Consider the following 226,387-nt stretch of genomic DNA (forward strand, 5'->3'; position numbering starts at 1 on the left):
CGCTGGTCGTGATCAGCGAACTCGAAGGCAAGCGCCACCATCACGAACTGGGCTGGTTCGCGCGGGAGGCCCTGCGCAACCTCGATGATCTTCGTCTGCAGCACGGCAGGCTGGATCAGCAGGTGCCGATCGGCACCGAGGGCGGAACGCTGCAGGTGGAACTCAATCACACCGATCCCGCGGTACTTCCGGTCGGATTCCGCACCGACACCAATGACTCCCGCATCCTGGCCTGTGCGCTCAATCTGGCGGCCGAGGGCCGCGAGGTAGTGCTCGTGTCCAAGGACATTCCCTTGCGCGTCAAGGCGAGTGCGGTGGGTTTGCACGCCGACGAGTACCACGCCCAGGACGTGGTGACCTCCGGCTGGGCCGGAATGGTGGAGATCGATGTCTCCAAATCCCAGATCGATCAGCTCTACGCCGAAAGCATGATCGATCTGGACGAGGCGCGGGAACTGCCGTGCCACACCGGGATCCGGTTGCTCGGCTCCAGTTCCAGCGCGCTCGGCCGGATCACGCCGGACAAGCGGGTGCAGCTGGTGCGCGAGCGCGAGGCGTTCGGACTGCACGGCCGCTCGGCCGAACAGCGCATCGCCCTGGATCTGCTATTGGACGAGAGCGTCGGCATCGTCTCGCTCGGCGGCCGGGCCGGTACCGGCAAGTCGGCGCTGGCGTTGACCGCGGGATTGGAGGCGGTGCTCGAGCGCCGCACGCAGCGCAAGGTGGTGGTGTTCCGTCCGCTGTATGCGGTCGGTGGGCAGGATCTCGGCTATCTGCCGGGATCGGAGAGCGAGAAGATGGGCCCATGGGCACAGGCCGTCTTCGACACGCTCGACGGGTTGGCCAGTCGCGAGGTGATGGAGGAGGTGCTCAGCCGCGATATGTTGGAAGTCTTGCCGCTCACCCACATTCGCGGTCGCTCGCTGCACGATTCATTCGTGATCGTGGACGAGGCGCAGTCGCTGGAACGCAATGTGCTGCTGACGGTGCTGAGCCGACTCGGCACCGGATCGCGGGTCGTGCTCACCCACGATGTGGCCCAGCGCGACAACCTGCGGGTCGGTCGGCACGACGGTGTCGCCGCGGTGATCGAAAAGCTCAAGGGGCACCCGCTTTTCGCGCACATCACGCTGACCCGTAGCGAACGGTCGCCGATCGCGGCACTGGTGACCGAGATGTTGGAGGAGTACGGCCCGAGCTCCTACGGCCCGAACCAATAGCGGCCCGAACTCAAAGCGGCGCATGGCAAATGCGCAGCGTGTGTTTCACCTCACAATCGTGCGGGTAATATCCGCGCGATAACCTGTTCAGTACCGGCCCGGCGAGTCTCATACGGATTCGCCGGGCCGTTGCCGAACATCGGCCTAGGCTACGCGCGGTGTCATCGGTAGCCACTTTCGAGAGGATGGAAATGCACCACTTCGCTCGACGAACGGCTGGATTCACCGCGGTCATCGCGGCGACGGCACTGCTGCTGGCCGCTGGCTGCAGCAAAGACGACGACAAGGACAAGAGCACCGCCGCGTCCATGACGACCACCTCGGCGGCCGTCGGCCACGGCGAGGAGCACATGTCCGGCGCCGCGGGCGAAACGAAGATCGCGACCCAGGGCGGCGACATCGCGGTCACCGGCATGATCTTCGACAAGTACGTACAGTCCGGCGGCCCGACCGGTCCGCTCGGCGCTCCGCTGAAGGCGCAGGAGGACGGCCCGAACGACGGCAGGTGGCAGGACTTCACCGGCGGCGCGATCGTCTGGGGTAAGGACACCGGCGCGCACATACTCTGGGGCGAAATCCGCAAGGCGTGGGAGGACAACGGCGGCCCCGACGGCACGCTCGGCTACCCGACCAGCGATGAGAAGGATATTCCCGGCGGCAAGCAGAGTGATTTCGTCAGCGGCACCATCACCTGGGTGGACGGCAATACCACCGTCACACCGAAGTCCTGATCCGGCACGGCGTCCGGGCACCGGCATTTCACCACTGGAAATGCGGTGCTCGCCCGAAAGGGCCAGCGCTTGTACGCTCGGACGCCGATACCGATTCCTACTCAGATCCCCGCATCGCCGGGCCCAGCCGCTAGGTTGTGTTAGTGCAAACTCTCTTGACCGATCGCGAACTACTCGCGTCCCTCGCCGATGAGGTGGAGCTGAATCTGCGCCGCCATATCGCCGCCGCCGATGGCTGGCAGCCGCACGACTACGTCCCGTGGGACGACGGCCGCAATTTCGGCTTTCTCGGCGGAATCGATTGGGAGCCGGAGCAATCCACACTGAGCGAGACCGCCAAGCTGGCGCTGACGGTCAGTGTGCTCATCGCCGACAACCTGCCCTCGTACCACCGCGAGATCGGCAAATATCTGCGCATCGGATCGTGGTGGCGCTGGGTCGGCCGGTGGACGGCCGAGGAGAACCGCCACGAGATCATGATCCGCAACTACCTCATGGTCACCCGGTCGGTCGACCCGGTGGAGTTGGAGCGGTTGCGGATGGACCATATGACCAAGGGGTTCCGGCGGCCCCCGCTGCACCTGCTCGATGTGCTCGCTACCTGCGCGTTCGAGGAAGCCGCCGCCGCCATCCGGCATCGCAACACCGCGGCGCTCGGGGAGAACAAGATGGTCACCGCCATGGCCGAGCGCATCGCGCGCGACGATGAGCTGCAGTCGGTGTTCTTCGCCGAATTGATCACGGCCGCGTTCGGCATCGCGCCGGATCAGACGATGCGGGCCATTGCCGACAGTGTGGCGAACTTCCACGTGCCATCGGTGACGCTGGCCGACGGGCGCAGTAGCGACGACGTACTCGCCGAGGCGGGCATCTATGACCCCGCCAAGGAAGGCGAGTTGGTTTTCGCGCCGCTGCTGCAGCGATGGGAGTTCTTCACCCGGGCCGACCTCGGTGAAGTGGGTGAGAAGGCGCGCGCGGAACTCGGGCATCTGCGGTTCTGATCGCTGACCTGGTTCGCGGATCGACCACTTGTGCGGGTATGGCCACAGCGGCCATACCCGCACATTTGCTTACTCCGCGTTGTCGACCTTCGCCATCGACAGCACATCCAGTCGGCGGTCGAGTTCTTCAACCGTCAGCTTCTCGTCCAGCAGACCGCGATCGATCACGGTCTGGCGAATGGTCTTCTTGTCCTTCAAAGCCTCCTTGGCGACCGCGGCGGCTTCTTCGTAACCGATCGCGGAATTCAGTGGCGTCACGATGGACGGTGACGATTCCGCGAGGGTGCGCAGATGATCCTCATTGGCGATCAGGCCACGAATGCACTTATCGGCGAACAGTCGCGAAACATTGGCGAGCAGCCGAATCGACTCCAGCAGATTGCGTGCCATGACCGGGATGTAGACGTTCAACTCGAACGCGCCGCTCGCACCCGAGAACGCGATGGCCGCGTCATTGCCGATCACCTGCGCGGCCACCTGCGTAACCGCTTCCGGCAGTACCGGATTCACCTTGCCGGGCATGATCGAACTGCCCGGCTGCAGATCGGGCAGCCGCAGTTCGCCGAGACCGGTCAGCGGGCCCGATCCCATCCAGCGAATGTCATTGGCGATCTTGGTGAGGCTCACCGCAATGGTGCGCAGCGCACCGGACGCCTCGACCAGACCGTCACGGGCGGCCTGCGCCTCGAAGTGATCGGTCGCCTCCGATAGGGCGTCGATTTCGGTCGACCGCACCAGTTCGGCAACGACTTTCGCGCCGAAGCCCGCGGGCGCGTTCAGACCCGTACCGACCGCGGTGCCGCCGATCGGCAGTTCGCCGAGCCGGGGCAGCGTCGCCATGATGCGCTCGATGCCCGCTGCGACCTGGCGGGTGTAGCCGCCGAACTCCTGGCCGAGGGTCACCGGCACCGCGTCCATCAGATGGGTGCGGCCGGACTTCACCACGGTGCGCCATTCGGTCGACTTGTCCAGCAGGGCCAGCCGCAGGTGATCCAGCGCGGGGATCAGATCCTTGATCGCGGCCTCGGTGGCGGCCAGATGTGTTGCGGTGGGGAAGGTGTCATTGGACGACTGCGACATATTCACGTCGTCGTTCGGGTGCACGGTCACGCCGTTCGCCTTCGCGATCGAGGCGATCACCTCATTGGCGTTCATATTCGAGCTGGTGCCGGAGCCGGTCTGGAAGACATCGATCGGGAACTGGTCATCGTGCAGGCCATCGGCGATCTCGTTCGCGGCGGCGATGATGGCATCCGCCTTCGCCGGATCGAGCAGTCCGAGATCCCTGTTCACCTGTGCGCACGCGGCCTTGAGCAGACCCAGCGCCCGGATCTGGGCCCGCTCCAGGCCGCGCCCGCTGATCGGAAAGTTCTCCACCGCGCGCTGGGTCTGCGCCCGCCACAACGCGTGCAGGGGTACCCGAACTTCGCCCATGGTGTCGTGTTCGATGCGGTACTGCGTCTCCTCGGTCGTCATGATTTCGACCCTATGCCCGAGACGACCCGCGCGGGGTTGCCACACCTGAGGCGATTCGCACACCGCGCGCCGGGCCGCGCGGGGAATACTCGTCAGCCTTCGAGGACCTCGCGGAGTTTGCGGGCGAAGGCCTCGGGCTGGCCGGGGTAGCCGTACTCGCCGCCGAGGAAGCCGCCGTGGTGGCTGGGGAATACCGTTGCCTGCTGGCCGAGCAGCGCGGCGGCGGCCTCGGAGGTGCGTGCGGTGAAGGTGCCCGCGGACTCCTCGCCGACGGCGATGACGATGCGGGTGGGCGCGGCGGCGAGTGCGGCGACATCGGGGTGATAGCCGCTGACCGCCCAAGAACGGTCGGACAGCAGCGGATCGTCACGGGATCCGTCGTCCTCGGTGGGCATGCCGAACTGGGCGGGATCGGCCGCGGGCTGGGCGAAGTAGTTATCGGTGAATTCGCCTTGCCACGACGTCATGGCGATGAAGCTCGCCATGCCCGCACCGGCCCCCTTGGCCTGGTACACATCGCGCACCTGGGCGCGGGCGCGCTCGGCGGCAGCGGCGTCGGGAAGTACCGGGATGAGCGGCGGCTCATGGGCGACCAGCGTGGTCACATCGTCCGGATGGGCCGCGACCAGCGCCAGCGCGGTGACCGCGCCTCCGCTGCTCCCGAACAACTCGACCGGCCCGGCGCCGAGCACCCCGATGATCGCGTGCACATCGTCGGCCTGGACGGTGGGCGAATTATCGACACGCCCGTCCTTGCGGACGCTGCGGCCGAGACCGCGCGGATCGTAGGTGACCACCGTGCGATCGGGAAAGTACGAGGTCACCGTGCGGAAGCCGGTGGCATCCATGGGCTGTCCGATCATGAACAGCGGCGGGCGCCCGCCGGCGGTGGGCAGCGGTCCGTGCACGTCGTAGACGAGATCGGCTTCGGCGGTTTCGAGAGTGTGCTCGGTCATACCGGTGCTGACGAACCATGCGACGCAAACTCATCGCTGCCACAGCGGCGTTATAGCGGGCTTTCACCTTGGTGGGTGATCTGCTCCACCTTGGGGGACCGACCCCAGCACTCGGGGCCCTGATACCGGCGGCGAATCCGGCGGAAAGTTGGACAGGTCACCGCACGCCGAATTGGAGCCTCCGATGTCGAACTCGAGCACCATCGCCCACCCGGCGGAACGTCGTGCCACGGTCTCGACCAGAGACGGTGTGGCACTGGCGGTTCGTGAATACGGCCCGCGAAATGCCGACCTCACCGTCGTCCTGCTGCACGGACATTGCCTGAGCGCCGCGTCATGGACCTACGTCCGCGACGCCCTGCGGCGCCGGTACGTCGGCGCCCGGGTCGTCTGCTACGACCACCGCGGCCACGGCGACTCCGCCGCGGCGTCACCACAGACCTACAGCCTCGAGCAGCTCGGCTACGACCTGCGCGACGTCCTCGACGCTGTCGCCCCCACCGGTCCGGTCGTTCTCGTCGGTCACTCGATGGGTGGCATGACCGCACTGACCTATGCCAGCCAGCACCCGCACGAGATCGGCACGCGCATCGTCGGTGTCGCACTCATCGCGACCGCGGCGAGCGGACTCGCCGACGCCGGGTTCGGCCGCCTGCTGCGCACCCCGGCCGTTTCGGCATTCCAGACCGCCGTCCGATCTGCTCCCGGCGTGATGCAGCACGCGAAGCTCATGGCCTGCAAGGTTTTCGCTCCGATCATCCATTCCGCCGAATTCGGCGATCGCAAGGTCAGCCGCCGGGTGCTGAACCTGGCCAACGCGATGCACAACTCGACGCCGATCGTGACGATGGCGAGCTTCTTGAGCGCCTTCATGACCTACGACCAAACCGACGCGCTCGCGGTGCTCTCGAATATCCCGACCTTGGTGCTGTGCGGCAGCGCCGACCTGATGACGCCGCCGTCGCATTCCGTCGCAATGGCGGCTGCCGTCGTGTACTCGGATTGCGTGCTGGTCGACGGCGCCGGTCATTCGGTGATTCTCGAGCAGCCGACCCAGGTCGCCGAGGCCATTGCCCGCCTGCTGACGCGCGCGGGCGGGCCCGACAATGTCGATGCCGCGCACCTCACCCTCGTCGCGTAGTCAGTGCGGCGTGAGCCGGATCAGCGGGTATTCCCTATCGGATTTGCGCTGGTACTTCGCGTAGCGAGGTTGGGCGGCGATGATGCGCTGCCATTCCTGTGCGCGGTCGGCGCCGTCGAGCTGGTGCGGCGTCACCGGCATCGTGTCGTGGCCGGGCAATTCGATCGATGTCAGGTCTGGATGCGCTATTTCTCGAGAGCCGTATCCGCAGCTCCTGACGGAATCTGTGCCGAAGCGCCAGATGTGTGAAGCCGGGTGCTTCTCGATTCGGGATCGGAAGTCGGCCGGGAGCGAATATGCGCGCGAGATGGGTCGAGCCCGATCCGAATGGCTCGGATCGGGCTCGACCGGTCAGGGATGTATCGCTCAGGGGAGCGGCGGCACCGCGTGCTCGTCGCCGATGAAATCGACGGAGGAGTACTCGCGGAGCTTGGTGAGGCGGTGGTAGGCGTCGATCATGCGGACCGTGCCGGACTTGGAGCGCATGACGATCGACTGGGTCGACGCGCCGCCGCCGTAGTAGCGCACACCGCGTAGTAGGTCGCCGTCGGTGACACCGGTGGCGCAGAAGAAGACGTTATCGCCCGCGACCAGATCCTCGGTGGTGAGTACGCGGCTCAGGTCGTGGCCCGCGTCGATCGCCTTCTGCCGCTCTTCATCGTCCTTCGGGGCGAGCATGCCCTGCAGGTCGCCGCCCATACAGCGCATGGCAGCGGCGGCGATGATGCCCTCGGGAGTGCCGCCGATGCCGACCAGGATGTCGGTGCCGGAATCCGGTCGGGCGCAGGCGATGGCGCCAGCGACGTCACCGTCGGAGATCAGCCGGATGCGGGCGCCTGCATCGCGCACCTGCTGGATCAGCTCGGCATGCCGGGGCCGGTCCAGGATGCAGACGGTGAGATCGGATTTCGAGACGTTTTTGGCCTTGGCGACCCGGGCGATGTTCTCGGCGATCGGCACGGAGATATCGATCACACCCGCGGCATCGGGGCCGACCGCGATCTTGTGCATGTAGAACACCGCGGACGGATCGAACATCGCACCGCGCTCGGCGACCGCGAGCACCGCGATGGCGCCCGGCGAACCCTTCGACATCAGCGTGGTGCCGTCGATCGGGTCGACCGCGAAGTCGACCTCGGGACCGGTGCCGTCGCCGACCAGTTCACCGTTGTAGAGCATGGGCGCTTCGTCCTTCTCGCCCTCACCGATGACCACGATGCCACGCATGGAAACCGAGCTGACCAGCTGCCGCATGGCGTCGACGGCCGCACCGTCGCCGCCCTCCTTATCGCCGCGGCCGACCCAGCGGCCCGCGGCCATCGCACCGGCCTCGGTGACCCGGACCAGTTCGAGCGCGAGGTTGCGGTCCGGCGCCTCGCGGCGGCTGGGTGCGGGCGAAGATGCCGTCATTACGGTGTGCCTCCTACGGTCGTTGCTACTGCTGATTGTCTCAGAAGCGCGACCGTTCGCGATCAGGTACTGCCCGTAGCGATTGCTTGCAGGTCGCTCGAAATGGTCAGCTCCAGATCACGGAGCACCTCTCGTTCGGGTGCCAGGTCGAGCGTGGATACTGGGAGCGTGTCGTACCAAAAGCCGCGCATCCTCAACGACTACCGGGATCTGTTCTGGTCGCTGATCCCGTTGGTGCTGATCGCCGTGGTCTTCGCCGGGCTCGCCAGTCAGTGCAGCTTCGCCGCGAAGGGGCCGACCCAGGGTCAGATACCGCACTTCGATGTGAACGCGGCGCTGTCGGTGGACGCGAAGTCGATGCCGTTCCCGATCCGCAATCCGAGCCTGCCCGAGGGCTGGACGCCCAACTCCGGTAGCCGCGACACCATCACCACCAGTGGCGGTGGTCCGGTCAGCACAGTCGGCTATATCACACCGCAGGGCACCTACATGCGGATGAGCCAGAGCAGCGCGACTGAAGAAGCGCTGTCCCGCTTCGTCCTCGGTTCCCGCTACGGCACCGGCACCGAACAGGTCGGTGACCAGAAGTGGGTGGTGTACGCCGAACAAGGCTCCGAGACGGCTTGGATCGGTGATTTCGGCCGGTCCAGGGTGCTCATCACCGGCGCGGGCAATCACGCCGCCTTCACCACTCTGGCCGCCGCCGTCACCGCCGCCCAGCCGCTACAGAAGTAGCGCGCCACTCAGCGGTGGCTGACCACGTTGACAATCGTCCCGCTGGGATCGCGCACGAAGAACCGGCGCACACCCCACTGCTCATCGCGGAGCGGATAGACGATTTCCGCGCCCGCCGTGACCATGGCCGCGTGTACGGCGTCCACATCTTCGACCTCGACGCTCATATCCGGTTGCGGCTGTTCGGCTTCGGAGCCGACGAGCAGCACCTGGGCGGTCGGGTTGGCCGGGGACGCCATCGTCACCACCCAGCCGAGATCCATCACCTCTTCGAAGCCGAGCCGCTGGTAGAACTCGCGGCTGGCCGCCATATCGGCGGTGCGGATATCGGGGGTGGCGCGGCGGATGGTCATTCGTCGGCTTCGAGATCGGTGCGGGACAGCGCATTCTCGACGCGCTGGCGCGCACCCGCGAGATGTTCCTCACAGCGGGTCGCCAGTGCTTCGCCGCGCTCCCACAGTGCCAGCGAGTCGTCCAGGTCGAGGCCGCCCTGTTCGAGCATTTTCACGACGTTGACCAGTTCGTCGCGGGCGCGTTCGTAGCCGAAGGTGGAGATCTCGGCCAGCTCGTCGTCCTTGCCGGAGTCGGCCAAGGTCAGTTCCTCCCTGTGTCGGTGTTGTTCGGTGCGAGCGCGGGGTTGCCCAGTGCTCGAGTGCCGAGCGCGGCGGCGGAGATCGCGCCGTCGGCGACCCGGATGCGCAGCTGACTGCCCGCAGGCGCGTCCTCGATGGACCGGACCACATGCCGTTCCTTACCGGTGACGTGCTGCACGACAGCGTAGCCACGGGCCAGCGTGGCGGCCGGTCCCACCGCGGTGAGTTTTTCGCGCAGATGGCGGGTTGCGGTGGTTTCGGTGCGGATCAGCTGCTCGGCGGTGCGGCGGGCGGCCGAGCGCAGGCGCTCGATCTCGTCGTAGCGGCGGTCCACTTCGCGCAGCGGGTCGGCGAGCACCGGCCGGGAACGCAGCTGCGCCAATGCCCTGGTCTCGCGGTCGACCCAGCCGCGCAGCGCGGCGGCGGCGCGGGCGCGCATATCGCGGACCCCGGCCAGTTCGGCGGCCGCGTCGGGCACGATGCGCTTGGCGGCATCGGTGGGGGTGGCGGCACGCAGATCGGCGACGAGATCGCAGAGCGGGTTATCGGGTTCGTGACCGATCGCGCTGACGATCGGGGTGGTCGCCGCGACGATCGCGCGGCACAGCGCCTCATCGGAGAACGGCAGCAGATCCTCGACACTGCCGCCGCCGCGGGCGAGCACGATGACCTCGACCGCCGGATCGCGATCGAGTTCGGCCAGCGCCTCCAGCATCTGCGGCACCGCGGTCGGGCCCTGTACGGCGGTATTGCGAATTTCGAAACGTACTGCGGGCCAGCGGTTTCGGGCCACGCTCAGGACATCGCGCTCGGCGGCGCTCGCCCGACCGGTGATCAGGCCGATTGTCTTGGGCAGGAACGGGATCGGCCGCTTCAGCCGGGGATCGAATAGTCCCTCCGCGGCGAGCAGTGCCTTCAACCGTTCGATGCGGGCCAGCAGTTCACCGATGCCGACCGGGCGAATCTCCATGGCGCGCAACGAAATCGTGCCGCGACCGGTGAAGAACGCGAGTTTGCCGTAGACCACCACCCGGCTGCCTTCCTGCAGCGGTACTGCGGATCGGCGGATGAGGTCCGGATGACAGGTCACCGATAGCGACATATCGGCGGAGGTATCGCGCAATACCAGGAAAGCGGTGCTGGTGCCCGGCCGCAGATTGATCTGGGTGATCTGGCCCTCCACCCAGATGCTGCCGAGCCGATCGATCCATTGCGCGACCTTGATCGATACCGAGCGCACCGGCATCGGGTGCTCGGCGGAATTGGCAGGGGATGCGGTCAATGGGGAGCCGTCCTGTGTCATGCGGTCGGGTAAACACGCAGCGGTTGGCCGGAGGATTCCCGGCCAACCGTCGACTCTGCGGCGGCGGGTTCGCCCCCACCCGGCGAATCGCTGCGCGATGTCGAACTCACTGGGCCCGCACGGTGGCGATCCGATTCGTCAGCATGGTCACGAACGGCGCCCTGGCGCGGGTGCGCTGCTCGTAGTCGAGCAGGGCGGTCAGGTCCTCAACGGTCAGCATGCGCAGCCGGGCGCGCAACTGGGCCAGGGTCATATTGGCGTAGTCGTACCGGGTGGCCACCTCGGGCTCGACTACCTCGGGCTCGACTACCTCTGCCTCGGCTGCCTCGACTACCTCTGCCTCGGCTGCCTCGGCTGCCTCGGCTGCCTCGGCTGCCTCGGCTGCCTCGGCGGTCGCTGGGGCCGCGACCTCGGTCTCCGGCTCGGCGATGGCCTGGATCGGGGCGACGTGACCATTGCTCTCACTGGCGCGGGCGGCGGCCTCGGCGGTCAGGGTGTCGTGCGGGGCGAATTCGGCTTCGGGGGCGTACAGGTCGAAGCGGCTTTCGCGCGCGGTGGCGGTGAACTCGGGCTCCGCGTCTTCGTCGAAGGTGGCCCACTCGGGCTGCTCGACGGAGGAGTTGGTGAGACGGTCGAAGACGCCGTCGCCCTTGAGGGCGAGGCTGGTCACGAACTGCTGGACGTGCATGGTGGTCTGCAGCATCTGGCTGATCGCGGTGATCGGGAAATTCATTGCGGCAGTGGGTAACCGACGCGTTTCTTCGATGGCGTATACGGCGGCTCCGGCAGCGACCCGGGCCAGGAACGGTGGTCGAAACATGCTCCTAGCCTGCCCGATACGGGATGTTATGCAAAGCACTGGTGTCACAGACACACAATCTATCCGGAGTGTGTCGAGAATGACCTGAACGAGGCGGTGACCGGCCGTCCGGCATGCACTGGCCGCACGTAAGCTGAGGGACATGTCTTCGGCCATCCCATTGAACGTCGGAATCGCCCGCTCGGCCGGTTCCGGATCCGCCGATGCCGCCGGTGGCAAGCGTGTGCTGCTAGCCGAGCCGCGCGGGTACTGCGCCGGTGTGGATCGCGCGGTGGAGACGGTGGAGAAGGCGCTGGAGAAGCACGGTGCGCCGATCTACGTGCGCAAGGAGATCGTGCACAACCGCCACGTGGTGGAGACGCTGCGCGAGCGCGGCGTGATCTTCGTCGATGAAACCGATGAGGTGCCCGAGGGCGCGCTGGTCGTCTTCTCCGCGCATGGTGTCTCACCCGCGGTGCACGAGTCGGCAGCCGCGCGCAATCTGCGCACCATCGACGCAACCTGCCCGCTGGTGACCAAGGTGCATCAGGAGGCCAAGCGCTTCGCCCGCGACGACTACGACATTCTGCTGATCGGCCACGAGGGGCACGAGGAGGTCGAGGGCACCGCGGGGGAGGCGCCCGACCATGTGCAACTCGTCGACGGTCCCGATTCGGTCGACCGGGTCACCGTGCGCGACGAGTCCAAGGTGATCTGGCTCTCACAGACCACGCTCAGCGTGGACGAGACCATGGAGACGGTGCAGCGGCTGCGCGAGCGGTTTCCGGCGCTGCAGGATCCGCCGAGCGATGACATCTGCTACGCCACCTCGAACCGTCAGGTCGCGGTGAAGGCGATGGCACCGGAATGCGATCTGGTGATCGTGGTCGGCTCGCGCAACTCGTCCAATTCGGTGCGGCTGGTCGAGGTCGCACTCGGTGCGGGCGCCAAGGCGGCCCACCTGGTCGACTTCGCCCGCGAGGTGGATCTGGCGTGGCTGGACGGAGTGCGCACGATCGGCATCACCTCCGGCGCGTCGGTGCCCGACATCCTGGTGCGCGGTGTGCTGGATCTGCTGGCCGAGCACGGATTCGGGGATGTGCAGCCGGTCACAACGGCCAACGAGACTCTTGTTTTCGCGCTGCCAAGGGAATTGCGCACCTCGCGTCGCTGAGCTGAGCCAGCGCCGGATCCGGCTAGAGGTTTTCCGGCCGCCGTCGCTCGGTCCGGCTCGAATCGCGGTCGCGGTAGCGGACATTGGGCTGCGGATGCGGCGGCGGTGCCTCGCCGCGTCGTCGTGCCGTGCCGGCCCGGTTCGAATCTCCCTCTGCCCGAGTGGATGCCGCTGCCGGTCGGGCGGCTCGGTTCGAATCGCCTTCGCCCCGGGCCGCTGCCGGTCGGGCGGCGCGGGTGGTATCCGGTCGGCGCTCGCGGGCCGGGCGTTCCTCACCCCGGCCGCTCTTCGCGGTGCCGCCGACGCGCGGCGGCGTATCCGCCACTTCCGAATTCGCGCGCCGATTCGGCCGCGGCAGATGCAGATCGGTATCGAGATCGGCCGGATCGACCTGCGGGCGGCGGGTCCGGCGGCGCGCGGCATCGGCCAGTGAGCCGCCCTCGGTGCGTTCGGACCGCGCACGCTTCGGCGCATTGCTGCGGCCCCAACTGGTACCCCTGCGGGGCTCGTCGGCGCGCTCGGTGGCCTCGCCGCGCCGGTGTAGCAGGATCCGGCCCGCACCGATCGCCAGCACCAGCACAGTGGCCAGCGCCATTACCGGGAACCGGTTCACCAATGGGATCGCCAGATTCAGCAGGATGTCCTTGAGCCCGGTGGAGGCGTGGCCGGTCAGCTGCTGATAGGCCAGCGGCACCGCGATGAACAGCAGTAGCGGCGGCAGCACCATCGTCGTGAAGACGCCGCGGTAGCGGACGGCAAGCACCGCCGCGACGCAGCCCAGGACGTACAACGTGTTGAACGTCGCGGTCAGCTCGTTACTCTCGCCGCGGGCATCGATCAGGAACCCTAGAAACGTGCACGCCACCGCGATCCCGACCGCTGCCCCGGCCGGGATTCCCGGCACCGAGGGCAGGATCGAACGATGCGGCGCGGGCACCCGGGTTCGCACACGTTGGGAAGCAGCCACACTATGAACACTAACTGCCGCCGCGTCGGGGGGTGTTACGGCACGGCGGTCACCCCGGCTGATCGTCGGCGTCGGCGAAGCCGACCGCCCTCGGCCACGACTCGACGCGCTGGATTGCTGGCACTTCCTGTTCGGCTATTTCCAGGTCGTGGAGTTTGCGCGCGGTGACCATTACCCGCGATTCCACCGACGCGACGGTGTAGTTGAAAGCGTCTACGGCCTTGCCGAGTTGCGCACCGAGCCGGTCCAGATGTCGACCGGTCATACCGAGCCGATTGTAGAGTTCGCGGCCCAATTGCTGAACGGTTGCCATATCGCGGGACAGTGCCTCCTGTCGCCAGCCGAAGGCAACCGTGCGCAGCAATGCGATCAGAGTCGTCGGAGTAGCGAGGATCACATTGCGGCCGAAGGCGTGCTCGAGTAATGCGGAGTCGGTGGTCAATGCGGCGTCGAGGAATGGATCGCCCGGCACGAACAGCACCACGAACTCCGGTGCTGGATCGAAGGCCAGCCAGTATGCCTTATCGGCCAGCTGATCGATATGGGCACGCAGATGTTTGGCATGGCGGCCGAGCAGTTCGGCGCGCTCGTCCGGATCATCGGCCATGGTGGCGTCGAGATAGGCAGTGAACGGCACCTTGGCGTCCACCACGATCTGCCTGCCGCCCGCCAGCCTGACCACAAGGTCCGGCCGCACCATGCCGGTGCGCTCGGTGCCGCCGTCGCTGCGCGCGGCCCTGGTGACCTGGGTGTCGAAATCGCAGTGCCTGGTCATCCCCGCCAGTTCCACCACGCGCTCCAACTGGATCTCGCCCCAGCGCCCGCGCACCTGCGGCGCGCGCAGCGCGGCGACCAGCTGACCGGTCTGACTGGTGAGCTGATGTGAGGTGCGCTGCATGCCGGCGACCTGTTCGCGCAGACTCGAATAGGCGTTGATGCGATGGTGCTCGACCTGCTGGATGTGCTGGTTCAGCGCGCCGACGGCCTCGCGCAGCGGATCGATCATGGCGCCGATGGCGTGCGAATGTCGGCGTGCCGCATCCTCATTCGCCACGGTGAGCGACTGTCGCAGCAACCGTTCGTTATCGGTGGCCGCGGCGAGTCTGGCCTCCGCGGCGGTTGCCCGCTGCCCGGCGCGCGCGGTATGTCCGAGCCAGCCCAGCCCTACCCCCGCGGCGAACACCAGCATCAGTGCGACGAGCATCGGTGCGGTCATAGCGCAGATAGTGCCGCATGGCACCGACAAGTTCGAAACCCGCTAGCTATCTGGCAGCATCGAATCGGCGAATGGCCGCGAGCCGCGATTTCGTACTGTTTGGTCGGTCATTGGGGTTGATACAGCAAACTCAAATGAAACGCCGCGAACACGCCGCATGGAAGTGCCGGAATACGACACGGCGGGTGCGGCAATTGAAGTCTGTCGGTGCCATCGCCTACGGTTTCGCGGCATGCGGATGCTGCACACCTCGGACTGGCACATCGGGCGCACATTCCATGGGGTCGATCTGCTCGCGGATCAGGCCGCCGCGCTTGCCGCCATTGCCGAATTGGTGGCCGCGGAATCCGTTGACGTGGTCGTGCTGCCGGGGGACGTATACGACCGGTCCATTCCCAGTGCCGACGCGATCGCGGTGTGTATCCAGGGTTTCGAGGCCATTCGCGCGGCCGGGGCACAGATCATCGCGACTTCCGGCAATCACGATTCACCGACGCGGCTCGGTGCGGGGGCGAGTTTCGCGGCGGCGGGTGGGCTGCATCTGCGCACCACGGTCGCCGATGCCGATCGGCCGGTGTTGCTATCCGATGCGCACGGTGCGATCGCCTTTTACGGCATTCCGTATCTGGAGCCGGAGATCACTCGCGCCGAACTCGGTGTGCCACAAGCACGTTCGCATGCGCAGATCCTGGATGCGGCGATGCGCCGGATCCGGGCCGATATCGCCGAACGGCCGGACACTCGCACGGTAGTGCTCGCGCATGCTTTCGTGGTCGGTGGCGAGGCGACCGGTTCCGAGCGTTCGATCTCGGTCGGCGGCGTGGAGACGGTGCCGCTGTCGGCGTTCGACGGCATCGACTATGTGGCGCTCGGGCATCTGCATTCGCCGCAGACGCTGTCGGGGTCGGTGCGCTATTCCGGTTCCCCGCTGCCGTATTCGTTCGCCGAGACCGCACATCGCAAGGCGGTATGGCTGGTCGATCTGGATGCCACCGGCCTGGGCTCGGTGCAGCGCCGCGATCTTCCGCTCGTGCGCGGCCTGAGTCGCCTCACCGGCACCCTCGACGAATTGCTCACTGCCGCCGCCTATTCCGAGGCGGAGCAACACTACGTCTCGGCGACGCTGACCGACTATGCCCGCCCAGTCGATGCCATGCGCAAACTGCGGGAGCGGTTCCCGCATGCGGTGCACGTGGAATGGTCACGCCCGGAAGGTAATCCGGAATTGCGCTACCGTGAGCGCGTGCACGGCCGCCGCGATACCGAAGTAGCGCAGAGCTTCCTCACCGATGTCCGCGGCGAACCCTCCGCAGGCGAAATGGCTTGGCTGGAGCGAGCGCTCGCCGCGGCTGTCGCCGAACCGGAACGGGTCGTTGCCGCAGTGGAAACCCTGGCCGGGGAACTGTCCGCATGAGCGGCCGTCAGTCGAGGCTGGGCGCTGCATGAGGCTGCACCGGCTGGAGATGACCGCGTTCGGGCCATTTGCCGACACCACGGTTGTCGACTTCGACGCGCTCGGCGCGGATGGGCTGTTTCTGCTGCACGGTCAGACGGGGGCGGGCAAGACGACGGTGCTCGATGCGATCGCGTTCGCGCTGTACGGCAGTGTGCCCGGCGCGCGCGGCGAGAGTAAGCGGCTGCACTCCGATCATGCCGATGAGCAGACGCCGCCGCGCGTGGTGCTGGAAGCGACACTGGGTGGCCGACGCGTGCGGCTGACCCGCTCGCCGGAATTCCAGCGGCCGAGTAGGCGGGCAAAGAGCGGCTGGGTGAAGGAGAATGCCGCCGCGACATTGGAATGGTTGGACGGGCGCGGCGCGAATCTGGCTCGTCTGTCCGATATCGGGGACGAGATCATCCGGCTGCTCGGCATGAGCGCGGACCAGTTCTTCCAAGTCGTGCTGCTGCCGCAGGGGGATTTCGCGCGGTTCCTGCGCGCGGAGAACGAGGATCGGGAGAAGCTGCTCGAAAAGCTCTTCGACACCGAGCGATTCGGCAGTGCCGAGCAGTGGCTGGCCGATAAGCGGCGGGCCTCGGCCGCCGATGTCGAATCGCGCAAGCAGGGCATCGATCGGTTGATCGCACAGGTCGCGGTGGCCGCGGGGGAGACGGCGGCGGAATCGGTCGGACCGCTGGAGGCGGTCGGCTGGTCCCAGGACCTGCTCGCGACCGCACGTGCCGCCCTCGCCGCGACGGCCGCGGAAGCCGAACGCTGCCAACAGGAATCGGCGCGCACCAGATCCCTTGCCGAGGAACAGCGCCGCCTGCACGAGCTGCGCCGCCGGATGACCATCGCCCGCGAACGGCTCGACGAATATGCGGTCGCGGCCGACCACCGCGCCGACCTGCAGGCCGAACTCGAACTTGCGCGTCGCGCCGCACCGGTCGCCGAGGCGATCGATGCGGCGCGCGCCGCGGTCATGCAGGCCAGGCGCAAGGCGGACGAAGCGCAACGCATTGCGGCACGATTGGCCGCACTGCTCGCCGAACCCGCTGGTGCCGATATCGCGGGCATCGAGCTGATCGCGGTCGAGCCGGGTCCGGACGGTGCGCCGACCGTCGCCGTGGCCGCCGATGTCGATGCGGCCATTCGACGGTGGAGCGCACAGATCGGCGCGCTCGACGAGGTGCGCGCCGACGCAACGACCGCGACCCGGCTCACCTCGGAACTGGCAACGCTGCGCGATGAGGACGTCGCACTGACCGGTCGAGTGGACAAACTGAACCGGCTGCGTCAGCAACTGCCCCAATCGATCGCCACCATCGAGGCCAGGCTGCGTGAAACCACCGAGGCCGCAGCCGCACTGCCCACGCTGACCGCCGAATGCGAACGGCTGCAAACGGCAGCGGCGGCGGCCGTCGAACTTGCCAGTCGCAATACAACTCTCGACCACGCCCGCATCGAGTTCGAATCCACCCGCGCCGCACACCTCGACGCCAAGGAACGGGTGCTCGAACTGCGCGAGCGCAGGCTGGCCGGTATGGCCGCCGAACTCGCCGGTCAATTGACCGACGGACTGCCCTGCACGGTCTGCGGATCCGCCGATCACCCCGCACCGGCCCGCCCGACGCAGAGCTCGGTATCGAAGGAGACCGAGGACGCGGCCGCCGCCACCGAACGCGCGGCCGAGGACGCCCGCGACCGGGTGCTGGCGCGCATTACCGGTCTGGAACGTGAAATCGAGGCGCTCATCGCCCGCGGCGGCGATGCCGACCGCGTCGAACTGGCCGCCGCCCTGCGCGCCGCCACCGACCGCTACCAGGACGCCGCCGAACTCGCTGCCCTTTCGGACAGTCTCACCGCCGAACTGACTCGCCTGCGCACCGACGAAACCCGCCTGCACGACGAACTGCGCGAATCCGATACCCGCCGCAGCACTGTCACGACTCGCATCGCCACGGCGACCGCCCGTCTCAGCGAACTCACCGACCGCCTGCGCGCTGCCGCGGGCGCCGATGAAACCATCGACCGCCGCCGCGGCCGACTCGATACGCTGATCGGCGATGCGACAGCCTTGCGCGACGCCCGCAATGATGCCTCGGCCGCCGCGGAACAAGTCACCGTCATTGCCGACCGCGTCGAAAGTCTCGCGCTGGGAGCGGGTTTCATCGTCGAGCAGGTCAATGGCGAAGTAGACGCACCAGCGCGGGACGATGTCGCCCGGTTGACCGCCTATGCCCGAGTGGTCACCGCCGCATCGCGAACCCCGCAGCGGCAGCACGATATCGAGGCGGAACTGGTTGCCGCCGACCGCGCCCGCGCACATGCCGAGGCCGTCCTCGCCGAACCGGAGATCCAGGCCGCGGCCTCGACCGAACCCGGCGATCTCGACGAGCTGGCAGCCGCGGTGACTGCCGCACAGGCCCAGCTGAATACCGCCGTCGCCGCCGATGCCGAGGCAACTCGCCGGGTGAATCTCCTGGCGGACTTGGGCGGACAGCTGTGGGCCGCGGTGGACCGTATCGCCCCGGTTCAGCGCGCCCACGAGGAACTGGCCGGGCTCGCGGAGGTGGTGGCGGGGCGCGGCGAGAACAACCGCCGAATGTCACTGCGCTCCTATGTGCTCGCCGCCCGGCTGGAGGAGGTGGCGCTGGCGGGCTCGGTTCGGCTGCGCCGAATGTCGGGCGGGCGCTACGAATTCGTACACTCCGACAAGGCGGGTCCACGCGGTCGACGCGGCGGCCTCGGCCTCGATATCCGCGACGACTACACCGGCGCCATCCGCCCCGCCAAAACCCTCTCCGGTGGCGAAACCTTCATGGCCGCACTGTCATTGGCCCTCGGCCTCGCCGACACCGTCGCGGCCGAATCGGGCGGCGTGGTCCTCGACACCATCTTCATCGACGAGGGCTTCGGTGGTCTGGACGCCGATACCCTCGACGCGGTCATGGGCGTCCTCGACGAACTCCGCGCGGGCGGGCGGGTGGTCGGCCTGGTCAGCCATGTCGATGAAATGCGCCAGCGCATCCCGAGCCGCCTGCACGTCATCCGTGGCCGGGCAGGCTCGCAACTGCGCACCACCGTCGCCTGAGCCGACCGCGTCGCTACCCGGCGGCGCCGAAGACCGCTCGGTCGCTCGCCGGGAGACCGCCTTGCGCGATACACATTGGTTCGGTCGCCTTGTCTCGATGCTCTCCCGAGCCTGCCGAGCCTGCCGAGCCTGCCGAGCCTGCCGAGCCTGCCGAGCCTGCCGAGCCTGCCGAGCCTGCCGAGCCTGCCGAGCCTGCCGAGCTTCCCGGGACCGGTCCGGTGTTGCCGTCCATACGCTGTTCCAGTTCCGATTCCGTCGAGACAGTCGGACCTCTTCCGGGAGTATCTGGCGGCTACGCGGCCGGTCGACCGGATCAGCTCCTGTAACAGATCGCCCGCGCATACCATGGGGGTTTATGGCAGATTTCCGCTAGCGCTCGGTGCGGGTTACTGACATTGTGGATTGGGTGACGATCACGGCTTTGGATTTCGAGCGCTGCTATCGGGCGGTGTCGACCCGGGATTCCCGATTCGACGGCCAGTTCTTCACCGCCGTGCGGACTACCGGAATCTATTGCCGCCCTTCATGTCCGGCAATCACGCCGAAGCCGACGAATGTGACGTTCCTACCGACGGCCGCGGCCGCGCAGCAGGCCGGATACCGGGCCTGCCGCCGCTGTCTGCCCGATGCCGCACCCGGATCGCCGCTGTGGAACACCCGCGCCGATCTGGCCGCGCGGGCTATGCGGCTCATCGGCGACGGCGTCATCGAGCGCGGCGGCGTGCCCGCGTTGGCCGCCACCCTCGGCTATTCACAACGCCAGTTGACCAGGGTGCTCACCACCGAACTCGGCGCCGGTCCGCTGGCGCTGGCCAGGGCGCATCGCGCGCACACCGCGCGGCTGCTCATCCAGACCACGAATATGCCGATGTCCGATATCGCCTTCGCGGCGGGATTCGCCAGCATTCGCCAGTTCAACGACACCGTCCGCGAGGTATTCGCGGTCAGCCCCACCACCATGCGCACCGAGGCACAGCGGTTGACCCGCTCGGGAAATCCCACCGTGGCCGCCACCAACGGTTCGCTGGCGCTGCGCCTGCCATTTCGGGAACCGCTGGATCGGAGCTGGCTGGAGTGGTTTCTCTCCGCACACGTGTCACCGGGCATGGAGCTGTGGGAGGACCGTGCCTACACCCGCAGTCTGCGTACCCCGCACGGGCATGCGATAGCGCGACTGAGTTTCCAGCGCGATCATGTCCGCGCCGAACTGTCCCTGCACGATATGCGCGATCTCGCGCCGACCGTCGCGCGACTGCGGCACCTGCTGGATCTGGACGCCGACCCGGTCGGCATCGATGAGGCGCTCGGTGTGGTGCCAGCCGATACCGATGTCGTCGTGACATCGGCGCGGGATCTCCCGGATGCCGGTGCGGCACCCGCCGACCATCCCTTCAATGTCGGCGCGACCACCGCCCGCCGCGCCACCGCTCGTCCGCAGTTCACTCCGGGTATCCGGGTGCCCGGCTGCCTCGATGGCCCGGAGTTGTTATTGCGCACCATGATCGGACAGCAGATCTCGGTAGCCGCGGCCGCGACCCATACCGCCCGGCTGGTCGAGGCGCTCGGCGAGCCGATCGACGGACCGGTATCACGGCTGTTCCCCACCCCGGCCGCGATCGCCGAACGCGGGGCCGACGTGCTGACCGGTCCGGCGCGCCGGATCCGCTCGATTATCGGCGTCGCCTCGACCCTCGCCTCGGGTGACCTGGTGCTGCACCAGGGCCGCACCGCCACCGATTTGCGTCGCGAACTGCTGGCCCTGGACGGCGTCGGACCGTGGACCGCCGACTACGTGACCATGCGGCTGCTGGCCGATCCGGATGTCCTGCTCGACACCGATCTCGTTGTCCGCCAAGGCGCCACCCTGCTCGGTGTCGACCTGTCCGATACCGCGCGCTGGGCGCCGTGGCGCTCGTATCTGTCCATGCAGCTGTGGAAGGCCGCGCTCGCCGGTCGCAAAACCAGTCCGCCGAAGTCATCCGCGACGAAGTCGGTCGCCACAGCGAAAGCGAAGACCGAATTGTGAATGCGCCAACCGATTTCGCGACCATGGATACGCCGATCGGCCCGTTCACCGCATTGGTCGACGCCGAGGGCGCCGTACTGGCCTCCGGCTGGACCGCCGATGCCGAGAATCTGCGGCAGCTGATCCATCCGAGCCTGCGTCCGGACCAGCTGCGCCGACGCGACGAACTCGGCGCGGTAACTCGGGCGATCGCGGCATACCACCGCGGCGAGCTGACCGCGATCGATGCGATCGCGGTGCGCCAGCGATCCGGCGAATTCCTCATGCACGCATGGGAAGTGCTGCGCAAGATCCCCGCGGGCGATCCGGTCACCTACACCGAATACGCCGCGATCTCCGGCCGTCCCGATGCCACCCGTGCCGCCGCGAATGCCTGCGCCCGCAATGCCGCGGCGCTGTTCGTGCCGTGCCATCGGGTCCTGCGCATCGGCGGCGCGCTCGGCGGTTTCCGCTGGGGGCTGCCGGTTAAACGCTGGCTATTGGATCACGAAGGTGGCAAGACTCAGTTGACCATCGAATAGTCCCGCGCCGGCACGGGTTCGGGTCAGCAGCAGCGATTCTGCGGATTGTTATCGGCATCGGCATGGCGTCGACGCCAGTACTCGCGTTCGGACGGGATCTCACATCCGGGATGGTTGCGCTGCAGATGGTTCACATAGCGCTGGTAATCCTGTCCGCCGAGGACCGCGTTGAACCACGATCCGACCGCGCGAATCCGTATCGCACCGGCACTTCCGGCGCTCCGCAGACGCCGAATGACGGCCGGTCGAGGCGACCGGCCGTCACTGGGCTGCGCTGCTGCGGTCAATGTGCCGCCGGTTCGGCCGGTTCCGCCGGTTCCGCCGTGGCGCTCTTGGCGTGTGCGGCGCCCGGCGCGCGGACCTGCCCCGATTCGATCAGGGCAGCCCATTCCTTCTGCACCGCCTTCTCTTCCGCAGTGGCGATGAAGCCGCGCGGTGCGAAGATCTTCGACGGTTCGTCCGGTGATTCGGTGCTCGGTCCGCCGCCCGCGCGCCAGGCGCGCAGGCACACCACGGCACCGACCACCGCGACGATCAACACCAGCACCGCGAAGATGACCGACAAGCTGCCCTGGATGAACGTGTTGCGCACGATCTTGTCCATATCGTCGGCATTCTTGGCTGGCGCCAACAGCTTTCCGGCGTCGCGGGCGGCACTGTAGTTACTGTGCTGCTTCCAGTATCCGAGCTTCGGATCGGCGGAGAAGATCTTCTGCCAGGATGCGGTCATCGTCACCGTCAGATCCCAGATCAGCGGCAGCGCCGGAATCCACGCCCACTTCACCAGGCCCTTCTTGATCAGAATGGTCAGCACAACGGTGAGCGCGATGGCGGCGAGCAGCTGGTTGGAGATGCCGAACAGCGGGTACAGCGTGTAGATGCCGCCCAGCGGATCGGTCACACCCATCAGCAGCACCGAACCCCAGGCTGCGACCACAATGGCCGAGCACAGCCAGGCGCCGGGCCGCCACGACGGATCCTTGAACTTCTTCGCCGGACCGCCGAGGTTGCCGAGCGAATCCGAGAGCATGAAGCGCGCGACCCGGGTACCCGCATCGATGGTGGTGAGGATGAACAGCGCCTCGAACATGATCGCGAAGTGGTACCAGAAGGCCTTCAACCCGGAGCCACCGAGGAATTGCGACATCACCTGGGACATGCCGATCGCCAGCGTCGGCGCGCCACCGGTGCGCGAGATGATGCTGGTCTCGCCGACATCCTTGGCGGTCTGGGTGAGTTCACCCGCCGTTATCGGATCACCGCTCAGACCAAGGGAATTGGTGTAGGCGGCGGCCTTCTCGGCGGTGCCGCCGGTGAGCCCGGCGCCCGCGTTCATGGCGAAGTACAGGTGCTGGTCGATAATGCTCGCGGTAATGATCGCCATGATCGCGACGAACGACTCCATCAGCATGCCGCCGTAGCCGATCATCCGCGCATGCGACTGCTTCTCCAGCAGTTTGGGTGTGGTGCCGGAGGAGACGAGGGAGTGGAATCCCGACAGCGCGCCGCACGCGATGGTGATGAACAGGAACGGGAACAGACTGCCCGCGAAGGACGGACCGTTGCTGTTGTGCGCGAACTGCGATACCGCCGGCGCCTTCAGCACCGGCATGGTGAATACGATGCCGAGGGCGAGCAGCCCGATGGTGCCGATCTTCATGAAGGTCGACAGGTAGTCGCGCGGTGCCAGCAGCATCCAGACCGGCAGCACCGAGGCGATGAAACCGTAGATGATCAGCAGCCAGGCGATGGTGGTGCCGGACAGGGTGAACAGATCACGGCCCCAACCGGATTCGGACACCCAGCGTCCGGAGATGATCACGAACAGCAGCAGCGCGAAGCCGACCAGCGAAACCTCGCCGACCCGACCCGGCCGCAGGAACCGCAGATACAGGCCCATGAACAGCGCGATCGGAATGGTCATGCCGATGGAGAACACACCCCAGGGGCTGCCGCCGTGCAGCGCACCGTCGGGCCCCTTCACCGCGGCCAGCGCCTGCACGACAACGATGCCGAGCACCGCGAGCAGGATCATCATGATCACCAGTACGGCAATGATCGCGGCGACGCCGCCGATCGGGCCGAGTTCATCGCGGGCCATCTGTCCGAGGCTGCGACCGCGACGTTTGGACGAGGCCCAGAGCACGAGATAGTCCTGCACCGCACCGGCCAGGACCACGCCGACGATGATCCAGATCGTGCCTGGCAGATAACCCATCTGGGCGGCCAGAACCGGTCCGACCAACGGACCGGCACCGGCGATGGCGGCGAAGTGATGCCCGAAGAGCACCCGCCGGTCCATCGGCATGTAGTCGGTGCCGTTCTCCATGGCCTCGGCGGGAGTGGCCACATCGTCGCGCGGTTTGACGATCTTGTATTCGATCAGCCTGGCGTAGAACTGGTAGGCGGTCACATACGTGCAGACCGCCGCGACCACGATCCATACCGCGTTGACGTTCTCACCGCGCGAGATGGCGAGGACGGCCCAGGCGATCGCGCCGACGACCGCGATGGCCCCGAAGATCGCCTTCTTCCTTGGTGTGATCGGCGATCGATCGACCACCCCGACGGGCGGCAGATCGGGATCCGTCCGCAAATATTCGATTGTCGCCATCCGTCTTCTCTCCTGTAAAACGCGCAGGATGCTGCTCGAACTCGTGACAACGTATCCGATTGGTGACGCCGAACGCGGCCGTTTTCCTTCGGCTTTGGACAACGTTAAGTTTTGTTCGTGTGTCGGCCGTCACCTCGGTGTTGCCGAACGTATGCTGCCATGCGATTCCGCCAAGCTCCACATCCGCCTGGAGGAGGGCCGTTTTGCGCAGGCGCACGCTGCTCGGCTCGGTGCTGGCCGCGCCGCTGCTCGCCGCCACCGGCTGTGCATCCGATGACAACGCGCTGACCTTCTTCTTCCAGGCCAGGCCGGAGGAGGCGCGGGTCCGGCTGCGGATCATCGACGAATTTCAGAAGCGGCACCCGGACATCCGGATTCGCACCATCATGTCCGGGCCCGACCCACTGCAACAGATGCTCACCTACTGCGCGGGCGGCAAATGTCCGGACGTCATGATGGCGTGGGAGCTGCTCTACGCCGGACTCGCCGAGCGCGGGGTGCTGCTGGATCTGCGCACCCTGCTCGATCGGGAGCCCGAATACGCCGCGGCACTGCGCGCCGACAGCTACCCGACGCTGTACGACACGTTCACCTACGCCGGTGGGCAATACGCACTGCCGGAGCAGTGGTCCGGGGTATTCCTCTACTACAACCGGGAGCTGTTCGCCCGAGCCGGGCTCAGTGCACCGACTCGGTGGCGCGAGGCCTGGTCATTCGACGAATTCCTCGATGCTACAAAGGCACTCACGCACCGCGAGCCGTCCGGCCGGACCCGGCAGTGGGGCTTCGCCGACGCGTGGGTGCCGTACTTCTCGGCCGCCTGCTTCGGGATGAACAACGGAGCCGAGTGGTTCACGCCGTCGGTGAATCCGACCAGGACCGATCTCGGTGATCCCCGGTTTGCCGAGGGGTTCCAGTTCTATGCCGATCTGGCGGTGCGCCATCGGGTTGCGCCGAAAGTCGCGGACCAGCAGTCGGTTTCGGCGCCGGATCTGTTCCGGCGCGGCCGGGCGGCCATGGCGATGGGCGGACACTGGCTGTATTCCGAATTCGCCGGACACGATGATCTGCCCATCGATGTCACGGTGCTGCCGGTCGGTCCGCACGGAGGCCCGGGTTCGATTACCGATGTCGGCAGCACCGGGCTGTCCATCGCCGCGGACAGTCCGCGCATCGAACAGGCCTGGGAATTCGTCAAATTCGCGACCGGCCCGGTGGGGCAGGCCATTATCGCGGCCTCCGGACTATTCGTGCCCGTGCTGAAATCGGCAATGGGTGCACCCGGATTCGCGGCTGCCCATCGTGAGATACGCAACCTGCAGGTTTTCACGGAGGGGCCGGAGAATTCGCGTGCGCTACCGGTTACTCCCGTCTGGGGCAAGGTTTCCGCATTGTTGGAGCGCGGCGGCAACCGCGTGCTACGCGGCGCCGCCACCGCCGACTCCATCAGCGCCGCCCTGACCGCCGATATCGACACCCTCCTGGAATCCCCGTGACCCCAACACAACTGCGCGAATCGATCGGCATATGGCTCCGACAGACCGCCCGAAGGCCGCGCCGCGGCGTGCCGCGGGAGCGGGGACACTTGGCGCGGCGGCGGGAGCGGGCGGGATGGGCGTTCGTGGCGCCGAATGTGGCCGCGGTGGTGGTGTTCTTGCTGTTTCCGCTCGCGGTTTCGCTATATCTGAGTATGCAGTCGTGGGATCTGTTCAGTGCGCCGCGGTTCGTTGGGGTGGCGAACTATCGGCGGTTGTTCGCCTCGGATCCGTTGTTCCTCATCGCATTGCGCAATACCGCGGTATTCACCGTGTTGACACTGGTGCCGACGGTGGTGATCGGGCTGGCGGTCGCAGCGGTGCTCAATCGGAAGTTGGCCGGTATCGGGATATTTCGGACCATCGCATTCCTGCCATTGGTCGCCTCGACCGTCGCGATGGCGGTGGTGTGGCGCTTCATCTTCACCACCGATGACGGGCTGCTCAACATCATGCTCGGCTGGGTCGGCATCGATCCGCTGCCATGGCTGACCGATCCGGATTGGGCGCTGGTATCGCTGAGCATCGTGACCGTATGGAAGAGCGTGCCTTTCGCGACGGTCATCCTGCTCGCGGCGATGCAGGGGGTACCCGAGACGCTGTACGAGGCAGCGCGCATCGATGGGGCGGGGCCGCTGCGGCGGTTCTGGTCGGTCACGCTGCCCCTGATTCGCGGGCCGCTGTCGTTCGTCTTCGTCATCACCATTATCAATTCGGTGCAGGCCTTCGATCAGGCGTATGCGCTGACCGGGGGCAACGGCGGGCCGGAGACCGGGACCTATCTGCTCGGAATCATGTTGTTCCAGAACGCCTTCGGGTTCTACGAGGTCGGGTATGCGGCGGCGCTGGCGTGGGTGATCTTCGCGATTCTGCTGGTGCTGACGCTATTGCAGTTGCGGTTCGCGCGGCGGGCGGAGGTGGAGTTATGAGTACGTCGGAGATGGTGCGGCGATCGCTTCCGGTGCGGTGCATCGGCAATACGCCCGCTGCGGGCAGTGCGCGGCCAGCTCATGGACGGGTGCAACGGGCCATTGCGCGCCGAACGGTGCGTGGGGTTCTCATCTACGTGGCCCTGATCGGCATTGCCTGGTGCGCGCTGGGGCCGATCCTGTGGGCGCTATCGGGTTCGTTGAAGCGTGATGGCGAGATCACCGAGCCGACACTGATTCCCGCGCGTCCGCAGTGGTCCAACTACGGGAAGGTTTTCGAACTACTGCCGCTGGGGCGGATGCTGGCCAATACCGCTTGCTACGCACTGTGCGTCACGGCGGGGCAGGTGTTCTTCTGTTCGCTGGCCGGATACGCGTTCGCGCGCTTGCGATTTCGCGGACGAGACGTGTTGTTCCTGGCCTATCTCGGCACGCTGATGGTGCCGCTGACCGTGACTGTGATCCCGCAATTCCTGCTCATGCGCGCATTCGGCTGGGTGGACACGCCCTGGGCGATGATCGTGCCCGGGCTGTTCGGCAGCGCATTCGGCACCTATCTGATGCGCCAGTTCTTCCGGACGCTGCCCGCCGAGCTCGAGGAGGCGGCGATCGTCGACGGCTGCACCACCTGGCAGGTGTTCTGGCGGGTGTTATTGCCGCACACCCGTCCCGCGCTCATGGTGCTCGGCGTGCTCACCTGGATCACCGTCTGGAACGACTTCCTGTGGCCGCTGATCATGATCCAGCGCAACGACATTGCCACCGCCACTTTGGGTTTGGTTCGGCTACAGGGTCAGTACCACACACAATGGCCGATTCTCATGGCTGCGGCCGTGGTGATTCTGCTGCCGTTGGTGGTGGTCTATGCGATCGCGCAACGTGCGTTCGTGCGCGGTATCGCGGCGTCCGGTCTCGGCGGTCGTTGACGGTCACGTCGGCCGCGGCCGCGGCCCATCGCCCTTCCGCGACCGAACGCCGACGCGCGCCTACTCGCCCCAGTAGGTGCCGAAGCTCCAGAGATTGCCCTCTGGATCGCGAACGGTGAAGCCGCGCGAACCGTAGTCCTCATCGCGCAGTCCGCGCACTACCTCCGCTCCCGCGGCGGCGGCGCGGTCGTGCAGGGCATCGGGGTCCTCGCAGACGAGATAGATCGAGTCGGTTCCCGGCCCCCGCGCACAGAACGGGTTATCGCCCTTGCCGATGGAACTGAACATGATGCCGCCACCGAGCGGCCAGCGCAGCTGACCGTGCTCGATGAACGACGGATCGTCCTCCCTGGCGTAGAGCGCGGTCTCTTCGAAGCCGAATGCGCTGGTCAGAAAGGCAACTGCCGCGCGTGCGTCGGTGAAATTGAGGCACGGCCAGACGGCGGTGCGGGTCGCGGTGGAATGCGTTGGTGTCGTCATGGATCCAGCCTCACCCGCCGGACCCCGCCGGGTCTTGGACGGATGGAATTTCCTCCGCAAGCCATATGGTGGGGCTGCAGCCGGCCAGCTCCGCGAAATCGCGATTCAGGTGGGCCTGGTCGTAGTAACCGCAGGTCGCGGCCACCTGAGCGATCGTGACGTAGGACGGCGTGTGTCCGATCATGCGCCGGGCTCGTTCGAAGCGGGCGATTCGGGCGGCGAGTTTCGGGCTGAGGCCGAATTCCGCGCCGAAGCGGCGGGCCAGATGCTGGCGGCTCCAGCCGATTTCCGCAGCGAGCGTACCGATCTGCGCCGCACCGTCGGTGTCGACCAAAGTCCGCCAGGCCCAGGTCAATTCGGGTGTCACCAGGCGGTCGTGGCAGGTCAGCGCGGTCAAGATCCGGTCGCAGGCGGCGAAGCGGTCCGGCCAGGTGCCCAGCTCCTGCAGTTGCTCCCACAGCTGACGCCCGACCGGCCCTGTCACCTCGGCACATTCGACCGACGTGTTCCACAGCGCACTCGCGGGCATCCCGAACAGCGCCCGGCTGCCGAGCGGCGTCAGCTCGATGCCGATTCCCTCCTGATACCCGTTGTGCGCGATGACCGCCGAACTGGCCTGCAAGCCGCTCAGCACACACCGGTAGTCCGCGGGCGACTGCCGCGAATCGGTCTGTGTGACAACGTCAATGCTCGGCCCGATGGACACGATGAACGTCATATGCCGCGACGGCAGCCCCCGATGCAGTCCGGGCGCGAACCCGCACAGTCGATACCCGACGTACCCATCGATGAACGCCGCGAGCGCCGGTGCCGGACGTGCCGTCACCACTTCGGTGGTCGGCTCCATATCCGGAAACGCTACGCCGCCCGGCCGCTATCGCAAGGCGAGTCAGTTGGCGACGTTGATGTGCTGGTGGATCGATCCCGGATCGGCCGCCAGGTCGAGCAGGCAGGCGGCGAGGTCTTCGCGGCTGATCCGGATGCCGAAGGTCACATTGCGCTCGATCGCCCTTCGGTAGGAACCCTGCGCCGGACGGTCGGTGAGCTGCGGTGCTCGGACAATGGTCCAATCCACCGCGCTGTCGCGCGTCGCCTGTTCGGCTCCGGCCATATCGTCGAGGCTGTGCCGCAGCAGCGGACGCAGAATGAGCGGTTTGACCACGAATCGGGTGAACCAATCATCGCCCGTTCCAGCGATTCTCGCGCTATTGCTGATCAGGATCAGCCGCCGCACACCCACCGATGCCATGGCCTCGGTAATGGCGAGTGCGGAGTCGGTGGCCACGGATGTCGGTCCCTTTTCCCGCGATCCGACGGTGTTGAGCACCGTGTCGGCATCTCGGATCGTCGTGGCGATGTCATTGGGATTCATGACATCGGCCGTGATCACCCGCAGTCGTGGATGACCCGCGAGCGCGTGCTGACCTCGAACAACCGCGGTGACCTCATGTCCTGCCGCGAGCGCCTTGCGAACAAGATGTCCACCGGTGCGGCCGGTCGCTCCGAAGATCGTGAGTTGCATTTCCAGTCCTTCTGGTTGGTGAGTATTTACTAACCTATGATGGGTGAGTATTTACTAACCTGTCAACCCGGGAGGCTGCGTGGGCACGCGCGACCAGATCCTCGACGCCGCCGCGGAGATCATGCGCAATCGCGGCGTCGTCGAGGCGACGACCAAGGAGATCGCCAAGGCCGCTGGCTACTCCGAAGCCGCGCTCTACAAGCACTTCAGCGATAAGGAGGACCTCATCCTGAACGTCCTTCAGTACCGCATGCCCGGTCCCGCGGCCATTCGACCCGAGCCGGGCACCGGCACGGTCGAAGCCAATCTCGCCGCCTTCGCCCGCGCCGCGCTCACCTTCTACCAGCAGTCCCTACCCCTCCTCGGCGGCTTGCTGGCGCAGCCCAAACGTATGGCGGCGCACCGTGATTCGATGCGGCGGCACGGCGCGGGGCCGGGTCACGCCATCGCGGGCATCGCGGCCTACCTGCGGGCCGAACAGGAACTCGGACGCATCGACGCCGCCGCCGACGTCGACACAGCCGCCGCGCTCCTCGACGGCACCTGCTTCCATCAGGCATTCCTGCGGTTCTACGAGGAGGGGCCGGACGCGTCGGCTGCTTCATCCGAACTCGCCCACAGCCTGGCGCTAACGCTTGTTCGCGGGCTCGGGTCGTCGGCTGTCGACGGCGGAGGCCACGCGGAAAAGTAGCGGCTCTGGCGCGTGGTAGCGGGCAGTCGCCAGCGCCTCTCATGCGAGTGGAGCTTGCGGTGAGATATCGCACTCGGATGGGTAACGGCTGGGAGTTGTCATGGCGTCGGGCTACCTTTACCGCTCCTAAGGATTTTTGGAGGTGTGATGCGGCGGGTGCAATACCAGCGCAGCGGGGGTCCGGAAGTACTCGAGGTCGTATCGGCCGAGGTGCCGACGCCCGGCCCGGGTGAACTGCTGGTCCGGGTCGATGCGGTTGGTGTGACCCTGCCGGTGGTCCGCAAGGTGCGTGAACCGCGCGAGCCGATCGCGCTCGGCGGCGAGATCGCCGGTGAGGTCGTCGCGGTCGGGGATGGCGTGACCAGCTGCATGCCCGGCTACCGGGTGACCGGGATGGTCTTCGGCCACGGCTACGCCGACTACGCACTGCTTTCCGCCGCGATGGCCTCGCCGATCCCGGACGGCGCTTCGGCCGTCGATGCCGTCGCACTGGTCCGCAGTGGCTTGGTCGCGCTCGGCGCACTCGATGCCGCGAACCCGAAGCCCGGTGAATCGGCCCTGATCACCGCCGCCGCCAGCGGTGTCGGCCACCTGGCCCTGCAGTTGGCGCGTGTGCGCGGCGCCGCACGGGTGGTCGCCGCGGTCTCCGATATCGCCAAGGCCGACTTCCTGCGCGATCTCGGCGCCGACGAAGTGGTCGCCTACGATCACGAATCCTGGGGCGATCCAGTCGATTACGTCCTGGACGCGGTCGGCGGCGACCTCCTGACCCCGGCCATCGCGGCCCTGGCCCCCGGCGGCCGACTCGTCGCCTACAGCTCCGGCGGCGGTACCATCCAGGCCTACGACCTGCTCGTCGGCGCCAAATCGGTCATCGGCTTCCAAATGGCCCGCATCGCCCGCAACTCCCCGGACCGCTACGAACACTGGCGCCAAGAACTCTGGCAATACTTCGCCTCCGGCCAACTCCGCCCCGCCGTCCACGCGGAGTTCCCGCTGGAAGAAGCCGCCGAGGCACACGCCGTCATCGAGTCGCGCTCGAACCTCGGCAAGGTCATCCTGATCCCCTGATGCTGATGCTGATGCTGATGCTGATGCTGATGCCGCTCGCGCTCGCCGGCCTGGGCCGGTCGCGCGGCCAGCGGGTTATCCGTGCCGACCCGGCGGTTCGGCAGCCGATGGCCTGCGGACAGGACGAGCTGGTGCGCCGCGTAGACTCTGTTCCTCGTGAGTCTCACCCTCGGAATCGTCGGCCTGCCCAACGTCGGAAAGTCGACGCTGTTCAATGCGCTGACCAAGAACGACGTGCTGGCGGCGAACTACCCGTTCGCGACCATCGAGCCGAACGTCGGGGTGGTGCCGCTGCCCGACCCGCGCCTGGACAAGCTGGCCGAGATCTTCGGCTCCCAGCGCATCCTGCCCGCGGTGGTGTCGTTCGTCGATATCGCGGGCATTGTCAAGGGCGCCTCCGAGGGTGCCGGACTCGGCAATAAATTCCTCGCCAATATCCGCGAAGCCGATGCCATCTGCCAGGTGGTTCGGGTCTTCGCCGACGATGACGTGGTGCACGTCGACGGCCGGGTCGACCCGCTCGCCGATATCGAGGTGATCGAGACCGAGCTGATCATCGCCGATATGCAGACCCTGGAGAAGGCCATCCCGCGCCTGGAAAAGGAAGCCAAGGTCAAAAAGGACCGCAAGCCGCTGCTCGATGCGGCCAAGGCCGCCCAGGAAGTCCTCGACAGCGGCAAGACCCTCTTCTCCGCGCGCGCCCAGCTGGACGGCGAACTGCTGAAGGAACTTTCGCTGCTCACCACCAAGCCGTTCCTCTACGTCTTCAATGCCGACGAATCGGTGCTCACCGACGAAGCGAAGGTCGCCGAACTGAAAGCCGCAGTTGCACCGGCGGATGCGGTCTTCCTCGACGCCAAGGTCGAAGCCGAACTCCTGGAACTCGACGACGAATCCGCCCTGGAACTCCTCGAATCCATCGGCCAATCCGAACCCGGCCTGCACGCCCTGGCCCGCACCGGCTTCCACACCCTCGGCCTGCAGACCTATCTCACCGCCGGTCCAAAAGAGGCCCGCGCCTGGACAATCCACCAGGGCGACACCGCCCCCAAAGCCGCAGGCGTAATCCACACCGACTTCGAACGCGGCTTCATCAAGGCCGAAGTAGTGGCGTACGACGACCTGATCGCCGCCGGCTCCATGTCCGCTGCCAAGGCCGCAGGCAAGGTTCGCATGGAAGGCAAGGACTACGTCATGGCCGATGGCGACGTAGTCGAATTCCGCTTCAACGTATAGGCGATATTCGTTCGTCGAATGCCGTTCAGCCCGCAGTAGCCGATAACAGAATTGACGCTGGTAGAGACTCTGCCGAGCCCATCCGGAGGTCCGGGTGGGCTCAAGTCGTTTCGCCGGCGAAACGTAATGTGAATCCGCAGCGGGCCACTAGAGTGCGACGGCGGCGGTGTTCGCGAGGTGTTTGCGTGCTGCGCTGGCTGCGGCCTCTGGGTCGCCCTGCTCGATGGCGTCGATGATGGCGCGGTGTTCGGCGACGACTGCTTCGAGGCGGTGGGGGAGTTTGAGTGCCTCGAAACCGATGAGCCACATTGCCCCGCGCAGGCTGATCATCGTTGCGTGGGTGCGCTCAAGGCCGAGGATTTCGGACTGAAGCAGGTGGAACTGCTCGTCCAGCGCCAAGAATTCCGACTCTTGGCCGCTGCTGAGGCTTTCCTGCGCGCCAACAATCGCACGTAGCCGTGAGATGTCCTCGGCCGTGGCACTGAGCGCCAGACGGCTTGCCACAAAGCCTTCGAGCAGCGAACGCAGATCGAAGATCTCCTGCCGCTCCGCTGTCGACAACTCGCGTAGACGGAACCCGCGTTGGGATTCGACGACGATGATTCCCTCGCGGTTGAGCGTGAGCAGGGCTTCACGGACGGGCGTTCGGGACATGCCGAGAGACTCGGCCAGTTCGTTCTCCGAGTACTGCTCACCGTGGGTGAGCGAGCCATCTCTGATCGCCTGCTGAATCTGCAGATAAGCGCGCCGACCCAGCGTTGGGGGTCGTTCAACTGCTGTGATGCCGCTCAGCTTTGCCATACCCCTAGGTTAACAGAGCCGTATGCGAGATTCAGTACGCCACACACTTGTATACCGCATACAAGTGTCGTAGTGTGTGCTGTGTCATAGCTCATCCAGTTGGCAAAGGAGCACACGGATGCCTCTGTCCGCTTCAGACAAATTGGCGATCATCGAGCTGTCGAACCTGCAGATGCGGTCGCTCGACAACCACGATGTAGATTCCTGGCTCGGGGCGTGGGTTCCCGACGGAAAGTTCATCGCGACTTACGGCACGTTTGTCGGACACGACGCCATCAGGGAGTTCATCAACGGTCACATCGCGGCCGGCAAGGAGGACGGTGCGCGTCATCTAATGACGAACTACACCGTCGACGGCGACGGCGATACGGCGACGGCGACGTGCACGGTCACCAAACTCCAGGTCGTGGAGCCGCCTTTCATCATCGCCACGGGCATCTATACCGATGTGCTGGCGCGCACCGAGGACGGCTGGAAGTTCCAGTCGCGCCAGTTGGACATCGATCCCGGCGTGTTCGCGCGGGCCGCCGCCGCGGCCGCCGTGGCTTCGCAGCAGTGAGGGCGGGTCCGATGACCGAACTTGCGGCAGAAAGATGGGGAACTACAGGCCCTCGCGTGGTCATGGTGCACGGCAGCTTGAGCTCGGCCGCAGCAGCCTTCGCTGAGCAGCGAATGCTGGCAGACCGCTACCAGATCACTGCGCCGTACCGGCGGGGCTACAGCCCGAGTCCGATCACACCTCGCATCGATCCGGATCGGGATGCGGCCGAGATCGCCGAACTGCTGGGCGACGGCGCCCATCTCGTCGGAACGTCGATGGGTGGCGTCATCGCAATGCGTGCCGCGGCGCTGGCTCCCGCGAAGGTCTGGTCACTCACGGTGATCGAGCCGCCCGCGCTGCCCAACGGCGCCGGCCGGCCTGCCGCGGACCAGCTCGCGGCGGCGCTGCGCGACTACTGGGCAGCGACCGACCCCAGCGATCTCGAGTCCTTCGCGACCGGCTTCCTCGAGGTGCTCGGCATCGACATGCCACTACCGTCACCACTGCCTGCCCCGCTCGCGGAGGCCATCCGCAATCTCACTACCGAAAAGCCCTGGGAGACAGGTGTTCCGCTGGAGGCACTGGCGCGGACTGCATTCCCCAAGCTGGTAGTCACCGGCGGTGGCACTCCGGGATTCGAAGATGTCGCCGACGCTCTGGCAGAGGGGTTGTCGGCGAAACGCGTTCTGTTCGAGGGCAGTCCGCACGCAGTGCAGCGTATCGGGCAGAAGTTCAACGACGAGCTCATAGCTCACCTGCAGAACGCGGAAACTTCTCTGTCGGCCTGAGCCGACGCGACCGCGGCACGCGAGCGACTCGTGTGCCGTCGGAGTCGCCATCAAGAAAGGACTGAATCACCTTGCGCGTAGCGCTGTTTCAGGTCGCTAGCCCGGACTCCGAGCCCGTGGCGACTCGGCTACGGCGGGTCGGTGACGCGATCGATCGCGAATCAGAGCTCGAGAAAGCCGATCTGCTGGTTATGCCCGAGCTGTGGGGCGTCGCCTATTTCGCCTTCGATGAGTACACGGCACGATCCGAGCCACTCACCGGCCCGACGGTCACCGCGGCCCGCGACTGGGCCACCTCGCATCGGCTGTTCGTTCACCTGGGCAGCATCGTTGAAATCGACGAGCAGGGCCGTTTGTTCAACACCTCCGTGGTGGTCAGCCCGGACGGTTCCGTCCGCAACACCTACCGCAAGGTGCACGTCTTCGGGTACGGCTCGCGGGAGCACGAGCTCGTCACACCGGGCACCTCGATAACCGTCGACTCGATAGCAGGTGTTCCATCCGGCATCACCACCTGCTATGACCTGCGCTTTCCGGAACTATTCCGCAGTTTGACCGACGCCGGCGCCGAGCTGCTGGCCGTGTGCGCGGCGTGGCCGGCCGCCCGCCTCGCGCACTGGCGACTGTTCACGAGCGTGCGTGCTGTCGAGCAGCAGTCGTGGCTGCTGGCTTGCAATGCAGTCGGCGAACAACACGGGGTGAGCCTCGGCGGCCACAGCCGGATCGTGGACCCCTGGGGTGAGGTGCTCGTCGAGGCAGGTTCCGACGAGGGATTCACCTTCGCCGAGGTCGATCCTGCTCTGCCGCAACGCGTGCGCGCCGAGTTTCCAGCACTGGCGGACCGACGCTGGCCCCCTGACCCATCGATCGGAGTGGAGTAGCACATGACCACAGGCATCACTCAGCTACGACTCCGGACGAGTTCCGGGGACGGAGTGGCCTTCACGCCGACCAATGTCATCGTCGCCGGATATACCGGACGCGACACCGCCGCAGTCGCACATCACGTTGATGAGCTCGCCGCGATCGGCGTGCCGAGACCAGATAGCATCCCCGCGTTCTACGAAATCGGCGCCGACCGCGTGACAACCGACACCACTATCGAGGTCGACGGGCCATCGACGTCGGGCGAGGTAGAACCGGTCCTGATATACGCCGACCATCGCTACTACCTGACAGTCGGCTCGGACCACACCGACCGGGTACTCGAAACCCAGAGCATCCCCCTTTCCAAAGCCGCCTGCCCCAAGCCGATCGCCACCACGATCATCGACCTCGGAACCGACCCGAGCGTCCTGCAATGGGACGAGATCATGGTGTCCAGCTGGGCAAACGGCGATATCTACCAGCGAGGAACCCTCGCCTCGATGCTGCCGATCGGCGATCTGCTGTCCAAATGGGGCAAACACAACGGCGACGAGTCCGCACTGATTCTGTTCGGCGGGACCATGCCGCTGGTCGACGGCACCTTCCGATACGGCCGACACTGGCAGATGAGCCTCGACGTGCCAGGTCACGCCCCGATCGAATTCACATACAACGTCACTGTCAGGAGCAGCTAATGCGTACCAGTACCGACTATCTGGCCTCGCTGGACGACGGCCGCCGCGTGATCGTCAACGGCGCGCCCGTAGAGCACGTCGCCAGCGATCCCGCATTCGCGCCGATCGCCCGCACGATCGGGGACCTGTTCGACCTCGCCGCGGACCCGCGCAATGGAATGCAGGTCATACACCAGACTGTCGGCCGCCCGGTCAACAGGCTGTTCCTGCCGCCGCGCAGCGCCGAGGATCTCACGGCCTACCGCACGGCAGCCCAGGTCTGGGCCGATCACACCCACGGCTGGGTGGGCCGCTCACCCGACCACGTCGGCGCCTTCGTCGCCGCCTTCTCGGCCCACCCCGAAGCGTTCGCGCAAGAACACGATCTGCGTGACAACGTCCTCGCCTTCCACCGCCGGATCGTCGAGAACGATCTCTATGTCTCCTATGCGATCATTCCGCCGCAGGTCTCCCGCACAAGCACCGTGCAGGCCTGGGAGGGCGAGTTCATCCAGGTCGGTGTGAAACATGAACGCGAAGACGGCATCGTCGTTCGCGGCGCCCAAATGCTCGCCACCGGCGGCGCAGTCGCCGACGAGATCCTGGTCTCCTGCATCAAACCGCTGCAAGCCGAGGACTCGGACTTCGCGATCAGCTTCACCGTCCCGGCGAACGCCGACGGACTGACGCTGTATTGCCGCCGCCCGTACGCGCCTAGCGTGACCAGTGAGTTCGACTATCCGCTCAGCTCGCGCTACGACGAGACCGACGCCCTGCTGGTGTTCGACGATGTCTTCATCCCCTGGGAAAACGTCTTCGTGTATAAGGATGTCCCGGGTCTGCGCAAACAGTTCTTCGATACCGCCGCACATGTGCTCGGCAATTGGCAGGCCCAGATCCGGTTCGCGACCAAACTGCGGTTCCTTGCAGGGATCGCCCGCAAGATCGCCGCAGTCAACGGTGTCGACAAGTTCCCCGGCGTCGTCGAGAAGCTCGGTGAGCTCGCCAGCTTGGTCTCGGTAGTGGAATCCGGGGTCCTTGCCGCGGAGCACACCGCGATGCCGGACGAGCAGGGATTGTGGCGCCCGGGCGCGGCCGCCCTGTACGGGGCGATGGGATTGCAATCCGAGATCCACCCGCGCGTGATCGAGATCTTGCGCGACCTGGCCGGAGGCGGGGTGTTGCAGGTGCCCTCGAGCGTTCACGAGCTTTCCGGCGAGCAGACCCGCGAGGACATGGACCGTTACGTGAGCAGCCCGGGCCTGTCCGGCGTCGAGCGAGTGAAGCTGTTCAAACTCGCCTGGGACGCCATCGGCAGTGAATTCGCCGGACGCCATCAGCAATATGAGCTCTTCTACGCCGGAGCGCCGTTCGTTGTGAAGGGCTACGCGTTCCGAAACTTCGACTACGACACCCCGACCCGCACCGTCGAACAGTTTCTGGCTTCCTACGATTTGTCCGAGATGCCGTCGGCCGAGCTGGGCCAGGTGACCGCATGAGCAAGCCGGAATTCGAGTTCTTCCCCGTCAGCGACGTGGAGTTCACCGTCTGTCCCGGCGGTGACCCACTGATCACCGAACGGATCCTCAGCAAAGATACGACGACCGGCGTTGCCACTCGGATCCTGCGATACGCACCGGGTGCCGATTCCACGCCGATGGGCGTGCAACGGCACGACTTCTGGGAAGAGGTCTACATCCTCGAAGGCTCCTTCGTGGACCTGACCCTGGGCGAGAAGTTCACCGCCGGTCAATACGCATGCCGCCCGCCGGGTATGCCGCACGGGCCGTGGTGCTCCGACGAGGGGGTGTTGACCTTCGAAGTCCGCTACCCCGCAGGCAAGGAGTAGGAGAAATGACGATGGCACCCGGATCGGTCGACTCGTCGGCAATGCGCAGAACGATGGGTAGATTCGCCACTGGCGTCGCCGTGATCACCACAGAGTTCAACGGCGTCCCGCACGGTATGACCGTCAATTCGCTCACCTCCGTTTCCCTCGACCCACCCATGCTGCTCGTCTGCTTCAACCACGGCGCCCGCAGCGCCGAGGCGGTGAGCGCGGCCGGACGGTTCGCCGTCAATATCCTATCGAGTCGTCAGCAGGCCATCGCTCTGCGTTTCGCCCAGCGCGGAGAGAACCACTTCGCTGGTCTCGGGCTCGAATACGACGGCCACCGAGTCCCCGTGGTGCCACGCGCCCTCGCCCACCTGGACTGCGACGTCGACCGCATCGTCGAGGCCGGCGACCACACTGTGGTGTTCGGCGCCGTCCGAGAGGTCTGCTCACGTGAGGGCGAAGCCCTGGGATTTTTCCGCGGCAACTTCAGCAGCATCGTGCCGCACGGCAGCGATCCAGAGCACTGGTTCTTCTGACCCCACTCACCAGACAACCGTACGAAGCCAAACTGCTCGCACGGTACGGATTCGATCCCGGTTCGGCTACCTAGTGCCCTGTCCGGAAGGGTTGACCCGGTAGTCGGGTGGCGGGGTCATCGCAGGCTGGCCGCTGGTGGTGCTGGCGGTGGAATTGTCGTGGCGGTGAGCCAGAGGTATCCGTCCGGCGTTGCCCGAGGAGGCCCTAGGCCATGACAACCGAAACATGGTTCTCGCCCGGAAGCGATGTGTACCTGCGGATCTGGCTGGGTGGCATGTTCTTCGACTACGCGGCTACCGCATCGGCGGCCCGCAATTTGATCCAGGATTGGAGACGAAAGCGCTGGTACACAATCGAATTGATCCGCGACACCGTCGAGGAATGTCTGTTGCTGCCGCGCCTGCCGTGCGAACGATTGTTCCTCGGGCCATAACCGGCGGGCTCCGAGACGCCCGGCGGTCACAGAGTGATCACCTATTGCGATTAAGGGTGGTATGTACTGACCCACTTAGCTCGGTGTCGTTCTACGGACGTTCAGGTCGACGGCAATGCGTCCGTTCAGCTGGCCAAGCCTCGGGGTCGGCGATGTAGCGACCCTGGCCGGAACAGAAGGTTGTGGCGCCGTGCTTTTCGATTACCGGGTCGACCTTTCCCGACGAGGCACTAACACGGTGATCGAATAGAGCGAGCCAGTGCCCACCCCTTCACGGATGGCTCGTGGTCGTCGAGGGACGCCTGCAACGGCCCTGGACGAACATCTCGGATAGTCGACGTCCCGGCAACGAAGTGTGCCTCTTCCTGCCGGGATGTCGACCCACCGGCACAACGGCATGTTCGGAGGCCCGGCGCCCCTCATCAGAGGTTATTCGGCTTCGGAACTCTACAGCAGTGCGTATCGCGTGGTTGCTTGTGATGTAAATTGTTGTGCGGCAAGGTATTTGATCGCTTCGCTTCGCGTTGTGTGGTGTGCGAGACATGGTCGGGGTTCGGTGTCGATGAGGTCGAGTTCCGAAGCGGATTAGCGTCTGCGAAGAAGTAGGGCAGCGCGTGCATCGGTGTTGGTAGAGACTCTGCTGAGCTCCCATCCGGTGTCCGGGTGGGGGCTCAGTCGTTTCGCGCGCGCCGTGCGCTGGCCGGTTCGGTCAGCGCGCCATGCGGCACTTGCGGACCTTCCGTCGACGCCAACGGACCGAGGTCATCTCGGCGCCGTTGATCTTCGAGTCGCGGCGGTTGGCGGCTTTGAACCGCGCGGGAACTGGCGCTGAGCAGCCACGCGGTTCAGCCCGCAGTGCTCGCTGGCCAGGCCTTGTCGTCGACTGCGAGCCATGGTTCGCCGGCTGCGGAGGTGAGGGGGGCACCGGTGAATCCGCGTACGTCGCGGTGGAGATGGGGTTGGTCGGCGTAACCGCTGTCGGCCGCCACCTGCGCGGGTGAGTGTCCCCGGACCAATCGGTGCATGGCATGGTCGAATCGCACCAGCATGGCGGCGCGCTTGGGTGTGAGGCCGATCTGTTTGCCGAAGCGTGACCATAGCCGTTGGCGGCTCCACCCGACCTCTGCGGCCAAGCGATCGACGCGGAATCGGCCTCGGCTGACGATGAGTTGGCGCCATGCCCACGCGACCTCGGGGTCGGACCGGCGGTCGTCGCGCAACCGTGCCGACAGCGTCGTCTCGATCAGTGCGAATCGTTCACGCCAGCTGCACGTTTCGTGCAGGCGCTCACTCAGGCGCGTCGCGTCGCGACCCCACAGCTCGTCGAGTGCGACGATGTTCCCGGTCAATTCGGCGAGTGGGAATCCGAGGATGGCGGATGCGACCACCGGTGACAGGCGGACCTGTACGCACTCGATGGTTTGGACGCGCACCGTGGCTGCGCTGCTGGTCAGACCGAGGGCCAGGCTGCCCGAGTGGGTCCGGCCTGTCGAGTCGCGGACGTCGAAGCAATGGTCACCGATGTTGACAGCTACCGTGACGGCCGGATGGGGAATGGCGCGCAGCTGAGCTGGGCCGTCACCGTGAATACGGAATCCGGCCATGTCCACGCCATGCAGCACGGGTGTCCGCGGTGGTCGTGTGATCTCCCAAACCACACCGCGAGTATATGAGCCGTCCGGCATCGGCAGTCGATGCCGATCTCTGTCGCTGACATTTCTTCAAGACGTATGTCGTTGTCGCCCAGCAGGGTGGTGGTGTCACGGATCGACCGAAGGAGGACCCATGAATGACACCACCGCCGCTGTAACGCCGGGTCGGCGACGACGCGGGCTGATGATCGCTGCGGTGTCGGCCGCCCTGTTCGCGGGCAACGCGGCAGGTGTCGTGAGCGCCGCGCCGGGCGTTTCCCAGGAGCAGATGATGCACCTTCCCGCTGGCGATATCCATGTCATCTCGAGCGGGGTGCCCAGCGCGGATGCGGTGGTGCTGTTGCACGGGCTGGCCGGATCGACCGCATGGTGGGACCCGGTGATGCCCGCTCTGCAGAACCGATTCGTGGTGCGGATCGATCTGCTCGGACACGGCGAATCGGCCAAACCGGATACTGGTTACGGAATGGCCGAGCAGGCGAGCCGGGTCGGCGAGGTGCTCGACCGACTCGGCGTGCGCCACGCGATCGTCGTCGGACATTCCACCGGTGGCTATGTCGCGACCTCGTTGGCGGAACAGCGCCATGATCTGGTGACGGCGCTCGCGCTGATCGATACCGGTTCACGGCTGGACGCGTTCACCGATAACGGCCCGGCCGGCGATCTGCTGTTCAACCCGGCGATAGGGCAGCCGCTGTGGCCGCTGCTTCCGGACGCCGCCATTCGGTACGTCCTGAGCAGTGCTTTCACCCGCGACGTACCAGTTCCCGAGCGGATAGTCGCCGACGTCAGGGGCATGACATACCGTAGCCTCACCGCGACCTCGAATGCGTCGGATGCGTACCTGCGGGACCTGCCCGAACCGGACCGGCTCGTGGACCTCGGCCTGCCGACCATGGTGATCTATGGCTCCCGGGATAAGCGCTGGCCGTCGGCGTCCTTCGAGCTCTACCGCCGAGTCCCGAACGTCCGAATCGAGGCCCTCGATTGCGGCCACACCCCCATGATCGAGGATCCCGGCGCCACCGGCACCCTCATCGGCGACTTCGCCGAGCATTACTGAACAACCCCTCGTGTGACTGTCCTGGCACCAGGGTCAATGGGCCGGTCATGCCCGGCGTCTGCCGTCCGGCGGTTTCGACCCACGGCTACCGAGGTGCCGGAATCGAGGGTGTCCAGACTCCGTCATCGGCCGGATGCGTTGTGACACTTTCGATCCCGGCCACCCGATCCGGCATTGGGCCGGTGCGATACCGGTCGATCGGGCCGACCCGGACTTGTTCGCCGGGCACCTTTTCGACACTCGACGAAGGCAACCACACGATAATCAATCCACCGCCCGGGGAATTCAGGGCATCGAACCCCGGCCACCGACAAACATAAGGCCAACTCATGCGGATTCTCATCTCCGGCGCCAGCGTCGCCGGTCCGGTGCTGGCGTACTGGCTTATCAGACACGGCTTTTCCGTCACGGTTGTCGAGCGCGCGCCGGCTCCGCGCAAGACCGGCGGCCACGCGGTCGACCTGTTCCGGCCCGCGATGGACATCTCGGAGAAGATGGGCGTGCTAGAGCGCATCGAGGCGCGGGTCACCGGTACGAGCCGGTTGACGCTCTGCCCGGAAGGGGAGCGGCGGCCCGCCCGGGTAGACCTGGCCAAGCTCTTCGGTGCCACCTCCGATCGGCACGCCGAGATCATGCGGGACGATCTGAGCGAGATCTACTACGAGGCCGCGTGCGACGATGTCGAGTACCTGTTCGGCGACTCGATCACCGCGATCTCTCCCGACGGTGAGGTGCTGTTCGAGAACGCCGCGCCGCGCCGCTTCGACCTGATCGTCGGTGCGGACGGGCTGCACTCCAACGTGCGCCGTCTGATCTTCGGTGACGAGTCCCGATTCAGTGCTTCCACCGGGGCCTATCTCGCGGTGGTGTCGCTGCCCGGCACCGCGGGCGTCGATGGTGAACTCCGCATCCATGTGGGTGTCGGGCGCACAGCCGGGATGTACCGCGCACGCCATCTCGACGATGCGCGGGCATTGTTCCTGTTCCGGACCGAGCGCGAACTCGACTTCCACCACCACGATGTATCGCGGCAGAAAGATCTGCTGCGCAACGCTTTCCAGGGTGTGGACGCCGAGGTGGCGGGCTGGCTGGACGCGCTCGACCACACCCCGGCCTTCTACTTCGATTCCATCACCCAGCTGCAGATGGACAGCTGGTCACGGGGCAGGGTCACGCTCGTCGGCGACGCGGGCTACTGTCCCGGCCCCGCCGTCGGCGGTAGCACCACGCTCGCGGTCGTGGGCGCCTACGTCTTGGCCGGCGAGCTGGCCCGGTCGGGCGGCGACCCCGAGCGCGCCTTCCCCGCCTACGAGCGCGCGATGGCACCGCATGTGCGAGGCAGTCGCGAGGTGGCAATGAGCGCGGCGAAAACCCTGATCCCCACCTCCCGCCTCGGGGTGCGCGGCCTGGTCAACGCCACCCGCCTGCTCTCCGTCCTCCCTGCGGGAGCCGCCCGCACCTTCCTCCGCCTCACCAGCAAAACCGCCAGTGTCTACAACTCCATGACCGTCGACGACTACCCACCCCCGCCGGGACCGTCGATCTAGCCGGACACTCATCCACGTCCGCCAAGGGGGCAGGGACGGCCGACGCCGTCGGTCCGCAGACGTTGTTCCGCTGCGGAATTCGGGTCGAGTGCCGCTTCGACGTAGGAGGTTGCGCGCCTGGACATTCCAACCAGGCGCGCACGTAGCGATTGGCGATGGATGTCGAGGGGCTGGACCCGGCCGCCGCATTGCCTCAGGTGGTTCGAGGTCGACGGCGCGACGCTATGGCGACTTTGTCAGGCCGCGGACGTGTGGCCATGCCTTGGCGAGTGCGAGTAGCTGGCGCAACTCCGCGGTGAGGTCCCGTGCCCCCGGTTGGACTTGGTGCCGGGGCATGAACCGGCTCGCGCTCGGAGGGTGCCCGGCAGCTTTGGTGGCTATGGCCTCGGCGATGCGGCGGGTATAGATATGTGGGTCACTGGCGGCCAGATCGTCCGGGCTGTCGCTGTAGCGCTCGAGATGCAGCAGGCTGTCGCGGATCTCGACCGTCATGCGATGCAGACGGATGGCCGGGTCTGTTCGGTCGTTGTGGTCGCGCCGCATCTCCAGGGCGATTTCGGGTACGGCTGCGGTGAGATCGGCCCACATCGGCCGGAGGCGGCGGCAGTATCGGCGGGTGCGGTCCCATCCGATGTGGGTGAGCAGGGTGCTGATCAGCGGCACCGTGATCACGGCGGGAGCGCCGACGGCCGAGAGCAGGAAGCCGCTCCATGCTTTCCAGTGCATCTCGGGATCGAATGACGGTTGGCCCGTCACGACATTGATGGTGGTCTCGAGCGGGTATACGACCGCTACGATCCCCAGTCCCACCGCGGTGCCCAGGACCGCTGTGTACAGTGCACGTTCCTGCCAGGTGGTGTCGGCGCGCATCTCGCGTGCACTTACCCGGCCGACGAGCAGGGCCGTAGCGCCGAGCGGCAGGGAAAACGCGACCCAGACCACGACAGCCGGCCAGCCGAGGGTTTGGTCGATCAACTGGTCGGCGTGGCGGGCGGGCGTCCCCGCGACCTATGCCGATATTGCGGTGAGCGTAGTCGCCCACGGAGCATTGTCGCGGACATAGACGCGCGACCGACCGGCCCATCACCTTAGTAGAGCGCCGAAATGACTGCGGTGTCACTGATTTCGAGCAGGCGACGGCGCGCCGTCGGATCGTCCGCCTGCGCGTGCGGACGGCTTTTCCTGCTGCCGTTGAAATACCGGCCTGTCGTCTGTGACAGGGCCGGATCGCAAATCAGCCGGAGGGTCGCGTCCGCGCCTTCGGCGACGGTGCTTATCGGCGTAACACCGGATGCCAGCACCATGGTCGTCGCCATGAGGGTGGCCGGGTGCAGGGCGTTCACCGTGACACCGGTTCCGTCGAGTTCCTCGGCATACTCGATGGTCGCCATGATCATCGCCAGCTTGGCGCGGCAATAGGCGGTGTACACGTCGTAGTCGTGCTCGGGGGTCGGATCGTCGAGGTCGATCTCCTGCTGCCCGGCGGAGGCTACGTTCACCACCCGCGCCGGAGCCGAGGCCCGCAGCAGCGGCAGCAGCCGCCGCGTCAGCCGATACGGGGCCAGATGGTTGACCGCCCACAGCAATTCGTTGCCGTCGGCGCTGAGTGCACGTTTCCCATCCGGTCGGCCGCCGGTGCCGGCATTGTTCACCAGCACATCCAATCGCGAAGTGCGGGCGATGATCTCGTCGGCCAGCCGGTCCACCTCCGCGAGTCGCGACAGGTCGGCCAGGATGAGCTGCGGAGCGTGTCCGCTCGCGGCTGTCACCTCGGCCGCGACCGCCGCGGCCCGATCGGGGTTGCGGCCGTGCAGGATCAGCCGGGCACCCGCGGCGCCGAGCCGCACCGCGAGTTCCCGGCCGAGTCCGTCCGTCGCGCCCGTGATCAGCACAGTGCGATCGACCAGGCGATCGATATCGTTGTCGCGCATAGCCTTTCCTTGCAATCTCAGGTCCCGTCCACGGTCCGGATGCTGACCGAAGTGGCGGTCAGGTCGAGCGCGACGTGCGTGCCGAGAGGCGTGTGCACGACGCGCGGATCGCCGGTGGCCGGCATCGGTATGCCGTTCACGATGACCTCGACCCAGCGGACGATGGCGTCGCCGTCGCGCCGCGAATGACGAACGATCTCCACTTCGCAGGGGAGCGACTCAGCCACTGGAAGCCGCGCATGACGACGAATCCGCGTTTTTGGCGGAACCGGCACCTCGAACGGAATTCACTGCATCGCCTCCGCCGTGGCGACGAGCGTCGCCCGGCCCAGGATGTGGCCGGCGATAGTGAACCCGAGCAGAGCCGGCGTGGAGTCGGAGGCGATGCCGATGTCCGCCACATCCAGCGCGTGCACGGTGACGAAATAGCGGTGCCGACCATGCCCTGCCGGCGGTGCCGCACCGATGTATCGAGGTAGGCGCGCGTCGTTCGGCAATTGGAAGGAGCCGACCGGCAAACCGATGCCGGCGTCGTCTCCGGCGCCCTCGGGAAGGCTCGTGGTCGTGGCCGGGATGTTGGCGACAGCCCAGTGCCAGAAGCCGGAGCCGGTGGGGGCGTCGGGGTCGTACACGGTAACGGCGTAGCTCTTGGTGCCTGCTGGGGCGCCAGTCCAACTCAGTTGCGGAGAAATATCTTTGCCGCCGGGAGCGCCGGAGGACCACTGTGCGGGTTGCCAGGCGGCGCCGTCGCTCACCGTGGTGCTGGTGACCGTGAACGAGGCTGCCTCGGGGAGGCGGGCGAAGGGATTGTTTGCGCTCATCATGTCGCGCCTTTCGAGTCGTACCGGACATGCAAGATCGACGATATCAGAAATAATCGATTATTTTTCAAATCGTCTATGATCGAAGCATGACTCGGACAGTCCACACCCCGACCTCGCCGGAGAAGCAGATGCTTTCCGAGCAGATCTACGCACACTTGCGGAACGCGATCATGCGCGGCGAGCACGCGCCCGGTGACGCGCTCAAGCCGCAGGATCTATCCAGGCAGCACGGTGTGAGCCTGGCTGTGGTGCGTGAGGCGCTGGTGCGGCTGGTTGGTGAGGGCCTGGCCGAACGGCTGACCAATCGCGGCTTCGCGGTCCCGGCATTTTCCGATCACCGCTGGCAGCAGATCGGCGAGGCCCGCCGGGCCATCGAGCCGGTCCTGCTACGCATGTCGATCGAACGTGGTGACGTCAACTGGGAGGGCGACGTCCGGGCTGCCCACCACCGCATGGCGCGCACACCGGTATTCACCCCGGAGGACGGCGAGTACTACAGCGAGGTATGGGCCGAGGCCCACCGGGTGTTCCATCGCACACTCTTGGAAGGGTGTGGCAATCCGGTGTTATTGGAAACCTTCGACCGATTGTGGGTCGCGAGCGAGCTGGCCCGCCGCTGGTCTACGTACCGCAACCCGGAGCGCGATGGCATTGACGAGCATCGCCGATTGGAGGAGGCGGCGCTGGCCCGTGACCCCGACACCGCCGTCGACATACTGACTCGACACCTCACCCTGACGACGGCCGCACTGATAGAGCAAGAAGGCTGAAACGCCGACAATCCGGCCAGTCGGTCTGTCAGTCCGTTGGCACGCTCGACCGCCACGCGGGTAGTCGAGAGAGCCGCGCAGCAGGCTCAGTCTCATCCGGCGCAGCACGATCTGACACGCGATCTTGCGGTTCCGGCAAGATGGGCGCATGGACCCCGAAACCGATGACGTGCTCGACGCGGTGGGACCACGACTGCGTGCGTTACGGCGCGAGCGCGGCATCACCCTCGCAGATCTCGCTACGACGACCGGGGTCTCCGAGAGCACGCTGTCCCGGCTGGAGAGCGGGCAGCGCCGGGCAACTCTCGAGTTGCTGCTGCCGCTTGCTCGCACCTACGACGTGCCGTTGGACGACCTCGTCGGTGCGCCCCGCACCGGCGATCCCCGAATCCATCTGAAACCGATCCGTCGGTTCGGGATGATCTTCGTGCCGCTGTCCCGGCGGCCGGGCGGGGTGCACGCGTTCAAGATGATCATTCCCGCGCGTCCGGCACCGCTGGAGCCGACGCCGCAGACGCACGACGGCTTCGAGTGGCTGTATGTGCTCAACGGCCGCCTCCGATTGGTGGTCGGCGAGCGCGACCTGACCTTGCCGCCCGGCGAGGCCGCGGAATTCGACACCTCCGTACCGCACTGGCTGGGCAGCGCCGACGGCGGCACGGTCGAGTTGCTCATTCTGTTCGGCTTGCAGGGTCTGCGATCGCATGTACACGTCGACTCGCATCGGTGAGGTTCCCCGGCAGCCGGCTCGTGCGGTGTTGACGCGACGAGGAAGGTGACGGGCATGGCATGGAGCACCCGTGAACTCGCCGAACTCGCAGGCACCAGCCTGCGAACGGTGCGGCACTACCACGACGTCGGACTGCTCGCCGAGCCCGAACGCGCGGCCAACGGCTACAAACGTTACGGGGTGACCCACCTGGTCCGGTTGCTCCGGATCAAAAAGCTTACAGCGCTTGGCTTTTCACTCGCCCAGATCGCTGCCCTCGGGGATGCCGACGAGCACCCGGAAGCAGAGCTGCGGGCACTGGATACCGAACTGGCCGCGACCATCGAGCGGCTGCAGCGCGCGCGGTCCGAACTCGCCCTGATCCTGCGGCACGGCTCGCCGACCGATCTGCCGCCCGAGCTGGCCCCGACCGCCGGCGGCCTGTCCGCCGCCGACCGCGCCTTCATCAGCGTCATCACCCGAGCGCTCGATCCGTCGGCGTTCGATGCCTACAAACGGATGCTGCCGTCCCTTCCCGGCGCGCTACCCGCGGGCCCCGAGCTCGACGACCTGCCTGCCGACGCCGACGAGCGAACCCGCATCGAGCTGGCCGAACGCCTGATTCCGCAGGTCCGGGACCTGTACGCGAACTATCCCGGGCTGGAGAACCTCGGCACCGGAGGCAACGCACACAGCGTGGCCCGTGCCATCGGCGCAGCGATGACGGAGCTCTACAACCCCGCACAGATCGACGTCCTGCGGCGCATCGGACTCGGACTCCAGGCGCCCCGGCCGATCCCGAAGTGACGTCTTGACTGTGCCGTTACGGCCGGGGGTGTGATCCCGACGAGACCATCAATCGAGAGGATCGCCATGACATCGCCGACATTGCCGGAATTCATCTCCGTCGAGGACTTCTTCACCCCACCCGTCCGCACGGGCGCGGTGATTTCGCCGGACGGCACCGCGATCGCCTTCCTGGCGCCGTGGCGGAACCGGCTGAACGTGTGGATCCAGGACCTCGATGCCGGGGCGGACCCACGGTGCGTGACCGCGGACGAGAACCGCAGCGTGCAGAGCTTCTACTGGACCGACGATCCGCGCTGGTTGCTGTATACCCAAGACGGAGGGGGTGACGAACAGTGGCATCTGTATCGGGTCGATCTGGACGACCCGGGCGCACCGGCGGTCGACCTGACACCCTTTCCCGGAGTGACGGTTGCGCTGCTCGAGCTCCCCAAAGGGCGGCCCGGGAAGGCATTGCTCCACCTGAACAAACGGAAGGTCGAGGTGTTCGACCTGTGCGAGCTCGACCTCGCGACCGCTGACCTCACGGTGCTGGCCGAGAACCCCGGCCGGGTGGCCTTCTGGATGTGCGGTCCCGACGGCTCGGTGTTCGCCCGGAGCCTCACCTCGGACGGTGATGTCGAGATCTCGCGCTGGGAAGCCGCCGCGGGCACACTGCACCCCATCGCCTTCTTCGACGGCGCCGACTATCCGGTCGGCGTGCTGCCGCTGCAGCTCACACCGGACGGGACCGGGATGTGGATCGGCTCGAACCGCGGCACCGACCGAACCCGGCTGGTCCGGCTCGACCTCACCACCGGCGGCGAGACCGAGATCGATAGTCATCCGGCCTACGACCTCGACATCCGTGGCGCGGTTGCGCCCGCACTGCCCGGTCCGCTGATTCTCGACCGGCGGACCGGGGCGCTGATCGGGGCGCGCTACCTCGGAGAACGTCAGGTGATCCACGCTCTGGATCCGAACTTCGCCGCGGCACTGGAGAATTTGCGGCAGCTCTCCGACGGGGACCTGGGCGCGCTATCCTCCGACGCCACCGGGCAACGCTGGGTGGTCACCTTCATCCATGACCGCGATCCCGACGTGACCTACTACTCCGACCACACCACCGGCGAAAGCCGGTTGCTGTTCCGCCCGTACCCGCATCTGGATGCCGACGCGCTGGCGCCGATGGCCCCGGTGTCCATCACTGCGCGGGACGGGCTGCGGGTTCCGGGGTATCTGACGTTGCCCGTCGGTGTCGAGCCGGTCGGATTGCCGATGGTCGTGATGCTCCATGGCGGTCCGTGGTTTCGCGACAGCTGGGAATTCGACCCCGCCGTGCAACTGCTCGCCAACCGCGGCTATGCGGTGCTGCAGGTCAACTTCCGCGGATCCATCGGTTACGGCAAGGCCTTCGTGAAAGCCGCCATCGGACAGTTCGCAGGCACCATGCACGACGATGTCATCGATGCCGTGCGATGGGCCGTGGCGCAGGGTTATGCCGACGCGGAGCGGGTCGGGATCCTCGGCGGCTCCTACGGCGGCTATGCCGCCCTGGTCGGGGTCACCTTCACCCCCGACGTGTTCGCCGCGGCCGTCGACTACGTCGGCATGTCCAACCTCGCAAACTTCTTGCGCACGATTCCGCCCTTCTCGAAACCCCAGGTGGCCAACAACTGGCACCTGTTCGTCGGCGATCCCGACGACCCCGAACAGGAGGCCGACATGCTCGCCCGTTCACCCATCACCCACGTGGACCGAATCCGCACTCCACTGCTGGTGATCCAGGGCGCCAACGACGTTCGCGTGGTCCGCGCCGAGTCCGACAACCTCGTCGCAGCCCTCCGCGCTCGCGGGGTCGAGGTCGAATACCTGCTCGCAGCGGACGAGGGACACGGATTCGTCAACCCGGACAACCAGATCGAGATGTTCCATGTGGTCGAACGGTTCTTCGCTCGGCATCTCCAGTCTTGACCCGACCCGGAAGGCAACTGCCGGCGTGCGGGCCGAATCAGGCGCGTGTAGAGATATGGCGAAAGGTCGTGGTGGACAGCGACCTTCGGGCGGGGCGTCCGGTGCTGGCGGTCTCGGTAGAGGACCAGCCCGACGACGACGATGAACCCCCGCGCGCGGCCGCCGCCTTCGACCATTGGACGGCGCTACTCGCCGAATCCCTACGCGCCCACGGCGCAACAGCATCCGCCGCCGACCAGATCGCACCCCTGATCGTTGCCGCCATCGAAGGCACCGTTGCGATGTGCCGAGCCCAGCGCAGCACCCACCCCCTCGACCAGACCGCAGACGCCCTCGAAAACGTAGTCCGCGCGTTCACCGGCCAAAACTAGTCCGGTAATGGCATGGACGTAATCACATAACCGAAATTCGATGGTGGCGAACTGAACTCGATTCAGCAGTCTGGGCCCTGCTCGCCTTCAATGCGAAGACGGTTCCCAAGCTCCGAGCTGCACTTTCCGTTGTTTCGGCGAGCGAACGGTTCGGTACGCGAGAACGGCTTACTCAATGACCACAACAATCCATACTCGATGTAATCCCCCCTTGCAGTCGACCACGGGAATGCGCAATCACCCGGCACTCCGCATAGAGCAGGGGCAAGCCCTTGGACAATTGATCACCATGCGCTCATGCAGGCAAACGTCGAGAGCGTACCTGCACCAGCACATTCTCGCGGGGGATTGGGGTGTTGGGTGGGGTCGGGTGTGGGCAATTGGGGGGCTCGGGAGTATGATCTTGCAGGTCGGGGTGGGTTCTTGGTTGATGGGGCCTATGGGTTTTTTGGGGGTGTCAATAGAAGCGATCTGTGTTCGTAATTTGGTTTGGAGGGTTTGTTATGCTCCGTTTTTCGCATTTTCTTGCTGTCGCTGCTGCTGGATTCGGGGTGGCGTTGGGGGCTGGTGGGGTGCTGGCCGCGCCGGATGATCCGGGTACGCCGTGTGGGGACAATATGGTGACGAACACTAATCAGGAGTGTGTTGCCGTTGGTAGTGTCTGCACGATGACGGATGGGATGGTTGTCGGGACCGTTGGGGTCGATGGGCGGTGTGTTATTCCTGGTATGAATACCTGACGTTGTTCGACTCCGCTGTGGCACCCAATTTTGGTTGGGTGCGGGGGGTTTCGTGTAGCCAGGGTGAAAGTTGGTGGGGTTCAGTGGGGTCCGGAACTGGTGGGGGTTATCGACCTCGGGGGTACATCGTTACTACGGTGCCGTCGGTGTTGGCGGCCAGGTAGGCGCCGCCGTAGTCGTCGGTTAGGTAGACCATGACGGTTGGCTGGTTGTTGTTGAAGGTCCAGGATGGGTCGACGATTACGTAGCGCAGGGTGGGGGTGGGGATGCCGAGGCTTTCTTCGGCGGTGCGGAGCAGGGTGGGGAGGATGTCCCAGTTGATCGAGTTCAGTTTTACCGTGGTGTGGTCGGAGAGTGGGCCGCCTGCGCCCTTTCGGGTGGCCGTTCCGTCGCGGTAGACGAAGAGGTCGAAGAGAGTGGGTTTGTCCTTGACCGGGGCGCCGACGTTGGCGTAGGTCGGGTAGAAGGTCGCCTCGTTGAATTCCTCACTGCCAGAAACCTTTTCGAGTGCCGTGATGGCCTGGCGGATACCGTTCGGGGTGAGGAGGTCGACGGAATTTCCGGTCACAGGTGCGGATGTCGGGCCCGCGGATCGGGTCGTGGGTGGAAGGCTGCCGGTGGTAGGTGGCGTGCTCGAAATGGCCTGGCTTGCGGTCGAATCGGGGCGCAGGGCCACGATCGCAATCGTCGCTACGACAGCGGCGACAGCAATTGCGGCGGCAAGTCCAATGGCGACTCCGCGTGAGAATGGCTTGCGCGCAGGATGATTCGTGGACAGCTGAGGTGCGGAAGCCGAGTTGTGCCCGCCCTGTACATGGGCCGCGCCGACCGGGCCGCGCGGACCGAATGCACCAGGCGTGTTGACCGCGCCAGCGGCATTGAACGCACCCGGTGCACTACTTGCGCCAGGGGCATCGAACATGCCCTGTCCAACTGCACCCGGAGGGTAGACCGCGCCGGGTGTCTTCAACGCGCCCGGTAAGTGGGCTGCGCCGGGTGTGTTGAACGAATCCGGTGGACTGGCTGTGCCCGAATAGTTAACCGCGCGGGGTGTGTTGAACCCGCCCGATGCGCTGGCCGGACTGGGAGTGTTGAACGAATCCGGTGAGCTGGCTGCGCCCGAATAGTTGACTGCCCCGGGTGTGTTGAACGCGCCCGGTAGGTGGGCTGCGCCGGGTGTGTCGAACACGGTCGGTGAACTGGGCGTGCCCGAATAGGTGACCGCCCCGGGTGTGTTGAACGCACCTGGTACGTCGGCTGCGGCGGGTGTGTCGAATACGGTCGGTGAACTGGCCGCGCCCGAAAAGTTGACCGCGCCCGGAGTATTGAAGTCGCCCGATGCGCTGGCCCGACTGGGAGTGCTGATCGCAGGTGGCGAATCGATCGGTCCTGGAATATGGAACCCTCCGGGTAGCTCGCCTGCCCCAGGAGTATTGAACGCGCCACCGACGCCGGGAAACGCCGCTGCGTTCGGAGCATCGCCCGCGCCGGGAGCATTGAAGGTCCCGAGCGCAGCGAATGTCCCTCCCACACCAACCGCCTGCGCAAGCATCCGGTCCACCTGCTCGGCAGTCGGCCGACGACTCGGATCGGGTACGAGCACTGCCGTGAGCACGGCTGTCAAAGCCCCGGCGCGCTGCGGCGGTGGCACCTCACCTCGGATGACCGCCGCCAGCGTGGCGACAGTCGACTCGCGCCGCATCGGGTGGAACCCCTCCACCGCGACATACAGCAACAGCCCGAGCGACCACAGGTCCGAGGCCGGATGTCCCTCCTGACCGCTGAGGCGTTCCGGCGCAACATAATCCAGCGAGCCGACCACACTGCCGGTGGAGGTCAATGCGGTCATGCCATTGATCGCGGCGATACCGAAATCGGTCAATACCGGTGAACCATCCTGGCGCAGCAGCACATTCGCGGGTTTGATATCGCGGTGCAGCACACCCACTTGATGCGCGGCGCGCAGGGCGGCGAGTATGCCGCGGCCGAGGTGCGCCACTCGGGTGGGCGGCAGCGGTCCATCGGCCAGATGATCGGCGAGGCTCTGCCCGCGAACCAGTTCCATGACGATCCACGGATTCGCCACTTCGGCCGAATCCACGATGTGGTGAATGGCAACAACGTTCGGGTGGCCGATTCGGGCCAGCGCCCTGGCCTCCCGCAGGACGCGCTCACGGTGCACGCCGGGCGAGCGGCCCTCGTCGGCCTCCGCCCGCACCTCTTTCAGCGCGACCTCGCGATGCAGCGCGAGGTCATACGCGCGCCACACCGTGCCCATCCCGCCACTGCCGAGCGGCTCGAGCAACTCGAAACGCCCGTCGACCACTGTCCGCCCGGAAACCACTGCGCAAGCCTATGTGCATTGCCGCACCCACGCGACATGCCTGTTTCACATGAGGCGCAGCACTATTGGTCGGCGGCGACCAGGCGGTCCGGTCCGGCGTGCGTGCTGTCGGCCTGCTCGACTCCGGGAGTGCGGGTATTGAGCCAGGCTCCGACGAACATCAGCGCCGCACCCAGGCCCTGAACAGCGGAGATGGATTCCCCGAGCAACACCCATGCACAGCTGAGCCCGAAGGCGGGGACGAGAAATATCGCAGCGGACGCGGTGGCCGCACCGACCTGCCCCACCGCATGGTAGTAGAGGACATAGGCGAGCGCGGTGGGCAACATCCCGAGATATGCCTGGTTGAGCCAGAATTCCAGATCCAACCCGGACCACGGGACGTCGGCGAGATCCGGTGCCGCGACGAACCCGAGCACGAGCGTGCCCGCAGCGGTGGCGTACACCGTGACGGTCGGTGCCGAGAGCCTGGACAACAGCGGCGCCCCCAAAATGGTATAGCCCGCCCAGCAAGCTGCCGCGGCGAGGAAGACGATATCTCCGACCAGCCGGTGAGATCCGCTCGCCGGAATTCCGAGGAAAAACACACCCGCGCCAGCAATCGCTGTGGTCAGTCCGACCATACGGATGAGCGACAACCGGGTACGCCCGAACAACGTCGTCACGGCAACCGTGAAAATCGGCGCGGCCATGGGCACGATCACGCTGCCATCGGCCGCTGGCGCCAGCGAAAGCCCGAGGAAGAACAGAAAGTTGTAGCCGAACACACCGATCAGCCCGAGCCCGGCGGCGCGCGCGGCATCGGCGACGGGCAGCCGCGGTGCGCGCAGCACGATGAGCAGCACGATCGTGCCGATCAGGAACCGCAGGAATCCCGCGACCGCGTGCGGTACCTCGTGTACCGCGAGCTTCGAGGAGGCGAACGCGCTGCCCCACAATGCCATCACCAGGACCAAAAGCAATCGGATACGCACGGATCAATACTCGGCGGGGGCCGGGAGCAAGTCTTGAACGCTGGTGCGGCCACAATGGACCGGTGACCGAGCACGAATGGGTCCAGTACCGGCGGATGACGGATCGGCCCGTCGAGGTGATGCACGCGCATTTCGAACGCCACGTCTACGACCCGCACAGTCACGAAACGTATTCCTTCGGACTGACCGAATTCGGCGCGCAGACCTTCCACTGCCGCGGCGCGACGCGCACCAGCACGGTGGGCATGGTGATGGCCTTCAATCCGGACGAGCCACACGACGGCCACAGCACGACCGAACTCGGATTCACCTACTGGATCGTCCACATCGGATCCGAGTTGATCACCGATCTGCTCACCGACCGGATGGGCCGTCCTACTGGTCTGCCGCTGTTCGCCGATCCGGTGCTGCCCGATCCGCTGCTGTCGGCCGCGCTCGGCCGACTGTGTGCGAGTCTGATCGGGCCCGCCACCGAACTCGCCGCCGACGAGGCACTTGCCGGATCGGTTGCCGCGCTGGTGCAGCGTGGCACCCGCACACCGACGAAAACATCAGTCGTGCAGGCTGGTTCGGCAGCCGATATCGCGCGGCGGGTCCGTGCCGTACTCCACGATCGCTATCTCGATCCCATTTCCATGGACGATCTGGCCGAGACGACCGAATGCAGCAGATTCGCCATGTACCGTGCCTTCCGTGCCAATTATGGTCTGGCGCCGAGCGAATACCAACGACTGCTCCGACTGCGCGCCGCCCGTCGATTGATCGCCGCTGGCGAACCGATCAGCGAGGCGGCGGTCGCCGCCGGATTCGCCGATCAAGCGCATCTGACCCGCTGGTTCCGGCGCTGTTACGGCATCACACCGGGGGTCTACCTCGCGGCCGGATAGGTCAGTATCCGACGGGTTCGAGCGTCGCATTGGCGAACGTCACGAAATCCGGTCCCTCGGTGAAGCTTTCGCAGTTCTCCTCGCCGATGTAGACGTCCAGATGTCGTGGCCCGCCGAGACCCGGCGTGAATTCGTCGCCGATCGTCCAGGTGGCGGTGCTGAATCTGCCGCACACGCTGTCGGATTCGAAATCAAGGGTCCCGCAATCGATGAGCCGCAATCGCGTTCCCGGGTCGAGCCCGTCGGCCGCCGCGCTCTCGAACGGGTGCAGCGCCTCGCCGCTGATATCGCGCGGTTCGGTATCGAGCCAGAAGCCGACGTCGTAGGACCAGTTCAGGTAGGCGCCAGCATGGTCGCCGCTGGTAATCCGGCCGGTGCCCTCCTCGCGCACCACGTCGACAAAATTCTCCGGTAGTGCGCCGATTTCGATATTGGCGTCGGTGCATTCGAGGTCGCTGCAGCCGCGCACGGTTTCGGTCGGTCCGGAGTGATAGGACTCGACCGCCGTGTAATAGACCGTCACCGTCCAGCCGTCCCATTCGTCGGTCTCGGCACTGAGCCCGCAGCCGGACGCGAGCGGGGACGCCATGAGCAGCGCTCCCGCGATCATCCCGAACCCGAACCTCACCGCAGCGATATTGCCCGACCGTCCGGGCTGCGCGCTACCTGGCCCATGGCGGGCGTGGCCACGGGTTGTCTTCGATGTGCTCGATCGACTCGTTGAACCGGGAGACCAGCAGGCTCAGCTGCGCGATATCGGTGGTCTTCCAGTCGGCGACGACTGCGCCGATGCCCTCGTTGCTCTGCTCCCGATCTGCGGCGACCAATTCCAGGCCCTTGGCGCTGGCCTGGATCTTGCGGGCGATACCGCCCTCCGGATCGGGGACCCGCTCCACCAGGCCCTGCTTCAACATGGCGCCGACCTGCCGGTTGATGGTGGAGATATCGAGTTGGAAGGCCTCCGACAGTTCGCGCAGGCTGAGCGGGGAATCGATCTCCAGTCTGGTCAGGAGCAGATACGCCGACCGATCGAGCTGGAATCCCGGCCGCCGCAGCAGTGAGGCGGGGAAGTGCCGGGACAGCAGGGTCAACTCGAAGACGAGGCGGGTGAGCGCATCGCTATCTGCGGGACCTGGTTCGGGCATGGCCCACACTATGTCGGCTGAATCACGTCGATAGCAAATTGTGCACGATGCATATGATGTGTACCTTACACATTTATGACTGTTGCAGCCGACGCGTCTCCGACCGTCACCGCGGACGACGCCCGGCGTCGTCCGGCATCCGGCCTGCTCATCGCGACCCTCGGCATGGTCGGTGTGGTCGTATCGCTGATGCAGACGCTGGTCATTCCGATCATTCCCACGCTGCCGACGCTGCTGAGCACCTCGGCGTCCAATGCGTCCTGGGTGATCACCGCCACCCTGCTCGCCGGTGCGGTCGCGACCCCGATCAGCGGCCGACTCGGCGATATGTTCGGCAAGCGCCGAGTTCTGTTCGCCAATCTGGTGTTGCTGGTCGCCGGTTCGGTGGTCTGCGCGCTGTTCTCCTCGCTGGTTCCCGAGATCGTCGGACGCTCGCTGCAGGGTGCGGCCGTCGGTGCGATCCCGCTCGGCATCAGCATCATGCGCGACGAATTGCCCGCCGAGAAGGTGGGTTCGGCGATGGCGATCATGAGTGCGACGCTCGGCGTCGGCGGTGCGCTCGGCCTGCCGCTGGCTGCGGCGATCGCCCAGAACGCGGACTGGCACATGCTGTTCTGGACCGCGGCCGGACTCGGTGTCGTCTGTGCCGCACTGGTTTTCGTCTTCGTACCGGAGTCGCCGGTGCGCACTCCCGCGCGGTTCGACTTCGGTGGTGCGGTCGGGCTGTCGATTGCCTTGCTGGCCTTGCTCATTCCGATCACCAAGGGCGCGGACTGGGGCTGGGGCAGTGCGAGCATTCTCGGCCTGTTCACGCTGTCGCTGGTGGTATTCCTGATCTGGGGCTTCTTCGAACTAAAGCAGCGCTCGCCGCTGGTCGACCTGCGGGTCTCGGCGCGGCCGCGGGTACTGTTCACCAACTTCGCTTCCATCGCGGTCGGATTCGCCCTCTACGGCATGTCGCTGACCTTCCCGCAGCTGATGATGGCGCCGGAGCAGACCGGATACGGCTTCGGCCTGTCCATGGTCAATGCCGGATTGGCGCTGGCCCCAACCGGATTCGTGATGATTCTGCTGTCGCCGGTCTCCGCGCGACTGTCCGCGGCGCGCGGACCGAAGGTCACGCTGGCGCTCGGCTCGGCGGTCATCGCGGTCGGCTACCTGTGTGCCGTGGTGTTGATGAACAGCGTCTGGGAGCTCATGGTGGCGGCGATGATCGTCGCGGGTGGTGTCGGCCTGGCCTACGCCGCGATGCCCGCGCTGATCATGGGCGCGGTTCCGGTTACCGAGACCGCGGCGGCCAATGGCCTCAACTCGCTGATGCGCTCGATCGGCACGTCCACTTCCTCGGCCGTGATGAGCGTGGTGCTGGCGCATATGACGATGCAGCTCGGCACGCACGTGCTGCCATCGCGCGACGGCTTCCACACCACCTTCCTGATCGCCACCGCCGCTGCCCTGGTCGCCATTGTGCTCACGCTGATCATTCCGATGCGCAAGGCCGCCGATGCCGCCGATAAGGCGGGGCACGCCTGATCTTCGGGCGAGCGCGCCCGAACGGCCCTCGGGACCGATCCTCAACGGCGAGGATCGGTCCCGTTGTCGTCGGGGAGCCCGGCGATGAAATCGGCGAACCGTGCTGCGATCCGATCCGGGAATTCGCCGTTGATGGCGTGCGAGGCGTGCGGCCACACCTCGACCTGAGCACCCGGAATGGTGCGTGCGGTTGCGGCGGCGCGCTCTGCATCGTGCACGATGCTGCGTCCGGCCAGGATGGCGAGCACCGGCACACCGATGCCGGTGAGCTCAGCTTGGGTCGGTCGCGCTGGCATCGGCTGGGCACCGGTGAAATCGCGCATACCCGAAGCGATCAGGCGTCCCTCCGGCACCGAATCATCGGCGCGGGCACCGCCGGAGATCCAGCTCAACAGCCAGTAGCGCACCTGCATCGGCATACCGGGTATGACGCTGCCGAGCGAAACCGCGATCATCTTCCAGGTCAGCGGCGCAAAGGTATTCGCTGGATCGAGCAGGGTCACCGAGGCGACGCAGTCGGGCCGATGAATGGCCACCTGGGCGGCGAGCCAGCCGCCGATGCTCACGCCGAGCAGATGCGCCCGCGTCAGTCCGAGCCCCGCGAGTGCCTCGGCGACCCACGCCGCCTGATCCGCCGAGCCGACAAGTGGTGTGCGCTGGGTGCTCGCACCGGGCTCGCCGATGCTGTCGATGGACCACACGGTGCGCTCGGCCAGCAGTCCGGGCAGATTTGCCCGCCACATCGGTGTCGATGCCTGCCGACCGGATAGCAGCACCAGCGGCGTGCCGCCCTTATCGCCGAAGCGATAGCCGCGCACCGGCCCGAATGCCGTGGTCACGGCGACCCGCTCGACCGGTTTCGGGAGCTGCGCCATGCCGTCGCGATAGGCCGCCGCGAAGCGGTCGAAACGCGGTCGGCTGGTGAAGTATCCGACCTTCGCGCTCGGCTTACCGATGTTGGGTTCGAGGAACAACTCGTCGGCCGTCATCGCTTCGACCCTAGCAGCGCGCCGGACGCCCACCACGCCACTGATCTTGTGGGCATGCCGCCGCGCTAAGGCGCCAGTGCCACCGACTCGGTGTATCGTCGCGCGAGCGTGCGCAGATGCGCGACCAGCTCGGGCGGGCCGTCGACTCGGAAATCCATCATCAGCATGCTCAGGTAGATGGCAATGGTCTCCAGGGCGTCGGCACCGGTCAGCAGGACGCAGGTATCGGCATCGACGGCCTCCACCACGCCGACGGCCGGGTTGATGCGCGCGATCACCGTTTCGGCGGGGGCCAGCACGGTGACCCTGGCCTGTACCTTCCAGCCGGTGGTCGCGATATAGCGCATGACGAAGGCGACCAGGTCCTCATCGGGCAGCGATCGGGCCGCGAAGCGGCGCGAGCCCGCCACCGCGCGCCGCACCTGGGCGACGGGAATCGCCCACCAGGAATGGGTTTCGAGATCGTAGGCGACCAGATACCAGCGGCGCTGCCAGTTGATCAGCCGGTAGGGCTCGATTTCCTTGTCCGCGTCGGTATCCAGGCCGATCAGCACGGTGGCGCCATCACGTATGGCGCCCGCGAGGGTGGTGAGCACGGCGGCGGGGACCGGGGCATCCGGTTCGCGTGAGCCGGTGGTAGCCGGTCCGATCGCGGTGGCATTGCGCAATGCGGTTACCTTGCGCTGCAAGCGTTTCGGCAGGATCTGTTCGAGTTTCGCCAGTGCGCGGCCGGCATTGTCGGTGATATCGGCGATGCCGGTGGAACCGTCCTCGGCCAGGCCGATCGCCACGGCCACCGCGACCGCCTCATCGTCATCGAGCAGCAGCGGTGGCATGGTGCTGCCGCGGCCGAGCCGGTAGCCGCCGACCGCGCCGCGCTCGGCATGCACCGGATAGCCGAGTTCGCGCAGTCGCTGGATGTCGTTGCGCAGCGTGCGATCCGTGATACCCAGCCGTTCGGCCAGCTCACGGCCGGCATGCGCGCGGTCCTGCAGCAGGGATAGCAAGCGCAGGACTCGCGTTGTAGTGGCCGCCACCGTCGCCTCCCGAAAATTATTTTGGCTGAAGCCGATGTATTAGGAACGAAACTAGCCTAATAGCCCCATAGGCTTGGTGACATCAGCAAGAAGCACACAGCACAGCCTGAAAGGCCCATCATGAGCATCACCGCCACCACCGCCGTCGACGCCACCGCGACCCTGCGCCCCGTCTGGCGCGATGTCGTTGCCACCTCCTACCGCGCGCTGACCGATGTCGTCGCCGGTATCCGCGACGATCAGTGGCAGCTGTCGACCCCGTGCTCGGAATGGGATGTCACGCAGGTGATTCAGCACGCCACGGGTGATCAGCTCGCCTTCGCCATGGCGCTCGGCATCGGAAACGGGCCCGCGTACAACCCCTTCGCCCCCTCCGGCGCACTCGACGGCACCGCCGCCGAGCTGGTGCTGGATGCGGTCGAGCAGACCGCGGCTGCCTGGGCCACGGTCACCGACGAGACCGAGACCGTCCCCACCCCGCTGCCGCACGGCGCGCTGCCGACTCCGGTGGCCGCGGTCATGTGCGCACTGGACGCCGCCGTGCACGCCTGGGACATCGCGATCGCGACCGGGCAGACGTCCCCGTTGAACGATGAACTCGCCGGTCACCTGCTCACCGCGGCGCGCACCGTGAACCCGGCCCCGGGTGGCGGTCCGGAGGCGGAAATCATTGAGCCGCTGCGTCAGTGGGGTGCCTACGCCGCGATCGTCGATGATGAGTCGGGCGACACGGTGGTCGATGAGCTGCTGCGCTACCTGGGTCGCGATCCGCGGGCATAGTCCCGCCACCGAATCCGGCCTGAGCGTGCGCAGTTTCGCCGAAGCGGTCAATATTCGCCGCATTCACCATGTGCACGCTCAGGCCGGTTCGGCTCGGTCAGCGAGCGGTGACGAAGCCCTCGGCGACCATCCAATCGCGTGCCACCTCGGCAGGTTCGCGCCCATCGACATCGACCTGCCGGTTCAATTCGGTGATCGCCGCATTGGTCAGCTTCTTGGAGATCGGCTCCATGATGACCGCGACCTGCGGGTGCGCGTCGGCGAAGGATTTCCGCATCACCAGCGCCGCATTGTATTTCGGAAAGAACCCGAGATCGTCCTTCAGCAATACCAGCCCGAGGGCCGGGATACGGCCATCGGTCGCCGCGACCGATCCGAACCGGCACTGCTTGGCATCCGCGGTCGCCTGATAGACGACCGCGTCCTGCACGATCTGCTTGTGCACCTTGCCGATATCGATCCCGTACTTGCGCGCCATTCCCGGATAACCGTCTTGGCGCACATTGAATTCGGTGCCGACGCATGTCGCGGCGGCATCGGCATCGGTGCTGATCAGCCGGGCATAGTCGGACAGCGTCACAACACCGGTCTGCTTCGCGGTGCTGGCGCTCATCACCAGCGCGTAAGTGTTGTTCATCGGTGCCATATCCGTCCACACGATGCCGTGCGCGGCCAGATCGGCGTCGCGGACCGCCTCGAACTGACCGATCTCATCCGGAACCGGTTTCTCATTGCCCAGATAGTTGATCCAGCCGGTGCCGGTGTACTCGTAGGAGATATCGATCTGGCCGTGCAACTGCGCATCGCGAACACTGTTGGAGCCCTGGATATTCGTCAGATCGCGGACCCGCGCACCGGCCGCGGACAGTGCGAATTCGATGATGTAGCCGAGGATGTTCTGCTCGGTGAAATCCTTGGAGCCCACCGTGATCGCCACACCGTCGAGTTCCGGCACCGGACGGATACTGCCCGGACCCACTCGAAGCGGCACCGCGCTGCCGGACTGTAATCCGCAGCCGCCCAGGACGAATATCGCAGCGATCGCCAGTACCCACGCCCTCACTTCAACCCCCTCGGGCCCAGATACTGTTCGGCCAACGCCCCCAGCCAGTCGACGAGCAGTGCCAGCGCGACCGCCAGCACCGCCCCGACCACCAGCGTGACGTTATCGCGCAGCTTGTATCCGGTATCGATCAGAATGCCGAGACCACCCGCGCTCACCAGGAACGACAGCGTCGCGGTACCGACGGCCAGCACGAGTGAGGTGCGCAGCCCGGCCAGAATGTAGGGAATGGCGAGCGGAAATTCGATGCGGCGCAATACCGTCAGCGCCGACATGCCCTGGCCGCGCCCGGCATCGATGACCGCGCTGTCCACCTGCTGGTAGCCCAGAATCGTATTGCGCAGCACCGGAAGCAGTGCATAGAACGCGATCGGTGCCACACCGATCCAGAACCCGGTGGTACGGGTCGCGAGATAGAACAGCACGATCAGACCGATGGCGGGCGCAGCAGCTCCGATATTGGCGATGCCGACGAAAAGCGGCGCCAGACGGCGATATCCGGGCCGCGTGAGCAGCGTGCCCAGCGGTACCGCGACCGCGACGACGATCACCACCACCGTCGCGGTGATCAGTACATGCTGCCAGGTGACGGTCGCGATATTGGATACGCTGATGCTGGCCTGCTGGGTGACGGTGAGATCGCGCCGGAACGCCCACACCAGCACGCCCGCGGTGAGCACCAGTACGAGCGCCGGTTGGACGAGCAGCCGAATCCGTTCGGCCCGGCGCAGTGTCGTCGGCGAGGTGCTCGGCGGTGCGGTGGTGGCCGTGGTCATATCGGCGCGTCCGTCTGCGCGCCCGCATGCGTTGCGCGCATGGCCGACAGATGACCGACCAGCGTATCGATCGTGATCAGCCCCGCGTATTCGCCGCGGCGGCCGGTGACGACCGCCGTCGCGGTCTGCTCGGCGAGTAGGGCCTCCAACGCATCCTGCAAGGTCGACTGCAACGACAGTTGCTCGCCGACCGGTGATCCGCTGTCGCGCAGTGAATTCGCCTGCGCCAGTTGCTCACTCGACACCCAGCGCAGCGGCCGCTGCTGCGCGTCGAGAATCAGCGCCCATGGCCAATCGCGTCCGGCCAGTGCGGCGCGAAGGCCGTCGACCGAATCGGTTTCGACTGCCGTCGGGCAATCGCCGAGTTCGACATCGCGTACCCGGGTGAGGGTGAGCTGTTTGAGTGAAGCGTCCGCGCCGACGAAACCGGCCACCGTCTCATCCGCGGGATCGGCCAGGATCGCCGCCGGGGTGTCGTACTGCAGAATGCGAGATCGGTCGCCCAGCACCGCGATTCGGTCGCCGAGCTTCACCGCCTCATTGAAGTCGTGGGTGACGAAGACAATGGTCTTGCCCAGTTCGGATTGCAGGCGCAGCAGTTCGTCCTGTAGCAGTCCGCGGGTGATCGGATCGACCGCGCCGAACGGCTCGTCCATCAACAGCACCGGCGGATCGGCCGCCAGCGCACGGGCCACGCCGACGCGCTGCTGCTGACCGCCCGATAGCTGCCTGGGGTAGCGATGGCGGTAGGTATCGGGATCCAGGCCGACCAGATCGAGCATTTCATCGGTGCGTGCGGCCACCTTCTTGCGGTCCCAGCCGATCAGACCCGGCACCGTCGCAACGTTTTTCGCGACGGTCATATGCGGAAACAGCCCGGCCTGCTGGATCGAATAGCCGATGCCCCTGCGCAATTGGTCCGGATTCACGCCCGTGACATCGTGACCGCCGATCGTGATGGTGCCCGAGGACGGTTCGATCAGTCGGTTGATCATCCGCATGGTGGTGGTCTTACCGCAGCCGGACGGCCCGACGAGCACGACGATTTCGCCAGCCGGGATGGTCAGCGAAACCCGGTCGACGGCCGGATCACGTTGGCCCGGATAGTGTTTGGTGACCGCATCGAGCACGATCTCGACGCCGGACACCGCCGATGCCGTACTGTCGCCGCGGGTTTCGGTATCAGTCACGGATTCCCCTAGAGGTGGTGAGTCGGCCGACAATGACGAAGATCCCGTCGAGCAGCAGCGCGAGCACGACGATGAGGATCGTGCCGACCAGCGCCTGTGGCACCGCGTTCGGGCTGCCGAGCCGGGCCAGGCCGGAGAAGATCAGGTTGCCGAGTCCGGGTCCCTTGGCATAGGCCGCGATGGCGAGGATGCCCATGATCATCTGGGTGCTGACGCGCATACCGGTCAGAATTGATGGCCAGGCCAGCGGCAGTTCGATGCGCGCGAGCACCCGCAGCCGATTCATCCCGACCCCGCGCGCGGCGTCGACGATCGCCGGATCCACCGAGGCCAGCCCGATAATGGTGTTGCGCAGAATCGGCAGCAGGGCATAGAGCACCAGTGCGGTAATGGTCGGGCCGACACCGAGTCCGAGGAATGGAATCAGCAGCCCGAGCAGTGCGAACGACGGCACGGTGAGAATGGCGCTGGCCAGCGCGGTCGCCACCGAGGAACCGATCGGGCTGCGATAGACCAGCACCCCGATCAGCACGGCGACGATCGTCGCGAGCAGCAGTGCCTGCACCACCGCCGAGACGTGCAGATACGAGTCGGTGATCAGCTGTGCGCGCCGATGCACCACGAACGTCCACAGTGTGTCCAGGGCCGTACCTCCCCGTCGCCCGGTGTCCTCGGAGACTATCGCGTCGGCCGCTCGGCCGCGATGAGAATCGGCCGGTGCGGCACCGGCAATGACCAAGTGCCGCTACGCCTTCGACGAGACTGCCCCGCCTTCGGCCCGTTGAAACAACCATTCGGTGCGGCACGAGATCCGTTGGTCGCTCGAGCATAGAACGGAGCATCAGGGATGGAGCGTCTTGTCGCGGGAGCCGGATCCGACCCAGTGCGCATCGTCACGGTGCTCGAACGGGGGTTCGACTCGCCGGTGACGTGCTGTTCTACAGTGAACAGAGCCCCTTTGGTCAGCATCCGAATATGGTTCTCGCGGCCGATGAGACCACCGTGACGACCGTCGGCGGCAACGAGTTCGGCGCGGTCTCGACCCACCGCTGGACGCTGGCCGATGCGCCCGGGGTGGTCGGATTCGTCCGATTGTGAATAGTGTTGCGGCTGAGCCGGTCCACCAGTGCGTGTGCACTGTCGGCGGGTCCTGCGGCAGCACTTACCATTGACTCGGCGGCGCCCGGCAGCGCCGTCGTTCGGTCCCTGTCCTGCTACCCCCTCATCAGCAGGACAGGGACCCCTGGATCGGGCACATCGGGCCCCACCTCCCCGAAATCCGCGTCGCGTACCGTGTCGAGTGTCCGTTGAAAGGTAAGGGTTTCGGAAACTCTGATGCTGCCGACCGAGGAAACGACCGACGCTCCGATGTGGATCGACTATGCCGATTTCGGGGAACGATTCGTCACCCACGCGGTGACGGCGGAGCGGATCGAGGCGGCGGTTTCCGCGATGACCGGCCGCGGCGTCACGATCGGACCGTTTTCCCTCGGACCCGCAGGGCTGGCCGGGTTCGTCGCCGAGGGCAAGGTGGGCAAACCGGTCATTCTGCGCAATGGCCCGCATGTCACATTCGAGGTCACCGTGCCGCTGTCGATGGCGGTGAAGGTCACCCTCGGCGGCCGGAAATTGCGGCTGGAGGCGGTCGCCGAAATCGACCTCGTACTGCACGCGCGCACCGCCGCCCCGCTGCTCATCGTGATCGATATCCCGCCGATCACCGCCCGCGACGTCAGCTTTGTGCTGCGTGCCCGGGCCATCGATGCTGCCTGGGAATGGTTGCTCGACCCGATCGCCGGGGTGGTGCAGCGCGAGGTCGCGAATCGGGTGAATGTGATGCTGGCCGATCCGCAGGCCCGGCGCGGCCGGGTCTTCGACGTCGAGGCCATGATCAACGGCGTCCGCTCGGCGCACACGACCCGGGCCGATTTCGACTGGATCGGCTACGACGAATTCGGGCACGAGTTCTTTGCCCGCATCGTGACCCGCGATCGGGTCTTCGAATTCGTCGAGCGGATAGCGGGCCGTCCGATCGAGATCGGACCGCTGCGCACCGGCCCGCGCAACTCCGCGACGGTGACGGTGCAGGGGAGTGTCCGGCTGCCGCAGCTGGCGGTGCGCTCCGATGAGCCGGTGGCCTTCGACCTGACGCTGCCGGTGAGCCTGGATATCACCGTCGATGTGCTCAAGGCCAACCGCTATCGCGCTGATGTGGAGATTCCGCTGGTGCTGATCGCGCGGGCGGCCGATCCGCTGCTGATCGTCGTCGATGTGCCGCCGCCCGCACCGGATGACCTGCGGCTGGAGTTCAAGGCGCACGGTATGCGGGCCGCGACGCTCGGTGTGCTCGCTGGTATCAAAAAGCAGGTTGTCGCGCAGGTAGCGGGGGTGGTGCGCGAAGAGCTCGCGGACAGTTCGGGCCGGACCATCGACGTGGCCGCGCGCATCGACGGCATCGCCTGAACCGGTTCACTTAACGCATGTGGCGAATGTGATTCATGTTTCCATTGGGCCTGGCGGTTCCAATGTGAATATGGTGAAATTAGTGCACGTTCGAGGCTCCCGGCGCGCGAGTTGACCTTGGGGAAGGTGCGCCGGGCACGCTACCTGTCCATGGTCGGGTTTGTGCGTAAGGAGTCCTGCGATGCGTTCCATCTCTGTGTCTCGCCGCCAACTGTTCGCCTATACCGCCGCCGCCGCAGCCGTCGGCATCGCCGCACCGCGGGCCGCGGCCGCCGGTGTGCTGGGCACGCTCGTCGACTACGCCGGTGGCGTCCCCGCGGCCAGCGCCATCCGGGACGACGGCCACCTCGGCGTCATCCGCTACGTCTCGGATCGCCGCCCCGGCGCGGAATGGATGGCGGGTAAGCCACTGCGCGCCATCGAGGTCGACCAATTACATGCCGCGGGTCTGACAATCGTGTCGAACTACCAGTTCGGCAAGGGATCGACCGCCGACTGGCGCGGCGGTATGGAGGCGGGCAAGAAGCACGCGGCACGCGGGCTGGAACTGCACCTCGCCGCGGGCGGCCCGGAGAACTGTCCGATCTACGCCTCCATCGACGACAATCCGACCGCGGTCGATTTCGCCACCATGATCGCGCCCTACATCCTGGGCTGGGAGTCGGTGATCGGCAAGCAGAACGTCGGTATCTACGCGAACTCACCGACCATCGAGCTGGCCCGGGTCGCGGACCTGGGGTCCTGGTACTGGCAGCACAATTGGGGCACACCGAAGGGCTTCGTGCACCCATCCGCCCATCTGCACCAGATCGAGATCGACAAGCGAGCCATCGACGGCATAGGTGTCGACGTGAACAACATCCTGGCCGCCGAATACGGCCAATGGTGAAGATGTTCGAGGTCACGTAGTTCCGGCGAATGCCGGAACTGACCAACTGATCTTGGAAGAACATGGGTAACTCGTCGGGTACGTCCAAAATCCGACCAGATATCTGACGCAGGACCTGAACGTAACTTTAGGGGCACCTACTGGTATGGCCTAAGTATCCGGGGAGGCGGTCAAGTTTGGCAGTGACCGGTAGCGGCGACGCGGAGTTCGGGTTCGTCGTCGGGGACCACGCGCAGGGTGGGGCGGTTATCGGGGGCCTCATGGTCGCCGCGCCAGGAGAACAGCGACCAGCGGGAGATGCCGGAGAAGGCAGAGCCGAGGCTGCCGATCGAGAACGACGAGATCACCGAGCCGAACGATCCGACGGCGCCGATGGACAGAATCGAGCCCACGCTGCCGATCGACAGGATCGAGTAGGCGGAGCCGATGGACAGGATCGAGCCTTCCGAGCGGATGGACAGGATCGAACGGCGCGAACGCTTGCTCCGGATCGAATGACCCGGGTGGATCGCGGAACGGGACCGAAGCGAATTATCGACAGTCGCCATGGCTTTGGTCTACCACAGTCCCTTCCCGACGGCGCGCTATCGCGACGATTCGGACGATGTGTCGACAGCAGCGAAGCCCGGCGGCCTTGTTCGGGCCACCGGGCTTCGCGGGGAGGAATCAGGCGACGGTGAAGAAGCCGAGCATCGGGAGGAACGAGCAGGTCCGCGGGTCGGCGTCCTCGGCCTTGGTGGTCAGCGAACCGCCGACGACCGCGACCACCCGTCCCGAACCGGTGTTGACGATCGCCGAGAGCGTGGCCGGACCGTCCGGGTTGATCTTCGCCTCATCGGTCAGCGGCTGGACGCCGGACTGGCGAGTGTCGAGATTCAGCCACTGGACCGTCATCGGCGGATTCTGGTCCGGCGTCGGCCCCTTGGTGCCGAGTGCGGTGAACACGAATCCGGTCTGACCGGCCTGCGGTCCCGGCGGCGGCAGCGTGGCCGGGCCCGGGACGGCAAGTGCGGTGCCGACCGAATCGGCGCCGGGGCCGATGCAGCCCTTGCCGATGCTCGGGTAAAGGAACTGGGCGATGGCCGGGCCACCCTGCGGGACCTCGGGGCCGCCGCCACCGCTGCCATCCAGGAAGGTGATGATCCGTTCCAGCGTGGACTTGATCTGCGGTGGCAGGTTCAGCGACGCCAGCAGGGCGCGCGCCTGATCGAGGATCGCGTTCTTCGGCGAATCCGCGGTCGGCTTGGCATCGGCGACCGGCTTGGCATCGGCCGGTCCGGCGATGGCGCCGACAATGGCCGGGGCCAATGCGGCGAGCATATCGATCGGGACGCCCTCGGGAACCATGGGAATGGCGTTCCGCGATGCGACGGGTGCTGGGGCCGGTGCCGCGACTGCCGTCGACGGCGCGGCGAGCGAAGCGCTCGCTGCGATGGCGAGCGCGGACAACATGATCCGCGATCCTCGGGTGCGAAGCACTGGTCTAGCCGTCCTTAACCTCGGGTACATCACAGGAGCGATGCAAAAAGCCATCGTTTCGGGGTCACTCTAGGGACATGATCGCCATGTGTACAGCCGCCAAGCCCCTAATTCTGTTGTGGACGATCAGTGGTATCAGACGGTATCGCCATCTGCTGTTACCAGAGTGAAAGGTGATGCAAATGTTATCAGTGTGCATTAGTGCGTGGGGCGCGCTGCGGCTACGCAAACTACCGCATTCCGGCCCCGCCGCACGCGCAGTGCCATGAGATGCGGGTCGGCTCGGCGGGTCGTACCGGAGTACAGGGGATTGGTGGGATCTATCGAGACGACGGTTAATGTAGTCACAGCCTCCAGCTCTCTGACGCCGAATCCCCGAACCTCGCGGGACCAGGCCGACGACCCGGAACCGACTTGAAAGCCTGCGAATTGAACCGAAGCCTCCGATTGGCTGTACCGGTGCTCGGTCTGTCCGTATTGGCCAGGCTGCTGTGGATGCTGCTGTCGAAGAACGGGATGAATCTCGTCGATCTGCACGTCTATGTCGACGGTTCGGCGGATCTGCTGACCGACCGGCTCTACGACTTCACCTATGCCGAGAAGACCCCGGACTTCCCGCTGCCGTTCACCTATCCGCCGTTCGCGGCGCTGGTCTTCTTCCCGCTGCACTATCTGCCGTTCACGGTGATCGCGGTGCTCTGGCTGCTGGCCATTGTCGCCGCGCTCTATGTCGTGGTGTGGATCGCCTTCGAGTTGATCCTCGGCAAAGAGCGGATGCGCGAGCCGAAGTGGCGCACCGCCGCCGTCTGGTGGACCGCGATCGGCATCTGGATGGAGCCGGTGCGGACCACGATCGACTACGGCCAGGTCAATGTGTTCCTGGTGCTCGGGGCCATGCTCGCGGTGCGCAGCTCGCGCTGGTGGCTATCCGGTGGGCTGATCGGTGTGATCGCGGGAATCAAACTGACGCCAGCGATTTCGGGTCTGTACTTCGTGGCCCGGCGGCGCTGGGGCACCGCGCTGTGGTCGGCGGTGGTATTCGGCGCGACGGTCGGGGTCAGCTTCCTGATCAACCATAAGGAGGCGAAGCGGTACTTCGGCACCCTGCTCGGTGACGCCGACCGGATCGGTCCGGTCGGCTCGGTCTGGAACCAGTCGCTGCGCGGTGCGCTGAGCCGTCTGCTCGGCTATGACGTCCAATCCGGACCGTGGTGGCTGGCGGCCGTCGCGGTGGTCGCCGTCCTGGCCTTCTTCGCTTGGCGCGCACTCGGTCCCGATGACCGATTGGGCACTCTGATCATCGTGCAGCTGTTCGGGCTGATGGTGTCGCCCATCTCGTGGTCGCATCACTTCGTGTGGCTGCTGCCCACGGTGATGTGGCTGGTGTACGGGCCGCTGCGGCAGGCGCCCGGCGCGCGCATACTCGCCGGCTATTGGTTGGTCACCACGTTGATCGGGGTGCCGTGGGTGCTGTCGTTCGCGCAGCCGTCGATCTGGACCATCTCGCGGCCAGGCGTGCTGTCCTGGCTCGGCACCGTCGATGTGCTCGGCGTGCTGGTCTGCTACGTCTGGGTGATGTGGGCGGGGCGTCTGGTCAATCGGATTGCGCCGCAAGCCGATCTATCTCGTGAGCCAGCGACACGTCCAGCGCAGTGAGTCCGCCCGAGTCGTGGGTGGACAGTGTGAAGGTCACCCGACGCCAGCGGATATCGATATCGGGATGATGGTTCGCCGCCTCGGCGACTTCGGCGACCTGCCGGACGAGTTCGATGCCCGCGGGGAAGGTCTTGGCCTTGACGGTGCGGGTGATGGTGTCGCCGGAGTGGGTCCAGTCCGGCAGTTGGGTCAAAGCTTCGGTGAGTTCTGCCTCAGTTAGTTTGGGAGCGCTCATATCCGAGTTGTACCCCGGGCGGGGCGAAAGCATCCGGAAATCGGAGCGCGTGGCGAAATCGTCGATTCAGGCGGCGCGGGCCCTCTTCAGGCCCTTCTTCAGTTCCTTACCGCAGCAACCGGCCGCTTCCAGGCGTTTCATCCGCATGATGACGACAGGGCACTTCAAGCAGCGCGTCTTCTTGCGACAGCACTTCTTCTTGGGTTTCAGGCTCGAAACCTGCTTAGCCTTTACCTTGCCCATGATTGGTTAGCATACCCTTAGCGGACTCCTGGTCTGCGGTGCCACGGGATACCGGTACTGTGTGTAGCTGGCCGCAATGCTCGGTGAGTATCGATTCTCCACCTGTTTGCAGGGGTGCCTGGCGGGATCGTCAGGACCCGGAGGAGGAAGCCTGCGTAACCACGTAGGGTCTCGATCACGCCGAAATCGGATGCAGCCGGAATCTACACCCAACAGCAGGAGGATTGAGGCGTGTCGTCTGCACGCGATTTTCGCAACGTCGCCATCGTGGCCCACGTCGACCACGGTAAGACGACGCTGGTCGACGCCATGCTGCGCCAGTCGGGCGCCTTCGCCGAGCGGGCCGAGCTGGTCGACCGGGTGATGGACTCCGGCGACCTGGAGCGCGAGAAGGGCATCACCATTCTCGCCAAGAACACCGCGGTGCACCGGCATCACCAGGACGGTTCGGTCACGGTGATCAATGTCATCGACACCCCCGGCCACGCCGATTTCGGTGGTGAGGTCGAGCGCGGTCTGTCCATGGTCGACGGTGTCGTGCTGCTGGTCGACGCGTCCGAGGGGCCGCTGCCGCAGACCCGCTTCGTGCTGCGCAAGGCGCTGGCCGCGAAGTTGCCGGTCATCCTTGTGGTGAACAAGACCGACCGTCCGGACGCCCGGATCGAAGAGGTCGTCGAGGAGAGCCACGATCTGTTGCTCGACCTCGCCTCCGATCTGGACGACGAGGCCGCGGAGGCCGCCGAACTCGCGCTGGACCTGCCGGTCCTCTACGCCTCCGGCCGTGAGGGCAAGGCGTCCAAGGAACGGCCCGAGAACGGCAGCGCGCCGAATGCGGAGAATCTGGACGCGCTGTTCGACGTGCTGATGGAGAACATCCCGGCGCCCAAGGGCGATCCGGCCGCGCCGCTGCAGGCGCATGTCACCAACCTCGACGCCTCGGCCTTCCTCGGCCGTCTCGCGCTGGTCCGCATCTACAGCGGTGAGCTGCGCAAGGGCCAGAACGTCTCCTGGATGCACGCCGACGGCACCAAACAGGTCAAGATCACCGAATTGCTGCAGACCATCGGTGTCGAGCGTCAGCCAGGCGAGGTCGCGGTGGCCGGTGACATCGTCGCCATCGCGGGCATTCCGGACATCATGATCGGCGATACCCTGGCCGACCTCGACAACCCCGTCGCACTGCCGCGCATTACCGTTGATGAGCCCGCCATCTCGGTCACCATCGGCACCAATACCTCGCCGCTGGTCGGCCGGGTGCAGGGGCACAAGCTGACCGCCCGCATGGTGAAGTCGCGCCTGGATTCCGAATTGGTCGGCAATGTCTCGCTGCGCGTGCTGGATATCGGCCGCCCGGATGCCTGGGAGGTGCAGGGCCGCGGCGAGCTCGCGCTGGCCATCCTGGTCGAGCAGATGCGCCGCGAGGGCTTCGAGTTGACCGTCGGCAAGCCGCAGGTGGTCACCAGGCAGGTCGACGGCAAGGTGCACGAGCCCTATGAAGAGCTGACCATCGACTGCCCCGACGAGTACCTCGGTGCGATCACCCAGTTGCTCGCGGCCCGCAAGGGCAAGATGGTGCAGATGAACAACCACGCCGCCGGATGGGTGCGGATGGAGTTCATCGTGCCTTCGCGCGGTCTGATCGGCTTCCGCACCGACTTCCTCACCGAAACCCGCGGCACCGGTATCGCCAACGCGGTCTCGCACGGCTATGCACCATGGGCCGGGGAGATCCGGGCCCGCCACACCGGTTCGCTGGTCTCCGACCGCGCCGGTTCGGTGACCCCGTTCGCCATGATCCAGCTGGCCGATCGCGGTCAGTTCTTCGTGGAGCCGGGTGCGGACACCTATGAGGGGCATGTCGTCGGCATCAACCCGCGCGCCGAAGATCTCGATATCAATGTCACCCGCGAGAAGAAGCTGACCAATATGCGCAGCTCGACCGCCGATGTGATGGAGACGCTGGCCAAGCCGCTGCAACTCGACCTGGAGGCGGCGATGGAGTTCTGCGCCGCCGATGAATGTGTCGAGGTCACGCCCGAGATCGTCCGGGTGCGCAAGGTCATCCTGGGCGCCACCGAACGCGGGCGCGAGCTGTCGAGACGGAAGGCTCGGGACCGGGCCGCGCTGTAAAGGCATGGCCCTTTATCGGATTGGTCTGCGTGGCCGAGCGACGGCGCGGCCAAGTAGAGTGCGGCACGTGAGCACGGGGGCTATACGACGCGCGACGATGCGCACGATGCTGATCATGATGACGGCGCTGGCTGTCTTCGGATCAGTGGCATCGGTGCTCGCCGGATGCACCGCGAATCCGCCACCGCCGATCGAGAGCACCGACAGCCCCAAGACGACACCGGCCAAACCGGGCAAGAACACGGTCGTGGTGGCCATCGACGACATCGGCATCGGGTTCAATCCGCACCTGCGTTCCGATCAGTCACCGGCTACCGCGGCGGTGAGTTCGATGGTGCTGCCGAGCCCGTTTCGGCCGGTGCCGAATCCGGCAGTGCCCGGCGCCACCGAGTGGGTGCCCGATACGGCGCTGGTGGTTTCGGCCGATATCACCGCGCAGGAACCGTTCACCATCACCTACACGCTGCGCAACCAGGCGAACTGGTCCGATGGCGCGCCCATCGCCGCGGAGGACTTCCGATTCCTGTGGCAGCAGATGATCACCCAGCCGGGTGTCGTCGATCCGGCGGGCTATCGGCACATCGCCGATATCAGCTCCTCCGGCGGCGGTAAGACGGTCACCGTCACGATGACCGAGCCGTATCCGGCCTGGCGTGAGCTGTTCACGAATCTGCTGCCCTCACACCTGATCAAGGATCAGCCCGGCGGTTTCGCCACCGGTCTGGTCGAGGGAGTTCAGGTCTCGGGCGGCAACTTCCGCATCAAATCGACCGATCGCGGGCGCGACGAGATTCTGCTCGAACGCAACGATCGCTATTGGGGCACGCCCGCGGCGCCGGACCAGATTCTGCTGCGCCGCGGCGGAACTCCCGCGCAGCTGGCCGATTCGCTGCGCACCGGCGATGCCCAGATGGCGCTGGTGCACGGCGGTGTCGCGACCCAGGCACAGCTGGCGGCGATCCCGTCGGTGCGGACCGCGATCATGCCGCAATCGCGTGAGCTCCAGTTCGTGATCAACGGGCGCAGCGGCGATCTCAGCGATCCGCGGGTGCGCCGCGGGGTGACCGCGCTGATCGATCCGACGCTGCTGGCCACCGTCGCCGGGCAGACCGGTGGCTGGGTCGAGCCGGTGCGTGCGCAGATCCTGACGCCGTCCGATCCCGGCTATGCACCAACGGCGCCGCCGCGTCCGTCCGCGGATGAGGCGTTCGCGCTGCTCGCCGAGGCGGGGTATGGACGTGCGCCGGAGACGCCGCCGGTGCAGTCGCCGACCTCACCCGCGCCCCGGCCCCGCTCGGTCGCGAAAAACGGCAAGGCGCTGGCGATTCGGATCGGTGCGGTGCAGGGTGACGCCACCGCGCTCGCGGTCGCCAATACCGCCGCGGACCAATTGCGCAGTGCCGGAATCGATGCCAGTGTGCGCAGCCTCCCCGCGGATACGCTCTACGGCAAGGAACTCACCGAGGGCGGCGTCGATGCCATTGTCGGCTGGGAGGTCGCCGGTTCGGATCCGGCCACCGTACTCGCCTCCCGTTACGGCTGCCCGCCGGTGGAAGCCGGTGCCAGCAACGGGAATTCGCAGACCGCCATCGAGGCGGCCAAGAAGGCGCCGAGCAATCTGTCCGGCGTCTGTGATCCCGGACTGCAGCCCTCGATCGACGAGGCGTTGCGCGGTATCGAACTCGGCCGGGCACTGGCCGATGCCGAACCGCGGCTGTGGGCGCTGGCCACGGTGCTACCGATCGTGCAGGACAATGTCGTCGCCGCATCCGGACCGCGGGTCGACGGCGCATCGTTGAGCGGGGCCATCCAGGTCGGCATCTTCGGTGATGCCGCGATGTGGCGCAGGATCCCATGACGGGTGGACTGCTGCTGGTGCACGCCCACCCGGACGATGAGTCCATCTCCACCGGTGGCACCATCGCGCACTACCGCCGCCGTGGCGTACCGGTGACCGTGGTGACCTGCACCCTCGGCGAAGAGGGTGAGGTGATCGGGGACGAGTGGGCGCAGTTGACCGCCGAGCACGCCGATCAGCTGGGCGGATATCGGATATCGGAGCTGACCGCGGCGCTGGCCGCGCTGCAGGCCGGACCGCCGCGCTTCCTCGGCGGAGCGGGCCATTGGCGGGACTCCGGTATGGCGGGCACTGCGTCCGCCGAGCATCCGCGGGCCTTCGTGCATTCCGGCGCCGCCGCGGTGGACGCGCTCACCGCGATCGTGCTGGAACTGCGGCCCGCGGTGGTAATCGGCTACGACCCGCACGGCGGCTACGGGCATCCGGACCATATCCGGGCGCACTGGGTCACCTCGGCGGCGGTCACCGCGGCCGCCGAGCAGGGTTGGGACACCCCGAAGTTCTATTGGACGGTGACCGACGCCGATATGTTGCGCCTGCACACCGAGGCGCTGGCCCGGCGGACCGTGGACGGTCTGCCCGGTGCATTGCCGTCCGGCTGGCGGCTACCCGCCGCGGGGGAACTCGCGAGCGTGCCGAGTCATACGGTGACGACCACCGTCGATGTATCCGATTCGCTGGCCGCCAAGCGGGCGGCGCTGCGTGCGCATGCCACGCAGGTGACCGTCGCGCCGTCGGGGCGGGAATTCGCGCTCTCCAATAACGTTGCGCAGCCGGTACTTCCGGAGGAGCACTTCGTGCTGGTTCGCGGCATCCGGGGTCCGGTGGGGGCGGACGGACGCGAGCACGACCTACTGGCGGGGCTGTAGCAGCAGCACGTCTCGGCCCGACACTGCGCGGGCTACGGACTGTTGCCTGAGGGTTGCTGTCGCGGCCGTTAATAGCACCGGGTACCGTCTGTGTGATTTTGCACATCGATGAGGAGATAGCGGTTCATGACAGCGGTTGGCGACAGGGCTCACCTGAATATCGAGGACCACGGGTACCACAAGAGTCTCAAACCGCGTCAGCTCCAGATGATCGCTATCGGCGGTGCCATTGGGACCGGTCTGTTCCTCGGTGCGGGCGGTCGGCTGTCGAGCGCGGGACCAGGACTTTTCATCGTCTACGCGGTATGCGGTGTCTTCGTCTTCTTCATCCTGCGTGCGCTCGGTGAGCTGGTGCTGCACCGGCCGTCGTCCGGTTCGTTCGTCTCCTATGCCCGCGAATTCTTCGGTGAGAAGGCCGCATTCGTCGCCGGTTGGATGTACTTCCTGAACTGGTCGATGACCGGAATCGCCGATACCACCGCGATTGCTCAGTATTTCCACTACTGGGCCGGATTCACCCATATTCCGCAGTGGCTGCTCGCGCTCATCGCGCTGGTGATCGTGCTCGGGGTCAATCTGGTCTCGGTCAAATGGTTCGGCGAGATGGAGTTCTGGGCCGCGCTGGTGAAGGTGGCGGCGCTGAGCGCATTCCTGATCATCGGCACCGTATTCCTGATCGGCCGATTCACCGTGCAGGGTGCGGCGACCGGTCCGAGTGTGATCACCGATCACGGCGGACTGTTCCCGACCGGGATCCTGCCGCTGGTGGTGGTCACCACGGGTGTCGTATTCGCCTATGCCGCAGTCGAATTGGTTGGCACCGCGGCGGGGGAGACGGAGAATCCGGCCAAGATCATGCCGCGCGCGATCAATTCGGTCATCCTGCGGATCGCGGTCTTCTATGTCGGTTCGCTCGTACTGCTCGGAATGCTGCTGCCCTACACCAGCTTCAAATCCGGTGAGAGCCCGTTCGTCACCTTCTTCACCATGCTCGGCGTGCCGGGTATCGGCAGCATCATGAACCTCGTCGTGCTCACCGCCGCCTTCTCCAGCCTCAACGCTGGCCTGTACTCCACCGGACGCATCCTGCGGTCGATGTCGATGAACGGCAGCGCGCCCAAGTTCACCGGGGTCATGGGCGCCAACGGTGTGCCCTACGGCGGCATCATGCTCACCAGTCTGATCGCGCTGTGTGGTATCGCGCTCAATGGCATCGTGCCCGAACGCGCCTTCGAGATCGTGCTGAATATGGCCTCGCTCGGCATCATCGCCTCCTGGGCCACCATCGTGCTGTGCCAGTTGCAGCTGTGGCGCTGGTGGCAGCGGGGCAAGCTGGAGCGTCCGGAGTTCCGCATGTGGGGCGCGCCGTGGACCGGCCTGCTCACGCTGGCCTTCCTGTTCTTCGTGGTGGTGCTCACCGGTGTCGACTATCCGGTCGGCACCTGGACCGTTGCCTCGCTGGTGCTGATCGTTCCTGCGCTGATCATCGGCTGGTACGCCGCCCGCAAACGGGTACTCGCCATCGCGGCGATGCGCGGCGGCTACACCGGCGAATTCCCAGTTGTCGCGAACATCCCCATCGAAGGTGACTGATCTCGGAATAGACTCCGATCATGTACAACTGGGACCTGCAGAACGGCATCGCTGCCTTCGTGGACAGTCTGCGCCCCGGCGCGCAGCAACAGCACGACCTCTACATGTCGGTGCTGTACTCGTTCGTCGATATGCAGAGCCATCTGCTCACCCTCCTCGGTTACCCGCCGGTCGCGTGAGGGTCGACGTCGAGAAGGCAACAGATCGCGGCTACGGCACCCCCGAGCCCCTGCGACTGGGCGCGGTGATCATCGGCGTCCTGGTCTTGGATGCCCTGGTCACCCTGGCCCTGGAAGTCCTCTACCTCCCCACCTATATCGGAACCGTCGCCTTCCCGCTGTCCGCGGTGTTGGCCGGGGTGGTGAATGTCGCGCTGGTCATGGGTGTCCGCTCGGTGACCCACCGCATCGGCGCGGCGCTGCTGCCTTTGGGCGCGTGGACCTTCGGCTTCCTTATCTGCTCGTTCACCGGACCCGGCGGCGACATCATGCTGGGAACCGACTGGCGCACCTTACTTCTGCTGATCTGCGGCTTGGTCCCGCCCTTGCTGTATCTCTACTTCCGCATCAACGCCGGACTGTTCGGTCGCTGAGCGACGCCGAATTTCACGGCCGGGCCGTCGGTGTCGCGATGGTGATCACGCCTTCGGCCAGCTTTCAGTCCAGCCGGACCGCCAGCGACGCGATGACGGCATCGGTGCGGGCGCGCAAGGCGGCGGCCAGGACGGGTCCGCGCGGGTTGTGCAGGGGGCGGTGCCACCAGCGATTGGCTTCGACCTGGGCCAGGAGGACGGTGACCTGGCGACCCTTCCGGGTTTGGTTGCGGACATAGCCGACGAGGGTGGCGACGAGGCTGCGGCGGGGACTGGGGAGCACCACCAGCGGGACGCCAGGATCCCATTCCTTCCACTGGGTGCTCAGGCGACGCGTGGCGGCAGGGTCGATTTCGGCTGCTACAGCGACGATTTCACCGCCGAAGGCTCGTGCGGTGTGCAGGGCGCGGGCGGCGACCTCGCTGACCGCGACCACCGGGACAACGATGAGCATCGGTTCTTGGTCCGGGGGTTGCGGTGGCAGGAACGGGATTCGGCCGAGGCCGAGTTGTTCGGCGACGCTGCGGTAGTAGTTCTCGGTGCGGGCGAACAGGATGACCAATGCGGGCACGATGATCAGCAGCAGCCAGGCGCCCTCGGTGAATTTCTCGATGAGCAGGACCACCGCGGCGACCGCGGTGAGCACCGCGCCGAAGCCATTGAGCGCGGCGCGCGGGAGCCAGCCGGGTCCACGCTCTTTGCGCCAGTGTCGCACCAGGCCGGTCTGGCTGATGGTGAAGCCGATGAAGACGCCGACCGCGTAAACCGGTAGCAACCGGTGGGTTTCGGCATGGACCACAAGGAGCACGGTGGCCGCCAGGACGGCAAGGGCCGTCACGCCGTAGCGGAATACCGGGCGTTCGGAGCGCAATGCGAACAGGTGCGCGACGCGGTGGTCCTTGGCCAGCAGTGACAGCAGCACCGGCAGCCCACCGAAGCTGGTATTAGCGGCCAGGCACAGGGCCAGGGTGACGGCCAGACTGGTGACGTAGAACGCCCAGCCAGTGCCGAATGCCGCAGCCGTCAGTTGGGCGAGCAGGGTTACGTCACCGCGTGGTACCGCGTGATGACGGCGAATCAGGTAGGCCAGACCGAGCAGCATCGTGCACAGCAATACGCCCAGGGCGACCTCGGTGTGCTGGGCGCGCTGTACTGCGGGAGTTCGGAACGAGGGCACCGCATTGGCGATCGCCTCGACACCGGTCAGCGCCGAGCAGCCCGCGGAGAATGCCTTGAGCAGCAATAGGATTCCGACGGTATCGGTGGGCACGATCGGGCCGAGATCGGTGCCGATCATCGCGACCGGTTCCGGCCGGAACAATCCGACCGCGATCACCGCGAGTATCGCGACAATGAACAGCAGCGCCGGCCCCATCAGCACTTTCGCCGATTCGGCCACCCCGATCAGATTGATCACGGTCAGCAGTGCGAGTCCGGTCAGCGTGAGCAACAGCAGATGATCGGCCAGTACCGGAAACGCGCTGGCCAGACTGGCCGCACCGGCGGCGAGACTCACCGCCACGGTCAGCACATAGTCCACCACCAGACCCGCCGCCGCGAGCAGGCTGGCGCCGCGGCCGAGTTCCTGCTTCGCCACCGCATAGGACCCGCCGCCGTCCGGATGTGCGGCGATAACCTGCCGATACGACAACACCAATACCAGCAACAGCGCCGCGATCGCCATCGACACCGGCAGGGTCCACGACACCGCGGCCGCACCCGCCGCGACGAGCACCAGCACGATCGCCTCGGGCCCATACGCCACGCTGGACAGCGCATCCAGCGATAATGCCGCCAAACCGCCGATCGCGGTCAGTCGATATCTGTCGCCCCGCTGCATTCGCCGCACCCGGCGATCGGCGATGGGCAACTCCCTGGTCGGCGATGTCGGGGTCTGGACCACGCCAACTATTGAACTCGGCGAGGTGCTGGCAATTGGTCAGCGACACCATGTGAGTCGGGCCGAACGGACGGATCGGCTCAGTCGCACTCTATTGTCGAAGCGGACAGTCTCAGACACCGAGGTACGGAGCAGTAATGGAACGGCGCATGATCGGCGAACTCGTCCGGGTGCCAGCTGGGGCGATACACGTTCGACAGGACGGTCCGGCCGATGGCAAACCCATTGTATTGCTGCACGGATTCGAGGGTTCGGTGCACTGGTGGGACGGACTGACCCCGCTACTGTCCGATACCTACCGGGTGATCCGGGTCGATCTGCTCGGATTCGGTTGCACCACAGCCGAACCCGGATTCGATCAGCGCTCGCAGAGCGAAATGCTCACGGCGGTGCTCGAGCGGCTCGATATCACCGATGCCACCGTGATCGGGCATTCGTGGGGTGCCGACAGTGCGCTCGGGCTCGCGGAGCTGTCCGGTCGGGTCGCTGAGGTGGTTGTCGTCGATCAGGCCCCGGACTGCGAAGAACTGCGGATTCTGCGAATTCTGCGTCCGGTGCTGCGGCTGCTCGGCTGGGCGCCGGTCGGGCGATGCGCGCATGCGCTGCTGGACAACAACCGGATTCTGCGGCGGGCGCTCGGTGCCGGATTCGCACCAGGATTCGATCCGGATGCCGCCGCACCGGGCTGGTCCCAGCTGCGTTCGGATCACCGCGCCATGTCCTGGCGCGCCAACCGAGCCGTCCTGGTGGAACGTCCGCAGGAGCTGGCGGCACGGCCGCTGGATGCGCAGATCCGCGCTCTCGGCCTGCCCGCCTTGGTGATTCACGGTCGACACGACAGCCTCTATGGTTGGCGCAATACCGTCGACCGGTACGCCGCCGCCGGTGCACGCATCGAGCTGATCGACACCGCTGGCCATTCACCCAATGTGGAAACCCCCGACCAGGTCGCCGCCGCACTGCGCGCCTTCCTCGCCGATCCGACCGTATCGCGTTCGGCAGCAAGCTGATTCAGCGAGTGCCGAGGCGTCCGGGCGTCGCGGAATCGATGAGTTCCCAGGCCTGTTCGAGCGGAATATCGACGACGTGATAGCGCTTCTTACCCGCCGCGGTGGCGGCCACCACGGTGGCGATGCCGGAGCGGCGTTGCCAGAAGGATTGGCGGACGGTCCAGCCGATAATGCCGGGAGCCTCCAGGCAGTCGCGATCACGGTCGAGGGAGCCGGAGCGGGTGATCAGCCAGGCCGGGCTGTGCTCGGTTGCGGGCAGGACGGCGTGGCCGAGTCCGCGGTAGCGGTCCGCGGCCAACGCAGCGGCGATCGGGGCCGTGACCGCGGGCAGCAGCCACCACCACGGTGAAAAGTCCGCTCCGGCAAGGGAAAAGATCAGCATTGCGGCCGCGACGATCAGAATTGGGCTCAGCGCGCGGGTGTAGCGGCGGCGGCGCGCGACCGGGCCGTGCGCGATCAGCGGTGCGGTGCTCACCGTCGCCCCCTGGCCGGTCACCGATTCTCGTTGTAGCGCTCGGCCTTTCGCAATACTGGCGGCCGGGAATTCGGTGGTCGAAAGGTCCGGTACGCCAATGATTTCGCGATCCGGCGCGGCAATGTCTGCCAGGGCAGTTCGCGGTGCCGCGATATCGGGCGAACTCGCGCCTCGGGGCACGAGCAATTCCGCAAGGGTGCGTTCGATGGCGGCGCGGGGTGCCTGCGGAAGGATCTTCTGGCGCGGGCTCTGACCGGTCATGATGGCTTCGAGTTCGGCGGCACCGGCCAAGCGCAGCAGCAGCGGTTCGTTGACCGTCGCGCCGCGGAAGCGGGCCAGATCCAGGGTGATCTGCCGAGTCGTGAACAGGCCGTGGCGCAGGTGCAGGGTGCGATCGTTATCGAGCACCCGCAGCCCGAAATACGTTGCCAGATATCGCGCGCAGGCCGCCAGGCTGACGATCACCACGATGGCGACGATCAGCAGCGCGACGGCGACGGCGATGAGTGCGGCACTGCCGTCCTCGATGCTGTGCACCGCATCCGAACTGAACAGCACCTGGCCGAACCCATATTGGAACGCGATACCGACAATGGGTGCGATGATCGCGAAACCGGTCAGCGACAGCGGCGCGTAACGCACCCAGCTCGCCTGCCAATGACCGATCTCGCGGACGTTCCCGGATGCGTACTCCGGCAGACCTTTTCGCAGCGGATCCGCCGTCTGTTGCGCAGCGGGCGGCACCCCGGCCGAGGTATGCGCGAGCAAAGCCGCACGCAACGGTGGCACCACATCCGCGTCCAACGCGTCCAACTTGAACTTCTCGCTCGAATCCGCGTGCTGTCCGGTACCTATCGCCAGTACGGCGAGTCCGAGCACCCGATGCAGCAGATCGGCTTCGATATCCACCGACCGGATCCGCGACCGCGGCACCGACAGCTTCTTGCGCTGGATCAACCCGGTGCGCAACTCCACATGCGTCGGCCCGACCCGGTAGGTGGTGGTGAACCAGCGCGTCAGCGCGAAGCCGACGATCAGTGCCAGGGCGATGAGGCCCCACAGGTGGTTGCCGGTGTTGGTGCCGAGGATGACCGATCCGATCAGCACCGGGATGAACTTCACCACTTCGGTAATGGGGTGTACCAACAACATTCGCTTATCCAGCCGCAACCACGGCTGATCCGCCTGCGGCCCGAAATCGTTTTCCGGCACACTCATGTCGCATCCCCGCGGTGCTGTGCGGCAATCGCGGTCAGCCGCGTGACGGTCTGCTCGGCGACCGGCAGATCCAGTGCCGAGATCCGCACCGCTCCGGCCGATGATGCCGTCGTCACGGTCACCGTCGCCAGCCCGAGCAGCCGCTCCAGTGGCCCGCGCTCGGTATCAACGGTCTGCACCCTGGAGATCGGCGCCACCCGGCTCTCCACCGCCAACCAGCCGACCCGGGTGTACACCGCCTCATCGGTCACCTCCCACCGATGCACCGCGTACCGCCACAGCGGCACCACACCGATGCTCAGCGCCGCGAGCAGCACCGCCACCGCGAAGACGACCAACTGCGCACCCCGATGTCCGCTGTCGACGAGCGCCCAGACGATCAACGCCACGAAGGGAACCACCCACCCCATCGCGGCCTGAACAGACCACAAGAGCTTGGCCTTGGTGCTCGGACGCCAGGCCGGATCGGCCATGATCGTGCGCGACTGCGACATGCCTGCCATGGTTGCACGCGCAAGCAGGCTTTCCCACCCTTGTGCCGAGCGGACCAGCCGCCGCCGACGCGATCATGAACCACCGCAAAACCGCCTCGGCCTGGGCGGGAATACATTGGCTCGCGAAGTCGGAATAGTGCGCGCGACCCCGGAGTTGGCAACGGTCACGAGCACTGGAGGGAGACAGCCCAGGATGTGTAGCGCATGATCGAGGGCGTGACCGAGCTAGCGACCCCGAGCGTCCCGCCCGCACCGCCAACGCCATCGGCAATGCGCCGTGCGCTGCGGCGGGCCCGCGATGGCGTGACACTGAACGTGGACGAGGCAGCCGTACTGCTGCACGCGCGCGGTGACGACCTCGTCGACCTGTGTCGCAGCGCCGCCCGGGTGCGCGACGCCGGACTGGAATCGGCGGGGCGGCCGAGGACGATCAGTTATTCGCGCAATGTCTTCATCCCGCTGACCAGGCTGTGTCGGGACAAATGTCACTACTGCACCTTCGTCACCGTGCCGGGCAAATTGCGTGCCGAGGGCAAGGGCATGTTCCTGGAGCCCGACGAGGTGCTCGATATCGCGCGCCGCGGTGCGGCGCTCGGCTGCAAGGAGGCGTTGTTCACCCTCGGTGACCGGCCCGAGGACCGCTGGCCGGAGGCCGCGCAGTGGCTCGACGAGCGCGGCTACGACTCCACCCTGGACTACCTGCGCGCCGTCTCGATCATGGTGCTCGAGGAGACCGGCCTGCTGCCGCATCTGAATCCGGGCGTCATGAGCTGGGCGGAGATCTCCCGGCTCAAGCCGGTCGCGCAGTCGATGGGCATGATGCTCGAGACGACCGCAACCCGGCTGTTCACCGAGAAGGGCAACTGCCACTACGGAAGTCCGGATAAGGATCCGGCGGTGCGGCTGCGCGCCATCACCGACGCGGGTCGGCTGTCGGTGCCCTACACCACCGGCATTCTGGTCGGCATCGGTGAGACGCTGACCGAGCGGGCCGAGTCGATCATGGCGATCCGCAAGCAGCACAAGGCATTCGGACATATCCAGGAAGTGATCATCCAGAACTTCCGCGCCAAGGACGACACCGCCATGCGCGATGTTCCGGACGCGGGTATGGCGGAGTTCCGCGCCACCATCGCGGTCACCCGACTGCTGCTCGGACCCGATGTGCCGGTGCAGGCGCCGCCGAATCTGGTGTCGCACGAGGAATGCCGCGCGCTGATCGACGCGGGCATCGATGACTGGGGCGGCGTCTCGCCGGTCACCCCCGACCACGTGAATCCGGAACGGCCCTGGCCGAATCTGGATACGCTGCGCGAGATCACCGAGGCCGCGGGCTATCAGCTCGTCGAACGCACCTCTGCGCATCCGAAATATGTGCGCGCGGGCAATCCGTGGGTCGATCCGCGCATCGGCGCGCATGTCGCGGCGCTCACCGATCCGAAGACCGGTCTGGCGAATCCGGATGCGACTCCGGTGGGCCTGCCCTGGCAGGAACCGGACGAGTCATGGGAGTCGGCGGGCCGCGTCGATCTGAACACCTCGATCGATACCGAGGGCCGAAATACCGAGAGCCGCAGTGATTCCGCGCTCGGCCAGGATGTGGTAGGGGCCTTCGGCGATTGGGACACCATCCGCGAACAGGCCCGCGATCTCGCGGTGGCAGCACCGGAGCGGCTCGATTCCGATGTGCTCGCCGCGCTGCGTGCCGCCGAAAGCGATCCGGCTGGTCTCACCGACGCCGAATACCTCGCGCTGGCAACCGCGGAGGGGCCAGCACTGGAAGCCGTCGCCGCACTGGCCGACCAACTGCGCCGCGATGTCAACGGCGACGATGTCACCTACGTGGTGAACCGGAATATCAACTTCACCAATATCTGCTACACCGGTTGCCGCTTCTGCGCATTCGCCCAACGCAAGGGCGATGCCGACGCGTTCACCCTGAGCATGGACGAGGTCGCCGACCGCGCCTGGGAGGCGCATGTCGACGGTGCGTCCGAAATCTGCATGCAGGGCGGTATCGACCCGGATCTGCCGGTCACCGGCTATGCCGATCTGGTGCGCGCGATCAAGCAGCGGGTGCCGTCGATGCATGTGCACGCGTTCAGCCCGATGGAGATCGTGAACGGCGCCTCGCGCGGCGGTCAGAGCATCCGCGATTGGCTGGTCGCGCTGAAGGAAGCCGGGCTCGACACGATTCCGGGCACGGCCGCGGAGATCCTCGACGACGAGGTCCGCTGGGTGCTCACCAAGGGCAAACTGCCGACCTCCGCCTGGATCGAGGTGATCACCACCGCGCATCAGGTCGGCCTGCGCTCCAGTTCCACGATGATGTACGGCCACGTCGACAACCCGAAGCACTGGGTCGGACATCTGCGAGTACTGCGCGGAATCCAGGACGAGACAGGCGGTTTCACCGAATTCGTGTTGCTGCCGTTCGTGCATCAGAGTTCGCCGCTGTATCTGGCGGGTGCGGCGCGACCGGGGCCGACCATCCGGGACAACCGGGCGGCGCACGCCCTGGCGCGGATCATGCTGCACGGCCGCATCGACAACATCCAGACCAGCTGGGTGAAGCTCGGCACCGCGGGTACTCGGACCATGCTCAACGGCGGCGCCAACGATCTGGGCGGTACGTTGATGGAGGAGACCATCTCCCGCATGGCCGGGTCCCAACACGGGTCCGCCAAGACCGTCGCCGAACTCACCGAGATCGCCGATGGCATCGGCCGTCCGGTGCGCGAGCGCACCACCACCTACGGGGTGCCGCAACGGAAGATCTCCGCGGCGCTGCCACTGTCGGTGGGCTAGCGGCACCGGGCCGTACCGGACTCGCGGTCGTCGCGCAGTGTCGATTCGCAAAGACGCGGATGCAAGGGGTGTTTCGTATCCACCGAGTGGCGTGCGGAACAAAGTTAGTTAGGGCAGGCTGACCAGGAGTAGCCTGAGCTGCCGGGATAGTGTGACGCCGGGCGGAGTATCCCCGTGAGGACAGACTAGGAGAGCGGCAGTGCCGTACATCATCGCTGAACCGTGCGTTGACGTGAAGGACAAGGCATGCATCGAAGAATGCCCCGTGGACTGCATCTACGAGGGCGGTCGCATGCTGTACATCCATCCGGACGAGTGCGTGGACTGTGGTGCATGTGAGCCGGTGTGCCCGGTGGAGGCGATCTTCTATGAAGACGACACCCCGGACCAGTGGAGCGGATACGTGAACGCCAATGTCGACTTCTTCGACGAGCTGGGTTCGCCCGGCGGCGCGACGAAGGTCGGCAAGGTGGATTACGACCCGCCGTTCATCAAAGAGCTGCCGCCGATGGCGAGTGAATGAGCTCTGAGGTGTCACCGCGTCGCCGGGTTAGTGCACTGCTCCCCGACTTTCCCTGGGACACCATCGCGGCGGTGAAGGCCAAGGCCGCCGCGCATCCGGACGGCATCGTCGACCTGTCGGTCGGCACTCCGGTCGATCCGGTGGATCCGCTGATCCGTGCCGCATTGAGTTCGGTCGCCGAGGTACCCGGCTATCCGACCACACACGGCACCCTGGAATTGCGCGCCGCGGCGGTCGATGCGCTGAAGCGGCGGTACGGGATCACGGGTCTGGACCCGGCCGCGGTCTTGCCGGTGATCGGCACCAAGGAACTGATCGCCGGGCTGCCGCGGCTGCTCGGCCTCGGCGCGGACGATCTGGTCGTCATCCCCGAGGTCGCCTACCCGACCTACGAGGTGGGTGCGCTGCTGGCCGGTGCACAGGTGGTGCGGGCCGACGGGCTGACCCAGTTGGGTCCGCGCTCGCCTGCCCTCATCTATGTGAACTCACCGTCGAACCCGACGGGGCGGGTGCTCGGTGTCGAGCATCTGCGCAAGGTGGTGCAGTTCGCCCGCGAGCGCGGCACGGTCGTCGCCTCCGACGAGTGCTATCTCGGCCTTACCTGGGAGGGACGTGCCGTCTCGATCCTCGATCCCGAGGTGTGCGACGGCGACCACACCGGCCTGCTAGCGGTGCACTCGCTGTCGAAGACCTCCAATCTGGCCAGCTACCGGGCCGGTTTCGTGGTCGGCGACCCGGAACTCGTCGCCGAAATGCTCGAGGTGCGCAAGCACTCCGGCATGATGGTGCCGTTCCCGATCCAGGCGGCCATGGCCGCCGCACTCGATGACGACAACCATGAGGCGCAGCAGCGTGAGCGCTACCGAACGCGTCGCGAGGTGCTGCGAACGGCCTTGCAGCAAGCCGGTTTTCGCATCGATCACTCCGAAGCGGGCCTGTACCTGTGGTCCACTCGGGGCGAGCCGTGCCGCACCACCCTGGAGTGGCTGGCCGAGCGCGGCATTCTCGCCGCCCCCGGCGACTTCTACGGACCGGGCGCGAGCGAGCACGTGCGCATCGCACTCACGGCCACCGATGAGCGCATTCGGGCCGCGGCACAGCGGCTGAGCTGAGTCTCGCCGACACGGTCAGCGATCGCGCCCGACGACCGGGGAACGGCGATAGCCTGGTGTATGGACTCTGTCACGGTAGTCCCTATCCCTGGTAACGAGCCGGTGCATTCCTACGCGCCGGGCAGTCGCGAGCGGGCACTGCTAAGCGCCGAGCTCACCGAGATCGCCGCCGAATCCATCGATATTCCGCTGGTCATCGGTGGTAAGCACCGGCCAGGCATCGGGGCTCGGCACAATATCGTCGCCCCGCATCGACATCGGCAGGTGCTCGGCACCTATACCGATGCCACTCACTCCGAAGCCCACGGCGCCATCGACGCCGCGATGGCGGCGGCACCCGGCTGGCGGAACATGGCCTTCGACGAGCGGGCGGCCATCTTCCTGCGGGCGGCCGATCTACTATCCGGGCCGTGGCGGGAAACGGTCGCCGCCGCGACCATGCTCGGCCAATCCAAGACGGTCCAGCAGGCCGAGATCGACGCACCGTGCGAACTGGTCGACTTCTGGCGCTTCAATGTGGCGTTCGCGCGCCAGATCCTGCAGCAGCAGCCGCAGTCGAGCGCCGGGGTGTGGAACCAGATGGACTATCGCCCGTTGGAGGGGTTCGTCTACGCGATCACGCCGTTCAACTTCACCGCGATCGCCGGGAATCTGCCCACCGCGCCCGCACTGATGGGCAATACCGTGGTGTGGAAACCCTCTCCCACCCAGACACTTTCGGCGTTTTATACGATGCGGCTGCTCGAGGCGGCCGGACTGCCGCCCGGTGTCATCAATATGGTGACCGGCGACGGTATCGAACTATCGGAGGTCGCACTCGTCGATCCGCGCCTTGCGGGCATTCATTTCACCGGATCCACCAGGACATTTCAGTTCCTGTGGTCGCAGGTCGGCACGAATATCGGCCGTTACCATACCTATCCTCGGTTGGTCGGTGAGACCGGCGGCAAGGACTTCATTGTGGCGCACCCGTCCGCGGATCCGGATGCCTTGCGCACCGCGCTCATTCGCGGCGCCTACGAATATCAGGGTCAGAAGTGCTCGGCGGCCTCGCGCGCCTATATCGCGCGCTCGATGTGGCGCACCATCGGCGACGACTTCCTCCAATTGACCAGGGAACTCAGCTACGGTGACGTCGCCGATCTGACGAATTTCGGTGGGGCGCTGATCGATCGGCGCGCCTACGATAAGAATGTGGCCGCCATCGAACGGGCCAGATCGGCGGGTATCGCCATTGCGGTGGGCGGCGAATACGACGACAGCGAGGGCTGGTTCGTGCGGCCGACCGTACTGCTGGTGGACGATCCACACGACGACGCCTTCGCCACCGAATACTTCGGCCCGATCCTGGCGGTGCACGTCTACGACGATGCCGAACCCGGCTCCTATGCCGCGGTGTTGGCCGAGGTGGAATCGGCCGCGCCGTACGCACTGACCGGCGCGATCTTCGCCCAGGATCGCAAGGCCATCGAACAGGCCTCGGCCGCACTGCGATTCGCCGCGGGCAACTTCTACATCAACGATAAGCCGACCGGTGCGGTGGTCGGTCAGCAGCCCTTCGGCGGTGCGCGCGCCTCGGGCACCGACGATAAGGCGGGCTCACCGCTGAATCTGCTGCGCTGGGTCGCGCCACGCACGATCAAGGAAACCTTCGTGCCGCCGGGGGATCACCGGTATCCGCACATGGAGTCGGAATAAATCCGTTGCGGACGGTCATCCTCGCGGCCGATTAGCCACGCCTCGGGCAGGCGCTCACGGGAACGCCCACATATCGAGCAGTTGCGGCTGGCTTCGCGCAACACCATGCGGGTCTATGTGCCCCATGGCAGCCGGTGGTGCGGCTACCTGTCCGAACGCCCGGCCGATCTCACGTTCTTTCTGCGCGCGCTACTCAGCAAGTCCTAGACCAGCGGTTTGCCGAGCCGATGCCGCCTGCGCATATCCCAGAGGTAGAGGTTCATCGGAAAGAGCCTGGCCGGCTTCGGAAGTCGGCGGTGCACGGCGCCGATGACCCGCAGCAGCCGGTTTGCGAAGCGTTCCTGGCGGGCGCTCCAGCGCATGTGCATCTGGTTGCGCAGGTGCGGCGGCAACAGGCCGGTCACGAAGAGTCGCTGCAACGGTGCGAATATCCGCAGTGGCCGGGCCACCATCTTCAGATCGATGAGGTCGTCGAGGTATGCGCGGGTGCGCGCATCGATGGACTTGGTCGCCAGATTGGTATTCCAGTACTCCTGGAACGCCTTTCGGTCGGCGGGCCACATCTCCGGCCGCATCTGCAGGGTGGTGCCGAGCCGAGCCGCGTACTGGTAGAACACCTCCGCGGTGTCCTCATCCATCGGTCCGTGTAGTCGCTCCTCCAGATCGACTACACCCCAATACAAACAGGCGGCGACCCACAATTGCAGCTTCGGGTCGAAGGCGTTGTACTCGACCGCAGCGCCGGGCTCGGAACGCACCGCCCGATGTGAGCCATTGACGGCCTCGCGGTAGATCGCGCGGTCGTGTTCGGTGCCCATCAACGCTACGGCGAGATAGGTCAGCGTGGTGCGCATCCGCTTCCACGGGTGCACATCGATTCGGCCGGATTCGACCGTGCTCTCCATGACGCCGTAGCCGACGGGCCGCAGGCTCAGCTGCATGATGACATTGGCCGTCCCGCCGAGGAAGGCCGCGACACCGCTCCAGAACCGGTCCATGGCGAAGTCGTCGACGGTGCCATAGCGGCAGGTTGCGACGGGATCTGGTGGCTCGGCGCGCAGGGGCAAGGTCATCGTTGGCCTCGGCTTTCCGGGTCGATCAACGGCAATAGATATCAATGAGAAGATTAGGTGCCTACCTTCTCATCGACTCGATAGCCTGTCAAACGATCCCGCTACACGAGCGGTTTACCCAATCGGATGCGCCTGCGAACGTCGAACAGGTAGGCGTTGATCGGGAACATTCGCAGCTGCCGCGGCAGTCGGGTGTGCACCGCGGAGATCGTCCGCAGCAGCCGATCGAATCGGCGCTGATCCCGCTCGGTCCAGGTCATCCGCATCTCGTTGCGCAAATGCGTTGGCAGCAGGCCGGTTACGAAGAACCGCTGGAGGCGGGCGAAGGTGAACCGAATCGGGCGGGGCAGCATCTTCAGGTCGATGAGATCGTTGAAGTAGTCGCGCAGGGCGGGCTCGATACCGCGCTCGGTCAGGTTCTCATCCCAATACCGTTGGAACTCGGCACGATTGGCGGGCCACATGTCAGGACGCATCTGCAGTGTGGTGCCGAGCCGGGCGCAGTACTGGTAAAAGGCTTCGGCCACATCGGGATCCATCGGACCGTGCATGCGGGTGTAGAGATCGTCGATGCCCCAGTACAGACAGGCGGCCACCCAGAGTTGCAGCGTGGGATCGAAGGCGTTGTATTCCACCGGGCTCGTCGAGGTCGAGCGGACCGGCCGATGCGACTCGTTGACCGCGTCCCGGTAGTGCGCGCGCTCCTGTTCCGAGCCCATCAGCGCGACCGCGAGATAGCTGAGTGTGGTGCGCAGCCGTTTGATCGGGTGCAGTGTGACCTTGCCGCTGTCGACCGTGCTCTCCAGTACGCCGCGCCCGACGGGCCGCAGGCTCAGCTGCATGATCACATTGGCGGTGCCGCCCAGGAATGCCGCGAGTCCGTCGATATATTCGACAACGGTTTCCGTGGTGATGGATTCGACGGCGGCGGGGCCGGAATTCGGCAGGTTATCGGCGCGGAGGGGTTCGGTCATCGTTGACCTCGCCTTTCTGTGGCCGCCCTGGCGATGGGCAGCGATGAGAAGGTTCGGCATAAACCTTCTCATCGCTTCGACGTGCTGTCAATCACGCTTTCCCGGTGTTCGGGAGCAGCGGCGGCTGATGGCATGCGATGCTGGCAGTGTCATTGTGTCAGGGGATAGGAATAGGGTGGGAAATTATGGCGAGTCTGACCAGACTGCTGGCCCTGGTCCGCAGCACCGGCCCGGAGGACCACAATCAATCGCGGGTACTGGACGCCGCCCTGCTGGCGTTCCTGGATTTCGGCATCAAGCGAACCAGCATGGTCGAGGTCGCACGGCGGTGCGGTCTTTCGCTGGCCACGCTCTATCGGCGCTTCGCCAGCAAATCCGATCTCATCCAGGCGGTCGGGATGCGGCAGGCGCGGCAGTTCGTCGAGGAGGTGGACGCGGCCCAGCAGCGCCAGGTCGATCGCGACGCCAGCGCCGAGGCGCAGATCGTGGAACTGTTCGTTGCGTTTCTCAACGGATTGCGCGGCAATAAGCTGCTCGAGCGGTTGCTGAAGACCGAGCCGGAGATCGTGCTGCCGTATCTCACGGTCAAGGGTGCGCCGATCCTCGAGCTCGGGCGCGACTACCTGGCCGAATTCATTGCCCGACTGCAGGATGAGGGCAAATTGCCCGATTACGATCCGGAGCCGCTCGCCGAAATGATCGCCCGGACGGCGCTGTCATTGGCGCTGACGCCGCAGACGGTGCTCCCGCTCGACGATGACGCGGCGATCCGGAAGTTCGCCCGCGACCATGTGGTCGTTTCGTTCCGGCTGTAGCTCACTCACCCCGTCGGCTCCGCCGACTGCCGTCCCCGTGGTCACACCAGGCGCAGCCCGAACCGTCTGCGCGCACGCATGTCCCACAGGTAGGCATTGATCGGAAACATCCTGGCCTGCTTGGGCATTCGCGCGGTCGCCGCGCCCAGGGTGCGCAGGATCGCGGCGAGGATCCGATCGTCGCGCGGGGTCCAGGTCATCCCCATCTGGTCGCGCAGATGTTCGGGCAGCAGGCCGGTGACCACGAATCGGTGGAATCGGGCGAAGGGTAGGCGGGCGGGCAGCGGGAGCATCTTCAGGTCGATGAGGTCGGTGAAGTAGTCGCGGATCGGCGGATCGATCGTGGTTTTCGCGAGATGCTCGGACCAGTACTCGTCGAACGCGGCGCGGTCGCTCGGCCACAGCCCCGGATGCATCTGCAGGGTGGTGCCCAGTCGGGCGCTGTAGTAGTAGAAGGCCTCGGCATCGGTGTCGCGCATCGGGCCGTGCATGCGCTCGTAGATATCGCGGGCGCCCCAGTACAGACAGGCCGCGACCCACAGCTGCAGCTGCGGATCGAAGGCGTTGTACTGCACCGGACTCGCCGTGGTGGATTTGACGGTGCGGTGCGAGGTGTTGACGGCATCGCGGTAGGCGGCGCGTTCATCTTCGGTGCCGAGCATGGCGACCGAGAGGTAGGTGAGGGTGGTGCGCAGCCGCTTGACCGGATGCAACATGACCTTGCCGCTGTCGACGTTGCTCTCCAGTACGCCATAGCCGACCGGCAGCGTGCTGAGCTGCATGATGACATTCGCCGTGCCACCGAAGAAGGCGGCGACACCGTCGATGTATTGCGCGATATCGAAGCTGTCCCGGGCGTCCGGCGGTGGCTTTCGATGCGGACTGGTCATGGCCGACCCCGTTCTCATCGTTGAGAAGGATATTGGTCAACCTTCTCACTGCCTCATGGGTGTGTCAACCGTCGCGAGAGTGTCAAGGGGGAGCGTAGTGCGGTGGTGTCGCGTCGAAGTAGCGTGAGCGAATGTCGTTCGGTCCGCAGTTGCTGCTTCGTTCGCTCAACCCGCTCGCCGTCGCTGCGGGGGCGGATATTCCGGATGCCGTCACCATCGACGGGGTCACCCTGTCGCGCAGCGATCTGCTCGGCGCCGCGACGTCGGTCGCCGAGCGCATCGCCCGCGCGGATCGAGTGGCGGTGCTGGCCCGGCCGACCGTGACCACGGTGCTCGCCGTCGTCGGCTGCCTCATCGCGGGCGTGACGGTGGTGCCGGTGCCGCCGGATTCGGGGACCGCCGAACTGGCGCATATCCTCACCGATTCGGGTGCGCAGGCCTGGCTCGGGGCGGCGCCGGAGGGGACGGAACTGCCGGTGGTTCCGGTGCGTGTGCACGCCCGCTCCTGGCATACCTATCCCGAACCCGACCCGGCCACACCGGCATTCGTGCTCTACACCTCGGGGACCACCGGCCTGCCCAAGGGCGTCGTACTCAACCGCGGTGCCGTCGCGGCCGGGTTGGACGCGCTCGCCGACGCATGGGCATGGACGCCGAATGACCTACTGGTGCACGGGCTTCCGCTATTCCACGTGCACGGACTGATCCTCGGCCTGCTCGGACCGCTGCGGGTGGGCAGCCCGCTGATCCACACCGGTAAGCCGACGCCGCAGGCTTATGCGCAAGCTCGCGGCACGCTCTACTTCGGTGTGCCGACCGTATGGTCGCGCGTCGTCGAAGACCCCGATGCGGCAAGGCGATTGGCCGATGCGCGACTGCTCGTCTCGGGCAGTGCGCCGCTGCCGGTTCCGGTCTTCGAGCGGCTGCGAGAGCTCACTGGACACGCGCCGATCGAGCGCTATGGCATGAGCGAAACGATGATCACGCTGTCCACCCGCGCCGATGGGGAACGCCGCCCGGGCTGGGTCGGTACTCCGGTCGCCGGCGTCGAGACCCGGCTCCGGGATGAAGCCGGCGCGGACGTCCCGCACGACGGCGCGAGCATCGGTGGTCTGCAGGTCCGCGGTCCGATGCTCTTCGACGGCTACTACAACCGGCCCGAGGCGACCGCCGAATGCTGGACCGACGATGGCTGGTTCAAGACCGGTGATGTCGCGGCCATCGATGCCGAGGGCTTCCATCGCATCGTCGGCCGGGAATCGGTCGACCTCATCAAATCCGGTGGATACCGCATCGGTGCGGGGGAGGTCGAGACCGTGCTGCTCGGGCATCCACAGGTCGCCGAGGTGGCGGTGGTCGGGCTGCCCGATGCCGATCTGGGACAGCGCATCGTCGCCTATGTCGTATTGCGCGGTGCCGCAGCCGATTCCATCGAGAAGGACCTCATCGAGCAGGTGGCCGAGCAGCTTTCGGTGCACAAGCGCCCGCGCGAGGTGCGCGTGGTGGACGCACTGCCGCGCAATGCCATGGGGAAGGTGCAGAAGAAGCTGCTCGGCTGAGCGGCAGCGGCCGGACCCTTGACCTCAATATGAGTTCAGGTCCTACGGTCGCGGCATGAGCGAACCACTGACGTCCGAACAGATCGACTATCTGCACACGCAGCGCCTCGGCCGATTGGCGACCGTGCGCCCCGACGGTTCACCGCAGAACAGCCCCGTCGGCTTCCGCTATAACGCGGAACTCGGCACCATCGATATCGCGGGCTGGAATATGGGCAGCTCCTGGAAGTTCCGCAATATTGCCACCAATAGCCGGGTCGCCTTCGTCGTCGACGATATCGCCTCGGTCCAACCCTGGCGCGTGCGCTGCCTCGAAATCCGCGGCACCGCAGAACAATTGACCGATGTAGACCCCTACATCCAGGGTGTCTCCCGCGAAATGATCCGCATCCACCCCACCCGAATCATCGCCTTCGGCTTAGCAGCCGACGTCACTCACGCCTAGCGGTTTGTCTCGGAGAAACATTGGGCCTCACCTTCAAGAGACGTTGGTGGGCCGGAACGCGACAACTGATTTCGTTTGCACATGGGTAACTTGTGGGGGACGGGCTAACTTGCCGCCCACCCCGCCACCGTCCGCAACGTCACTGTTGTGGCGCCTGAGTCTGGCGCCTAAAGATTCGGAGAGGCGGACGAGCCGAGCCTAGTCGTTGGCGTGCAGGTCGGCGTTGAGTTCGATGCCGGTGCCCTTGCGAGGGACGACCTCGACGGCGCCGGTGGTGGAGTTGCGGCGGAAGAGCAGGTTGTTCTGGCCGCTGAGGGTGGCGGCCTTGACCACCGTGCCGTCAGGGGTGGTGACCTTGGTGCCCGCGGTCAGGTACAGACCCGCTTCCAGCACGCAGTCGTCGCCGAGCGGGATGCCGAGGCCGGAGTTGGCACCGAGCAGGGAACGCTCGCCGATCGAAATAATGGTGGTGCCGCCGCCGGACAATGTGCCCATGGTGGAGGCGCCGCCGCCGATATCGGAGCCGTCGCCGACCACGACGCCCGCGGAGATACGACCCTCGACCATCGAGGCACCGAGAGTGCCCGCGTTGAAGTTCACGAAGCCCTCGTGCATGACGGTGGTGCCCGAGGCGAGATGCGCGCCGAGGCGAACCCGGTCGGCGTCGCCGATGCGCACGCCCGACGGCACGACATAGTCGACCATCCGCGGGAACTTATCGATGCTGTACACCGTGACCGGCCCCCGCGCGCGCAGCTTGGCGCGGGTCGCCTCGAAGCCCTCCACCGCGGCCGGACCGTGGTTGGTCCACACCACATTGCTGAGCAGCCCGAACTGTCCGTCCAAGCTCACCTCGTGCGGCTTGACCAGTCGATGCGAGAGCAGATGCAGCCGCAGGTACACATCGTGCGCGTCGACCGGCGCCGCGGACAGATCGGCGATCGTGGTCTGCACCGCGATCACATCCACCCCGCGCGCCTCGTCGAATCCGAGCAGTGCGGCGTACTCGGCGGGCGCCTCATCCAGCCGCTTCGTCCCCGTATCACCGAACGCGCCCAACTCCGGATTCGGATACCAGGTATCCAATACGGTCCCGTCCGCGGTCACATTGGCGATACCGACTGCTGCTGCTCCCTGAATGCTCACGTCAACAGAGGTTACCCACCCAACCAAGACGATGGTGAGCCACGTCGACCCGGGCACAGCCGGAACCCGACCTCGCGCCCGTAGGCTGACAGCCGTGACCATCGACTTGCGCGCCGACCCCATTGCCCTCACCGCTGCCCTGGTCGATATCCCGAGCGTCTCGCAGGACGAAGCGGCGATCGCCGACATCGTCGAGCGGGCGCTGCGTGAGCAGACGACGGGGTTCGAGGTGCTGCGGCACGGCAATGTCGTATTGGCCCGCACCGATCTGGGGCGGCCGACCCGGGTCATCCTCGCCGGTCACCTGGATACCGTGCCGATTGCCGACAATGTCCCGAGCCGGTTCGTCGACGAGGCGGGCGAGCGCCAGCTCTATGGCTGCGGCACCGTCGATATGAAATCCGGTGACGCGGTATTCCTGCATCTGGCCGCGACCGTGGCCGAACCCGCACACGATCTGACGCTGATGTTCTACGACTGCGAGGAGATCGCCGCCAAGTACAACGGCCTCAATCACATCGAGCGCGAGCTGCCGGACTGGCTGGTCGGTGATCTGGCAATCCTTGGTGAGCCCTCCGGCGGCGTCATCGAGGCGGGTTGCCAAGGCACCCTCCGCATCCGCCTCACGACCAAGGGGGTGCGGGCCCATTCGGCGCGATCCTGGAAGGGCGACAATGCGATTCACCGGCTGGCCCCGGTGCTGCAGCGGCTCGCCGACTACAAGGCCCGCGAGGTCGATATCGACGGCTGTGTCTATCGCGAGGGTCTGTCCGCGGTCCACATCGGAGGTGGGGTGGCGGGCAATGTGATTCCGGACGAGGCCGAGGTGGTCGTGAACTTCCGGTTCGCCCCGGACCGCACGGTCGAGCAGGCGGCCGAACATGTCCGCGCGGTATTCGACGGACTCGAGCTCGACTTCGAGCTCACCGACTCCGCCGCAGGGGCGCTGCCGGGCCTTTCCGCGCCCGCCGCCAAGGACCTCATCGCCGTGGTCGGCGCCGACAGTGTGCGTGCCAAGTACGGCTGGACCGATGTCGCGCGCTTCGCCGCCCGCGGCATCCCGGCGGTGAACTTCGGGCCGGGTGACCCCAATCTCGCCCACAAGCGCGACGAACATGTCCCGGTCGCCCAGATCACCGCGGTCGCGGCGACCCTGCGCACCTACCTGACCGAACCGTCCCACTGATCTAGTAAGTACATGGGTAACTCATCGGGGACGGGCTAACTGTGCCCCACAGCCCTACCGCCGCCCGCCAACATTACGGTTGTCGCGACTGAGTCTGGCGCCTAAACGTTCGGAGCGGCGGGGGAGCGCCCGGTAGCCTGTGCGCCATGTCCACCGAAGCCGCCGACAACGAGATCGCAAGCACGCCGAAGTCGACCCCCAGATTCCGCGGACCGATCATGTTCCGCCGCGATCGCAAGCCGGGCGGCACCGCCGACCAGAACCTCCTGGACAAGCACGGCCCCAGTGATTGGGTGCATACCGATCCGTGGCGGGTGCTGCGCATTCAGGCCGAATTCGTCGAGGGCTTCGGAGCGCTCGCCGAAGTGCCGCGCGCGGTCACGGTGTTCGGTTCGGCCCGCACTCCGGCGGGTCATCCGGAGTATCAGGCCGCCATGGCCATCGGCGCCGCGCTGGCACAGGCCGGATTCGCAGTGATCACCGGCGGCGGTCCCGGCGTTATGGAGGCCACGAACCGCGGCGCTTCGGAGGCGGGCGGCTATTCGATCGGACTCGGTATCGAGCTGCCCTTCGAGCAGAGCCTCAACGAGTGGGTCGATCTCGGCATCAACTTCCGCTACTTCTTCGCCCGTAAAACCATGTTCGTGAAGTACTCGCAGGCATTCATCTGTCTGCCGGGCGGCTTCGGCACCCTGGACGAGCTGTTCGAGGCATTGACCCTGGTGCAGACCCGCAAGATCACCCGCTTCCCGATCATCCTGTTCGGCAGCAAGTACTGGGCCGGACTCGTCGACTGGCTGCGTGATTCGCTCGGCGGCTCCGGCAAGATCTCACCGGGTGATCTCAATTTGCTGCATGTAACCGACAGTGTCGAGGAGGTCGTGCAGATCATCCTGTCGGCCGCCGAGTCGAATAATGGCGCCGAAGCCATTGGCACAGAGGACCAGTGGTGAGCGAGCGCGGGTACGCGGTGTGCGTCTACTGCTCGGCCAGTACCGGCGAACCCGAACTGCTCGGCCTCGCCGCCCGGGTCGGCACCGAAATCGCCAGGCGCGGTTGGCAATTGGTCTCTGGCGGTGGTCACGTCTCGATGATGGGCGCGGTCGCGACGGGTGCCCGCGCCGGCGGTGCGCACACCATCGGGGTGATTCCGAAACATCTGGTGCACAAGGAAGTGGCCGATGTAGATGCCGACGAACTGATCGTCACCGACACCATGCGACAGCGCAAACAGGTCATGGAGGATCGCGCGGACGCCTTCCTCACCCTGCCCGGCGGCATCGGCACACTCGAGGAGTTCTTCGAAACCTGGACCGGCGGCTATCTGGGGCAGCACGATAAGCCGGTCGTCGTGCTCGATCCGAACGGTTTCTTTCGGGGCCTGTTCGACTGGCTGGACGAGCTCTACGCTCGCAAGTTCGTATCCGAGTCGGCCAGGGCCCGGATCACCGTGGTCGAGGATCTGCCCGCGGCCTTCGCGGCACTGCGACCCGATGTGCCACCAGAACCGGCGCAGGAGCACGCCACAATGCTCGATGAGGAGATGTGACGCAGTGAGCACCGACGCCTACGCCACGGTCAGCCTGTTCGATATCGCAAAACAGTTGCCGCGCATGGCATTCGACGCGCCGTCCATGCTGCGCGGCGCACTCGGCATGCTGGTGCGGCCGGATAGCGAATCCTCGGTCGGTCTGTACTTCCAACGCAATGCGCATCGGTATCCGGACCGGACGTTCCTGAAGTTCGAGGGGCGAACCTTCCGCTATGACGCAGCCAACGCGCAGGTCAACCGTTATGCGCAGGTGCTCGCCGACCGGGGGGTGCGCCGCGGTGACGTGGTCGGCGTGCTGATGACCAACCGCCCCGAAACCCTGTTCGTGGTGCTGGCCACCGTGAAACTCGGTGCCACGGTCGGCCTGCTGAACCATCACCAGCGCGATCAGGTGCTCGCCCACAGCTTCGGACTGCTCGACAGCGTGCTGAACGTCGTCGGTGAGGAATGCCGCGAGGCATTGGACTCGCTCGCCGAACCCCTTGCCAAGGTGCTCTTTTCGCAGGATCTGCACAAAGCGGCCGAGGATGCCGATCCAACCGACCCGCCGGTCTGTGCGCGGATCACCGCGAAGGAACGCGCCTTCCTGATCTTCACCTCCGGCACCACCGGACTGCCCAAGGCCAGTGTGATGACGCATCTGCGCTGGACCAAGAGTATGGCCGGACTCGGCGGACTCGGAATTCGCCTGCGCGGCAACGACACGCTGTACTGCTGCCTGCCGCTCTACCACAACAACGCGCTCACTGTCGCGCTGGGAGCGGTCCTCGGCGCGGGCGGCACCTACGCACTCGGCAGGCAGTTCTCCGCCTCCCGGTTCTGGGACGAGGTCATTCGCGAGCAGGCGACCGCATTCATCTATATCGGCGAACTGTGCCGCTACCTGCTCAATCAGCCGGTCAAGCCGACCGACCGGCAGCATCGGGTCCGACTCGCCGTCGGCAATGGTCTGCGCCCGGAGCTGTGGGACGAGTTCAAGACCCGTTTCAACATCGGCCGCATCGTCGAGTTCTACGGCGCGAGCGAGGTGAATATCGCCTTCGTCAACGCCTTCGGGGTGGATCGCACCGCGGGCTTCGGGCCGTTGCCCTACGCCATCGTCGAATACGACGACGCGACCGGAAAGGCCAAACGCGATAGCGACGGACGGCTGCACCGGGTACCGGGCGGCGGCGTCGGCCTGCTACTGGCCAAGGTGACCGACCGTTCGCCCGCCGACGGCTATACCGATCGGGCCGCCTCCGAGGCGAAGCTGGTGCGCGATGGCTTCGAGGACGGCGATATCTGGTTCGACACCGGGGATCTGGTCCGTGATCAGGGCTGGCATCACATTGCCTTCGTCGATCGGCTCGGCGATACCTTCCGCTGGAAGGGCGAGAATGTGGCCACCACCGAGGTCGAGGGCGCACTGACCGAATCCGATGCGATCTCGCACGCGGTCGTCTTCGGCGTGGATATTCCGGGCACCGACGGTAAGGCGGGCATGGCGGCGGTGACCCTGCATCCGGGCGCCGAATTCGACGGCCACGCGCTCGCCGAACTGGCCTATTCGCGGTTGCCCGGCTATGCGGTGCCGCTGTTCATCCGGGTCGTCGCCGAACTCGAACAGACCTCGACCTTCAAGAGCCGCAAGGTCGAACTCCGCAAACAGGGCTATGCCAGCGATCCGGACAGCAGGCTGTATGTCCTCGCTGGCCGCGCCGAAGGCTACGTTCCCGCTTATGACGAATACGCCGCGGACGTCGCCGCGGCGCGTGTGCCCAAAAGCTAGACAGTAGGTGGTCGCACCTGGCCAGCTACCCGAGCGTGGGCGTGGTCAGTTGTTGCCTGTCCCAAGAATCGATCGTCCACAACCCGTTCCCGGGGGCCGGGTTACCTGACTAGGTACAGTCGGAGCCATGTTCAGCCCCACCGCAGCGCCGCTTCCCACTCTGTGCGGCAAGCCGGTGGCGACGGATCGGGCGCTGGTGATGGCCATCGTCAACCGCACTCCCGATTCCTTCTACGACCGGGGCGCCACCTTCACCGACGCGGCCGCCATGGACGCGGTCGCGCGGGCGGTCGACGAGGGCGCCGACCTGGTCGATATCGGCGGAGTGAAGGCCGGCCCCGGCACCCTGGTCGATGCCGCCGAAGAGACCCGCCGGGTGGTCCCCTTCGTCACGGCGATCCGGGAGAAATATCCCGAGCTACTGATCAGCATCGACACCTGGCGTGCCGAGGTGGCCGACGCCGCGGTGACCGCGGGCGCGGATCTGATCAACGACACCTGGGCGGGCGCCGATCCGGATCTGGTCCGGGTGGCCGCCGATCGCGGCGTCGGCATCGTATGCAGCCACACCGGCGGGGCGGTTCCGCGCACCCGACCGCATCGGGTGCGCTACCCCGATGTGATGGCAGAAGTAGCGCAAACCGTGGTGCGCGCCGCAGAAGATGCGGTCGCGGCCGGGGTTCGGCGGGATTCGATTCTGATCGATCCGACCCATGATTTCGGCAAAAATACTTATCACGGGCTCGAGTTGTTGCGGGGAATGGACGTTCTTGTAAATACCGGATGGCCAGTCTTGATGGCGCTGAGCAACAAGGATTTTATCGGGGAGACTTTAGGTGTCGGTCTATCCGAACGGTTGGAGGGCACATTGGCGGCAACAGCATGGTCGGCCGCCGCCGGCGCCCGAGTCTTCCGAGTCCACGAGGTTGCCCAGACTCGGCGCGTCGTGGACATGATCGCCGCGATACAGGGCATCCGGCCCCCCGCACGAACCCTGCGAGGTCTGGTATGAATTTCCATCACCCACAGAGCCCCGTCTGGGCGACGACCAATACCTGGGACGCCCCCGATTGGACGGTCGACGAACTCGTCGCCGCCAAGCGTGGACGCACCATTTCGGTGGTGCTGCCCGCATTGAACGAAGAGAACACCGTCGCCGATGTGGTCGCCAGCATTCGGCCCCTGCTCGGCACCCTGGTCGATGAGCTGATCGTGCTCGATTCGGGTTCGACGGACGCCACCGCCGAACGCGCGCTGGCCGCGGGCGCCGAGGTGATCACTCGCGAACAGGCCGTTCCCGAACTCGACCCGATGCCGGGCAAGGGCGAGGTGCTGTGGCGGTCGCTGGCGGTGACCAGCGGCGATCTCATCGCCTTCGTCGACTCCGATCTCATCGATCCGGATCCGGCCTTCGTGCCGAAACTGCTCGGCCCGCTGCTGCTGGTCGACGATATGCATCTGGCCAAGGCCTACTACCGCAGGCCGCTGCGGCAGGCGGGTGCGGTGGATGCGCACGGTGGCGGTCGCGTTACCGAACTCGTCGCCCGTCCGCTGCTGGCCGCATTGCGTCCGGAACTCTCGCAGGTGCTGCAGCCGCTCGGCGGCGAGTACGCGGGCACCCGCGAACTGCTGACCTCGGTGCCGTTCGCCCCCGGCTATGGCGTGGAGATCGGTCTACTCCTCGACACCTACGACCGCCTCGGCCTGTCCGCGATCGGTCAGGTGAATCTGGGCGTACGCACCCACCGCAACCGCCCGCTCGCCGATCTCGGGGTGATGAGCCGTCAGATCCTCGGCACCGTGCTCGGTCGCAGCGGGGTGCAGGATTCCGGTGCGGCGCTGACCCAGTTCCCGCTGATCGGCGATGCCTTCACCGCGCACAGCACGGAGGTATCGCTGGTCGACCGGCCGCCGATGAATACGCTGCGCCCGGCCTGGGCCGCAGCCTGATCCCACGCAGTACGGTTTGCTACGAACCCCGGACGCGCGAAGCGTCCGGGGTTCGTCGTGTTCGCCGAGGTCGCCGTCGACCCCGAACTCGGCCTGATCCGAGTCCGCCGCACGGTCGGCGCCTTCGCTCCCGGTCGTGTTCTCAATGCCGAATTGGCCCGCAGCCAGGTCCTCAGTGGTGGATCGGTCCGTCCGTCAGCGTGAGCGGCCGGGCCGAGCCACCACCGCGTTCGGCGAGGATCTGGGCGGCGATGGAGATGGCGGTCTCATCGGGGGTGTGGGCGTTGAGGTCCAGGCCGAGTGGGCTTTTCACGCGAGCCAATTGATCGTCGGTGATACCGGCCGTGTGGAGGCGTTCGACGCGTTCGTCATGTGTGCGCCGGGAGCCGAGCGCGCCGATGAAACCGATTTCCTCGATTCCCAACGCCGCCACCAGCATCGGCACATCGAATTTGGCATCGTGGGTGAGCACGCAGACCACCGTGCGCTCATCGATGCGTCCGGCGACGTACTCGGCGTTCAGATACCGGTCCGGCCAATCGACGACCACCTCATGTGCCGAAGGGAATCGGGCTGGGGTGGTGAAGGTTTCGCGGGCATCGACGACGGTGATCCGGTAGCCGAGCTGACGGCCGGTGCGGGCGAGGGCGCGGACGAAGTCATTGGCGCCCGCCAGGATCATGCGGGCCGGAGCGGCAAAGGTCTGGACGAACACGCGAGGGCGTGGCGCTTGGACCGTCTCGCATTCATCCGAGCCGACCACGCCGCTGCGTCCGGCGGCGAGCAGTGCTCGCGCGTCGCGGTCGACGTCACGCCACGGCTCGGAATCGCCGAGCCGCAAGAGTTTCCAGTCTGGGGCCGCGTCCAATGTGCTGGTCAGCGCAACCGGCTCGTTCGCCGCGATGGCCGCACGCAATGCCGAGAGCACCGATAGCCGTGCGTCATCCACGCGTTCGACGAAGACCTCGATCTCACCCCCGCAGGTCAAGCCGACGGCGAATCCGTCGGCCTCGGCATATCCGAATCGATCCGATATCGCATGCCCATTGGCAAGCACGTCCTGCGCCGACTCGACGACCGCGGCCTCGACGCAACCGCCCGATAGTGACCCGAGCACCTCGCCGTCCGCGGTGACCACCATGGCCGCGCCCAACTCGCGTGGCCCGGGCCCGGTTGCATCCACGATGCGGGCCAGCGCCACCGGCCCTCGATCGGCCAATTGCACCATCTGTTCGAGCATTGTGCGCACGGCCGCGATCCTTTCCCTTGCGGATCCGCACCGAACCGAATGCTGAGCGATGTGAACGACAGCAGTGCCGTCCAGCCTAGCTACCGACCAGTTCCTATGCGCTGCGGCCGGGGGAAATGCGGTGTGGCGCGCTCGGTGTCGGATTCGGCCACCGGACTGTCCCGAAGCAAGCATTCGGCTTCCTCGGCCAAACGCGCCTGCAGATCGGCGACGGTCAGATGAGTGCGCTCGGTGTGCTGCCGGAGCCTCCTGGTGACCACCGCGGCGATCACGATGACAACCAGCACCACACTCGCGATCACGATTGCCTTCATCGTCGTACCCTCCCGATCTTGCGAGTGCTGTTGCGCGTGACCGTCATTCGACGACCTCGCGCAGTCGGAAGCCCGCCGGGATATCGCCGGTGTGGAAGTACGTCGCGAATACCTCCGCGGCATATTCGGCGTCGAAGACCTCGTCGGGGTATACGCGCAGCAGATCGGGCCCATTCGGCACGTCGACGCCATGATGACCGAGGCGATCGCCGGGCAGGCCGAGCAAGTACCGGCGTGGCCTCCCGTCGACGATGGTGCGCAGTTCGATGGCGAGCACGTCGGCCGAGCCGACGCACTGCACGGAGTTCGTACCCGGCGCGGCGCTGATCGCCGCGGTGATCTCCGCGGCGGGCATCGGGGTCGGCAGGCGAGTGAGATTCACCGAATACGAGTCGTAGCCGTCCAGTCTGCGCAGCGGGCGCAGGAAATCGACCACGGCGTCGTCGGGGCCGATGAAGACCTTGAGTCGATTGCTGTAGGTCACGCGGTGGGTCGCGGTCACCGGTCGCGCCGTCGGGGCGCCCGCGTTGCGAGCCGAGCCCGATCCGCGCTCGGGCCGGGCAGCCATCGACGCGGAACCCGCTCGCGCCGGACGTGGAACATTCATTCGGACCTACCTGCCACCGTTGGTTATCGACTAGCTAACTCAGCATCGCGGGTGTTGAGCCGAGATGGAAGGTATTGGTGACGTGTGACACATCACGGTTTCATTGCGAACTGGTGTGGGCCACCTGCGTTCTTCGGACGCGATCGAATATTCGGCGGCCCAGCGCGACTCACTGCCGCGCATCGGCCGCCGTCTGCTATTCGATTGCCAGAAGGTGTCCGGGAGTCCAACGGCTCAGCGTCGGAGGCCCGGAATCGATCTGGGTTCGGCGTCGTGCCGGTACACCGGGGTGAGTAGATCGGCATCGACCGGCTCCCCGGTGGCGCGGTCGTAGCGCACCGCGACGAGCACCGAAAACAGGTGTGTGGCAGCGCGTTCGTGCAGCGTGGCCAATCTGGTTGCGAGCAAACGGATCGCGCCGAGGGAGCCGGGCGGATGCAGCCCGTCGATGATCAGGGCGGTACCGCGGCCGTCGGGGCGTGGTAGGCGGGCGATATAGGCAATGTCATGCGGTTCCGGGCCGCCCGGTCGGTATACCCTTCTGGCCGCGCGATCCTCGATGCCGCGCCGGGCATCCCCGGCCCTGGCCACCGCGCGCCGCAATCGCGGATCCGCCGCGATGAGCTGACGCACACTGGGGGACAGTTCGGGCCCACCGAGCACGATCAACCCGTCGCGATTCAGATCGACGGGTCGGCCCGGCAGGAAGTGCTCGACGGCCGCGGTGAAGCCGAGCTCGCGCAGCAACTCCACCAGTCGCTGCGCCGCACTCGGGTCCGGAGCGCCCAGCACTCGGCCACTGCGAACCTCGGGAGCGATTACCGTGAGCGACCCGTGCCCGAAGAACAGACCTTCCGGTGCCGGACCCTGGGTACTCACCTGATGGATCCGCGCGCGGGAAAGTCCCGCCGCCGCACCGATTCTGGCGAAGGTCCAGCCCTCGGCATGTAGTTCCCTGATCACCGCTCTGCGGATACGGGTCAGTTCGTTGATGGTCTGTTGGGCCGCCGCCACCCCATCGGTGGCCGCCTTGAGTCGCTCGACTTTATCTTCGATCGCGAAAACGCGCGCCACGTCATCGGCCGACATGTGCGAAGTCTAGACATCTCGACACCGTGATGCGTCTAGTCTTCTTGACTTAACAGCCAAATTAGGTCGCGTCGGTGTCGATCGGCGGACGTTCGTTGCGCTCCAACGGCTTTTCGAGCTTGGGCATCGGGTAGTCCGGCATGCCGCTGTTGGAGCCGAGCAGGTCCTGCTTATCCGGGATCGCCTTCTCGAAATCCCGGAAAACCGAATCGTCGCCATTCAGAAGGTGTTTGGTGACCATCTGACGAGGCGACATCTGGCGCAGCTCGTTCAGGTCCGCCAGCGGCTTACGCAGGTCGTCGAACTCCGGGCCGAGTTCCTGCTGCAACTGCTGGGTCGCACCGCTGGCGTAGTCGCGAACCTTGCGCAGGCTCTGCGTGGTCCAGCGAATCGCCCCGGGCAGTCGCTCCGGGCCGAGGATCACGAGGGCGGCGACGAGGAGGATGACCATCTCGCCCCAGCTGATGTTGCTGAACACGAGTCCAGGCTACCTGGGCATAGTTCCCCGAGCCGCGTCGGATTCCCGCGCGCGCTCAGTCCGATTCCAGCGTGACCGGCACGTCCACTTGCCTGCCATCGCGGATCAACTGCACGTTCACCGTCTCACCGATCTTGCGCTGCTGCACCGCGACCACCAGCTCATCGGGTCCGGTCACCTCACGGTCACCGATCTTGACGATGACGTCGTTCTCCACGATCCCGGCCTTGGCCGCCGGACCGCCGGCTTCCACGTCGGCGACGGCGGCGCCGCTCATCACCTCGTTGGCCACCTGCTTATTGCGGGCGCTGAGGCCGATCTTGGGGTGGTGCACCTGTCCGTCGTGGATCAGCGTCTGCGCGATGGAGGTGACCATATCGACCGGAATCGCGAAGCCGAGGCCGACCGAACCGCCGGTCTCACTGCGGATCGCGGTATTGATGCCGATGACCCGGCCCTCCATGTCGACCAGCGCGCCACCGGAGTTGCCCGGGTTGATCGAGGCATCGGTCTGCACCGCGTCGATGACGGCCTTGGTATCGCTGCCCTCACCGGAGAGCGCGACCGGGCGGTGCAGCGCGCTGACGATGCCGGAGGTGACGGTCTTGCTCAGGCCGAGCGGTGAACCGATGGCCAGCACGTCGTCACCCACCTGGACGTCCTTGGACCTGCCCAGATTGGCGACAGTGAGATTCTTCACATCGACCTTCAGTACCGCGAGATCGGTCTTCGGATCGCGTCCGACGATATGCGCGGGCACCCGGCTGCCGTCGGAGAAGGTCACCTGAATCGCTGCCCGGTTCGACTTGTCCTGTGCCGCCATCGAAATCACGTGATTGTTGGTCGCGATATAACCCGCGCCGTCGATGACCACACCGGAACCGGTCGCACCGTTATCGCCGACCGTGACCCGGATCGACACCACCGCGGGCAGTACCGCGTTGGCGACCTTGGCGATCAGGCCGTGCGGGCGTTCGATTTCGCTGGATTGGTCCAAGGTGACCTTGCGCGAGGTCAACGGGGAGGTCGCCTCCGCGGTCAACCTGCCGACCAAGCCGCCGAGCGCGCCGATGGCCAGTGCGACAACAGCCAGCAGGACCAGCGCCTTGGGCGCCACCCGGGAGCCGAACAGCACCTCCCTGGCCGAAAGCTGCCGCGCCTGCGGCAGCGGTGCGGGCCGCGGCGTCGGCACGGCGGGCGCGCCGAGGCGGGCGGCGGCATCGGGATCGCGCCACGGATCGCCCGGACCGGCGACCGGCGCGGACTGATCGGCGGCCTCCGGATCACGCTGCAGCAGTTCGGTGGAGCCCGCCGGACGTCCGAAGGCCTCGGCCAGTACGGCATCGGGTGGGCTGCTGTGCAGTTCCGGGCCGACCTGCGGGGGCTGCGAACCGGATCCGGCCGTCAGCTGCTCGGAGAACGAACCGGTCTGGCCGGAGGGGCGGCGGAACGCGCGCGCCGTGTGACTGTCCACATGCGGCCGGTAGACCGGACGCGGTTCGAGTACCGGGGCGTCGGACGGCCGCAGGGGGCTGGCAGTCGGCGAAGCCGACGGGGTGGATGAACCCGGCGTCCCCCTGTTGGCCGCCGAATCGGTGGAGTCGCCTGCGGTGGGCCGCGATTCCGACGGCCCGGAATTCGTCGATTCGGTGGTCACTCGGAAAACTCTACTTGCGCCACCACGTCGTCCACCGGGTCGCGGTGAACGAATCGGTCAGAAAACCGAAAACCGCCTCGTTGCGGGGGTTGCCGTTGGTCGGGCGCGAGGTCGCGCTCGAAGCGCCGCCGGGGAGTTCGGCGAGTGGAATGCGGGTGAGGCTGTCGTGCAGATCGGTGGGAATCGAGACCTGACCGGCCCGGCGCAGCGCGATCCGCGCCTGCTGCTGTGCCTCGACCTCCGCCGCGCACTCCGGGCACACGGAAAGGTGCTGGGCGGCACGCAGATAGGCATTCATCCGTAGTTCGCCGTCCACATAGGCCGCGATCGCCTCGCTGGCCAGATGTTCGGTAGGACGAAAACGGGGACGACCTGACGTGCTGGCGTCGCCACTCATTCGGTGCTCACCCTTCCAACCGACATCATCCGTAGCGCACGACCGGATGGATATCCGGCCGCCGGGTGGGGCCCGGCTCCCGCCGGATCACCCGATGTTCGCGTCAGCGGTGAACCGCTGCTCACTTCCATTATGCGCAAGGTAGTCGCGCAATGCCTGACGGCCGCGGTGGATCCGGCTGCGCACGGTGCCGAGTTTGACACCGAGGGTCGCGCCGATCTCCTCATAGGACAGACCCTCGATATCACAGAGCACCACTGCGGCACGGAATTCCGGGGCCAGCGAATCCAGTGCGGATTGCAGGTCCGGATCCAGCCGGGCGTCGTGGTAGGCCTGTTCCGGGCTCGGCCCGTCGGCGGGCACCCGGTCGTAATCCTCGGGCAGTGCCTCCATCCGGATCCGGTTGCGACGGCGCACCATATCCAGGAACAGGTTCGTGGTGATGCGGTGCAGCCAGCCCTCGAAGGTGCCCGGCTGATAATTCGACAGCGAGCGGAACACCCGGATGAAGGTTTCCTGGGTCAGATCATCGGCGTCCTGCGCGTCACCGGAAAGGCGGTAGGCCAGCCGGTAGACCCGGTCGGCATGTTCGCGAACCAATTCGTCCCAGGACGGCATCGTCGAACGGTCGCCCGTCGCATCGAAGGCCGCGGTGCCGGTCAGCTCGACATCGGTGGCATCGTCGTTCATATCGGCCTCCATCGGCAAGGCATGCGCTGGCAGGGTGGCGAACTCGAGCGCCGCCCCGGCATGAGCTGGCAGGGAGCCAGCTTGCGAAACCTCGGAGGCAACCGGGAGCGCCGAAAATGACCCTCTATCCATGTGGACGGTGGTACCTCCTACTCGGGACCGTGGTTGCGGACCTGATAGCGATCCGGATCTCGGATCGCCACGTACGGATACAACCGACGAACGGTATGTCGTTGTTCCCGCGTCCCCGCACCGGGCGGTCGGCTGGTCTTGCTTGCCCATACTCTTTCTTGCCTCGATATGCCGGGGGTATGGAGATCCTGAGGGACACCTGAGAATCTGTGCCCGCCCGCCGCCTATGAATTAATCGCGCAAGCCCGGGATAACGCTTCACTGATGAGCCAAACTTGCGACTTCGTGCCCTAGCCTCATAGGCGTGGCATCGAATCTGGAGCGAAATCTCTCCTACGTGGAGGAATCCGTCGTGGAAGACGAGGTCCTCATCGGCGCGCGTGAGCGGGCCACCGAACTCGGTGCGGTACCCGTACCACCCTCGGTCGGCGCACTGCTGAGCATGTATGCCCAGCTCCTCGGCGCACGAGCGGTGGTCGAGGTGGGGACGGGCGCGGGGATCAGCGGGCTGTGGCTACTGGATGGCATGCGCGAGGACGGGACCCTGACGACCATCGATTCCGAGCCGGAGCATCAGCGCGCGGCCAAGGAGGCGTTCCGCACCGCGGAGATCCCGCCCGCGCGCACCCGGCTGATCAACGGCCGTGCCCTCGATGTGCTGCCCAGGCTCGCCGACGGCGCCTATGACCTGGTCTTTATCGATGCGGCCCCGCTCGAGCATCCGCAATACGTCGCCCAGGCGGTGCGCCTGCTGCGCGCCGGCGGTGCAATCCTGCTGCACAACGCCCTGCTCGGCGGCCGGGTTCCGGATCCGGCGCAGCGCGATGCGGCGACCCAGGCGGTGCGCGCGGCCACTCGCGCGATCGCCGAGGACCCCGAACTCACCAGCGTGCTGATCCCGGTCGGCGACGGTCTGCTCTGCGCATCGCGCGGCTAGTAACCGACCGGCTACCGATAAACGCTGCGCGCGTGGGGATTTCGTTCGCCGCATGCTGATTCCGCCGCCGTACGACGGGTATCCGTATTGATGCCAGGTTCGACGACGGCAAGGTACGCCCATGGTGTGGGAGCGTGGCTCCGAGATCCTCGAAATCGGCCATATCGGCCACACGATCAATGAGGGACGATTACGCGGTGGCTGTCTGCTGCCCGCACTCGGCTTTCTGATTTTCATCATGGTGCTCGCCGTAGTGGTGCTGGTGTGGATCAGCAATGCCGATTTCGGCACCGAACGGACAAAAGTCCCGCTAACTCCGGGGCCCTGCGAACCGTTCTGCACGGCCACCGTCGCACCACCGCAACCCGGCCCCCGATAGCCGTCGAGAATTGCCGCACAAAACTTCCGCCGACTGGGTATCAAGTAGGGGGATGTCCCGGTGTGGACACCGGGGAGAGGTTCGGATGTTCGGCAACGACGACGATTATGGACAGCCGCGCCCGATCAACTGGGGTCGGGCCGCGATCGTTCTCGTTCTCGTGCTCGGACTCGCGGTGATTCTGATGCTGTTGGTCGTCACCGCTGATTTCGGTGATAAGTCGCCGTCGACGACCGTGCCGAAAACTCCCGGGCCGTGCGCGCCTTTCTGCCCGACGAATGCCCGGTAGCCGGTACTAGACCCACACGCCCTTGCCGACAGTGACCACACCGCCATTGCTGACCGCGAAGCGATCCCGATCCCGGTCCAGATCGACGCCGATGATCTCGCCCTCGCCGACGACGACATTCTTGTCCAGAATCGCGCGGCGCACCACCGCACCGCGCCCGATCCGCACCCCCGGCATGAGCACGCTGCCCTCGACGGTCGCGCCGTCATCGACCATGACATTGGAGCTGAGCACCGAATTGCGCACGGTCGCGGCCGAGAGAATGCAGCCGGCGCCGACCACGCATTCCTGTGCGAGCCCGCCCTGCGCGAATTTGGCCGGCGGCAGATTCTCCGCTGCGCCGCGGATGGGCCAGTGCTTGTTGTAGAGGTTGAAGACCGGATGCACCGAGACGAGATCCATATGGGCCTCGTAGAAGGCGTCGATGGTGCCGACGTCGCGCCAGTAACCGCGGTCGCGTTCGGTCGCGCCGGGCACCTCGTTGTCGGCGAAGTCGTATACCGAGGCCTCACCCGCCGCCACCAGCGCGGGGATGATGTCGCCGCCCATATCGTGATCGGAATCGGAGTTGTCGGAGTCGGCACGAATCGAATCCACCAGCACCTTGGTGGTGAAGACGTAGTTGCCCATCGAAGCGAAGGTGACGTTCGGATCGTCCGGTGTGCCCGGCGGATGCGCGGGCTTCTCCAGGAATTGGGTGATCCGTCCGGACTCGTCGGAGTCGATGCAGCCGAATGCGCTCGCCTGGCTGCGCGGCACCCGGATACCGGCGACGGTGACACCAGCACCGGAGTTGATGTGGTGCTGGACCATCTGCTCCGGATCCATCCGGTACACGTGATCGGCGCCGAAGACCACGATGTAGTCCGGATCCTCGTCGTAGATCAGGTTCAGCGATTGCATGATCGCGTCGGCGCTGCCGGTGTACCAGCGCGGACCGAGGCGTTGCTGCGCGGGCACCGGCGTGATGTACTCCCCGGCGAAACCCGACAGCCGCCAGGTCTGCGAGATGTGCCGGTCCAGCGAATGCGACTTGTACTGGGTGAGCACACACAGGCGCAGATAGCCCGCGTTGACCAGATTGCTGAGTACGAAGTCGATCAGACGGTAGGCGCCGCCGAAGGGGACGGCTGGCTTGGCTCGATCCGCGGTTAGTGGGAACAGGCGCTTGCCCTCGCCACCGGCGAGCACGATCCCGAGTACGTGCGGCTGGCTCCTCACATCTGCCAAACTACCGCGCCACCCGGGTACAGGTGGCCCATGCCAAAGTGAACGTCTAGTTTGAAGCAGTGAGTTTCGGCACGGGCGGCGAGGGTGCGGGGACGGTAGCCGGTGATCCCGACCGGCTGAGTGTGGCGATGTTGACACGGGAATTTCCCCCCGAGGTGTACGGCGGGGCGGGCGTGCACGTCACCCAGTTGGCTGCGCAGTTGCGGCAGTTGTGCGAGGTGACGGTGCATTGCATGGGGGTGCCGCGTACGGATGCCGTAGTGCACCAGCCGGATCCGAATCTCTACGCCGCCAATGCCGCGCTGCAGATGATGTCGGCCCAGCTACGCATGGCCGATGCCGCGGGCCAGGTGGATGTGGTGCACTCGCATACCTGGTACACCGGGCTGGCCGGACATCTCGCCGCGACGCTCTATGGGATCCCGCATGTCCTCACGGCGCATTCGCTGGAGCCGCGGCGGCCGTGGAAGGCCGAACAGCTCGGCGGCGGCTACCGCCTGTCGTCGTGGTCGGAGCGCAATGCCGTGGAATACGCGGACGCGATCATCGCGGTGAGCGAGGGCATGCGCCACGATGTGCTCGACGCCTATCCGACGATCGATCCGGACCGGGTCCACGTGGTGCACAACGGTATCGATGCGACCGTCTGGCATCCGGGACCGCCGCTCGTGGGTTCCCGGTGGATTCTGAGCGAATTGGGTGTACGCGCCGATCAGCCGATCGTGGCCTTCGTCGGTCGCATCACCCGGCAGAAGGGGGTCGGGCATCTGCTCGCCGCGGCCCGCGACTTCGATCCGGAGATCCAGCTGGTGCTGTGCGCGGGCGCGCCGGATACCCGCGAGCTGGAGGCCGAGATTTCCGCGGCGGTCGCCGAACTCAGCAGCGTGCGCGGCAATGTGTTCTGGGTGCGCGAGATGCTGCCGACCGAGCAGATCCGCCAGATCCTGGCCGCCGCAACGGTCTTCATCTGCCCCTCGGTCTACGAGCCGCTCGGCATCGTGAATCTCGAGGCGATGGCGTGCGCGACCGCGGTGGTCGCCTCGGATGTCGGCGGCATTCCCGAGGTGGTGGCGGACGGGCAGACGGGTCGCCTGGTGCACTACGACGGGAATGCAGTGCGGCAGTACGAACAGGATCTGGCCGCGGCCGTCAATGCGGTCGCCGGTGATCCGGTGCGCGCCGCCGAATTCGGCGCGGCTGGACGCCACCGCGCCATCGCCGAATTCGACTGGCTCCGGATCGCCTCCCAAACCGTCGCGATCTACGACCAGGTCCGCAAGCTCTGACCCGGCCGATCGCTGGCGCTCATGGGTGGGGCCGGTAGGTCGAGATCTGGACCGAGGCGGTGACCTCGACGGTGTCCGGGAGGGCATCGACGTGCGGGGTCCCGTGATGGGCGGATGGACCCATCGCCACTACATCGCGGATATCGGTGCGGGACAGCTTCATCGAGTACTCGACGAGCGTGCGGTCGACGGGGGCGAAGTGGCCGGACATGGCCTCGGTGAGGCGCCGTTCCTTATCCGGGTCGACCGTCACCATGCCGAGTGGGCCGATCAGTTCGGCCAGATGGCGTGGCGTCGGGGAGGCGACGACGAATCGGCCGTCGGTGGTGAGGGTCCTGGCGACCTCGCTCGGATTGCGCGGCGCGAATACCGAGAGCACGCGGCGCAGCGCACCGTCGCGAACGGGTAGACCGCGCCAGGCGTCGGCGAGTACCGAGGCGACGCGCGGATGGGCGCGGGCGCAGCGTCTGGCCGCCGGTTTGGCCACGTCCAACGCGATCCCGCGGGCGGGGATGGCATCGAGCGCGGCGGCCAGGTAATAGCCGGTCCCGGCACCGACCTCCAGTACCGCATCGTCGTCGAGCACCGGGCCGGATGAGTCGTCGGCCGCGACGGCCGCGGCCACCGCATCGGCGATCGGCGCGAAATGTCCCCCGAGCTGGAATGTGGCGCGCGCATCCAGCATCGCCGCGGTATCGCCGGTCATCTTCGTCGACGCGCCGGTCAACAGACTGACGTAACCCTGCTTGGCGATGTCGAAACTGTGCCCGGATCCGCAGCGCAGCGTCCGATCCCGCGACTCCATACCGGCGCCGCATTCCGGACAGGCCAGCAGACCGGCCACTTCAGCCAGTGGGGAATTAGCTGGTGACACTCTTCAGTTCGTCACCGAGCGCTGCCGCTTCATCCGGCGTGAGTTCAACGACCAGACGCCCGCCACCCTCGAGTGGAACCCGCATCACGATTCCACGCCCTTCCTTGGTTGCCTCGAGGGGACCGTCCCCGGTGCGGGGCTTCATGGCCGCCATCCTCTGCTCCCTCCAGATCTGCGCGATATCCTGCGCACTTTCTTGGAACTCCAGTTGTCACCAACCAGCGAGCTCACCGGCATTTGGCGAGCTACACCCGTCCCATTCTTCCCTATCGCCGGAGTGGACGGATACCTGAGTTCGAAATGTGACCGCTCGGCCTGTGTCGGGCCGCTCAGCGCCGACCATTTCGAGCGACCTGCGAGCAGTCGCTACCGGACCCAACAATCGGCTAGGTGGTCGTCGACCATTCCGGTCGCCTGCATCAGTGCATAGGCGGTGGTCGGACCGACGAAACGGAACCCGCGTCGCTTCAATTCTTTTGCCAGAGCTACGGATTCGGGAGTTGTCGCGGGTACCTCGGCGATTGTGCGCGGGCGTGGCCGAGGCGCCGGGGCGAAGGACCAGATCAGTTCGTCGAGTCCGATATCGAGGTCTGCGGCGACGCGCGCATTGGCGATCGCCGCATCGATTTTGGCCCGGTTGCGGACGATGCCGGGATCGGCGAGCAGCCGCGCCACATCACCGTCACCAAAGGCGGCCACCCGGTCGATCGCGAACCCGGCAAACGCAGCACGGAAGGCCGGTCGCTTGCGCAGAATAGTGATCCACGCCAGACCCGATTGGAACGCCTCGAGACACATGCGCTCGAACATGGCGTCATCGCCATGCAGCGGCCTACCCCATTCGTGGTCGTGATAGTCGCGGTAGAGCTGAGACCCCTCCGACCACGGGCAGCGGAGCTTGCCATCGGATTCGGCCGCCAGCGCGGCCCCAGCGATCTCGGCGGTCATTTCTGCTCCAGCCCGAACTGCGCCTGCGGGTGGACAGCGGATTGAATCGGCTGGGCAAAGGAAGCTTCCGGCTGAGCGATGGGTACCTGCGGCCGCGCAATCGGAACGCGCGGCTCGGTGGCCGGTGTCGGTTGCGGGGTGACCGGTGTGTACGCGTAGGCGATCGGCTCGTGTGGCTGGCCGGTCGGTGCCTGCGGTTGGGGGGCCGATGCGTGCGGCGGGGCAGGTGTGCCGTTGGGCGATGCGATCGGCGGCTGCCGATGGGCGATCGGGCCGTGCGGTTGGCCGGTCGGTGTCAGCGGACGAGTGGTCGGAGTGCCCGGCTGGGGGACCGGTGTGCGCCACTGGGCGGTCGGGCCCTGCGGTTGCCCGGTCGGTGTCTGCGGTTCGGCGGATGGCGGCTGTGGCTGTGGCTGTGGCTGTGGCTGCGCGATGGTGCCGTTGGTCGGAGCGGGCGGTGTTTGCGGCTGGGCGTCGGGCTGGGTAGCAGGTGTATGCGGCTGTGCGGTCGGGCCGTTGGGGGTTGCCGGTGTCTGTGTGCTCGGCTGCGGGTTCGGAACTTGGACGTTCGGCTTCTGGAGGTTCGGGCTCTGGGCGGCGCGCGCCTCGGCCAGTTGGAGCTGTAGCTCGTCGATTCTGGTCGCGAGTCGGGTCAGCGCCCAGTCCACTTCGCCCGCCTTATAACCGCGCACCACCTGCTGGAAGCGCAGTGCGCGCACATCGGCGCCGCTGATGCCCTCGGCGGGCAGAACGGTGGCGGTCGTGCCCTCGGGCAGCGGTCCGAGTTCCTCGGCGCGCCCGAATACCGCACTGGCGAGCAAGAACAGGACCGCGGCGACCAAGCCGACGATCAGCACGTACAACAGCAGCGTGAGCATGTCACGAGCTTATTGGCCGACACCGACACCTGGCATCCACCCGCCCTGCGGAAATCGGACTTCGAATTGCCGGCGGCCAGCTGACCGGGCGGCCAAGTCCGCTTTCGCCTCGTAGACCCGAGTTGGCGCGACGCGGCCCGAAGTCGGTGGGCGATCGGGTGCGCCGTCGCGTCGCGCCGCTACAGGTGGCGCGTCGTATCGATGCCGAGTGACATGCCCGCGAGTCCACGACGGCGGATCGCGAGTTTGTCGGCGACCTCGAGCAATGCCTTGGCGGCCGGATTCTCCGGATCCCGCAGCACGATCGGCGTGCCCTCGTCACCGGCCTCGCGCAATGCCTGTTCGATCGGAATCTGGCCCAGCAGTGGCACATTGGCGCCCACCGCACGGGTGAGGCGTTCGGCGACGGACTGGCCGCCACCGGAGCCGTAGAGGTCCATCCGGGTGCCATCGGGCAGATCGAGCCAGGACATGTTCTCGATGACGCCCGCGATCCGCTGCCGCGTCTGCAGCGCGATCGCACCAGCGCGCTCGGCGACCTCGGCGGCCGCGGGCTGCGGCGTGGTGACGACCAGGATCTCCGCATTCGGGATCAGCTGCGCGATGGAGATCGCGACATCGCCGGTGCCGGGCGGCAGATCGAGCAGCAGCACGTCCAGGTCGCCCCAGAACACATCGGCGAGGAACTGCTGCAGCGCCCGGTGCAGCATCGGACCGCGCCACACCACCGGCGTATTGCCCTGGGTGAACTGCGCGATGGAGATCAACTTCACATTGTGCGACTGCGGCGGCATGATCATCCGCTCGACCTGGGTCGGCCGCGCGTCGGTGCCGAGCATCCGCGGAATCGAGTGGCCGTAGATATCCGCGTCCAGTACACCGACCGACAGACCGCGTGCGGCCATGGCGACGGCGAGATTGACTGTGACACTGGACTTTCCGACGCCACCCTTACCCGAGGCCACCGCGTACACGCGGGTCAGCGAACCGGGCTGGGCGAAGGGGATCACCGGATCGGCGGAGTCGCCGCGCAGCTGCTTGCGCAGGTTGGTGCGCTGCTCGTCGTTCATGATGTCGAGCTCGACCGTGACGGCACCGACGCCAGCGACATCGGCCACCGCCTTGGTGACCCGCTGGGTGATCTCGGTGCGCAGCGGGCAGCCCGCCGTTGTCAGGTAGACCTCGATATGGACATTGCTATCGGCACCGATCGCGATGCTCTTCACCATGCCCAGTTCGGTGATCGGTTTACGGATCTCCGGGTCGTCGACCTTCGCGAGGGCTCCCCGCACATCCGCTTCCGTAACCACTGGCATGGCAGAAATTTTACGTCGTGTCAGATTCGCGGCAGGTCACCGGGCTTGGGTGCGATACCGGAGGCATACGATCCGGCCCATGCCATCACATTGGCGACGTAGGCCATGGAGTTGTTGTAGCGCAGAATCGCCCGCGTCTGCTGGCTGAGATCGCGCATGTTCAACCCGCCGTCGCACAGGTACTTGCCCGCGGTCAGCGCCGCGTCGAACAGGTTCTGGGGATCGGCGATGCCGTCGCCATTGCCGTCGGCGCCGTAGCGCTTCCAGGTCTCCGGCAGGAATTGCATGGGGCCGATGGCGCGGTCGTATCCGCTGAGTCCGTCCAGCGCGCCGTCGTCGGTATCGCCGACGACGTGATTGCCCGCGAGGCTGCCGTCGAGAACCGGTCCATAGACAGGTGTGAGCGGATTGCCGTCGGCGTCGGCCTTGCCGTAGGCGTGGGTCGATTCGACCCGGCCGATTCCGGCGAGCAGATACCACGGCATTCCGCAGACGGGATTCTCGGCGGCGAGTGTGCGTTCGGCATTCTGGTAGGCCGCGACGGCGACGCCGGGAATGCCGAGCGGGCCGGCCGGCAGCGCGGCCGGTTGCCTACCATCCGGCAGCGCAACGGTTTTCACGATCGGCGGCGCACTCCGCGCCTGCTTTGCCATTGCGTGAGCGACGAATTCGGTCGTCGCCGCTGGTTCCGCGGCGGCCGCGAGTCCGAGCGCCTGGTCGTCATGATCGTCGCCCGGAACATGTTCCAGGACAGACGATGCGGTCGGATCGAGCGTGCCCGCGGACGCGGCGACAGCCACGAACCCAGCGGGAACCAATCCGGTCAATGCGATAACGGAGCTGCGCTTGATTGTCGCAGGCGACTGTTTCCGATGACGCCCCACTGTGCGGTGACCCTCCATTGACTCTGCAGCGAGTCCTTCGTGATGGAACGAAGAAGAGATTACCGCATTCGAGACCTTTTTGTTACTGCTTCGTTATCGGGTTCCGGTGTGGCGTAACGGTTCGGCTATCTGTCCTGGTATCAGCGCTGCGGGACCGGCGCGGGCAGCGGGATGACGATGCCGAACGGCAGCGTGATGCCCGGTGCGGGCGGCGTTGCGGGTTCTGTCTGTGTCGGTTCCGCTGCGTCGGGCAGACCGGGCTCCGCCGTCTTCTCCGGCGTGGTCTCCGTCGATTCACCCGGCGACTGCGGGGGAGTCTGCGCATTGGGCGCGGGCTGTGCCGCACCAGGCCCCGGCTGGGCGGCGCCGGGTTGGGCCGCACCGGGTTGGGCCGGAGTGCAGTTGGCGGCTTGCGGCTGTGGCTGTGCCTCGGGCTGATCAGGGTGCGCGGGATCCTTCGGCTCGCCCTTCGGCTCGCCATTGCCAGCACCGAAGGTCTGCGCCGGTGCGATGGGTGACTGGGCCGGATCGCCGGGCGGGGGCAGCTGCGCCGGCGCCGCCTGCTGCGGTTCGCACGGCGGCTTGGGCGCGGGTAGCGGGCAGAAGATGCCGCACGGGATCGGTGGCAGACCGGGGATGGTGATCATCACCTGGGTCGGCGTCGGGATGGTCACCGTATTCACCGGCGGCGGCTCGGTGGTCGTGGTGGTGGTCGGCGATGTGCTGGATACGGCCAGCATGTCCGTGCCCGCCGTGATCGGCCCGCTGCCCGGCGGAATGAGATCGGGGGAGATGCGCACCTGGCTCGGGGTGCCGCCGGTGCGGTAGGCCATCGACCAGCTCAGCACATTGGCGGCGTAGGCGAGCGAGTTGTTGTAGCGCAGCACCGCGCGCAGTTCCTGTTGCGGATCGCGCAGGTCCAACCCGCCCGAGCAGAGGTATTTGCCCGCGGCGAGGGCGGCGTCGAAGACATTGTGCGGATCGGCGACGCCGTCACCATTGCCGTCGGCGGCGTACAGACTCCAGGTGCCCGGCAGGAACTGCATCGGACCGATGGCGCGCACCCCGGTGCCGTCGGCGGCCCTGATCACCTGGTTACCCGGTAGGGTGCCGTCGAGGGCTGGGCCGAAGATCGGGGTCACCGTGGTGCCCGCGGCGTCGGTGCGACCGCCGCCCGCATGTCCGGATTCGATCCGGCCGATACCGGCGAGCAGGCTCCAGGACAGACCGCAGCCGGGCATCGAGGATTCCAGTGCGAGTTCGGCATTGCGATATGCCGCGAGCACGATTTCCGGGATGCCGAGTGCGCCGCCCGTGGCCGGGAGCGAGATGTCGTGCAATGGCACCGAACCAGCGAACAGTGGTGTGCCACCGGCAAGCGGTGTCATTGCTCGAAGTTTGCGGGGAGCCTCCGGCGTGACCGAAAGGAGACCGACTGTCCGAGACAATGGTGCCTCGCCGGTATTGTCGGATGCCCCGTTGGCGACGGCTCGACCGGTCGACACGGCGAGCAGAGCTTCAGGGGCTTTGTCGGGAGTGCTGGACTGCGTGACGTTGGTTGCCGAGCCGGTGGCGACCAAACCAGCGACGACCAGGGCCGAGAGGGTTATCGGAGCGGATATTCGCATTCGGCCACACCATTCCTCGACGTCGTGGAGCTGCTGTCCGGGACATCCCCTGCCCGGCGGCTCGGGACAACGCCGTCTAGGTTACCCGCGGGTCAGAACGTTGTTGAGCATTTCCTGTCAATCGTCAGCAACTGGCGGTGAAACCGGAACCGTGCCCTGCTTTCGGCCGGAGCTTTTCTTGCGATTACCCTTTGCGGGTTTATCCGACTGCGACTCGCGATCCGGGGCCTCGGCGGCCTCGATCCGTTCCAGTACCTCTCGCATTTCCTCCAGTTCGCGGCGGACATAGTCGCGCGTAGCAACCTCGCCGATCGCGATCCGCAGCGAAGCGAGTTCGCGGGCAAGGAATTCGGTATCGGCCTTGGTCTGGGCGGCCCGGCTCCGGTCCTCCTCCAGCGACACCCGGTCGCGGTTGTCCTGTCGGTTCTGCGCCAACAGGATCAGCGGTGCCGCATAGGCGGCCTGGGTGGAGAACGCGAGGTTGAGCAGGATGAACGGGTACGGGTCCCAGCGCAGCGTGATCACGAAGATGTTCAGCAGGATCCAGATGACCACCACGATGGTCTGGATCGCCAAATAGCGTCCGGTGCCGAGGAATCGGGCGACCCGCTCGCTGGAGCGGGCCATCGCCTCGGCGTCGTAGTCGAAGCGGAACCGCGATTCCACCGGCGTCTCGAGGCGCTGACGCGCTGGACTCTTCTCACTCACCGTCGGCTGTCCCCTCATGTCTCGCGGCCGCCTCGTGCGCCATATCGTGCGTATCCTCCTGCTCGCGCCAATCCTCCGGCAGCAGATGGTCGAGCACATCGTCCACGCTCACCGCGCCGAGCAGGTGGTTCTCCTCGTCCACGACCGGTCCGCAGACCAGGTTGTAGGTCGCGAAGTAGCGGGTCACCGCGCCGAGCGGGACATCTGGGCGCAATGGGGCCAGATCGGTGTCGAGAATGCCGCCGACCAGATGTGCCGGAGGTTCGCGCAAAAGTCGCTGCAAGTGGACCGAGCCGAGAAACCGGCCGGTCGGTGTGGCGGTCGGCGGGCGCACCACGAACACCATGGAGGCCAGCGCCGGTGTCAGATCCGGGTTGCGCACCCGGGCCAGCGCTTCGGCGACGGTGGTGGCCGGGGTGAGGATCACCGGTTTCGGGGTCATCAGACCGCCCGCGGTATCCGGCGAGTGTTGCAGCAGTCGGCGGACCGGTTCGGATTCCTCCGGATCCATCAGTGCCAGTAGCGATTCCCGCTCGCCCGTCGGCAGCTCGCCGAGCAGGTCCGCGGCATCGTCGGGGTCCATGGCCTCGAGCACATCCGCGGCTCGGCCCACCTCGAGGTGGCCGAGCAGATCGACCTGATCGTCATCGGGAAGTTCCTGCACCACGTCGGCGAGGCGCTCGTCGTCGAGCGCGACCGCCACTTCGACGCGCCGCTTCTCCGGCAGTTCGCGTAGCAGATGTGCGACGTCGGCGGGACGCAGGCCCTCGAACTGTTCGAGCAGTTGGGTGACGTCCTGGCCCGGCCTGCCGATTTCGTATGGGGTCAGCCCGCTGACCTGGGTCCAATCCACCACGTGCACGGCACGGCGGCGCCCGAGCCGGCGATGTCCGCGCACCGCGACCCTGGTCACCCGCCAGTCCCTGGTCCGGGTCTGTTCGATGCCGAGATCGACAACGAGCACATCGACATCCGCGACATCCGGCAGATCCGGATCGTCAACGCGCACCGAGGAATCGACGATCTGCGCGAGCGCGAGCATTTCGCCGGGCCGCTGGGTGAAGCGGCGCAGGCTAACCGTGCCGGTATTGAGCGCGACAGCACCGGGTTCGATGGTGGTGACCCGCAGCATCGGCACGAAAATCCGTCGCCGGGACGGCAGTTCGACGACAAGGCCGTGCACCCGCGGCTGCTGGCGGTCGTAGCGGATGGCCACGACAACGTCACGGATGCGGCCGATAGACTCGCCGTCCGGGCCGAGTACCACCAGCCCGGCAAGTCTGGCGACGTACACCCTGGTTGCTGCCATGGCTGTCAGGTTAGAGGGTGCGCGGACCGGTATTCGCACCATGCCCACGATCGACGGGAGTGATCATGAAGCCGCGCCGCTCGGTGCTCGCCTGCCCCGGTAGCAGCAAGAAGATGATCGATAAGGCCAAGGGGCTACCGGTCGACGAGGTATTCCTCGATCTGGAGGACGCGGTCGCGCCCGCGGCCAAGGCCGAGGCCCGCGCGAATATCGTGGCAGCGCTGAGCGACTCCGGCTGGGGTAGCCAGCTGCGGGTGGTGCGGGTCAACGACTGGACCACCGAATGGACCTACACCGATGTGATCACGGTGGTGGAAGGTGCGGGTGCGGCCCTGGACGCGATTTTGCTGCCGAAGGTCACCGATGCGGGTCAGGTGCGGGCACTGGATCTGCTGCTCACCCAGTTGGAGAAGGCGAGCGGGCTAGAGGTCGGCCGGATCGGTATAGAACCGCAGATCGAAAACGCACTGGGATTGCGCAATATCGATGAGATCGCGACCGCGAGTCCGCGGGTGCAGGCACTGGTCTTCGGTCCGGCCGACTTCATGGCCAGCATCAATATGCGCACATTGGTGGTCGGCGAACAGCCGGAGGGCTATGACACCGGCGATGCCTACCACCACATTCTGATGACCATCCTGCTCACCGCCCGCGCGCACGGACTGCAGGCAATCGATGGCCCCTACCTGCAAATTCGGGATATCGATGGATTTCGCAGGGCGGCCGGACGCACCGCCGCGCTCGGTTTCGACGGCAAATGGGTGTTGCATCCCGGACAGATCGAGGCCGCGAACGAGATCTTCAGTCCGCGCCAGGCCGATTACGATCGCGCCGAGCTGATTCTGGATGCCTACGCCTTCCACACCTCCGAAAAGGGCGGTGCGCGCGGTGCGGTAATGCTCGGCGACGAAATGATCGATGAAGCCAGCGCCAAGATGGCTCAGGTAATCGCCGATAAGGGCCGGGCGGCCGGGATGACGCGAACGACGCGTTTCACACCCCCGAACACCGGTTCGGAATAGCAGAATAGAGATATGACGAATCCCTTGGGGAACTCGAATCGCGCCCGCCAGGGCCTGCCGACGCCGCCATCGGGCTGGCCGGTCGGCTCGTATCCGACCTATGCCGAGGCGCAGAAGGCGGTCGATTTCCTGGCCGACAACCAGTTCCCTGTGCAAGACGTGACCATCGTCGGCGTCGACCTCATGCAGGTCGAACGCGTGCTGTACCGACTGACCTGGGGCAAGGTGATCGGCGGCGGAGTGGTTTCGGGCGCATGGCTCGGCCTGTTCCTCGGCCTGCTGCTGAGCCTGTTCACCACCACCGGCGGTTTCGCGCCGGTGCTGGTCGGCCTGGTCGGCGGCATCATCTTCGGCGTCATCTCCACCTCGATCCCGTACGCGGCGACCAAGGGACAGCGCGACTTCGCCTCCACCATGCAGTTGGTGGCGGGCCGCTATGACGTGCTGTGCGACCCGAAGTCGGCCGAGCAGGCTCGGGACATGCTGGCGCGGTTGGCGATCTGAGCGCATGGAAGTAGTGGAGAAGGTCCGCACCGAGGTGCTGGACCACTTCGGTGTGGCATCGACGGGTGTCGACTCCGCGTCGGTGACCTTCCTCGGGTTGGAGCCCATCGAGATCCTGCGCATACCGGGCGAGGAGCTGGTGCACTACGTAACCCTCGGCGGCTCCCGCCATCCCATGGGCGATCCCGGTGACCTGCACGCCGATCCGGTGCGCGGGCCGCGGGCCGAACTGGTGTTGACACTGCGCGCGGGAGTCGGCGCGAGCTCGGGGCTGGCCCGCACACTCGGTGTACTGGTCGCGGCGCCAGCCGTGGAAGGCGTTGTGCTGCAAGCCGATGCGCTACTCGACCTCGGCGAGCCGATGTGGCGCAATGCGCCGTTCACCGCGGTGTTGTTGGGCGAGAGCGACATTCCCGAGGTGGTGTTGCCCGAGCCCGCCGAGCCGGTGCGGTATTTCGCGGTGGTACCGGTGACCGCGACCGAGGCGGCCTGGGTGCGGGTGCGCGGTGCGCAGGCGTTGCGCGAGGCCTGGGCGGAGGCGGGTATCGATGTGCACGATCCCGCGAGAGGCGCTGCGGCATTGTAGGTCCAGGCGTCAGAGCCAATTGTTGCGGTGGAAGTTGACGTACAGTCCGGTGCAGACCGCTGCGATGAGCAGCAGCACGGCCGGATAGCCCCAGACCTGTTTCAGCTCCGGCATATGCTCGAAGTTCATGCCGTAGATCCCGGCGATCATCGTCGGCACCGCGGCGATCGCGACCCACGCGGAGATCTTGCGCATATCGGTGTTCTGCTGGACACCGACCTTGGCGAGTGCGGCGGTGATCAGTGCGCTGAGCGCCTCGTCGAAATCGTTGATCCGCTCGGCCACCGCCGTGTGATGATCGGCGACATCGCGGATATATCGCCGAACCTCCTTGGGCAACGGCATTCCGGTGTTGCGGCCGAGTGCTTCGAGCGCGGTCCCGAGCGGATTCACCGCGCGCCGTAGCTCAACGACCTCACGCTTGAGCTGATAGATCGATTCGACGGACACTTTGCTGCGCGGGGTAAAGATCTCCTCTTCCATCTCGTCGATATCGTTCTCGACCGACTGGGCGACCTCGACGTAGGAATCCACGACGTGATCGGCGACCGCGTGCAGCACCGCACCGGGGCCGTACCCGAGTTGCTCGGGTTGGCTCTCCAATTCCTTTCGGACACCGGCTAATCCGGTGTGCTCGCCGTGCCGGACGGTGACCGCGAAATTCGGTCCGGTGAAGACCATGATGTCGCCGGTCTCGACGATCTCGCTGATCGAGTGGATTTCGTGCGGGACATAGCTGACAGTGCGCAGTACGAGGAACAGGGTGTTGTCGTAGCGTTCCAGCTTCGGTCGCTGATGGGCGTGGATGACGTCTTCCACGGCCAGCGGATGCAGATCGAAGGTCTTGGCGATATCGGCCATCTGGTACTCGTCCGGGTCGTGCAGTCCGACCCACACGAATCCGGTTCCGCGGTTGCTGACCTCGGCCATCGCGTCGGCAGGACTGAAGTGGCCGGGCAGTCGCCTGCCGTCGATGTAAACAGCGCAATCGACCACCGCACGCGCGGTGGGGACGGGGATATGGGGCAACGGCGTGCGCGCTCGGCCCTGGCCGCGGAACGACGGTAGCGGCGGAATAGATGGCACCGCTCGATGCTACGTCGGCTGCGCCTGCGGCTCGCGACGAGCGGCACGGTATGAAAGAAGGCGTGCGCATCGACCTGCATACCCATTCGACCGCGTCCGACGGCACCGATACCCCGGCCGAACTCGTCCGGAACGCGGCGGCCGCGGGACTGGACGTCGTCGCGATCACCGACCACGACACCACCGCGGGGTGGAGCGAGGCGGTCGACGCGCTGCCGAAGGGGTTGACGCTGGTCCGCGGCATGGAAATGTCGTGTATCGGCCTCGGCGAGGACGGGTGGCCGGTTCCGGTGCACCTACTCGCGTACCTCTTCGATCCGACCGATCGGTCTTTCGCCGATGAGCGTGAGCGCCTGCGCGCCGAGCGGGTCGAGCGTTTGCGCGCGATGGCCGAGCGGATGCAGGCCGACGGACTACCGATCGATCCGGACGCGGTGCTGGCCTCTGCCGGACCGTCCGCGGGCCGCCCGCACCTGGCGCGTGCCCTCGTCGAGGCCGGAGTGGTGCCGAGTGTGGACGCGGCCTTCACCGAATTGCTGGCCCCGCACGGTCGCTACTACGCGGAAAAGGCCGATACGCCGCTGCGCCGGGCCATCGAGATGATCGCAACCGCCGGTGGCGTCAGCGTGCTCGCGCATACCAGGGCGCGCAAGCGGGGCCGGTTGCTCGCGCTCGACGAGATTCGCGAACTCGCCACCCTCGGACTCGGCGGGCTGGAAATCGCGCATCCGGACCATTCCGCGGCCGACCGGGCGCTGCTCGTCGATCTGTCCGCCGAACTCGGCCTCATCACGACCGGATCGTCGGACTATCACGGCGCGAACAAAACCATCCGGCTCGGTGAATTCACCACCGATCCGGCGCAATTCGAGGAACTTGCGGGCAAAGCCACGGGAGTGCCGGTGATCGCCTCGTGAGAGTGCTGCGCGGACTCAGCGGAATTGTTGCCGGTGGGATGTTCGTGCTCGCCCTCGTCGTTGTCGGTACCGCGGTCATCGCTGCTCGGCGCGATTTTCCCGGACCCGGTGGGGAATCGGTGACATGGCATGTCGCCGCATCCGTGATCGGTGTCGGCGCACAGATTTTTTCGGATCGGCATCGGGGTTTGGCTGCTTTTTCCGGATCGATGGTCGTTTTCATCGTCGCCGGATTATTGCTCTGGACGCAGTGGTGGAGCTGATATCTCGGTAATGGTTGCGGCTACGTGAATTGTGGTCGAACATTTCTCTTTGTGACGGAATGCGAGACGGATGTGCTCGTCCTCGGCGGCGGTCCCGCCGGGGTTTGGGCCGCCGTCTCCGCCGCCACCGCGGGCGCTCGGGTGGTACTCGTCGACAAGGCACGCTGTGGTGCCAGCGGACCCACCGCATGCGGGACGACATCGCTGTGGAATATCCCGCCGGGACCCGCCAGGGACGATGCGGTGCGGCGCGCCTATGCGCACGGCGGCGGACTCGCCGAACCGGAGTGGATGCTGCGGGTGCTCGACGAGACGCATCGGCGGGTCGAACAGCTGGCCCAGTGGGGCTATCGGTTTCCAGGGGAGGGCAGTGGCCCCGATGCCAGGGGGCCATCGTTGCGCGTCTACCTGGACGGCATGAGCTACCTGCGCCGGATGCGCCGCAGCGTGCTGGACGCGGGGGTGCACGTGCTCGATCATCATCCCGCGCTGCAATTGCTCGTCGATCGCGACGGTGCGGTCACCGGTGCGGTCGGCGTGCAGCAGCTCAATGGTTTTCGCCCGTGGACCATCCGGGCCGGGGCCGTTGTCGTCGCCACTGGCGGCTGTGCCTTCCTGTCCGGGGGCGCGGGCACCGATGTCGATACCGGCGACGGACTGCTGCTGGCCGTCGAAGCGGGCGCGGAATTGTCCGGGATGGAATTCTCCAGCGCCTACGGACTTGCGCCGGTGCTGTCCGCATCCCGCGATGCGGCGTTCGCACCCGGGCTGGCATTGCATTTCGCGACGCTTTACGACGAATCCGGCGCGCAGATCACCGGTCATCGTGCCGCGGCGTTCGCCGCGATCGCCGATGGCCGCCGGATCTACGCCGCATTGGAAGATGTGCCGTACCCGGTCCGGCGCTGGCTGTCCCGGCAGGGCCTGGTCGACCGCACCCGCCGGGTGCCGCTGCGCGCGGTGCTCGAGGGCACCGTGCGCGGGACGGGCGGGCTGCGCATTGCCGGGGCGGACTGCGCGACCACGGTGGCCGGACTCTACGGCGCGGGCGATGTGATGACGCGCGAGCCGATCACCGGCGCGGTCAGCGGCTTCGGCGGTCAGGGCGGAGCCTGGGCCATCGCCTCCGGGGTATGGGCGGGTAAGGGTGCGGCCCGGTTCGCGCGCGGTCGCGGCCGGACCGGGCTGGTGCGCGAGCTGGCGGGTGCCGGACTGAACCCGGTGGCCCGCATTGATCCGCGTGCGGTGGTCGGGCTGGTACAGGAGCACACACTGCCGCTGCGCCGCAGCTACTGGCGCAGCGCGGGGAGTCTGCGCGACAGCATTGCCGAGCTCGACGCCATGTGGCCGGGCGCCGAATTCGATCTGGGCGGATTCGGCGCGGATCGGCTGCGAGCCAGGCAGGCGGCGGCACTGCTGGCGGTGGCGCGCTGGACCAAATACAGTGCCCTGGCGCGCACCGAGAGCCGCGGGATGCACCGGCGCACCGATCATCCCGGCGCCGCGGCGGATTGGCGGGTGCGGTTGACCTCCGGCGGGCTCGACACGGTATGGGTGCGATCGGACCCGCGCCAGCCGGCTGCGCAACTCGCCGCCGTGCCCGAATTCGCCGCGGTGCTGCCCGAACCCGAGGCCGGTCCGGATCTCACCGCGGCCGATCCGGTCCCGTTGTGACAGCTCACGGGATACCGCTACCGAACTGCGAGTTTCTGCTTACCCCCAGGTAATTCGGACGACCTACCCTCGAAAGATGACGCTCGGCCGGGACACGACACGCCGGTTTGGCAATGCGTCGTCCCGGCTGGCAGAATGTTCCGGATTCCCGCCTACGCCACCGCCGGGTTCGGGAACATCGGCGATCTCCGCCTCGCGACGCACCGTCGCGTCCCGAGGATCCCCCCGCACGTTCTATCCGGACACACCCGTTCGGCCCTCGCTCTGCGGATCAGTGCCGCGCCACATTTCGGTATCGGACCGTCGGTCTTTCGACGCCTGCGGTCCGACTCGAAACACCCCGGTCAGCGCACTCGATGAGCGTATGAATCAGCCAATACCCATTACCCGGCGGTAACCCGTCCCCCGGTTTGTCCGACCCGAGCAGGAGTGAAATCGTGTCATCTGTGACTGACGCACCGAATGCCACTGCAAGCCTTTCTGAAATCACGCACGACGAGATTTTCGCGGGACATCTCGGTGGCAAACTATCGGTCGAACTCACCGCGCCGCTGGACACCCAGCGCGACCTTTCCATCGCCTACACCCCGGGCGTGGCGAAGGTCAGCCTGGCCATCGCGGAGGATGAGGCGCTGAGCAAGCGCTACACCTGGACCGACCGTTTGGTCGTCGTGGTGAGTGATGGCACCGCGGTGCTCGGTCTCGGCGATATCGGCCCGCGTGGCTCGTTGCCGGTGATGGAGGGCAAGGCGGCGCTGTTCAAGAAGTTCGCCGGACTGAACTCGATTCCGATCGTGCTCGACACCAAGGATGTCGACGAGATCGTGGAGACGATCGTCCGGCTGCGCCCGAGCTTCGGCGCGGTGAACCTGGAGGACATCTCGGCGCCGCGCTGCTTCGAGATCGAACAGCGGCTCATCGAGGCGCTGGACTGCCCGGTCATGCACGACGACCAGCACGGCACCGCCATTGTGGTGCTCGCCGCCCTCAATGGTGCGGCCAAGGTGCAGGGCCGTGCCATCGACGATATGAAGGTCGTGGTGTCCGGTGCCGGCGCCGCCGGTGTGGCGTGCACGAACATCCTGCTCGCCGCGGGTGTCAAGGATGTGACCGTGCTCGATTCGAAGGGCATCGTCAGCCGGGACCGCGGCGACCTCAACGAGGTGAAGGTCGAACTGGCGCAGCGCACCAACCCGCGCGGGCTGACCGGTGGTGCGGCCGAGGCGCTGGCCGGTTCCGATGTGTTCCTCGGACTTTCCGCGGGCACCATCGCCGAGGAACTGATCGCCTCGATGGCGCCGGAGTCGATCGTGTTCGCCATGTCGAACCCGAATCCGGAGATCCACCCGGATGTCGCGCACAAGTACGCCGCGATCGTGGCCACCGGGCGCAGCGACTTCCCGAACCAGATCAACAATGTGCTGGCCTTCCCCGGCGTCTTCAAGGGTGCGCTGGACGCGGGCGCGCGCCGGATCACCGAGGGCATGAAGATCGCCGCCGCGGACGCCATCCTCAGCGTGGTCGCCGATGAAATCAGCCCGGACAAGATCGTGCCGAGCCCGCTGGACCCGCGCGTCGCCCCGGCTGTTGCCGAGGCCGTCGCCGCCGCGGCCCGCGCAGAGGGTGTCGCGTAGCCTGATCTCGCAAATACGGGGCCGTTCACAGTGCTGAACGGCCCCGTATTCGTTGTGCGTCAGTGCGGTACGGAGACGGCCGAGACGAATTTCGCGACTTGGGCGTCGGTGAGGTTCTTGGCGATATCCGATTCGCAGATCATGCCCACCAGGCGCTTCTTGGCATCGACCACCGGGAGCCGCTTTATCTGGTCCCGCTCCATCATGTTGAGCACTTCGCTGACGTCGGCGTCGTCGGATACCCAGCGCGGCGTGCCCTCCGCCAGATCACCGGCCCGGACCTTGCTCGGATCATGGCCCATCGCAACACATTTCACAACGATGTCACGGTCGGTCAGCATGCCGACCAGCCGGTCGTTGTTGCCGATCGGCAGGGCGCCGACATCCAGCCTGCGCATCATCTGCGCGGCCCGGTCCAGCGTCTCGTCGGCGGGAATCCATTCCGCATCGGCGTGCATGATGTCGCGAGCCTTCATGGAGCGACTGTTCACAGCAAACCTCCTCGTCTCAGGTGAATGAACCCGCAGGACCCGAGGTTGCGCAGGAACTCGACACGGTCGGTCACAGTTGCGCCGGGCATCCATGGGTGACGACGACTCCTACGGTCTCGTCACATAGTGACTCCGATCACAGTGTTGGTCAACGCGGAGTTGCTGATGGTCTGCTGTCGGTGCAGCAAGATCGCGGTATATCGGCCTGAGCTGCGTTCACGCCATACGCCGCGATAGTCGGCGCTACGGGTTATCGACAACTGAGCTTCGGGGGTGTGCAACAGGGCAGCTATCGATTGCCGCTGCTGTCAGGGCGAGAACTGACCGTCGTTCACTCCGAGGTTTGCATGATGGCGGCCGGTGTGACTATCGCACGGTTCGTGCGGCGCAGGCGGCCGGTACCGGGGGCGCTGACCCAGACCGCGAAGGCGAGCAGGCCGTCCATGAGCATGGCGAGGGCGGCGACCAGGAGGGCGCCGACCAGGACGCGGTCGTAGCGGTAGACCGCGATGCCGTCGAAGATGTAGCGGCCCAGTCCGCCCAGGTTGACGAAGGCCGCGATGGTCGCGGTGGCGATGACCTGGAGGGTGGCTCCGCGCAGGCCGGTGAGCAGGATCGGCAGTGCGTTGGGCACTTCGACGCGGAACAGGATCTGGCGTTCGGTCATGCCCATGGCGCGTGAGGCATCGACGACATCGGCTGGGACATTGGCGATTCCGGCGTAGGCACCGGCCAGCAGCGGCGGAATGCCGACCGTGACCAGCGCGAGCAGCGGCGGGATCAGCCCGAGGCCGAGCAGCAGCACCAGGAAGGTGAGCAGGCCGAGGGTCGGCAGGGCGCGCATGGCATTGGCGAATCCGACGAGTACCGCCGAACCGCGGCGGGTGTGCCCGATGACCAGGCCGAGCGGCAGCGCGACCGCCGCGGAGAAGACAATGGTCAGGAAGCTGTACCAGAGGTGCTCGCCGATGCGGTGGTCGATGCCCGCCGGGCCGTTCCAGTTCGCGCCGTCGGTGAGGTAGTGCCAGGCGTCGATGAAAAGGTTCATGCGGCAGCGCCTTTCGCCTTCGCGGCCCCGGCGTCGGCGCGCACCCACGGGGTCGACCAGCGGCCGAGGGCGTATACGAGCCGGTCGAAGATCAGCGCCAGCGCGAGGGTCACGATGATGCCCGCGATGATCTCGTCCGGATAGTCGCGCTGATAGCCCTGGGTGAAGAGTTTGCCGAGCCCGCCGACGCCGATCAGCGCACCGACCGAAACCATGGCGATATTGGTGACCACCACGACCCGCAGGCTGGATACGAAAACCGGTATGGCCAAGGGCATATCGACGGTCAGCGTGCGGCGCAGCGAACTGAAGCCGACGGCGTCGGCGGCATCGATGACGGTGGGCGACACTGAATCCAGCGCCGTCGGCACCGCGATCACCAGCAGCGCGGTCGAGTAGACGGTGAGCGCGATGATCACATTCAGCGGGTCGATGGTCGTTATTCCGGCCAGCGGCGGAATGATCACGAACAGCGCCAGTGACGGAATGGTGTAGGACAGGCTGGCCACCGTCACCGTGACCCGCCGCAGCCAGGACACCCGGCGTACCAACGCCCCCACCGGAATCGCGATGATCAGGCCGAGTGCGAGCGGCGTCAGCGCCAGGTACAGATGAGTCCTGGTGAAACCCATGATCTCGGCGAAGTTGTCGATCAGATATCTCATGCGCTCTCGGTCTCGAAGAAGTGCCGATTGCGCTCGTCATCCTCCGCCGTGCGCTGCCCGGCGAGCTGTTCGAGTACCTCGGGAGCCCGGATGCCGCCACGTGCGGCACCCGAATCGTCCACGGCGACACCGATTCCCGACGGAGACGAGATCGCCGCATCCAAGGCCTGCCTGAGGTCACCGCCCGGTGGGAACAGCGAGCCACCCGCGGCGATGCTGTCGTGCAAGGCCCGGCCGGCCCGGATGCCCTCGACGCCGGTGACATCGATCCAGCCGCGCGGCACTCCGGAATCGGTGACCACCAATACCCATTCGCCGCGTTCCAAGCGAAGTTCGGCGAGTTCGGATTCGGTCGCGGTGTGAATCTCGTGCAGTACCAGGCTGTCCGCGTTGCGGAACGACAGTGCGCGATAGCCGCGGTCGCGTCCGACGAATCCGGCCACGAAATCGGTTGCGGGCGCGGCGAGTACGCGTTGTGGTTCGTCGTACTGCTGCAGAATGCCGCCGGGGCCGAAGACCGCGATCCGGTCGCCGAGTTTGACCGCCTCATCGATATCGTGGGTGACGAAGACGACGGTCTTGTGCAATTCCGCCTGCAGGCGCAGCATTTCGGCCTGCAATTCCTCGCGCACCACCGGATCGACCGCGCTGAACGGTTCGTCCATCAGCAGCACCGGCGGATCGGCGGCCAGTGCCCTGGCCACCCCGACGCGCTGCTGCTGGCCGCCGGAGAGCTGGGCCGGGTACCGGTTGGCCAGCGAGCGGTCCAACCCGACCCGGTCCAGCACCTCGAGTGCGGCCGCCCGGGCGGCGCGGCGCCGAACCCCTTGCAGCACCGGCACGGTCGCGACATTGTCGATGACGGTGCGGTGCGGCAGGAGTCCGGCGCTCTGGATCACGTAGCCGATACCGAGCCGCAGCTCGACCGGATTCACCGTCGAAATATCTTCGCCGCCAACAGCGATGGTGCCCGAACTGGGCGTGATCATCCGATTGATCATCCGCATCGAGGTGGTCTTGCCACAGCCCGACGGTCCGACGAAGACGGTGAACGAACCGGATTCGATGCGCAGATCGAGTTCGGAGACGGCGTGGGTGCCATCCGGATAGGTCTTGCTGATCCGGCTGAATTCGATATCGGACACGCTGGCTCCTACTTGGTCGGCGTGTTCAGCCCCTGGGCGGTGACCCATTGCTGTGCCGCGGCCTTGGGTTCGGTCTTGCTGTTCCCGGAGACCGCCTCATTGAGCTTGATCAGCTCGTCGGTGGTGAGTTTCGCGGAGACGGCATTGAGCGCGGCGAGCGCCTTATCTGTCTTCTTGGCGGCAGTGAACAGCGGCACCACATTCTGGGCCGGGAAGTTGTGCTTCGGATCCTCGAGCACCACCAGGTTGTTCTGCACGATCGCGGGGGAGGTGGTGAAGATATCGGCCGCGGTCACCGTGCCGTCGACCAGCGCGCGCACGGTCGCCGGGCCGCCGCCGTCGGCGATCGGCACGAAGTTGTTCGCGGCGATATCGAGGTTGTAGTTCTTCTTCAAACCGGGCAGGCCGCCTGCGCGCTCTTGGAATTCGGCAGGCGCGCCGAATTTCACCTCGGCCGAATGCGCCGCCAGATCGGCGATGCTGTGCAGGTTCCAGCGCTCCGCGGTGGCCTTGGTGACCACGACCGCATCGGAGTCCTGACCGGGTGCCGGGGTGCCGATGGCCAGATCGGAGCCGACCGCCTTGGCGAGTGCGGTGTCGACGTCGGCCGAGCTGGTCGCGGTGGCGTTCTTGTCCAGATACTGCAGCAGGTTGCCGTTGTAGTCCGGGATCACCGAGATCGCGCACTGGCGCAGCGCCGGGATGTAGGCCTCGCGGCTACCGATATTGAACTTGGTGTCGACCTTGAATCCGTTGATGCGCAACACTTCCGCGTAGATGTTCGCGACCGTCTCGGACTCCGGGAAGTTCGCCGAACCGACGGTCAGCCCGTCGCCGTCACAATTGCCCTTGGCCGCAAGCGGATCGGAGTTGCCGCAGGCGGACAGGATCATGGCGGCGGCCAGTGCCGCGGCGGCGACGAGAACGCGGGCGGTGCGCAGCGTCAGCCGCAGCGCGAACCGCCCGTGCCTCGCGGCATCGGGGGTGATCGTGGATTTCACTGGAGTCCTTCCGGCATGGACGGGCGGTGCAAGGAGCCGTGTACGCACGGCCACCCGGTACATTCTGGTAGTTCATACTGCCCGTTGCATGGTGTTCCTGTTCGCTACGGAGAGTTGGTGTCCCCGGATGGTATTGGCCGCGTCGAGGCGGATGCTGGCACGACTGATGGTCGTGACGGCCGTCACGCTGGCCGTTTCCTGCGGAAACGACGATCCGGGACCGACGATAGCGGTCGGCGCGGGCGATTCGATGGAATCAAATCTGCTTGCGCAAATTTATGCGGGGGCGCTCGCGCGGACCGGTGCGCGCACCTCGGTGGCCGCAGATCTCGGTCGCCGGGAGGACTATCTGGCCGCATTGGACGCGGGCACTGTGACGGTGGTCGGTGAACACAGTGGCGAACTACTCACCTTTCTCAACGCCGGGGCACAGGCCCGCAAGCCGGAGGTCACCACCGATGTGGCGGACACGTCGACGGCGGCGCGGCTGTCGGTGACCGAGGAGTTGAACCGGTCGCTGCCGCAGGGGCTCGCGGTATCCGATCCGGCCGACGGTACCGATATGCGATCCCGGGTGCTGCTGACCGAGGCCGCGGCGATCCGCGATAACGTGCGATCGGTCGGCGCGCTCGCGCCGCGGTGCGATGCGATCGAAGCCGGGGTGGCACCGGTGCCGGATGTGCTGTCAGCGCCGGGCCCGGTGCGGATCGCCGGTTGCGATTTCGCCGGGACCAGGCCCTATCCGGATGCGGCTGCGCTGCGAAAAGCGTTGTTGGACGGCGAGATCCAGGCCGGAATCCTGACCGGGCCATCCGCTTTGGTCCCCGGTGCGACCGACGGGCTGACGATTCTCACCGACGCCGACTACGCGGTGCGTGCCGAGAATGTGCTGGCGGTCTACCGCACGGGTCTGCTCGACGATCGGCAGATCAAGAAGCTGAACTACGTCGCGGGTGAGCTGACGACCGATGAGTTGGCGCAGATGATCCGCAAGGTGCGCGATGGCGCGAATGCCGCCGAGGTGGCCCGAGCCTGGTTGGACACGCACGCGCTCTAGCCGCGTTTCATCGGTAATCCCCGGTCACGACGACCCGAGCGGTTCACGCTCGGGTCGTTTGTTATGTCGCCCATCACATTTCCGTCAGATAGCGCCCTCTTGTGGCGAGACTGATCCGCGCCGTATATTCCACGTGGAGTATTTGATGTGGAGTATGTCGGCGGCTGCGGCTAGCGTGCGTGCTCTCGGACTCGATATGTGGGAGGTGACCGAAATGGGGCAGCACGCGCGCCCTACGGTGACGCCATTGGCGATCGCCGTGCTCGCGCTGCTCGACGAGCGGCCCATGCATCCCTACGAGGCGTTTCAGCTCTTGATCGCCCGTCGTGAGGACATGTTGGTGAAGGTGCGGCCGGGCTCGCTCTATCACACGGTGGCGCGGTTGGCCGATCAAGGATTGGTATGCGCCGAGGGCGTCGACCGGGACGGGAACCGGCCGGAACGCACCATCTACCGGATCACCGAAAGCGGCCGGGAGACATTGCGTTCCAGGATTGCCGAAATCCTGCGCAATCCCGCGCGGGAGTATCCGGTGTTCCCGGTCGCGCTCCAGGAGGCACACAACCTCCCCGCGCAGGAGGTGCTCGCGTTATTGCGCGAGCGTGTGGAGAGGTTGGCGCATGACCTCACGGACGTGGAGATGATGAGTCAGTGGGCGGGTGTGCATGCCGTGCCGCGTCGCTACTGGATCGTGCTCCCGTATCTACACGCCACCATCACGGCCGAGATCGCCTGGGTCAACAACCTGATCTCCGAACTGGACAGCGGCGAGATGGAGTGGGAGGAATTCGATCCCGACACCGGCGTTCGGATCGCCGAGCACGAGCACCCCTGGTCCGCTGCCGCAAATCCCGAACCGCCCCCGGTGCCGCGCGACTGGTCCGAGACCAGCGCGTCACCGCCCTGATGCGCATCGGTGTGCGCGAGGCCAATGGCCGCGCACCCGGCCGACCCGACCTGTCCTGCGTCATCGCGAACAGACATCCGAGATTGGAACCGAATTCATGACCACCCAACGCAATCCGTGGCTAGCGCTGTCAGCGCTGGTTGTCGGCTTCTTCATGATCCTGCTGGATATGACCATCGTCGCGGTTGCCAATCCGGCGATCATGAAGGATCTGCAGGCCGACATCTCCCAGGTGATCTGGGTGACCAGTGCCTACCTGCTGACCTACGCGGTACCGCTGCTGGTGACCGGCAGGCTCGGCGACCGTTACGGGCCCAAGAACCTGTACCTGGTCGGCCTGGCCGTCTTCACCGCAGCCTCGCTGTGGTGTGGTCTTTCCGGATCGGTCAGCATGCTGATCGCCGCGCGGGCCGTGCAGGGACTCGGCGCCGCGATGATGACGCCGCAGACCATGGCGGTCATCACCAGGACCTTCCCGCCGGATAAGCGCGGTGCGGCCATGGGTCTGTGGGGTGGCGTCGCCGGTCTCGCGACGCTGGTCGGTCCGATCCTCGGCGGTGTGCTGGTCGACGGGCTCGGCTGGGAGTGGATCTTCATCGTCAATGTTCCGGTCGGCATCGTCGCCTTCGCGCTGGCGGTATGGCTGGTGCCCTCGCTGCCCACCAATGAGCACAAGTTCGACGTCCCGGGTGTCGTGCTCAGCGGTATCGGTCTGTTCCTGCTGGTATTCGGTATCCAGGAGGGCAATACCTACGACTGGTCGTTGCGCATCTGGTTGATGATCGGCGCTGGCCTGGTTGTGCTCGCGGTGTTCCTGGTGAACCAGTCGCGCAATACCGGCGAGCCGCTGCTGCCATTGGGGCTGTTCCGCGACCGCAACTTCGCGCTATCCAATGTGGGCATCGCGGCGATGGGCGCGGCGGTCACCTCGATGATGGTGCCCTTGTACTTCTACCTGCAGGCTGTGCGGGAGATGTCGCCCACTAGGTCGGCCCTGGTATTCGCGCCGATGGCGATCCTCACCGGCATCAGCGCGCCGATCATCGGCAAGATCTCCGATCGGTTCCACCCGCGCATCGTGCCGACCATCGGATTCATCGGGTTCTCGGCCTCGGTCTTCTGGTTCGCGGCCGTGATGTCGCCGCATTCGTCGATCGTGTGGTTACTGCTCGGGGCCGCGCTGGCGGGTGTCGCCAACGCCTGCATCTGGGCGCCGCTGGCTTCCACTGCCACCCACAACCTGCCGATCCACCTGGCCGGTGCGGGTGCGGGTATCTACAACACCACCCGCCAGGTGGGTTCGGTACTCGGCAGCGCCGCGATCAGCGCCCTGGTTGCGGCCCGCATGACCGCCAACGGTCTCGGCGGCGGCAAGATCTCCGAAGGCGGTGCGGGACAGGGTCCGATCCCGGAATTCGTCAAGGACGCCTTCAGCACCGCCCTCAGCCAATCCGTCCTGCTCCCCGCGGGCATCCTCTTGATCGGCGTCATCGCCTCGGCCCTGTTCGTGCGCCACGGTCAGTCCGCCGCACCCGGCCCGAAGACCGACCTGGCCAAGTCCGACTCGGTCGCCGCCTGAGTTGTCGGTGCTGCGCCCCGCTGGCCGATCGGTCCGCGGGGCGCACGCGATTCTCGAGCGGAATCGTTGGCGGGCGGCTGACTTCGGATCAGCCGACGGTGACCGTGGTGGTGGGGTATCCGGTGGCGCCGTCGGGGACTACGGCGCGGCGTTCTTCGGTTTGGGTTTCGCCGGTGCCGTCGGTGGCGCGGGCGCGGATGGTGTGGGTGCCGGCGGTGGCGTTCCAGTCGTAGACCCATTGGCGCCAGGTGTCGATGGATTGTTCGGCGGACAGGCGGGCGGGTTGCCATGGGCCGCTATCAATTTGGACTTCGACGGCCCGGATGCCGCGGTGCTGGGCCCAGGCGACGCCGGCGATCGCGGTGCTGCCCGGTTGCAGCTTGGTGCGGGCGCGGGGAGTGTCGATGCGGGTGCCGGTTTTGATGGGGCCGAGGGCGGACCAGCCGCGGCGGGTCCAGTAGGCGGTCGCGCGGTCGAAGCGGGTGATCTCCAGTTCGGTGACCCATTTGGTGGCGGAGACATATCCGTAGAGACCGGGCACGACCAGGCGGGCCGGGTAGCCGTGCGCGACCGGGAGGGGTTCGCCGTTCATGCCGACGGCCAGCAATGCGTCGCGGCCGTCGGTGAGGACGGCCAGTGGGCTGCCCGCGGTGAAGCCGTCGATGCTGTGCGACAGCACCATATCGGCGTCCGGGTGCGGCCCCGCCTCGGCGAGCAGTTCGTCCAGGCGGTAGCCGCGCCAGCGCGCGTTGCCGATCAGATCGCCGCCGACCGGATTCGATACACATGCCAGCGTCACCAACGTCTCGACCGGTGTGCGCTTGGCGAGATCGGCCCAGCTGAGCTGGATTTCGCGATCCACCATTCCGTGAATCCGCAATGACCAATCGTCGATGGAGACCTGCGGCACGATGAGCGCGGTATCGATGCGGTAGAAGTCGCTATTGGACGTCAGATACGGCGTCAGTCCCGGCAGCTTCAGATCCGCGTCGGGTGCGAGCGATACCGTGGGCCCACTCGGCTCCGGCAGCTGGATCGCCGCCCGCTCACCGGACACATCCCGCCGCCGCACCCCGATCAGCCGTCCACCCACCCCGCTGAGCAACGCCAACCCACCCGCAATGGCAATGCCCTGCAATATTTGTCGCCGCTGCGGCATGGCCGCGGTTCCGGTCGTCGAACTCTCTGCCCCGGCGGGTTTCGGCTCGGCCGCTGCGGCGCCAGCACTGGCCGGAGGGGCTTCCGGCGCACTCGCATCGGAGGAATCATCTTGATCCGCACCGATTCTCGGCTCCGCCGATGCAGCAGGTGCCGCAGTACCGGACGCGGCAATGCCGCTTGCCGCGTGCTGGGTCGAGGCATCATCGGCTGCCTGATCGCCGGCTCCGGAGGCCAGCGGTTCGGCCGCATCGCGGCGCACCGCGTCATCGCGGGATGCGACGACTGATGTCGGGGTAGGCGGTCGTACGGCTTCCTTTGCGGCTGCCGCGTCGTCGATGTAGGCGGTCAGGACCCGGAGGGCGTAAATGCCTGCGGCGACGCCGATTACGGTGGGCCAGGCGGAGGAGAAACCGTTGCGGCCGATGGCGATGGTGGCGGTGAGCAGGCCGAGGGCCGCCAGCAGCCAGGTTCCGCGGGGGTGCGCTGTGCGCTCGATGGCGCCGATGAATCCGGCCACGAGTACGGCCACGAGCGCCATACAGGCGAAGAGCAGGGTCTTGTCGTTGGTGCCGAAGGTCTGGATAACCCATTCGCGCAGGCCGTCGGGGGTGTGGTCGATGACGGTCGAGCCCAGAGCGTTGGCGGGTGTGCTGTCGGGGCCGGCGAAGGCGGCGACGAGTTCGGCGACGCCGAGTGCCAGACCGGCGGCGACGATGCCCGCCGTCACCCGAAAGCGCAGTTCAGCCATGGTCCGAGCGTACTGCCGGGCGCGGTCGGGGAGTGTGACCATTCGGTGACGTGAATATCAATCGGCCTTATGCCGCTGGTAGTAGCGGGCAACGCGGACCCGATTGCCGCAGCGGTCGGGTGAACACCAGCGCCGCCGCGGGTGGGCGGGCAGGAACAGCAGGACGCAATCCTCGGCCGCGCAGCGCCTCAGCTTGCCGATCGATGGGTCGGTGAACAGGTCGATGGCGGCCTCGGCCAGCACGGCGGCCAGTTTTTCGGCTGACGTGCCATTGCGGCGCGTGGTTGCGGTGACCGCATTGCCGTCCCAAGCCAGCTGCCGGATGGCGGGCGCGGCAGCCTGGGCGGTATTGAGTGCGCGCAGTGTGTCGGCGGGCGGGCGGCGATCGTGCAGGAGTGCGTCGAGCACGGAACCGGTATGGTCGCGCACCGCATGCACCGCGGCGAGGTCGGCGGCGGTCGGATGCGCTACGGCCAGCTCCGGAAGCCGTGCGGCTTGCAGTGCAAGCCAATTCGCGAGGTGCTCCGGGGTATCCAGCAGATCGGTGCCGGTCGGCCGGGTGTTGACCAGGTCCAGTGCCAGCGGCTCGCCGATCAGCGGGGCTTCGTTCATATGACTAATGGTACATCTTCCGATTGACACATTAGTGAGGGATCGGCTAGAACTAATGCATCATCACGGAGAGAAAGCATGTGAAGCCATGATCGAGCTGCCAGCCGTCCAGCACCGCCGCATCGATGTCGACGGTGTCGAGGTCTTCTACCGCGAATCGGTCCCGCCCCGCGCCGACGCTCCGGTGCTATTGCTGCTGCACGGTTTCCCGTCGGCCTCGCACCAGTTCCGCAGGTTGTTCGATGTGCTCGGCGCGCAGTACCGGCTGATCGCCCCGGACTACCCGGGCTTCGGAAATACCACCGCACCAGCCGATTTCGAGTACTCCTTCGACCGACTGGCCGATGTGGTCGAAGGTTTCGTAGAGCGGCTCGAACTGCGCGAGTTCGCCATGTACATCTTCGATTTCGGCGCTCCGATCGGCCTGCGCATCGCGCTGCGCCACCCCGAATGGATCAACGGGCTCATCGTCCAGAACGGCAACGCCTACGAAGCGGGACTCTCGGACCTCGCCCGCGACTTCACCGCACTGCGTCCCGAACAGGAAGGAGCCGAGGACACCATCCGCGGACTGCTCACACTGGAAGGCACCCGCGGTCAGTACGAGCAGGGCGTCCCCGATCCGACCGGGCTCACCCCGGAATCATGGATCCTCGACCAGTACTTCCTCGACCTCCCCGGCCGTAAAGAGGCCCAGGTAGCCCTGGCCTTCGACTACAAGTCGAATGTCGCCGCCTACCCGCAGTGGCAGCTGTGGCTGCGCAAGCACACCCCACCCGCCCTGATCGTCTGGGGCTCGAACGACCCCTTCTTCCCCGAACCCGGCGCCCACGCGTACCGCGCGGATCTCTCCGACGCCGAACTGCACGTCTTCGATACCGGTCACTTCGCCCTGGAGACGCACCTGCCCGAAATCGCATCGCTGATCGCCGATTTTCTGGACCGGCTCCCGACGCGGGAGCGCTGAGCGCGTTCGCCGATCCCGTTGTCCGCCACTATGTCTCGGGCATCGGCCGCAGCGCCGGTTCCGGACTCGCATCAGCCGGGGAATGAGCGCTCGGGGCCACAGTTCAGTGTGCCGCGGTAACAAATGCGAAGGCGCCGCCCGCAATTCGCGGACGGCGCCTTCGAAACTCGGCGTCAGCCGTAGATCTTCTCCACTTCGGACGCGTACTGCTTCATCACCACGGCCCGCTTCAGCGACATCTTCGGCGTCAGCTCGCCGGTCTCCTGCGTCCAGTCGACGGGCAGGATGCGGATCTTCTTGATCGCCTCGGCATGGGAGACCTTCTTATTGGTCTCGGCGACCGCGGCATTGACCTCCGCGACCAGCGCGGGGTTCTCGATCACCTGCTCGATCGGGGTCTCGGCGGTCAGGCCGTTGCGTTCCTTCCAGCCGGGCAGCGCCTCCGGGTCGAGGGTGATCAGCGCGCCGACGAACGGCTGTCCGTCGCCGACCACCATGACCTGGCTGATCAGCGGGTGCGCGCGCAGCGAATCCTCCATCAGCGCGGGGGAGACGTTCTTGCCGCCCGCGGTGACGATGATTTCCTTCTTGCGGCCGGTGATGGTCACGTATCCGTCGCCATCGATGGCGCCCAGGTCACCGGTCTTGAACCAGCCGTCGGTGAAGGCCTCCTCGGTGGCCTCGGCATTGCCCCAGTAGCCGTTGAAGACGACCGATCCGCGCAGCAGCAGTTCGCCGTCCTCGGCGATCTTGACCGCGTGGCCCTCGATGGGCTTGCCGACGGAGCCAACGCGAATGTTCTCGGGGGTGTTGACGGTGACGGCCGCGGTGGTCTCGGTGAGGCCGTAGCCCTCGTAGATGGTGACGCCGACGCCGCGGAAGAAGTGGCCGAGGCGCGCGCCGAGCGGTCCGCCGCCGGAGACCGCGGCCTCGCACTGGCCGCCGAGCGCGATGCGCAGCTTGCCGTAGACGAGCTTGTCGAACAGGGTGTGCTTGGCCTTGAGCACCAGCCCCGGCCCGCCATTGTCGAGTGCCTCGCTGTAAGCGATGGCGGTCTCGGCGGCCGCGTCGAAGATCTTGCCCTTGCCGCCGTCATGCGCCTTCTGCTTGGCGCCGTTGAAGACCTTCTCGAATACGCGTGGCACCGCGAGGATGAAGTGCGGGCGGTAGCTGCCGAACTGTTCGACCAGAGTGGACCAGTCGGAGCTGAATGCGACGATCACCTTGGCGTCGAACGCGGCCAGCGTGACAGCACGCGCGAAGACGTGCGCCAGCGGCAGGAACATCAGCGTCTTCTTGCCCTCGGCGACGTACTTGCTCAGGGCGAGCCGGTCGGACTTCGACTCCGCGTAGAGGTTCGAGTGCGAGAGCATGACGCCCTTGGGGCGGCCGGTGGTACCCGAGGTGTAGATCAAGGTGGCCGGGGATTTGGCATTGACCTCGGCCCGGCGCGCGTGCACGACCGCGTCGTCGAGGTCCGCGCCGCGCGCGATCAGCTCATCGACCGCGCCCTTATCGATCTGCAGTGTCTCCTTCAGATCCGGCAGCGCGCCCGCCTCGATCTCGTCGATGACCCTGCGGTGCTTATCGCTGTCGACCACCAGCAGTTTGGTGGCGGAGTCCTGCAGGATCCACTTGGCCTGTTCGGCGGCCGAGCTGTCGTAGATCGCGACGGTGCAGCCACCGGCGGCCCACACGGCGAAGTCGAGCAGCACCCATTCGTAGCGGGTCGGGGCCATGATGGCGACGCGGTCGCCGAGTTCGAGACCCGAGGCGATGAGGCCCTTGGCTACCCCGGTGACCGCCTTCGCGAATTCCGCTGCCTTGATATCCCGCCAACCGCCATCGCCGGTGACGTTGAACAGCACCGCGCCGGGCGACTGCTCGGCGTGCCGGAAGACGTTATCGGAATTATTCGCGTCTTCCGGGATGGTGTAGGAAGCCGGGACTTCGAACTCTCGCATCAGTGCCCTTCCACGTGGGTTTACTCGTCAGTAATTTACGACACCTGTGACCGGGACGTCACTCCGGCCACCGAAACACCGGTCCGGTTCGGCATCGGCGGGCCGGTCGAGGTCCGGTCGGACCCGGTGGGACGGAGTCGGTCTTGCGTGTCGTACGTTTGAACGAGCGCAGGTGAGACACTGTCTATCCTAGGTCGCGCAGGGCAACCGGCTGGATGGCTTCCCGCAGGAAGTCGGCCAATTCGGTCAGTGCCGCCGCGGCCGGTCCAACGAGCGCGGCCTGCAGCTGCGCGACGTGCCATAGCCCCTTGCTCTCGGTGAACCGGGTGGGCACGCCCGCCACCCGCAGCGCCGCAACGAATTCGACACATTGGGCATGCAGCATTTCGCTGATATCGACCTGCACGTACGTCGGCGGCAATCCGGCCAGCACACCGTGCAGCGGCGCGTAGCCGGTGTCCTTGCCATCGCCGTCGCCGAGATAGGCGGCGGCACAGGCGCGCGACCACGGCCGGTTGATGACCAGATCGCGGGACTGCTCGGGGACCTGATTCGGGTCGACCCACGGCGCGATCAGGCCGAGCGCGGCCGGGGTGTACCCGTGCCCGGCGATCAGCCGCTGTGCGGTGGCCAGCGATAGTCCGCCGCCCGCCGAATCCCCCGATAGCGCGATCTGTTCGGGTCGGTAGCCGATATTGCCGACCAGCTCCAGGAAGGCCGCTTCGGCGTCGTCGAGTCCGGCCGGGAACGGGTGCTCCGGTGCCAGTCGATAGTCGAGAACATAGACGGCGCAACCGGTTTCGTGAGCCAGCCGGGCGGCAAGCGAGCGGTGCGTCGCAAGCGATCCGATCGCGTAGCCGCCACCGTGCAGGTAGAGCACGGCACCCCTGGTGCGGCTCGGCAGCTGCGAACCCGCGGTGATCCGTTCCGCGGGCCTGCCGCCGAGCCGGAGCCGGTGCACGGTCGTATTGGAGGGCAGGAACTGCGCGTGCGAACCGATATCGAGCAGCAGGCGCTGCAGCTGCCAGGGCAGCCGCGCGTTCAGCGTGATACGGAAGATCGGGCTCAGCAGCGTCCGCGCGATGGGCAGCGGAATATTGATGTCACGCATGGGTTTTCCTCGATTCCCGGCGTCCGCGTCCGGACGCCGGGGCAGCAGAGCTCAGGGCAGGATGCGACGGTTCACGACGGCGGCGATGCGCTGATAGCCGGAGGCGGTGACCCGGACGAACAGGTCCAGCACCTTGGCCTCCCAGCCGATCAGCACTCGGCCGTGACCCTTGCCGACGCCCTCGGTGATGGTCTGGGCGGCCATCTCCGGCGTGTGAATGGCCAGCTTCTTGTCGAACATCGATGCCGCGCTGGCACCGTCGACGCCATCGGCGTAGGTGGCATTGCGGGCAACGGCGGTCTTGATACCGCCGGGATGCACACAGGTCACCTTGACCGGATGCTTGCCGACCAGCATCTCCTGGCGCAGCGATTCGGTGAAGCCGCGCACCGCGAACTTGGCTGCGTTGTAGGCACTCTGGCCCGGCACGGCGATGAGGCCGAAGAGGCTGGAGACATTGACGACGTGGCCATCGCCGGATTCGATCAGCAGCGGCAGGAACGCCTTGGTGCCATTGACGACGCCCCAGAAGTCGACGTCCATGATGCGCTCGATGTCCTTGAACTCCGAGCGGATGACCTCGCCGTGGTAGGCGATGCCCGCATTGTTGTAGATCTGGTGCACCGTGCCGAAGTGCGCCTTGACGGCGTCGGCGTAGCGCAGCACCGCTTCGCGCTCGACCACATTCAGCCGATCGGACTTGATCTCGGCCCCGTATACCTCGCAGCGGCGCACGGTCTCGGCCAGGCCGTCGGTGTCGATATCGGAGAGCGCGAGTTTCGCGCCGCGCCTGGCCAGGTTCTCGGCGAGGGCGCGGCCGATGCCGGAGCCCGCTCCCGTGATCACACAGACCTTGCCCTTGAAGTAAGCATCATTGCGCCCGCCCGTGGCCCGACCGCCGCCCCCCATGGAATCGCTTCGCGATGCTGCATTCACTGTGCTGCCACCACCTCGAGGTCGTTGCTGGATGTTTCGACGGTCGCGGTCTCGTAGGCGGAGACATCGAAACTCTTTGTGAGCCTACGGAATTCAAAGGTGAAGTCCGGCCACAGCGTGGTGTTGTTGCCGTGCTTGTCCAGGTACCAGCTGGCGCAGCCGCCGGTGCTCCATACGCCCTTCACCAGTTTGCGCTGTAACTCCTTGTTATAGGAGTCCTGCACCTCGCGCTTCACCTCGACAGTACGCAGGCCGAGGCGATCAAAGGTGGACAATGCGTCGGCGATGTAGTTGATCTGTGATTCGATCATGTACACCATCGAGGTGTGGCCGAGGCCGACATTCGGGCCGAGCAGGAAGAACATATTCGGGAAGTTGGCGACCGTCGAGCCCTTGTAGCCCTGCTGGCCGATCTCGTCGAACACCTCGGCCAGGGTGCGGCCGTCCTTGCCCGAAATGGTGTTGTAGGTCGGTGAATCGGTGACGTGGAAGCCGGTCGCCACGATCAGGGCGTCGATCTCGCGCTCGGTGCCGTCCTTGGTGACGATGGAGTTCGCGCGCACCTCGGCGATGCCGTCGGTGATCACGTCCACATTCGGGCGGCTCAGCGCCGGGTAGTAGTCGTTGGAGATCAGCATGCGCTTGCAGCCGATGCGGAAGCTCGGAGTGACCTTCTCGCGCAGCCGCGGATCGCGGATCTCCAGCTGGAGCTTGGCCTTGGCGAGCAGCTCGAAGGCCTGCATCAGCGCGGGGACCTTGGCGAGGCCGACGACCTGGGTCTCGCGCGCCGCGTAGATGGCGGCGCGGGATAGGCGCTGGAAGCCGGGAATGTGCCGGAATGCGAGCCGCTCGGGCAGCGTGTAGGGGCGGTCGAAACGGGGGAGCAGCCAGGGGGCGGTGCGCTGGTAGACGTCCAGGTGGGTGACATCCGGCGCGATGGACGGCACGATCTGGATGGCGGAGGCGCCGGTGCCGATGATGGCGACGCGCTTGCCCTTCAGGTCGGCGGCGTGGTTCCAGCGGGCCGAGTGGAAGATCTCGCCCTCGAAACCGTTGATGCCCTTGATATCCGGCAGTGCCGGTTCGCAGAGCGCGCCGACCGCGGAGACCACGGTATTCGCGGTGAAGCTGCCCTGAGTGGATTCGATATGCCACAGGTCGGTGGCATTGTTCCAGCGCGCGCCGGTGACGTCGCAGTTGAACAGGTGCTTGTCGAGGACGTTGTACTCGCGCGCGACGCCCTGGATGTACCGCTGGATCTCGCCCTGCTTGGAGAACGAGCGCGACCAGTTCGGATTCAGTGCGAATGAGTACGAGTACAGATGCGAAGGCACATCGCAGGCGGCGCCGGGATAGGTGTTGTCGCGCCAGGTGCCGCCGACATCGCTGCCGCGTTCCAGCACGAGATAGTCGTTGCGGCCCTGCTGGCTCAGCCGGATCGCCAGGCCCAGACCGGCGAAACCGCTGCCGATGATGATGGTCTTGACGTGGCGGGCTGGCCGGTCATCGACAGCTTTGTCTGTAACCTTGCGACTCATATAAGGCAGCGTACGGTCTTATTGAGCACGAGTCAACAGTATTGACCATCGTTCAGTAAGATGTCCGTGTGAGTCGCAAAGGTGCCGGTGAAGTGGTGAAGCGAACCCGCCTGAGCCCGGAAGAACGTCGCACGCAGCTGATCACCTTGGGCGCCGAGATGCTTGGTGACCGCGCCATCGAGGACATCTCGATCACCGAAATCGCCGAAGCGGCCGGGATCTCCCGCGGCCTGCTCTTCCACTACTTCCCGACCAAACAGGACTTCCAGCTGGCAATCGTCCGCCACGCCAATGCCGAGCTACTGGAGCGCATCGCACCCGACCGCACCCTCGGGGTGTTCGAGATGCTGCGCGATTCGATCGAGCGCTACATCGAATACGTCGGCGAGAACCGCAATTCGTATGTATCGCTACTGCGCGGCCCGACCAGTGTGAGCGCCGAGGTGCTCCCGCTCGTCGACCAGACTCGCAATGTCATCATCGACATCATCCTGACCGAAGTGCCCGTCGATATTCCGGACACCGACCGCCCCCGCCTCATCCTCGCCATGCGCGGCTGGATCGCCTTCGTCGAGGAGACCACTCTCACCTGGCTCCGCCACGAAATGATCACCCGCGAACAGTTGGTCGACCTGCTGGTTGAATCCCTACTCGCACTGGCACTTTCGCTCAATCCCGCACTGGCTGCCGCGCTGCGTGGGTGATCTGCGGTTTCGAGTACTTCTGGAAGATCGCGTAAACATTTCCTCCTGTGCAGCGGGTCCGTTGCGTCAGCGAAGATCGAGCACGTCGATGCGGGATGGCGAGCCTTCGCAAGGCCGTCGCCGGCGGCAAGCAACCGACGAAGCGCGATCGCAATTGGCGGCGGTCGAAACGCTGATGTCGATGCGGCGGGGCTAGGGCTAGTTCGAGGTCAGGCGACTTTCCAGGTTCGGTCCCCGAGAGTGACAACGACTTCGATTGTCCCGCCGAGTGCTGTGACATAGGCCTTGACGGTGTCGATTCCGGCGATCTCGCCGCGTTCGATCTTCGAGATCCTGGCCTGCGATACGCCGAGTGCTTCGGCCAGATTTACTTGTGTGAGACCCGCCGCCTTACGCATCTCGGCCAGCTGATGCCCCCGCACATACGCCTCGCGTCGCTCGCGTGCCGCAGCCGCGCCCGCTTTCCGCTCGGCATCGGGGCGTGGGTCGACTGCCCTCGCCTTCGCCCTGACGTCTTTCCACTTCACATATTCGGTACTCATCGTTGTTGCTCCTCTAGCGCTTCGAGGTGCTCCATGAAACGCCTGTCGGCCAATGGGATCGCATCGCGATACCACTTCTGCCAGTTACCCGACTTGTCTCCCGCGACGAGGACGATTGCCTCTCTGGCTGGGTCGAATGCGAAGAGCATTCGGATCTCGGTAGTCCCAGTCGAGGGAGGTCTCAACTCTTTCATGTTGTGATAGCTGCTGCCCTTGATCCGGTCGACCAACGGCCGCCCAGCGCAGGGGCCTTCTTCGGCAAGTTGATCGAGTGCATCCTCGATCAGATCGCCTGTTTCGGGATCACTCACGCAGATCGCCAAGTACCACGATTCCACCTCCGGATGAAGACTGATCTCCCAGCTCACCGACACGAGTATAACTTAATTGTCATACTCGCAAATCGGTGTACCCGACGTGACCGTGCATCGTCACAGTGAACTCGCAGGCGGGCGGCGGCGTTGATGGGGATACCCTGACGTATGGGTCTGGCGCGGCGGAAGTTGTTGCGGTTCGGTGCCGCTGGGTCGGTTGCGGTGTTGGTGGGGGCGTCTGCGGCGAGTAGTGCGCGGTTTCGGGCGCCGCGGTGGTTGGGGGATCCGTTTACGTTGGGGGTGGCTTCGGGGGATCCGGTGCCGGATGGGGTGGTGTTGTGGACGCGGCTGGCGCCGGATCCGTTCGCACCGGATGGGCTCGGCGGGATGGCGCAGCGTCCGGTGAGCGTGGACTGGGAAGTCGCGCACGATGAGCAGTTTCGGCAGGTGGTGGCGCGGGGGACGGCCGTCGCGACCCGTGAACTCGCGCATTCCGTGCACCCCGAAGTTGGCGGGTTGGAGCCGAATCGCTGGTACTTCTACCGATTTCGCGCGGGCTCGGCGATCTCACCGATCGGCCGTACCCGCACCGCCCCCGCGCTGGGGCAGCCCACGGCGCGCATGCGTTTCGCCTTCGCCTCCTGTCAATCGTGGAGTTCCGGCTACTACACCGCGTATCAGCATATGAGTGCCGAAGATCTCGATCTGGTTGTGCACCTTGGTGATTACATCTACGAACGAGGCTGGACGCGCGGTCGCGTCGGCATGTCGGTGGAGCCGCAATTCCAAGCCGAAGCCGTCGATCTGCCCGGCTACCGACTGCGCTATGCCCAGGCCAAGGCCGAGCGCCCGTTGCGCGCCGCCCATGCCGCCTTCCCCTGGCTCGTCACCTTCGACGATCACGAGGTCGACAACAACTGGGCGGGAGACTCACCCGGTATCGGATTCGATATCTACCGCATTCCCAAGCTCTTTCGCGGCCGCCGTGCCGCTGCCTTCCAGGCAATGTACGAACATCAGCCCTTGCGCATCGCGGCCCTGCCCGCCGGCTCGACCATGCACATCCACCGCCGCTACAGCTTCGGCGACCTCGCCGAAATCACCATGCTGGACACCCGCCAGTACCGCTCGGCGCAGGCTTGTGGCGACGGCGGTCTGGTCGCGGACTGCCCCGACCGCTTCGTCTCGGACCGCACGATTCTCGGTGCGCAGCAACGGGATTGGCTGATCGATGGTTTCAGCAAGTCCACCACCCGCTGGCAGATCCTCGGCAACCAGGTCTCCATGGGCCAATCCGACTATGACCTCGGCCCCGGCGTCGCGACCGGCACCGACTCGTGGGACGGCTACGTATCCGACCGCAACACCATCCTCGGCGCCGCCGCCGACCGTGGCGTCCACAATCTGGTGGTCATCACCGGCGACCGCCACCAGAACCACGCCGCCAACCTCCGCGCGGACTACTCGAACCCCGAATCCCCGGTCGTGGCCTCCGAATTCATCGGCACCTCCATCACCACCAATGGCAACGGAAAGGATATGACCCCGACCGGCCGCACTCTCCTGGCCGCCAACCCCGACCTGAAGTTCTTCAACTCCCAACGCGGCTACTCCCGGGTCTCACTGGACCACGGATTGTGGCGCAACGACTTCCGAGTAGTCCCTTACGTCAACCGCCCCGGCGCACCCATCCACACTCGCGCCGCTTTTGTCGTGGAGAATCGGGTTCCCGGCGTCACCGAGGTGTCGGGCTCTGACAGCCGGACCGGGCAACATTCCGGAGCTGGAACCGTGGGCTCGCCGCCGCGCTGACGCTGATGACCACGAGGTAGATCAACGCGTGGCGGCGGCGCGTGGCGGATTGGCCAAACCCAGGGCGGAGTTGAGGCGATACGCGCCGCCGAGCCCGTGGAACACGGCCATGAGCAGCGCCCCGGCGACGGCGCCGCCGATACCCGCAAGGGCATGGGCGGGCAGATCGGCCCAGTAGCCGATCAGCGCCGCGAGGGCGAGCCCCAAGGTGCCGGCCACGGCATTGCGCAGCGAATCGTTGCCCCACACATTCGGAAACTGTTCGCCGACCATGCCTTTGATGAAATGCGGGACGGCATTGGCGCCCAGCACGCCGGCGAGCACGGACAGCAGGATCGTATGCCACATATCAGCCACCTATTTTCAGTCTACGGTCGTTGACCGAATACTAGCGACTCGATCGCGTTCGGTCAACGATCGTAGACTGAAAGCATGAGTTCCCATCCCACCCGCCGCGCCGAACAACGCGACCGCACCCAAGCCCGGATCCTGGACGCGGCGCGGCAGCTATTCGCGGAGGTCGGCTATGACCGGGCCACCATCCGCGCGATCGCGGCGGCAGCCGACACCGATCCGGGCCTGGTGATGCGCTACTTCGGATCCAAGGACAACTTGTTCGCCCAGGTCGCACAATTCGAACCGGACGAGCTGATCACCGGGACGCCGCCGGAGGCGGCCGAACAACTACTTGCCGCACTCGAACAGAAACTTGCCGAGCAGCCCACCGACGCACTGACCGCGATCCGCTCCATGCTCACCCACCCCGACGCCGCCACCGAGGTCCGATCCGCCATGGTCGCCCGCCAACAACAGGCCGCCCAACACCTGGCTCCCGACGACGCAACCCTCCGCGCCGGCCTCATCGGAGCCCTCACCATCGGCACCGTCATCGGCCGACACCTACTCCAACTCGACGCCCTGCACGACGCCCCACCGGACCGCGTAACCGCCCTCCTCCGCCGCGCCATCCACGCCATCGCCCACGACCCCCCAGAACCCAGCCACTAACCACACCCAGCGGTCAGCGGAGTCGTATTGCGATCGGGGGCGCGGCTACCCCGGATACAAAGAACGCCGGGCCGAATCGCTCTGCGGGAGAGCGGATTCGGCCCGGCGTTGGGGTGCGGCGACTACGCGGTCGGCTCGAAGGCCTCGGCGACGATTTCGGCCTGCTCCACGGCGTGGACCTTGGAGGAGCCCGAAGAGGGGGCCGACATGGCGCGGCGGGAGATGCGGCGGAGCTTGGTGAAGCGCTCCGGGAGCAGCTCGGGGAGGTTCAGGCCGAAGAAGGGCCAGGCGCCCTGGTTGGCCGGTTCCTCTTGGACCCAGGCGATATCGGTCGCATTGGGGTAGCCCGCAAGTGCCTCGTTGAGGCGGAACTTGGGCAGCGGGTAGAGCTGCTCGATGCGGACGATAGCGACGTCTTCGCGCTTCTGCTTGGCCTTTTCGGCAACCAGCTCGTAGTAGAGCTTGCCGCTGGTGAGCAGGACGCGCTTGACCTTATTGCGGTCGCCGATGCCCTGTTCGTAGGTGGGCTCGTCGAAGACCGAGCGGAACTTCGATTCGGTGAAGTCCTTCAGGTCCGAGACCACGGCCTTATTGCGCAGCATCGACTTCGGGGTGAAGACGATCAGCGGACGGCGGATGCCGTCGAGCGCGTGGCGGCGCAGCAGGTGGAAGTAGTTCGCCGGGGTGGACGGCACGGCGACCGTCATCGAGCCCTCGGCACACAGCTGCAGGAAGCGCTCGATGCGACCGGAGGTGTGGTCCGGGCCCTGTCCCTCGTGGCCGTGCGGCAGCAGCAGCACGACCTCCGAGAGCTGACCCCACTTGGCCTCACCGGAGGAGATGAACTCGTCGATGATGGACTGCGCACCGTTGACGAAGTCACCGAACTGCGCCTCCCACAACACCAGTGCGTCCGGGTTGCCCAGCGAGTAGCCGTATTCGAAGCCGACGGCGGCATATTCGCTCAGCGCCGAGTCGTGCACCGCGAACCAACCCGGAGTGGTGCTGCCGATGTTGTGCAGCGGGGTGTACTCCTCGGCCGTCTTGCGGTCGATGATCACCGAATGCCGCTGGGTGAACGTGCCGCGACGCGAGTCCTGGCCCGTCAGGCGCACCGCACGACCCTCGTCTATCAGCGTGCCGAAGGCGAGCAGTTCGGCGAAGGCCCAGTCGACCTTGCCCTCGTAGGCCATCTCGCGGCGCTTCTCCAGTACCGGCTTGACGCGCGGGTGCACGTTGAAGCCGTCCGGCACATTGAGGAATGCGTCGCCGATGCGCTGCAGCACCGTCTTGTCGACGGCGGTCAGGATGGTGGTCGGCACCTGCTGGTCGTCCTCGACCGATTCGCTCGGCTCCGGGACGTACTTCTCCAGCTCGCGCACCTCGTTGAAGACCCGCTCCAGCTGACCCTGGTAGTCACGCAGCGCGTCCTCGGCCTCTTTGAGCGAGATATCGCCACGGCCGATCAGGCTCTCGGTGTAGGCCTTGCGCACCGAGCGCTTGGTATCGATGACGTCGTACATTTCCGGCTGGGTCATCGACGGGTCGTCGCCCTCGTTGTGGCCGCGACGCCGGTAGCAGACCATGTCGATCACGACGTCCTTGCGGAACTTCTGGCGGAAGTCCACCGCGAGACGCGCCACCCAGTCGCAGGCCTCCGGATCGTCACCGTTCACGTGGAAGATCGGCGCGCCGATGAACTTCGCGATATCGGTGGAGTATTCGGTGGAGCGGCTGTTCTCCGGTGCGGTGGTGAAGCCGATCTGGTTGTTCACCACGATGTGGATGGTGCCGCCGACCCGGTAACCACGCAGCCCCGACAGGTTCAGCGTCTCCGCGACCACACCCTGACCCGCGAACGCGGCGTCACCGTGCAGCATCAGCGGCATGACGGAGAAACCCTCCGGCCCGTCGCCCTTGTCCAGCAGGTCCTGCTTGGCGCGCACCAGACCCTCGAGCACCGGGTCGACCGCCTCCAGGTGCGAGGGGTTGGCGGTGAGCGAGACCTCGATCTCGTTGTCGCCGAACATCTGCAGGTAGGTGCCGCGCGCGCCGAGGTGGTACTTCACGTCGCCGGAGCCGTGGGTGGCAGCCGGGTTCATATTGCCCTCGAACTCGGTGAAGATCTTCGAGTACGGCTTGCCGACGATATTGGCGAGCACATTGAGGCGACCGCGGTGCGGCATACCGATGACGACCTCGTCGAGCGAATGCTCGGCGCACTGGTCGATGGTGGCATCCATCATCGGGATGACGGCCTCGGCGCCCTCGAGCGAGAAGCGCTTCTGCCCGACGTACTTGGTCTGCAGGAAGGTTTCGAAGGCCTCCGCCGCATTCAACCGGTTCAGGATGTACTTCTGCTGTGCGACAGTCGGCTTGACGTGCTTCTGCTCGACCCGCTCCTGAATCCACTGCAGCTGCTCGGTTTCCAGGATATGGGTGTACTCCACACCGACGTGGCGGCAGTAGGCATCGCGCAGCACCGAGAGCACATCGCGCAGCTTCATCCGCTCCTGGCCGTGGAAGCCCGCGACATCGAAGGTGCGGTCCAGGTCCCAGAGGGTGAGGCCATGCTGGGTGACATCGAGGTCCGGATGGCTGCGGAACTTGTCCTTGACCAGCCGCAGCGGATCGGTGTCGGCCATCAGGTGGCCGCGGTTGCGGTAGGCCGCGATCATCTCGAGCACGCGGGTGCTCTTGTCGACGCCGCGTTCCTTGACGTCCTTGCGCCAGCGCACCGGCTCGTAGGGCACGCCAAGGCCGTGGAAGATCTCGTCGTAGAACTCGTCGCTGATCAGCAGGTTGTGGATGGTCCGCAGGAAGTCGCCGGATTCCGCGCCCTGGATGATGCGGTGGTCGTAGGTCGAGGTCAGGGTCATCAGCTTGCCGATGCCGAGCTCGTTGATGCGCTCGTCGCTCATACCCTGGAATTCGGCGGGGTACTCCATCGCGCCGGCGCCGATGATCGCGCCCTGGCCCGGCATCAGCCGCGGCACCGAGTGCACGGTGCCGATGGTGCCCGGGTTGGTCAGCGAGATGGTGACGCCGGTGAAGTCGTCGATGCCGAGCTTGCCGTCGCGGGCGCGGCGCACGACGTCCTCGTAGGCGGTGTGGAACTGCCCGAAGGTCATGGTCTCGCAGCCCTTGATGGCCGCGACGGCCAGCGAGCGGTTGCCGTCCTTACCCTGCAGGTCGATGGCCAGACCGAGGTTGGTGTGCGCGGGGGTGATCGCGTTGGGCTTGCCGTCGATCTCGGCGAAGTGCCGGTTCAGATTCGGGAACGCCTTGACCGCCTGCACGATCGCGTAGCCGAGCAGGTGGGTGAAGGAGATCTTGCCGCCGCGGGTGCGGGCGAGATGGTTGTTGATGACCAGGCGGTTGTCGATCATCAGCTTCGCCGGAATGGCGCGCACGCTGGTCGCGGTCGGAACGGCCAGCGACGCGGACATGTTCTTCACCACGGCGGCGGCCGGGCCGCGCAGGATCTTCGCCTCGTCGGTCGCGGTGTCGGCGGGCTTCGGCGCGCCGGACGTGGGCGCGGCATTCGAGGTCGGCGCGGGAGTCGTCTGCCGCGCGCGGGTGGTGACCGGCGCGGGTGCGGGAGGCTTGGGGGCCGCCGGGGCAGGTGCCGCCGGGGCGGGGGCCGCTGGGGCCGCGTTCACCGGCGCGGGGGCCGGGGCCGGGGTGGCCACCTGCGCGGGCGCGGCCGTCGGCGCGGCGGCCTGACTGTTACCAGAATCACCCGCGACTTCGGGCGTGTAATCGGCGAGGAACTCGTGCCAACTCGCGTCTACTGAAGATGGATCCTGTTTGTACTTTTGATACATCTCATCGACTAGCCACTGGTTCTGTCCGAACTGGGAAGTTGAGCTGCTCACAGCAGGTGTTCGCCTCATTTCGTTCTTCGCGCTGCGACGTTTGTGACGTGCCCGGCACGGGGATCAGCGGATGCGCGCCGATGCGCCCTCTCTGAGGATAGGCCCAGCAGCAAATCAGCGGACCGACTGACCACCGGACAAACCCGCTCCCAAAGATGACGACCCGTCCTCGCTCGAGAATATTCCCCCCGCTTCGCTGGCCGCCGCCCAGAGCTGGGCATAGGGCCCATCGGCCACCAGCAGCACCTCGTGCGGTCCGATCTCGGCGATTCGTCCGTGTTCGACCACGGCGATCCGATCGGCGCGCGCGGCGGTACCGAGCCGGTGCGCGACGACGACGGTGGTGCGGTCCCGGGCCAGCGATCGGCTCGCTACCAGGACCGATGCCTCGGTCTCCGGGTCGAGGGTCGCGGTGGCCTCATCGAGCAGCAGCAGATCAGGGCGCACGAGTTCGGCACGGGCCAGTGCGATCAGTTGGCGCTGGCCCGCCGAGAGGCCGCGGCCGCGCTCGCCGACCGGGTGGCGCATGCCCTGCGGCAGTGCGGCGATCATGTCGGCCGCACCGACCGCGGTGGCGGCGGCCACGATCTCCGCTTCGGTCGCGGATGGTTTCCCGAAGGCAATGTTGCTGGCGACGTCGCCGGTGAACAGGTGCGCTTCCTGAGGGACTATGCCGAGCCGGGAGCGGTAGTCGGCCAGGCGGTAGTGCCGGATATCGATGCCGTCGACATGGATGGTGCCGGTTGGCTCGGCGTCGTCGGGTAGGTCGTAGAGCCGGGCCAGCAGTTTGACGATGGTCGACTTGCCCGCACCGGTCGGGCCGACCAGCGCCAGCGTCGAACCCGGCGGGATGCGCAGGGATACCCCGTCGAGTGCGGGTCTTTCGGTGCCCGGGTAGTGGAAGTGGATGTCGTCGAGGACGACCTCGCCGCGCAGGCCGTGGTCGATCGCGACCGCGTCCGGTGGATCGGCGGCGATCGAGGACGGGGTGCGCAGCAGATCGCCGATGCGGCGCAGGCCGACGCGCGCCTGCTGATAGCCGTCGAATACCTGGGACAACTGCAGGATCGGGCCGAAGAGCAACTGCAGATACAGCACGAAGGCGATGAGGGTGCCCGCGGTGGTCGCGTCCTCGGCAACCTCGCGGGCACCGAAATACACGACCGCGGCCAACGCCAGATCGGCCCAGGCGATGACGAAGGCGAAGTACATCGCGATGGCCCGCTGGGCGCGCATCCGGCTGGCGCGGTAGCGATCGGAGTATTCGGCGAAGCGGCGGGCGGCGACCGGCTCGTGCCGGTTGGCCTGGACGGCGCGCAGGCCGGAGACGTTCTCCTGGAAGTCGGCGTTGACGGTCGAGACGTGTTCGCGCGAGACGGTGTATGCGGTAGTGGAGACCCGGCGGAAGAGCACCGTCGCCACCAGCAGCGGCGGCAGCGCGATCAGCACCACCGTGGCCAGCGAGGCATCGATGACCAGCAGTGCCACCGCGATCCCGACCAGGGTGAGCAGGCCGATCAGCGTGGTCGCCACGCCGGTCTGCAGGAAGGTCGACAGCGCGTCCACATCGGTGGTCATCCGGGTCATGATGCGGCCGGACAGCTCGCGTTCGTAGTAGTCCAGACCCAGCCGCTGCAGGTGTGCGTAGCTGCGCACACGCAGGCCGTAGAGCACGCGTTCGCCGGTGCGCGCGGTGAGTACGGTGGTCGCCGCGCCGACCGCGAGGCCGAGGACCACCAGTACCGCCCCGAGCGTTCCGGCGCGGGCGAGGGCGACCGAATCATGCCCGCTCACACCGGTATCGATGGCGTAGCGCACGATCGGCGGGAAGGCGACGCCGATCAGTGTGTCGAGTGCGAGCAGGGTGATGACGCTCAGCACCAGCCAGCGCACCGGCCGCAGCAGCCGAGCGAGCCGGAACTCGGGATCGGGTCGGCGCAGTTGCTCATCGTCGAGCCCGGGTTGTTCGGTGGCGGGTGGTAGACGCTCGATGGTGCGGCGCAATTCGGGAGTTTCGCTGAGATCGGCTGCCGCGCCCGAGAATCCGCCCGGTCCGCCGGTGGCCGTCGTGGCGCGGCCGAGACCGGCCGGCACGACCGGGGCAGTTGCGTCGGTTGCGTATGTGGCCGGGCCGGGGAGCCTGATCACCCGATCCGCATGGGCGAGTGTGGACTCCCGATGTGCCAGGATCAGCGTCGTGCGGCTGCCCGCATCGGGCAGCTTGTCGAAGATGGCCGCCTCGGTGACCGCGTCGACCGCGGAGGTTGCGTCATCGAGCACCAGAATTCGTGGCCGCGCCAATAGCGTTCGGGCCAGCGCGATCCGCTGCCGCTGCCCGCCGGACAGGGTCAACCCGCGCTCGCCGACCACGGTGTCATAGCCATCCGGCAGTTCGGTGATGAACTCGTCGGCCGCGGCGAGCTTTGCGGCATGCCGGATTTCGGCGTCGGTGGCCGCGGGACGGCCGAGGGCGATATTGGCGGCGATGGTGTCGCTGAACAGGAACGGGTCGTCGAAGACCACGCCGATCGCCGCGCGCAGATCGACCGCGCGCAGGTCGGCGATATCCACGCCCTTGGCGTCTCGCGGATCGGCCGTTGGATTGTCGGTTTTCGAGCGGGTGGCCCCCGCTCTCGAACTGGCGAATTCGTCCGCAGCGGTGCTGGATTCGGTTCCGAAAAGCCGAATGGTGCCGGAATCGGGGGCGTAGAAGCGGGGGAGCAGCAACGACAGCGTCGACTTTCCGGAGCCCGCGGGACCGATGATGGCCACGGTTTCGCCGGGGTGCACGGTGAGGTCGAGGTCGCGCAGGATCGGCTGGGCGGGATCGAATCCGAAAGTGAGGGCGTCGATGTCGATGCCGAGGGGTCCGTCGGGCAGGTCGGCAGGGACGGGTGGGTCGGCGATTTCGGGGGCGGCATCGATGACCTGGTAGACGCGTTCGGCCGCGGCTCGGGTCAGCTGCGCCATGATGACCACCGAGGACATGGTGCGGGTGGTGACCGTCATGGTGGTGACATAGGCGGAGAAGGCGAGGAAGGTGCCGATTCCGATGGACCCGTGCAGTGCGAGCAGGCCGCCGACGACGATGACCGCGACCAGCCCGGCTTGCGGAATGGTGGTGACCGCGGGCGCGAACCGCGCGTTGATCGCGGCGGCCCGCATGCGTTCGGCGTAGAGCGTGCGTCCGTGCTGTTCCAGTACCCGCACCATCCGGGCCTCCTGGCCGAAGCCCTTCACCACGCGGACGCCGGTGACCGTCTCTTCGACATGCTGCGCGACCTCGGCGGCTCGCTGCTGTGCCGACCAAGTCGCGGCGTAGAGCCGCGGCCGCATTCGGTAGACCAGCAGCGCGATCGCCGGGACGACCAACAGCGCGACAGCGGCGAGCGGCGGCGACAGCCACACCATGACGACGGCGGCGAGCAGGAATTCCAGCAGCGCCAAACCGGACAGCGGGACCATCGCCAGCAGGCCCTGCACCAGTTGGAGGTCGGTGATCGAGCGGGATACCACTTGGCCGGTGCGCAGTGCGTCCTGGCCGACTCCGTCGAGGCGTTGCAGTGAGCCGAGCAGGTCGATCCGCAGTGCGTGCTGGACGTCGAGTGAGAGCCGTCCGGCCAGCATGCGTCGTCCGAAGGCGGCCGAGAAGCGGCCGACCGCGACGAGGGCGAGTAGTCCGGCGACGGTGCCGATGACGGCGGTATCGCCGTGTCCCGCCGCGTCCACGGCGCGTTTCGTCAGCAGTGGTGCGGAGATTTCGACCAGTGCTCCGGCGATCAATGCGACCGCGATGCCCGCCACCGTTCCCCGGTGTGACCAGCACGCGGTCCACAGTCTGCGCATCCAGCCCGATTCATTCAATTGCGCTGCTCACCCGTCTTTGTCGGCTCATACCGACGGTAACGACGCGGATCGCCATCGGATTTGTTCCCCGCGGTACGGACAATTTCGGGGGCGCTGGTCCGATGGCGACCGGTTACGGGGTCAGATATCGCGTTTGCGGAGCAACCACCAGGCGCCGCCGCCGATGCCGAGGGTCCACAGCAGCAGGACCACCAGCGCGGCGGGAGTCGGGGCCAGGAAGTCGCTGTCGGTGAAGGAGTCGACCGCGACCGTACTGATGGTGGCTGCGCCGGGGAGCATGGTGACCATTCCGGCGAAGCCGATGGCCTTGGCGACGATCCAGAGCAATGGCTCGATGATCAGCAGCCAGCCGAGCATCGTGACGATCGCACCGGTGGAGGTGCGCAGTAGCAGGCCGAGACCCGCGCCGATCACCGACCAGCAGACCGCCGCGAGCAGGCCGCCGCCGAAGACCGCGAGCAGGCGCAGGCCGAAGTCGAATTTGCCGCGGCCGAAGGCGAGCAGACAGGCGAACGCCAGCAACTCGACCACGAATGTCATCGCCACTGCGAATCCGGCGGTGACCAGGAGTTTCGCGGCGGCGAGCCGGTCGCGGTCCGAGGTGAACAGTGCCGTGGACGGCATTGTCGCGTAACGGTATTCGGCGCCCGCCCCGGCGGCGCCGAAGGCCCCCGCGAGCACGATTGCGATGGCAAGGCCGATGTAGAGCCCGATGGTCGCGGCACCGGTCGCCGGATCGGATTTGGGGTTGGCCGGTCCGGCGGCCACCGCAGTGACCGTGCTCGCGACGAGGGCGATCGCGGGAATCAGCGCGGCCAGGATCCGGCTGGCGCGCAGTGTGGTGACCTTGCGGACCTCGGAATTGACGGCCGGAACGAGGTCCGGGGGCAGAACGGCGATCATCGTGGAATCCCCTGGGGCGTCGGTTGGGGCGGTGCGATCCCGGCGTAGGGGGCGGGCGGTGCTGGGCGGGCCGGTTTGACCAATGCTGCGAGCACTCGATCGGGATGGATCTGGTCGGCGATGATGCTGTCCACGCGCACACCGACCGCTGTCGCCGCCGCGCGGATCTGCGCTTCGGTCGCCTCGGCCACCGCGAGCCGTCCGTCCGGCCGGATCACCGCGTCGGTAAATCCCTGTGCGGCCAGCATGGTGGCCAGTGCGATCGGCGGGGACGCGGCGACGACCAGGCGATCGGGGTGGCCGCGCCGCAGCCGGGCGGGGGTGCCCTGGTAGACCACCGAACCCTCGCTCAGCACAATGATGTTGTCGGCGATCGGAATCACGGTCGCCAGGCTTTCGCTCGACAGCAGGACGGTGCCGCCGCGGCGGGTATGGCGCCGCAGGAAGTCCTGTAGCCACCCGCGTTCGGCGGCGTCGAGATCGGCCATCGGTTCGTCGAGGATCAATAGTTGTGGATCGCCGAGTAGTGCGGTCGCCAGTGCCAGTCGGGTCTGTGATCCGGCCGGTAGCGCACCCGCCCGCGTCCGCGCCCAGGCACCGAGGCCGACCGCCTGGATCACCTCGTCGACGCGCGCGTCCTCGATACCCGCGGCCGCCGCGTACACCAGCAGGTGATCGCGTGCCGAGCGCGCCGGATGCAGACCGCGCGGCATCAGCATGCCGCCGACGACGGCCGCGGGACGGCGCTGCGGCTCGCCGGGCCGTCGCGAGCCCGGCCCGCCGACCGCCGCGGTACCCGTGGTCGGTTCGAGCAGGCCGAGCAGGATGTGCAGAATCGTCGACTTACCCGCGCCCGCCGGCCCGACCAGGGCCGCGACCGTCCCGGATGGGACGGTGAAGCTGACGTTCTCGATCCCGGTGACCAGGTCGTAGCGCTTGCTCAGGCCGCGGACGGAGAACGCGAGCGGTCGGCCCGCGCTCATCGTGGCGTGGTCGGGGGTTGCGGCTTGACCGGATCCAGTGCAGGCAGCGGATCGGCATCGATGATCAGCTGGCGATCGGCGGGCCAGGTCACCGGCGCGGGCCCGAATGCCTTGCGCGCGTTGCCGATCGTGGTCTTGCCCAGCGTCCGGTTGCCGACACTGCCGATCACCGCGCCGATGCCAGCGGGCACCACCTTGCCCGCCATCAGGGCGGCCCGTTTGGTGATGAACCGGATGATGAATCGCTTGAGCAGCGAATCGTTCATGCTCGACAGGCCGGGAATCTTATTGGCGAACAGCGTGCCCCAGTTCTTCGCCGAATGACCCACGGTCTTCTCGACGATCTCCATCCCGCTCTCGCCGAGTACGACGGCGAGCACGAGTGCCCGCCGCGTCTCCTTGTCCTCGGGGGAGATGCCGTGCACGGCCGCGACGGCCAGCGTGAACACCGCGGACGCCTCCATGAAGAAGGTGGTCTCGGCACTCACCGCCGCGATCGCCGCGACGGTGCCGACCCCGGGCACCGCGGCGGTCGCGCCGACCGCACCGCCGCTGCCGGTCACCGCGAGCAGATACTGGTTCTCCAGCCGCTGGATGATCTGCGCGGGACTCTCCGACGGATGCGAACGCCGCAGCCGGTCCACGTACCTGGCGACGGCGGGCGCCTGCAGGCGTGACCCGGTATCGAGTAGCTGGACCACCGTCTTCTCGAACGTGCCTTTGAACACGGCGATATCCTCCTCTTCCGCCTGTACGGGATGAACCTTATGGCACCGACCGCCATCAACTCGTCATGACAACGATGTACCCGGTCGACCTGGTTCCCCGCATGTCGGTTCCATCACGCCGGTTCGCGCAGGGCAGCGACCCTTTCCGCGAGCGGTGGCGGTGGCGGCGGGGTGCCGTCGCCGAATGGTCTGCCGCCCAGCGCTTCTCGGCCGTGCGGGGTCAGCCAGTCGGTCAGCTCCGGGCCCTTGGGCACGATCCGCGTCGGGTTGATATCGGTATGCACGACGTAGTAGTGCACCTTGATCTGCTCGAAATCGACGGTGTCGCCGAACCCCGGCGTCTGATAGAGGTCGCGCGCATAGGCCCACAGCACCGGCATTTCGGTCAGCTTGCTGCGATTGGTCTTGAAGTGGCCGTGATAGACCGGATCGAATCGGACCAGTGTGGTGAACAGCCGCACGTCGGCCTCGGTAATGGTGTCGCCCACCAGGTATCGCTGGGTGGTCAGACGTTCGGACAGCCAGTCCAATCGGGCGAACAGCCGGTCGTAGGCTGTCTCATAGGCTTCCTGTGTCCCCGCGAATCCACACCGGTAGACGCCGTTGTTGACATCGTGGAAAACGGCCAGGTTCACCTCGTCGATCTCGGCCCGCAGCTCCGCCGGATACAGCTGCGGCGCACCCGGTCGATGGAATTCGGTCCACTCGGTGGCGAAGTCGAGCGTGATCTGCGGGTAGTCATTGGTCACCACCTGCCCGGTGGCGACCTCGACCATCGCCGGAACCGTGATGCCGCGCGGGTAGTCCGGGAATCGCGCCAGGTAGGCGTCGCGCAGCCGGGGAATGTTGAGCACCGGATCCACACCGCCGGGATCCAGATCGAAGGTCCAGCTGAGCCTGTCGTGGGTCGGACCGCACAGCCCCAGTGAGATCGCGTCCTCCAGTCCGAGCAGCCTGCGCACGATCAGCGTGCGGTTGGCCCAGGGGCAGGCTCGCGCGGCGATCAGGCGATAGCGGTCGGCCTCGACCGGGTATCCGTCGCGTCCGTCGGCGGTGATGCGGGTGGTGATGTAATTCGTATCTCGCTTGAACTCGCCAGACTCGACGTAAGAGGCAGTTTCCGATACCGACTTGGTCACTCGAATAGTCTGGCAGATCGAGATTTCAGGGTATGGCCGTCGCCGGAGCGGGTGAGCCTAGTCTTGCCCAATGAGTGATACGAAGGCCACCCGACTGACCCGGGAATCCACCGATGGCGGCGCCGAGGTCGCGACCCTCACCCTGGCCAATCCGCCGCTGAATCTCTTCGACCAGTCGATGCTCGACGCGCTCATCGACGATCTTGCCGATCTGTCGGCGAATCCGCCGCGCGCGGTGCTGCTGCGGGCCGAGGGCAAGCTGGTCTCCGGCGGTGTCGACGTGCACGTCTTCGACGGTCTGACGATCGAGCAGGGCGCCGAGCTGTGGCGCACCCTGTTCGCGCAGATCATCCATCCGCTGGAGGCGCTGCCGTGTCCGGTGGTCTTCGCCGCGCACGGCCTGACCCTGACCGCCGCCTTCGAAATGGCGCTGGCCTGCGACATCATCTTGGCCGCGCCGAAGGCGAAATTCGGTCTGGTGGAGACGGTCGTCGGCCTGACCCCGTCGATGGGCGGCCCGCAGCGGCTGGCCGAGCGTGCCGGATCGGGCCGGGCCCGCGAATTCGTGATGACCGGCGACCTCTACGACGCCGCGACCATGGCCGAATGGGGCGTGGTGAACGCCATCCACGACGACGTCGACACCGCCGCACGGGATTTGACGAATCGGCTGGCCCAGGGGCCGACCAGGGCGCATGCCGCGACCAAGCAGATCATCGAGGCGTGGCGCTCCGGTGGTGTGGCACATGCGGATTCGGTGACCCCGCAGGTGTCGGGCGCGCTGTTCGACACTGCGGATCTGCGCGGCGCGGTGCGCAGCTTCCTGGAGGTCGGACCCGGGAAGGCCACTTATACCGGTCGGTGACGGCCAGGACACGTTCCTCCCCTATGCCCACGAAATTGTGACTCGCGTCATATAGTCGCAAGAGCCTGCAAGCTCGAGGCGTGTGCGGAGGACCCATGTCGCAGTTCTTGGTCGAGTACCCACCGAATCATCCGCATGCCCGCGATGCTCCGCTGGCTCGTGGCGCCGACGGGGTGCTGCGCTACGGCAATCTCACCCCCGCGCTGACCGAACTATTGGATCTGCAGGTGCACGCCTTCTCGACCAGGGAGGCGGTGGTGGAGATCGGCGGCCCCCGGCTGACCTATCGGGAGCTGTGGCACTCCGCCTCCCGCATCGCGGGCGGCCTGCAGGAACACGGCATCGGCTTCGGCGACCGGGTCGCCATCCACATGCCAGCGGGTGCGCGCTGGGTGCAGGCGTTCCTCGGCGCGCTGCTGAGCGGCGCGGTCCCGGTGTTGGTGCACGACGGACTGCCCGATGCGGTGGCCGAGCGGGTGATCGCGGACAGCAGTACCGATTTCGTACTCGGTGGCGATAGCGAGGCCCTGCCCGACGGCGCCGCCTACATCGATGACGGTGCGGCACTGAGTGATCTGGCGCTGCTCTGCTACACCAGCGGCACCGGGGTGTGTCCGATCAACACCACCGTCGCGCCCAAGGGTGTCGAGCTGACCAACGAAAACCTGCTCTCGGCAATTCGTTCCGTTGTCGCGGCGCTGGACCTGCCGACCGACGGCCTGCGCAATCTGCTGCTGCTGCCGCTGGCGCATGCGAGCGGCTGTGTGGACCAGATGCTGCCGACCTTCGCGGTCGGCGGCACTGTCGTCCTCGCGCCGGGGCGCCGAAGACTCGCCGAAACCATTGTCTCCGAACGGATCGATATGGTTTCCGCGACACCACGCATCTTCGCCCGGCTGCTGCCCGAGCTCGCGGCGCTGCGCACCGAGGGGCTGTGCACCGAGGGCATCGTCCGGGTCAGCAATGCGGGCCATCGCGGCGAACGCGTCGCCGATGCCACCGATCCCGCGGATCTGGCCGCCACACTGCGGGATATATTCCCCGCCGCCCGGCGGTGGTCGGTCTGGGGCGCGACCGAAACCAGCGGCATCGGCCTGGTCGTCGACGGTGAAACCGACACCGCACCCGGTGCCGATCCGATACTCGGCTTCGCCTTCGGCGGTACGGAATTGGCGCTGTGGGGGCCGCAGGCGCAGGCCGGACACGGCGAATTACTATGTCGCGGGCCCAATGTCACCCGCCGCTACTGGAACGATCCGGAGACCACCGCGGACCGCTTCACCGGAAGTTGGTTCCACACCGGCGATCAGGTCAGCATCGATGCCGACGGTCTGGTCCGGCGCGAACGGGCGCAGGCCGGGTAGCTCACTCGAGCAGCCGATCGCGCAGCCGTTCGCGCAGCTGTGCGGTGAATCCGATGGCGGTCAGATAGGACTCGACATCGCCGTGCTGTTCGCGCACCGCATCCGTCGCGACCTGCAGGTAGTCCTCGCGGACGCCCAGGATATCGATGGAGAGTTCAACTCCCGCAGTGAGTTTCGGTGCCATCATGGCGCGTAGGGCGGGGACGGCGTCATTGCTGGCCAGGAAGTCGGCGAGCAGATCGGCCTCGCTGACCGCGACCGCGCGCAGCAGGGTGGCGATGGCCCAGCCGGTGCGGTCCTTACCGGCCGCGCAGTGCACGAGCACGGCACCGTCGCCGCTGGCGATCGTCTCGGCGATGGCGATAATCGCGGTATTCGCCTCGGGCAGGGTCGGGAAGTACCGGTAGACCTCGAGCATGTGCGCGAATGCGGAGTTGGTCTGTGCATCGTGCGGCGGCGCCTCAGCCATCCGGGAGTCGAACGGAGTGAGGTTCAGTCGCACGCCGTCGGGCAGGTTGTCGTGGCCGATGTGGTCGATCTCGCGGGGCCCGCGCAGGTCGTAGACGTCGGTGACGCCGAGTTCGCGCAGGATGGCGTGCCCGGGCAGATCCAGGCCGCTCAGCTGAGCCGAGCGCAACAGCACGCCGGGGCGGATCCGCGCGCCGTCGATGGTGCGCAGACCGCCGAGATCGCGGAAGTTGAAGGTGCCGGTCAGGTAGAACTGGTCGGCCGAGGGCGAGAGAGTCACCGATCAAGGCTAACCAGACGACGGGGTCACCGAGGTGTCGATCGAGAGGCCAATACAGAACCGCTGGCTGTCCAGTTTGCGAGGCTTCTGATGTGTGATCCGACACATCTTGCCGGAAGGGGAACAAGTCGGCCCGTAGTCTGGTCAATGGTGTTGTTCGGGCGGGCAGTGCGAGAGTGACGCCCCTGGAAGCGATTCCGGCGGATACCGATCGATCGCAGCGGCATTCCGTTTGGGTAACAAAACATTCTTCCAGTCTGGAAATACCCAACGAACCCGTTCTTAAACCCCGGAAACCCTCTACCATTGATGAATGTTGGACTGGGCATCCAGGGAAATCCCGATCGGAAGATTCATGATCGCGGTTCGCCATGTTCAGCGAGCCGTGCCGATCAGGGCGCGTGAGTTCTTTCCCCGAGGGAGTCGGCGTTGAGCGTACGTGGAGAAATGGCAGCGGTTCGGTTGCGGCCGACCATCTGCGAGGCCGTCGAGAAGGCGGCTGCCTCACTCGATTTCACCGGAGTGCGAGCACTTCGGGTGTTACTGCATGCCGGTGCCAGCGCTTACTGGCCCCTGGTCAAGGCTGAACCGGCCAAACAGGCGCGGGCGTACGAGGCGACAGCACATCAGTTGGTCGAGCGCTGGGACGGGCAGACCGAATGTGTCGCCGATCCGAAGGCCTCGGCCCTGTTCCGGGAGATGGATTCCGAGGCGGCGAGCTTCCTGGCGCTCTGTGCCGACCGGTCGGGCACGCAGTGGTTGGAGCCGGTGGATGCCATCGCGACCTATGCGGTCTCGGTACTGCAGGGCACGGTGCTGCGCTGGCTCGCCGATTGCAATGACGAGACGACCCTCGTGGTGCTCGACGACCTGGTCAGCAGCTTGGCCACCAGGGCGGTCGAAGTCTGACCCTGCGCGGTACTGGACGTTTGACCAGTTAAATGGTTGAGTTGTTCCGTGAGCGAGCGCAGCGAGCGAACCGTCAACACAGCACCTTCGGGCACGGCGGAGCCGAGCGTCAGCGAGGCCGCGGGCGTGACCGAAACGTCGCCGATTGCTGGACTGCATGCGGCCACGGCCGAGCTGGACCCGCCGCTGGCCGCCCTCGACCTGACCGCACTGCGTGCCAATGCCGCTGACCTGGTCCGTCGCGCGGGTGGGGTGCCCATCCGGGTGGCGAGTAAATCGGTGCGCTGCCGGGCGGTACTCGAGCAGGTGCTCGGCACCGGACTCACCGCGGCCGGCGGCTTCGCGGGCATCATGTCGTATTCCCTGGCCGAGGCCATCTGGCTGGTCCGGCTCGGCGCCCGCGATGTGCTGCTGGGCTATCCGACCGTCGACCGTGCGGCGCTGGCCGAACTCGCCGCCGATGACACCCTGCGCGAATCCATCACCTTGATGGTCGACGATGTCGCGCAGCTGGAACTGATCCGCGCCGCGGTCGGCACCGATCTGGTGCGGCCGCGAATCTGCCTCGATGTGGACGCCTCGCTGCGCATCGGACCGCTGCACCTTGGCGTTCGGCGCTCGCCGATCCGCACAGCCGAACAGGCCGCCGCGCTCGCGCGTGCCGCGCTGAGTCGCGGTTTCGATGTGGTCGGCGTGATGACCTATGAGGCGCAGATCGCCGGACTGCCCGACTCCAATATCGCTGTGCGCCTGGTGAAGCGGGCCTCGGCGGCCGAAATCGCGAAGCGCCGCGGGCAGGTTCTCGATGCGGTGCGCTCGGTGGTCGGCAAGCTGGCGATCGTCAATAGCGGCGGCTCCGGATCCATCGAGGTCAGCACTGCCGATTCGGATGTGACCGAGGTGACCGCGGGCTCCGGGCTTTATGTGCCGACCCTGTTCGATCACTATCGCTCCTTCACCCCGCGCCCCGCGCTGTTCTTCGCGACATCGGTGCTGCGCAAGCCGACCCCGTCCATCGCAACGGTTTTCGCGGGCGGTTACATCGCCTCCGGTCCGACCGGGCCGTCCCGGGTGCCGAAGCCGGCGTGGCCCGCTGGTTTGAAGCTGCTCGGCACCGAGGGTGCGGGCGAGGTGCAGACCCCGCTGTCCGGGGCGGCCGAACTGCGGATCGGTGATCGGGTGTGGTTCCGGCATGCCAAGGCCGGTGAGCTGTGCGAGCGGTTCAACGAGGTGCATCTCGTCGACGGCGACGGCACGCGCACGACGGTGCCCACCTACCGCGGTGAGGGCAACTGCTTCGGCTGAGCCGGCGGCAATTGTGAATTCGCCGTGGTTGCGAGGGTGAATTTCAAGATCGTATGCGGATACCGCGGCAGTGCATATTCAAATAAAGAACCAACCGGTCCGCATGAATATTTCGATCATGTGCCGACCGACCTCTGAAAGAAATATTCAGCACATCTGGCTCAGCTGAGTCGCAGGAATGTCGCCAGATCCGCGAGATCGTCGGGGGTATTCGGCAGATATTCGGTGAGCAGGGGTGACCGGATAATGACGGCCTTCCACATGGCTCGGCACAGTGTGGCTTGAACCATGCTGCGCGACAACAGGAACCGCATGCCGTAGGGGGCATCATCGGGGCTGGATGTGGTCATCGACAGCAGGACCACCGCGGCCTCCCGGCCGCGGAAGCGTTCGGGAGTGCCGACCAGCACATCCTCGATCTTGGCCCGCGCCAGCAGCGTTCGGATCAGTCCGACCTGGGCACTGTAAGGCGCGACCACGAGTATGTCGTGTGGATGCAGCCGCCGCGTCATGGCGCCGGTCGTCCACGAGACCCCGAGCAGGGCGCGCACCCGGCGGACCACCTCGCGGGCCTCGGCCACCGATTCGGTCGCAGCACCGGTGTGCTCGACCAGCACCGTCTCCACGCCGGGCTCGACACCCTCCAATTGCCGTGCGAGCGTGACGGTCTCATTGGAGCGCAGGCGGTTGTCGTAGTACAGCCGGGAGATCGGGTCGCAGACGCGCGGGTGCATCCGCCAGGTGCGATCGAGGAAGTAGCCGCGATCGGCGGGCAGGGTATTGCGGCCCTCGGTGAGCCAGCCGAGCACCGATTCGTCGACCGGCTCCGGATGTGTGCCACGCGCCACGGCGGGCGCGGGATCGCCGAGTAGCAGCAGATTGCGCGCACTCACCGCGACCGCGATGGTATCGGCGAGCGGGAAGCTGCCAGCGTCGGCGATCACCAGCAGATCGAGACCATCGCCGGGCACCACCTCATCGTCGGCGAAATCGGCCGGGGCGCCACCGATGACGCAGCCATTGACCGCATTGTCCAGGAACCGCGGATAGCGGGCACCATCGATCACCGACCACTCCGGCGCCAGCGCCTCGACGTCCTTCTTGGCCACCAGTTCGGGCAGCACGCCCATGGCGACGATCATGTCGAGCAGGCTCTCCACCGTTGAATGCGATGGCGCGACAACGCCGACGCGCCACTTGTGCCGGGTGACCAGACGTTCGATCGACCTGGCGACGGTGGAGGTCTTGCCGGTGCCGGACGGCCCCTGCACCGCGAGGTAGGAGCCATCGAGATCGCGCAGCGCGGCGGTGATGGCCGCGGCGTGGTCACCGTGCACATCCGGTAGCCGGTCGGCTCGGCGCAGCCGCGGCGGTCGGCGCGCCAGGATGTCGAAGACCGCGCTCGCGGGAACCTCGGGCAGCGCCATCAGCAACTGCTGGGCCGCGAATTCGACGGCGGTCTCGATATTCTCGTCCCAGGCGGGCAGTCCCGGTGCGATCGCGGTCGGCAGCTCGTCATAGGGTTCGCAGCCGTCGGGTAGCAGTTCCTCCAGCCGGACGGTGTCGTCGAAGTTGGCGTCCACCGAACAGCCGAGCACGGTCGCGGAGGCGGTCGCGCGCCGACCCACGGCGGTGATCATTCCGGCGGCGACCGGCTGATCGTAGAAGGTGTACACCGTGGTGCCCGGTGTCAGCACCGTGCCGGTCGCGGCGCCGCCCGCGGTATCGGCGCCGCCCCAGCCGATGCCGATTCGTCCGGTCAGTGTGAGATATCTGCGCATCGTCGGCTGATGCGGGCCGCGATGCCATTTGGTGTCCACCGTGCCCCAGTCGGCCACGAGTACTCCTGGCGCGTCGGACCATTCGTCTACCGGATGACTGAGCCGGTCGGCATGTGCCAACCACAGCGGCTGGCGCTCGCGCCGGTGATAGCCGAGGGCCGCGGCCATCAGCGCGGCGGGATGGCGCGGTTCGCCCTGTGCCGCCGCGAATTCCGCGAGTGCAGCCTCGATCGAGGAGGGCCGTGCCGGCGGCACCGGATCCGGCTCGTCCGGACTCGGCACCAGGCACCACGAACTCGCCTGGTCCAGCAGTGCCGCATCCGGATCGACGCGCTGTTCGGCCGCTCGATCCTGCAGCCAGTCGCGCAGCCGCAATACGGTGACGCAATCGCGTTCCGCAGCACCGGAATGCGCCGCGCCGGGCAGCAGCCGCCGCAGTCGGCTCAGGCGATAGGAGCGCTCCCCGATCAGCAGGGCATTGCGCACAATCGGATATAGGTCGACCAGCACACCCGCCTGCAGCAGATCCTCCACGATCTCCTCGCCGATCCCGTAGCGGCCGGTCCACCGCAGCAGCGCCGAACGCACTTCGGAGGTGTAGTGGTACACGCGCATATCCGGATACATCCGCAGCCGTTGGGCGACATAGTCGAGCACCTCGCCCAGCGCGCGTCGCCGCCCGGCCTGCTCATCGGTCATCGCCGGAGACGGTGCGGTCGCCGTGCCGAACGGGGCGCGGAAGGCCAGATGGACTGTGGCCGGACCGCCCACCTCGATACCGACCAGCTGACCCGATGGTCCCTCCTCGATGGTGAGTGAGAGATCGCCCGGCGACGGCGGCGGCAGGGCACCCAGCGCGATCGCGTCGACCAGGGTGTGCGTCGGCTGTCCGGAATCCTCTCGGTGCAGCTGGATTTCGGCCTGGCGGCGCAGTGCGCCGAAGGTGCGCGGTGGCATGCCGGGTACGGTGGCGGCGGTATTCGCCAATCGGTCGATGGTGCTCACGCCCGCTTCGCGCAGTCTGGCTCGTGCGGTGCGCGGCATCCCGGCGACCAATAGCAGATCGCGTGCCGCCGACAGCGCCGCGGTGCAGGTCGGGCAGTGGCCGCAGGCGAGATAGCGCGGATCGCCCCACTGCACCGGGAGCAGTTCGCTCAGTTTGTCTTCCAGGATTCGCTCGACTCGCCCGCGCCGGGCGAGATACACCGGCACCAGATCGATGAGCGGGTAGCTCCGGCTGTCCTCGCGTAGGTGCAATCGAACCAGGGGTGCGGTCAGCGCGCCGCTACTGTCCAAGGCGTCGGCACACGCGGCGAGTTCGAGTGCCGCCCCGATGCGATCCGGTGGGTCCGCCGCGGTGCCGTGCACGGTGTAGCGGACCCGATGGCCGGCCCGCACCAGAAAATCGCTGGCGCAGACGAATTTACCGTCGAAGAAGGTGGCACCGTGGATCACGCGCGCCCCGGCGCGCAGTGCGGCGATGGTCTCGGCATTGGCGGCCCGCAGTGCGGCGATATGGGCCCCGGGATCGGTCACCGGATCGTACTCGGCCGCCTCGCTTCGGATCTCGACCAGCTGACCGCCGAACCGGTCGCGGAAGTCCGCGAGTCTGCGTTCGCGCGAATCGTCGAATCCGGTGCGCGGCACCGGATCGGGCACCGCATCCACCGGGCCCGCGATGATGCCCTGTTCGGTATCGAGGGCACGCAGCAAAGCGAATTCACACTGCGCCGCGCGCACGAGGTCGACGGCGGAGCAGACGACACGATCACCGAACACGATCAAACGCGGCCCTCCTGTGTCTTCGCCGGACACGGACGGCAACACTGTAGCTAGCCGCTACCATCGCGTGGAACTCGGTGTCGGCGGGTCGCTACGGCTGGTCGTTTCGAGTAGCTACGGCTGGCGTCCGACCCGTCGCTCGCAGCAGCGGTGCGGCCGGTCCGGTTCAGGAGCGCGGCTTACGCCGTTCCGGTCGCTTGCCCCCGTCGCGATCGCGACGCGGTCCGGCGCGGAACGCACGCCCGCCGGGCGGGCCCTGATCGAGCTGCAGCTGGATCAGCTGGCCGCTGATCCTGGTGCGCCGCAATGCTTCCAGGGTCTCCGAGGACAGGTCCGCCGGGAGCTCGACGAGACTGTGGTCCGGGCGGATGCTGATATGGCCGAAGTCGCTGCGGCGCAGTCCGCCCTCATTGGCGATCGCCCCGACGATCGCGCCGGGCACGACGCGGTGCCGCTTGCCGACGCTGATCCGGTAGGTCGCCAATTCGGCTCCGGTGCCGCGGTGATGCGAGGGACCACGATCCTCGCCCTCGAAGCGGCGGGCGGGCCGATCGGTGCGCGGCATGCGTTCGCGCTGCGGGCGTTCGATCGGCTCCGGCTCGGGCTCCATGAAGAAGTTGTCACCGTCGTAGCCGCTGACCGCGAGCGCCGCCGCGATATCGACGAGCGGAATGTTGTGCTCGCGCTCGTAATCCTCGATGAGCTTGCGGAACAGCGCCAGATTCGAGGAACTGAGGTTCTCGGTAATGGAATCGCCGAACTTGGCCACGCGCTGGGTGTTCACATCATCGACGCTCGGCAGCTGCATTTCGGTCAGCGGATGTCGGGTGGCACGCTCGATCGACTTGAGCAGGTGCCGCTCGCGCGGTGCGACGAATAGCAGCGCCTGACCGCTGCGCCCGGCCCGGCCGGTGCGGCCGATGCGGTGCACATAGGACTCGGTGTCGTGCGGGATGTCGAAGTTGACGACATGGGAGATGCGATCCACATCGAGACCGCGCGCCGCGACATCGGTGGCGACCAGAATGTCCAGCGCACCGGACTTCAGCTGGCCGATGGTGCGCTCACGCTGGTTCTGCGCGATATCACCGTTGATCGCCGCCGCGGAGAAGCCGCGCGAGCGCAGCTTTTCGGCCAGCTCCTCGGTGGCCTGCTTGGTGCGCACGAAGATGATCATCGCCTCGAACGACTCGACCTCGAGGATCCGGGTCAGGGCGTCGAGTTTGCGCTGATGCGAGACCTGCACCCAGCGCTGGGTGATGTTGGTGTTGGTCGAGGTCTTCGACTTGACCGTGATCTCGACCGGCTCGCGCAGGTACTTCTTGGAGATGCTGCGGATCGCCGAGGGCATGGTCGCGGAGAACAGCGCGACCTGCTTCTCGCGCGGGGTGTCGGCGAGAATGCGCTCGACATCCTCCTGGAACCCCATCTTCAGCATCTCGTCGGCCTCGTCGAGCACCAGATACTGCAGCTGCGACAGGTCGAGCGTGCCCTTCTCCAGGTGATCGATCACCCGGCCCGGCGTGCCGACCACGACATGTGCGCCGCGGCGCAGACCGGAGAGCTGGACGCCGTAGGCCTGGCCGCCGTAGATCGGCAGCACATGCAGTCCGGGAATGTGGGTGGCATAGCGGCCGAATGCCTCGGCGACCTGGATCGCGAGTTCGCGCGTCGGGGCCAGTACGAGGGCACGCGGAAGTTTGCCGGTCGCCTCGATGCCCATCAGGATCGGGATGGCGAATGCCGCGGTTTTGCCGGTGCCGGTCTGGGCCAGCCCGACCACATCGGCGCCGTCGAGCAGTGGTGGAATCGTCGCCGCCTGGATGGGCGAGGGCGATTCGTAGCCCACATCGGCGATGGCCGCCAGGACGCGCTCATCGATGCCGAGATCGGCGAAGGTCGGGCCGTCATCGTCCCTGTCGTTGTCGCCAGGAACGCTGTCGACCTGATTGGTACTCATTGACCAGGAGTTTACTGCCTGGTGGTGGTCGTCCCGGCCACCGGGCCAATACGGTGAGACATATGCAACCCGAAACCGTGCCCACACATCACGGCCCGACTGTGTCAACAGCGGCGTCCGCGGGGCCTTCCGTGGTTACCCGAGCTACCTCCGCCGGGCCCGCCGCTACCGCCGGATCACCGGTGGTTGTGGCGGTGGTCCAATTCGCCGCGGGAACCGATCCGTCCGCCAATCTCGCGGCCCTGCGCGAGCACGTCCGCACCGCCGCCGAACGCGGTGCGCGGGTAATCGTCGCACCGGAATACTCGATGTTTGCCGTCGCCCGGCTGGACGAGCGGGTCGTGGCCATTGCCGAACCGCTGACCGGGCCGTTCGTCACCGGCCTCGGCGAAATCGCGCGCGAATTCGGGGTGCATCTGGTCGCCGGAATCGTCGAGCAGGTGGCGCCGGGGGCGAAGCAGATACGCAATACCCTTGTCGCCCTCGGACCCGATGCGAACCTGGTGGCGAAGTACCGGAAGGTGCATCTGTACGACGCGTTCGGATATCTCGAATCCGATGTGGTCGAGGCGGGGGCGATCGAGACTCCGGCCACCTTCACCGTCGATGGTGTGACATTCGGCATGCAGACCTGTTTCGATCTTCGCTTTCCGGAAGGCTGCCGTCGCGTCGCGGCGGCGGGGGCACAGGTGCTGGTGCTGCCCGCCCAGTGGATTCCCGGTCCGGCGAAGGTGGATCAGTGGACGACGCTGCTGCGCGCCCGCGCCATCGAGAACACCGTGTACGTGGCCGCCGCCGATCAATGCGCGCCGCGCGGCGCGGGCGCCTCGATGATCATCGATCCCACCGGCGTGGTGCTCACCGAACTCGGTGACGAACCCGGCGTGCTCACCGCGGGCATCGATCTCGATCAGCTCGCCGCGGTCCGCCGCACCAACCCCAGCCTGGCATTGCGTCGATTCGCGATCGCCGAGCACGCACCGGAGTAGCGTTGATTTCGGGATGATCTACACCGATCGGGCAGCTGCCGGTCGCGCGCTGGGTTTGGAACTCGGCCACCTGCACGCGGCGCAACCGCTGGTGCTCGGACTGCCCCGCGGTGGGGTTCCGGTGGCGGCCGCGGTGCGTGAGGTCATCGGTGGTGATCTCGACATCATGTTGGTCCGCAAGCTCGGTGTGCCATGGCAGCCGGAGCTGGCGATGGGCGCCATCGGTGAGGAAGGTATCCGGGTGCTCAATCAGGATGTGTTGGCGCACACCGGGATAACGCCGGAGCAGGTCGCCGAGATCGAGGATGTGGAACGCGTCGAACTGGAGCGCCGCCGGGAGATGTGGCGCGGTGACGCCAAGCCGATCCCGATCGGGGGCCGCACCACGGTGATCGTGGACGACGGCATGGCGACCGGGGCGACGGTGGTCGCCGCCTGCCGGGTCGCTCAGCTGCACCAGCCGTTGCGCATCGTGGTCGCGGTGCCGGTGTCCTCGGCGGAGGCATTGCACCGGGCCGCCGCCGAGGCGGATGAGGTGGTCTGCCCGTGGGTTCCGCATTCGCTCGGCGGTGTCGGGATGGCCTATCGCGACTTCCATCAGTTGGACGATGACGAAGTCACCGAGCTACTGGTGTGAGCTGCGCCCGGTGTGGTGCCCGAGGTCAGGGCTGGACTTCGGTGATGCCCGTGCGGTGGCGTTGGGCCAGTTCGGCATAGAAGCCGGGGTTGAGTTTGACCCAGCCTTCGGCCTGAGTGCCTTCGATGGACTTCTTGACCTCGGCCGGGGCGCCCGCGGCGAGCACACCCGCCGGGATCTTGGCATGCGGCGGAACCAGCGAATGTGCGGCAATCATTGTGCCCGTGCCGATTTCGGCCAGGTCCAGGACGGTGGTGCCATTGCCGACGATGGCCTCCGCGCCGACCGATGCGCCGTGGAAGACGACGCTGTGTGCGATGGTTGCGCCGGGACCGATTTCCATCGGCACATCCGGCGGCACGTGCAGGACCGCATTGTCCTGGATATTGGCGCGTTCCCGGATGGTGATCGGCGCCAGGTCCGCGCGCAGCACCGCGCCGTACCAGATGGAGGCGCCTGCCTCGACGCGCACGTCACCGATCAGGGTCGCGGTGGGTGCGATGAACGCCGTCGGATCGACCTGGGGCCGTTTGCCTTCGAATTCGTAAAGTGGCACATGGCAGTGTAGATGCCGCGCCTCCGGCACGAACGTCGCTGGTAGGACTCGCTCCGTGCGGGGTGATCCGTGCTTGTACGGCTGAGGTCTTCACCACCGGTCCGCAAAGGCCAGGGTGCGTTCGGCGGCGGTGACCATGGGGCGCAGCACCGTGGTGAACCGTTGTGCGGTGACCGGCATGATGTCGACGTCGACCCCGGTGCGCACCGTATACCTGCCGTCGCCGATCACGTCGATCCAGCACAGCACCCCGAACGGACGCAGATCGCCGTCGGGCCGTCGCACCGACACCACGATCTGGCCGATACCGTCACGAGATTGCCGCAGTAGCTTGCGAATTCGGGTGGGCGTCGCGGGTCCGGCCACCGGCACGGTCACCAGATCCCGGCTGTCCTCACTGACCCGGGCCAGCGGTGCGGTCAGCTGTGCCATCGTGCCGGGCGTATTCTCCGGCAGCACCGAAATCACCCGTGCGGAAAGGTTTTTCACCCGATCGACGAACAGCCGGATATCGCCGCCCCGGTCTGCGTTCGCACCCGGGCGCTGCGCCGCGACCACCGCGATATCCCCGGCGATCGCGCCGAGTACGCGCACCGGGCGCGTCTCGGCGGCGATATCCGGTGCGGCGGTGACCGGGTCGCTCTGGCCGAGCAGACCGGTCTGTTCGATCGCCTCGCCGTACCCGGAGCCCGATCTGTCACCAGTTGTTCCCGGCTCCTGGGCGGCATCACGCTGCCCGAAGACCTCGATGCGCACGGCAGGGCGGGCCAGCACGCGCAGCGCGCCCTCCAGATCCGCGTCGAGAGTTTGCTCGCACCAATGGTTCAGGGCGGGCAGCTGGGCGGCGCGTTCGGCGGTATCGCGAGCCGAGAGGCGCACGGCGAGGGGATAGGGGATGCGGTCGCCGTCGGTGCGGGCCCAGGCCATGGCGAACTGGTCCGGGGTCAGCGTCCAGTTCACTCCAGTTCGGTCCATTCGCCGACGACCGGTGGTGTCGTCGGATCCATATCGCCGATCAGCTCACCGCCGTCGTCGGCCGGTTCCAGGAAGGTCAGATCGTCGTCGAAGAAGTGGTAATCGTCGTCGTAGTTGTCCTCGTCGCGGGCCTGTGCCGCCCGTGCGGCGGCCGCGCCGGTGCTCAGGCCCGAGCGCGGGGTCTCGCCCGCGACCATGGCACCGCCCATGAGTCCGCCGACCGCGCCCGCGCCGACGCCATTGATCGCGTCGCCACTGGCATCGCGTTTGCGCTCATCGCGTTTGCGCTCATCGTCCGAGCTGGCGTTGCCCGCGCCGGGGACCGTCGGGGCGATCACCGGTGCGGCCGCGGCGGCGACCACAGATGCGCTGGTGCCGGGGCGAACGCTTCGATCGGGTGCGGCCGTCGGCGTGGTGGCCGTGGTGGTGGTCGCGGCTGGGGAATCCGCCATCGACACAACGGGTTTGGCCGCGGCGGCGGTGTCGGCGGTAGCCGCCGGGGTGATGGTGGTCGGTGTCGTTGCGGGTTGGGTCGTCGCCGCGGTGGGCTCGACGGTGGTGTGCGGTGTGATCGTCACCGGTGCGCTCGCCGAAACCGCTGGGGTAGTGGAGTTTTGCGTTCCGGTGTCCGGGCCGGTCGTCGTAGGAAGCTGCGCGGCGGGTGTGCTGTCGGGGGTCGGCGCCGTATCGCCGGTGACCGTATCGGGGAAGGCGGGGATGCCGGATCCCGTCGGGATGAAGACCTTCGTGTAGATGGTGTCCATCGCCTGCACCACGTCCTGGCGGGTGCCATCGGCGGACTTCTGGATGGCGGTGTTGTCGGTGGCCAGTGTCGGATCCAGCAGTGCGCCACCGAGATCCGGTGTGGCATCGGACGGCGCGACGACGGCACCGCGCAATGCCTCGGCGGCATCGCCGGCTCGGCCGAGCCGCTGACCGACAGCGGCCATCACATCCGCGAGTTGCTGTCCCTGCCTTTCGAATTCGCGCACCGCGTCGGCGGCCGACTGTGCCGCGGCACCGCGCCAGCCGTCGGCGATCGCGGCCCGAATTTCGGTATGCGCCTGTTCGACCGCGGTGGCGAGGCCGGTCGAACTGCCCTGCCACGCCTGCTGCCCGCCCGCGAGCACGACCGGATTCATCAGTTGCACGCCGTCGTGGATCTGCTGATGGGACAGATTGTCGAAGATCTCGACGGTCCTGGTGTAGTCGGGGTCGACGTATTTGATGGGGGTCTTCTCACCGGTGTGCGGCATCTTACGCATGCGCGGCTCCCGCCACCTCGACCCGACCGACCGCCGCTGCGAGATCCTCATCGGCCCTGGTGTAGGCCGCCCCGGCCGCGCGGAAGGTCTGTGCGAGTGCTCTTGCGGCGTCGGCATATTCGCGCAACCGGGTCATCGCGCCCTCGGTCTTGTTCTCGAAGCCGCTGCGCAATGCCGCAGCCGAATCGAATCCGCCGAAGCCGGGTAGTGAAGCGGCCCCGCTCAATACGGCGATCTGAGCCTCGACTTCATCGGCGAGTTGTTCGTAGCGCTCGGCGCACTGTTCGTGCGCGCCTTCGGCGACCAGTACGCCATCGATCCAGAGCTGGCCATCGTCGATCGCTTGATTCAGCGCAGTCACATCCGACATTTCGCCGCCCCCTTCCTCGTCGTGCTGCCCGCGCAGCCGTGATCAACTCACCGGTGTCGTGCCAACCCCACGACGACACCCTGCATCCAGTCCGCGATGTCGGCAGCGACCCGCGCGTGCACCGGCTCGTGCAACAGGTCGTGCCCGGCGTCGGCGTACTCCCGCAAACTTACCCAATCGTGGCGTCGAGTCCAGACCCTCATCGCATCGATCGGCGCCCGCCGGTCCTCGATGCCGTGCACGGCGAGAATCGGCAGGGTGGTCGGTAACGGTGTGCCGGGTGCGCCGGGCGCGCCGCCGCCGAGTGCGCGCTTGGGCACGCCGGACAAGACCAGCCCGGCCAGCTTGCTCGGCGGCAGGCTCGGCCGGAGCGGATACTCCGCCTCGAGCCCGCTCAGATCATCGGCCGCACCGGCGCGATTCGGCACCGCCGCGCCGATGATGCCGAGGGTGGTGACCGCGCCGAGTGAGTGGCCCATCAGGATCAGCGGAGTGTCCGGCAGTTCGGCGCGGACCAGCTCGATCAGCCGCAGCGCGTCGGCCACCAATTCCACCAGCGTGCCGGGATTGTCCGGATCGCCCTCGCTCAATCCGTGTCCCGAGGTGTCCAGCGCCCACACTTCGATGCCGACCGACGTCGGTGTCCGGGCGAAGCGGTGGTAGTGGCCGCTGTGCTGCCCCATTCCGGGCAATAGCACCACCACCGCGGTCCTGTTCTCGACCGGCCATCGCCGATAGTGCATTCGGCCGCGCGCGCCGTCGAAGAAGGGCATCTGTGGATACTGCCAAACCTTCTGCGATCCAGTCGAGTTCACGACATAACTCGCATGCACGGCATAGGTGGCAAAGGTGACTAGACTGCCGGGCAAGTCAACGGGTCGGGCAGCAGAGTCGAGGTTCGCGTTGAAAAAACTCCGTGGTGCAGGTGTTCGGGTATGGCCGGTTGCCGCCGTGCTCGCCTTGGGCTGCGCGGGTGTGCCCGGTTTCCGTGTGCCCAGTGCGGTGGCAGAGCCGGTGGCCGTTGCCGCGTGCGCACCCGCCCAGGCGGCCACCGCGGTGCCCGCCGGTCTGCCGATACTTGACTGGTCGGAGAACGTGGGGTACGACGCGCAGGGCAATCTGTGGGTGTCGCGGCTGTATCGCAATGAGGTGCAGCGCTACGACAGTGCGGGACGGTTGACCGCGACGGTGCCGGTCGAATTTCCCGGTGCGGTCCGGCTCGGGCCGGACGGACTGCTCTATGTCGTCTACGGCGACTCGCCGACGAGCGTGCTGCGTCCCGGTGGTGTGGTGCGTTTCGATCCCCATGATCCCCGGCCCGCGGTATTCGCCTCCGGGTTCACCATGCCCAACGGTGCCGCCTTCGATGCGAAGGGCAATCTGTACGTCGCCTCCAGTGTCGGTGTGATCCGGATCGGTCCCGATGGCGTCGTCGATGCGGACTGGACGGCGCGGGCGAAGTTCACCGGCGCCAATGGCATTGTGGTGCGGGATGATTCGATCTATCTCAGCATGAACGGCAATCCGCTCGGCCGCATCGTGCGCTTCCCGGTCGATGATCCGGGCGCCGTGACAGTGCTCGCCGATTTGACCGTATCGCCCGGGATCCCGGACTTCGCCGACGATCTGCTCATCGACGATGCGGGCGTGCTCTATGTGACCACATTGACCGGTCAGCTGGTTCGAATCGATCCGGGCACGAATACCGCATGCGCGGTGCTGACCGGTCAGCCGCTGACATCGGTGGTCGCGGTGCCGGGCCGGCCCGACGAACTCCTCGCCGGTACCGAGGGCGGCGCGATCCTTCGGATTCGGCTCTCGCACTGACCGAACGGTTCACCCGACCGGTGTCCATGGCGGTGCGGGATGCTCCGCGCCCGGCCCCGGCCGTACCTCGACGTCATGCGGGCGCAACTCCTCGCCGCAGCATTCGCACACCACCTTGGCGTGTGTGACCTTGCCGCAGGTCTGATGTACCAATTCGGTGGGCGCGCCATTGATCAGGCCGGTGTGCTTCTCGCCCCACGCGAGGATCGCCGCGATCACCGGATACAGGTCGATACCGGCCGCCGTCAGGCGGTATTCGTGCAGCGTGCGCGACGGCCCGGAGGCATATTCGCGGCGCTCCAGAATGCCGTAGTCGACTAGTCGGTTGAGTCGCTCGGTGAGGATATTGCGCGCGATACCGGTCTTGCGCTGATAGTCCTCGAACGTGCGGGCGCGGAAGTAGGCGGCACGCAGGATCGCGATCACCCAGCGCTCGCCGAGTACGGCGCCGGAGCGCTCGATTGCGCAGTTGCTCGCCAGCAGATCGTCGTGTTTCATCGATTCCACGATAGCCGTTGCAATTCGCAACTACGTCGCCTAGGTTCTAGTTGCATGTTGCAACGACGCACATTGGCGATGCTGGCCATCTGCGGGAGCGCGTTCCTCGCCTTCCTGGACACCTCGATCGTCAATGTGAGCTTTCCGGATATCGCGGCGTCCTTTCCACAGGCCTCCCGCGCACAGCTGAGCTGGGTACTCGACGCGTACTTCATCGCCATGGCCGCACTGCTGGTCCCGGCCGGTGGACTCGCCGACCGGCTCGGTCACAAGCGTCTGCTGCTGTGGGGCACCGGCCTTTTCGTGCTCACCTCGATCGCCTGCGCGGCAGCGCCGAACTGGCAGCTGCTCGTCGGCGCACGTTCGTTGCAAGGGGTGGCCGCGGCCATTATCGCGCCGGTCTCGCTCGCCCTGCTGCTGCCCGAATTCCCGAATGAGCGGCGCGCTGCGGCGGTCGGCATCTGGGGCGCCGCGGCGGCGCTGGCGGCTGGGACCGGCCCGCCGCTCGGCGGATTCCTCATCGAAATCGCGGACTGGCGGTGGATCTTCCTGATCAATATTCCGGTCGGGCTGCTGATCATCGCGGCGGGCCGGGCCGGACTCCGCGAAGCCAGGGAGGAGGATGCGACGGGACTGCCCGACCTGCTCGGCGCGGCACTGTCCGCGGCCGGACTCGGACTCCTCGCGCTGGCGATCATTCAAGGCGGCAGTTGGGGCTGGCGCAGTCTCGACACCATCGCCTGCTTCGTCGCGGCCGCCGTACTGATCGCCTGGCTGGTGCGCCGCTGCCTGGTGCATCCGCAGCCGGTGGTCGAGCCAGCCCTGATGCGCATTCCGAGCTTCGCCATCGGCAATCTGGGCACCCTGCTGTTCGCCCTCGCCTTCTTCTCGATGATCCTCGGCAACGTCCTTTTCCTCACGGGCGTATGGCAATACAGCATCCTGAAGGCAGGTCTGGCCGTGCTGCCCGGACCGCTGCTGACGACCGTCGTCGCCATTCCCGCTGGCCGCATTGCCGACCGCTTCGGTCATCGCACGGTGATCGTGCCCGGCACCATCGTCTATGCCATCGGTCTGCTCGTGCTGCGCGCCAGTGGGGCCGAACCGGACTTCCTCACCACCTGGCTCCCCGGTCAATCCCTGGTCGGCATAGGTATCGGACTGGCCTTCCCGGCACTCGGCGCGGCCTCGGTCGCGGATGTCCCCGCGGATCGCTACGGCTCGGCCAGTGCCGTCGGGGCCGCCTTCCGTCAGTTCGGTGCGGTATTGGGCACCGCGCTGCTGATCGCCATTATCGGCACCCCGACCACGTTGAGCGCCGCCCTGGACGCCTCCGACCGGGCCTTCTTCCTTGGTATCACCGCCGCACTCGCCGCGGGTCTGGTGGCGCTGGCGCTACGCCCGGTCCGCGCGACCGTCGATCTTCCGGTCACCGCCGTCAACCCAACCGCCGCAATCGAACCGGTGAAACCATGAGCAAGCGCAACGAAATACTCACCACCGCAACTGAATCCATAATGTCCGCCGTCCGCGCAACGGTTCTGGCACTGCAAGCGCTGGCACCCTCCGGCCACCGCCGACTCATCCTGGAACTGCAAGTGGCGGTCAACCGCGCGCTATCTGATCCGGCTCTGCACACCCTGGACGACTTGCCCGCCCGTACACCGGAAATCCCTTGGGAAATCTGGCATTCCGTCCCAGCCGACCCCTGGGTGTGATCACTCCTCGATGAGGTCGGCGGGCGCGGCCTGCCGCCACGAGTCCAGCAGGATATCGCGCAATTCGTTGTTGTCTTCGAGTGCGGACAGCCGGGCCCGGACCCAGGAGGACGAGGCCTCGTGCGGCGGGACCCAGAATTTGTGCGGTTCGGCGGCGATGAGTTCCGCGCGGTCGTGTTTGGGGCAGCGGACCGCGAACGAGGTCTGATCGTCGGGGAGGGTGACGAACATCTTGCCTGCCACATCGAAGGTCGGATGATGCCAGCGTTCCTTCTCCACGGTCTTGGGAAAGGACAACGCGATGCGGCGCACGTCGTCAGCGTCGAGCACGGTTCGGGCCTCCGGTTCGGAAATCGGACCTCTATCGTGCAACACCGCCACGGTGGGTGATCGGGCTAGGTGATGGCGTTGGTGATGCGGGTCGCAATCGCGCGCAGCCGGTCCACCAGCACGGGCGGTTCGTGCACCTGGAAATCCGCGCCGAGGTCGATGAGCCGGTAAGCCAGCCAGGTCGGATCGTCGTCGCGAGTGACGTCCAGCAGGCAGGAGCCGTCGTCGATCGCCGCGATATCGCCGGGCGAATCGCCGAGCCGGCCAGCGACCCGACTTACCGGAGCCTGGATGGTGACCCGGACGCGGAACGACGGTGTGCCCCAATTGGTTCGGCGGCCAGCGACGTAGGCCGCCGCATCCGCGGCGGGCAGCGGTCGCGGGGTGCAGCGGGCGCCGGTGGGCTGGGGCTGTTCGATACGGTCGACCCGGAAGATGCGCCAGTCGTCGCGGTCCACATCGTGGCCGACGAGATACCAGCGGCGCCGGGATGGGACGAGGCCGAGTGGTTCGATGTGACGGCGGGTTTGCGCGCCGGATTCGCCCCGATACCCGAAACGTACACGCTCCCTATTGGTTACGGCCGCGGCCAGCGCCGTCAGTATCTCCGGATCGACGGCGGGGCCATCGTCGGTAGGCGGCACGAGTGCGGTGTCGAGCACCCGAACCCGGCGGCGCAATTTGGCGGGCAGCACCTGTTCCAGCTTGGCGAGCGCACGGACCGAGGACTCCTCGATACCGGCAATGGCCGATCCGGCGGCGGCGCGCAATCCCACCGCGATGGCGACCGCCTCCTCATCGTCCACCAGCAGCGGTGGCATCGCGGCGCCAGCCACCAGTCGATAGCCGCCGGTCGCGCCCATGCTCGCCTCGACCGGATAGCCGAGTTCACGCAGGCGGTCGATATCGCGGCGCACGGTGCGGTCGGTGACGCCGAGGCGGTCGGCGAGTTCGCTGCCCGGCCATTCGCGTGGTGTCTGCAGCAGTGACAGCAGACGCAGCAGGCGGGCGGGAGTGTCGTTCATGATTTTCAGGATTCTAGAGAACTAGGACATAGATGGTCCTATATGCCTCGTAGCGTCCTTGTTGTACCGAGATCAGCTAAGGAGATACAGATGGATGCAGCAGTGCGTAGCGATTCGATCCGCGGTGGCGCTCAGGCGACGGGCGGGCATGCCATTCGCCCCTTCCGCATCGACATTCCGCAGGCCGATATCGACGATCTGATCGATCGGCTGGCGCGCACCCGCTGGTCGGCACAGCTGCCGGGACAGGGCTGGGAGCGCGGTGTTCCCGTTGCGTACCTGAAGGAACTGGCCGAGTACTGGCGCACCGGGTACGACTGGCGCGCACAGGAGGCGGCGTTGAACGAGTTCCCGCAGTTCATCACCGAAATCGACGGTCTGGATGTGCATTTCCTGCAGGTGCGTTCGCCCGAGCCGGATGCGCTGCCGCTGATCCTGACCCACGGCTGGCCCAACTCGTTTGTCGAATTCACCAAAACCATTGGCCCGCTGACGGATCCGCGCGCATACGGGCTGGATCCGGCGCAGGCATTCCATGTCGTCGTCCCGTCGGTTCCCGGTTTCGCCTTTTCCGAAGGGCCGCGCGATACCGGGATGACCGTACGCCGGGTGGCCGAGATGTGGGTCGAGCTGATGGACCGGCTCGGCTACACCAGCTATGGCGTCCAAGGCGGTGACCTCGGGGCCTATATCGCACCCGAAATGGCCCTCGTCGCACCGGAACGCGTGGTCGGTGTGCATATCGACGGCGGCATCGGCATGCCGACCGAGGCCGATGTGCCGACCATGACACCGGACGAACGCGCCGAATGGGATCAGATGCAGGGCTGGATGAGCGGCGGCGTGAACCACCACGTGCTATTGCGCGCCGCACCTCAGACTTTCGCGCACGCCTGGACCGACTCCCCAGTCGGCCTGCTCGCCTGGCTGATGCAGAAGTTCCACGAATTCACCCCGCTGGCCGAACTGGCCGAGGATGTCATGGACCGCGACCACCTGCTGACCAATATCAGCCTGTACTGGTTCACCAATACGGCGGGCACCTCGTCCTGGCCGATGTACAACGGACTCGGCGACGGCGGATTCGTCTGGCCCACCGGCCAAAAGGCAGTGCCGACCGGCGTCTACGCGGGTGGTTCGGCACTAATGCGGCGACTCGCCGAGCGCGACAACATCATCGCCCACTGGCCCGAGGGCAACACCGGAAACCACTTCATACCAATGGAACTGCCGAACATGCACGTAGCCGATATTCGCGCGTTCTTCGGCAAGATTCGCTGAGAGGTCGGCTCAGCTGGGCGCCCAGTCACGCTGAGCGTCCAGTCGGGCTGGATGTTCAGTCGGGCCGGGCCCTGGACAAACGATCACCATGCGCTCATGCAGGCAAACGCCGAGAACTCCCTGCACCAGCGCATTCTCGACTGATCAGGTGGTTGGGGGATTGCTTAGCTGTGGTGGGCTGAGTGTTTGGGGTTGGGCGGGGTGGTTAGTTGTTTTGGTGTGCGATCTCGCTGCGCGCCACCGGCCCGGCCTGGTTCGGGGCGGCGGGGGCGGGGAGCGTCTGCGGGGTGTCCGCTGCGGCCGGGGCGGGGGGCGGTGTTGCGGCATCGGGTGCTGGGGGCGGCGGCGCTACCACTGGACGGTCCGGTACGTAGAACATTCCGACGGTCGGGGTCATTACGCAGTGTGCGAACGGGTAGTCGATGATGCCCCACATCGAGGCGATGACTGTGCCGGGGCCGCTGGCCACGGTCTTGGACAGCGTTGGGCCGTATTCGGTCCGGTCGTCGAGTGTGTTGAGACCGCTCGCGCCGGTATTGACGTTCAGCCAGGCCACGACGAGGCCGGAAGCCAGCGGTGAGCCCGGGTGCGCGGGTGTGGCACTGAAACGCAGGGTGCCCGGCAGCGGGTCGACCGCGCCGTTGGGGGTGGCGCCGTCGGTGGAGGCGGCCGCGATGATCGTGGTGATGGGGCCGTTGCTGCCGCAGCCGAAGGTCGGCGCGGCATAGGCGAACGGGGTGAAAGCGGCCGAGACATTGCGCAATTCGGCGATATCCACCAGCTTGGTGAACTGGTTGAGTGCGCCGACACCTGCCTGCGCGGCCGGATCTGGTCCGGCGGCGGTGGTGAGCTGTTCGAGTCCGGTGTCGATGGCAGAGGGCTCGGCGACCGCTGTGCCGGTGAGGGCCACAACCGCACCAACGCCGAGAGATGTCACTGCCGCGGCGGCACGTGCGATGGATCTGCCGTTCACTCGTTCTCCTCGATACCGACCACGGGGATAGCCCCGACCCACGTGCAGCAACGTACCAGTTCGCCGCTATCGGTGCCCAGGGAGTCGCCATCCCCGCGGCTGGCCGCCGGCCGCTGGCCGAAACGCGACACGGTGGCAGGACCTGCGCAGCCTGCCTCTGTGACCCACTCGACAGTGAGAGATTACCGAGGGGTAGGTTTGACTCGGACGTACGAGACACACCGGGAGATGTGTATGAAACTAAGTCTGACGCCCGACGAGGTGAGCTTCCGCGACGAACTGCGGAACTTCTACCGGACCGAGATTCCCGCCGACATCCGTGACCGCGTCAAATACGGCCACGAGCTGTCTCGCGAGGACATCGTCACCGCACACAAAATCCTCAACGACCACGGTCTGGCCGTGCCGAACTGGCCGGTCGAGTGGGGCGGCAAGGACTGGACCCCGATTCAGCGCCACATCTGGCAGGACGAGATGCAGCTGGCCTCGGTGCCCGAGCCGCTGACATTCAATGCCCAGATGGTCGGCCCGGTGATCGCGCAGTTCGGCTCGCAGGAGATCAAGGAACGGTTCCTGCCGCCGACCGCCGCCCTGGATATCTGGTGGTGTCAGGGCTTCTCCGAACCCGATGCCGGATCCGATCTGGCCTCGCTGCGCACCACCGCGGTGCGCGACGGTGACTCCTACATCGTCAACGGCCAGAAGATCTGGACCACGCTCGGCCAGTACGCGGACTGGATCTTCTGCCTGGTCCGTACCGATCCGAACGCGCCGAAGAAGCAGGCGGGCATCTCCTTCCTACTGTTCGACGTGAAGTCTCCCGGTGTCACGATCCGCCCGATCAAGCTCATCGACGGCGGTTACGAGGTCAACGAGGTCTTCTTCGAGAATGTGCGGGTGCCCGCCGATCAGCTGGTCGGTGCGGAGAACGAGGGCTGGAGCTACGCCAAGTTCCTGCTCGGCAACGAGCGCACCGGCATTACCGGTGTCGGCCGCACCAAGGTCAAGCTCGGCGTCGCCAAGGAATACGCGCGCCAGACCAAGTCGGGTGCTGGCACGCTGCTCGAGGATCCGTTGTTCGCCGCCCGGTTCGCGGAGTTGGAGAACGAACTGCTCGCGCTGGAACTCACCCAGCTGCGCGTGGTCTCGAATTCCTCGGACGGTAAGCCGAATCCGGCCTCGTCGGTGCTCAAGCTGCGCGGTTCCGAACTGCAGCAGGCCGCGACCGAGCTGCTGCTCGATATCGCGGGCCAGGACGCGCTGCCGGTCGGTGCCGATGACATCGCCTCGCCCGGTTGGGCGCAGCGCAGCGGCCCCAGCTACCTGAACTACCGCAAGACCACCATCTACGGAGGCTCCAGCGAGGTGCAGCGCACCATCATCGCCTCCACGATCCTCGGATTGTGAGGCACCGCCATGGATTTCGAACTCACCGATGAACAGGTCATGCTGCGCGACACGGTTCGCGACCTGCTGGCCCGCAACTACGATCCCGAGACCCGCCTGAAGGTCACCGATACCGAACTCGGCTGGAGCCGCGATGTCTGGAACCAGCTGGCCGAACTCGGCGTGCTCGGCCTGAGCTTCACCGAGGAGGACGGCGGCGTCGGCGCCGGTCCGGTGGAGACGATGGTCGTACTCGAGGAGATCGGGCGTCGCCTCGCACCGGAGCCGCTGGTGGACGCGGTGCTGGTGCCGGGTGGTCTGGTCGCGCGGGTCGGCACTGCCGAACAGCGGCAGCGGATTCTGCCCGAGGTCGCCGGCGGCACCAAGCTGCTGGCATTCGCCCATGCCGAACCCGGTATCCGCTGGCCGTCCACCGAACTCGCGACCACCGCTGTACAGCAGGGGGATTCGTGGGTGCTGACGGGGCTGAAGAATCCGGTTCCGCACGGTGACAGTGCCGATGAACTGGTGGTCAGCGCGGTGCTGCCGAGCGGTGGCACCGGGCTGTTCCTGGTCGGTCCGGATGCCGCCGGGGTGCAGCGAACGTCGTATCGGACGGTCGACGGTCAGCGCGGTGCGCAGATCGAATTCGACAAGGCTCCAGGCGAATTGCTCGGTGACAATATCGACGCCGCCGAGGCGGTGCAGGTGACCATCGGCCATGCGCAGGCCGCGCTCTGTGCGGAGTCCATCGGTGCGATGGCGGAGGCCCTGCGGCTGACGACGGATTATCTGAAGACGCGCAAGCAGTTCGGCGTCACGCTGTCGAAGTTCCAGACGCTGACCCAGCGGGCGGCGAATATGTACGTCTCACTGGAACTGGCGCGCAGCATGAGCCTCTACGCCAATGCCGCACTCGCCGACGGCGCCAATGATCCGGTTGTCGAGTCGCGGGCGCGGCTGCAGGTGGGTCGCTCGGCTCGGCACATCGGCCAGGAGGCGATCCAGATGCACGGCGGTATCGGTGTCACCGCGGAGTATCCGGTGAGCCACTACGTTGCCCGGCTCACCGCGATCGAGCGCACGCTCGGCGGTGGGCTCGATCATCTGCGCGTGCTCAGCGCCAGGGTCGGTGACTACGACCTGCCGGAGCTGTAGAGCGCGGTAACTCCGAACGGCGGCGTATGTGGTTGCATGCGCCGCCGTTTCGCTTATCCGTCGGAGTCGCCGTACAAACCCGGGGCGGTCGCCGGGCGGCGCGTCGTGGTCGACGGCTCTTCGGTCGGCTCGACGACGGCCGGACGTTGGGTGGCGCCCGGCGTCGAGTCGAACTCGGTCGTGGCGATCGGCGGCGACCCGGGCACGGTGAAGGGCGTCGACGACCGAGGCGTCAATTCGGGCGAGGTCGAGGGATCGGTGAATCCGGCCGGCTTGCGCGGCGGTCCGGGCGGTGCGACCTGCCAGCTCGGCGACGGTGGGATGTGCACCTTCGGCACCGCCGAGGTGGTACCCGCGCGGACGACCGGGGCGGCGTCGTTCGCGGATCTGATCGGTGGGGGTGCGACGTAGGTGTCGTGCTTACCGAGCCCGCAGGCTCCGATAAGTACGAGCCCGAGCGAGACCGCGCCCACGGCGATCGCCGGACCCGCGATCTTGGCCCTGCTGCGCTCCATCGGTGACACTCCTCGTAGTTCGAGTGGGGCTCAACAATAATCGAGGCCGGTCGCCCCGGCCAGATGAGAAGACGCTGGGCACTTGCGGCGCCAGCGCATATTAAACATTGTTAATTCAGATATCGAATTGGTCTCTTCGGCGTGTCGCGGGCACGTGTCGTAGTCGAACCGCGTCCCGTGGCCGTAGCGTGTGTGATCAAAGTTACGCGTGAGACGCCAGTACCTAGATGAGAGACGCGCGGTGCAATCTGCGCGAGGGCAATACTCTGATCGGCGTCATCAAGGAGTTGATGATGGGAGCTTACTCGACAACTCCGTTGCGAGACTCCGGCGCGGCCGACGATTCGGCGGCCACGGAAAACTCGCAGCAAGTCGTGTCGAACCCGCCAGAACGTACGTTGTCCGCGCTCCTGTTGCGGATAGCGGCCTGGCTGATTTTTGTCGGCGGCATCGTTGGAGCAGTACTCGGCATTGCTGGACTGCATGTCGAAATCACCGTCGCCGGACTGATTCTCGCGTGCACCGCCGGATTGGTCCTGCTCAAGATGCGCGCCGATGGAGCGGGGCGAACCGGCTGAAGTGGGCGTTGCCGCGGCACGGCGGCGTGGGAAATTACGAGCGCGCAGGGCTTTCGGGCTCTAGCGTGATTCGGTATGAGGATCGAGATCACCGCCGACGCCGCGCGGTACCGGGCGGTCACCGAGGCCTTCCTGCTGCGTGATCCGCTGCGGCACACGGTGATCACCACGGGCATCGCCAATCACCTCACCGGCATGCAGGCCGATGCCGAACTGTCACGATTCCTGTCCGTGCACGATGACGACGCGACGGTTATCGGCGTCGCCATGCGCGCGGCCGGACGTGGGGTGTACCTCGGTGAGCTGCCCGCGGGAAGTGTTGCGGCCGTTGCCGATGCGATGGCCGAGGTTGCCCGGGATGTGAGCGGGGTCGAGGGTGCGATCGACGACGCCACCGAATTCGCCGAGCGCTGGGGGCGGCGCCACGGCGTGGACTTCATGGAGGCGTATTCCACCCGCCTCTACCGGCTCGCGGAACTGAGCGTTCCCGAGACCGCCGGATCACCGCGGCGCGCAACCGAATCCGATGTGGCGCTGTGTGTCGGCTGGACCGAGAACATGCGCGTGGAATCCGGTCTGCCACCGCCGAGCCTGAATGCCATCGCCATCCGGAACCGGATCGCGACCGGACGCTGGTGGCTGTGGGAACGCGACGGCCGTCCCGTCTGCCTTGCCGCGCACCAGATTCCGGTGTTCGGCTGGTCCCGGATCGGCCCGGTCTACACCCCGCCCGAGGAACGCGGCCACGGCTACGCCAGCATCCTCACCGCCCATGTGGCCCGCACCCTGCGCTGGCAGGGCCTGAACGTCTGCCTGTTCGCCGATATCGCCAACCCCACCTCGAACAAGATCTACCGCGCCATCGGTTTCGAGCCCGTCCGCGATTTCCGGCACTACCAGTTCACCCCGGCCCGCACCGAGCGGTAAATCGGTACGCGCCATCGGCTCTGGCCAACCCCTTGCACTTCTTCAGCTTTCGACAAGATCAACGCTGCCGGCTGTGGCCATGACGATTTTCGCTACTCGCGAGGAAGCCGACTGCAACGCTATCCGGAAGGGCACCGGCCACCGCTCCCAGATCCTGAACTCCCTTTGCCAGGACTGATCGCCACCGGGTGCCGCACAAGCATTGGGGACCTCGCGGGCCTATGGCTTGTGCGACATTCACACTGCATGTGCGGCGGCTCCGTTACCGGGTGATGACCCATTCGAAGGCGGGGGCTTTGGAGCGAGCGCCTTCGGCGGTCCGGGAGCGGTTGGGTTCGGCGAGTTCGGTTAGGAGGGCTTCGGTGAGGGTGACCAGGTCGGCCAGGACGGGTGGGGTGAACCAGGTGGGGCGGGCGGCGAAGAGGATGTCCTCGGTGGAGGTGTTGCCGCTCGCACCGGGGGCGAAGGGGCAGCCGCCGAGGCCGCCGAGGGAGCCGTCGACCATGGTGGCACCGGCTTGCAGCGCGGCGAGGGTGTTCGCGACGCCCATGCCCCAGGTGTCGTGGCCGTGGAAGACGATGCGGCGGTGCGGGGTTCGGTCGCGTACGGCCGAGATCAGTGCGGACACCTGGGTCGGGTGGGCCTGGCCGAGGGTGTCGGCGATGACGATATCGGCGGCGCCCTCGGTGCGCGGGTCGTTGGCGATGGCCAGGACTCGCTCCGGGTCGACGGGGCCGTCGAAGGGGCAAGTGAAGCTGGTGGCGAGGCAGAGTTGGATTTCGCCGCCCGCCTCCTCGGCCAAGCGGACCGCGTCCGGCATGGCGGCGACGCTGTCCTCGGTGCTGCGGCCGATATTGGCCTTATTGTGCGCATCCGAGGCGGAGAAGCAATATTGGAAGTTGCGCACGCCCGCGGCGGCGGCCTTCTCGATATGGCGCGGTGTCGCCACCCAGACCCAACAGCGTTGCAGCTCTTGCGGAGTCAGTGCGGCAATGAGCTCCATGGTGTTGGCCATCGGCGGCACCAGATCGGCGCGGGCCATCGAGCCGATCTCCAACGCGGGCACGCCGAGCGCGAGCAGGCGGCGCACGATCTCCACCTTGCGCTCGACCGGCAGCACCTTTCCGGTCAGCTGCAATCCGTCGCGCAGCGTCACATCGCGCAGGATGGCGTCGGGCCCGCTCGTCGCGCGACCATCGCCCCTCGTCGACTCGCTATGCGCTGCGGCGCTCATCCTTCTTCCTCCAGTGCATCCCGAACCGGTGGTGCCTGACGCACGTGCGGCGGGACGCACATCACACCACCACACGGCTTTTCGTTGCTCGCCGGGGTGGGGTGGATCGTGGGGCGGGCGTGGCCGGGCGCGCGCAATTCGCGCAGGTTGCGCCCCGGCGGCCGACGCCTGCCATAAACCCGTCGCGTCATGCCGCCACCACCGCGTCGATACCGGCGCGCATCACGCCTCCAGCCCGTCGATATCGGCCGCGCTCATGCCGAGCAGTTCCGAAAGCACCTCGCGCGTGTGCGCACCCAGATCCGGGCCGACATTGCGAATGGGCAGCGACTTTTCGCCGATCACCGGCACGATGCCGGGGAAGCCGACCGTCTTCGGCTGCGGCGCACCGACATCGACCGGGAACGGCTGAATCATATTGCGCGCCTGGTACTGCTCGTCGGCGACGATATCGGCGGCGGTGTAGATGGGGCCGCAGGGGATGGCGGCCGCCTCCAGGAGTTTCAGTGCCTCGTCGCGAGTGTGCCGCACGGTCCATTCGGCAATGCACGCGTCGAGTCGTTCGCGGTTGCGCCAGCGTCCGGCATTGTCCTGCAGCTCCGGATCGGCGGCCAGGTCCGGGCGGCCGATCACCTCCATATAGCGCTGGAAGATGGCATCACCGTTGCCGCCGATGATGATGCTCGCGTCGTCACTGGTCGGATAGGCATTGCTCGGTGCGATGCCCTCCATCCGGCCGCCGACGCGCTCGCGGTTGATGCCGTACGCGAGATAGTCGGGGACCAGCGATTCCATCACCGACAGAATCGCCTCGTTCAAAGCCACGTCGATAACGCGTTCACCGAGCGGAATCGATCCGGTCGTGCGTTCGCGCTGGAACAGTGCCATCACCGTCCCGAAAGCCGCATAGATGCCCGCGATCGAATCGCCGATGGACACGCCGACCCGCACCGGCGGCCGATCCGGATCGCCGACGAGTTCACGCAGACCGCCCACGGCCTCGGCGACCGCGGCGAAACCGGGCCGTGCGGCCAACGGGCCGGTCTGCCCGTAGGCGGAGATCCGGGTGATCACCAGATCCGGATTCACCTCGTTGAGCACCTCCGGGCCGAGACCCCACTTCTCGAGCATGCCCGGACGGAAGTTCTCCAGCAGCACGTCGCAGTGCCGCAGCAGGTCGAGCACGATGCCACGGCCCGCTTCGGTGCGCAGATCCAGCGTGATCGACTTCTTGTTCCGGTTGATGGTGCGGTACAGCATCGAGGTATCGCCGCCGTAGAGCCGCCAATTGCGCAGCTCATCTCCGGCCTTCGGCCGCTCCACTTTGATCACCTCGGCACCGAAGTCGCCGAGGATGCGACCAGCGGTCGGCGCGGCGATGTAATTGCCGAGTTCCAGGACGCGAACCCCGTCCAGCGGGCTGATACTCATGGGGTTCAGTGTGTACTATCGCGCCGCCCGGCAGCGGCCCGACCTCGTGCTCGGCTACGGCCCGGTAGGTGGACCGCACGGCCCCTCAACTGCCGCAGCACAATCGGGAGGTACTGCGGCAGCCGTGCGATCGCCGTCACGATGCGAGCGGGGAGACTTCCTCGATGATCGAGTAGTGCTCGGCATTGCCGTGGTGCACCGTGCTCTTGACGCCGTCGACACCGACCGGAATATCGCCAGCGAGGGTGATCCGGGTCAGCTTGCGGGGCTGGTCGTCGTAGTCGTCGATGGCGTAGTGCTGGGTGGCGCGGTTGTCCCAGACGGCGACGTCACCGGGCTGCCAGTTCCAGCGGGTGGTGTTCTCCAGCCGGGTCACCCGGTCCTGGAACAGCCGGAACAGGGCCTGGGACTCGCTGGTGGAGACGCCGACGAAATGCTTGACGAAGTGCCCGACCAGCAGGGCACGCTCGCCGGTTTCCGGGTGTACCCGCACCACCGGATGTTCGGTCTCGTAGAAGTCGGATTGGAACTCGGCGCGGTAGGCCGCGGTGTTCGGGGTGCTGCGGTCGACGTTGGTGGCGGCGTAGTCGTAGATATTGGTGTGCACGGCCCGCAGGTTCTCGGCCAGGCGCCTGAGCGGTTCGGGCAGCGACTCGTAGGCGGCGACGGTGGATGCCCAGGTGGTCGATCCGCCGTAGGACGGCAGGGTGACCGCGCGCAGGATCGAGGCCTTCGGGATCCGATCGACGAAGGTGACATCGGTGTGCCAGCTATTGGCCCGGCCGTATTCGGAGTCGATGGCCAGGCTCTTGACGCCGTGCGAGGTGACCGTCGGGTGGGGAGTGGTCGGGGTGCCGAGCAGTTGCGCGAACTCGTACTGCCCGTCCTCGGTCAGATGGTCCTGACCGCGGAAGAAGATGACCTTGTGCTCGACAAGGGCGCGCCGGATCACCTCGACGGTGCCCGCGTCCAGATCGCCGCCGAGCCGGACATTGTCGACCTGGGCGCCGATGCGGGCACCGAGCTTGGTCACGGTGGCGGTGGATTGGGCGTAGTCGACCGTCATAGGGATCACCTTCGCTGATTGAAATCGGTTGATGCGCCATGAGCACACCACCGAAATAGGCACTACAACCAGGGTTTTCGTCGTCGTGATCCCAACGGCGCTTGCCCCACGCCCCGGCTCAGTGCGCCATCGCAACGACGTTTCTGGGCTGTCGTTCCCGTCGTCCGGCTTGCGTGGGTTGGTCGTTGTCCGGTCTGTGCCGGCTTGGTGGCTGTCCGGTCCGCGCGGATTTGGGTCGCTGTCCGGCTTGCGTGGGTTTGGTCGTTGTCCGGTCTGTGCCGGCTTGGTCGCTGTCCGGTCCGCGCCGATTTCGCCGCCGCCCGGCGCACGCCGCGGTCGGGGTGTCCCGTTGCCGATTGAGTCCTTGCGATTCGGGTTGCTCGTTGCCGATTTGTCCGGGTTGAGACGGGGCCCGGCATGCGGCGCGCGACGTGCGGGTGGCAACGGCACGCATGTCACCGACGACGAGTTGGTCTGGCTCACCAGCGAACTCGCCACCGCGACCACCTGCCGGATAACGCCTTCGGCTGTCCCACGGCGCCACGTGCGGTTCGGACTGTTCGTAGCGGGCCGCGGTCCGGGCTGCTTGTGCCGATCTACCTGCTCTGCCCGACTACCCGCCGGTCTGTTCTGCCCATCGGACTGCCCGGCCGGGCCGACGACGGAATCAGCCGAGGTGTTCCCGCAGATAGGCCAGGTCATCGGCGACACCCTCGGCGGGAGTCTCCAGGATGACCGGGGCGTTCGCGGTGCGGCATACCTCCGCGAGCAGTTGCGGATCGATCGTGCCGTCGGCGAAGTTGGCGTGCCGGTCCGCGCCGGAATTGAATTCGTCGCGTGAGGAATTCAGGTGCACCAGGTCGATGCGGCCGGTGATGGCCTTGATCCGCTCGACGACGCCGACCAGATCCTCACCGCCCGCCCAGGCGTGGCAGGTGTCGAGGCAGAAGCCGGCGCCGAAATCGCCGACCGCGTCCCAGAGCCGGGCGATCGAATCGAAATGCCGGGCCATGGCGTGATTGCCGCCCGCGGTGTTCTCGATCAGGATCGGCACCGCGAAGCCGCCCTTGTCCTGTTGACGTTCGAACAGCTTGCGCCAGTTGTCGATTCCGGTGTCCAGCTCGCTGTCGGAGCGGACATGTCCGCCGTGCACGACCAGGCCGAACGCGCCGAGATCGGCGGCGGCCGCGGCCTGCTGCGCGACCGCATTGCGCGACGGCATGCGCAGGCGGTTGTTCAGGCTGGCCACATTGATCTGATAGGACGAGTGCACCACCACATCGATCGGACTGGCGAGGATCTCCTCGGTCCGCGGGTGCGGGGTCGGCTTGTCCCAGCTCTGCGGGTCGACGACGAACAACTGGATGACCTCGGCGCCGAGTTTTTCACCGAAGCCGATCGGATCGCTGTCGAGCCGGACGTGTGCTCCAATGCGCATGGGGCCGAGCCTATCGACTGCCACCGACAACGTCTCCGACACGGCGGTCAACGGGCCGCCGAAAGGCCGCAGCGGACGGCAACGAACATGTTGCGCCGGGGCCACGCCAACAGATACATCGGTAGGATCCAGGTGCTCGACCCGAATATGGGGGGTGAATCCACTGTGCTGCGAACTGGCGACGTTTTCGCTGGCTACACCATTAAACGTGTGCTCGGCCAGGGCGGTATGGGCACCGTATACCTGGCCCAGCATCCACGTCTACCGCGTCTGACCGCGTTGAAACTGTTGAAGCGCGAACTGTATACCGATGCCGAGATCCGGCATCGTTTCGAGCGCGAGGCCGATCTGGTCGCCACGCTCGACCATCCGAATATCGTCACCGTCTACGACCGCGGCGCCGAGGATCAACAGCTCTGGATCTCGATGCAATTCGTGCCCGGCGCGGATGCCTCCTGCGCGGATGTCAATGTGCTCGCGCCGGGTCGCGCGGTGCAGATCATCGCCGATACCGCGGCCGCCCTGGATTTCGCACACGCCAATGGGGTGCTGCACCGCGATGTGAAACCGGCCAATATCTTGCTGGCCAAGGCGCCGATCGGGCAGCCGGAACGGGTGCTGCTCACCGATTTCGGCATTGCAGGCATGCGCGGCACCGAGTCCACGCTGAGTTCACCGGGCACCATCACCGCCACCCTGGCCTATGCGGCGCCGGAGCAGCTGACCGGGAAGCCGGACTATCTGGCCGATCAGTACTCACTGGCCTGTTCGCTGTTCTGGATGCTGACCGGGGTCGGGCCGTTCCATGGGGCGAATCCCATGGCCGTCATCAACGGACATCTGCACGGGGCGATACCGTCGCTGCGCCGATATCGCCCCGATGTGCCGCTCGGGTTGGACGCGGTGCTGATGCGGGCCATGGCCAAACAGCCAGCGGACCGGTTCGGCAGCTGTACCGAATTCGCCGTAGCGGCTCGGCGGGCGCTGGTGTCGTCCTGGCCGCACCCGCACCCGCACCCGCACCAGCAGCACGGGAACGGGCAGCACGGTGCGTATCGTCCTCCGTCGGGCCATGATTCGCGTACCAGCATCGAATCGCCGCACCTCGGTCCGCCGCGTAACCCGGTGCAGTCTGGAAGTGCGGCGCCGTCTGGAAGTGCGGCGCCGTCTGGAAGTGCGGCGCCGTCTGGAAGTGCAGCGCCGTCTGGAAGTCCGGCGCCGTCTGGAAGTGCAGCGCCGTCCGGAAGCGCGACGCCGTCTGGAAGTGCAGTGCCGTCTGGAAGTGCAGTGCCGTCTGGAAGTGCAGTGCCGTCTGGAAGTGCAGTGCCGTCTGGAAGTGCAGTGCCGTCTGGAAGTGCAGTGCCGTCTGGAAGTGCAGCGCCGTCCGGAAGTCCGGCGCCGTCTGGAAGAGCAGCGCCGTCCGGAAGCGCGACGCCGCCCGGAAACGCAGCGCCGTCCGGAAACTCGGCGCCATCCGAAAACCCGTTGCCCCCCAACACTTCCGAGCGAGTCGGGAGCAGCCGAACCGCCCGACCGGCGGAGCCGACCAACCGCGGCGCGTCCGAGCCGCCGAGATCATCACAGCCGCGTCTGCCACTGCCGCCGCGACGGTCGGTGCGGCCGAACACCATTGCTCTGCCCGACATCCCGCGTCGCCCCGGGCGGACCCCGCCGGGCCCCACACCACGGCCTCCGCCATAGCGGTGCGCTATCGGCGTCGCATGCGATACCTATAAGTCGACGATAACCAGGGCTTAAGCGAATCCTGCTAAGGTTTCGATGTTTTCCGTGGTCAGGTGGTCCTGATCGCGCGTTCTTATGCTGTACGCCTGTGCACCGGTGGGTCCCGGTGCGCGGCGGGAAGTGGAGCAGACATGCTGGCCAGCGGTGAGGTGTTCGCCGGTTATGTCATCGATCGGCAATTGGGCCGCGGTGGCATGGGTTCGGTGTACCTGGCGAAGCATCCGCGACTGCCGCGGATGACGGCGCTGAAGCTGCTGAATCGGGAGATGTTCTTCGATAAGGAGGTGCGCGCGCGGTTCGAGCGGGAGGCGGATCTGGTCGCGCAGCTCGATCACCCGAATATCGTCACCGTCTACGACCGCGGCCTCGAGGACGAGCAGCTGTGGATCTCGATGCAGTACATCGATGGCATCGATGCCGCGTCGGTCGAGCCGAAGTCGCTGCCGCCGGAGCGCGCGGTGCAGATCATCAAGGAGACCGCGGACGCGCTCGATTACGCGCACGGCATGGGCGTGCTGCACCGCGATGTGAAGCCCGCGAATATCCTGCTGGCCCGCTCGGGCGGTGGACGCGGTGAGCGGGTCTATCTCACCGACTTCGGCATCGCGCGCCTGCGCGACGACACCGGACATCTCACCCAGACCGGCACCTTCACCGCCACCCTCGCCTATGCCTCGCCCGAACAGCTGACCGGCGCATCGCTTGATCACCGCTCGGACCAGTACTCGCTGGCGTGCTCGCTGTTCTGGCTGTTCACCGGGTCCGGTCCATTCGCGGCGACCAATCCGGCGGCGGTGATCCAGGGACATCTGCAGGGCACGCCCCCGGCATTGAGCAGCGTCCGTCCCGGCCTGCCGTACCAGTTGGACGCCGTCCTGGCCAAGGCCATGGCCAAGCGACCCGATGACCGCTTCGCCTCCTGCTCGGAGTTCGCGCTGGCGGCCAAGCAGGCATTCACCAATCCGAGCGCACCGGCGATGCCGGTGGTCGGCGGCCCGCGTCCGGGTACCGGACCGGCGATTCCGGTGACGGGTGCGCCACGGCCGGTCACGGGGCAGCCGATGCCCATGACCGGTATCCCGCCGGTGACGAACGGCCCGTACCCGCAGACCGCCGGGGCCTACCCGCAGACCAGCGGCCCGTACCCGCAGACCAGCGGACCGCACACCATGCAGCCACAGCAGCTGGCGCAGACGACCGTCAATCCCGCGCAGGGCACCCAGCACCCGCAGCCGGTGCAGCCCGCGCCGACGCAGCAGCAGTCGCATCCCTACAACCAGCAGCCGCACAACCAGCAGCCGCACAACCAGCAGCCGCACAACCAGCAGCCGCACAACCAACAGCCGCACAACCAACAGCCGCTCGGTTTCGCGACGCCGCCCGGTGCGCCCCGGCCGCCGATGGGCGGAGCGCGCCCGGTCCCGCCGCCGCGTAAGTCGAATGTCGGGCTCATCGTCGCGCTGTGCATCGGTCTGGTCGTGCTGTTGGTGATCGTGCTCGCGATCATCGGCGTGGTGTCCAAAGATGGTTCGTCGACGACCAGCGGCGGCGGCAGCACGACCTCGTCTTCCTCGCCGACCGGCGGCGGCTCGATCGATGCCACCGCGGCATCGATCAGCAAAGAGTTCCCGCGCATGGTGCCCGCCAGCGAATCGGATTCGGTCGGCTACAACGGCGCTAAATGCAATGCCCACAAGACCGGCGATCTGACCCTGCCCACCCCCGGCAGTCCGGACTTCGGGGCCTGGGCCGCGCAGTGGGATTGCTACGGCGGCGCCGATAACGACGATCCGTTCTACACCATCTACGTCTACAAGAACGCCTCCGATGTGCAGAAGGTGCTGAGCAACCTGCCCTCGGACGCCACCAAGTCGACCGATGCCAATGGCGGAAAGTCCTACACCAACTACAAATTCGTCAATGACGGCCCGAAGATCGTCACCGCCTTCACCGGCGACAGCAAGCGCGCCCAATTCCTGATGTACGCAGACGGTTTGGCGGGCGCACAGGACAACGTCCTGCGCTGGTGGCGTTCGGCTCCGCTGAACTGATACCGCCGCACTGACACCGCCGCACCGGGCGCGAGCGAAAATCGCTCGCGCCCGGTTCCGTTCGGCCCGTACAGTGCACTACATGTTCGGCCACACCATCGCTCTGGAGTCCGCGGTCGCGGGCGCGATGGCGGCTGCCCTGGCAGCGTCCGCAGCAGTGGCTGCGGCGCACTTCGACGGCGCCCGAAGCTGACCTTCCCCGGGATGTCCCGGGACCTCTGACGGGGAAGGTGGCCCGTCACAGAGAGGTCCCCCGGTGTATTGCCGGAAAACATTGCCAGTCAGGGAAAGTCATGTCCAAGAAGACCTACGTGCGGACCAAGCCGCATCTCAATATCGGCACCATGGGTCATGTCGATCACGGGAAGACCACATTGACCGCCGCCATCACCAAGGTGCTCGCCGAGCGCGGCGGCGGCAGTTTCGTGCCGTTCGAGCGGATCGACCGGGCGCCGGAGGAGGCGCTGCGCGGGATCACCATCAATATCGCGCACGTCGAATATGAAACCGCCACAAGGCATTACGCGCATATCGATATGCCGGGGCACGCCGATTTCGTGAAGAATATGATCACCGGCGCTTCCCAGCTCGACGGGGCCATTCTGGTGGTCTCGGCGCAGGATGGCGTAATGCCGCAGACGGCCGAGCATGTGCTGCTCGCCCGTCAGGTCGGGGTGGAGCACATCGTGGTGGCGCTGAACAAGGCCGATGCGGGTGATCCGGAACTGCTCGACCTGATCGAGTTGGAGGTGCGTGAGCTGCTCAGCGCCCAGGGATATCCGGGGGACGAGCTGCCGGTCGTGCGGGTCTCGGGTCTGCGTGCGCTGGAGGGGGATTCGCGGTGGACCGCCGCGCTGCTCGACCTGCTGGACGCCGTGGACACCCACGTGCCGACACCGGTCCGGTACACCGACGCGCCCTTCCTGCTGCCGGTGGAGAACGTCCTGACCATTACCGGTCGGGGCACCGTCATCACCGGTGCGGTGGAGCGCGGCCGGATCCGGCTCAGCGACCGGGTGCAGCTGTTCGGCGGCGAGGAGCTGACCTGCGTGGTCACCGGGGTCGAAACCTTCGGCCGGACAATGGAGTCCGCGGAGGCGGGCGACAATGTCGCATTGCTGCTGCGCGGTGTGCAGCGCGGTCAGGTGCGTCGTGGCCAGGTCGCGGCGGCGCCGAACAGTATCGCGGTGCACAGCCGGTTCACGGCGCGCGTGTACCTGCTCGGTACCGCCGAGGGTGGTCGGCGCACACCGATCAGCACCGGCTACCGCCCGCAGTTCTATGTGCGCACCGGTGACATCGTCGGCAACGTCACGCTGCCCGACGGCATCGCGGTCGTCCGCCCCGGCGAAACCATCGACCTCACGGTCGAATTGGGCCGTCCGGTTCCGCTGGAGCCGGACCTCGGCTTCGCCATCCGCGAGGGCGGTCGGACCGTCGGCGCAGGCACCGTGCTGACCGTGGGCTAGCCCAAGAGTGGGGCGCTGGGTAACCGCCCGGCGCCCCACTCGCTGGCGTCGCGCACCTGCGAGGTCATCAATGCGTGTGTGGCAGCCCAACCCGCTCGGCTCCGAGTGCGTTGCGGGGGTTGCTCAGGCTGGGGGTGGGTGGCCGCGGTGAGTGCCCAGAGGTGGGGCGCGCGTCGAGAACGTCCGTCTGCCAGCGGGATTCGAGGTCCGTCACCTTGGCGCCCGCGATCGCGGAGTTCAGCCAGGTCACGGCCCGGTCCGGGTGCCGGAGTCCCCATCCGCCCGCGATGCGCAGCGGGTAGCCGAACCCGAGGCCCAGGTGGGGCGTCGTGGTCGGGTCGTGGCGTCGGCGGTGGGTTGGGGAGGGCGGAGATCGGGTTTAGTGTGCCTGGAGTTTTGCGATGCGGGCGCCGACGAGGAGGGCGGTTACTGCGACGATGCCGACCACTGTGATCAATCGGTTGATATCGACTGCGGGCTGCCAGTGCACCTTGCCGTCTTTGATGACGTAGGCGCCGACCGGTTTGCTGTCCATTCCGAAGCCGCCGCCGGATCCTTCCTGGCCTTCTTTGGTACCGACTCCGCCGCCACCGCCACCGATGATCGCGGCTGCCGCGATCACGGTTGTGCCGTCGCGTTCGACAGGGTCGGCGAATACTCGCTTCGCCGTCATCGAATCCTTCGCGGTAGCGAGGACGTCCGTGACATTCATGGCATTGCCTCCGTCGTGTTCTCGATCAGAATGGCCGTTTAGTTCAGTGTCGACCGGTGCCACCGGATGAGTGCAGGGTCGATGGACCCGGGGTGATGGGCAGAACGGCACCGTCGGACGTTGCTCAGGGCTCGAGGTAGAGGCGCTCGCAGGGTAGGCGCGGCAGGGTGGTGGTGTCGGCGAGGTCGACGGTTACGGCGTCGGCGTAGTGCTGGGCTTGGTGTTCTTGGACGAAGAGCAGGGCGGCGGTGAGGCAGGCGACGTAGTCGAAGCGGGCACCGTGCAGGAAGACGCTCAGGTGAACATCGGGCTCGGACGGACGTGGAGATGTGTTGGCGCTCATGGTCGCTCGCTGCGGGTAAAGCTGTGGTGCGGTGGCAATCCGGCGCAGACGCGGATGGCGTCCAGCACCACGCGGCCGGATGGCCGGAAGGTGCAGCGGGGTGGTTCCACCCAGCGCCGGAACTCGACACACTGGTCGGTGGGTGAGGGGAGTGCGATGGTGCCGCCGGTGCGCACCACCGAAACGTCGAGGCGGAACATCTCCGCGAACAGACGCACCTCGTCGGGCAGATCCGGCCGGATCAGATAGGTCCACCGGTTCGAGCGCGGATGTGACACGATCGGCCCGATATCCGAATCCTGCTGTTGCATACGCACCTTGACCGCCTGCCCGAGTTGCGCTGGCATGACGATGCCCCACACATGTTCGGCTTTCATTATGATCCGACCGAGGTGCGGCGGATCGATATGCGCGGGCAGATCGCACACCCGTCGATAGAAGTGGCAGCGGGACAGTGGAGTGTCCCCGAAAGCTACATGGTCCGACCCCTGCTCGCATCGGAGTGATTCGGTGCGCCCGGCACCGACGACACCTGACCGTCCCCGGGGCGGAAGTGAACTGCGTGAGGGGTTCTCGTTCCGTTCACCCTGCCGGGCGCAGAGCTAGCAGACCATCAGGTGACCCCGCCCCTCCGGCCAACTTGGGTTTCTCAACGAGATTGCGTCAAACTCAGGGGCGCGTTGGTTCACCAGTGCCCGCACAACCGGCGGCAAAGACTGTGTGGAGGTTGCGCATCTTGATGGGGGCATGGTCGGTATGCGTGACTCCAAGAACCCCACCGGCCCGGCACTGATCTTCACGGCGAGTGAGTGGGATGCATTCACAGCCGGGGTGAACGACGGCGAGTTCGACCGCCCCTAGGTTCGACATGGAAGTCCGGCGATTCGAGATTGCAGGGAGTTTGAGCATGAGCGTTGACTCGTCCAGGCGCGATGGTTCAAGAGTGCTCACGTTCAGGCAGCATCGGTATGGTGGCTGGTGAAGTTGACTCGGGTGTCGTCGGCGTCGAGGGCGATATTGAGGGTGGCGTCGAGGGCGTCGGCGAGCTTTGCGAGCAGGGGGAGAGTTGGCACGGTGTCGGAGCCCTCGATGCGCGAGATTTTGGCTTGGGTCAGGCCGGCGCGTTCGGCGAGGTCGACTTGGGTGAGTCCGAGTTCGGTTCGGCGGTCGTAGACGGCCTTGGCCAGCGCCATGGAGAGCCGGATCTCTCGGCGGGCCTCGGTGACGTCGTCGGGTTCGGTGTAGTCCTCGGCGAGTTTGCGTTCCCGGAGGGCTTTCCAGCGCGCGTGGCTCATCGGTCCAGTTCTCCCTTCTCGATTGTGCGGATGAATTCTTGATGAGCGGGTTCGTGCTCGGCCTGGCAGGTCTGTTGGGCGAGTTTCGCGCGTTTGACCTCGATGTCTTCTCGCATGCGGGTCTTGCGGAACACCGTCAGCAGGATCACTCGACGGCCAGACGCAACCCAGTAAGTAATGCGGATAGCGGCACCGTCCAGTGTCGGGCGTAGTTCACGGACCCCGTCACCGAGGTATCGGGCGTAGGGTTCGCTCAGCGACTCTGCTTGTTCAGCGAGCAGGCCGACATACTCGTCGATCTTGAGGAAGTGCTTGGCTGGCAGCGCTTCCAGCCAGTCCCGCACCTCGGGCTCGATTTCGATGGTGAACAGTTCGCCCACGACACCAACGATATATGTCGCAAACGACATACGGCAAGGTGTCGGCTAGTAGGTGTCCGCCGTCAGCTGCCTATCTGCCTGATCATGATCGCAGGAATCCACACCTTCAGCCCCGCCGCCCGCCCAGATGCAAACGCGAGACCTGCTCAGGCGGGCAGCAAGGAGTTTTGCGCCGTGAACAGTGACCTATCTGGGGTGGAGTGGTTAAGAGCAGTCACAGTGGTGGTCAAACCGATTGCGTCGAGGTGGCCTGGCTCGCGGGAGGGCAAGTCGGCGTTCGTGATTCGAAGAACCCAGCCGGTGCTGCTCTGATCTTCACGCCGAGTGAGTGGGATGCCTTCACCGCTGGTATGAACGACGGCGAGTTCGAACGGCCTTAGGCTTCGACAAAACGAGAGCCCGGCACTGCTAGGTCAGCGGTGCCGGGCCTTTTGCTGTCGCAGGAAGGGACAACGCGTCCTTGCCCGGTCACACCTACTCGTAGTAGTGTCCAGACACGTGTCCATCACATGCGTGGACCGCTATCCCAGGAGGATTCCAATGACCCTGGTCAAGCCGGTGCGGGTGTCCGGAGGCGAGCACGAGCATGGGCATCTCGATGAATTTCGGGTCGATCCGCTGGCTTTGATGCGGCGGGTGCGGGCGGAATGCGGGGATGTTGGGGCGTTCGATCTGGCGGGGAAGCATGTGATTCTGCTGTCGGGTGCGGAGGCCAATGAATTCTTCTTCCGGTCCGGGGATGAGGATCTCGATCAGGCGGCGGCCTACCCGTTCATGAAGCCGATCTTCGGCGAGGGGGTGGTGTTCGACGCGAGTCCGGAGCGGCGCAAGGAGATGCTGCACAATCAGGCGCTGCGGGCCGAACAGATGCGCGGACATGCGGCCACCATCGGGCGCGAGGTCGAGCGGATGCTGGCGGGTTGGGGTGACGAGGGCGAGATCGATCTGCTCGACTTCTTCGCCGAGCTGACCATCTACACCTCCTCGGCGTGCTTGATCGGCAAGCGTTTTCGCGATGAACTCGACGACCGGTTCGCGCACCTCTACCACGATCTGGAGCGCGGCACCGACGCACTGGCCTATGTGGACCCGTACGCGCCGATCGAAAGCTTCCGCCGCCGCGATGAGGCCCGCCGCGAACTGGTCGAACTGGTGCAGGGCATCATGGACGGCCGTGCCGCGAATCCGCTCGTGCACAAGGAAGATCGGGACATGCTCGATATCCTGATCTCGATCAAGGACGAGCAGGGGCAGCTGCGCTTCAGCGCCAGTGAGATCACCGGGATGTTCATCTCGATGATGTTCGCGGGCCATCACACCACCTCCGGCACCGCAGCCTGGTCGGTGATCGAATTGCTCAGGCATCCGGAGGACTTGCGCCGCGTCGTCGATGAACTCGATGAGCTCTACGCCGACGGTTCCGATATCAGCTTCGGTGCGCTGCGCCAGATTCCGAATCTGGAGGCGGTGGTCAAGGAGACGCTGCGACTGCATCCGCCGCTGATCATTCTGATGCGGGTGGCCCAGGGCGAATTCGAGGTGTGCGGACATCGCATCGAGCCGGGTGATCTCGTCGCGGCGACACCGGCCATCTCCAACCGGATCCCGGAGGACTTCCCGAATCCGGACCGGTTCGATCCCGGGCGCTATATCGATCCGAATCAGGAAGATATCGTCAACCGCTGGACCTGGATTCCGTTCGGCGCCGGCCGGCATCGCTGTGTCGGAGCGGCATTCGCGCTCATGCAGCTCAAGGCCATATTCTCGATACTGTTGCGAGACTGGGAATTCGAGATGGCCCAACCATCCGACAGCTACCGCAACGACCACAGCAAGATGGTGGTGCAGCTGCAGCAGCCGTGCGCGGTCCGCTACCGCAGGCGCCGAAAGCCCTAATTCCCCGTCCAGACAGGCCGAGGTCTATCGAACGTAGCCGAAGGGTGGTCGCGCAAGGCGTATTCGACCGCCAGATGACTACGCTCGGCGGGCAGTCGGAGTGGCCAAGCTATCTGGACAGGGGTGGCGAGCGGTTAGTTGCGTGTGTGAGGGGAAAGGATTTGTGCCCCTTGGTGTTCCGGATGCACTTGTAGGGTGAAGGCATGATCACGCTCAAAAAGGAAGATGGCGCCGCGGATCTCAACGGCATCACCAAGCTGACGGTCGGGGTGAGTTGGGATCCGTCGGCGGGCACCAGTGGCGGTGCGATCGGCATATTGCGCCGCAAGCGCGGTGTGGATCTGGATCTGATCGCCATTCTCATGCAGGGCGCCGAGCCGGTGCGTTTCGCCGGTCTCGATTCCCTCGACCCGCTGGGCAATGGCTCGGTTCAGCACACCGGTGACGAGCAGACCGGCGCCGCCGCCGGCGACGACGAATCGGTGCACGTCACCTTCGCGAATGTGCCCGATGCGATCGACTCGATCATCTTCGTGGCCGCCGCATTCAAAAAGGGCTCCTCATTCGAGAAGGCCAACAACATCTCGTTCAAGATCTACGACGCGACCGGCGGCAGCGTCCAGCAGGTGGCCGATATCTGGCCGTCGCTGCTCGGTACGGATAACGCCAATGCGGTGGCCAGGGCATTCCGCAACGGTGCGAACTGGCAGCTCGAGGTGCTAAATCGCAAGGGCAAGATCAAGCAGGGCGATAAGCAGGCCCTGCTGCGCTTCGCGATGTCCTAGGCACGCAGCCCGGGCCGGAGCTCGGACGAGCTCCGGCCGCTATTGCCGAAGTTCGATCTAGAGAACGGATTCGACCGCGGTCACGATGGCCGCGTCATCGGGTGTGGTCCGCGGCCGGAACCGGCCGACCACCGCACCGTCACGATCGATCAGGAACTTCTCGAAGTTCCACTGGATATCACCGGCCGTGCCCTCGGCATCCGCGGTTTCCACCAGTGCGGCGTAGAGCGGGTGCCGCTCATCGCCATTGACATCGGTCTTTTCCAGCAGCGGAAAATCCACGCCATAGGTGGCCGAACAGAACTCCGCGATCTCCTCCGCGGTACCCGGCTCCTGACCCATGAACTGGTTGCACGGGACCCCGACCACGCTGAAGCCGCGCTCGCCATAGGTCTTGTGCAGCTCGACCAGTCCGGTGTACTGCGGCGTCAGCCCACACTTGGAGGCCACATTGACCAGCAGTACGGCCTTGTCGCCGACCAGTTCGCCCAGCGTGGCCGGGTCGCCGGAAAGGGTGCGCAGTGGAATGTTGCGGATATTCATTCGTATCGGACCTGCCAGTTCTTGATTCCGTTGATCCACCCCGATCGCAACCGTACCGGATCGGCGCTCTGGCTGATCTTGGGCATCGCATCGGCAATGGCATTGAACATCAGGTCGATCTCCAGCCGCGCCAGATTCGCCCCGACGCAGTAATGCGCGCCGGTGCCCCCGAATCCGACATGCGGATTCGGGTCGCGGAACACATCGAAGGTGAAGGGATTTTCGAAGGCGTCCTCATCGAAGTTGGCCGAGCTGTAGAAGATGCCCAGCCGCTGCCCCTGCTCGATCTGCTGCCCGCCGAGTTCGGTGTCCTCGGTCGCCGTGCGCTGGAAGGCATTGACCGGGGTGGCCCAGCGGACGATCTCATCGGGTGCGGTGCGCGGGCGCTGCTCCCGATACAGCTCCCACTGCTCCGGATGGTCCACGAAGGCCTTCATGCCGTGGGTGATGGCGTTGCGGGTGGTCTCATTGCCCGCGATGGCCAGCAGGATCACGAAGAAGCCGAACTCGTCCGAGCCGAGCGCCTCGCCGTCGACATCGGCATGCACCAACTGGCTGACGATGTCATCGACCGGACAGGCGCGGCGCTGTTCGGCCATATTCCAGGCGTAGCCGAGGATTTCGGCGAAGGCGGTATTGGCGTCGCCGTACTCCGGATCGTCGTAGTTCAGCGTCTGATTGGACCAAGCGAACAGCTTGTGTCGGTCGTCATTCGGCACGCCGAGCAGTTCCGCAATGGCCTGCAGCGGCAGTTCGCAGGCCACCTGCTCGACGAAGTCGCCGCCGCCGGTTCGCTTGGCCTCGTGCACGATTCGCGCCGCGCGTTCGGTAAGTGCCGTCCGCAGGCCCTCCACCGCACGCGGTGTGAATCCCTTGGAGACGATCCGGCGGATTTTGGCATGTTTGGGCGCATCCATATTGACCAGCAGGGCGCCGGTGAGTTCGATCTGTTCCGGCGTGACATCGTCGGGCAGGCGAATGATGGCGCCCTTCTGGGCGGAGGAGTAGAGCTCCGGACTGCGCGAAATCTCCTTCACATCTTCGTGCTTGCTGACCACCCAGTACCCGCCGTCGCGGAAGCCGCCCGAGGTTTCATCCGGCTGCGCGCACCACCACACCGGCGCGGTGCGGCGCAGGGTCGCGAATTCCTCGACCGGCATGCGGTTTTCCCACAGCGCCGGATCGGTGAAATCGAAGCCTGCCGGGAAAGCGGGCGCCGCCATGGCTACCTCCTGGGGGAAATCGTTTCAGCGCAACCTGAGTCGGCGCATCAGTCGTAGCGTCGTCAGCGTTGTCTTCAGCTGCTTTTCGTAAGGAAGTCCGGCACGCGCCGCCATCACCTGGCGCTTCTGCACGCCGATATTCACGGTGTCGGTGTACTTGAGCAGGCCCTGATCGCCGTGCCTGGTGCCGACGCCGGACTGCTTCACACCGCCCGACGGTGTGGATTTGGCGGCGTAGGTGGTCACGAAGCCGTCATTGATATTGATATTCCCGGCCTCGAGCTGGGCGCCGATTCGGTTGGCGCGGGCCAGGTCCCGGCCCCAGACGCTGGCATTCAAACCGTAGGCGGTGTCATTGGCGAGCCGGATGGCCTCCTGCTCGTCGGTGAACCGATAGACGCTCACCACCGGGCCGAAGGTCTCCATGGTCGCGTGCTTCATCTCGGCGGTGACGTCGGTGAGCACGGTCGGCTCGTAGAACGCCGGGCCGATATCCGGTCGTGCCTTGCCGCCGGTCAGTACCTTCGCGCCCTTGGCGCGCGCGTCCTCGACATGTGCCGCGACCCGCTCCAAATGCTGCACCGATACCAGCGAACCGAATTCCGGTGTGTAGTCGTAGGCCGCGCCGATCTTGGCGTTCAATTCGTCGGCCGCCGTGACCAATCGGCGCACGAATTCGTCATAGAGCCGGTCCTGCACGTAGATCCGCTCGATGTGCATGCAAGCCTGGCCGGAATTCGCGAAGACCGCGAATGCTGCACCGGGGATGACCTCGTCGAGATTCGCATCGTCCAGGACGATCATCGGGTTCTTGCCGCCGAGTTCGAGGCTGCAGCCGATCAGATTGCGGCCCGCGCCCTCGCCGACGACCCGCCCGGTCGCGGTCGAGCCGGTGAACATGACGAAGTCGGCATTATCGATCAACGACGGACCCACGTCGGGGCCCTCTCCGCAGACGACCTGGAAAAGCCCCTTCGGCAGCCCCGCCCGATACAGCAGTTCCACCCCGAACAGCGCGCAGAGCGCGGTCTTGTTATCGGGCTTGAGCACGACGCCATTGCCCGCCATGAGCGCGGGCATCGAATCCGACAGCGCGATGGCGAACGGGAAATTCCACGGCGCGATGACTGCGACGACGCCCTTGGGACGGTGCTCCTCGGTCGAGGTGGTGATCAGCGGCACCGGACCGCCGCGCCGCTTGGGCCTCAGCACCCGGCGCGCGGTCTTGAGGTAGTGGCTGATGACCATCGGGACGTCACAGGACTCCTCGAAGGCCATTCGGCGGGTCTTACCGCAGCCGATCTGGATCAGGTCGGCAATGGTTTCGTGTTCGGCGAGGATCAGCTCGTGCGCGCGCTCGAATACCTGCAGGCGGCGCTGCAGTGGCCAGCTGGCCCATTCCTGCTGCGCCGCGCGGGCGGTCGCATAGGCGGCGGCAACGTCCTCGGGTGTCGACTGCGGTAGTGCGCCGATCACGGCACCGGTGTAGACCTCGACCATCGAATACGGGTCGGCGGTGCCGGAGGCCGCGACCATCGCGGTCAGCCTGCCGATCAGCTCCTCGGTAATCCGGGCGGGCAGCGCCGGTGCGGCATCCTTCTTGGCTTCTGTTGTGCTCATGCCTGCGCCTCGCTGACACTCGGCTCCGGCATGCGCACGGCGCGCTGGCACATGATTCGCTCACTTCGTTCGGTCATTGGACCTTCTTCGCGACGATGACGGATACCCTCGAATTAGAACACGTTCTCATTGCGGCTGCCAGGGTCTTCGCCGGTATGACCTGTACAAATGCGCGCCGGAACATGCTCAATCCGCTCGATGGTCCGGTGTTCGGCCCGCCGCTAACTCCTTGGCCCAGCGGTAGTCGGGCTTACCGCTCGGGGCGCGCGCGACCACCTCCGCAACCCAGATCTGCCTCGGCACCTTGTAGCCCGCGAGATGCACGCGCACATGGCGCTCCAGCGCGGCGAAATCCACCGGTTCCGAGCCCACGACCGAGACGACCGCCGCCACCTGCTGACCCCAGCGCTCGTGCGGTACCCCGATCACCACCGCGTCATAGATGGCGTCGTGCGCCTTCATCACGCTCTCGACCTCTTCGACGTAGACCTTCTCGCCGCCGGTATTGACGACCATATTGCCGCGGCCGATCAGGGTCACCGAGCCGTCGGCCTCGACCCTGGCGCGATCGTCAGTTACCACGATCCTGGCGTCGTCGACCGTTTTGAACAGCCGCTCGGTCTTGTCCGGATCCTTGTAGTAGCCGATCGGCACCGCACCGGTCTTGGCGAGCCAACCTTCGGCACCCGGTGCGACCGGATGTCCGGTGTCATCGACGACGATCGCGCCCCGGCCGCTGCGCACCCGGGGACCGCGTCCGGGATTGTCATCCTTCTGCGCGAAACCGATACCGCCGAAACCAGTTTCGGAGGAGCCGATGGCATCGGAGACCACCGACGACGGAAACAGTTCCAGCAGTGTGTTCTTCACCGGCTGTGACAGCAGCGCGGCACCGGAGGCGATGGCGACCAGGGAGCTGGCGTCCACCGGTGCGGCGCGGTAGGCATCGATCAGTGGGCGCGCCATGGCATCTCCGGTGATCACCATGATCTGCGGGCGGCGTTGTTCGACCACTTGCCACACCCGGTGCGCATCGAATTTCGGCTCGAAGATCACGGCATTGCCGGACCACAGGCCGGTGAACGTCGGCATCATCGCGGCGGCGTGGATGAGCGGCGGGAGTATGAACAAGGTGCCGGGTTCGCCCTGTGCGCCGACACGGGACTGCTGGTATTCATCGGAAACCGGAATGCCGGTGAAGAAGTCGATGCCGCCGCCGAGGACGCGCCACATATCCTCCTGCCGCCACATGACGCCCTTCGGGCGACCGGTGGTGCCGCCGGTGTACATCATGAACAGGTCGTCCGGGCTGCGGTCGACGATGCGGCGGATGGGGGAGCCCGAGAGCAGTGCCTGCGCATAGGACGCGGGCAGCGCTACCGCAGTGGTGGTGTCGGTGCGGATGGGGGCGGGTGGCTCGTCGTCGACGATCAGGACATGGATCGCGGACGGCACATCGGTGAGTGCCTCCAGCGCCGCGTCGGCGTAGGTCTCATGGCACACCAGCACCTCGAGATCGGCATTGTCGTAGAGATAGCGCAGCTCATCGACGCGGTAGCGGTAGTTGATATTGATCGGGACGGCCTGTGCCTTGAAACAGGCGATGAGCGTGGTCATGGTCTCGATGCCGTTGTGCATCTGGAAACCCACATGGGTGCCGGGGCCGACGCCGATCGAACCGAGATGATCGGCCAGCCGATTCGCGCGGGCGTCGAGTTCGGCATAGGTGAGTGCGAGATCGCCCTCGATCAGTGCGGTGCGCTCCGGCATCGCGTCGACCGCATGCTCGAAGAGATCGGCGAAATTGTTGGACATGGCGATTCGCTCTCATCGAATGACGGTGAGCGGCAGCGGGATACCGCGGTCGGTGAAGGTGAACGCGGCGCCGGTGCTGATCCGGGTGATGGCCACCTCGGCCGCTTCCTTGAACGGGGCTGCGGCGAGCGCTATTTCGGCGGTCCAGTGGTCTTCGTCGGTGGTGGTGGAGCGCACGTGGAAGCGCGGGTTCACCCCGCGCGCCATGGCTTCCAGGGGGGCGAGGTGATCGGGATCGAGCATCGATGGCCAGGTGCGATCGGTGCAGGCGTCGCTGTGTCGCGGTACCCGCAGTCGCACGGTCTCGTTGGTGCTCGATACGTCGATACCGGTGTAGGACAGGGGGTTCCATGCCGGATGCAGTCGCAGGACCTCGGCGAGTGCGGCCGGATCGGCACCGAGTCCGAGTGCGGTGCGAATCCGCTCGGAGGTGAGTCCGGCGATGCCGGTGAATTGCTTTCGGCCGATATCCGTAGCGGTATCGGCGGCCCTGGCGCGCACGGCGGTCATGAATCCGATGGTGAGCAGATGGTGCTGGAGGCAGATCTCGTCGGCCATCCGCATCAGCGCGGATTTGGCGAAGTCGGCGAAACGCAGGTCGCTGAGCAGCGGACCCGCGTAATCGCTTGCGCCCGGATCGTCCTTGTCGATGGGGGACAGCTCCAGCAGCGCGGCTCGGGAGTTCGCTACCACCTCGGCATTGGGTGGGGTCGGTGGCGGGATATGGGCCGGGTCGATGATGACCGTCCACGCGCACACCGGTTTTCGGTCGGCGGGGTGGCGCGGCGGCCGGTGGATCGGCCGGACCTGGGCATGCGGATTGGTGGCGAGGGCGGTCGCGTCGAAGGTCGGATCCTCGATGTCGTGGCACATCGACACCACGAAGTCCTCGCCGAGCGGTTCCACATCCGCGAGCGCGCCGCAGTGATCGAGCCAGAACTCGCCGTGATCGCGATCGTCGACGCGGAAGCGGAAGTCCATGAACTGCGGCGGCGCGCCGATATCGAGCTGTAGGCCCTTGAAGATCGTCGGTACGTCATCGCCCTCGAAACCGAGTGCGGTGCGCATGCGGCGGGTGTAGACCGGACTGGCAAGCTGCCACTCCTCGATGGCGACCGCCGTCATGCCCTCGCGGCCGAATGCCGCAATGGAGTGCGCCATACCGGACCGGTCGATCAGATGTCCGCACAGCAGCAGTTCGGGCACCAGCGTCGCCAGCTGGGCCCGCGACAGTCGCTCGAAGCTCGACATCACCACAGTGGAACCGGTGCTTCGCCGATCCGATACCAGCCCGCCAGCGGCTTTCCGGAGACCGAACGCTGGATGCGCTTGTGCATTCCAGGTGTCAGTGCGTTGTTCTGAATCATCTCCATGAACAGCTGCGAGACATTGCCGAAGTCGAAAAAGTCACGCTGCCAGGACCATTGGTAGTTTCCGCCATAGCGGAACCAGCTGCCGCCGATGCCCTCGGGACTGTAGTTGCGGCCGTCTGGGCGTTTGTTATCGCTGACCTGTTTCCAGAACCCGATGACATCGCCGCTGCGCTCATCGACGACGAACTGCTGATACGGATACGACCAGCCCTCCAGCCCCTCCATCTCCTGACCGAGTGCGAGTTCCCGGATCTCCGCCCGGCCGACCGCCATGAATTCCTGCGTGGGACCGTAATTCCAGCCGTAGGTGGCGTCCTCGGCATACATCTCGGCGAGCGGCTTCCAGTCGCCCTTTTCCTCGCAGCGCTGGTTCTCCAGGATCCAGCGCCGGACCATCTCATCGAGTTCGGCGCGGTCGAAATCTGGCATTACCGTGTTCCTTTCGCCGCTGTGTTTACCCGCCCCGCCGACTCCGCAGGCTCCGTCGGCTGCCATCCCCCAGGGTCCTCGCGGATCGACAGCGCTTGGGTGGGGCAGTAACGCACGGCGCGTTCGATATCCGCGCGTGCGTCGGTACCCGGTGTCGGGTCCAGGATTTCGACCTTGCCGCGCTTGGGCACGGTGAAGACCGATGGCGCTTCGTCCTGGCAGACGGCGTGGCCCTGGCACAGATCCAGATCGACGACGATCCTCATTGTCGGCTCCTGTCCTGATCATTCGAATTCGGTAGCGGCCGCAGCGGCGCCTCGGGCTGGACCTCGATCAGCACCAGATGTGCACCGCGCGGGGCCGAGACGACGGCGATTACCGCGGCGGCCAGGTCGGTGGGGCGCAGCATGTACGGGTGGCGGGCGAACCCCCAGGTCTTCCAGGCATCGAGCATCGGGCCGACCACCTCGGGGGTGGAATTCATGCCCATACCGGTCAGTGTCGGACCCGGCCGCACCAGCGAGGCGCGAACTCCGGTGCCCTCCAGCTCCATTCGCATCTGCTGGACCATGGCCTCCAGCCCGGCCTTGGCCGCACTGTAGGCACCGGTCCGCGGGCGCGGCTCCTCGGCGCAGTCGGAGCTGATCAGCACGAAATCGCCGCGCTGCCTGCGGATCATGTCCGGCAGCACGCGGTGCACCAGCCGTTGCGCGCCCACCAGATGCACCTGCACCTGCTGCAGGAACCGCTCCGGTTCCATCTCGTGCACCGGTGCGAATTCGATATCGCCCGCGCCGGAGACCAGGATCTCGGTGGGGCCGAGAGCATCCTCGGCCGCGCCCACGAAGGCGTCGATGGATGCCGCGTCGGTGACATCGAGCTGATGGGCGAAGGCTTCGCCGCCATTGGCGCGGATCTTGGCGGCCAGCGCCTCGCACTGATCCACCCGACGCGCGCCCAGTGCTACCGGGTGCCCGAGTTCGGCGAGCGCTTCCGCCGTGGCGGCGCCGATTCCGGAGGAGGCTCCGGCCACGATCGCCGGTCGGCGCGGGGGATTGGGTTCGAAGCGTGGCATTCAGCTGGCCTCCACAACGATGGGGAGCTTGGCGAAACCGCGGACATTGGTCGAGTGCACCCGCACGATGCCCGAATGCTCGACCTCGTAGGACCGCACCCGCGAGACGAATTCGTGCAGCGCGACACCGGCCTCCAGCCGGGCCAGATGCGCGCCGAGGCAGAAGTGCACGCCCGCACCGAAACTGGCCAGTCCGCCCTTGTCGGCGCGTCCGATGCGGTAGCTGTCGCCGTCGGCGAATACCTCCGGATCCCGGTTGGCCGAACCGATCAGCAGGAGCACCTTCGCGCCGGTCGGAATGGTCTGGCCGTACTGGTCGATATCCACCGCGGCGCACCGCGCGACGAGCTGGCTGGACGTGTCGTAGCGCAGTGTCTCCTCGACCCAGTCGGTGACCAGCTCGGGCTCCGCGACGACCTTGGCGTATTCACCCGGATGCCGCGCGCTCCAGTACAGCGCGTTGCCGAGGAGTTTCGTGGTGGTCTCATTACCGGCCACCACCATCAGGAACATGAAGCCGATGATCTCCTCATCGGTCATGGTGTCGCCGTCGATTTCGGCATCCAGCAGCGCCGAGGTGAGATCCGCTGTGCGCGAGCGCCTGCGCTCGGCGACCATCTCGGCGTAGTAGGTGATGAGGGTGATCGATGCCCGCGCGGCGGCCATCGGGACATCGAGGACGCCATCCTCGCGATGCACCACCAGATCGGCCAGCCTGCGGATCTCCGCGCGGTCGGCCTCGGGCACGCCCATCAGTTCGGAGATGACATCCATCGGGAGTTTGCCAGCGACCTCATCGATCCAATCGAACGATCCGGTCGCGAGGGCCGGTTCGAGATAGGACCGCGTCAGCTCCCTGATCCGGTCTTCCATCTCGGCCACCCGCTTGGGGGTGAAGCCCTTGTAGACGAGTCGGCGCATGCGCAGATGCCGCGGATCGTCCATGGCGAGAAACGACATCACCCGGTGTGCGTGCGGTCCCCAGGCCGCCGGATCCAGCGAGACACCGTTGGCGCTGGACAGTCGGAGATTGTCGCGAAAGCCCGCGGTCACATCCGCGTGCCGGGACAGCGCCCAGAAATCCAGGTCGGCGTTGTAGTAGAGCGGCGCCTCGGTGCGCAGCCGCGCGTAGGTGGGGTACGGGTCCTCGTGGAACGCGTAATCGTAGGGGTCGAAGGTCAGCGGCTCTAGTGAGGCGGCCGTCATCTCGGCAACCTGGAATTCGAGAACCAGTTCTCATCGGTGACCGGTGCCGCGTCCTCGATGGGAGACACATAGCTGGACATGTGTCTGGACGGTACCACCAGGTTGGTCGGATCGACAGTGGTTTCGCAGAACAATCTGCCTTGTTCGTCGTCGGCCCATGGGCTCGGCTCGATTGACGGATGGTTGCTGAAGTCGGCGCTGCGCGGCCGACCTCGGAGCGCTGTTTTGGAACGAGTTCTTGCGCCGGATCGGCTGGCGAGACTATATTCCGTACACCTGTCCAGACAGCATCGGAGCATCATGAGGGAAGCATCGGCCAGCGATTCGACGAGGGGTGATGGTCGAGCGACGGGTGCGAGCGCTCTGCTGCCCGCCGACGGTTCGCGCCTGCTGATCGGCGGCAAACTGGTCAGCGGCGGCGATGGCGTCTTCGCGACGGTGAATCCGGCGACGGAGGAGGTCATCGGTCAGGCCGCGAATGCGAACGGCGCGGATATGGACGCGGCCATCGGGGCCGCGCGCACCGCATTCGACGACACCGACTGGTCCCGGGATCACGCCTTCCGTGCCCGCTGCCTAGAGCAGTTGCGCACCGCGCTGCAGGCCAATATCGATGAGCTGCGCGAGATCACCATCGCCGAGGCGGGCGCACCGACCATGCTGACCAGGGGGCCACAGCTGGAAGGTCCGGTCGCGGATCTGTCCTTTGCCGCATCGCTGGCCGAAACCTACAGCTGGGAAACCGATCTCGGCACCGCGACACCCATGGGTATCGCGAGCCATCGGGTGCTGCGTCGCGAGCCCATCGGTGTGGTCGGTGCCATCACACCGTGGAACTTCCCGCACCAGATCAATTTCGCCAAGCTCGGTCCCGCGCTGGCGGCCGGAAATACCGTGGTGCTCAAGCCCGCACCGGATACCCCGTGGTGCGCGGCGGCCGTCGGTGCGGTCATTGCCGAGCAGACCGATATCCCGCCCGGTGTGGTCAATATCGTGACCTCCACCGATCACGGCCTCGGCGCGCAGCTCACCGCGGATCCGCGGGTCGATATGGTCAGCTTTACCGGCTCGACGCAGACCGGCAAGGCGGTAATGACCGGCGCGGCAACGACATTGAAGAAGGCCTTCCTCGAACTCGGCGGCAAATCGGCGTTCATCGTGCTCGACGACGCGAATATCGCGGGAGCCTGTGCGGTGGCGGCATTTTCGGTGGCCGTGCACGCGGGGCAGGGGTGTGCGCTGACCACCCGGCTGCTGGTGCCGCGCTCGGCATATGACGAGGCAGTCCAGGCTGCCGCGGGCACGCTGTCCGGCATTGTGCCCGGTGATCCGGCCGATGCGGGCACCGTCTGCGGACCGCTGATCTCCGAACGGCAGCGGGCCAGGGTCGAGCGGTATCTCGACATCGCGCGCGCCGAGGGTGGACGGATCGTGGTCGGCGGCGGCCGCCCGGCTGGCCGCGAGCGCGGCTACTTCGTCGAACCGACATTGATCGCGGATGTGCCGAATACCGCGACGGTCGCCCGCGAGGAAATCTTCGGACCCGTACTGGTGGTGATCCCCTACGACGGTGACGACGACGCGATCCGGATCGCCAACGATTCCCCGTACGGGCTCTCCGGGGCGGTATGGGGCACCGATCCGGACCGAATTCGGCACGTCACCAATGGTGTTCGCACCGGCACGCTCAGCGTCAACGGCGGTGTCTGGTATTCGGCGGACGCGCCGTTCGGCGGCTACAAGCAATCCGGGATCGGCCGCGAAATGGGCGTCGCCGGATTCGAGGAGTACCTGGAAACCAAACTCATCGCCACCGCCGGATAGACCGAGTGCAGCCGCAGAGGAGCTGATTTCATGACCCGCTTTTCGGGAAGGACCGCGATCGTCACCGGCGCTGCCCAAGGCATCGGCGCCGCATATGCCAAGGCATTGGCCCATGAGGGCGCGAATGTCGTTGTCGCCGATCTGAATACCGAGCGCGGCAAGGAGGTGGCGGCGCAGATCACCGCCGCGGGCGATACCGCCATCTTCGGCGAGGTCGATATCGCCGATCCGGAATCGGCGACCGCGCTGGCCGATTTGACCGTTCGCGAATTCGGTGCGATCGACCATCTGGTGAACAATGCCGCCATCTACGGCGATATGAAGCTCAACCTGCTGCTCACCGTGCCATGGGACTACTACAAGAAGTTCATGAGCGTGAATATGGACGGTGCGCTGAATATGACCCGTGCGGTGTGGCAACACATGGTCAAGGCGGGCGGCGGGTCGATTGTCAACCAATCATCCACCGCCGCATGGACATACTCCAGTTTCTACGGATTGGCCAAGGTCGGCATCAATGGCCTGACCCAGCAGCTCGCGTTCGAACTGGGTGGTTCCAAGATCCGCATCAATGCCATCGCGCCCGGCCCCATCGACACCGAAGCCACCAAGAATGTGACGCCGAGCGTCATCGTCGAGGATATGGTGAAACGCTTGCCGCTCGAGCGGATGGGCACACCGGAGGATCTGATCGGCGCCTGCCTGTATCTGCTCTCCGACGAGGCGAGCTGGGTCACCGGGCAGATCTTCAATATCGACGGCGGACAAGTGTTTCGGTCATGAGCGAGCGAACAATGGGCACAGCCGAGATATCGGTTATGACGGGGCCGAGCGCCAGCGAGGTGCAGGCATGAGTGAGCGCAGCGAGCGAACAACGGGCACAGCCGACATGTCGGTCATGGCGGAGCCGAGCGTCAGCGAGGTGCAGGCATGAGTGAGCGCAGCGAGCGAACAATAGGCAGAGCCGACATGTCGGTCATGGCGGAGCCGAGCGTCAGCGAGGCGCAGGCATGAGCGACGAATTGCCGGTCGGGTTTATCGGTTTGGGCAATATGGGCGCACCGATGGCCCGAAGTCTGCTGGCCTGGCCCGGCGGGCTCACCGTCTGCGATATGCGCCCCGATGCGGTGCAGCCGTTCACCGAGGCCGGTGCGGCCGCGGCGGTTTCGGCCGCGGAGATCGCCGAGAAGGCGGCCGTCATCTCGGTCACTGTGCTGAACGACGAGCAGGTTCGTGCGGTCGTGACCGGACCCGACGGCCTGCTGCGCACGGCCGCGCCGGGCACGGTGATCGCCGTGCACTCCACCATCAGCGACCGGACCGCCGAGGAACTGGCGGGCGAATGTGCCGAGCACGGTGTCGAATTGGTGGACGCGCCGGTGAGCGGCGGTGCGCCGGGGGCCGCGCGCGGCAAACTCGCGGTCATGGTCGGCGGCACCGATACCGCCTTTGAGCGGGTGCGCGTGCCCTTCGGATATTTCGCCGATCTGGTCGTGCACGCTGGACCGGTCGGTGCTGGCACCCGGATGAAGTTGGCGCGCAACCTCGTGCACTTCATCGCATTCACGGCCGCCACCGAGGCGCAGCGGCTGGCCGAGGCGGCGAATATCGATATCACCGTGCTCGGCAAGGTCGTTCGGCACTCCGATGCCGTGACCGGCGGCCCCGGCGCCATCATGCTGCGCGATCGCACCGCACCGATCGAACCGAATGATTTCTGGCTGCCGATTCTGAGCCATGTGCGCGATCTCGGCGAGAAGGACCTCGGCCTGGCTCTGGAACTCGGCGCGCGGCTCGGTGTCGAGCTGCCGCTGGCCGAACTGGCGCTCGACCGCCTCGGGCCCGGGCTCGGCGTACCACGCGAAAGGGAGAGCAATGAGTGAAGCATCGCGTAGCGATTCGATGGGGGGTGGTGACAACGGATCTGCCGATACCGTGCGCCAGCGCGGGCTGGCCAAAATGGCCGAGGTCTACGGCACCGAATTCCAGAACTATCCCGGCGATCACTTCGCCATGACGGCCGACCATCTCTTCGCCGAGATCTGGTCGCGTCCCGGACTCAGCATCCGCGATCGCCGCCTGATCCTGCTCGGCGCGCTCACCGCCCAGGGGCTGATGGATACGGCGGGCATCCAGATCGGCGCGGCACTGCGCAACAAAGAGCTGACCGAGGAGCAACTGCACGAGATCGCGCTGTTCCTCTGTTACTACGTCGGCTGGCCAAGCGGCACCAAACTCGACCTGCTGGTGGGAACGATTGTCGCCCAACAGAAGAAGGCCGCGCGCAAGCAGGCCGAAGCGGCGGGGGAGTCCGAATCATCTGTGTTGTCCGAAGACCGGACACCGTCCGGGGACGCGGTGCAGTCTGATGCAGTCCCCTCCGAGTAGAGCAGTAAGGAACGCGAAATATGTCTGATGCCGCAAAGATTCGGCCGCTGCGGGCCAGCGCGATCTCCGCATGGGATTTCGAGGCCGATGTCGTCATTGCCGGATACGGTATCGCCGGAGTCTGTGCCGCCATCGAGGCCGCGCGTGCGGGCGCCGACGTGCTGATCCTGGAGCGCACCGGCGGCTGGGGCGGTGCGGCGGCGATGGCGGGCGGATTCATCTACCTCGGCGGCGGCACGCCCCTGCAGCGCGCGCTCGGCTTCGAGGACACACCGGAGAATATGGAGACGTTCCTGCAGGCCGCACTCGGGCCGGGACAGGACACGGCCAAGATCGCGGACTACTGCCAGAACAGTGTCGAGCACTACAACTGGCTGGTCTCCTGCGGTGTGCCGTTCAAGGAGGCGTTCTGGGGTGAACCCGGCTGGGAGCCGCCGCACGACGAGGGGCTGATGTACTCCGGCGGCGAGAATGCCGCGCCGTTCAACGCCATCGCGAAACCTGCTCCGCGCGGGCATGTTCCGCAGATGGCCGATAAGAAGATCGGTGCCAAGAGCGGCGGCTACATGCTGATGAAGCCGCTCGCCGAGACGGCCGAAAGCCTCGGCGTCCGTGTCGAATACGACACCAGGATCCGGCGGCTGGTCGTCGATGACACCGATCGCGTGGTCGGGCTCATCGCGACGCACTTCGGCAAGGAGGTCGCGATCCGCGCCGAGGGCGGGGTCGTGCTCGCCACCGGCAGCTTCGCCTATCACAAGCAGATGATCGAGACCTATGCGCCGCGGCTGATCGGACGCCCCGCCGCCGCCATCGAGGAACACGACGGCATCGGCATCCTGGTCGCCCAGGCGCTCGGTGCGGAGCTGGCGCATATGGATGCCACCGAGGTGGCGTTCTTCGGCGATCCGCAGATGTTGGCACGCGGCATTCTGGTCAACGGCCGCGGCCAGCGCTACATCCCGGAGGACACCTATCCGGGGCGGATCGGACAGGCGACGCTGATCCAGCAGGAGAATCAGGCATATCTGGTCATCGACGAGCAGGCGCTCGAGGCCGCGCTGGCGACCGTCACATCGACGCCGTTCTTCCGGCAGCCGCCGACCTGGGCGGCGGAGACGGTCGCGGAGTTGGAATCCGATATGGGCCTGCCGGAGCGGGCGCTGCAGGGCACCGTCGACTGCTACAACCTGCACGCCGCCGATGGCAAGGATCCGTTGCTGGGTAAGAAGCCGGAGTGGGTCAAGCCGATCGGCACCCCGCTCGCGGCCTTCGATATGCGGGGATTCACCGCGGGTTTCACCCTCGGCGGATTGCGTACCGACCTCGATTCCCGGGTACTGCACGTCTCGGGTGAACCGATTCCCGGCCTGTTCGCCGCGGGCCGCTGTACCTCGGGACTGTGTGCCGGTGGCTATGTCAGCGGTGCGTCCCTCGGCGACGGCAGCTTCTATGGCCGACGTGCCGGTCGCGCGGCCGCAAAGTAGGATCTAGACACATGTCCGAAGGCGAGTCCATCATCCTGGAGGCGACCCGGCGTCGCCTCACCGAGAAGCAGGCCGACACCGTTGACAAGCTCACCAGGGCGGCCGTGGAAGTGCTTGCGCGCGAAGGCTTCGCGGGGATGACTATACGCATGGTCGCCGCGGCGGCCGGTGTCGGCACCGCCACGGCATACACCTACTTCTCGTCGAAGGAACACCTCGTCGCGGAGATCTTCTGGCGCCGCTTGTTCGCCAATTCGGCTCCGGTGAGCGACGATCCGGACCCCACCGTCCGGGTCGTCGCCGAACTCCGCAATATCGCCATGCTCGTCGCCGACGAACAGGAACTCTCCGGTGCGGTGACCAGCGCCTTGCTCGGCCGCGATCCGGATGTGGCCCATCTGCGGGCGCGGATCGGGATGGAGATACGCAAACGCCTGATGCGCGCGCTCGGCCCCGATGCCGATCCGGACGTGGTCGAATCCCTGGAACTCGTCTACGCGGGTGCGCTGGTCCGCGCTGGCATGGGCTATGCCTCCTACTCCGAAATCGCCGACCGCATCGAGAAGTCGGCGCTGCTCATCCTGAAGTAGTGCATTTACTCGGGAGGTAATCGACTTCATGACCGGGAAGCCGCAATGATGGTTGGGCACCTGATGATTGGAGAAACCGATGCCCTACTTCGAATCGCACGACGGCACCACCCTGCACTACCAGGACTGGGGTTCCGGGCAACCGGTGCTGTTCATGGCCGGTGGCTGGTTGAGCAGCAGTTCGTGGGAGCTGCAGATGCTGCCGCTGTCCAAGCAGGGGCTGCGGTGCCTGTCCTACGACCGGCGCGGACACGGCAAGTCGGACTGGGTCGGGCACGGCTACGACTACGACACCCTGGCCGAGGATCTGGCCGCCTTCCTGGAACATCTCGATCTGCGCGAGGTAACGGTGGTCGCGCACTCGATGGCGGGCGGTGAGCTCATCCGGTACCTGACCCGGCACGGCAGTGACCGGATCACCCGGATCGCGCTGGTCTCGGTGACCATGCCGTACTTCGCGCAGGCCGAGGATAACCCGAACGGTGTGCCGCAGGCCATCTTCGATGCGGTGGGCGCGGCCCGCGCCGCCGACCGGCCGCTGTGGATGGAGCAGAACGCCCAGGCGTTCTTCGCGACGCATCTGGGCAACCAGGTGTCGTCCGCGCGGATCGCGTGGATGGTCCAGAAGTGCATGGACTGCTCGCTGCTGGCGGCGGACGAGATCATGAATACGATCTACACCTCCGACTTCCGCGACGAGTTGCGCGCGATCACCGTGCCCACGTTGGTAATTCACGGCGATGCCGACGCCTCCGCGCCGATCGAGCTGTGCGGGCGGGTGATCAAGGAGCTGATTCCGAGCAATACCTACAAGGAATACCCGGCCACCGGGCACGGCATCATGATCTCGCATGCCGAGCAGCTCAACGCCGACATCTTGGAGTTCATCAAAGCGTGAGCTCACCGACGGTAACGGCGGATTCCTGTCGGACCCCGCCGCTACCGTACGCCCATGGCGTTCGCACTCCCTATCACCGTCTCGCCCGAGGACATCGATGGCAACGGCCATATGAATATGGCCGTCTACCTGCAATACGCGGAACGCGCTCGCTGGGCCTGCCTGCAGGCGGGCGGCTTGACGCAGGAGCGGCTACAGGCCGCGGGGGTCGGCCCGATCGCGCTGAAGGCGACGCTCACCTTCAAGCAGGAGCTGTTCGTCGGCGACGAAGTCACGGTCACTTGCGATTTCGTGTGGGACGGCAAGACCCACCAGACCATTCAGGAAATCCGCAAGACCGATGGCACGGTGTCGGCGGAGATCGTCGGTGTCGGCGGTCTGCTCGATCTGACCGAACGGCGGTTGGTGCCGGACGCGGCGCGCTACTTCCGCGACCTGGCGGCGGATCCGATGGTCTTCGGCCTCGACCTGGGGGAGTAGTTCTAAGGGTTCATTGAGACCTCGAGAGTTGGGGGAGGCCCCTGATGGCGCGGGCACGCAATGGCAGACAGACTGGAACCCATGACTTCGCACGCCCTAGGTGCCGACCTCGAGAAATCGGCTGCCGCCACTGACGTGGCGGCCCGCGCCATCGACCTGGTCAAGGTCTATGGATCCGGAGATACACAGGTCAGGGCACTGGATGGGGTATCGGCCGAATTCGCGAAGGGGGAGTTCACCGCGATCATGGGGCCCTCCGGATCGGGCAAGTCGACCCTGATGCACTGCCTGGCCGGCCTGGACAGCTCGACCACCGGAACCGTGCGGATCGGCGATACCGATCTGGCCGGGCTCTCGGATAAGCAGATGACCCGGCTGCGGCGCGACCGCATCGGCTTCGTCTTCCAGGCGTTCAACCTGGTTCCGACGCTGACCGCGCAGGAGAACATCACCTTGCCGCTGGATATCGCCGGACGCAAGCCCGACCAGGACTGGCTGGACACGGTGATCAAGCGGCTGGGGCTGACCGACCGGCTCACCCACCGCCCGAGCGAACTCTCCGGCGGACAGCAGCAGCGGGTGGCCTGTGCGCGAGCGCTGGCCGGGAAGCCGGAGATCATCTTCGGCGATGAGCCGACCGGCAACCTCGACTCCCGCGCCTCGGAGGAGGTGCTCAATATCCTGCGCGCGGCGGTGGACGAATTCGGGCAGACGGTCGTCATCGTCACGCACGAGCCGCATGCCGCGGGATATGCCGACCGGGTGGTGTTCCTCGCCGACGGTCGCATCGTCGACGAACTGCGCGATCCGACCGCCGAATCGGTGCTCGACAAGATGAAGTCGCTGGAGCAGGCGTAATGAGTGGCAAACCGATGCGCAAGGTGGTCTTGCGTAATCTCGCCGCGCACAAGGTGCGACTGGCGCTGACCCTGCTCTCGGTGGTGCTCGGAACCGCCTTCATCGCGGGCTCCTTCGTCTTCACCGACACCCTGCAGCGCACCTTCGACGGCATCTTCGCCAATCAGGCCAAGGGCGTCGATGTGCGGGTGAGCCCGCAAAAGCAACAGGCCCAGGGCATTCCGCTGAGCGTGGTCGACGATATCGCGAAGATGGACGGGGTGCGGGCGGTCGCACCGAGCGTCAACGGCCCGCTGGTGCTGCTCTATCCGGACGGCAAGAAGGCCGTACAGACCGGTGGCGCACCGACTTTCGGTCAGTCCTATATCCCGCCGGATAAAGCGGTCGCCGAACCGGACAAGTTCGTGCAGGGCGTGCCACCGGCCCACGAAGGCGAGATCGCGCTCAATACCGGCGGCGCGGATCGGGCCGGTCTGCATGTCGGGGACAAGACCAAGGTGCTGATCCCTTCGCACGGCGGTCCGATCGATGTCACCCTCACCGGCATCTACGAAGTCTCCTCGGATACCGGCGGACTCATCGGCGTGCTGTTCGACGACGCACAGGCGCGCAAGCTGTTCACCGACGGCTCGCATGTCGCCTTCGTCGATATCGCGGCCACCGGTATGCCCGGCGACGAACTGCGCGACAAGATCGCCAATGTACTGCCGGATTACAAGGTGCAGAACGGCGATCAGGTGCGCGCCGATCTGAAGAAGGAAGTCTCCAACGCCCTGAACTTCATCAACTACTTCCTGCTCGCCTTCGGCGCGATCGCGCTGATCGTCGGCACCTTCATCATCTACAACACCTTCTCGATGATCGTGGCCCAGCGGTTGCGCGAGCTGGCCCTGCTGCGCGCGGTGGGCGCCAGTCGACAACAGGTCGGCACCTCGGTGGTCGCCGAGGCCTTTGTCATCGGATTGATCGGCAGCGCAATCGGTTTGGCGTGCGGCATCGGTCTGGCCTTCGGGCTCTCGGCCCTGCTCAACGCATTCGATCTCGGATTGCCGACCGGTTCGCTCACCGTGCTGCCGCGCACCGTGGTCGTCGGACTGCTGGTCGGGCTGCTGGTGACGGTGGTCAGCGCCTATGCGCCCGCCCGCCGCGCAGCCAAGATTCCGCCGGTGGAGGCCATGCGCGAGGAATTCGCCTCGGCCGGGGAGTCGCTGCGGGTCCGGACCGGGATCGGCATCCTGCTCGCCATTGCCGGTGCGGTGCTCGTCGTGCTCGGCGCGCAGAAGACCGGCGGCCACGCCGCTCTGACGGTCGGGATCGGCGCGCTCGGCTTGATCTTCGCGGTGCTGCTCGCCGCGCCCGCGCTGTCGCGGCCGGTGGTCGGCGTGCTCGGTACGCTGCTGCGGCCCTTCGGTCCGATCGGGCGGATGTCGCGCAATAATGCCGCGCGCAATCCGCGCCGGACTGCGGCAACGGCCTTCGCGCTCACCCTCGGTCTGATGCTGGTGACCGCGATCGGCATGCTGGGCGCGTCGGCGAAGGCGAGCGTCGGTGTACTCGTCGACAAGGGTGTGAAGGCCGACTATGTGCTGTCCGGGCCGCAGATGATCGGTGTGCCGCTCGGTGCCGGTGATGCGGTGCGCAAGTCGGTGCCCGGCGTTGCCGAGGTGGTCGGGCTGCGCGGCGCCACCTTCAAGATCGGCGATGACCAGATCGGCGGCACCGAATTCGATGGCGCGCCCGACAGTGTTCTGAACTACGACATGATCAAGGGCACCAGCACACTGGGCGATCACGATGTCATGGTGTCGCAGGACGAGGCCGATAAACACGGCTGGAAGGTCGGCGACCAGGTCACCGTGACCAGCCTCGGGTTCAAGAAGATTTCGGTCAAGGTGGTCGGTGTCTACAAGAAGACGCCGCTGCTCGGCCAGATGGTGGTGTCGCCGGTCATGTACGACGAGGTGATGCCGGTCAACTTCCGGACCAACCTGCTGATGTTCGTCAAGGCGAAGCCGGGCACCGATCTGCCCCAGATGCGCACCGACCTGGAGAACGCGACCGAGCAGTTCGTGGTGGTCCAGGTGCTGGACCGGGAGGAGTTCAAGGGCGCGCAGGGCAAGCAGATCAATATGCTGCTGGCCATCCTCTACGGACTGCTGGCCCTGGCGGTGGTGATCGCCATTCTCGGCATCGTCAATACCCTGGCGCTGTCGGTGGTTGAGCGGCGCAGGGAGATCGGCATGCTCCGCGCGGTCGGTATGCAGCG

219 protein-coding genes and 3 pseudogenes (2 of these 222 only partly in view) are annotated in these 226,387 nt (G+C 66.3%); 109 read left to right on the forward strand and 113 right to left on the reverse strand.

Going from position 1 to position 226,387, the window contains the following annotated elements; all coding sequences use genetic code 11:
• The 3 genes from ABZ293_RS01650 to ABZ293_RS01660 all read left to right on the forward strand — a co-directional run.
• Positions 1 to 1,220: the 3' portion of a PhoH family protein gene (locus tag ABZ293_RS01650; protein ID WP_355176780.1), read on the forward strand. Its footprint begins 190 nt before the window's first position; the window shows 1,220 of its 1,410 coding nt (coding positions 191–1,410); its start codon lies beyond the left edge, outside the window; its stop codon occupies positions 1,218 to 1,220.
• Between the two features lie 185 nt (positions 1,221 to 1,405).
• Positions 1,406 to 1,951: an esterase gene (locus ABZ293_RS01655; RefSeq protein ID WP_355176781.1), complete on the forward strand. Its 546-nt coding sequence runs from the start codon at positions 1,406 to 1,408 to the stop codon at positions 1,949 to 1,951.
• Between the two features lie 143 nt (positions 1,952 to 2,094).
• Complete coding sequence (locus tag ABZ293_RS01660) at positions 2,095 to 2,952, forward strand: acyl-ACP desaturase (RefSeq protein WP_355176782.1); 858 nt, start codon at positions 2,095 to 2,097, stop codon at positions 2,950 to 2,952.
• A gap of 69 nt (positions 2,953 to 3,021) precedes the next feature.
• On the opposite strand, the gene ABZ293_RS01665 is transcribed toward ABZ293_RS01660, so the two are convergent.
• Positions 3,022 to 4,428: a class II fumarate hydratase gene (locus tag ABZ293_RS01665; protein WP_354961321.1), complete on the reverse strand. Its 1,407-nt coding sequence runs from the start codon at positions 4,426 to 4,428 to the stop codon at positions 3,022 to 3,024.
• A gap of 92 nt (positions 4,429 to 4,520) precedes the next feature.
• A complete protein-coding gene (locus ABZ293_RS01670; protein ID WP_355176783.1) occupies positions 4,521 to 5,384 on the reverse strand; it encodes an alpha/beta hydrolase in 864 nt (287 codons plus the stop codon).
• A gap of 184 nt (positions 5,385 to 5,568) precedes the next feature.
• Between ABZ293_RS01670 and ABZ293_RS01675 the strand changes: the two genes are divergently transcribed.
• Positions 5,569 to 6,525, forward strand: coding sequence for an alpha/beta hydrolase (locus ABZ293_RS01675; protein ID WP_355176784.1), 957 nt, complete (start codon positions 5,569 to 5,571; stop codon positions 6,523 to 6,525).
• On the opposite strand, the gene ABZ293_RS01680 is transcribed toward ABZ293_RS01675, so the two are convergent.
• Together ABZ293_RS01680 and glpX are read right to left on the reverse strand one after the other, a co-directional pair.
• Positions 6,526 to 6,666, reverse strand: coding sequence for a nitroreductase/quinone reductase family protein (locus ABZ293_RS01680; protein WP_355177120.1), 141 nt, complete (start codon positions 6,664 to 6,666; stop codon positions 6,526 to 6,528). It lies immediately after the preceding gene.
• Between the two features lie 225 nt (positions 6,667 to 6,891).
• Entirely contained in the window at positions 6,892 to 7,935 is a 1,044-nt protein-coding gene (gene glpX, locus ABZ293_RS01685; RefSeq protein WP_354961317.1) for a class II fructose-bisphosphatase, read from the reverse strand.
• Between the two features lie 168 nt (positions 7,936 to 8,103).
• Between glpX and ABZ293_RS01690 the strand changes: the two genes are divergently transcribed.
• A complete protein-coding gene (locus ABZ293_RS01690; RefSeq protein WP_355176785.1) occupies positions 8,104 to 8,670 on the forward strand; it encodes a DUF4245 domain-containing protein in 567 nt (188 codons plus the stop codon).
• 8 nt (positions 8,671 to 8,678) lie between these two features.
• Here the strand turns inward: ABZ293_RS01690 and ABZ293_RS01695 are convergent, their stop codons facing one another.
• From ABZ293_RS01695 to ABZ293_RS01710, 4 genes are all read right to left on the reverse strand, one after another.
• A complete protein-coding gene (locus tag ABZ293_RS01695; protein WP_354961315.1) occupies positions 8,679 to 9,023 on the reverse strand; it encodes a VOC family protein in 345 nt (114 codons plus the stop codon).
• The gene (locus ABZ293_RS01700; RefSeq protein ID WP_354961314.1) at positions 9,020 to 9,262 is read right to left on the reverse strand and encodes an exodeoxyribonuclease VII small subunit; all 243 of its coding nucleotides are present in this window, start codon (positions 9,260 to 9,262) and stop codon (positions 9,020 to 9,022) included. The genes ABZ293_RS01695 and ABZ293_RS01700 overlap by 4 nt, the downstream gene beginning before the upstream one ends.
• Positions 9,263 to 9,264: 2 nt before the next feature.
• On the reverse strand, positions 9,265 to 10,566 hold the full coding sequence (xseA, locus tag ABZ293_RS01705) for an exodeoxyribonuclease VII large subunit (protein ID WP_355176786.1): 1,302 nt from the start codon (positions 10,564 to 10,566) through the stop codon (positions 9,265 to 9,267).
• A gap of 106 nt (positions 10,567 to 10,672) precedes the next feature.
• On the reverse strand, positions 10,673 to 11,386 hold the full coding sequence (locus ABZ293_RS01710) for a lipid droplet-associated protein (protein ID WP_355176787.1): 714 nt from the start codon (positions 11,384 to 11,386) through the stop codon (positions 10,673 to 10,675).
• A gap of 142 nt (positions 11,387 to 11,528) precedes the next feature.
• Between ABZ293_RS01710 and ABZ293_RS01715 the strand changes: the two genes are divergently transcribed.
• Positions 11,529 to 12,539 (forward strand): 4-hydroxy-3-methylbut-2-enyl diphosphate reductase, encoded by a 1,011-nt coding sequence (locus tag ABZ293_RS01715; protein ID WP_355176788.1) that lies wholly within the window; start codon positions 11,529 to 11,531, stop codon positions 12,537 to 12,539.
• Between the two features lie 22 nt (positions 12,540 to 12,561).
• On the opposite strand, the gene ABZ293_RS01720 is transcribed toward ABZ293_RS01715, so the two are convergent.
• Both ABZ293_RS01720 and ABZ293_RS01725 read right to left on the reverse strand, forming a co-directional pair.
• A complete protein-coding gene (locus ABZ293_RS01720) occupies positions 12,562 to 13,506 on the reverse strand; it encodes a DUF6542 domain-containing protein (protein WP_355176789.1) in 945 nt (314 codons plus the stop codon).
• Positions 13,507 to 13,555: 49 nt separating this feature from the next.
• Positions 13,556 to 14,722: a DNA recombination protein RmuC gene (locus tag ABZ293_RS01725; RefSeq protein WP_355176790.1), complete on the reverse strand. Its 1,167-nt coding sequence runs from the start codon at positions 14,720 to 14,722 to the stop codon at positions 13,556 to 13,558.
• Between the two features lie 232 nt (positions 14,723 to 14,954).
• Between ABZ293_RS01725 and ABZ293_RS01730 the strand changes: the two genes are divergently transcribed.
• The 4 genes from ABZ293_RS01730 to ABZ293_RS01745 all read left to right on the forward strand — a co-directional run bounded on the left by ABZ293_RS01730 (position 14,955) and on the right by ABZ293_RS01745 (position 21,801).
• Entirely contained in the window at positions 14,955 to 16,136 is a 1,182-nt protein-coding gene (locus ABZ293_RS01730; RefSeq protein WP_355176791.1) for an exonuclease SbcCD subunit D, read from the forward strand.
• Between the two features lie 28 nt (positions 16,137 to 16,164).
• Positions 16,165 to 19,254: an AAA family ATPase gene (locus ABZ293_RS01735; protein WP_355176792.1), complete on the forward strand. Its 3,090-nt coding sequence runs from the start codon at positions 16,165 to 16,167 to the stop codon at positions 19,252 to 19,254.
• Between the two features lie 397 nt (positions 19,255 to 19,651).
• On the forward strand, positions 19,652 to 21,280 hold the full coding sequence (locus ABZ293_RS01740; protein ID WP_355177121.1) for an Ada metal-binding domain-containing protein: 1,629 nt from the start codon (positions 19,652 to 19,654) through the stop codon (positions 21,278 to 21,280).
• Between the two features lie 23 nt (positions 21,281 to 21,303).
• Positions 21,304 to 21,801: a methylated-DNA--[protein]-cysteine S-methyltransferase gene (locus ABZ293_RS01745; RefSeq protein WP_355177122.1), complete on the forward strand. Its 498-nt coding sequence runs from the start codon at positions 21,304 to 21,306 to the stop codon at positions 21,799 to 21,801.
• A 23-nt stretch (positions 21,802 to 21,824) separates the two neighbouring features.
• Here the strand turns inward: ABZ293_RS01745 and ABZ293_RS01750 are convergent, their stop codons facing one another.
• Complete coding sequence (locus tag ABZ293_RS01750; RefSeq protein ID WP_355177123.1) at positions 21,825 to 21,995, reverse strand: YbdD/YjiX family protein; 171 nt, start codon at positions 21,993 to 21,995, stop codon at positions 21,825 to 21,827.
• A gap of 89 nt (positions 21,996 to 22,084) precedes the next feature.
• Complete coding sequence (locus ABZ293_RS01755) at positions 22,085 to 24,415, reverse strand: carbon starvation CstA family protein (protein WP_355176793.1); 2,331 nt, start codon at positions 24,413 to 24,415, stop codon at positions 22,085 to 22,087.
• Between the two features lie 203 nt (positions 24,416 to 24,618).
• Here ABZ293_RS01755 and ABZ293_RS01760 point away from each other — a divergent pair, with 203 nt between their 5' ends.
• The 3 genes from ABZ293_RS01760 to ABZ293_RS01770 all read left to right on the forward strand — a co-directional run bounded on the left by ABZ293_RS01760 (position 24,619) and on the right by ABZ293_RS01770 (position 27,805).
• The gene (locus ABZ293_RS01760; protein WP_355176794.1) at positions 24,619 to 25,911 is read left to right on the forward strand and encodes a sugar ABC transporter substrate-binding protein; all 1,293 of its coding nucleotides are present in this window, start codon (positions 24,619 to 24,621) and stop codon (positions 25,909 to 25,911) included.
• A gap of 89 nt (positions 25,912 to 26,000) precedes the next feature.
• Positions 26,001 to 26,879, forward strand: a complete 879-nt coding sequence (locus ABZ293_RS01765) for a sugar ABC transporter permease (RefSeq protein WP_355177124.1) — start codon at positions 26,001 to 26,003, stop codon at positions 26,877 to 26,879.
• Positions 26,876 to 27,805 carry a carbohydrate ABC transporter permease gene (locus tag ABZ293_RS01770; protein WP_355176795.1) on the forward strand — a complete coding sequence of 310 codons (930 nt, stop codon included), beginning with the start codon at positions 26,876 to 26,878 and terminating at the stop codon, positions 27,803 to 27,805. The genes ABZ293_RS01765 and ABZ293_RS01770 overlap by 4 nt, the downstream gene beginning before the upstream one ends.
• Before the next feature lie 60 nt (positions 27,806 to 27,865).
• Here the strand turns inward: ABZ293_RS01770 and ABZ293_RS01775 are convergent, their stop codons facing one another.
• Genes ABZ293_RS01775 through ABZ293_RS01785 form a run of 3 tightly spaced genes read right to left on the reverse strand, consistent with a single transcriptional unit; the run spans position 27,866 to position 29,807 of the window.
• Positions 27,866 to 28,285 carry a VOC family protein gene (locus ABZ293_RS01775; RefSeq protein WP_355176796.1) on the reverse strand — a complete coding sequence of 140 codons (420 nt, stop codon included), beginning with the start codon at positions 28,283 to 28,285 and terminating at the stop codon, positions 27,866 to 27,868.
• Between the two features lie 10 nt (positions 28,286 to 28,295).
• Entirely contained in the window at positions 28,296 to 29,132 is an 837-nt protein-coding gene (locus ABZ293_RS01780) for a helix-turn-helix domain-containing protein (RefSeq protein ID WP_355176797.1), read from the reverse strand.
• Between the two features lie 42 nt (positions 29,133 to 29,174).
• The gene (locus ABZ293_RS01785) at positions 29,175 to 29,807 is read right to left on the reverse strand and encodes an NAD(P)H-binding protein (RefSeq protein ID WP_355176798.1); all 633 of its coding nucleotides are present in this window, start codon (positions 29,805 to 29,807) and stop codon (positions 29,175 to 29,177) included.
• A 79-nt stretch (positions 29,808 to 29,886) separates the two neighbouring features.
• Here ABZ293_RS01785 and ABZ293_RS01790 point away from each other — a divergent pair, with 79 nt between their 5' ends.
• The 3 genes from ABZ293_RS01790 to ychF all read left to right on the forward strand — a co-directional run bounded on the left by ABZ293_RS01790 (position 29,887) and on the right by ychF (position 32,805).
• Positions 29,887 to 30,498: a TetR/AcrR family transcriptional regulator gene (locus tag ABZ293_RS01790; protein ID WP_354958232.1), complete on the forward strand. Its 612-nt coding sequence runs from the start codon at positions 29,887 to 29,889 to the stop codon at positions 30,496 to 30,498.
• 147 nt (positions 30,499 to 30,645) lie between these two features.
• Positions 30,646 to 31,569 (forward strand): zinc-binding dehydrogenase, encoded by a 924-nt coding sequence (locus ABZ293_RS01795; protein WP_355176799.1) that lies wholly within the window; start codon positions 30,646 to 30,648, stop codon positions 31,567 to 31,569.
• A 156-nt stretch (positions 31,570 to 31,725) separates the two neighbouring features.
• Complete coding sequence (gene ychF / locus ABZ293_RS01800; RefSeq protein ID WP_355176800.1) at positions 31,726 to 32,805, forward strand: redox-regulated ATPase YchF; 1,080 nt, start codon at positions 31,726 to 31,728, stop codon at positions 32,803 to 32,805.
• A gap of 147 nt (positions 32,806 to 32,952) precedes the next feature.
• Here the strand turns inward: ychF and ABZ293_RS01805 are convergent, their stop codons facing one another.
• The gene (locus ABZ293_RS01805) at positions 32,953 to 33,606 is read right to left on the reverse strand and encodes a GntR family transcriptional regulator (protein ID WP_355176801.1); all 654 of its coding nucleotides are present in this window, start codon (positions 33,604 to 33,606) and stop codon (positions 32,953 to 32,955) included.
• Between the two features lie 142 nt (positions 33,607 to 33,748).
• Between ABZ293_RS01805 and ABZ293_RS01810 the strand changes: the two genes are divergently transcribed.
• The 8 genes from ABZ293_RS01810 (at position 33,749) to ABZ293_RS01845 (ending at position 39,283) form a co-directional block, all read left to right on the forward strand.
• Positions 33,749 to 34,165: a nuclear transport factor 2 family protein gene (locus ABZ293_RS01810; RefSeq protein WP_355176802.1), complete on the forward strand. Its 417-nt coding sequence runs from the start codon at positions 33,749 to 33,751 to the stop codon at positions 34,163 to 34,165.
• A gap of 62 nt (positions 34,166 to 34,227) precedes the next feature.
• Positions 34,228 to 34,935, forward strand: a complete 708-nt coding sequence (locus tag ABZ293_RS01815) for an alpha/beta hydrolase (RefSeq protein WP_355177125.1) — start codon at positions 34,228 to 34,230, stop codon at positions 34,933 to 34,935.
• A 71-nt stretch (positions 34,936 to 35,006) separates the two neighbouring features.
• Entirely contained in the window at positions 35,007 to 35,816 is an 810-nt protein-coding gene (locus tag ABZ293_RS01820) for a carbon-nitrogen family hydrolase (protein ID WP_355176803.1), read from the forward strand.
• A 3-nt stretch (positions 35,817 to 35,819) separates the two neighbouring features.
• Positions 35,820 to 36,497, forward strand: a complete 678-nt coding sequence (locus ABZ293_RS01825) for a DUF2848 family protein (protein WP_355176804.1) — start codon at positions 35,820 to 35,822, stop codon at positions 36,495 to 36,497.
• The gene (locus tag ABZ293_RS01830) at positions 36,497 to 37,975 is read left to right on the forward strand and encodes a 4-hydroxyphenylacetate 3-hydroxylase N-terminal domain-containing protein (RefSeq protein ID WP_355176805.1); all 1,479 of its coding nucleotides are present in this window, start codon (positions 36,497 to 36,499) and stop codon (positions 37,973 to 37,975) included. The genes ABZ293_RS01825 and ABZ293_RS01830 overlap by 1 nt, the downstream gene beginning before the upstream one ends.
• Positions 37,972 to 38,325: a cupin domain-containing protein gene (locus tag ABZ293_RS01835; protein ID WP_355176806.1), complete on the forward strand. Its 354-nt coding sequence runs from the start codon at positions 37,972 to 37,974 to the stop codon at positions 38,323 to 38,325. The genes ABZ293_RS01830 and ABZ293_RS01835 overlap by 4 nt, the downstream gene beginning before the upstream one ends.
• Positions 38,326 to 38,330: 5 nt before the next feature.
• Entirely contained in the window at positions 38,331 to 38,849 is a 519-nt protein-coding gene (locus ABZ293_RS01840) for a flavin reductase family protein (protein WP_355176807.1), read from the forward strand.
• Between the two features lie 212 nt (positions 38,850 to 39,061).
• A complete protein-coding gene (locus ABZ293_RS01845) occupies positions 39,062 to 39,283 on the forward strand; it encodes a hypothetical protein (protein ID WP_355176808.1) in 222 nt (73 codons plus the stop codon).
• Between the two features lie 845 nt (positions 39,284 to 40,128).
• Here the strand turns inward: ABZ293_RS01845 and ABZ293_RS01850 are convergent.
• Positions 40,129 to 40,941, reverse strand: coding sequence for a helix-turn-helix domain-containing protein (locus ABZ293_RS01850; protein WP_355176809.1), 813 nt, complete (start codon positions 40,939 to 40,941; stop codon positions 40,129 to 40,131).
• Positions 40,942 to 41,068: 127 nt separating this feature from the next.
• On the opposite strand from ABZ293_RS01850, the gene ABZ293_RS01855 reads away from it, so the two are divergent.
• Both ABZ293_RS01855 and ABZ293_RS01860 read left to right on the forward strand, forming a co-directional pair.
• On the forward strand, positions 41,069 to 41,998 hold the full coding sequence (locus tag ABZ293_RS01855) for an alpha/beta hydrolase (RefSeq protein WP_355176810.1): 930 nt from the start codon (positions 41,069 to 41,071) through the stop codon (positions 41,996 to 41,998).
• Between the two features lie 329 nt (positions 41,999 to 42,327).
• Positions 42,328 to 43,545, forward strand: coding sequence for an FAD-dependent monooxygenase (locus tag ABZ293_RS01860; RefSeq protein ID WP_355176811.1), 1,218 nt, complete (start codon positions 42,328 to 42,330; stop codon positions 43,543 to 43,545).
• 222 nt (positions 43,546 to 43,767) lie between these two features.
• On the opposite strand, the pseudogene ABZ293_RS01865 reads toward ABZ293_RS01860, so the two are convergent.
• From ABZ293_RS01865 to ABZ293_RS01880, 4 genes and pseudogenes are all read right to left on the reverse strand, one after another.
• Positions 43,768 to 44,532: pseudogene (locus ABZ293_RS01865) on the reverse strand (MAB_1171c family putative transporter); the annotation flags it as partial.
• A gap of 101 nt (positions 44,533 to 44,633) precedes the next feature.
• Positions 44,634 to 45,476, reverse strand: a complete 843-nt coding sequence (locus ABZ293_RS01870; protein ID WP_355176812.1) for an SDR family NAD(P)-dependent oxidoreductase — start codon at positions 45,474 to 45,476, stop codon at positions 44,634 to 44,636.
• A 17-nt stretch (positions 45,477 to 45,493) separates the two neighbouring features.
• A complete protein-coding gene (locus tag ABZ293_RS01875) occupies positions 45,494 to 45,703 on the reverse strand; it encodes a hypothetical protein (RefSeq protein ID WP_355176813.1) in 210 nt (69 codons plus the stop codon).
• 60 nt (positions 45,704 to 45,763) lie between these two features.
• Complete coding sequence (locus ABZ293_RS01880) at positions 45,764 to 46,297, reverse strand: YbhB/YbcL family Raf kinase inhibitor-like protein (protein WP_355176814.1); 534 nt, start codon at positions 46,295 to 46,297, stop codon at positions 45,764 to 45,766.
• 89 nt (positions 46,298 to 46,386) lie between these two features.
• On the opposite strand from ABZ293_RS01880, the gene ABZ293_RS01885 reads away from it, so the two are divergent.
• The 5 genes from ABZ293_RS01885 (at position 46,387) to ABZ293_RS01905 (ending at position 50,910) form a co-directional block, all read left to right on the forward strand.
• Complete coding sequence (locus tag ABZ293_RS01885) at positions 46,387 to 47,070, forward strand: GntR family transcriptional regulator (protein ID WP_355176815.1); 684 nt, start codon at positions 46,387 to 46,389, stop codon at positions 47,068 to 47,070.
• A 148-nt stretch (positions 47,071 to 47,218) separates the two neighbouring features.
• Positions 47,219 to 47,800 (forward strand): XRE family transcriptional regulator, encoded by a 582-nt coding sequence (locus ABZ293_RS01890; RefSeq protein WP_354958218.1) that lies wholly within the window; start codon positions 47,219 to 47,221, stop codon positions 47,798 to 47,800.
• 54 nt (positions 47,801 to 47,854) lie between these two features.
• Complete coding sequence (locus ABZ293_RS01895) at positions 47,855 to 48,586, forward strand: MerR family transcriptional regulator (RefSeq protein ID WP_355176816.1); 732 nt, start codon at positions 47,855 to 47,857, stop codon at positions 48,584 to 48,586.
• A 66-nt stretch (positions 48,587 to 48,652) separates the two neighbouring features.
• Entirely contained in the window at positions 48,653 to 50,539 is a 1,887-nt protein-coding gene (locus ABZ293_RS01900; protein WP_355176817.1) for a S9 family peptidase, read from the forward strand.
• A 68-nt stretch (positions 50,540 to 50,607) separates the two neighbouring features.
• Entirely contained in the window at positions 50,608 to 50,910 is a 303-nt protein-coding gene (locus ABZ293_RS01905; RefSeq protein ID WP_355176818.1) for a hypothetical protein, read from the forward strand.
• An 846-nt stretch (positions 50,911 to 51,756) separates the two neighbouring features.
• Here the strand turns inward: ABZ293_RS01905 and ABZ293_RS01910 are convergent.
• Together ABZ293_RS01910 and ABZ293_RS01915 are read right to left on the reverse strand one after the other, a co-directional pair.
• A complete protein-coding gene (locus ABZ293_RS01910) occupies positions 51,757 to 53,994 on the reverse strand; it encodes a protein kinase (protein WP_355176819.1) in 2,238 nt (745 codons plus the stop codon).
• Positions 53,995 to 54,056: 62 nt separating this feature from the next.
• Positions 54,057 to 54,968, reverse strand: coding sequence for a DMT family transporter (locus tag ABZ293_RS01915; RefSeq protein ID WP_355176820.1), 912 nt, complete (start codon positions 54,966 to 54,968; stop codon positions 54,057 to 54,059).
• A 62-nt stretch (positions 54,969 to 55,030) separates the two neighbouring features.
• Here ABZ293_RS01915 and ABZ293_RS01920 point away from each other — a divergent pair, with 62 nt between their 5' ends.
• Positions 55,031 to 55,855 (forward strand): AraC family transcriptional regulator, encoded by an 825-nt coding sequence (locus tag ABZ293_RS01920; RefSeq protein ID WP_355176821.1) that lies wholly within the window; start codon positions 55,031 to 55,033, stop codon positions 55,853 to 55,855.
• Position 55,856: 1 nt separating this feature from the next.
• Here the strand turns inward: ABZ293_RS01920 and ABZ293_RS01925 are convergent, their stop codons facing one another.
• Together ABZ293_RS01925 and ABZ293_RS01930 are read right to left on the reverse strand one after the other, a co-directional pair.
• Complete coding sequence (locus ABZ293_RS01925) at positions 55,857 to 56,465, reverse strand: hypothetical protein (protein ID WP_355176822.1); 609 nt, start codon at positions 56,463 to 56,465, stop codon at positions 55,857 to 55,859.
• 52 nt (positions 56,466 to 56,517) lie between these two features.
• Entirely contained in the window at positions 56,518 to 57,000 is a 483-nt protein-coding gene (locus tag ABZ293_RS01930) for a MarR family transcriptional regulator (RefSeq protein WP_355176823.1), read from the reverse strand.
• 75 nt (positions 57,001 to 57,075) lie between these two features.
• On the opposite strand from ABZ293_RS01930, the gene ABZ293_RS01935 reads away from it, so the two are divergent.
• Positions 57,076 to 58,533 (forward strand): MFS transporter, encoded by a 1,458-nt coding sequence (locus ABZ293_RS01935; protein WP_355176824.1) that lies wholly within the window; start codon positions 57,076 to 57,078, stop codon positions 58,531 to 58,533.
• 41 nt (positions 58,534 to 58,574) lie between these two features.
• On the opposite strand, the gene ABZ293_RS01940 is transcribed toward ABZ293_RS01935, so the two are convergent.
• Complete coding sequence (locus ABZ293_RS01940) at positions 58,575 to 59,522, reverse strand: alpha/beta fold hydrolase (RefSeq protein ID WP_355176825.1); 948 nt, start codon at positions 59,520 to 59,522, stop codon at positions 58,575 to 58,577.
• A gap of 65 nt (positions 59,523 to 59,587) precedes the next feature.
• On the reverse strand, positions 59,588 to 60,559 hold the full coding sequence (locus ABZ293_RS01945) for a WYL domain-containing protein (protein ID WP_355176826.1): 972 nt from the start codon (positions 60,557 to 60,559) through the stop codon (positions 59,588 to 59,590).
• A gap of 120 nt (positions 60,560 to 60,679) precedes the next feature.
• Here ABZ293_RS01945 and ABZ293_RS01950 point away from each other — a divergent pair, with 120 nt between their 5' ends.
• Complete coding sequence (locus ABZ293_RS01950; RefSeq protein ID WP_355176827.1) at positions 60,680 to 61,339, forward strand: TIGR03086 family metal-binding protein; 660 nt, start codon at positions 60,680 to 60,682, stop codon at positions 61,337 to 61,339.
• A 97-nt stretch (positions 61,340 to 61,436) separates the two neighbouring features.
• Here ABZ293_RS01950 and ABZ293_RS01955 read toward each other — a convergent pair whose 3' ends face one another.
• From ABZ293_RS01955 to ABZ293_RS01970, 4 genes are read right to left on the reverse strand one after another with little or no spacing between them, the layout of a single operon-like run.
• Complete coding sequence (locus ABZ293_RS01955; RefSeq protein WP_355176828.1) at positions 61,437 to 62,402, reverse strand: glycine betaine ABC transporter substrate-binding protein; 966 nt, start codon at positions 62,400 to 62,402, stop codon at positions 61,437 to 61,439.
• The gene (locus ABZ293_RS01960) at positions 62,399 to 63,178 is read right to left on the reverse strand and encodes an ABC transporter permease subunit (protein WP_355176829.1); all 780 of its coding nucleotides are present in this window, start codon (positions 63,176 to 63,178) and stop codon (positions 62,399 to 62,401) included. The genes ABZ293_RS01955 and ABZ293_RS01960 overlap by 4 nt, the downstream gene beginning before the upstream one ends.
• Positions 63,175 to 64,368, reverse strand: a complete 1,194-nt coding sequence (locus tag ABZ293_RS01965; protein WP_355176830.1) for an ATP-binding cassette domain-containing protein — start codon at positions 64,366 to 64,368, stop codon at positions 63,175 to 63,177. Before ABZ293_RS01965 ends, ABZ293_RS01960 begins: the two co-directional genes overlap by 4 nt.
• Positions 64,361 to 65,011 carry an ABC transporter permease gene (locus tag ABZ293_RS01970; RefSeq protein WP_355177126.1) on the reverse strand — a complete coding sequence of 217 codons (651 nt, stop codon included), beginning with the start codon at positions 65,009 to 65,011 and terminating at the stop codon, positions 64,361 to 64,363. Before ABZ293_RS01970 ends, ABZ293_RS01965 begins: the two co-directional genes overlap by 8 nt.
• A gap of 332 nt (positions 65,012 to 65,343) precedes the next feature.
• Between ABZ293_RS01970 and ABZ293_RS01975 the strand changes: the two genes are divergently transcribed.
• The 3 genes from ABZ293_RS01975 (at position 65,344) to ABZ293_RS01985 (ending at position 67,720) form a co-directional block, all read left to right on the forward strand.
• Positions 65,344 to 65,466, forward strand: coding sequence for a hypothetical protein (locus ABZ293_RS01975; RefSeq protein ID WP_355176831.1), 123 nt, complete (start codon positions 65,344 to 65,346; stop codon positions 65,464 to 65,466).
• 237 nt (positions 65,467 to 65,703) lie between these two features.
• Positions 65,704 to 66,831: a hypothetical protein gene (locus tag ABZ293_RS01980; protein WP_355176832.1), complete on the forward strand. Its 1,128-nt coding sequence runs from the start codon at positions 65,704 to 65,706 to the stop codon at positions 66,829 to 66,831.
• 181 nt (positions 66,832 to 67,012) lie between these two features.
• Entirely contained in the window at positions 67,013 to 67,720 is a 708-nt protein-coding gene (locus ABZ293_RS01985) for a DUF1906 domain-containing protein (protein WP_355176833.1), read from the forward strand.
• A 170-nt stretch (positions 67,721 to 67,890) separates the two neighbouring features.
• Here ABZ293_RS01985 and ABZ293_RS01990 read toward each other — a convergent pair whose 3' ends face one another.
• Complete coding sequence (locus ABZ293_RS01990) at positions 67,891 to 68,268, reverse strand: hypothetical protein (RefSeq protein WP_355176834.1); 378 nt, start codon at positions 68,266 to 68,268, stop codon at positions 67,891 to 67,893.
• Positions 68,269 to 68,386: 118 nt separating this feature from the next.
• Positions 68,387 to 69,172, reverse strand: a complete 786-nt coding sequence (locus ABZ293_RS01995) for a hypothetical protein (protein WP_355176835.1) — start codon at positions 69,170 to 69,172, stop codon at positions 68,387 to 68,389.
• 441 nt (positions 69,173 to 69,613) lie between these two features.
• On the opposite strand from ABZ293_RS01995, the gene ABZ293_RS02000 reads away from it, so the two are divergent.
• On the forward strand, positions 69,614 to 70,855 hold the full coding sequence (locus ABZ293_RS02000; protein WP_355176836.1) for a mannosyltransferase: 1,242 nt from the start codon (positions 69,614 to 69,616) through the stop codon (positions 70,853 to 70,855).
• Here the strand turns inward: ABZ293_RS02000 and ABZ293_RS02005 are convergent.
• Positions 70,794 to 71,090: a 4a-hydroxytetrahydrobiopterin dehydratase gene (locus ABZ293_RS02005; protein WP_355176837.1), complete on the reverse strand. Its 297-nt coding sequence runs from the start codon at positions 71,088 to 71,090 to the stop codon at positions 70,794 to 70,796. The two genes, ABZ293_RS02000 and ABZ293_RS02005, sit on opposite strands and share 62 nt — an antisense overlap.
• Positions 71,091 to 71,156: 66 nt before the next feature.
• Entirely contained in the window at positions 71,157 to 71,333 is a 177-nt protein-coding gene (locus ABZ293_RS02010; RefSeq protein ID WP_355176838.1) for a hypothetical protein, read from the reverse strand.
• Between the two features lie 231 nt (positions 71,334 to 71,564).
• Here ABZ293_RS02010 and typA point away from each other — a divergent pair, with 231 nt between their 5' ends.
• From typA to ABZ293_RS02040, 6 genes are all read left to right on the forward strand, one after another.
• Complete coding sequence (gene typA / locus ABZ293_RS02015; protein WP_355176839.1) at positions 71,565 to 73,463, forward strand: translational GTPase TypA; 1,899 nt, start codon at positions 71,565 to 71,567, stop codon at positions 73,461 to 73,463.
• Between the two features lie 106 nt (positions 73,464 to 73,569).
• Positions 73,570 to 75,321 (forward strand): ABC transporter family substrate-binding protein, encoded by a 1,752-nt coding sequence (locus ABZ293_RS02020; protein WP_355177127.1) that lies wholly within the window; start codon positions 73,570 to 73,572, stop codon positions 75,319 to 75,321.
• Positions 75,318 to 76,190 carry an N-acetyl-1-D-myo-inositol-2-amino-2-deoxy-alpha-D-glucopyranoside deacetylase gene (gene mshB / locus ABZ293_RS02025; protein ID WP_355176840.1) on the forward strand — a complete coding sequence of 291 codons (873 nt, stop codon included), beginning with the start codon at positions 75,318 to 75,320 and terminating at the stop codon, positions 76,188 to 76,190. The genes ABZ293_RS02020 and mshB overlap by 4 nt, the downstream gene beginning before the upstream one ends.
• Positions 76,191 to 76,316: 126 nt before the next feature.
• Positions 76,317 to 77,783 (forward strand): amino acid permease, encoded by a 1,467-nt coding sequence (locus tag ABZ293_RS02030; protein ID WP_355176841.1) that lies wholly within the window; start codon positions 76,317 to 76,319, stop codon positions 77,781 to 77,783.
• A 20-nt stretch (positions 77,784 to 77,803) separates the two neighbouring features.
• Positions 77,804 to 77,962, forward strand: a complete 159-nt coding sequence (locus ABZ293_RS02035) for a hypothetical protein (protein WP_355176842.1) — start codon at positions 77,804 to 77,806, stop codon at positions 77,960 to 77,962.
• Positions 77,959 to 78,375 (forward strand): hypothetical protein, encoded by a 417-nt coding sequence (locus tag ABZ293_RS02040; protein WP_355176843.1) that lies wholly within the window; start codon positions 77,959 to 77,961, stop codon positions 78,373 to 78,375. Before ABZ293_RS02035 ends, ABZ293_RS02040 begins: the two co-directional genes overlap by 4 nt.
• Before the next feature lie 64 nt (positions 78,376 to 78,439).
• Here the strand turns inward: ABZ293_RS02040 and ABZ293_RS02045 are convergent, their stop codons facing one another.
• Positions 78,440 to 80,215: an APC family permease gene (locus tag ABZ293_RS02045; RefSeq protein WP_355177128.1), complete on the reverse strand. Its 1,776-nt coding sequence runs from the start codon at positions 80,213 to 80,215 to the stop codon at positions 78,440 to 78,442.
• A gap of 197 nt (positions 80,216 to 80,412) precedes the next feature.
• Here ABZ293_RS02045 and ABZ293_RS02050 point away from each other — a divergent pair, with 197 nt between their 5' ends.
• Positions 80,413 to 81,285 (forward strand): alpha/beta hydrolase, encoded by an 873-nt coding sequence (locus tag ABZ293_RS02050; protein WP_355176844.1) that lies wholly within the window; start codon positions 80,413 to 80,415, stop codon positions 81,283 to 81,285.
• A 1-nt stretch (position 81,286) separates the two neighbouring features.
• Here the strand turns inward: ABZ293_RS02050 and ABZ293_RS02055 are convergent, their stop codons facing one another.
• Positions 81,287 to 82,978, reverse strand: a complete 1,692-nt coding sequence (locus ABZ293_RS02055; RefSeq protein WP_355176845.1) for a PH domain-containing protein — start codon at positions 82,976 to 82,978, stop codon at positions 81,287 to 81,289.
• Entirely contained in the window at positions 82,975 to 83,472 is a 498-nt protein-coding gene (locus tag ABZ293_RS02060) for a PH domain-containing protein (RefSeq protein WP_354959240.1), read from the reverse strand. The genes ABZ293_RS02055 and ABZ293_RS02060 overlap by 4 nt, the downstream gene beginning before the upstream one ends.
• A 204-nt stretch (positions 83,473 to 83,676) precedes the next feature.
• Here ABZ293_RS02060 and ABZ293_RS02065 point away from each other — a divergent pair, with 204 nt between their 5' ends.
• From ABZ293_RS02065 to ABZ293_RS02085, 5 genes and pseudogenes are all read left to right on the forward strand, one after another.
• On the forward strand, positions 83,677 to 86,280 hold the full coding sequence (locus tag ABZ293_RS02065; RefSeq protein WP_355176846.1) for a bifunctional FO biosynthesis protein CofGH: 2,604 nt from the start codon (positions 83,677 to 83,679) through the stop codon (positions 86,278 to 86,280).
• A 199-nt stretch (positions 86,281 to 86,479) separates the two neighbouring features.
• On the forward strand, positions 86,480 to 86,803 hold the full coding sequence (gene fdxA, locus ABZ293_RS02070; RefSeq protein ID WP_014987978.1) for a ferredoxin: 324 nt from the start codon (positions 86,480 to 86,482) through the stop codon (positions 86,801 to 86,803).
• Entirely contained in the window at positions 86,800 to 87,915 is a 1,116-nt protein-coding gene (gene dapC / locus ABZ293_RS02075; protein ID WP_355176847.1) for a succinyldiaminopimelate transaminase, read from the forward strand. The genes fdxA and dapC overlap by 4 nt, the downstream gene beginning before the upstream one ends.
• Before the next feature lie 60 nt (positions 87,916 to 87,975).
• Complete coding sequence (gene pruA, locus ABZ293_RS02080) at positions 87,976 to 89,613, forward strand: L-glutamate gamma-semialdehyde dehydrogenase (protein WP_355176848.1); 1,638 nt, start codon at positions 87,976 to 87,978, stop codon at positions 89,611 to 89,613.
• 75 nt (positions 89,614 to 89,688) lie between these two features.
• Positions 89,689 to 89,820, forward strand: a pseudogene (locus tag ABZ293_RS02085) (proline dehydrogenase); the annotation flags it as partial.
• Here ABZ293_RS02085 and ABZ293_RS02090 read toward each other — a convergent pair.
• Both ABZ293_RS02090 and ABZ293_RS02095 read right to left on the reverse strand, forming a co-directional pair.
• The gene (locus ABZ293_RS02090; RefSeq protein ID WP_355176849.1) at positions 89,817 to 90,686 is read right to left on the reverse strand and encodes an oxygenase MpaB family protein; all 870 of its coding nucleotides are present in this window, start codon (positions 90,684 to 90,686) and stop codon (positions 89,817 to 89,819) included. The pseudogene ABZ293_RS02085 and the gene ABZ293_RS02090 sit on opposite strands and share 4 nt — an antisense overlap.
• 101 nt (positions 90,687 to 90,787) lie before the next feature.
• The gene (locus ABZ293_RS02095) at positions 90,788 to 91,660 is read right to left on the reverse strand and encodes an oxygenase MpaB family protein (protein ID WP_355176850.1); all 873 of its coding nucleotides are present in this window, start codon (positions 91,658 to 91,660) and stop codon (positions 90,788 to 90,790) included.
• A 185-nt stretch (positions 91,661 to 91,845) separates the two neighbouring features.
• Between ABZ293_RS02095 and ABZ293_RS02100 the strand changes: the two genes are divergently transcribed.
• A complete protein-coding gene (locus ABZ293_RS02100) occupies positions 91,846 to 92,475 on the forward strand; it encodes a TetR/AcrR family transcriptional regulator (RefSeq protein ID WP_355176851.1) in 630 nt (209 codons plus the stop codon).
• Positions 92,476 to 92,516: 41 nt separating this feature from the next.
• Here ABZ293_RS02100 and ABZ293_RS02105 read toward each other — a convergent pair whose 3' ends face one another.
• Positions 92,517 to 93,365 carry an oxygenase MpaB family protein gene (locus ABZ293_RS02105; protein WP_355177129.1) on the reverse strand — a complete coding sequence of 283 codons (849 nt, stop codon included), beginning with the start codon at positions 93,363 to 93,365 and terminating at the stop codon, positions 92,517 to 92,519.
• A 131-nt stretch (positions 93,366 to 93,496) separates the two neighbouring features.
• Between ABZ293_RS02105 and ABZ293_RS02110 the strand changes: the two genes are divergently transcribed.
• Together ABZ293_RS02110 and ABZ293_RS02115 are read left to right on the forward strand one after the other, a co-directional pair.
• The gene (locus ABZ293_RS02110; RefSeq protein ID WP_355176852.1) at positions 93,497 to 94,924 is read left to right on the forward strand and encodes an acyl-CoA synthetase; all 1,428 of its coding nucleotides are present in this window, start codon (positions 93,497 to 93,499) and stop codon (positions 94,922 to 94,924) included.
• 55 nt (positions 94,925 to 94,979) lie between these two features.
• On the forward strand, positions 94,980 to 95,369 hold the full coding sequence (locus ABZ293_RS02115; RefSeq protein WP_355176853.1) for a PPOX class F420-dependent oxidoreductase: 390 nt from the start codon (positions 94,980 to 94,982) through the stop codon (positions 95,367 to 95,369).
• Between the two features lie 198 nt (positions 95,370 to 95,567).
• Here ABZ293_RS02115 and dapD read toward each other — a convergent pair whose 3' ends face one another.
• Positions 95,568 to 96,515 (reverse strand): 2,3,4,5-tetrahydropyridine-2,6-dicarboxylate N-succinyltransferase, encoded by a 948-nt coding sequence (gene dapD / locus ABZ293_RS02120; RefSeq protein WP_355176854.1) that lies wholly within the window; start codon positions 96,513 to 96,515, stop codon positions 95,568 to 95,570.
• Between the two features lie 85 nt (positions 96,516 to 96,600).
• Between dapD and dapE the strand changes: the two genes are divergently transcribed.
• The 7 genes from dapE (at position 96,601) to ABZ293_RS02155 (ending at position 103,178) form a co-directional block, all read left to right on the forward strand.
• Positions 96,601 to 97,701 (forward strand): succinyl-diaminopimelate desuccinylase, encoded by a 1,101-nt coding sequence (gene dapE, locus ABZ293_RS02125; protein ID WP_355177130.1) that lies wholly within the window; start codon positions 96,601 to 96,603, stop codon positions 97,699 to 97,701.
• A gap of 146 nt (positions 97,702 to 97,847) precedes the next feature.
• Positions 97,848 to 98,654 carry a TIGR00730 family Rossman fold protein gene (locus ABZ293_RS02130; protein ID WP_355176855.1) on the forward strand — a complete coding sequence of 269 codons (807 nt, stop codon included), beginning with the start codon at positions 97,848 to 97,850 and terminating at the stop codon, positions 98,652 to 98,654.
• Positions 98,648 to 99,250, forward strand: coding sequence for a TIGR00730 family Rossman fold protein (locus ABZ293_RS02135; RefSeq protein ID WP_355176856.1), 603 nt, complete (start codon positions 98,648 to 98,650; stop codon positions 99,248 to 99,250). Before ABZ293_RS02130 ends, ABZ293_RS02135 begins: the two co-directional genes overlap by 7 nt.
• A complete protein-coding gene (locus tag ABZ293_RS02140) occupies positions 99,237 to 101,024 on the forward strand; it encodes a long-chain-acyl-CoA synthetase (protein ID WP_355176857.1) in 1,788 nt (595 codons plus the stop codon). Before ABZ293_RS02135 ends, ABZ293_RS02140 begins: the two co-directional genes overlap by 14 nt.
• Positions 101,025 to 101,151: 127 nt before the next feature.
• A complete protein-coding gene (gene folP, locus ABZ293_RS02145; protein WP_355176858.1) occupies positions 101,152 to 102,036 on the forward strand; it encodes a dihydropteroate synthase in 885 nt (294 codons plus the stop codon).
• Positions 102,033 to 102,974, forward strand: coding sequence for a glucosyl-3-phosphoglycerate synthase (locus ABZ293_RS02150; RefSeq protein ID WP_355176859.1), 942 nt, complete (start codon positions 102,033 to 102,035; stop codon positions 102,972 to 102,974). Before folP ends, ABZ293_RS02150 begins: the two co-directional genes overlap by 4 nt.
• A gap of 57 nt (positions 102,975 to 103,031) precedes the next feature.
• Positions 103,032 to 103,178, forward strand: coding sequence for a molybdopterin cofactor-binding domain-containing protein (locus ABZ293_RS02155; protein WP_355176860.1), 147 nt, complete (start codon positions 103,032 to 103,034; stop codon positions 103,176 to 103,178).
• Here ABZ293_RS02155 and ABZ293_RS02160 read toward each other — a convergent pair.
• From ABZ293_RS02160 to sigE, 8 genes are all read right to left on the reverse strand, one after another.
• Positions 103,147 to 104,214, reverse strand: coding sequence for an XdhC/CoxI family protein (locus ABZ293_RS02160; RefSeq protein WP_355177131.1), 1,068 nt, complete (start codon positions 104,212 to 104,214; stop codon positions 103,147 to 103,149). The genes ABZ293_RS02155 and ABZ293_RS02160 overlap by 32 nt on opposite strands.
• An 89-nt stretch (positions 104,215 to 104,303) precedes the next feature.
• The gene (locus tag ABZ293_RS02165; RefSeq protein ID WP_355176861.1) at positions 104,304 to 104,537 is read right to left on the reverse strand and encodes a hypothetical protein; all 234 of its coding nucleotides are present in this window, start codon (positions 104,535 to 104,537) and stop codon (positions 104,304 to 104,306) included.
• Between the two features lie 43 nt (positions 104,538 to 104,580).
• Positions 104,581 to 105,039, reverse strand: a complete 459-nt coding sequence (locus tag ABZ293_RS02170; RefSeq protein ID WP_355176862.1) for a hypothetical protein — start codon at positions 105,037 to 105,039, stop codon at positions 104,581 to 104,583.
• Positions 105,040 to 105,378: 339 nt separating this feature from the next.
• Complete coding sequence (locus ABZ293_RS02175; RefSeq protein ID WP_355176863.1) at positions 105,379 to 106,233, reverse strand: hypothetical protein; 855 nt, start codon at positions 106,231 to 106,233, stop codon at positions 105,379 to 105,381.
• Between the two features lie 61 nt (positions 106,234 to 106,294).
• A complete protein-coding gene (gene tatB, locus ABZ293_RS02180) occupies positions 106,295 to 106,711 on the reverse strand; it encodes a Sec-independent protein translocase protein TatB (protein WP_355176864.1) in 417 nt (138 codons plus the stop codon).
• A gap of 55 nt (positions 106,712 to 106,766) precedes the next feature.
• Complete coding sequence (locus ABZ293_RS02185) at positions 106,767 to 108,368, reverse strand: trypsin-like peptidase domain-containing protein (RefSeq protein WP_355176865.1); 1,602 nt, start codon at positions 108,366 to 108,368, stop codon at positions 106,767 to 106,769.
• A 10-nt stretch (positions 108,369 to 108,378) separates the two neighbouring features.
• Positions 108,379 to 108,765, reverse strand: a complete 387-nt coding sequence (locus ABZ293_RS02190; RefSeq protein WP_354961980.1) for a hypothetical protein — start codon at positions 108,763 to 108,765, stop codon at positions 108,379 to 108,381.
• A gap of 87 nt (positions 108,766 to 108,852) precedes the next feature.
• Positions 108,853 to 109,467 (reverse strand): RNA polymerase sigma factor SigE, encoded by a 615-nt coding sequence (gene sigE / locus ABZ293_RS02195; protein ID WP_355177132.1) that lies wholly within the window; start codon positions 109,465 to 109,467, stop codon positions 108,853 to 108,855.
• A 418-nt stretch (positions 109,468 to 109,885) separates the two neighbouring features.
• Between sigE and ABZ293_RS02200 the strand changes: the two genes are divergently transcribed.
• The 3 genes from ABZ293_RS02200 to ABZ293_RS02210 all read left to right on the forward strand — a co-directional run bounded on the left by ABZ293_RS02200 (position 109,886) and on the right by ABZ293_RS02210 (position 111,192).
• Positions 109,886 to 110,524 carry an O-methyltransferase gene (locus ABZ293_RS02200; protein ID WP_355177133.1) on the forward strand — a complete coding sequence of 213 codons (639 nt, stop codon included), beginning with the start codon at positions 109,886 to 109,888 and terminating at the stop codon, positions 110,522 to 110,524.
• Between the two features lie 121 nt (positions 110,525 to 110,645).
• Entirely contained in the window at positions 110,646 to 110,903 is a 258-nt protein-coding gene (locus ABZ293_RS02205) for a hypothetical protein (RefSeq protein ID WP_355176866.1), read from the forward strand.
• A gap of 85 nt (positions 110,904 to 110,988) precedes the next feature.
• Positions 110,989 to 111,192: a hypothetical protein gene (locus ABZ293_RS02210; RefSeq protein ID WP_355176867.1), complete on the forward strand. Its 204-nt coding sequence runs from the start codon at positions 110,989 to 110,991 to the stop codon at positions 111,190 to 111,192.
• 6 nt (positions 111,193 to 111,198) lie between these two features.
• Here the strand turns inward: ABZ293_RS02210 and glgC are convergent, their stop codons facing one another.
• Positions 111,199 to 112,413, reverse strand: a complete 1,215-nt coding sequence (gene glgC, locus ABZ293_RS02215; RefSeq protein ID WP_355176868.1) for a glucose-1-phosphate adenylyltransferase — start codon at positions 112,411 to 112,413, stop codon at positions 111,199 to 111,201.
• Between the two features lie 125 nt (positions 112,414 to 112,538).
• Here glgC and glgA point away from each other — a divergent pair, with 125 nt between their 5' ends.
• Entirely contained in the window at positions 112,539 to 113,708 is a 1,170-nt protein-coding gene (gene glgA, locus ABZ293_RS02220; RefSeq protein ID WP_354950881.1) for a glycogen synthase, read from the forward strand.
• Between the two features lie 19 nt (positions 113,709 to 113,727).
• Here the strand turns inward: glgA and ABZ293_RS02225 are convergent, their stop codons facing one another.
• The 9 genes and pseudogenes from ABZ293_RS02225 to ABZ293_RS02265 all read right to left on the reverse strand — a co-directional run bounded on the left by ABZ293_RS02225 (position 113,728) and on the right by ABZ293_RS02265 (position 122,253).
• Entirely contained in the window at positions 113,728 to 114,582 is an 855-nt protein-coding gene (locus tag ABZ293_RS02225; RefSeq protein ID WP_355176869.1) for a putative RNA methyltransferase, read from the reverse strand.
• A complete protein-coding gene (locus ABZ293_RS02230) occupies positions 114,569 to 114,736 on the reverse strand; it encodes a DUF3117 domain-containing protein (protein WP_011211259.1) in 168 nt (55 codons plus the stop codon). The genes ABZ293_RS02225 and ABZ293_RS02230 overlap by 14 nt, the downstream gene beginning before the upstream one ends.
• Positions 114,737 to 114,948: 212 nt before the next feature.
• Entirely contained in the window at positions 114,949 to 115,530 is a 582-nt protein-coding gene (locus ABZ293_RS02235) for a DNA-3-methyladenine glycosylase I (RefSeq protein ID WP_355176870.1), read from the reverse strand.
• A gap of 599 nt (positions 115,531 to 116,129) precedes the next feature.
• Positions 116,130 to 116,408 (reverse strand): annotated as a pseudogene (locus tag ABZ293_RS02240) (DivIVA domain-containing protein); the annotation flags it as partial.
• Between the two features lie 179 nt (positions 116,409 to 116,587).
• Positions 116,588 to 117,724, reverse strand: coding sequence for an Mrp/NBP35 family ATP-binding protein (locus ABZ293_RS02245; protein WP_355176871.1), 1,137 nt, complete (start codon positions 117,722 to 117,724; stop codon positions 116,588 to 116,590).
• A gap of 20 nt (positions 117,725 to 117,744) precedes the next feature.
• Entirely contained in the window at positions 117,745 to 118,608 is an 864-nt protein-coding gene (locus tag ABZ293_RS02250; protein ID WP_355176872.1) for a lytic murein transglycosylase, read from the reverse strand.
• A gap of 140 nt (positions 118,609 to 118,748) precedes the next feature.
• Positions 118,749 to 120,236 carry a lytic murein transglycosylase gene (locus ABZ293_RS02255; RefSeq protein WP_355176873.1) on the reverse strand — a complete coding sequence of 496 codons (1,488 nt, stop codon included), beginning with the start codon at positions 120,234 to 120,236 and terminating at the stop codon, positions 118,749 to 118,751.
• A 117-nt stretch (positions 120,237 to 120,353) separates the two neighbouring features.
• Positions 120,354 to 120,944, reverse strand: coding sequence for a DUF1003 domain-containing protein (locus tag ABZ293_RS02260; protein WP_355176874.1), 591 nt, complete (start codon positions 120,942 to 120,944; stop codon positions 120,354 to 120,356).
• The gene (locus tag ABZ293_RS02265; RefSeq protein WP_355176875.1) at positions 120,937 to 122,253 is read right to left on the reverse strand and encodes a CBS domain-containing protein; all 1,317 of its coding nucleotides are present in this window, start codon (positions 122,251 to 122,253) and stop codon (positions 120,937 to 120,939) included. The genes ABZ293_RS02260 and ABZ293_RS02265 overlap by 8 nt, the downstream gene beginning before the upstream one ends.
• Positions 122,254 to 122,318: 65 nt before the next feature.
• Here ABZ293_RS02265 and ABZ293_RS02270 point away from each other — a divergent pair, with 65 nt between their 5' ends.
• Genes ABZ293_RS02270 through ABZ293_RS02280 form a run of 3 tightly spaced genes read left to right on the forward strand, consistent with a single transcriptional unit; the run spans position 122,319 to position 124,365 of the window.
• Entirely contained in the window at positions 122,319 to 123,275 is a 957-nt protein-coding gene (locus tag ABZ293_RS02270; protein WP_355176876.1) for a CoA ester lyase, read from the forward strand.
• Positions 123,276 to 123,287: 12 nt separating this feature from the next.
• Positions 123,288 to 123,779 (forward strand): general stress protein, encoded by a 492-nt coding sequence (locus ABZ293_RS02275; protein ID WP_355176877.1) that lies wholly within the window; start codon positions 123,288 to 123,290, stop codon positions 123,777 to 123,779.
• A 4-nt stretch (positions 123,780 to 123,783) separates the two neighbouring features.
• Positions 123,784 to 124,365, forward strand: a complete 582-nt coding sequence (locus ABZ293_RS02280; protein ID WP_355176878.1) for a suppressor of fused domain protein — start codon at positions 123,784 to 123,786, stop codon at positions 124,363 to 124,365.
• A 9-nt stretch (positions 124,366 to 124,374) separates the two neighbouring features.
• Here ABZ293_RS02280 and ABZ293_RS02285 read toward each other — a convergent pair whose 3' ends face one another.
• Positions 124,375 to 125,451 (reverse strand): magnesium and cobalt transport protein CorA, encoded by a 1,077-nt coding sequence (locus tag ABZ293_RS02285; RefSeq protein ID WP_355176879.1) that lies wholly within the window; start codon positions 125,449 to 125,451, stop codon positions 124,375 to 124,377.
• A gap of 62 nt (positions 125,452 to 125,513) precedes the next feature.
• Between ABZ293_RS02285 and ABZ293_RS02290 the strand changes: the two genes are divergently transcribed.
• From ABZ293_RS02290 to ABZ293_RS02305, 4 genes are all read left to right on the forward strand, one after another.
• Positions 125,514 to 126,368 carry a PHP domain-containing protein gene (locus ABZ293_RS02290; protein WP_355177134.1) on the forward strand — a complete coding sequence of 285 codons (855 nt, stop codon included), beginning with the start codon at positions 125,514 to 125,516 and terminating at the stop codon, positions 126,366 to 126,368.
• A complete protein-coding gene (locus tag ABZ293_RS02295) occupies positions 126,365 to 126,631 on the forward strand; it encodes a hypothetical protein (protein WP_355176880.1) in 267 nt (88 codons plus the stop codon). The genes ABZ293_RS02290 and ABZ293_RS02295 overlap by 4 nt, the downstream gene beginning before the upstream one ends.
• 51 nt (positions 126,632 to 126,682) lie before the next feature.
• Positions 126,683 to 128,305 (forward strand): FAD-binding protein, encoded by a 1,623-nt coding sequence (locus ABZ293_RS02300; protein ID WP_355176881.1) that lies wholly within the window; start codon positions 126,683 to 126,685, stop codon positions 128,303 to 128,305.
• Positions 128,306 to 128,751: 446 nt separating this feature from the next.
• Complete coding sequence (locus ABZ293_RS02305) at positions 128,752 to 129,939, forward strand: NADP-dependent malic enzyme (RefSeq protein ID WP_355177135.1); 1,188 nt, start codon at positions 128,752 to 128,754, stop codon at positions 129,937 to 129,939.
• 59 nt (positions 129,940 to 129,998) lie between these two features.
• On the opposite strand, the gene ABZ293_RS02310 is transcribed toward ABZ293_RS02305, so the two are convergent.
• The 5 genes from ABZ293_RS02310 to ABZ293_RS02330 form a co-directional block, all read right to left on the reverse strand.
• A complete protein-coding gene (locus tag ABZ293_RS02310) occupies positions 129,999 to 130,415 on the reverse strand; it encodes a CBS domain-containing protein (RefSeq protein WP_355176882.1) in 417 nt (138 codons plus the stop codon).
• A gap of 346 nt (positions 130,416 to 130,761) precedes the next feature.
• Positions 130,762 to 131,478 (reverse strand): ABC transporter permease, encoded by a 717-nt coding sequence (locus ABZ293_RS02315; RefSeq protein WP_355176883.1) that lies wholly within the window; start codon positions 131,476 to 131,478, stop codon positions 130,762 to 130,764.
• A complete protein-coding gene (locus tag ABZ293_RS02320) occupies positions 131,475 to 132,143 on the reverse strand; it encodes an ABC transporter permease (protein ID WP_355176884.1) in 669 nt (222 codons plus the stop codon). The genes ABZ293_RS02315 and ABZ293_RS02320 overlap by 4 nt, the downstream gene beginning before the upstream one ends.
• Complete coding sequence (locus ABZ293_RS02325; protein WP_355176885.1) at positions 132,140 to 133,336, reverse strand: ATP-binding cassette domain-containing protein; 1,197 nt, start codon at positions 133,334 to 133,336, stop codon at positions 132,140 to 132,142. Before ABZ293_RS02325 ends, ABZ293_RS02320 begins: the two co-directional genes overlap by 4 nt.
• Positions 133,297 to 134,181 (reverse strand): ABC transporter substrate-binding protein, encoded by an 885-nt coding sequence (locus tag ABZ293_RS02330; protein WP_355177136.1) that lies wholly within the window; start codon positions 134,179 to 134,181, stop codon positions 133,297 to 133,299. Before ABZ293_RS02330 ends, ABZ293_RS02325 begins: the two co-directional genes overlap by 40 nt.
• 259 nt (positions 134,182 to 134,440) lie before the next feature.
• Between ABZ293_RS02330 and ABZ293_RS02335 the strand changes: the two genes are divergently transcribed.
• The 3 genes from ABZ293_RS02335 to ABZ293_RS02345 all read left to right on the forward strand — a co-directional run bounded on the left by ABZ293_RS02335 (position 134,441) and on the right by ABZ293_RS02345 (position 137,832).
• The gene (locus tag ABZ293_RS02335) at positions 134,441 to 135,346 is read left to right on the forward strand and encodes a glycine betaine ABC transporter substrate-binding protein (RefSeq protein WP_355176886.1); all 906 of its coding nucleotides are present in this window, start codon (positions 134,441 to 134,443) and stop codon (positions 135,344 to 135,346) included.
• A gap of 154 nt (positions 135,347 to 135,500) precedes the next feature.
• Complete coding sequence (locus tag ABZ293_RS02340) at positions 135,501 to 136,253, forward strand: PadR family transcriptional regulator (RefSeq protein ID WP_355176887.1); 753 nt, start codon at positions 135,501 to 135,503, stop codon at positions 136,251 to 136,253.
• A 97-nt stretch (positions 136,254 to 136,350) separates the two neighbouring features.
• The gene (locus ABZ293_RS02345; protein ID WP_355176888.1) at positions 136,351 to 137,832 is read left to right on the forward strand and encodes a DHA2 family efflux MFS transporter permease subunit; all 1,482 of its coding nucleotides are present in this window, start codon (positions 136,351 to 136,353) and stop codon (positions 137,830 to 137,832) included.
• An 88-nt stretch (positions 137,833 to 137,920) separates the two neighbouring features.
• Here ABZ293_RS02345 and ABZ293_RS02350 read toward each other — a convergent pair whose 3' ends face one another.
• Positions 137,921 to 139,741, reverse strand: a complete 1,821-nt coding sequence (locus tag ABZ293_RS02350; protein WP_355176889.1) for a molybdopterin-dependent oxidoreductase — start codon at positions 139,739 to 139,741, stop codon at positions 137,921 to 137,923.
• Positions 139,742 to 139,798: 57 nt separating this feature from the next.
• Complete coding sequence (locus ABZ293_RS02355) at positions 139,799 to 140,353, reverse strand: ABATE domain-containing protein (protein ID WP_355176890.1); 555 nt, start codon at positions 140,351 to 140,353, stop codon at positions 139,799 to 139,801.
• Between the two features lie 88 nt (positions 140,354 to 140,441).
• Between ABZ293_RS02355 and ABZ293_RS02360 the strand changes: the two genes are divergently transcribed.
• A complete protein-coding gene (locus tag ABZ293_RS02360) occupies positions 140,442 to 141,320 on the forward strand; it encodes an alpha/beta hydrolase (RefSeq protein ID WP_355176891.1) in 879 nt (292 codons plus the stop codon).
• Between the two features lie 173 nt (positions 141,321 to 141,493).
• Here the strand turns inward: ABZ293_RS02360 and ABZ293_RS02365 are convergent, their stop codons facing one another.
• From ABZ293_RS02365 to ABZ293_RS02380, 4 genes are all read right to left on the reverse strand, one after another.
• Entirely contained in the window at positions 141,494 to 143,284 is a 1,791-nt protein-coding gene (locus ABZ293_RS02365; protein WP_355176892.1) for a long-chain fatty acid--CoA ligase, read from the reverse strand.
• A 184-nt stretch (positions 143,285 to 143,468) separates the two neighbouring features.
• Positions 143,469 to 144,395 carry an alpha/beta hydrolase gene (locus ABZ293_RS02370; RefSeq protein WP_355176893.1) on the reverse strand — a complete coding sequence of 309 codons (927 nt, stop codon included), beginning with the start codon at positions 144,393 to 144,395 and terminating at the stop codon, positions 143,469 to 143,471.
• A gap of 51 nt (positions 144,396 to 144,446) precedes the next feature.
• Positions 144,447 to 145,304 (reverse strand): SDR family NAD(P)-dependent oxidoreductase, encoded by an 858-nt coding sequence (locus ABZ293_RS02375; RefSeq protein ID WP_355177137.1) that lies wholly within the window; start codon positions 145,302 to 145,304, stop codon positions 144,447 to 144,449.
• 23 nt (positions 145,305 to 145,327) lie between these two features.
• A complete protein-coding gene (locus ABZ293_RS02380) occupies positions 145,328 to 146,869 on the reverse strand; it encodes an NAD(P)/FAD-dependent oxidoreductase (RefSeq protein ID WP_355176894.1) in 1,542 nt (513 codons plus the stop codon).
• A 68-nt stretch (positions 146,870 to 146,937) separates the two neighbouring features.
• On the opposite strand from ABZ293_RS02380, the gene ABZ293_RS02385 reads away from it, so the two are divergent.
• Positions 146,938 to 147,573 carry a TetR/AcrR family transcriptional regulator gene (locus ABZ293_RS02385; RefSeq protein ID WP_355176895.1) on the forward strand — a complete coding sequence of 212 codons (636 nt, stop codon included), beginning with the start codon at positions 146,938 to 146,940 and terminating at the stop codon, positions 147,571 to 147,573.
• 209 nt (positions 147,574 to 147,782) lie between these two features.
• Here the strand turns inward: ABZ293_RS02385 and ABZ293_RS02390 are convergent, their stop codons facing one another.
• Both ABZ293_RS02390 and ABZ293_RS02395 read right to left on the reverse strand, forming a co-directional pair.
• Entirely contained in the window at positions 147,783 to 148,115 is a 333-nt protein-coding gene (locus ABZ293_RS02390) for a helix-turn-helix transcriptional regulator (RefSeq protein WP_355176896.1), read from the reverse strand.
• Entirely contained in the window at positions 148,112 to 148,483 is a 372-nt protein-coding gene (locus ABZ293_RS02395; protein WP_354961153.1) for a type II toxin-antitoxin system RelE/ParE family toxin, read from the reverse strand. The genes ABZ293_RS02390 and ABZ293_RS02395 overlap by 4 nt, the downstream gene beginning before the upstream one ends.
• Positions 148,484 to 148,597: 114 nt before the next feature.
• Here ABZ293_RS02395 and ABZ293_RS02400 point away from each other — a divergent pair, with 114 nt between their 5' ends.
• Positions 148,598 to 150,241 carry an alkaline phosphatase D family protein gene (locus ABZ293_RS02400; protein WP_355176897.1) on the forward strand — a complete coding sequence of 548 codons (1,644 nt, stop codon included), beginning with the start codon at positions 148,598 to 148,600 and terminating at the stop codon, positions 150,239 to 150,241.
• 21 nt (positions 150,242 to 150,262) lie between these two features.
• Here the strand turns inward: ABZ293_RS02400 and ABZ293_RS02405 are convergent, their stop codons facing one another.
• Positions 150,263 to 150,598 (reverse strand): hypothetical protein, encoded by a 336-nt coding sequence (locus ABZ293_RS02405; RefSeq protein WP_355176898.1) that lies wholly within the window; start codon positions 150,596 to 150,598, stop codon positions 150,263 to 150,265.
• A 75-nt stretch (positions 150,599 to 150,673) separates the two neighbouring features.
• On the opposite strand from ABZ293_RS02405, the gene ABZ293_RS02410 reads away from it, so the two are divergent.
• Positions 150,674 to 151,249, forward strand: a complete 576-nt coding sequence (locus tag ABZ293_RS02410; protein ID WP_355176899.1) for a TetR family transcriptional regulator — start codon at positions 150,674 to 150,676, stop codon at positions 151,247 to 151,249.
• Positions 151,250 to 151,371: 122 nt separating this feature from the next.
• On the opposite strand, the gene ABZ293_RS02415 is transcribed toward ABZ293_RS02410, so the two are convergent.
• The 6 genes from ABZ293_RS02415 to ABZ293_RS02440 all read right to left on the reverse strand — a co-directional run bounded on the left by ABZ293_RS02415 (position 151,372) and on the right by ABZ293_RS02440 (position 162,747).
• Positions 151,372 to 155,145, reverse strand: a complete 3,774-nt coding sequence (locus tag ABZ293_RS02415) for a multifunctional oxoglutarate decarboxylase/oxoglutarate dehydrogenase thiamine pyrophosphate-binding subunit/dihydrolipoyllysine-residue succinyltransferase subunit (RefSeq protein WP_355176900.1) — start codon at positions 155,143 to 155,145, stop codon at positions 151,372 to 151,374.
• Positions 155,146 to 155,241: 96 nt separating this feature from the next.
• Entirely contained in the window at positions 155,242 to 158,973 is a 3,732-nt protein-coding gene (locus tag ABZ293_RS02420) for an ABC transporter ATP-binding protein (protein WP_355176901.1), read from the reverse strand.
• A 141-nt stretch (positions 158,974 to 159,114) separates the two neighbouring features.
• Entirely contained in the window at positions 159,115 to 159,897 is a 783-nt protein-coding gene (locus ABZ293_RS02425) for an ABC transporter permease (RefSeq protein ID WP_355176902.1), read from the reverse strand.
• Complete coding sequence (locus ABZ293_RS02430) at positions 159,894 to 160,880, reverse strand: ATP-binding cassette domain-containing protein (RefSeq protein ID WP_355176903.1); 987 nt, start codon at positions 160,878 to 160,880, stop codon at positions 159,894 to 159,896. The genes ABZ293_RS02425 and ABZ293_RS02430 overlap by 4 nt, the downstream gene beginning before the upstream one ends.
• Positions 160,877 to 161,608 (reverse strand): hypothetical protein, encoded by a 732-nt coding sequence (locus ABZ293_RS02435; RefSeq protein WP_355176904.1) that lies wholly within the window; start codon positions 161,606 to 161,608, stop codon positions 160,877 to 160,879. The genes ABZ293_RS02430 and ABZ293_RS02435 overlap by 4 nt, the downstream gene beginning before the upstream one ends.
• A gap of 113 nt (positions 161,609 to 161,721) precedes the next feature.
• Complete coding sequence (locus ABZ293_RS02440; RefSeq protein WP_355176905.1) at positions 161,722 to 162,747, reverse strand: glutathione S-transferase C-terminal domain-containing protein; 1,026 nt, start codon at positions 162,745 to 162,747, stop codon at positions 161,722 to 161,724.
• A 70-nt stretch (positions 162,748 to 162,817) separates the two neighbouring features.
• Here ABZ293_RS02440 and ABZ293_RS02445 point away from each other — a divergent pair, with 70 nt between their 5' ends.
• Both ABZ293_RS02445 and ABZ293_RS02450 read left to right on the forward strand, forming a co-directional pair.
• Positions 162,818 to 163,612, forward strand: a complete 795-nt coding sequence (locus ABZ293_RS02445; protein WP_355176906.1) for an enoyl-CoA hydratase/isomerase family protein — start codon at positions 162,818 to 162,820, stop codon at positions 163,610 to 163,612.
• A 95-nt stretch (positions 163,613 to 163,707) separates the two neighbouring features.
• Entirely contained in the window at positions 163,708 to 164,976 is a 1,269-nt protein-coding gene (locus tag ABZ293_RS02450; RefSeq protein WP_355176907.1) for an AMP-binding protein, read from the forward strand.
• 1 nt (position 164,977) lies between these two features.
• Here ABZ293_RS02450 and ABZ293_RS02455 read toward each other — a convergent pair whose 3' ends face one another.
• Positions 164,978 to 165,724 (reverse strand): tyrosine-protein phosphatase, encoded by a 747-nt coding sequence (locus ABZ293_RS02455; RefSeq protein WP_355176908.1) that lies wholly within the window; start codon positions 165,722 to 165,724, stop codon positions 164,978 to 164,980.
• 429 nt (positions 165,725 to 166,153) lie between these two features.
• Here ABZ293_RS02455 and ABZ293_RS02460 point away from each other — a divergent pair, with 429 nt between their 5' ends.
• Both ABZ293_RS02460 and ABZ293_RS02465 read left to right on the forward strand, forming a co-directional pair.
• On the forward strand, positions 166,154 to 166,633 hold the full coding sequence (locus ABZ293_RS02460) for a TetR family transcriptional regulator (RefSeq protein WP_355176909.1): 480 nt from the start codon (positions 166,154 to 166,156) through the stop codon (positions 166,631 to 166,633).
• Between the two features lie 126 nt (positions 166,634 to 166,759).
• Positions 166,760 to 167,938 carry an amino acid deaminase/aldolase gene (locus ABZ293_RS02465; protein ID WP_355177138.1) on the forward strand — a complete coding sequence of 393 codons (1,179 nt, stop codon included), beginning with the start codon at positions 166,760 to 166,762 and terminating at the stop codon, positions 167,936 to 167,938.
• 161 nt (positions 167,939 to 168,099) lie between these two features.
• Here ABZ293_RS02465 and ABZ293_RS02470 read toward each other — a convergent pair whose 3' ends face one another.
• Entirely contained in the window at positions 168,100 to 171,498 is a 3,399-nt protein-coding gene (locus ABZ293_RS02470; RefSeq protein WP_355177139.1) for an AAA domain-containing protein, read from the reverse strand.
• A 169-nt stretch (positions 171,499 to 171,667) separates the two neighbouring features.
• A complete protein-coding gene (locus ABZ293_RS02475; protein WP_355176910.1) occupies positions 171,668 to 173,461 on the reverse strand; it encodes a DEAD/DEAH box helicase in 1,794 nt (597 codons plus the stop codon).
• 131 nt (positions 173,462 to 173,592) lie between these two features.
• Between ABZ293_RS02475 and ABZ293_RS02480 the strand changes: the two genes are divergently transcribed.
• Both ABZ293_RS02480 and ABZ293_RS02485 read left to right on the forward strand, forming a co-directional pair.
• Positions 173,593 to 174,450 (forward strand): carbon-nitrogen hydrolase family protein, encoded by an 858-nt coding sequence (locus ABZ293_RS02480; protein ID WP_355176911.1) that lies wholly within the window; start codon positions 173,593 to 173,595, stop codon positions 174,448 to 174,450.
• Positions 174,451 to 174,463: 13 nt separating this feature from the next.
• Positions 174,464 to 175,087, forward strand: a complete 624-nt coding sequence (locus tag ABZ293_RS02485) for a phosphoribosyltransferase family protein (RefSeq protein ID WP_355176912.1) — start codon at positions 174,464 to 174,466, stop codon at positions 175,085 to 175,087.
• 25 nt (positions 175,088 to 175,112) lie between these two features.
• Here the strand turns inward: ABZ293_RS02485 and ABZ293_RS02490 are convergent, their stop codons facing one another.
• From ABZ293_RS02490 to ABZ293_RS02510, 5 genes are all read right to left on the reverse strand, one after another.
• Positions 175,113 to 175,643, reverse strand: coding sequence for a gamma carbonic anhydrase family protein (locus ABZ293_RS02490; protein WP_355176913.1), 531 nt, complete (start codon positions 175,641 to 175,643; stop codon positions 175,113 to 175,115).
• Between the two features lie 90 nt (positions 175,644 to 175,733).
• Positions 175,734 to 176,618 (reverse strand): ESX secretion-associated protein EspG, encoded by an 885-nt coding sequence (locus ABZ293_RS02495; protein ID WP_355176914.1) that lies wholly within the window; start codon positions 176,616 to 176,618, stop codon positions 175,734 to 175,736.
• Entirely contained in the window at positions 176,600 to 177,883 is a 1,284-nt protein-coding gene (locus ABZ293_RS02500) for a hypothetical protein (RefSeq protein WP_355176915.1), read from the reverse strand. The genes ABZ293_RS02495 and ABZ293_RS02500 overlap by 19 nt, the downstream gene beginning before the upstream one ends.
• Complete coding sequence (locus ABZ293_RS02505) at positions 177,876 to 178,253, reverse strand: hypothetical protein (RefSeq protein WP_355176916.1); 378 nt, start codon at positions 178,251 to 178,253, stop codon at positions 177,876 to 177,878. The genes ABZ293_RS02500 and ABZ293_RS02505 overlap by 8 nt, the downstream gene beginning before the upstream one ends.
• 47 nt (positions 178,254 to 178,300) lie before the next feature.
• Positions 178,301 to 179,026 (reverse strand): alpha/beta hydrolase, encoded by a 726-nt coding sequence (locus ABZ293_RS02510; protein WP_355176917.1) that lies wholly within the window; start codon positions 179,024 to 179,026, stop codon positions 178,301 to 178,303.
• 130 nt (positions 179,027 to 179,156) lie between these two features.
• Here ABZ293_RS02510 and ABZ293_RS02515 point away from each other — a divergent pair, with 130 nt between their 5' ends.
• Positions 179,157 to 180,080: a hypothetical protein gene (locus tag ABZ293_RS02515; protein WP_355176918.1), complete on the forward strand. Its 924-nt coding sequence runs from the start codon at positions 179,157 to 179,159 to the stop codon at positions 180,078 to 180,080.
• Positions 180,081 to 180,089: 9 nt separating this feature from the next.
• On the opposite strand, the gene ABZ293_RS02520 is transcribed toward ABZ293_RS02515, so the two are convergent.
• Complete coding sequence (locus ABZ293_RS02520; RefSeq protein WP_355176919.1) at positions 180,090 to 180,578, reverse strand: helix-turn-helix domain-containing protein; 489 nt, start codon at positions 180,576 to 180,578, stop codon at positions 180,090 to 180,092.
• Between the two features lie 54 nt (positions 180,579 to 180,632).
• On the opposite strand from ABZ293_RS02520, the gene ABZ293_RS02525 reads away from it, so the two are divergent.
• On the forward strand, positions 180,633 to 182,054 hold the full coding sequence (locus ABZ293_RS02525) for an MFS transporter (RefSeq protein WP_355176920.1): 1,422 nt from the start codon (positions 180,633 to 180,635) through the stop codon (positions 182,052 to 182,054).
• Positions 182,051 to 182,296 (forward strand): hypothetical protein, encoded by a 246-nt coding sequence (locus ABZ293_RS02530; RefSeq protein ID WP_355176921.1) that lies wholly within the window; start codon positions 182,051 to 182,053, stop codon positions 182,294 to 182,296. Before ABZ293_RS02525 ends, ABZ293_RS02530 begins: the two co-directional genes overlap by 4 nt.
• Here ABZ293_RS02530 and ABZ293_RS02535 read toward each other — a convergent pair whose 3' ends face one another.
• Complete coding sequence (locus tag ABZ293_RS02535; RefSeq protein ID WP_355176922.1) at positions 182,297 to 182,668, reverse strand: MmcQ/YjbR family DNA-binding protein; 372 nt, start codon at positions 182,666 to 182,668, stop codon at positions 182,297 to 182,299.
• A gap of 23 nt (positions 182,669 to 182,691) precedes the next feature.
• The gene (locus tag ABZ293_RS02540; RefSeq protein ID WP_355176923.1) at positions 182,692 to 183,651 is read right to left on the reverse strand and encodes a YafY family protein; all 960 of its coding nucleotides are present in this window, start codon (positions 183,649 to 183,651) and stop codon (positions 182,692 to 182,694) included.
• A gap of 90 nt (positions 183,652 to 183,741) precedes the next feature.
• On the opposite strand from ABZ293_RS02540, the gene ABZ293_RS02545 reads away from it, so the two are divergent.
• Positions 183,742 to 184,932: an epoxide hydrolase gene (locus tag ABZ293_RS02545; protein WP_355176924.1), complete on the forward strand. Its 1,191-nt coding sequence runs from the start codon at positions 183,742 to 183,744 to the stop codon at positions 184,930 to 184,932.
• 205 nt (positions 184,933 to 185,137) lie between these two features.
• Here the strand turns inward: ABZ293_RS02545 and ABZ293_RS02550 are convergent, their stop codons facing one another.
• Positions 185,138 to 185,905: a hypothetical protein gene (locus ABZ293_RS02550; RefSeq protein ID WP_355176925.1), complete on the reverse strand. Its 768-nt coding sequence runs from the start codon at positions 185,903 to 185,905 to the stop codon at positions 185,138 to 185,140.
• Between the two features lie 234 nt (positions 185,906 to 186,139).
• On the opposite strand from ABZ293_RS02550, the gene ABZ293_RS02555 reads away from it, so the two are divergent.
• The gene (locus ABZ293_RS02555) at positions 186,140 to 187,312 is read left to right on the forward strand and encodes an acyl-CoA dehydrogenase family protein (RefSeq protein ID WP_355176926.1); all 1,173 of its coding nucleotides are present in this window, start codon (positions 186,140 to 186,142) and stop codon (positions 187,310 to 187,312) included.
• A gap of 9 nt (positions 187,313 to 187,321) precedes the next feature.
• On the forward strand, positions 187,322 to 188,449 hold the full coding sequence (locus ABZ293_RS02560) for an acyl-CoA dehydrogenase family protein (RefSeq protein WP_355176927.1): 1,128 nt from the start codon (positions 187,322 to 187,324) through the stop codon (positions 188,447 to 188,449).
• 53 nt (positions 188,450 to 188,502) lie between these two features.
• Here ABZ293_RS02560 and ABZ293_RS02565 read toward each other — a convergent pair whose 3' ends face one another.
• Entirely contained in the window at positions 188,503 to 188,964 is a 462-nt protein-coding gene (locus ABZ293_RS02565; RefSeq protein WP_355176928.1) for a hypothetical protein, read from the reverse strand.
• 227 nt (positions 188,965 to 189,191) lie between these two features.
• Here ABZ293_RS02565 and ABZ293_RS02570 point away from each other — a divergent pair, with 227 nt between their 5' ends.
• Both ABZ293_RS02570 and ABZ293_RS02575 read left to right on the forward strand, forming a co-directional pair.
• Positions 189,192 to 189,542 (forward strand): hypothetical protein, encoded by a 351-nt coding sequence (locus tag ABZ293_RS02570; RefSeq protein ID WP_355176929.1) that lies wholly within the window; start codon positions 189,192 to 189,194, stop codon positions 189,540 to 189,542.
• 75 nt (positions 189,543 to 189,617) lie between these two features.
• Positions 189,618 to 190,469 (forward strand): GNAT family N-acetyltransferase, encoded by an 852-nt coding sequence (locus tag ABZ293_RS02575; RefSeq protein WP_355176930.1) that lies wholly within the window; start codon positions 189,618 to 189,620, stop codon positions 190,467 to 190,469.
• Positions 190,470 to 190,731: 262 nt separating this feature from the next.
• On the opposite strand, the gene ABZ293_RS02580 is transcribed toward ABZ293_RS02575, so the two are convergent.
• The 5 genes from ABZ293_RS02580 to ABZ293_RS02600 form a co-directional block, all read right to left on the reverse strand.
• Positions 190,732 to 191,703 (reverse strand): hydroxymethylglutaryl-CoA lyase, encoded by a 972-nt coding sequence (locus tag ABZ293_RS02580; RefSeq protein ID WP_355176931.1) that lies wholly within the window; start codon positions 191,701 to 191,703, stop codon positions 190,732 to 190,734.
• On the reverse strand, positions 191,700 to 191,894 hold the full coding sequence (locus tag ABZ293_RS02585) for a hypothetical protein (RefSeq protein WP_355176932.1): 195 nt from the start codon (positions 191,892 to 191,894) through the stop codon (positions 191,700 to 191,702). The genes ABZ293_RS02580 and ABZ293_RS02585 overlap by 4 nt, the downstream gene beginning before the upstream one ends.
• Positions 191,895 to 191,925: 31 nt before the next feature.
• Entirely contained in the window at positions 191,926 to 193,134 is a 1,209-nt protein-coding gene (locus ABZ293_RS02590; RefSeq protein ID WP_355176933.1) for a CaiB/BaiF CoA-transferase family protein, read from the reverse strand.
• Positions 193,135 to 193,270: 136 nt separating this feature from the next.
• A complete protein-coding gene (locus ABZ293_RS02595; RefSeq protein WP_355176934.1) occupies positions 193,271 to 194,200 on the reverse strand; it encodes a TauD/TfdA family dioxygenase in 930 nt (309 codons plus the stop codon).
• Positions 194,201 to 194,867: 667 nt separating this feature from the next.
• Entirely contained in the window at positions 194,868 to 195,638 is a 771-nt protein-coding gene (locus tag ABZ293_RS02600; protein WP_355176935.1) for a deoxyribonuclease IV, read from the reverse strand.
• Positions 195,639 to 195,803: 165 nt separating this feature from the next.
• Here ABZ293_RS02600 and ABZ293_RS02605 point away from each other — a divergent pair, with 165 nt between their 5' ends.
• The 3 genes from ABZ293_RS02605 (at position 195,804) to tuf (ending at position 200,901) form a co-directional block, all read left to right on the forward strand.
• A complete protein-coding gene (locus ABZ293_RS02605) occupies positions 195,804 to 197,339 on the forward strand; it encodes a protein kinase (RefSeq protein WP_355176936.1) in 1,536 nt (511 codons plus the stop codon).
• 173 nt (positions 197,340 to 197,512) lie between these two features.
• Positions 197,513 to 199,432, forward strand: coding sequence for a protein kinase (locus ABZ293_RS02610; protein WP_355176937.1), 1,920 nt, complete (start codon positions 197,513 to 197,515; stop codon positions 199,430 to 199,432).
• A 293-nt stretch (positions 199,433 to 199,725) separates the two neighbouring features.
• Positions 199,726 to 200,901 (forward strand): elongation factor Tu, encoded by a 1,176-nt coding sequence (gene tuf / locus ABZ293_RS02615; protein WP_355176938.1) that lies wholly within the window; start codon positions 199,726 to 199,728, stop codon positions 200,899 to 200,901.
• Positions 200,902 to 201,280: 379 nt separating this feature from the next.
• Here tuf and ABZ293_RS02620 read toward each other — a convergent pair whose 3' ends face one another.
• From ABZ293_RS02620 to ABZ293_RS02630, 3 genes are all read right to left on the reverse strand, one after another.
• Positions 201,281 to 201,613, reverse strand: a complete 333-nt coding sequence (locus ABZ293_RS02620) for a sporulation protein (RefSeq protein WP_355176939.1) — start codon at positions 201,611 to 201,613, stop codon at positions 201,281 to 201,283.
• Positions 201,614 to 201,737: 124 nt separating this feature from the next.
• Complete coding sequence (locus ABZ293_RS02625; protein ID WP_354961527.1) at positions 201,738 to 201,956, reverse strand: hypothetical protein; 219 nt, start codon at positions 201,954 to 201,956, stop codon at positions 201,738 to 201,740.
• Complete coding sequence (locus ABZ293_RS02630; protein ID WP_355176940.1) at positions 201,953 to 202,333, reverse strand: DNA-directed RNA polymerase subunit beta; 381 nt, start codon at positions 202,331 to 202,333, stop codon at positions 201,953 to 201,955. The genes ABZ293_RS02625 and ABZ293_RS02630 overlap by 4 nt, the downstream gene beginning before the upstream one ends.
• A 280-nt stretch (positions 202,334 to 202,613) precedes the next feature.
• On the opposite strand from ABZ293_RS02630, the gene ABZ293_RS02635 reads away from it, so the two are divergent.
• Positions 202,614 to 202,817 (forward strand): DUF397 domain-containing protein, encoded by a 204-nt coding sequence (locus ABZ293_RS02635; RefSeq protein WP_355177140.1) that lies wholly within the window; start codon positions 202,614 to 202,616, stop codon positions 202,815 to 202,817.
• A gap of 92 nt (positions 202,818 to 202,909) precedes the next feature.
• Here ABZ293_RS02635 and ABZ293_RS02640 read toward each other — a convergent pair whose 3' ends face one another.
• Both ABZ293_RS02640 and ABZ293_RS02645 read right to left on the reverse strand, forming a co-directional pair.
• Positions 202,910 to 203,251, reverse strand: coding sequence for a helix-turn-helix domain-containing protein (locus tag ABZ293_RS02640; protein ID WP_355176941.1), 342 nt, complete (start codon positions 203,249 to 203,251; stop codon positions 202,910 to 202,912).
• Positions 203,248 to 203,631 carry a type II toxin-antitoxin system RelE/ParE family toxin gene (locus ABZ293_RS02645; RefSeq protein ID WP_355176942.1) on the reverse strand — a complete coding sequence of 128 codons (384 nt, stop codon included), beginning with the start codon at positions 203,629 to 203,631 and terminating at the stop codon, positions 203,248 to 203,250. Before ABZ293_RS02645 ends, ABZ293_RS02640 begins: the two co-directional genes overlap by 4 nt.
• A gap of 245 nt (positions 203,632 to 203,876) precedes the next feature.
• Here ABZ293_RS02645 and ABZ293_RS02650 point away from each other — a divergent pair, with 245 nt between their 5' ends.
• From ABZ293_RS02650 to ABZ293_RS02660, 3 genes are all read left to right on the forward strand, one after another.
• Positions 203,877 to 204,011: a DUF397 domain-containing protein gene (locus tag ABZ293_RS02650; protein WP_355177141.1), complete on the forward strand. Its 135-nt coding sequence runs from the start codon at positions 203,877 to 203,879 to the stop codon at positions 204,009 to 204,011.
• 160 nt (positions 204,012 to 204,171) lie between these two features.
• A complete protein-coding gene (locus ABZ293_RS02655) occupies positions 204,172 to 205,527 on the forward strand; it encodes a cytochrome P450 (RefSeq protein ID WP_355176943.1) in 1,356 nt (451 codons plus the stop codon).
• A 203-nt stretch (positions 205,528 to 205,730) separates the two neighbouring features.
• Positions 205,731 to 206,312 carry a TerD family protein gene (locus tag ABZ293_RS02660; protein WP_355176944.1) on the forward strand — a complete coding sequence of 194 codons (582 nt, stop codon included), beginning with the start codon at positions 205,731 to 205,733 and terminating at the stop codon, positions 206,310 to 206,312.
• Positions 206,313 to 206,369: 57 nt separating this feature from the next.
• Here the strand turns inward: ABZ293_RS02660 and ABZ293_RS02665 are convergent, their stop codons facing one another.
• From ABZ293_RS02665 to ABZ293_RS02705, 9 genes are all read right to left on the reverse strand, one after another.
• Entirely contained in the window at positions 206,370 to 206,855 is a 486-nt protein-coding gene (locus ABZ293_RS02665; protein WP_355176945.1) for a glutathione peroxidase, read from the reverse strand.
• Positions 206,852 to 208,078 (reverse strand): cytochrome P450, encoded by a 1,227-nt coding sequence (locus tag ABZ293_RS02670; RefSeq protein WP_355176946.1) that lies wholly within the window; start codon positions 208,076 to 208,078, stop codon positions 206,852 to 206,854. Before ABZ293_RS02670 ends, ABZ293_RS02665 begins: the two co-directional genes overlap by 4 nt.
• A gap of 24 nt (positions 208,079 to 208,102) precedes the next feature.
• Positions 208,103 to 209,698 carry a succinic semialdehyde dehydrogenase gene (locus ABZ293_RS02675; RefSeq protein WP_355176947.1) on the reverse strand — a complete coding sequence of 532 codons (1,596 nt, stop codon included), beginning with the start codon at positions 209,696 to 209,698 and terminating at the stop codon, positions 208,103 to 208,105.
• Positions 209,699 to 209,884: 186 nt separating this feature from the next.
• A complete protein-coding gene (locus ABZ293_RS02680; RefSeq protein WP_355176948.1) occupies positions 209,885 to 211,513 on the reverse strand; it encodes an acyl-CoA synthetase in 1,629 nt (542 codons plus the stop codon).
• Between the two features lie 12 nt (positions 211,514 to 211,525).
• Positions 211,526 to 212,764, reverse strand: coding sequence for a hypothetical protein (locus ABZ293_RS02685; protein ID WP_355176949.1), 1,239 nt, complete (start codon positions 212,762 to 212,764; stop codon positions 211,526 to 211,528).
• Complete coding sequence (locus ABZ293_RS02690) at positions 212,764 to 213,315, reverse strand: nuclear transport factor 2 family protein (protein WP_355176950.1); 552 nt, start codon at positions 213,313 to 213,315, stop codon at positions 212,764 to 212,766. The genes ABZ293_RS02685 and ABZ293_RS02690 overlap by 1 nt, the downstream gene beginning before the upstream one ends.
• A complete protein-coding gene (locus tag ABZ293_RS02695; RefSeq protein WP_355176951.1) occupies positions 213,315 to 213,581 on the reverse strand; it encodes a ferredoxin in 267 nt (88 codons plus the stop codon). The genes ABZ293_RS02690 and ABZ293_RS02695 overlap by 1 nt, the downstream gene beginning before the upstream one ends.
• A complete protein-coding gene (locus ABZ293_RS02700) occupies positions 213,578 to 214,390 on the reverse strand; it encodes an SDR family oxidoreductase (protein ID WP_355176952.1) in 813 nt (270 codons plus the stop codon). The genes ABZ293_RS02695 and ABZ293_RS02700 overlap by 4 nt, the downstream gene beginning before the upstream one ends.
• Entirely contained in the window at positions 214,391 to 215,596 is a 1,206-nt protein-coding gene (locus tag ABZ293_RS02705) for a cytochrome P450 (protein ID WP_355176953.1), read from the reverse strand.
• A 300-nt stretch (positions 215,597 to 215,896) separates the two neighbouring features.
• Here ABZ293_RS02705 and ABZ293_RS02710 point away from each other — a divergent pair, with 300 nt between their 5' ends.
• From ABZ293_RS02710 to ABZ293_RS02755, 10 genes are all read left to right on the forward strand, one after another.
• On the forward strand, positions 215,897 to 217,420 hold the full coding sequence (locus ABZ293_RS02710) for an aldehyde dehydrogenase (protein ID WP_355176954.1): 1,524 nt from the start codon (positions 215,897 to 215,899) through the stop codon (positions 217,418 to 217,420).
• 30 nt (positions 217,421 to 217,450) lie between these two features.
• Positions 217,451 to 218,203, forward strand: a complete 753-nt coding sequence (locus tag ABZ293_RS02715) for an SDR family oxidoreductase (protein WP_355176955.1) — start codon at positions 217,451 to 217,453, stop codon at positions 218,201 to 218,203.
• A 227-nt stretch (positions 218,204 to 218,430) separates the two neighbouring features.
• On the forward strand, positions 218,431 to 219,303 hold the full coding sequence (locus ABZ293_RS02720) for an NAD(P)-dependent oxidoreductase (RefSeq protein WP_355176956.1): 873 nt from the start codon (positions 218,431 to 218,433) through the stop codon (positions 219,301 to 219,303).
• Positions 219,304 to 219,322: 19 nt separating this feature from the next.
• Complete coding sequence (locus ABZ293_RS02725; RefSeq protein WP_355177142.1) at positions 219,323 to 219,808, forward strand: carboxymuconolactone decarboxylase family protein; 486 nt, start codon at positions 219,323 to 219,325, stop codon at positions 219,806 to 219,808.
• Positions 219,809 to 219,828: 20 nt separating this feature from the next.
• Positions 219,829 to 221,295: an FAD-dependent oxidoreductase gene (locus ABZ293_RS02730; RefSeq protein ID WP_355176957.1), complete on the forward strand. Its 1,467-nt coding sequence runs from the start codon at positions 219,829 to 219,831 to the stop codon at positions 221,293 to 221,295.
• Between the two features lie 11 nt (positions 221,296 to 221,306).
• The gene (locus tag ABZ293_RS02735) at positions 221,307 to 221,885 is read left to right on the forward strand and encodes a TetR family transcriptional regulator (RefSeq protein ID WP_355176958.1); all 579 of its coding nucleotides are present in this window, start codon (positions 221,307 to 221,309) and stop codon (positions 221,883 to 221,885) included.
• Positions 221,886 to 221,964: 79 nt separating this feature from the next.
• Positions 221,965 to 222,783, forward strand: coding sequence for an alpha/beta hydrolase (locus tag ABZ293_RS02740; protein ID WP_355176959.1), 819 nt, complete (start codon positions 221,965 to 221,967; stop codon positions 222,781 to 222,783).
• A 54-nt stretch (positions 222,784 to 222,837) separates the two neighbouring features.
• Complete coding sequence (locus ABZ293_RS02745) at positions 222,838 to 223,263, forward strand: acyl-CoA thioesterase (protein WP_355176960.1); 426 nt, start codon at positions 222,838 to 222,840, stop codon at positions 223,261 to 223,263.
• 81 nt (positions 223,264 to 223,344) lie between these two features.
• Positions 223,345 to 224,121 (forward strand): ABC transporter ATP-binding protein, encoded by a 777-nt coding sequence (locus ABZ293_RS02750; RefSeq protein WP_355176961.1) that lies wholly within the window; start codon positions 223,345 to 223,347, stop codon positions 224,119 to 224,121.
• Positions 224,121 to 226,387 carry the 5' portion of an FtsX-like permease family protein gene (locus ABZ293_RS02755; RefSeq protein ID WP_355176962.1) on the forward strand. The gene runs 262 nt beyond the window's last position, so only the first 2,267 of its 2,529 coding nucleotides appear in the window; the start codon lies at positions 224,121 to 224,123; its stop codon lies off the right edge, out of view. The genes ABZ293_RS02750 and ABZ293_RS02755 overlap by 1 nt, the downstream gene beginning before the upstream one ends.

Source organism: Nocardia sp. NPDC005998, from assembly GCF_040614395.1.
GTDB lineage: Bacteria > Actinomycetota > Actinomycetes > Mycobacteriales > Mycobacteriaceae > Nocardia.

What these genes read in the sequence shown, in the direction of transcription:
- ABZ293_RS01950 (WP_355176827.1), top strand. Translation starts at nt 60,680, where the DNA reads ATGAGCATCACCGCCACCACCGCCGTCGACGCCACCGCGACCCTGCGC.
- ABZ293_RS01825 (WP_355176804.1), top strand. Translation starts at nt 35,820, where the DNA reads ATGACCACAGGCATCACTCAGCTACGACTCCGGACGAGTTCCGGGGAC.
- ABZ293_RS02235 (WP_355176870.1), bottom strand. Translation starts at nt 115,530, where the DNA reads ATGACCGCCGAGATCGCTGGGGCCGCGCTGGCGGCCGAATCCGATGGC.
- ABZ293_RS02555 (WP_355176926.1), top strand. Translation starts at nt 186,140, where the DNA reads ATGAAACTAAGTCTGACGCCCGACGAGGTGAGCTTCCGCGACGAACTG.
- ABZ293_RS02060 (WP_354959240.1), bottom strand. Translation starts at nt 83,472, where the DNA reads ATGTCGCAGTCGCGCACGATCATGGCCGATCCGGCCTGGCGTCCGAGC.
- ABZ293_RS02130 (WP_355176855.1), top strand. Translation starts at nt 97,848, where the DNA reads ATGTCCACCGAAGCCGCCGACAACGAGATCGCAAGCACGCCGAAGTCG.
- ABZ293_RS02715 (WP_355176955.1), top strand. Translation starts at nt 217,451, where the DNA reads ATGACCCGCTTTTCGGGAAGGACCGCGATCGTCACCGGCGCTGCCCAA.
- ABZ293_RS02705 (WP_355176953.1), bottom strand. Translation starts at nt 215,596, where the DNA reads ATGACGGCCGCCTCACTAGAGCCGCTGACCTTCGACCCCTACGATTAC.
- ABZ293_RS02695 (WP_355176951.1), bottom strand. Translation starts at nt 213,581, where the DNA reads ATGAGGATCGTCGTCGATCTGGATCTGTGCCAGGGCCACGCCGTCTGC.
- ABZ293_RS02175 (WP_355176863.1), bottom strand. Translation starts at nt 106,233, where the DNA reads ATGTCGGCCGATGACGTGGCGCGCGTTTTCGCGATCGAAGATAAAGTC.
- ABZ293_RS02210 (WP_355176867.1), top strand. Translation starts at nt 110,989, where the DNA reads ATGTTCGGCAACGACGACGATTATGGACAGCCGCGCCCGATCAACTGG.
- ABZ293_RS01780 (WP_355176797.1), bottom strand. Translation starts at nt 29,132, where the DNA reads ATGGAGCCGACCACCGAAGTGGTGACGGCACGTCCGGCACCGGCGCTC.
- ABZ293_RS01770 (WP_355176795.1), top strand. Translation starts at nt 26,876, where the DNA reads ATGAGTACGTCGGAGATGGTGCGGCGATCGCTTCCGGTGCGGTGCATC.
- ABZ293_RS02740 (WP_355176959.1), top strand. Translation starts at nt 221,965, where the DNA reads ATGCCCTACTTCGAATCGCACGACGGCACCACCCTGCACTACCAGGAC.
- ABZ293_RS02640 (WP_355176941.1), bottom strand. Translation starts at nt 203,251, where the DNA reads ATGAGCCACGCGCGCTGGAAAGCCCTCCGGGAACGCAAACTCGCCGAG.
- ABZ293_RS01975 (WP_355176831.1), top strand. Translation starts at nt 65,344, where the DNA reads ATGGTTCTCGCGGCCGATGAGACCACCGTGACGACCGTCGGCGGCAAC.
- ABZ293_RS01845 (WP_355176808.1), top strand. Translation starts at nt 39,062, where the DNA reads ATGACAACCGAAACATGGTTCTCGCCCGGAAGCGATGTGTACCTGCGG.
- ABZ293_RS01710 (WP_355176787.1), bottom strand. Translation starts at nt 11,386, where the DNA reads ATGTTTCGACCACCGTTCCTGGCCCGGGTCGCTGCCGGAGCCGCCGTA.
- ABZ293_RS01830 (WP_355176805.1), top strand. Translation starts at nt 36,497, where the DNA reads ATGCGTACCAGTACCGACTATCTGGCCTCGCTGGACGACGGCCGCCGC.
- ABZ293_RS01815 (WP_355177125.1), top strand. Translation starts at nt 34,228, where the DNA reads ATGGTGCACGGCAGCTTGAGCTCGGCCGCAGCAGCCTTCGCTGAGCAG.
- ABZ293_RS02115 (WP_355176853.1), top strand. Translation starts at nt 94,980, where the DNA reads ATGAGCGAACCACTGACGTCCGAACAGATCGACTATCTGCACACGCAG.
- ABZ293_RS01695 (WP_354961315.1), bottom strand. Translation starts at nt 9,023, where the DNA reads ATGACCATCCGCCGCGCCACCCCCGATATCCGCACCGCCGATATGGCG.
- ABZ293_RS02475 (WP_355176910.1), bottom strand. Translation starts at nt 173,461, where the DNA reads ATGAGTACCAATCAGGTCGACAGCGTTCCTGGCGACAACGACAGGGAC.
- ABZ293_RS02655 (WP_355176943.1), top strand. Translation starts at nt 204,172, where the DNA reads ATGACCCTGGTCAAGCCGGTGCGGGTGTCCGGAGGCGAGCACGAGCAT.
- ABZ293_RS01755 (WP_355176793.1), bottom strand. Translation starts at nt 24,415, where the DNA reads ATGGCGACAATCGAATATTTGCGGACGGATCCCGATCTGCCGCCCGTC.
- ABZ293_RS02450 (WP_355176907.1), top strand. Translation starts at nt 163,708, where the DNA reads ATGTCGCAGTTCTTGGTCGAGTACCCACCGAATCATCCGCATGCCCGC.
- ABZ293_RS02330 (WP_355177136.1), bottom strand. Translation starts at nt 134,181, where the DNA reads ATGATCCTGTCCGCCTGCGGCAACTCCGATCCGCTTGCGGCCAAGGGC.
- ABZ293_RS02595 (WP_355176934.1), bottom strand. Translation starts at nt 194,200, where the DNA reads ATGACGGTCGACTACGCCCAATCCACCGCCACCGTGACCAAGCTCGGT.
- ABZ293_RS01860 (WP_355176811.1), top strand. Translation starts at nt 42,328, where the DNA reads ATGCGGATTCTCATCTCCGGCGCCAGCGTCGCCGGTCCGGTGCTGGCG.
- ABZ293_RS02565 (WP_355176928.1), bottom strand. Translation starts at nt 188,964, where the DNA reads ATGGAGCGCAGCAGGGCCAAGATCGCGGGTCCGGCGATCGCCGTGGGC.
- ABZ293_RS02275 (WP_355176877.1), top strand. Translation starts at nt 123,288, where the DNA reads ATGACGAATCCCTTGGGGAACTCGAATCGCGCCCGCCAGGGCCTGCCG.
- ABZ293_RS01855 (WP_355176810.1), top strand. Translation starts at nt 41,069, where the DNA reads ATGAATGACACCACCGCCGCTGTAACGCCGGGTCGGCGACGACGCGGG.
- ABZ293_RS01925 (WP_355176822.1), bottom strand. Translation starts at nt 56,465, where the DNA reads ATGATCGCGGGAGCGCTGCTCATGGCGTCCCCGCTCGCGTCCGGCTGC.
- ABZ293_RS01715 (WP_355176788.1), top strand. Translation starts at nt 11,529, where the DNA reads ATGTCTTCGGCCATCCCATTGAACGTCGGAATCGCCCGCTCGGCCGGT.
- ABZ293_RS01895 (WP_355176816.1), top strand. Translation starts at nt 47,855, where the DNA reads ATGGCATGGAGCACCCGTGAACTCGCCGAACTCGCAGGCACCAGCCTG.
- ABZ293_RS02600 (WP_355176935.1), bottom strand. Translation starts at nt 195,638, where the DNA reads ATGCGCATTGGAGCACACGTCCGGCTCGACAGCGATCCGATCGGCTTC.
- ABZ293_RS02620 (WP_355176939.1), bottom strand. Translation starts at nt 201,613, where the DNA reads ATGAATGTCACGGACGTCCTCGCTACCGCGAAGGATTCGATGACGGCG.
- ABZ293_RS01655 (WP_355176781.1), top strand. Translation starts at nt 1,406, where the DNA reads ATGGAAATGCACCACTTCGCTCGACGAACGGCTGGATTCACCGCGGTC.
- ABZ293_RS02205 (WP_355176866.1), top strand. Translation starts at nt 110,646, where the DNA reads ATGGTGTGGGAGCGTGGCTCCGAGATCCTCGAAATCGGCCATATCGGC.
- ABZ293_RS02350 (WP_355176889.1), bottom strand. Translation starts at nt 139,741, where the DNA reads ATGGCTGAACTGCGCTTTCGGGTGACGGCGGGCATCGTCGCCGCCGGT.
- ABZ293_RS01775 (WP_355176796.1), bottom strand. Translation starts at nt 28,285, where the DNA reads ATGACGACACCAACGCATTCCACCGCGACCCGCACCGCCGTCTGGCCG.
- ABZ293_RS02095 (WP_355176850.1), bottom strand. Translation starts at nt 91,660, where the DNA reads ATGACCGAACCCCTCCGCGCCGATAACCTGCCGAATTCCGGCCCCGCC.
- ABZ293_RS02560 (WP_355176927.1), top strand. Translation starts at nt 187,322, where the DNA reads ATGGATTTCGAACTCACCGATGAACAGGTCATGCTGCGCGACACGGTT.
- mshB (WP_355176840.1), top strand. Translation starts at nt 75,318, where the DNA reads ATGACGGGTGGACTGCTGCTGGTGCACGCCCACCCGGACGATGAGTCC.
- ABZ293_RS02445 (WP_355176906.1), top strand. Translation starts at nt 162,818, where the DNA reads ATGAGTGATACGAAGGCCACCCGACTGACCCGGGAATCCACCGATGGC.
- ABZ293_RS02030 (WP_355176841.1), top strand. Translation starts at nt 76,317, where the DNA reads ATGACAGCGGTTGGCGACAGGGCTCACCTGAATATCGAGGACCACGGG.
- ABZ293_RS02700 (WP_355176952.1), bottom strand. Translation starts at nt 214,390, where the DNA reads ATGCCACGCTTCGAACCCAATCCCCCGCGCCGACCGGCGATCGTGGCC.
- ABZ293_RS02590 (WP_355176933.1), bottom strand. Translation starts at nt 193,134, where the DNA reads ATGAGTATCAGCCCGCTGGACGGGGTTCGCGTCCTGGAACTCGGCAAT.
- ABZ293_RS02530 (WP_355176921.1), top strand. Translation starts at nt 182,051, where the DNA reads ATGAGCAAGCGCAACGAAATACTCACCACCGCAACTGAATCCATAATG.
- ABZ293_RS01795 (WP_355176799.1), top strand. Translation starts at nt 30,646, where the DNA reads ATGCGGCGGGTGCAATACCAGCGCAGCGGGGGTCCGGAAGTACTCGAG.
- ABZ293_RS02580 (WP_355176931.1), bottom strand. Translation starts at nt 191,703, where the DNA reads ATGAGCGCCGCAGCGCATAGCGAGTCGACGAGGGGCGATGGTCGCGCG.
- ABZ293_RS02065 (WP_355176846.1), top strand. Translation starts at nt 83,677, where the DNA reads ATGATCGAGGGCGTGACCGAGCTAGCGACCCCGAGCGTCCCGCCCGCA.
- ABZ293_RS01935 (WP_355176824.1), top strand. Translation starts at nt 57,076, where the DNA reads ATGACTGTTGCAGCCGACGCGTCTCCGACCGTCACCGCGGACGACGCC.
- ABZ293_RS02505 (WP_355176916.1), bottom strand. Translation starts at nt 178,253, where the DNA reads ATGTCGGATGTGACTGCGCTGAATCAAGCGATCGACGATGGCCAGCTC.
- ABZ293_RS02035 (WP_355176842.1), top strand. Translation starts at nt 77,804, where the DNA reads ATGTACAACTGGGACCTGCAGAACGGCATCGCTGCCTTCGTGGACAGT.
- tuf (WP_355176938.1), top strand. Translation starts at nt 199,726, where the DNA reads ATGTCCAAGAAGACCTACGTGCGGACCAAGCCGCATCTCAATATCGGC.
- ABZ293_RS02690 (WP_355176950.1), bottom strand. Translation starts at nt 213,315, where the DNA reads ATGCCAGATTTCGACCGCGCCGAACTCGATGAGATGGTCCGGCGCTGG.
- ABZ293_RS02315 (WP_355176883.1), bottom strand. Translation starts at nt 131,478, where the DNA reads ATGAACCTTTTCATCGACGCCTGGCACTACCTCACCGACGGCGCGAAC.
- ABZ293_RS02750 (WP_355176961.1), top strand. Translation starts at nt 223,345, where the DNA reads ATGACTTCGCACGCCCTAGGTGCCGACCTCGAGAAATCGGCTGCCGCC.
- ABZ293_RS02685 (WP_355176949.1), bottom strand. Translation starts at nt 212,764, where the DNA reads ATGTCGAGCTTCGAGCGACTGTCGCGGGCCCAGCTGGCGACGCTGGTG.
- ABZ293_RS01990 (WP_355176834.1), bottom strand. Translation starts at nt 68,268, where the DNA reads ATGGCGACTGTCGATAATTCGCTTCGGTCCCGTTCCGCGATCCACCCG.
- ABZ293_RS01805 (WP_355176801.1), bottom strand. Translation starts at nt 33,606, where the DNA reads ATGGCAAAGCTGAGCGGCATCACAGCAGTTGAACGACCCCCAACGCTG.
- ABZ293_RS02255 (WP_355176873.1), bottom strand. Translation starts at nt 120,236, where the DNA reads ATGCGAATATCCGCTCCGATAACCCTCTCGGCCCTGGTCGTCGCTGGT.
- ABZ293_RS02665 (WP_355176945.1), bottom strand. Translation starts at nt 206,855, where the DNA reads ATGAATATCCGCAACATTCCACTGCGCACCCTTTCCGGCGACCCGGCC.
- ABZ293_RS02745 (WP_355176960.1), top strand. Translation starts at nt 222,838, where the DNA reads ATGGCGTTCGCACTCCCTATCACCGTCTCGCCCGAGGACATCGATGGC.
- ABZ293_RS02520 (WP_355176919.1), bottom strand. Translation starts at nt 180,578, where the DNA reads ATGAAACACGACGATCTGCTGGCGAGCAACTGCGCAATCGAGCGCTCC.
- ABZ293_RS02100 (WP_355176851.1), top strand. Translation starts at nt 91,846, where the DNA reads ATGGCGAGTCTGACCAGACTGCTGGCCCTGGTCCGCAGCACCGGCCCG.
- ABZ293_RS02710 (WP_355176954.1), top strand. Translation starts at nt 215,897, where the DNA reads ATGAGGGAAGCATCGGCCAGCGATTCGACGAGGGGTGATGGTCGAGCG.
- ABZ293_RS01980 (WP_355176832.1), top strand. Translation starts at nt 65,704, where the DNA reads ATGCTGCCGACCGAGGAAACGACCGACGCTCCGATGTGGATCGACTAT.
- ABZ293_RS01745 (WP_355177122.1), top strand. Translation starts at nt 21,304, where the DNA reads ATGGATACGCCGATCGGCCCGTTCACCGCATTGGTCGACGCCGAGGGC.
- ABZ293_RS01880 (WP_355176814.1), bottom strand. Translation starts at nt 46,297, where the DNA reads ATGAGCGCAAACAATCCCTTCGCCCGCCTCCCCGAGGCAGCCTCGTTC.
- ABZ293_RS02670 (WP_355176946.1), bottom strand. Translation starts at nt 208,078, where the DNA reads ATGGCGGCGCCCGCTTTCCCGGCAGGCTTCGATTTCACCGATCCGGCG.
- ABZ293_RS02415 (WP_355176900.1), bottom strand. Translation starts at nt 155,145, where the DNA reads ATGAGGCGAACACCTGCTGTGAGCAGCTCAACTTCCCAGTTCGGACAG.
- ABZ293_RS01840 (WP_355176807.1), top strand. Translation starts at nt 38,331, where the DNA reads ATGACGATGGCACCCGGATCGGTCGACTCGTCGGCAATGCGCAGAACG.
- ABZ293_RS02010 (WP_355176838.1), bottom strand. Translation starts at nt 71,333, where the DNA reads ATGGGCAAGGTAAAGGCTAAGCAGGTTTCGAGCCTGAAACCCAAGAAG.
- ABZ293_RS02485 (WP_355176912.1), top strand. Translation starts at nt 174,464, where the DNA reads ATGATCTACACCGATCGGGCAGCTGCCGGTCGCGCGCTGGGTTTGGAA.
- ABZ293_RS01725 (WP_355176790.1), bottom strand. Translation starts at nt 14,722, where the DNA reads ATGACCGCACCGATGCTCGTCGCACTGATGCTGGTGTTCGCCGCGGGG.
- ABZ293_RS01900 (WP_355176817.1), top strand. Translation starts at nt 48,653, where the DNA reads ATGACATCGCCGACATTGCCGGAATTCATCTCCGTCGAGGACTTCTTC.
- ABZ293_RS01960 (WP_355176829.1), bottom strand. Translation starts at nt 63,178, where the DNA reads ATGACCACGGCCACCACCGCACCGCCGAGCACCTCGCCGACGACACTG.
- ABZ293_RS02365 (WP_355176892.1), bottom strand. Translation starts at nt 143,284, where the DNA reads ATGCGAGAGTTCGAAGTCCCGGCTTCCTACACCATCCCGGAAGACGCG.
- ABZ293_RS01890 (WP_354958218.1), top strand. Translation starts at nt 47,219, where the DNA reads ATGGACCCCGAAACCGATGACGTGCTCGACGCGGTGGGACCACGACTG.
- ABZ293_RS02500 (WP_355176915.1), bottom strand. Translation starts at nt 177,883, where the DNA reads ATGCGTAAGATGCCGCACACCGGTGAGAAGACCCCCATCAAATACGTC.
- ABZ293_RS02265 (WP_355176875.1), bottom strand. Translation starts at nt 122,253, where the DNA reads ATGGCAGCAACCAGGGTGTACGTCGCCAGACTTGCCGGGCTGGTGGTA.
- ABZ293_RS02345 (WP_355176888.1), top strand. Translation starts at nt 136,351, where the DNA reads ATGACCACCCAACGCAATCCGTGGCTAGCGCTGTCAGCGCTGGTTGTC.
- xseA (WP_355176786.1), bottom strand. Translation starts at nt 10,566, where the DNA reads ATGACACAGGACGGCTCCCCATTGACCGCATCCCCTGCCAATTCCGCC.
- ABZ293_RS02055 (WP_355176845.1), bottom strand. Translation starts at nt 82,978, where the DNA reads ATGAGTGTGCCGGAAAACGATTTCGGGCCGCAGGCGGATCAGCCGTGG.
- ABZ293_RS02400 (WP_355176897.1), top strand. Translation starts at nt 148,598, where the DNA reads ATGGGTCTGGCGCGGCGGAAGTTGTTGCGGTTCGGTGCCGCTGGGTCG.
- ABZ293_RS02540 (WP_355176923.1), bottom strand. Translation starts at nt 183,651, where the DNA reads ATGAACGACACTCCCGCCCGCCTGCTGCGTCTGCTGTCACTGCTGCAG.
- ABZ293_RS02570 (WP_355176929.1), top strand. Translation starts at nt 189,192, where the DNA reads ATGAGAGACGCGCGGTGCAATCTGCGCGAGGGCAATACTCTGATCGGC.
- ABZ293_RS02140 (WP_355176857.1), top strand. Translation starts at nt 99,237, where the DNA reads ATGAGGAGATGTGACGCAGTGAGCACCGACGCCTACGCCACGGTCAGC.
- ABZ293_RS02375 (WP_355177137.1), bottom strand. Translation starts at nt 145,304, where the DNA reads ATGGGGGGCGGCGGTCGGGCCACGGGCGGGCGCAATGATGCTTACTTC.
- ABZ293_RS02625 (WP_354961527.1), bottom strand. Translation starts at nt 201,956, where the DNA reads ATGAGCGCCAACACATCTCCACGTCCGTCCGAGCCCGATGTTCACCTG.
- ABZ293_RS01670 (WP_355176783.1), bottom strand. Translation starts at nt 5,384, where the DNA reads ATGACCGAGCACACTCTCGAAACCGCCGAAGCCGATCTCGTCTACGAC.
- folP (WP_355176858.1), top strand. Translation starts at nt 101,152, where the DNA reads ATGTTCAGCCCCACCGCAGCGCCGCTTCCCACTCTGTGCGGCAAGCCG.
- ABZ293_RS01940 (WP_355176825.1), bottom strand. Translation starts at nt 59,522, where the DNA reads ATGACGGCCGACGAGTTGTTCCTCGAACCCAACATCGGTAAGCCGAGC.
- ABZ293_RS02165 (WP_355176861.1), bottom strand. Translation starts at nt 104,537, where the DNA reads ATGAAGGCAATCGTGATCGCGAGTGTGGTGCTGGTTGTCATCGTGATC.
- ABZ293_RS02110 (WP_355176852.1), top strand. Translation starts at nt 93,497, where the DNA reads ATGTCGTTCGGTCCGCAGTTGCTGCTTCGTTCGCTCAACCCGCTCGCC.
- ABZ293_RS02050 (WP_355176844.1), top strand. Translation starts at nt 80,413, where the DNA reads ATGGAACGGCGCATGATCGGCGAACTCGTCCGGGTGCCAGCTGGGGCG.
- ABZ293_RS01680 (WP_355177120.1), bottom strand. Translation starts at nt 6,666, where the DNA reads ATGCCGGTGACGCCGCACCAGCTCGACGGCGCCGACCGCGCACAGGAA.
- ABZ293_RS02380 (WP_355176894.1), bottom strand. Translation starts at nt 146,869, where the DNA reads ATGAGTCGCAAGGTTACAGACAAAGCTGTCGATGACCGGCCAGCCCGC.
- ABZ293_RS02310 (WP_355176882.1), bottom strand. Translation starts at nt 130,415, where the DNA reads ATGAAGGCTCGCGACATCATGCACGCCGATGCGGAATGGATTCCCGCC.
- ABZ293_RS02735 (WP_355176958.1), top strand. Translation starts at nt 221,307, where the DNA reads ATGTCCGAAGGCGAGTCCATCATCCTGGAGGCGACCCGGCGTCGCCTC.
- ABZ293_RS02355 (WP_355176890.1), bottom strand. Translation starts at nt 140,353, where the DNA reads ATGAACGAAGCCCCGCTGATCGGCGAGCCGCTGGCACTGGACCTGGTC.
- ABZ293_RS01735 (WP_355176792.1), top strand. Translation starts at nt 16,165, where the DNA reads ATGAGGCTGCACCGGCTGGAGATGACCGCGTTCGGGCCATTTGCCGAC.
- ABZ293_RS02585 (WP_355176932.1), bottom strand. Translation starts at nt 191,894, where the DNA reads ATGACGCGACGGGTTTATGGCAGGCGTCGGCCGCCGGGGCGCAACCTG.
- ABZ293_RS02280 (WP_355176878.1), top strand. Translation starts at nt 123,784, where the DNA reads ATGGAAGTAGTGGAGAAGGTCCGCACCGAGGTGCTGGACCACTTCGGT.
- ABZ293_RS01870 (WP_355176812.1), bottom strand. Translation starts at nt 45,476, where the DNA reads ATGCGCGACAACGATATCGATCGCCTGGTCGATCGCACTGTGCTGATC.
- ABZ293_RS02020 (WP_355177127.1), top strand. Translation starts at nt 73,570, where the DNA reads ATGCTGATCATGATGACGGCGCTGGCTGTCTTCGGATCAGTGGCATCG.
- ABZ293_RS01785 (WP_355176798.1), bottom strand. Translation starts at nt 29,807, where the DNA reads ATGCAACTCACGATCTTCGGAGCGACCGGCCGCACCGGTGGACATCTT.
- ABZ293_RS02525 (WP_355176920.1), top strand. Translation starts at nt 180,633, where the DNA reads ATGTTGCAACGACGCACATTGGCGATGCTGGCCATCTGCGGGAGCGCG.
- ABZ293_RS02360 (WP_355176891.1), top strand. Translation starts at nt 140,442, where the DNA reads ATGATCGAGCTGCCAGCCGTCCAGCACCGCCGCATCGATGTCGACGGT.
- dapC (WP_355176847.1), top strand. Translation starts at nt 86,800, where the DNA reads ATGAGCTCTGAGGTGTCACCGCGTCGCCGGGTTAGTGCACTGCTCCCC.
- ABZ293_RS02660 (WP_355176944.1), top strand. Translation starts at nt 205,731, where the DNA reads ATGATCACGCTCAAAAAGGAAGATGGCGCCGCGGATCTCAACGGCATC.
- ABZ293_RS02150 (WP_355176859.1), top strand. Translation starts at nt 102,033, where the DNA reads ATGAATTTCCATCACCCACAGAGCCCCGTCTGGGCGACGACCAATACC.
- ABZ293_RS01985 (WP_355176833.1), top strand. Translation starts at nt 67,013, where the DNA reads ATGCGTTCCATCTCTGTGTCTCGCCGCCAACTGTTCGCCTATACCGCC.
- ABZ293_RS02160 (WP_355177131.1), bottom strand. Translation starts at nt 104,214, where the DNA reads ATGCTCGAACAGATGGTGCAATTGGCCGATCGAGGGCCGGTGGCGCTG.
- ABZ293_RS02420 (WP_355176901.1), bottom strand. Translation starts at nt 158,973, where the DNA reads ATGCGCAGACTGTGGACCGCGTGCTGGTCACACCGGGGAACGGTGGCG.
- ABZ293_RS02510 (WP_355176917.1), bottom strand. Translation starts at nt 179,026, where the DNA reads ATGCCCTTCTTCGACGGCGCGCGCGGCCGAATGCACTATCGGCGATGG.
- ABZ293_RS02430 (WP_355176903.1), bottom strand. Translation starts at nt 160,880, where the DNA reads ATGAGCGCGGGCCGACCGCTCGCGTTCTCCGTCCGCGGCCTGAGCAAG.
- sigE (WP_355177132.1), bottom strand. Translation starts at nt 109,467, where the DNA reads ATGGAGGCCGATATGAACGACGATGCCACCGATGTCGAGCTGACCGGC.
- ABZ293_RS02090 (WP_355176849.1), bottom strand. Translation starts at nt 90,686, where the DNA reads ATGACCTTGCCCCTGCGCGCCGAGCCACCAGATCCCGTCGCAACCTGC.
- ABZ293_RS02190 (WP_354961980.1), bottom strand. Translation starts at nt 108,765, where the DNA reads ATGAGTGGCGACGCCAGCACGTCAGGTCGTCCCCGTTTTCGTCCTACC.
- ABZ293_RS02320 (WP_355176884.1), bottom strand. Translation starts at nt 132,143, where the DNA reads ATGAGATATCTGATCGACAACTTCGCCGAGATCATGGGTTTCACCAGG.
- ABZ293_RS02725 (WP_355177142.1), top strand. Translation starts at nt 219,323, where the DNA reads ATGGGGGGTGGTGACAACGGATCTGCCGATACCGTGCGCCAGCGCGGG.
- ABZ293_RS01995 (WP_355176835.1), bottom strand. Translation starts at nt 69,172, where the DNA reads ATGTTGTCCGCGCTCGCCATCGCAGCGAGCGCTTCGCTCGCCGCGCCG.
- ABZ293_RS02390 (WP_355176896.1), bottom strand. Translation starts at nt 148,115, where the DNA reads ATGAGTACCGAATATGTGAAGTGGAAAGACGTCAGGGCGAAGGCGAGG.
- ABZ293_RS02610 (WP_355176937.1), top strand. Translation starts at nt 197,513, where the DNA reads ATGCTGGCCAGCGGTGAGGTGTTCGCCGGTTATGTCATCGATCGGCAA.
- ABZ293_RS01835 (WP_355176806.1), top strand. Translation starts at nt 37,972, where the DNA reads ATGAGCAAGCCGGAATTCGAGTTCTTCCCCGTCAGCGACGTGGAGTTC.
- ABZ293_RS02675 (WP_355176947.1), bottom strand. Translation starts at nt 209,698, where the DNA reads ATGAGCACAACAGAAGCCAAGAAGGATGCCGCACCGGCGCTGCCCGCC.
- ABZ293_RS02680 (WP_355176948.1), bottom strand. Translation starts at nt 211,513, where the DNA reads ATGTCCAACAATTTCGCCGATCTCTTCGAGCATGCGGTCGACGCGATG.
- ABZ293_RS02495 (WP_355176914.1), bottom strand. Translation starts at nt 176,618, where the DNA reads ATGGACCGAACTGGAGTGAACTGGACGCTGACCCCGGACCAGTTCGCC.
- ABZ293_RS02720 (WP_355176956.1), top strand. Translation starts at nt 218,431, where the DNA reads ATGAGCGACGAATTGCCGGTCGGGTTTATCGGTTTGGGCAATATGGGC.
- ABZ293_RS02245 (WP_355176871.1), bottom strand. Translation starts at nt 117,724, where the DNA reads ATGCCAGTGGTTACGGAAGCGGATGTGCGGGGAGCCCTCGCGAAGGTC.
- ABZ293_RS02545 (WP_355176924.1), top strand. Translation starts at nt 183,742, where the DNA reads ATGGATGCAGCAGTGCGTAGCGATTCGATCCGCGGTGGCGCTCAGGCG.
- ABZ293_RS01665 (WP_354961321.1), bottom strand. Translation starts at nt 4,428, where the DNA reads ATGACGACCGAGGAGACGCAGTACCGCATCGAACACGACACCATGGGC.
- ABZ293_RS02230 (WP_011211259.1), bottom strand. Translation starts at nt 114,736, where the DNA reads ATGGCGGCCATGAAGCCCCGCACCGGGGACGGTCCCCTCGAGGCAACC.
- ABZ293_RS02045 (WP_355177128.1), bottom strand. Translation starts at nt 80,215, where the DNA reads ATGCAGCGGGGCGACAGATATCGACTGACCGCGATCGGCGGTTTGGCG.
- ABZ293_RS02325 (WP_355176885.1), bottom strand. Translation starts at nt 133,336, where the DNA reads ATGGGTCACCGCCCAGGGGCTGAACACGCCGACCAAGTAGGAGCCAGC.
- ABZ293_RS01885 (WP_355176815.1), top strand. Translation starts at nt 46,387, where the DNA reads ATGACTCGGACAGTCCACACCCCGACCTCGCCGGAGAAGCAGATGCTT.
- glpX (WP_354961317.1), bottom strand. Translation starts at nt 7,935, where the DNA reads ATGACGGCATCTTCGCCCGCACCCAGCCGCCGCGAGGCGCCGGACCGC.
- ABZ293_RS02270 (WP_355176876.1), top strand. Translation starts at nt 122,319, where the DNA reads ATGAAGCCGCGCCGCTCGGTGCTCGCCTGCCCCGGTAGCAGCAAGAAG.
- ABZ293_RS02425 (WP_355176902.1), bottom strand. Translation starts at nt 159,897, where the DNA reads ATGATCGCCGTTCTGCCCCCGGACCTCGTTCCGGCCGTCAATTCCGAG.
- ABZ293_RS02410 (WP_355176899.1), top strand. Translation starts at nt 150,674, where the DNA reads ATGAGTTCCCATCCCACCCGCCGCGCCGAACAACGCGACCGCACCCAA.
- ABZ293_RS02105 (WP_355177129.1), bottom strand. Translation starts at nt 93,365, where the DNA reads ATGACCAGTCCGCATCGAAAGCCACCGCCGGACGCCCGGGACAGCTTC.
- ABZ293_RS02335 (WP_355176886.1), top strand. Translation starts at nt 134,441, where the DNA reads ATGCTGGCACGACTGATGGTCGTGACGGCCGTCACGCTGGCCGTTTCC.
- pruA (WP_355176848.1), top strand. Translation starts at nt 87,976, where the DNA reads ATGGACTCTGTCACGGTAGTCCCTATCCCTGGTAACGAGCCGGTGCAT.
- ABZ293_RS02370 (WP_355176893.1), bottom strand. Translation starts at nt 144,395, where the DNA reads ATGCGTGACATCAATATTCCGCTGCCCATCGCGCGGACGCTGCTGAGC.
- ABZ293_RS02630 (WP_355176940.1), bottom strand. Translation starts at nt 202,333, where the DNA reads ATGAAAGCCGAACATGTGTGGGGCATCGTCATGCCAGCGCAACTCGGG.
- ABZ293_RS01675 (WP_355176784.1), top strand. Translation starts at nt 5,569, where the DNA reads ATGTCGAACTCGAGCACCATCGCCCACCCGGCGGAACGTCGTGCCACG.
- ABZ293_RS01930 (WP_355176823.1), bottom strand. Translation starts at nt 57,000, where the DNA reads ATGCCCGAACCAGGTCCCGCAGATAGCGATGCGCTCACCCGCCTCGTC.
- ABZ293_RS02730 (WP_355176957.1), top strand. Translation starts at nt 219,829, where the DNA reads ATGTCTGATGCCGCAAAGATTCGGCCGCTGCGGGCCAGCGCGATCTCC.
- ABZ293_RS02575 (WP_355176930.1), top strand. Translation starts at nt 189,618, where the DNA reads ATGAGGATCGAGATCACCGCCGACGCCGCGCGGTACCGGGCGGTCACC.
- ABZ293_RS01730 (WP_355176791.1), top strand. Translation starts at nt 14,955, where the DNA reads ATGCGGATGCTGCACACCTCGGACTGGCACATCGGGCGCACATTCCAT.
- ABZ293_RS02340 (WP_355176887.1), top strand. Translation starts at nt 135,501, where the DNA reads ATGTCGGCGGCTGCGGCTAGCGTGCGTGCTCTCGGACTCGATATGTGG.
- ABZ293_RS02005 (WP_355176837.1), bottom strand. Translation starts at nt 71,090, where the DNA reads ATGAGCGCTCCCAAACTAACTGAGGCAGAACTCACCGAAGCTTTGACC.